This window comes from Archangium lipolyticum, assembly GCF_024623785.1.
GTDB lineage: Bacteria > Myxococcota > Myxococcia > Myxococcales > Myxococcaceae > Archangium > Archangium lipolyticum.
The window spans coordinates 1-213623 of the sequence record NZ_JANKBZ010000017.1 but is presented as its reverse complement, the minus strand read 5'-3'; the positions used below and the strand labels follow the sequence as shown (position 1 = coordinate 213623).

General features: G+C 68.5%; 169 protein-coding genes and 1 pseudogene. 87 read left to right on the top strand and 83 right to left on the bottom strand.

Annotation, left to right across the window (positions count from 1 at the left end; genetic code table 11):
* Nucleotides 1–76 precede the first annotated feature (76 nt).
* Nucleotides 77–1579, bottom strand: a complete 1503-nt coding sequence (locus NR810_RS31460) for a kelch repeat-containing protein (protein ID WP_257458097.1) — start codon at nt 1577–1579, stop codon at nt 77–79.
* A gap of 202 nt (nt 1580–1781) precedes the next feature.
* Here NR810_RS31460 and NR810_RS31455 point away from each other — a divergent pair, with 202 nt between their 5' ends.
* From NR810_RS31455 to NR810_RS31445, 3 genes and pseudogenes are all read left to right on the top strand, one after another.
* Nucleotides 1782–3323 carry a sensor histidine kinase gene (locus NR810_RS31455; protein ID WP_257458096.1) on the top strand — a complete coding sequence of 514 codons (1542 nt, stop codon included), beginning with the start codon at nt 1782–1784 and terminating at the stop codon, nt 3321–3323.
* Nucleotides 3320–4630 carry a M16 family metallopeptidase gene (locus NR810_RS31450; protein WP_257458094.1) on the top strand — a complete coding sequence of 437 codons (1311 nt, stop codon included), beginning with the start codon at nt 3320–3322 and terminating at the stop codon, nt 4628–4630. Before NR810_RS31455 ends, NR810_RS31450 begins: the two co-directional genes overlap by 4 nt.
* A 63-nt stretch (nt 4631–4693) precedes the next feature.
* Nucleotides 4694–5278, top strand: a pseudogene (locus NR810_RS31445) (DUF2378 family protein); the annotation flags it as partial.
* A gap of 74 nt (nt 5279–5352) precedes the next feature.
* On the opposite strand, the gene rd reads toward NR810_RS31445, so the two are convergent.
* A complete protein-coding gene (rd, locus tag NR810_RS31440) occupies nt 5353–5520 on the bottom strand; it encodes a rubredoxin (protein WP_257458092.1) in 168 nt (55 codons plus the stop codon).
* A gap of 115 nt (nt 5521–5635) precedes the next feature.
* Here rd and NR810_RS31435 point away from each other — a divergent pair, with 115 nt between their 5' ends.
* The gene (locus NR810_RS31435) at nt 5636–6598 is read left to right on the top strand and encodes a class I SAM-dependent DNA methyltransferase (RefSeq protein WP_257458091.1); all 963 of its coding nucleotides are present in this window, start codon (nt 5636–5638) and stop codon (nt 6596–6598) included.
* Nucleotides 6599–6607: 9 nt separating this feature from the next.
* Here the strand turns inward: NR810_RS31435 and NR810_RS31430 are convergent, their stop codons facing one another.
* Nucleotides 6608–7930, bottom strand: coding sequence for a tetratricopeptide repeat protein (locus NR810_RS31430; protein ID WP_257458090.1), 1323 nt, complete (start codon nt 7928–7930; stop codon nt 6608–6610).
* Nucleotides 7931–7970: 40 nt separating this feature from the next.
* Here NR810_RS31430 and NR810_RS31425 point away from each other — a divergent pair, with 40 nt between their 5' ends.
* Nucleotides 7971–8306, top strand: coding sequence for a hypothetical protein (locus NR810_RS31425; RefSeq protein ID WP_257458089.1), 336 nt, complete (start codon nt 7971–7973; stop codon nt 8304–8306).
* Between the two features lie 21 nt (nt 8307–8327).
* Here NR810_RS31425 and NR810_RS31420 read toward each other — a convergent pair whose 3' ends face one another.
* The gene (locus tag NR810_RS31420; RefSeq protein ID WP_257458088.1) at nt 8328–9227 is read right to left on the bottom strand and encodes an alpha/beta fold hydrolase; all 900 of its coding nucleotides are present in this window, start codon (nt 9225–9227) and stop codon (nt 8328–8330) included.
* A 200-nt stretch (nt 9228–9427) separates the two neighbouring features.
* Between NR810_RS31420 and NR810_RS31415 the strand changes: the two genes are divergently transcribed.
* Nucleotides 9428–9892, top strand: coding sequence for a hypothetical protein (locus NR810_RS31415; RefSeq protein WP_257458086.1), 465 nt, complete (start codon nt 9428–9430; stop codon nt 9890–9892).
* 31 nt (nt 9893–9923) lie between these two features.
* On the opposite strand, the gene NR810_RS31410 is transcribed toward NR810_RS31415, so the two are convergent.
* On the bottom strand, nt 9924–12170 hold the full coding sequence (locus NR810_RS31410; RefSeq protein ID WP_257458085.1) for an ATP-binding protein: 2247 nt from the start codon (nt 12168–12170) through the stop codon (nt 9924–9926).
* 153 nt (nt 12171–12323) lie between these two features.
* Between NR810_RS31410 and NR810_RS31405 the strand changes: the two genes are divergently transcribed.
* Both NR810_RS31405 and NR810_RS31400 read left to right on the top strand, forming a co-directional pair.
* Entirely contained in the window at nt 12324–12944 is a 621-nt protein-coding gene (locus NR810_RS31405) for a TetR/AcrR family transcriptional regulator (protein WP_257458084.1), read from the top strand.
* Between the two features lie 2 nt (nt 12945–12946).
* The gene (locus NR810_RS31400; RefSeq protein ID WP_257458083.1) at nt 12947–13432 is read left to right on the top strand and encodes a VOC family protein; all 486 of its coding nucleotides are present in this window, start codon (nt 12947–12949) and stop codon (nt 13430–13432) included.
* A gap of 87 nt (nt 13433–13519) precedes the next feature.
* Here the strand turns inward: NR810_RS31400 and NR810_RS31395 are convergent, their stop codons facing one another.
* Both NR810_RS31395 and NR810_RS31390 read right to left on the bottom strand, forming a co-directional pair.
* Entirely contained in the window at nt 13520–18496 is a 4977-nt protein-coding gene (locus NR810_RS31395; RefSeq protein WP_257458081.1) for an RHS repeat-associated core domain-containing protein, read from the bottom strand.
* 60 nt (nt 18497–18556) lie between these two features.
* Entirely contained in the window at nt 18557–19567 is a 1011-nt protein-coding gene (locus tag NR810_RS31390; RefSeq protein ID WP_257458080.1) for a hypothetical protein, read from the bottom strand.
* A 316-nt stretch (nt 19568–19883) separates the two neighbouring features.
* Between NR810_RS31390 and NR810_RS31385 the strand changes: the two genes are divergently transcribed.
* Complete coding sequence (locus NR810_RS31385) at nt 19884–21104, top strand: cytochrome P450 (protein WP_257458079.1); 1221 nt, start codon at nt 19884–19886, stop codon at nt 21102–21104.
* Nucleotides 21105–21116: 12 nt separating this feature from the next.
* Here the strand turns inward: NR810_RS31385 and NR810_RS31380 are convergent, their stop codons facing one another.
* Together NR810_RS31380 and NR810_RS31375 are read right to left on the bottom strand one after the other, a co-directional pair.
* The gene (locus tag NR810_RS31380; protein ID WP_257458078.1) at nt 21117–22760 is read right to left on the bottom strand and encodes an SMP-30/gluconolactonase/LRE family protein; all 1644 of its coding nucleotides are present in this window, start codon (nt 22758–22760) and stop codon (nt 21117–21119) included.
* A gap of 86 nt (nt 22761–22846) precedes the next feature.
* The gene (locus NR810_RS31375; RefSeq protein ID WP_257458077.1) at nt 22847–25642 is read right to left on the bottom strand and encodes a hybrid sensor histidine kinase/response regulator; all 2796 of its coding nucleotides are present in this window, start codon (nt 25640–25642) and stop codon (nt 22847–22849) included.
* Nucleotides 25643–25866: 224 nt separating this feature from the next.
* Here NR810_RS31375 and NR810_RS31370 point away from each other — a divergent pair, with 224 nt between their 5' ends.
* From NR810_RS31370 to NR810_RS31355, 4 genes are all read left to right on the top strand, one after another.
* Nucleotides 25867–27585: an RICIN domain-containing protein gene (locus tag NR810_RS31370; protein WP_257458076.1), complete on the top strand. Its 1719-nt coding sequence runs from the start codon at nt 25867–25869 to the stop codon at nt 27583–27585.
* Nucleotides 27586–27610: 25 nt separating this feature from the next.
* Nucleotides 27611–30874, top strand: coding sequence for a type 2 lanthipeptide synthetase LanM family protein (locus tag NR810_RS31365; RefSeq protein ID WP_257458075.1), 3264 nt, complete (start codon nt 27611–27613; stop codon nt 30872–30874).
* Between the two features lie 98 nt (nt 30875–30972).
* Entirely contained in the window at nt 30973–31182 is a 210-nt protein-coding gene (locus NR810_RS31360; RefSeq protein ID WP_257458106.1) for a mersacidin/lichenicidin family type 2 lantibiotic, read from the top strand.
* Between the two features lie 284 nt (nt 31183–31466).
* Nucleotides 31467–34466, top strand: a complete 3000-nt coding sequence (locus NR810_RS31355; RefSeq protein ID WP_257458074.1) for an ATP-binding protein — start codon at nt 31467–31469, stop codon at nt 34464–34466.
* Nucleotides 34467–34480: 14 nt separating this feature from the next.
* Here the strand turns inward: NR810_RS31355 and NR810_RS31350 are convergent, their stop codons facing one another.
* Entirely contained in the window at nt 34481–35449 is a 969-nt protein-coding gene (locus NR810_RS31350) for a DUF2381 family protein (RefSeq protein WP_257458073.1), read from the bottom strand.
* A gap of 107 nt (nt 35450–35556) precedes the next feature.
* The gene (locus NR810_RS31345) at nt 35557–37287 is read right to left on the bottom strand and encodes a serine/threonine protein kinase (protein WP_257458072.1); all 1731 of its coding nucleotides are present in this window, start codon (nt 37285–37287) and stop codon (nt 35557–35559) included.
* 594 nt (nt 37288–37881) lie between these two features.
* On the opposite strand from NR810_RS31345, the gene NR810_RS31340 reads away from it, so the two are divergent.
* Nucleotides 37882–38454: a hypothetical protein gene (locus tag NR810_RS31340; RefSeq protein ID WP_257458071.1), complete on the top strand. Its 573-nt coding sequence runs from the start codon at nt 37882–37884 to the stop codon at nt 38452–38454.
* A gap of 153 nt (nt 38455–38607) precedes the next feature.
* On the opposite strand, the gene NR810_RS31335 is transcribed toward NR810_RS31340, so the two are convergent.
* From NR810_RS31335 to NR810_RS52250, 5 genes are all read right to left on the bottom strand, one after another.
* On the bottom strand, nt 38608–39351 hold the full coding sequence (locus NR810_RS31335) for a phospholipase D-like domain-containing protein (RefSeq protein ID WP_257458070.1): 744 nt from the start codon (nt 39349–39351) through the stop codon (nt 38608–38610).
* A gap of 174 nt (nt 39352–39525) precedes the next feature.
* A complete protein-coding gene (locus tag NR810_RS31330) occupies nt 39526–41016 on the bottom strand; it encodes a DUF4388 domain-containing protein (protein WP_257458069.1) in 1491 nt (496 codons plus the stop codon).
* 17 nt (nt 41017–41033) lie between these two features.
* On the bottom strand, nt 41034–42884 hold the full coding sequence (locus tag NR810_RS31325) for a response regulator (protein WP_257458068.1): 1851 nt from the start codon (nt 42882–42884) through the stop codon (nt 41034–41036).
* A 38-nt stretch (nt 42885–42922) separates the two neighbouring features.
* Nucleotides 42923–43777, bottom strand: a complete 855-nt coding sequence (gene dapF, locus NR810_RS31320; protein WP_257458067.1) for a diaminopimelate epimerase — start codon at nt 43775–43777, stop codon at nt 42923–42925.
* A 9-nt stretch (nt 43778–43786) separates the two neighbouring features.
* A complete protein-coding gene (locus NR810_RS52250; protein ID WP_306818654.1) occupies nt 43787–48358 on the bottom strand; it encodes a methyltransferase domain-containing protein in 4572 nt (1523 codons plus the stop codon).
* Nucleotides 48359–48459: 101 nt separating this feature from the next.
* Here NR810_RS52250 and NR810_RS31310 point away from each other — a divergent pair, with 101 nt between their 5' ends.
* From NR810_RS31310 to NR810_RS31285, 5 genes are all read left to right on the top strand, one after another.
* Entirely contained in the window at nt 48460–49302 is an 843-nt protein-coding gene (locus NR810_RS31310; RefSeq protein WP_407653853.1) for an IF-2 protein, read from the top strand.
* A gap of 49 nt (nt 49303–49351) precedes the next feature.
* Complete coding sequence (locus tag NR810_RS31305) at nt 49352–49900, top strand: MmcQ/YjbR family DNA-binding protein (RefSeq protein WP_257458066.1); 549 nt, start codon at nt 49352–49354, stop codon at nt 49898–49900.
* 158 nt (nt 49901–50058) lie between these two features.
* Nucleotides 50059–51831: a vitamin K epoxide reductase family protein gene (locus tag NR810_RS52245; protein ID WP_306818653.1), complete on the top strand. Its 1773-nt coding sequence runs from the start codon at nt 50059–50061 to the stop codon at nt 51829–51831.
* Nucleotides 51828–52784, top strand: coding sequence for an ATP-grasp domain-containing protein (locus NR810_RS31290; RefSeq protein ID WP_257458103.1), 957 nt, complete (start codon nt 51828–51830; stop codon nt 52782–52784). The genes NR810_RS52245 and NR810_RS31290 overlap by 4 nt, the downstream gene beginning before the upstream one ends.
* A 176-nt stretch (nt 52785–52960) precedes the next feature.
* Nucleotides 52961–53131, top strand: coding sequence for a hypothetical protein (locus NR810_RS31285; RefSeq protein ID WP_257458065.1), 171 nt, complete (start codon nt 52961–52963; stop codon nt 53129–53131).
* Nucleotides 53132–53189: 58 nt separating this feature from the next.
* Here NR810_RS31285 and NR810_RS31280 read toward each other — a convergent pair whose 3' ends face one another.
* The 5 genes from NR810_RS31280 to NR810_RS31260 all read right to left on the bottom strand — a co-directional run bounded on the left by NR810_RS31280 (nt 53190) and on the right by NR810_RS31260 (nt 57695).
* Complete coding sequence (locus NR810_RS31280; protein WP_257458064.1) at nt 53190–53360, bottom strand: hypothetical protein; 171 nt, start codon at nt 53358–53360, stop codon at nt 53190–53192.
* Entirely contained in the window at nt 53361–55601 is a 2241-nt protein-coding gene (locus NR810_RS31275) for a peptidase domain-containing ABC transporter (protein ID WP_257458063.1), read from the bottom strand.
* A gap of 116 nt (nt 55602–55717) precedes the next feature.
* The gene (gene hpt / locus NR810_RS31270; protein WP_257458062.1) at nt 55718–56251 is read right to left on the bottom strand and encodes a hypoxanthine phosphoribosyltransferase; all 534 of its coding nucleotides are present in this window, start codon (nt 56249–56251) and stop codon (nt 55718–55720) included.
* Nucleotides 56252–56261: 10 nt separating this feature from the next.
* Nucleotides 56262–57077: a uracil phosphoribosyltransferase gene (locus NR810_RS31265; RefSeq protein ID WP_257458061.1), complete on the bottom strand. Its 816-nt coding sequence runs from the start codon at nt 57075–57077 to the stop codon at nt 56262–56264.
* Between the two features lie 18 nt (nt 57078–57095).
* Nucleotides 57096–57695, bottom strand: coding sequence for a thymidine kinase (locus NR810_RS31260; protein WP_257458060.1), 600 nt, complete (start codon nt 57693–57695; stop codon nt 57096–57098).
* Between the two features lie 184 nt (nt 57696–57879).
* Between NR810_RS31260 and NR810_RS31255 the strand changes: the two genes are divergently transcribed.
* The 9 genes from NR810_RS31255 to dnaB all read left to right on the top strand — a co-directional run bounded on the left by NR810_RS31255 (nt 57880) and on the right by dnaB (nt 64315).
* Nucleotides 57880–58239 carry a DUF5658 family protein gene (locus NR810_RS31255; protein ID WP_257458059.1) on the top strand — a complete coding sequence of 120 codons (360 nt, stop codon included), beginning with the start codon at nt 57880–57882 and terminating at the stop codon, nt 58237–58239.
* Nucleotides 58240–58329: 90 nt separating this feature from the next.
* Entirely contained in the window at nt 58330–58629 is a 300-nt protein-coding gene (gene spoVG / locus NR810_RS31250; protein ID WP_257458058.1) for a septation regulator SpoVG, read from the top strand.
* A gap of 66 nt (nt 58630–58695) precedes the next feature.
* Nucleotides 58696–59649 (top strand): ribose-phosphate pyrophosphokinase, encoded by a 954-nt coding sequence (locus tag NR810_RS31245; RefSeq protein ID WP_257458057.1) that lies wholly within the window; start codon nt 58696–58698, stop codon nt 59647–59649.
* Between the two features lie 187 nt (nt 59650–59836).
* Complete coding sequence (locus tag NR810_RS31240) at nt 59837–60532, top strand: 50S ribosomal protein L25/general stress protein Ctc (protein WP_257458056.1); 696 nt, start codon at nt 59837–59839, stop codon at nt 60530–60532.
* Between the two features lie 77 nt (nt 60533–60609).
* Nucleotides 60610–61188: an aminoacyl-tRNA hydrolase gene (gene pth / locus NR810_RS31235; protein ID WP_204227077.1), complete on the top strand. Its 579-nt coding sequence runs from the start codon at nt 60610–60612 to the stop codon at nt 61186–61188.
* 229 nt (nt 61189–61417) lie between these two features.
* On the top strand, nt 61418–61879 hold the full coding sequence (gene rpsF / locus NR810_RS31230) for a 30S ribosomal protein S6 (RefSeq protein WP_257458055.1): 462 nt from the start codon (nt 61418–61420) through the stop codon (nt 61877–61879).
* A gap of 50 nt (nt 61880–61929) precedes the next feature.
* Nucleotides 61930–62271, top strand: a complete 342-nt coding sequence (gene rpsR, locus NR810_RS31225; RefSeq protein WP_204227075.1) for a 30S ribosomal protein S18 — start codon at nt 61930–61932, stop codon at nt 62269–62271.
* A 33-nt stretch (nt 62272–62304) separates the two neighbouring features.
* On the top strand, nt 62305–62751 hold the full coding sequence (gene rplI, locus NR810_RS31220) for a 50S ribosomal protein L9 (protein WP_257458054.1): 447 nt from the start codon (nt 62305–62307) through the stop codon (nt 62749–62751).
* 190 nt (nt 62752–62941) lie between these two features.
* Entirely contained in the window at nt 62942–64315 is a 1374-nt protein-coding gene (gene dnaB, locus NR810_RS31215) for a replicative DNA helicase (RefSeq protein WP_257458053.1), read from the top strand.
* A gap of 72 nt (nt 64316–64387) precedes the next feature.
* Here the strand turns inward: dnaB and thiD are convergent, their stop codons facing one another.
* A complete protein-coding gene (thiD, locus tag NR810_RS31210) occupies nt 64388–65128 on the bottom strand; it encodes a bifunctional hydroxymethylpyrimidine kinase/phosphomethylpyrimidine kinase (RefSeq protein ID WP_257458052.1) in 741 nt (246 codons plus the stop codon).
* Nucleotides 65125–65886, bottom strand: coding sequence for a gamma-glutamyl-gamma-aminobutyrate hydrolase family protein (locus NR810_RS31205; protein ID WP_257458051.1), 762 nt, complete (start codon nt 65884–65886; stop codon nt 65125–65127). Before NR810_RS31205 ends, thiD begins: the two co-directional genes overlap by 4 nt.
* A 298-nt stretch (nt 65887–66184) precedes the next feature.
* Between NR810_RS31205 and NR810_RS31200 the strand changes: the two genes are divergently transcribed.
* From NR810_RS31200 to NR810_RS31190, 3 genes are read left to right on the top strand one after another with little or no spacing between them, the layout of a single operon-like run.
* A complete protein-coding gene (locus NR810_RS31200) occupies nt 66185–66430 on the top strand; it encodes a hypothetical protein (RefSeq protein ID WP_257458049.1) in 246 nt (81 codons plus the stop codon).
* Nucleotides 66431–66442: 12 nt separating this feature from the next.
* Nucleotides 66443–66754: a DUF1844 domain-containing protein gene (locus tag NR810_RS31195; protein WP_257458047.1), complete on the top strand. Its 312-nt coding sequence runs from the start codon at nt 66443–66445 to the stop codon at nt 66752–66754.
* Entirely contained in the window at nt 66751–67401 is a 651-nt protein-coding gene (locus NR810_RS31190) for a hypothetical protein (protein ID WP_257458046.1), read from the top strand. The genes NR810_RS31195 and NR810_RS31190 overlap by 4 nt, the downstream gene beginning before the upstream one ends.
* Before the next feature lie 18 nt (nt 67402–67419).
* Here NR810_RS31190 and NR810_RS31185 read toward each other — a convergent pair whose 3' ends face one another.
* Nucleotides 67420–67923, bottom strand: a complete 504-nt coding sequence (locus NR810_RS31185) for a hypothetical protein (RefSeq protein ID WP_257458044.1) — start codon at nt 67921–67923, stop codon at nt 67420–67422.
* A gap of 227 nt (nt 67924–68150) precedes the next feature.
* On the opposite strand from NR810_RS31185, the gene clpB reads away from it, so the two are divergent.
* The 3 genes from clpB to NR810_RS31170 all read left to right on the top strand — a co-directional run bounded on the left by clpB (nt 68151) and on the right by NR810_RS31170 (nt 73515).
* Nucleotides 68151–70754, top strand: a complete 2604-nt coding sequence (gene clpB / locus NR810_RS31180) for an ATP-dependent chaperone ClpB (protein WP_257458043.1) — start codon at nt 68151–68153, stop codon at nt 70752–70754.
* Nucleotides 70755–70885: 131 nt separating this feature from the next.
* Complete coding sequence (locus NR810_RS31175) at nt 70886–72910, top strand: TonB-dependent receptor plug domain-containing protein (RefSeq protein WP_257458042.1); 2025 nt, start codon at nt 70886–70888, stop codon at nt 72908–72910.
* Between the two features lie 2 nt (nt 72911–72912).
* Nucleotides 72913–73515: an HmuY family protein gene (locus NR810_RS31170; protein ID WP_257458041.1), complete on the top strand. Its 603-nt coding sequence runs from the start codon at nt 72913–72915 to the stop codon at nt 73513–73515.
* 64 nt (nt 73516–73579) lie between these two features.
* Here the strand turns inward: NR810_RS31170 and NR810_RS31165 are convergent, their stop codons facing one another.
* Together NR810_RS31165 and NR810_RS31160 are read right to left on the bottom strand one after the other, a co-directional pair.
* The gene (locus tag NR810_RS31165; protein ID WP_257458040.1) at nt 73580–74611 is read right to left on the bottom strand and encodes a tetratricopeptide repeat protein; all 1032 of its coding nucleotides are present in this window, start codon (nt 74609–74611) and stop codon (nt 73580–73582) included.
* A gap of 91 nt (nt 74612–74702) precedes the next feature.
* Complete coding sequence (locus tag NR810_RS31160) at nt 74703–75392, bottom strand: GNAT family N-acetyltransferase (protein ID WP_257458038.1); 690 nt, start codon at nt 75390–75392, stop codon at nt 74703–74705.
* 211 nt (nt 75393–75603) lie between these two features.
* On the opposite strand from NR810_RS31160, the gene NR810_RS31155 reads away from it, so the two are divergent.
* Nucleotides 75604–79215, top strand: a complete 3612-nt coding sequence (locus NR810_RS31155) for a MopE-related protein (RefSeq protein ID WP_257458037.1) — start codon at nt 75604–75606, stop codon at nt 79213–79215.
* Between the two features lie 63 nt (nt 79216–79278).
* Here NR810_RS31155 and NR810_RS31150 read toward each other — a convergent pair whose 3' ends face one another.
* On the bottom strand, nt 79279–83454 hold the full coding sequence (locus NR810_RS31150; RefSeq protein WP_257458036.1) for a DUF3857 domain-containing protein: 4176 nt from the start codon (nt 83452–83454) through the stop codon (nt 79279–79281).
* Nucleotides 83455–83667: 213 nt separating this feature from the next.
* On the opposite strand from NR810_RS31150, the gene NR810_RS31145 reads away from it, so the two are divergent.
* Nucleotides 83668–84738, top strand: coding sequence for a discoidin domain-containing protein (locus NR810_RS31145; RefSeq protein WP_257458035.1), 1071 nt, complete (start codon nt 83668–83670; stop codon nt 84736–84738).
* Between the two features lie 180 nt (nt 84739–84918).
* Here the strand turns inward: NR810_RS31145 and NR810_RS31140 are convergent, their stop codons facing one another.
* The 3 genes from NR810_RS31140 to NR810_RS31130 all read right to left on the bottom strand — a co-directional run bounded on the left by NR810_RS31140 (nt 84919) and on the right by NR810_RS31130 (nt 89634).
* Nucleotides 84919–85578: a hypothetical protein gene (locus NR810_RS31140; RefSeq protein ID WP_257458034.1), complete on the bottom strand. Its 660-nt coding sequence runs from the start codon at nt 85576–85578 to the stop codon at nt 84919–84921.
* Nucleotides 85575–88340, bottom strand: coding sequence for an AHH domain-containing protein (locus NR810_RS31135; protein WP_257458033.1), 2766 nt, complete (start codon nt 88338–88340; stop codon nt 85575–85577). Before NR810_RS31135 ends, NR810_RS31140 begins: the two co-directional genes overlap by 4 nt.
* Before the next feature lie 1078 nt (nt 88341–89418).
* Entirely contained in the window at nt 89419–89634 is a 216-nt protein-coding gene (locus tag NR810_RS31130) for a helix-turn-helix domain-containing protein (protein ID WP_257458032.1), read from the bottom strand.
* Between the two features lie 50 nt (nt 89635–89684).
* Here NR810_RS31130 and NR810_RS31125 point away from each other — a divergent pair, with 50 nt between their 5' ends.
* Nucleotides 89685–90290, top strand: a complete 606-nt coding sequence (locus NR810_RS31125; protein ID WP_257458031.1) for a cysteine hydrolase family protein — start codon at nt 89685–89687, stop codon at nt 90288–90290.
* Nucleotides 90291–90339: 49 nt separating this feature from the next.
* Here the strand turns inward: NR810_RS31125 and NR810_RS31120 are convergent, their stop codons facing one another.
* A complete protein-coding gene (locus NR810_RS31120) occupies nt 90340–91227 on the bottom strand; it encodes a hypothetical protein (protein ID WP_257458030.1) in 888 nt (295 codons plus the stop codon).
* 177 nt (nt 91228–91404) lie between these two features.
* Here NR810_RS31120 and NR810_RS31115 point away from each other — a divergent pair, with 177 nt between their 5' ends.
* The 4 genes from NR810_RS31115 to NR810_RS31100 all read left to right on the top strand — a co-directional run bounded on the left by NR810_RS31115 (nt 91405) and on the right by NR810_RS31100 (nt 94709).
* A complete protein-coding gene (locus NR810_RS31115; RefSeq protein WP_257458029.1) occupies nt 91405–92058 on the top strand; it encodes an MFS transporter in 654 nt (217 codons plus the stop codon).
* A 31-nt stretch (nt 92059–92089) separates the two neighbouring features.
* Nucleotides 92090–92974: a LysR family transcriptional regulator gene (locus NR810_RS31110; protein ID WP_257458028.1), complete on the top strand. Its 885-nt coding sequence runs from the start codon at nt 92090–92092 to the stop codon at nt 92972–92974.
* Between the two features lie 135 nt (nt 92975–93109).
* Nucleotides 93110–93490, top strand: coding sequence for a BlaI/MecI/CopY family transcriptional regulator (locus NR810_RS31105; RefSeq protein WP_257458027.1), 381 nt, complete (start codon nt 93110–93112; stop codon nt 93488–93490).
* Complete coding sequence (locus NR810_RS31100) at nt 93480–94709, top strand: M56 family metallopeptidase (protein WP_257458026.1); 1230 nt, start codon at nt 93480–93482, stop codon at nt 94707–94709. The genes NR810_RS31105 and NR810_RS31100 overlap by 11 nt, the downstream gene beginning before the upstream one ends.
* Nucleotides 94710–94849: 140 nt before the next feature.
* Here NR810_RS31100 and NR810_RS31095 read toward each other — a convergent pair whose 3' ends face one another.
* From NR810_RS31095 to NR810_RS31090, 3 genes are read right to left on the bottom strand one after another with little or no spacing between them, the layout of a single operon-like run.
* A complete protein-coding gene (locus NR810_RS31095; protein ID WP_257458025.1) occupies nt 94850–95287 on the bottom strand; it encodes an SMI1/KNR4 family protein in 438 nt (145 codons plus the stop codon).
* A 22-nt stretch (nt 95288–95309) separates the two neighbouring features.
* Nucleotides 95310–95465 carry an HNH endonuclease signature motif containing protein gene (locus tag NR810_RS52875; RefSeq protein WP_407653855.1) on the bottom strand — a complete coding sequence of 52 codons (156 nt, stop codon included), beginning with the start codon at nt 95463–95465 and terminating at the stop codon, nt 95310–95312.
* A 17-nt stretch (nt 95466–95482) separates the two neighbouring features.
* A complete protein-coding gene (locus NR810_RS31090) occupies nt 95483–95968 on the bottom strand; it encodes a hypothetical protein (protein ID WP_257458024.1) in 486 nt (161 codons plus the stop codon).
* 629 nt (nt 95969–96597) lie between these two features.
* Between NR810_RS31090 and NR810_RS31085 the strand changes: the two genes are divergently transcribed.
* Nucleotides 96598–98163 (top strand): sensor histidine kinase, encoded by a 1566-nt coding sequence (locus tag NR810_RS31085; RefSeq protein WP_257458023.1) that lies wholly within the window; start codon nt 96598–96600, stop codon nt 98161–98163.
* A 440-nt stretch (nt 98164–98603) separates the two neighbouring features.
* Here NR810_RS31085 and NR810_RS31080 read toward each other — a convergent pair whose 3' ends face one another.
* The 4 genes from NR810_RS31080 to NR810_RS31065 form a co-directional block, all read right to left on the bottom strand.
* Nucleotides 98604–99818 (bottom strand): glycosyl hydrolase family 8, encoded by a 1215-nt coding sequence (locus NR810_RS31080; protein WP_257458021.1) that lies wholly within the window; start codon nt 99816–99818, stop codon nt 98604–98606.
* Between the two features lie 252 nt (nt 99819–100070).
* On the bottom strand, nt 100071–100460 hold the full coding sequence (locus NR810_RS31075; RefSeq protein ID WP_257458020.1) for a VOC family protein: 390 nt from the start codon (nt 100458–100460) through the stop codon (nt 100071–100073).
* An 88-nt stretch (nt 100461–100548) separates the two neighbouring features.
* A complete protein-coding gene (locus tag NR810_RS31070) occupies nt 100549–101346 on the bottom strand; it encodes an AraC family transcriptional regulator (protein WP_257458019.1) in 798 nt (265 codons plus the stop codon).
* A gap of 72 nt (nt 101347–101418) precedes the next feature.
* Nucleotides 101419–102312: a LysR family transcriptional regulator gene (locus NR810_RS31065; RefSeq protein ID WP_257458018.1), complete on the bottom strand. Its 894-nt coding sequence runs from the start codon at nt 102310–102312 to the stop codon at nt 101419–101421.
* 94 nt (nt 102313–102406) lie between these two features.
* Between NR810_RS31065 and NR810_RS31060 the strand changes: the two genes are divergently transcribed.
* Nucleotides 102407–103414, top strand: a complete 1008-nt coding sequence (locus NR810_RS31060) for an SDR family oxidoreductase (RefSeq protein WP_257458017.1) — start codon at nt 102407–102409, stop codon at nt 103412–103414.
* Nucleotides 103415–103450: 36 nt separating this feature from the next.
* On the opposite strand, the gene NR810_RS31055 is transcribed toward NR810_RS31060, so the two are convergent.
* Nucleotides 103451–103885: a YciI family protein gene (locus NR810_RS31055; protein WP_257458016.1), complete on the bottom strand. Its 435-nt coding sequence runs from the start codon at nt 103883–103885 to the stop codon at nt 103451–103453.
* Nucleotides 103886–104400: 515 nt separating this feature from the next.
* On the opposite strand from NR810_RS31055, the gene NR810_RS31050 reads away from it, so the two are divergent.
* On the top strand, nt 104401–104946 hold the full coding sequence (locus NR810_RS31050) for a GNAT family N-acetyltransferase (RefSeq protein WP_257458015.1): 546 nt from the start codon (nt 104401–104403) through the stop codon (nt 104944–104946).
* Between the two features lie 362 nt (nt 104947–105308).
* Here the strand turns inward: NR810_RS31050 and NR810_RS52240 are convergent, their stop codons facing one another.
* The 8 genes from NR810_RS52240 to NR810_RS31005 form a co-directional block, all read right to left on the bottom strand.
* Nucleotides 105309–108074, bottom strand: coding sequence for a PKD domain-containing protein (locus NR810_RS52240; protein ID WP_306818652.1), 2766 nt, complete (start codon nt 108072–108074; stop codon nt 105309–105311).
* Nucleotides 108075–108261: 187 nt separating this feature from the next.
* Complete coding sequence (locus tag NR810_RS31035; RefSeq protein WP_257458014.1) at nt 108262–108960, bottom strand: L-ribulose-5-phosphate 4-epimerase; 699 nt, start codon at nt 108958–108960, stop codon at nt 108262–108264.
* Nucleotides 108961–109005: 45 nt separating this feature from the next.
* Nucleotides 109006–110118, bottom strand: a complete 1113-nt coding sequence (gene yjfF / locus NR810_RS31030) for a galactofuranose ABC transporter, permease protein YjfF (protein WP_257458013.1) — start codon at nt 110116–110118, stop codon at nt 109006–109008.
* Nucleotides 110118–111167 carry an ABC transporter permease gene (locus tag NR810_RS31025; RefSeq protein ID WP_257458011.1) on the bottom strand — a complete coding sequence of 350 codons (1050 nt, stop codon included), beginning with the start codon at nt 111165–111167 and terminating at the stop codon, nt 110118–110120. The genes yjfF and NR810_RS31025 overlap by 1 nt, the downstream gene beginning before the upstream one ends.
* Nucleotides 111164–112711 carry a sugar ABC transporter ATP-binding protein gene (locus NR810_RS31020; protein WP_257458010.1) on the bottom strand — a complete coding sequence of 516 codons (1548 nt, stop codon included), beginning with the start codon at nt 112709–112711 and terminating at the stop codon, nt 111164–111166. The genes NR810_RS31025 and NR810_RS31020 overlap by 4 nt, the downstream gene beginning before the upstream one ends.
* Nucleotides 112712–112739: 28 nt before the next feature.
* A complete protein-coding gene (locus NR810_RS31015; RefSeq protein ID WP_257458009.1) occupies nt 112740–113714 on the bottom strand; it encodes an ABC transporter substrate-binding protein in 975 nt (324 codons plus the stop codon).
* 51 nt (nt 113715–113765) lie between these two features.
* Nucleotides 113766–115268: an L-arabinose isomerase gene (gene araA, locus NR810_RS31010; protein WP_257458007.1), complete on the bottom strand. Its 1503-nt coding sequence runs from the start codon at nt 115266–115268 to the stop codon at nt 113766–113768.
* A gap of 47 nt (nt 115269–115315) precedes the next feature.
* The gene (locus NR810_RS31005) at nt 115316–116995 is read right to left on the bottom strand and encodes a ribulokinase (RefSeq protein ID WP_257458006.1); all 1680 of its coding nucleotides are present in this window, start codon (nt 116993–116995) and stop codon (nt 115316–115318) included.
* 241 nt (nt 116996–117236) lie between these two features.
* Here NR810_RS31005 and NR810_RS31000 point away from each other — a divergent pair, with 241 nt between their 5' ends.
* Entirely contained in the window at nt 117237–118283 is a 1047-nt protein-coding gene (locus NR810_RS31000) for a LacI family DNA-binding transcriptional regulator (RefSeq protein WP_257458004.1), read from the top strand.
* Between the two features lie 7 nt (nt 118284–118290).
* Here NR810_RS31000 and NR810_RS30995 read toward each other — a convergent pair whose 3' ends face one another.
* On the bottom strand, nt 118291–119664 hold the full coding sequence (locus NR810_RS30995; RefSeq protein ID WP_257458003.1) for an iron-containing alcohol dehydrogenase: 1374 nt from the start codon (nt 119662–119664) through the stop codon (nt 118291–118293).
* 409 nt (nt 119665–120073) lie between these two features.
* Here NR810_RS30995 and NR810_RS30990 point away from each other — a divergent pair, with 409 nt between their 5' ends.
* From NR810_RS30990 to NR810_RS30975, 4 genes are all read left to right on the top strand, one after another.
* Entirely contained in the window at nt 120074–121264 is a 1191-nt protein-coding gene (locus NR810_RS30990; RefSeq protein ID WP_257458002.1) for a glycoside hydrolase family 43 protein, read from the top strand.
* Between the two features lie 23 nt (nt 121265–121287).
* Nucleotides 121288–122712 carry a family 43 glycosylhydrolase gene (locus tag NR810_RS30985; protein WP_257458001.1) on the top strand — a complete coding sequence of 475 codons (1425 nt, stop codon included), beginning with the start codon at nt 121288–121290 and terminating at the stop codon, nt 122710–122712.
* A 98-nt stretch (nt 122713–122810) separates the two neighbouring features.
* Entirely contained in the window at nt 122811–123689 is an 879-nt protein-coding gene (locus tag NR810_RS30980) for a sulfurtransferase (RefSeq protein ID WP_257458000.1), read from the top strand.
* Nucleotides 123690–123754: 65 nt separating this feature from the next.
* Nucleotides 123755–124579: an AraC family transcriptional regulator gene (locus tag NR810_RS30975; RefSeq protein ID WP_257457999.1), complete on the top strand. Its 825-nt coding sequence runs from the start codon at nt 123755–123757 to the stop codon at nt 124577–124579.
* Here the strand turns inward: NR810_RS30975 and NR810_RS30970 are convergent.
* Nucleotides 124558–125130 carry a LysE family translocator gene (locus tag NR810_RS30970; RefSeq protein WP_257458102.1) on the bottom strand — a complete coding sequence of 191 codons (573 nt, stop codon included), beginning with the start codon at nt 125128–125130 and terminating at the stop codon, nt 124558–124560. The two genes, NR810_RS30975 and NR810_RS30970, sit on opposite strands and share 22 nt — an antisense overlap.
* 101 nt (nt 125131–125231) lie before the next feature.
* Nucleotides 125232–126221 carry a nitrilase family protein gene (locus NR810_RS30965; protein ID WP_257457998.1) on the bottom strand — a complete coding sequence of 330 codons (990 nt, stop codon included), beginning with the start codon at nt 126219–126221 and terminating at the stop codon, nt 125232–125234.
* A 123-nt stretch (nt 126222–126344) separates the two neighbouring features.
* On the opposite strand from NR810_RS30965, the gene NR810_RS30960 reads away from it, so the two are divergent.
* The 3 genes from NR810_RS30960 (at nt 126345) to NR810_RS30950 (ending at nt 129979) form a co-directional block, all read left to right on the top strand.
* Nucleotides 126345–127238 (top strand): LysR family transcriptional regulator, encoded by an 894-nt coding sequence (locus tag NR810_RS30960; protein ID WP_257457996.1) that lies wholly within the window; start codon nt 126345–126347, stop codon nt 127236–127238.
* Nucleotides 127239–127321: 83 nt separating this feature from the next.
* Nucleotides 127322–129040 carry a B12-binding domain-containing radical SAM protein gene (locus NR810_RS30955; protein WP_257457995.1) on the top strand — a complete coding sequence of 573 codons (1719 nt, stop codon included), beginning with the start codon at nt 127322–127324 and terminating at the stop codon, nt 129038–129040.
* 129 nt (nt 129041–129169) lie between these two features.
* Nucleotides 129170–129979 carry an SDR family NAD(P)-dependent oxidoreductase gene (locus NR810_RS30950; protein WP_257457994.1) on the top strand — a complete coding sequence of 270 codons (810 nt, stop codon included), beginning with the start codon at nt 129170–129172 and terminating at the stop codon, nt 129977–129979.
* A 42-nt stretch (nt 129980–130021) separates the two neighbouring features.
* Here the strand turns inward: NR810_RS30950 and NR810_RS30945 are convergent, their stop codons facing one another.
* Nucleotides 130022–131881, bottom strand: a complete 1860-nt coding sequence (locus NR810_RS30945) for an ATP-binding protein (protein WP_257457992.1) — start codon at nt 131879–131881, stop codon at nt 130022–130024.
* Nucleotides 131882–132291: 410 nt separating this feature from the next.
* Here NR810_RS30945 and NR810_RS30940 point away from each other — a divergent pair, with 410 nt between their 5' ends.
* The 4 genes from NR810_RS30940 (at nt 132292) to NR810_RS30925 (ending at nt 136582) form a co-directional block, all read left to right on the top strand.
* Nucleotides 132292–134163 (top strand): sensor histidine kinase, encoded by a 1872-nt coding sequence (locus tag NR810_RS30940; RefSeq protein ID WP_257457991.1) that lies wholly within the window; start codon nt 132292–132294, stop codon nt 134161–134163.
* Nucleotides 134164–134195: 32 nt separating this feature from the next.
* Nucleotides 134196–134849: a 2OG-Fe(II) oxygenase gene (locus NR810_RS30935; RefSeq protein ID WP_257457989.1), complete on the top strand. Its 654-nt coding sequence runs from the start codon at nt 134196–134198 to the stop codon at nt 134847–134849.
* The gene (locus NR810_RS30930; RefSeq protein ID WP_257457988.1) at nt 134846–135526 is read left to right on the top strand and encodes an SRPBCC family protein; all 681 of its coding nucleotides are present in this window, start codon (nt 134846–134848) and stop codon (nt 135524–135526) included. The genes NR810_RS30935 and NR810_RS30930 overlap by 4 nt, the downstream gene beginning before the upstream one ends.
* A gap of 171 nt (nt 135527–135697) precedes the next feature.
* Nucleotides 135698–136582: an ATP-grasp domain-containing protein gene (locus NR810_RS30925; protein ID WP_257457987.1), complete on the top strand. Its 885-nt coding sequence runs from the start codon at nt 135698–135700 to the stop codon at nt 136580–136582.
* Between the two features lie 15 nt (nt 136583–136597).
* Here the strand turns inward: NR810_RS30925 and NR810_RS30920 are convergent, their stop codons facing one another.
* The gene (locus tag NR810_RS30920) at nt 136598–137518 is read right to left on the bottom strand and encodes a LysR family transcriptional regulator (RefSeq protein WP_257457986.1); all 921 of its coding nucleotides are present in this window, start codon (nt 137516–137518) and stop codon (nt 136598–136600) included.
* A gap of 109 nt (nt 137519–137627) precedes the next feature.
* On the opposite strand from NR810_RS30920, the gene NR810_RS30915 reads away from it, so the two are divergent.
* Nucleotides 137628–138227, top strand: a complete 600-nt coding sequence (locus NR810_RS30915; protein WP_257457984.1) for a short chain dehydrogenase — start codon at nt 137628–137630, stop codon at nt 138225–138227.
* A 15-nt stretch (nt 138228–138242) separates the two neighbouring features.
* On the opposite strand, the gene NR810_RS30910 is transcribed toward NR810_RS30915, so the two are convergent.
* The 4 genes from NR810_RS30910 to NR810_RS30895 all read right to left on the bottom strand — a co-directional run bounded on the left by NR810_RS30910 (nt 138243) and on the right by NR810_RS30895 (nt 145157).
* Nucleotides 138243–140006 carry a DUF4832 domain-containing protein gene (locus NR810_RS30910; RefSeq protein ID WP_257457983.1) on the bottom strand — a complete coding sequence of 588 codons (1764 nt, stop codon included), beginning with the start codon at nt 140004–140006 and terminating at the stop codon, nt 138243–138245.
* Nucleotides 140007–140115: 109 nt separating this feature from the next.
* Nucleotides 140116–140589 carry a DUF4112 domain-containing protein gene (locus tag NR810_RS30905; RefSeq protein ID WP_257457982.1) on the bottom strand — a complete coding sequence of 158 codons (474 nt, stop codon included), beginning with the start codon at nt 140587–140589 and terminating at the stop codon, nt 140116–140118.
* Between the two features lie 37 nt (nt 140590–140626).
* Entirely contained in the window at nt 140627–141571 is a 945-nt protein-coding gene (locus tag NR810_RS30900; RefSeq protein ID WP_257457981.1) for a DUF808 domain-containing protein, read from the bottom strand.
* 70 nt (nt 141572–141641) lie between these two features.
* On the bottom strand, nt 141642–145157 hold the full coding sequence (locus NR810_RS30895; RefSeq protein ID WP_257457980.1) for a VIT domain-containing protein: 3516 nt from the start codon (nt 145155–145157) through the stop codon (nt 141642–141644).
* 119 nt (nt 145158–145276) lie between these two features.
* On the opposite strand from NR810_RS30895, the gene NR810_RS30890 reads away from it, so the two are divergent.
* Both NR810_RS30890 and NR810_RS30885 read left to right on the top strand, forming a co-directional pair.
* Complete coding sequence (locus NR810_RS30890) at nt 145277–145633, top strand: DMT family transporter (protein ID WP_306818651.1); 357 nt, start codon at nt 145277–145279, stop codon at nt 145631–145633.
* Nucleotides 145634–145807: 174 nt separating this feature from the next.
* The gene (locus NR810_RS30885; RefSeq protein WP_257457979.1) at nt 145808–147418 is read left to right on the top strand and encodes a golvesin C-terminal-like domain-containing protein; all 1611 of its coding nucleotides are present in this window, start codon (nt 145808–145810) and stop codon (nt 147416–147418) included.
* Between the two features lie 101 nt (nt 147419–147519).
* Here the strand turns inward: NR810_RS30885 and NR810_RS30880 are convergent, their stop codons facing one another.
* The 7 genes from NR810_RS30880 to NR810_RS30850 all read right to left on the bottom strand — a co-directional run bounded on the left by NR810_RS30880 (nt 147520) and on the right by NR810_RS30850 (nt 153636).
* Nucleotides 147520–148071: a thiol-disulfide oxidoreductase DCC family protein gene (locus NR810_RS30880; RefSeq protein WP_257457978.1), complete on the bottom strand. Its 552-nt coding sequence runs from the start codon at nt 148069–148071 to the stop codon at nt 147520–147522.
* Nucleotides 148072–148079: 8 nt separating this feature from the next.
* The gene (locus NR810_RS30875) at nt 148080–148532 is read right to left on the bottom strand and encodes a hypothetical protein (RefSeq protein WP_257457977.1); all 453 of its coding nucleotides are present in this window, start codon (nt 148530–148532) and stop codon (nt 148080–148082) included.
* Nucleotides 148533–148673: 141 nt separating this feature from the next.
* Nucleotides 148674–149111 (bottom strand): SMI1/KNR4 family protein, encoded by a 438-nt coding sequence (locus NR810_RS30870; RefSeq protein ID WP_257457976.1) that lies wholly within the window; start codon nt 149109–149111, stop codon nt 148674–148676.
* Nucleotides 149112–149113: 2 nt separating this feature from the next.
* Nucleotides 149114–150538, bottom strand: coding sequence for an HNH endonuclease (locus NR810_RS30865; protein WP_257457975.1), 1425 nt, complete (start codon nt 150536–150538; stop codon nt 149114–149116).
* A gap of 421 nt (nt 150539–150959) precedes the next feature.
* The gene (locus NR810_RS30860) at nt 150960–152405 is read right to left on the bottom strand and encodes a serine/threonine-protein kinase (protein WP_257457974.1); all 1446 of its coding nucleotides are present in this window, start codon (nt 152403–152405) and stop codon (nt 150960–150962) included.
* On the bottom strand, nt 152402–153124 hold the full coding sequence (locus NR810_RS30855) for an RNA polymerase sigma factor (RefSeq protein WP_257457973.1): 723 nt from the start codon (nt 153122–153124) through the stop codon (nt 152402–152404). The genes NR810_RS30860 and NR810_RS30855 overlap by 4 nt, the downstream gene beginning before the upstream one ends.
* A 245-nt stretch (nt 153125–153369) precedes the next feature.
* Nucleotides 153370–153636 carry a hypothetical protein gene (locus NR810_RS30850; protein WP_257457972.1) on the bottom strand — a complete coding sequence of 89 codons (267 nt, stop codon included), beginning with the start codon at nt 153634–153636 and terminating at the stop codon, nt 153370–153372.
* On the opposite strand from NR810_RS30850, the gene NR810_RS30845 reads away from it, so the two are divergent.
* The gene (locus tag NR810_RS30845) at nt 153623–153826 is read left to right on the top strand and encodes a hypothetical protein (protein WP_257457971.1); all 204 of its coding nucleotides are present in this window, start codon (nt 153623–153625) and stop codon (nt 153824–153826) included. The genes NR810_RS30850 and NR810_RS30845 overlap by 14 nt on opposite strands.
* A gap of 92 nt (nt 153827–153918) precedes the next feature.
* Here NR810_RS30845 and NR810_RS30840 read toward each other — a convergent pair whose 3' ends face one another.
* Both NR810_RS30840 and NR810_RS30835 read right to left on the bottom strand, forming a co-directional pair.
* Entirely contained in the window at nt 153919–154602 is a 684-nt protein-coding gene (locus NR810_RS30840) for a helix-turn-helix domain-containing protein (RefSeq protein WP_326522523.1), read from the bottom strand.
* A gap of 300 nt (nt 154603–154902) precedes the next feature.
* Nucleotides 154903–158055 carry a serine/threonine-protein kinase gene (locus NR810_RS30835; protein WP_257457970.1) on the bottom strand — a complete coding sequence of 1051 codons (3153 nt, stop codon included), beginning with the start codon at nt 158053–158055 and terminating at the stop codon, nt 154903–154905.
* Nucleotides 158056–158208: 153 nt separating this feature from the next.
* Here NR810_RS30835 and NR810_RS30830 point away from each other — a divergent pair, with 153 nt between their 5' ends.
* Both NR810_RS30830 and NR810_RS30825 read left to right on the top strand, forming a co-directional pair.
* Nucleotides 158209–158427 carry a hypothetical protein gene (locus tag NR810_RS30830; protein ID WP_257457969.1) on the top strand — a complete coding sequence of 73 codons (219 nt, stop codon included), beginning with the start codon at nt 158209–158211 and terminating at the stop codon, nt 158425–158427.
* Between the two features lie 14 nt (nt 158428–158441).
* Nucleotides 158442–158837, top strand: coding sequence for a translation initiation factor (locus tag NR810_RS30825; protein ID WP_257457968.1), 396 nt, complete (start codon nt 158442–158444; stop codon nt 158835–158837).
* Nucleotides 158838–158840: 3 nt separating this feature from the next.
* Here the strand turns inward: NR810_RS30825 and NR810_RS30820 are convergent, their stop codons facing one another.
* From NR810_RS30820 to NR810_RS30810, 3 genes are read right to left on the bottom strand one after another with little or no spacing between them, the layout of a single operon-like run.
* A complete protein-coding gene (locus NR810_RS30820) occupies nt 158841–159524 on the bottom strand; it encodes a hypothetical protein (protein WP_257457967.1) in 684 nt (227 codons plus the stop codon).
* Between the two features lie 49 nt (nt 159525–159573).
* Nucleotides 159574–160368, bottom strand: a complete 795-nt coding sequence (truA, locus tag NR810_RS30815; protein ID WP_257457966.1) for a tRNA pseudouridine(38-40) synthase TruA — start codon at nt 160366–160368, stop codon at nt 159574–159576.
* Nucleotide 160369: 1 nt separating this feature from the next.
* On the bottom strand, nt 160370–161521 hold the full coding sequence (locus NR810_RS30810) for a serine/threonine protein kinase (RefSeq protein ID WP_257457964.1): 1152 nt from the start codon (nt 161519–161521) through the stop codon (nt 160370–160372).
* A 227-nt stretch (nt 161522–161748) separates the two neighbouring features.
* On the opposite strand from NR810_RS30810, the gene NR810_RS30805 reads away from it, so the two are divergent.
* Genes NR810_RS30805 through NR810_RS30790 form a run of 4 tightly spaced genes read left to right on the top strand, consistent with a single transcriptional unit; the run spans nt 161749 to nt 165531 of the window.
* Nucleotides 161749–162885 (top strand): PilZ domain-containing protein, encoded by a 1137-nt coding sequence (locus NR810_RS30805; RefSeq protein WP_257457963.1) that lies wholly within the window; start codon nt 161749–161751, stop codon nt 162883–162885.
* A gap of 31 nt (nt 162886–162916) precedes the next feature.
* Nucleotides 162917–163288, top strand: a complete 372-nt coding sequence (locus tag NR810_RS30800; RefSeq protein ID WP_257457961.1) for a response regulator — start codon at nt 162917–162919, stop codon at nt 163286–163288.
* Between the two features lie 21 nt (nt 163289–163309).
* Nucleotides 163310–163876 carry a GAF domain-containing protein gene (locus NR810_RS30795; RefSeq protein WP_257457960.1) on the top strand — a complete coding sequence of 189 codons (567 nt, stop codon included), beginning with the start codon at nt 163310–163312 and terminating at the stop codon, nt 163874–163876.
* Between the two features lie 11 nt (nt 163877–163887).
* A complete protein-coding gene (locus NR810_RS30790) occupies nt 163888–165531 on the top strand; it encodes a chemotaxis protein CheA (protein ID WP_257457959.1) in 1644 nt (547 codons plus the stop codon).
* Between the two features lie 15 nt (nt 165532–165546).
* Here the strand turns inward: NR810_RS30790 and NR810_RS30785 are convergent, their stop codons facing one another.
* From NR810_RS30785 to NR810_RS30770, 4 genes are all read right to left on the bottom strand, one after another.
* Nucleotides 165547–166533: a class I SAM-dependent rRNA methyltransferase gene (locus tag NR810_RS30785; protein WP_257457958.1), complete on the bottom strand. Its 987-nt coding sequence runs from the start codon at nt 166531–166533 to the stop codon at nt 165547–165549.
* Complete coding sequence (locus NR810_RS30780; RefSeq protein ID WP_257457957.1) at nt 166530–167891, bottom strand: amidohydrolase family protein; 1362 nt, start codon at nt 167889–167891, stop codon at nt 166530–166532. The genes NR810_RS30785 and NR810_RS30780 overlap by 4 nt, the downstream gene beginning before the upstream one ends.
* 32 nt (nt 167892–167923) lie before the next feature.
* The gene (locus NR810_RS30775; RefSeq protein ID WP_257457956.1) at nt 167924–168346 is read right to left on the bottom strand and encodes an MGMT family protein; all 423 of its coding nucleotides are present in this window, start codon (nt 168344–168346) and stop codon (nt 167924–167926) included.
* A 258-nt stretch (nt 168347–168604) separates the two neighbouring features.
* On the bottom strand, nt 168605–170029 hold the full coding sequence (locus NR810_RS30770; protein ID WP_257457955.1) for a reverse transcriptase family protein: 1425 nt from the start codon (nt 170027–170029) through the stop codon (nt 168605–168607).
* A gap of 323 nt (nt 170030–170352) precedes the next feature.
* On the opposite strand from NR810_RS30770, the gene NR810_RS30765 reads away from it, so the two are divergent.
* The 3 genes from NR810_RS30765 (at nt 170353) to NR810_RS30755 (ending at nt 172143) form a co-directional block, all read left to right on the top strand.
* Entirely contained in the window at nt 170353–170925 is a 573-nt protein-coding gene (locus NR810_RS30765) for a Wall-associated protein precursor (protein WP_257457954.1), read from the top strand.
* A 139-nt stretch (nt 170926–171064) separates the two neighbouring features.
* Nucleotides 171065–171604, top strand: a complete 540-nt coding sequence (locus tag NR810_RS30760; RefSeq protein WP_257457953.1) for a hypothetical protein — start codon at nt 171065–171067, stop codon at nt 171602–171604.
* Nucleotides 171605–171720: 116 nt separating this feature from the next.
* The gene (locus NR810_RS30755) at nt 171721–172143 is read left to right on the top strand and encodes a hypothetical protein (RefSeq protein ID WP_257457952.1); all 423 of its coding nucleotides are present in this window, start codon (nt 171721–171723) and stop codon (nt 172141–172143) included.
* Nucleotides 172144–172207: 64 nt separating this feature from the next.
* Here the strand turns inward: NR810_RS30755 and NR810_RS30750 are convergent, their stop codons facing one another.
* Complete coding sequence (locus NR810_RS30750) at nt 172208–173242, bottom strand: aldo/keto reductase (RefSeq protein WP_257457951.1); 1035 nt, start codon at nt 173240–173242, stop codon at nt 172208–172210.
* A gap of 326 nt (nt 173243–173568) precedes the next feature.
* Between NR810_RS30750 and NR810_RS30745 the strand changes: the two genes are divergently transcribed.
* From NR810_RS30745 to mdoH, 3 genes are read left to right on the top strand one after another with little or no spacing between them, the layout of a single operon-like run.
* Nucleotides 173569–175080: a glucan biosynthesis protein gene (locus NR810_RS30745; RefSeq protein WP_407653850.1), complete on the top strand. Its 1512-nt coding sequence runs from the start codon at nt 173569–173571 to the stop codon at nt 175078–175080.
* Nucleotides 175068–175550 carry a hypothetical protein gene (locus NR810_RS30740; protein WP_257457949.1) on the top strand — a complete coding sequence of 161 codons (483 nt, stop codon included), beginning with the start codon at nt 175068–175070 and terminating at the stop codon, nt 175548–175550. The genes NR810_RS30745 and NR810_RS30740 overlap by 13 nt, the downstream gene beginning before the upstream one ends.
* Nucleotides 175551–175565: 15 nt before the next feature.
* Nucleotides 175566–177581 (top strand): glucans biosynthesis glucosyltransferase MdoH, encoded by a 2016-nt coding sequence (mdoH, locus tag NR810_RS30735; RefSeq protein ID WP_257457948.1) that lies wholly within the window; start codon nt 175566–175568, stop codon nt 177579–177581.
* 3 nt (nt 177582–177584) lie between these two features.
* Here mdoH and NR810_RS30730 read toward each other — a convergent pair whose 3' ends face one another.
* Nucleotides 177585–181364, bottom strand: coding sequence for an ATP-binding protein (locus NR810_RS30730; RefSeq protein ID WP_257457947.1), 3780 nt, complete (start codon nt 181362–181364; stop codon nt 177585–177587).
* A gap of 264 nt (nt 181365–181628) precedes the next feature.
* Here NR810_RS30730 and NR810_RS30725 point away from each other — a divergent pair, with 264 nt between their 5' ends.
* Nucleotides 181629–182450, top strand: coding sequence for a DAPG hydrolase family protein (locus NR810_RS30725; protein ID WP_257457946.1), 822 nt, complete (start codon nt 181629–181631; stop codon nt 182448–182450).
* Here NR810_RS30725 and NR810_RS30720 read toward each other — a convergent pair.
* A complete protein-coding gene (locus tag NR810_RS30720) occupies nt 182422–182814 on the bottom strand; it encodes a YbaN family protein (RefSeq protein ID WP_257457945.1) in 393 nt (130 codons plus the stop codon). The two genes, NR810_RS30725 and NR810_RS30720, sit on opposite strands and share 29 nt — an antisense overlap.
* Before the next feature lie 74 nt (nt 182815–182888).
* A complete protein-coding gene (locus NR810_RS30715; RefSeq protein ID WP_257457944.1) occupies nt 182889–185780 on the bottom strand; it encodes an aldo/keto reductase in 2892 nt (963 codons plus the stop codon).
* Nucleotides 185781–185817: 37 nt separating this feature from the next.
* On the opposite strand from NR810_RS30715, the gene NR810_RS30710 reads away from it, so the two are divergent.
* From NR810_RS30710 to NR810_RS30700, 3 genes are all read left to right on the top strand, one after another.
* Nucleotides 185818–186468: a hypothetical protein gene (locus NR810_RS30710; RefSeq protein ID WP_257457943.1), complete on the top strand. Its 651-nt coding sequence runs from the start codon at nt 185818–185820 to the stop codon at nt 186466–186468.
* Between the two features lie 112 nt (nt 186469–186580).
* Complete coding sequence (locus NR810_RS30705) at nt 186581–186997, top strand: hypothetical protein (RefSeq protein ID WP_257457942.1); 417 nt, start codon at nt 186581–186583, stop codon at nt 186995–186997.
* Nucleotides 186998–187126: 129 nt separating this feature from the next.
* Nucleotides 187127–189049 (top strand): HAMP domain-containing sensor histidine kinase, encoded by a 1923-nt coding sequence (locus tag NR810_RS30700; RefSeq protein WP_257457941.1) that lies wholly within the window; start codon nt 187127–187129, stop codon nt 189047–189049.
* Nucleotides 189050–189056: 7 nt separating this feature from the next.
* Here NR810_RS30700 and NR810_RS30695 read toward each other — a convergent pair whose 3' ends face one another.
* Complete coding sequence (locus tag NR810_RS30695) at nt 189057–190163, bottom strand: hypothetical protein (protein ID WP_257457940.1); 1107 nt, start codon at nt 190161–190163, stop codon at nt 189057–189059.
* 144 nt (nt 190164–190307) lie between these two features.
* Here NR810_RS30695 and NR810_RS30690 point away from each other — a divergent pair, with 144 nt between their 5' ends.
* The gene (locus NR810_RS30690; protein WP_257457939.1) at nt 190308–192578 is read left to right on the top strand and encodes a YfhO family protein; all 2271 of its coding nucleotides are present in this window, start codon (nt 190308–190310) and stop codon (nt 192576–192578) included.
* Between the two features lie 45 nt (nt 192579–192623).
* On the opposite strand, the gene NR810_RS30685 is transcribed toward NR810_RS30690, so the two are convergent.
* Nucleotides 192624–192881: a hypothetical protein gene (locus NR810_RS30685; RefSeq protein WP_204226942.1), complete on the bottom strand. Its 258-nt coding sequence runs from the start codon at nt 192879–192881 to the stop codon at nt 192624–192626.
* Nucleotides 192882–193182: 301 nt separating this feature from the next.
* Between NR810_RS30685 and NR810_RS30680 the strand changes: the two genes are divergently transcribed.
* The 4 genes from NR810_RS30680 to NR810_RS30665 all read left to right on the top strand — a co-directional run bounded on the left by NR810_RS30680 (nt 193183) and on the right by NR810_RS30665 (nt 198746).
* Nucleotides 193183–194154 carry a sensor histidine kinase gene (locus tag NR810_RS30680; protein ID WP_257457938.1) on the top strand — a complete coding sequence of 324 codons (972 nt, stop codon included), beginning with the start codon at nt 193183–193185 and terminating at the stop codon, nt 194152–194154.
* A 5-nt stretch (nt 194155–194159) separates the two neighbouring features.
* Nucleotides 194160–195611 carry a sigma-54-dependent transcriptional regulator gene (locus tag NR810_RS30675; RefSeq protein WP_257457937.1) on the top strand — a complete coding sequence of 484 codons (1452 nt, stop codon included), beginning with the start codon at nt 194160–194162 and terminating at the stop codon, nt 195609–195611.
* A 274-nt stretch (nt 195612–195885) separates the two neighbouring features.
* Nucleotides 195886–196632 (top strand): Crp/Fnr family transcriptional regulator MrpC, encoded by a 747-nt coding sequence (mrpC, locus tag NR810_RS30670; protein ID WP_204226939.1) that lies wholly within the window; start codon nt 195886–195888, stop codon nt 196630–196632.
* Between the two features lie 239 nt (nt 196633–196871).
* A complete protein-coding gene (locus tag NR810_RS30665; protein ID WP_257457936.1) occupies nt 196872–198746 on the top strand; it encodes a MutS-related protein in 1875 nt (624 codons plus the stop codon).
* Between the two features lie 88 nt (nt 198747–198834).
* Here the strand turns inward: NR810_RS30665 and NR810_RS30660 are convergent, their stop codons facing one another.
* Together NR810_RS30660 and NR810_RS30655 are read right to left on the bottom strand one after the other, a co-directional pair.
* A complete protein-coding gene (locus NR810_RS30660) occupies nt 198835–199032 on the bottom strand; it encodes a hypothetical protein (protein WP_257457934.1) in 198 nt (65 codons plus the stop codon).
* A gap of 50 nt (nt 199033–199082) precedes the next feature.
* Nucleotides 199083–199385 carry a hypothetical protein gene (locus NR810_RS30655; RefSeq protein ID WP_257457933.1) on the bottom strand — a complete coding sequence of 101 codons (303 nt, stop codon included), beginning with the start codon at nt 199383–199385 and terminating at the stop codon, nt 199083–199085.
* Between the two features lie 242 nt (nt 199386–199627).
* Between NR810_RS30655 and NR810_RS30650 the strand changes: the two genes are divergently transcribed.
* The 3 genes from NR810_RS30650 to NR810_RS30640 are packed head-to-tail and all read left to right on the top strand — an operon-like array spanning nt 199628 to nt 205621.
* A complete protein-coding gene (locus NR810_RS30650; protein ID WP_257457932.1) occupies nt 199628–200998 on the top strand; it encodes a TolC family protein in 1371 nt (456 codons plus the stop codon).
* A 26-nt stretch (nt 200999–201024) separates the two neighbouring features.
* Nucleotides 201025–202362 carry an efflux RND transporter periplasmic adaptor subunit gene (locus NR810_RS30645; protein WP_257457930.1) on the top strand — a complete coding sequence of 446 codons (1338 nt, stop codon included), beginning with the start codon at nt 201025–201027 and terminating at the stop codon, nt 202360–202362.
* Nucleotides 202355–205621 carry an efflux RND transporter permease subunit gene (locus tag NR810_RS30640; RefSeq protein WP_257457929.1) on the top strand — a complete coding sequence of 1089 codons (3267 nt, stop codon included), beginning with the start codon at nt 202355–202357 and terminating at the stop codon, nt 205619–205621. The genes NR810_RS30645 and NR810_RS30640 overlap by 8 nt, the downstream gene beginning before the upstream one ends.
* Before the next feature lie 2 nt (nt 205622–205623).
* On the opposite strand, the gene NR810_RS30635 is transcribed toward NR810_RS30640, so the two are convergent.
* Both NR810_RS30635 and NR810_RS30630 read right to left on the bottom strand, forming a co-directional pair.
* The gene (locus tag NR810_RS30635; RefSeq protein WP_257457928.1) at nt 205624–206796 is read right to left on the bottom strand and encodes a thiolase family protein; all 1173 of its coding nucleotides are present in this window, start codon (nt 206794–206796) and stop codon (nt 205624–205626) included.
* A gap of 88 nt (nt 206797–206884) precedes the next feature.
* Complete coding sequence (locus tag NR810_RS30630) at nt 206885–209275, bottom strand: 3-hydroxyacyl-CoA dehydrogenase/enoyl-CoA hydratase family protein (protein ID WP_257457927.1); 2391 nt, start codon at nt 209273–209275, stop codon at nt 206885–206887.
* A gap of 117 nt (nt 209276–209392) precedes the next feature.
* On the opposite strand from NR810_RS30630, the gene NR810_RS30625 reads away from it, so the two are divergent.
* From NR810_RS30625 to NR810_RS30615, 3 genes are all read left to right on the top strand, one after another.
* The gene (locus NR810_RS30625) at nt 209393–211147 is read left to right on the top strand and encodes a M1 family metallopeptidase (protein WP_257457926.1); all 1755 of its coding nucleotides are present in this window, start codon (nt 209393–209395) and stop codon (nt 211145–211147) included.
* 208 nt (nt 211148–211355) lie between these two features.
* Nucleotides 211356–211835: a hypothetical protein gene (locus NR810_RS30620; RefSeq protein ID WP_257457925.1), complete on the top strand. Its 480-nt coding sequence runs from the start codon at nt 211356–211358 to the stop codon at nt 211833–211835.
* A 25-nt stretch (nt 211836–211860) separates the two neighbouring features.
* On the top strand, nt 211861–212415 hold the full coding sequence (locus NR810_RS30615; protein ID WP_257457923.1) for a hypothetical protein: 555 nt from the start codon (nt 211861–211863) through the stop codon (nt 212413–212415).
* On the opposite strand, the gene NR810_RS52870 is transcribed toward NR810_RS30615, so the two are convergent.
* A complete protein-coding gene (locus NR810_RS52870) occupies nt 212412–212747 on the bottom strand; it encodes a kelch repeat-containing protein (protein ID WP_407653854.1) in 336 nt (111 codons plus the stop codon). The two genes, NR810_RS30615 and NR810_RS52870, sit on opposite strands and share 4 nt — an antisense overlap.
* Nucleotides 212748–213623 lie beyond the last annotated feature (876 nt).

Sequence of the window (213623 nt, the reverse complement as noted above, 5' to 3'; positions counted from 1 at the left end):
GGTGGGGGTGGGGGGGCCCCCCTCTACCTTGCATGACGACCCTCACCCCAGCCCTCTCCCAGAGGGAGAGGGAGCATCAGTCCAGCGGAACCGGCGTGTAGATGACCAGGTCACCCAGGGTCGTCCACCCGTTCCCGCTGTCGTCCACACCTCCCGCGATGAGCACGGAGCCGTCCTCCAGCACCGTGCACGTGTGCTGGTGACGTTGCCGCTCCAGCGGCTTCAGCCCGAGCAGCCCTGGGGCGGCCCCATTCTTCCCGGGGACGAGCATCTCCACGTGCGAGTCGCTCAAGAGGCCGCTCGAAGTGGACCGCCGCCCGCCGATGGTCATCACCCGCCCGTCCGGCAGCGCCACCGCGCAGATGCCGCTCCGAGCGAACACCTGCGGCCCCGCCGTCACGTCACTCCCGGAGACGACCTCGGAGGAGGCCAGGATCCGCCCGTTCTCCAAACCATCCGCCGAGGCATGCCCCCCCACGTAGAGCAACCGCTCCGCCCCGCCGAACGGCACGAGCGCGGCGTCACGACGGGGCTCCCGTAGCCGGCCGGTCTCACCCGAGGGAACGAAGGTGCCGCCCTCGTACGAGAAGAACAGCACCTCCGGGCTCAGCGTCCGCCCATCCGAGCCTCCCACCACGGCGATGCTCCGCCCATCCCGCACCGGCATCACCCCCATGCCCATCCGAGACACCGGAGTGCTCACGGAGAACACCTGACCGGTCGCGGGGTCGAACCCCTCGGCCTCGGACACCGCCCTGCCCGCCACGTCCATGCCACCGACGAGCAGCACGCGCCCGCCCGAGTCCGCCGCGGCCGCGTGGTGACTGCGCGCCGCCGTCAGCTCCACTCCCGTGTACGTCCGCCGCGCCACATCCAGCACCAGGGCGCTCCGCACGGTCATCAGGCCCTCCACCGACACCACCTGTCCACCCGCCAGCAGCACCTTGCCGCCCGGGAGCCGTGTCGCGGTGTGGAAGGCACGCGGCGAGGTCTGGAAGTCACGCCCCTCCCCCGTGCCCAGCTCCGGCGCCATCTCGAGCGTGCCCGTCACCGGGTCGAAGAGCTCCGCCGAGGACAGCGTGGAGGTCGGGCGCCCCATTTCGGACTGCATTCCCCCGGCCAGCAGCACCCGGCCGTCCTCCAGGACCGTCGCCGTGTGCCCCGCGCGAGCCTCCGTGAGCGACACGCACCCGCCACTCGCGCTGCCCGGCCGTGCATAGGTATCCACCCGGCGCAGGGCGACATTCACCGACGGACGCACGGTCTCGGCCGACTCCGGCACGTCGAAGGGACGCGAGCGCCCCAGGGCCACCACGCGGCCGCCCTCGCCGGGCAGGTTCGTGTAGCCCCGCACCTCCAGCACCCGGCCCTTGCCCGCGGGCACGGCCGGCACGCCCGCCGCGCCCCGCTCCACCGGGACGTAGCGCTCCACGGGCTCCATCCCGGCGCCGGTGACGCGGAAGCGCAGGTAGTGGACCCCCTCCAACGCGGGCATGCCGGTACAGGCCTGGGTGTGGAGCGTCGCCTCGTAGAGCGCCTCCCGCGGCCCGCAAGCGGACACGAGCCCCAAGGCCGCCACCCATGCCTTCCAACCTGGCGACCGGGCCCTGCCCCGTCCCATGCCCCGCCTCCCAGGCGAGGTCCACCCGTTGATACTCCGCCCCATGGCGTTCCCCTTTTGCGGTATCCGGCCCCGAGGCAGGCAAAGATGGCTTGCGCTCGGACCGTCCCGAGCGTAGCGATGCCCTCGAGCCGTGGTCAACGCGGCCCCTGCCCCCCTGATGAAGCTCTCCCTCGCCACCCGCATCTTCCTCGGTTACGCGGTGGTGCTGGTCACCTTCGGAGCGGTGTCCCTGTTCAGCGTGGCCGAGCTGCACCGCAACCGGCTGGAGATCCGTCTGGTGAGCCAGGGGTACCTGCAGCTGTCGCAGGACGCGGCGGCGCTCGAGTCCTTCCACACCAACCAGGAGAAGGACACGGAGCGGATGCTCGAGGAGGGCAGCGTGGAGACGCGGCGGGCCCTCATCCGGCTCTCGCGGCTGTACTTCCCGTCCCTCATGGCCCAACGGCTGGAGACGGCCAAGGCCCGGGCCCGCGAGGTGCGCACCCTGGCGCCCCCGGGGGAGGTGCGCTTCATCCAGGATCTCGAGTCGCACTTCGGCCAGCTGGCCAACCGCTACCAGTCCTACGGGAAGGCGGCGGAGGCCGTCTTCACGGCGCTCGCCCGGGAGGCGCCCGCCCCGGAAGAGGTGGCCCGCGTCACCACCGAGCTGCGCCAGCAACAGGCCTCCATCGGCAGCGACATCCGCTTCCTGCGCGCGGCCCTCAGCAACCGCATCCGCGAGCGCGTGGACGGGGCCGAGGAGCGCGAGCGGCGCACGGGCCTGGCCATCATCACCCTGTCCGTGCTGGCCATCGGCGTGGGCCTGGGCGCCACCGCCTGGTCCGCCCGCACGCTGCGCCCGGTGCGCAACCTCATCGAGGGCGTGTCGCGCATCGGCAAGGGCGACTACAGCGCGCAGCTGGGCGTGCGCGGCGAGGACGAGGTGGCGGTGCTGGCTCGCGAGTTCGATGCCATGGCCCGCTCGCTCCAGGCACGCGAGGCCCAGCTGAAGGCCCAGGCCGAGGCCCTCATGCGCGCCGAGCAGCTGGCCGCCGTGGGCCGCATCTCCGCGCAGGTGGCGCACGAGGTGCGCAACCCCCTGTCCTCCATCGGCCTCAACGTGGAGCTGATGCAGGACGCCTTCGAGCGCGCCAGCTTCGAGTCCCCGGAGGACGCCCGCGAGACGCGCGAGCTGCTCGCCGCCGTCACCCGCGAGGTGGACCGGCTCACCGAGGTGACGGAGCAGTACCTGCGCATGGCGCGCTCGCCGCGGACCAGCCTCGAGCCCACCACCGTCACCGAGGTACTCGCCAGCGTGCTGGACTTCTCCCGCGAGGAGCTGGAGCGCGCCGGGGTGGAGGTGGTGCGGGACTTCACCCCGGACACGCCCCGGGCCCTGGCCGACGAGGGCCAGCTGCGCCAGGTGTTCCTCAACCTGCTGCGCAACGCCCGCGAGGCCATGCCGGATGGCGGCCGGCTCACCATCGCCACCCGCGCCCACGAGCACGAGGTGGAGGTGGCGCTCCAGGACACCGGGCGCGGCATGACCGAGGCCATCCGCTCCCGCATCTTCGAACCCTTCTTCTCCACCAAGGAGGACGGTACGGGGCTGGGCCTCGCCGTCTGCCAGCAGATCCTCAAGACCCATGGCGGCACCCTGGAATGCCAGAGCGAGGCCGGCCGGGGCACCACCTTCTCCGTCAAGCTTCCACGCGCATGAGCTTCGCCTACCACCGAGACGTGCTGCCCAACGGCCTGCGCGTCGTCACCATCGAGACCCCGCACCTGCACACCGCCCTGCTCGCGGTGTACGTGCGCACCGGCAGCCGTCACGAGACGGCCGCCAACAACGGCGTCAGCCACTTCCTGGAGCACCTCTTCTTCCGCGGCAGCGAGGGCTGGCCGGACACCCTCCGGATGAACTCGGCCGTGGAGGAGGTGGGCGGCAACCTCAACGGCGTCACCACGAGGGACCACGGCTACTACTACACGCCCCTGCACCCGGCGCACCTGGACGTGGGGCTGGCCATCCTCGGGGACATGCTCACCCGCCCCAAGCTCACCGACATGGAGGTGGAGCGCAGCATCATCCTCGAGGAGATGCTCGACGAGGTGGACGACAAGGGCCGGGACATCGACATCGACAACCTGTCCAAGCGGGTGCTCTTCCCCCACCACCCGCTGGCCTTCAAGATCGCCGGGACACGCGAGTCGGTGTCGAAGCTCACGCACGCGCAGATACGCGAGCACTTCGCGCGCCACTACGTCACCGGCAACATGGTGGTGACGGCGGCGGGCCGGGTGAAGCGCGAGGAGGTGCTCGCCCTGGTGGAGCGCCACTTCGAGCGGCTGCCCGAGGGCCCCGCCAGCGTCGATCTCCCGCCACCGTCCACGCCCGCGGGTCCCAACCTGCACGTGGTCACCCACGACGAGGCCCAGACGGAGTTCCGCCTCAGCTTCCGCACCGTCCCCGAGCACCACGAGGACTGGCCCGCCCTGCAACTGCTGCGGCGCTTCCTCGACGATGGGCTGTCATCGCGGCTGCCCTTCGAGATCGTGGAGAAGCGGGGGCTCGCGTACTCGGTGCATGCCTCGCTGGAGGCCTTCCACGACACGGGCATCTTCGAGATCGAAGCCGCGAGCGCGCCAGACCGGGCCTCGCTGGTGGTGGCGGAGATGTTCCGGGTGCTGGGCGAGCTGAGCACCACGTTGGTGGGCGAGGAGGAGCTGGCACGGGCCAAGCGGCGGCACCGGATGCTGTTGGAGTTCGCGCAGGACTCGCCGGGCGAGCTGGCCGGGTGGTTCGGCGGGACGGAGCTGTTCCGCAGGCCCGAATCCTTCGGCCGGCGCGCGGATCTGGTGGACGAGGCCACTCCGGCCCACGTGCGCGAGGTGGCGCGGCGCTACTTCGCCCGGGAGAACCTCACCCTGGTGGCCGTGGGCCAGCGCCGGGGCATCAAGGCCCTGGAGAAGGTGGTGGACACCGCCGAGGGGCTGCCCTCCTCGGAGGGCGCCCGCCGCCGCTGAACGCAGGATCCTCCTCGCCGGGCGGGGTCCCCGGTGGTAGATGCCCCGGCGCATCAACCTTCGATGGACCCCCGGATGACGACTCGGACCCAAGCAGGAGACACTTTCCGTTCCTGGGACACCCCGATGAGGCCCGTGCTCGCGACCCGGAAGGAACCCGTCATCTTCAGCCAGGTGGTGGAGGCCCTCTTCAAGCACACCATCAAGGAGCGGCTCGACGCGGACGCCCGGAGGCGGCTCAAGGCCATTGGCATCGACCTGGATCAGCCGTTGCTGGTCGCCTACTCCGTCCCCACCTGGTTCGCGGCCCTCCGGGTCTGCGCCGAGGTCCTCTACCCGGACGTCCCCAGCGAACAGGCCCGCTATCAGCTCGGCCGCCGGCTGGTGGACGGCTACGGGCGTACCGCCATGGGCCGGGCCGTGTACTCGATGCTCCGGATGCTCGGCTGGCAGCGCTCGCTGGCGCGCATCCCTCGCGGGCTCCAGTCGGGCACCAACTTCCTCACGGCCCGGACCCGCTTCCTGGCCAACGGTGACCTCGAAGTCACCTTCGAGGTCCTCCCCGAATTCCACGCCGCGCTCGGTTCCCAGCACGGCATCGACCCGTACTTCATGAACGGCAACATGGACGCGATGATGGAGCTGGTCGGCGCACCGCTCTCGGGCGGCGAGCTCCAGCCCATCGAGCCCGGCTCACAACACGTCGTCTACCTGCTCCGCCCCTACTCCTCGAAGGGCTCGAAGTCGGCCTTGGACGCGCCACACTCGGGGCAGTACCAGGAGTCCGGGATGTCCTCGAAGGCGGTGCCCGGCGCGATGCCGGAGTCGGGATCGCCCAGGGCGGGGTCATAGATGTAGGAGCAGGTGATGCAGCGGTAGCGCTTCTTCATGCCGGGGGTTCATACCTGATCTCCCGCTGGAAGTTCAGGCTCCGCTCGCTTCCAGGAGAGCGAGCGCGACGTCAATGGCCTCGTGGCTCGCGCGGGGTGTACGCTGCGGGGACGCATGAAGCCCTCCCCCATCGATTGGCGTGCGCGGCTGGAAGCCCGTGGATTCGAGGGAGCCGAGCTCGTGCCTCCCTCCTACGGGGCCCAGGTGCTGTGGTCCTGGCGGGAGCCGCTGGCGGCGGAGGCGGCGCTGCGCGAGCAGCTGGATCAACAGCCGGAGGACAAGGACTCGCTGCGGACGCTGCTCTCCATCCTGGGCGAGACCGGGCGCGCCGGGGAGATTCCCCTGCTCCGCCGCCACCTTCACGAGCTGCGCTGCCGCGACCTGCGTGTCCCCGAGGCGGCGCGGGAGGACGTCATCGCCTACCTGGAGGCGGCCGAGACCGGGGCACCACCGCCGGAGCGCATGGCGGACGCCCATGTCGCCGCGCTCTTCGACGTCTATGCCCCCAGCTTCGATGACAGCCTGCGGGGCTTCCTCGCCTACCGTGCGCCCGAACGGCTCATGGACGCCGTCCAGGTGGTGCTCGAGGGACGGAGGGAGCTCGACGTGCTCGACCTGGGCTGTGGCACCGGGCTCGCCGGTCCCCTCCTGAGGCCCCTGGCCCGGCGGCTGGAGGGCATCGACCTGTCGAGGGGCATGCTGGACAAGGCGCGCGAGCGCGGGGTGTACGATGCGCTGCGGGCCGGGGAGATCACCGCCGAGCTGGCCTCCACCACGGCGCGGCATGATCTCATCGTCGCCGTGGACGTGCTGGTCTACTTCGGGGCGCTGGAGCGGCTCTTCGAGCGGGTCGTCCCGAGGCTCGCGCCCGGAGGCCTGTTCGCGTTCACCGTGGAGAAGGGCACCGACCCGGGATACCGGCTCCAGCCGAGCGCGCGCTACGTCCACCACCTCGACTATCTGCGAGGCTGTGCCCGTGGCGCGGGCCTGCGCCCGGTGCTGGAGCAGGAGGCCACCCTGCGAAGACAGGGGGGCCAACCCGTCATCGGCCACGTGGTGGTGCTGACCGCGGCCTGAGCCCGCCGCCTACCGGCGCGAGCCCCGGATGATGATGGGGCCGGACGCCTTCTTCCTGGGCAGGGCCTTCTTCAGCGCCTTCTGGATGTCCAGGTACTCGGGATTGGCCGCGTCCTGCTTCAGCGCCTCGCCGATGAGCTTCAGACCCCGGTCGAGCTTCGTCCGCGTCTTCGCGTACAGGCCGGCGAGCGCCACCTTCTCCTCCAGCGAGGCCTCGCCCCCATCGATGAGCCGCTCCAGGGAGAGCAGGGCCTTGTCCTGGTCTCCGTCCTGCTGGTGCAGGCGCCACATGCGAGACAGCGCCGGCGCGAAGCGGGGGTTCGCGTCGAGGGCGTAGCCGTAGTGCTCCTTCGCATGCCGCAGGTCTCCCCGGGCCTCCTGCACCCGGGCCCGGACGTAGAAGGCGCGGGCGGAGTCCGGCTGCACCTTCAGCGCCCGCTCCACCAGCGACAGGGCCTCGGCCTGGTTCCCCTGGAGCAGCTTCGTCTCGGCCAGCCGCGCGAGCAGCTCCGCGTTCTGCGGATACTGGGACACCGCGCCCGCGAGCACCGCCTCCGCGTCCGCATGGCGGTCCAGCGAGGACAGCACCCGCGCCTTCAACACGATGAACTCGGGCTTCGAGGCGTCCTCTCCTTGCACCTGGGACAGATCCTGCTCGGCATACTGCGCATAGCCGCTCTGGAGGAAGTAACGCGCGCGCAACATCCGCGCCGCCGTGAGCCCCGGTTGCTCCTCCAGGAGCCGGTCCATCAACTTCGTGGCGAGCACCTCGTCGCCCTTGGCCAGGAGGATCTCCGCCTCCACCACCTTGGCGTCCACGTCATCCGGGCGCTCGCGCTGGATGCGCTCCAGCGTCAGGAAGGCCTCCTGGTGCTGGCCCTCCAGCGTCTGCAGGTGGGCCAGCTTGAGGATGTCCACGTCCTCGAGCTCGTCCGCGTCCCGCAGCTCCAGCAGGAGGGCGATGGCCTCGGAGAGACGTCCATCCCGCTCGTGGCTCTCGGCGATCCGCCGCTTGATGACGGGCGCCTCGGCGGGGTTGAGCGACATGGCCTGCTTCAGGGCCAGGATGGACGCCTGGGTGTTGCCCTCCCGGCGCCGGGCCTCGGCGAGCAGGAGCAGCGCCTCGGAGCTGTCGGGCTGAAGACCCGAGGCCTCGCTGAAGGCCTTCGCGGCCTGCTCGGGCTGCCCATTGGCCAACTGATGGCGCCCCTCCTCCAACCGGGCCTGGAAACGTTGTGCCCGGGTCTGGACGGACAGGGTGTCCGGATCCTTGCAGGCAAGCGGGAGCATCAGTGCCAGGGCCCAGAGCGGGCGAGGAAGTTCGAATTGCATCGCTGAGATGGAGGGTACCGGATGTTATCCTGCGGCGTCGATGGACCCATTCGTTCGGCGCCTCGTGGAGAGGCTCCATGATCCGGCGAGACCGCTCTCGCGCAACCGGCACTTCCACACGTTCGACACCCCCGAGGGTCGGATGGCGCTGAAGGTGTATCGTCGGCTCAACAGCATCCATAAGGACATCCTCGCCTGCGTGAAGGAGGGCCGGCGTGCCCGGCTCTTCCGCGAGGTGGACGCGGAGGGACAGCACCGCATCGAGCTTCACTTCGAGCGGATCGCCGGACGGCGGGTGTCCCACCTCAAGGCCGCCGAGCTGGAGCTGCTCGCCCAGCTCCCGGGCGTGCGTGACGCGCTCGAAGGCGACCTCTGAATCTCACGGTCTGGGCGCGCCTCATGTGAGCTGGCGCGACAGGAAGTCGCGCACAATCGGCACGGCTTCCTCGAAGTGCGTTTCCAGAAGCCAGTGACCCGCGCCTTCGAGCAGATGCAGCTCGGCATCGGGAACGTCACGCAAATAAGCTCGTGCCGCGGGCGCTGGCATGTAGCCATCCTCGGGCCCCCAGAGGATCAGCGTGGCGGGATGCTTCTCTCGAAGATAGCGCTGGTAGCGGGGAAACCACTCCAGGTTCTCCTTCAGCTTCTCCATCAGCCCCACGGCGACCGCCCGCCGCACCGGTGTGTCCATGAGCGGCCAGTGCAGCTTCCACAGATCAGGTGGGATCCGTTCCGCGAGCCGCGGCGAAATCTCTCCGACGAACTCCTCCCGGAAGCCCGCCTCGCTCACGGCCGCTTCCAAAGGCTGACGTGTCTGCACGCTCGGGTCGTTCCAGAACGCCTTGATGGTCTCGTATTTCGGACCCAGCGCATCCTCGTAGATGTCACCATTCTGGATGACGACGGCCTTGATCCGCTCCGGGTGGGCGATGGCGTGTCGTAGCCCGATCTGGGAGCCATAATCATGGAGCCAGATGGCATACTCCCGAAGATCCAGTGCCTCGGTGAACCGCCCGAGGAACCTGGCATACGCATCGAAATCGTACCCGAACCCGGATGGATCCGGAGTGCCGCTGTAGCCAAACCCTGGAAGGTCGGGTGCGAGGGTCCGCCATCGATCCGACAGCGCCGGCATCAGACGGCGATACTGATAGGACGAGCATGGATAGCCGTGAGGGAGCAGCAACACTGGTGCGTGCTCCGGACCGGACTCGCGGAAGAAGATGCTCAGGCCGTCGAGCTCGATGCGGCGGTGGAGCACCCGTGAGGAAGCCGAGACATCGTCGATGGAAGTCATGCTCGCTCCCTATCCCCGGCAAGGTGGCAAGGGCAGTGGAAGCCCCATCATCTGCCCCCAAGAATCCAACAAAGGACACTGCTGGTACTGCTCCCGGATCTCGGCGTCGCGCATGAGGCGCGGGAATATTCGAAGGCACGTGCGTCTGGACGGGTGAGGTCAGAGGAAACCACCCCGATCCAGAAAGAAGAACGAACGCCATGAAGACATCTCGTCGTGTTGTCGGACTCCTCCTCGTGCTGACTGTCGGGACCGCCGTCGCGCAAGCAGCGCCTACGCTGGCCGCGAGGCTTCGCGGCCTCGCGAGCTACTACGGTGACTCACAGGGCCGCATCCCGGTCACCCTGGACACGGGCGAGGTCCTGTACGTCTCCACTTCCGAGAGCCGAGCCCCTTTCTCGATCTACACGGCGGGAGCGCCGGTGTCGGACGGCGCGCAGGTAGCGGCCTGCGGCCTCGACGCCGCGGGCAGAGCCGTGGCGTGCGATCCCGCCTACGATGGCGCCGTGCTCAACGGGTTGCAGTATCTGCAGCACCTCAATCCCGATCCCACCGGCGTGCGCGTTCAGTGCGAAGAGGATGATGAGGGGTTCAACCGCTGCAAGTTCGTATGGCACACGTGCGTCGTGTGCAGCCCCACCGAATGCACTCCCATTCCGTGCTGATCAGCGGCAAGGAGCCGCCGCGGAAGAGCGGCTACGCACCATGAGGTCTCCCGGGGGCGAGCAGGGGCAGCTCCAGCGTGAAGGTGGCCCCCTGCCCCGCTCCCTCGCTGTGGACCGTCAGCGAGCCGCCCAGTTCCTGGGCCGCCAACGCGCTGGAGTGCAGGCCAAAACCGTGGCCATCCTGGCGCGTGGTGTAGCCGTACTGGAAGATGCGCGTGAGCAGCTCCGGTGAGATTCCCACGCCGGTGTCTCGCACCTCGATGCGGACGCGGTCCGCGGCGGAGGGCTCCAGCTTCACGGCAAGCCGACGCTCCTCCGGCGGCACCCCATCCATGGCGTGTTTGGCGTTGCTGAACAGGTTGACGAGGATCATCAGCACCTTGTGCTTGTCGGTGAGCACGGGGGCCAACGGGGCCAGTTGCCGATCCACCTTCACCTGGTGGCGGGAGAGGTCGGCCGCATTGATGCGCAGTGCGTCCTCCACCAACTCCGCCAGGCTGACCGGCTCCTGGAGCCGCGGCATCCGGGCGTGGTTCTGTTGCACCTTGACGATGTCGCCGATGTGCTCGGTGTACCTGCCGATGTCGTCGAGCAGCTCGCTCATTTCCCGGCGCTCGTCCAACAGGTTCTGTCCCAAGCTGTCCAGGAAGGGAATCACGTTGCGCCCGCGCTCGTCCTGGGTCAGGAAGGTCGCGAGCTCGCCCTGGCGATCCTGGAGCATGTGGGCCACCCGGCCCACGTGCTCGAGCCGCATCTTGCTCATGCGCTCGCGGGCGAGCTGGGCCGAGGTGTAGACGCTGTTGAGGACATTGCCCACGTTGTGCAGCACGTTGGTGGCGATCTCCGCCATGCCCGCCTGCCGTGCCGTCCGCACGAGCTGCTGGTGGACATCCTTCAGCTCCCGGGTGCGCTCCTCGACGCGCTGCTCCAGGCCCTCGTTGGCCTGCCGCAGAGCCTCCTCGCGCTGCTGGACCTTCCGGGCCATCAGCTCGAAGGACCGGGCCAGCTGCCCCAGCTCGTCCTCGCGTGAGGTCTTCAGGGAGACCCCGAAGTCGCCGGCCGCCACCTGTGCCGTGGCCTGGGTGAAGGCCTGGAGCGGGTCGGAGATCTGCTCCCTGAGCACCCAATACATGATGAGCAGCTCCAGGAGCAGCGATACGAGGCCGAACACCAGCACATAGCGCGCGGCCTCGAAGGCTTTCGAGGACACCTCGCTCTCGGACAACACCGTGACGAAGTTCCAGCCAGGGCCCTGCATCCGCGCCACGGCGATGTACTCGCCATACTCGGGCAGCTCCACCACGGTCTTCCCGGGCTCGCGGCGCTTCACCGCCTCGAAGATGCTCCGCAGATGGGCCCGCTGCTCCGCGGTGGGGAGCCCTGTTGGCGAGCCCTCCGGCGGGCTGGAGGCCAGGATGTCGTAGCCGCTCGTTGCGCCATCCAGTTTTATCTCGGGATGGGCGATGAGCTGGCCATCATCGCGGAAGATGATGTTGTACGCGCCGGGCAGGCGGTCGACGAGGGTGCGCGACAGCAGCTCGTCGACGAGCACGTCGTTGCCGAGCGTCGCGACATGCTGGCCGTCCAGGTCCAGCGGGGTGACGGCCGAGATCAGCCATTTTCCGGAGGTGTCATCCTTGTAGCTGCGGGTCCAGACCATCCGCCGCTGGGGATTCTCCTGGGGCCGGGTGAGGGTGTAGTACTCGAAGGAGAGCAGCGGGTAGTCGGGCGCGACGTCCTGGGTCCAGTTGGGAACCTCCGGCCAGTAGAGCACGTTCACCCCCTCCGTCAGGAAGATGAAGGTGTTGAGGTGACGGGTGCGATAGGCGGGCCCGTATTGGGCGATCACGTCATACGCGGCCAGGAGCCGGCGGCGGAACGCGGTATCGACCTTCACCCCCGGAGCGATCCAGACACCCGGCCTCCGCGTCCCATCGAAACCCTCGGGCCGATCGCGAATCGTCCCGTCCGGCCGAAGCTCGAACATGCTGTCGAAGCGGGAGGTGGGATCCTCCTGGCCTCCGGCACGGATCCGTTCATGGAAGGCCTGCTTGAGGAGCGCGTGGGAGTCCTCGGCGAGGACGAAGATGGCCTGCTCCCGTTGACTGCGCTCCTCGACGTGCCGCGCCAGGTGGTCCAGGCTCTCGATGCGTATGGTGCGGAGGATGTGGAGGTAGCTGACGAGGGTGGTCAGAGCGATGACCACCCCGATGCGCACCGCCATGCGGATGAGCGTCGAGCGCGCGATGGTGGATCCGGGCTTGGACGGATGCGACATGGGGGATGCCTCGCGAATGACCAGAACCTGACACCCACCAGCATCCACCAGTTGACGTGTACGCATTCAAGGTCTGGCCCGACACGAGGCGGGAAGCGGGTTGACAGCATACCGACTGGTTGGTACACCGCTGACCAACCAGCCGGTATGCTCATGGACCCCACGGATCCCCAACACCAGTCCAAGACGAAGTTCCTCGACGCGGCCCTGCAGGTCATCCGGACCCGGGGCTACACGGCGACCCGTATCGAGGACGTCTGCGCGGTCGCGGGCCTCACCAAGGGGAGCTTCTTCCACCACTTCAAGAGCAAGGAGGAGCTGGCGATCGCGGCGGCCGACCACTTCTCGGCGATGGCCGATCGCATGTTCGCCTCCGGGCCATATCAACGCGCGACGGATCCGCGCGAGCGGCTGCTCGGCTACGTCGACTTCCGCATCGCCCTCCTGCGGGGCGCGCCGCCGGACTTCACGTGCCTGCTCGGGACGATGGTCCAGGAAGCCTACGACACGCATCCGGCCATCCGTGCCGCCTGTGACAAGCACCTCAGCTCGCATGCCGCGACGCTGGCGCGGGACATCGCCGAAGCCAGGGCACGCTACGCGCCAGACGCGCCGTGGACCCCGGAGAGCCTCGGGTTGTTCATGCAGACGGTCATCCAGGGCGCGTTCATCCTCGCCAAGGCGAAGCAGGGCCCCGACGTCGCGGCCGAGTCCTTGCGCCACCTGCGCCGATATCTCGAAACGCAGCTCACACCCCGCCGCAAAGGAGCATGACCATGGCAACGCCCCAGAAGATCACGCCGTTCTTGTGGTTCAACCAGGAGGCGGAGGAGGCGGCGAACCTCTACATCTCGCTCTTCGAGGATTCGAAGATCCTGAGCATGTCTCGCTACGGTGACGCGGGACCGGGCCCCAAGGGGTCGGTCATGGTGGTCGAATTCCAGCTCGCGGGTCAGAGATTCAGTGCGTTGAATGGCGGCCCGGCCTTCAGTTTCACCGAGGCCATCTCCCTGGCGGTGAGCTGCGACTCGCAGGCGGAGATCGACAAGTTGTGGTCCACGCTGACCGCGAACGGGGGAAAGGAGAGCCAGTGCGGCTGGCTCAAGGACAGGTTCGGCCTCTCCTGGCAGATCATCCCGTCCAGGTTCACTCAGATGATGCAGGACAAGGACCCGAAGCGGACGCAGCGCGTGATGCAGGCCATGCTCACCATGAAGAAGTTCGACATCGCGCGCCTCGAGGAGGCGTACGCGCGGGAGTAGCACCCGGGTGCGTTCAGGTGGGAACGGCTGCCGAAGCCGAGGGCCCTCATCGACTTCGGCAGCCGGTCGTTCCCCTGAGTCAGCGTCTCACGAGAACGAGAGGAAGATCGATCCGATGTCGATCTCCGCGTCACGGAACATGCCGTTGGAGGTGGTGGGGAGGTTGTTGTAGGCGTTGATGACGCGATCCGAGCTCCCCCGGAACGAGGATCTCTCGATCAGCGGGCGCGCGCTTCGCAGCGCGACCTCGGAATCCGAGGCCCTTCGTGCGGTCGGCGTGGCCAGGCCACTGAGTGGATCCACGCTCGCGACGCTGCCGGCGCCGGCCCATCGCGTCTTGTGCCCCAGGACGCCAGCGTTCACACCGACGCTGCCAAAGCCCAGACCCATGGACACCCAGTTCAAGACTTCCGCGGCACCTTTGTTCCCAGCCGCGGAGGCAGCGGAGCTCGCCAACCCGGTGACGGCAGAGGCCATTCCAAAAGCCTGACCGCTGGCGGCCACTCCCAGGTTGATCGCCTCGCCGCGAGGAATGTTGTTCATCAGCACCGATGCGGACATTCCCACGCTCTCGCCAAGCTCCGTCACCTGGTATTGGGCCATACGGGCCGCCCTCGCGCCCACGGACATGGCTGACTTCGCGACCTCGTACAGGCCAGCGACACCGCTCACGATTCCCAGCCCAGCCGACACCCACCCCAGGATCGCGGAGGTCTGCTCGTTCTCCTCGAGCGCGGCCGCGGCGATGCCCGTGGCGCTCGACGCGACTCCCACCCCGGCGGAGATCACCGCCAGGGTGTTCGTCGCGGCAAGCCCTCCGATGATCCCCGCCCCGGAGATCATCCCCGCACTGATGCCAGCCCCCAACCCGAGCGAGACGACGCCGACGAAGACACCCAACACGCCCAGGCCAATGCCCACCCAGGCTGACGTGCTCAGATGCCCCGTGGGATCGGCGTGATTGACGGGATCGCTCCCGCAGTAGAGGTACGGATTCAATCCACCCTTCCCGAACGGGCTCCAGCCGTCGGGGCTGTGGAAGCGCATGAGGGTGGGGTTGTAGACACGATAGCCGTTGCCCAGGAAGTACCAGCCCGTGACCGGATCCACGCCCTCGCCGTTGAATCCAATCAGGCTCTCTCCCTCGCCTGATGTGCTGCGCTCGCCGTAGGGTGTATAGCTGAAGTCCTCGGACTTCCCGCTGCCGACCTCCAGGGATTTCACCAGGCTGCGTTGACCATCCGTGGCGAAGAGCCGCCCGCGCGAAGTGGAGCCTTGCTTCTCATGCTGCGCGAAATACTGGCCCTCCGCGCCCAGGTAGGTGATCCGCTGATCGTCCAGGGTCTGATTCCTCACGAACTCGCCCTGGTAATGCCGCAGCGCCTCGCCGCCGCCGGGCAGCGAGTGGCGTACCAGCTTTCCCAGCGCATCGTAGTGGTACTCGCTCAACACCTTTCCCGCCCCGTCCAGCACCTTCACCAGCCGGTCCTGGCTGTCGTACCGCAACTCCTGACTCCGCTCGTCCCGCGTGAGGTTCCCGGCCGCGTCGTACGCCAGGGAAATGCTCTTGCCACCACGCTCGATGGCGGTCAGCTGGGTCGGCTCCTGTGTACTGTACCGGTAGACGGTGACTTCCTTGACCTTCTTGCCGTCCTTGCCGCCCGCGTAGGTCGTCTCCAGCCGCGTGATGTTGTTCCACTTGTCGAAGGTGAACCGCTGTGCCCGGAGCTTGCGCCCGCCAGCGGCCCGTGGCGGCTGACTCCCCGCACACTGATACACTTCGAGGCGGCCGAGCGCGTCGTAGGCGTAGGTCTCGTCACGCCAGATCACGCCGCCAACGGTCGTGACCCGGCGGCTGATCTGGCCGTTGTCGAGATAGCTCGTCTTGAGCACCCTCTTCGACCTCCCCGAGGTGACGCGCCGGACCTCGCGACCGAAATCGTCGTACTTCAAGTTCGTGGTCAGGGTGACCGCGGCGCCCGTGTCCTCCACGCGGATGGTCGCCGGGCGACCGGCGCCATCATAGGTGAAGCTCGCCTTGCGGCTCCCCTGCTTGCAGCTCCGCAGACGGCCGTAGTCGTCGTATTCGCTCGTGTGGTGGTTGCCGAAACCGTCGGCGAAATCCTGGATGAGGCCGGACATGCTGTAGGCGTAGCTCGAGGTCTGACTGAGCACGCCAGCGCGCCCGCGGGTCTGCTCGGAAGCGCTCCGAGACAACCCCGAAGCGAAGTAGCTGAGTTCCTGGGTGGAGCCGTCGCACTGTGCCTTGAGCAGGGCCGAGGTCTTCGGGTCGTAGGTATAGCTGAGTTGGACGTCGGGCCCGTTCAGGCCCACGAGCTTGCCGCCGAGATGGGGCGCGTACTTCATCTTCAGCACGTCACCCTTGGGCGTGGTGACCTGGGAGGGCTTGTCACCCCCGGCCTGATAGCCGTAGCGGCGCGTGCGGCCGCCCACGCTCTCCGACGTCACCCGGCCCAGACCATCATAGGCGCGCTCGCCGAACTTCGTGCCATCCACCGTGAAGCCTGTCACGAGCTCGCTGGCGCTGAAGTCCGCGTAGTGGATGAGCACACGGTTGTCGTTCGGCAGCACCTTCTCCGTCACGCGGTCGAACCGGTCATGGGAGTAGCGGGTCGTACGGCCGAGCGGATCCTTCTCGCTGACCTTCCGGCCGAAGCCGTCGTACTGGTAGCTCGTGGTGGCATACTCGGCGTTGTCCGCGCGGAGTAGAGTGACGGTCACCGGGTGGTCGAACAGGTCGAACCGGGTGAGGGTTTTGCCTTCGCCTTCAATGCCCTTCCGCAGCGTCATGGCGACGGGGTCGTGGATGGACAGCTCCGAGTGACCGTCGGCGAACCTCGTGCGCCGGAGCGTGCCCCAGCCATCGTATTCATAGCGTGTCTCGTTGATTGTCGGGGTCGCGACGCGTGCCGACTTGTCGGCGTTCCACCACCAGTCGTAGCGCTTCTCCGAGACGAGCTGCCCGAGCACATCGTAGGACTTCTCCGACACCAGGCGGAAGGTTCCCTGATAGCCTTTAGCGGTGGACTCCAGCTCGCGGTCGTCGTCCTGCGCCTCCTCGGAGCACACCCGGCCCAGTCCGTCGTAGTGAAACTTCTTGCTGATGCCCCGCGGAGTGGTCTCCACCAGGCTGGGCCATTGGCCCTCCTTGTCACCGCGTGGGTCGTTGTACTTGTAGCTGCGCGTGGCTTTTTTTGGACTGTCCGGAGACGTCGTCTGTGCGGCCAGGCGCCCCCTCACGTCGTAGGTGAAGGCGGTCGTCACCCCGTTCACGTCGGTCTCGCGCCAGCGGCGGCTCGTGATGCGGGATGAGGTCGTCACGTGGGTCGCCTTCGCGCCATCGAAGCCCGTGGTGGTGGTGGTGGTCGTCGTCGCCCCCTCCTTCACTTCGTGGGTAAATGCGACGATGGTGGTCTTGCCGTTCAGGCTGGACCGGAACTCCCGCAGCAGACCGTGGGTCGCCGGCTGGGTGAGGCTTTCGTTGTAGGAGAAGGTCTTGGAGAACCCGTTGTCGAGCACCTCCGTGGCCTTGTTCACGTAGTAGGAAGCAGGCACCTGGCCGAGGGTCTGCGTCTTCTGGTAGGTGTACTCCGTGGTCCTGGCGGTGGCGGAGCCCGAGGCTCCCGCCGCTGGGGACACGATGATGCGCTTGACATAGCGGACGAAGCCGAACGGATCCGCGGGGCACTTCCCCGCTACGCCAGCGGCCGGGTAGTACTCGTACGCCGTCTTCACGCCCGTCTTCTCGACCGTGCTCAGCGTGTTGCCATGCGCGTCCGTCTCCGTCTCGACGGTCTCTTCCCGTGAGGTGGAGGCCTTCAGATCCTCATACCGGGTGACCACGGTGCGTGGCTGGTGCAGGTTCGCCGGCTGTTTGTTGAAGGCCAGCGACGGGTCTCCGTTGTAGGTGATCGTGGTGGTGAGCCGCGTGCCCTGCTGGGTCTTCACTTCCTTGGTCAGGAGGTGGAACTTGTTGAAGGTGCGCACCGTGGAAGAGAGCGGGGTCTCACCATCGCTACCGAGGATGTTCTCCGTGCTCTTGTACGTGTAGTTCCCCTGTACCAGGTACAGGTTGTCTTCACCCTCCACGAACTCGGGCTTACCGGACTCGTAGCCGAGGAAGTTCTGATCCTGGCTGAAGCTGTAGGTCTTGATGATGGCGGGTTGATCTCGTCCCGGGTTCACGGTGTGAACCGTTGCATGGGGAATGAACCCCCCGCCGTTGACCTTGTGTCCCTGTTCCTTGTACTGGATGAGCTCGATGGCGCCCGTGGGGTTCCTGAGCTTCTCGATGACCTGGAAGGTCCCCAGGAGACGCAAGTAGGACATGGTGTACCTGGGCAGTGCCGCCCCATCACCCACGTTCTTGCTCGCAGCATAGGGCAGGGACGCGGACGTCAGCAGGTCGTTCTGGTAGCCCAGCAGGATCCTGGCCGTCTTGCCGTGATCGACCGGGAAGTCGATCGTGTAGGCGTTGGCGCCCTGGTAGGAGATCTTCAGGTAGTTCTCCTGGGTCTGAGTGAAGACGACCTTCGTCAGATAGGAGACGCCATTCACTTTGTGATCGTGATGGAACTGGAAGGTCTCTCCGTTGGGGAAGCGCAGGAGGGAGAGCCGGGCGATCGACTCACCAGCATTGACCAGCCGCTCGACCACGCCGTCCTTGTTGATGACGTCGAAGGTTCTGGCATCGACCCTCCTCACGCGGAAGTCCTTGAGCTTCTGATCCTTGAAATGGAGATTCTGACCTTTGGACGGAAGCGCCCCGCATCTGAAGGACCTGCCGTCGGACAGCGTCAGCACGTTCCGGCCATTCGCCAAATCCAGAGAGCACAGGCTGATGGACCAGCCCGTGCCGAAGCAGCGGCTCCCGGTATCGAGCGCCGAGAACGAGAGCTTGATGTCGCGGCCCAGGCCATTCAGGTTGGGCGGCCTGAGCTGGACGAGCTGAATGGAGGCTGTGTATTGCCCGGTCCTCGGGTCCACGCCGCCGGTGAGATACGAACCGAAATTGAAAGCGTTGGAATAGATCGACTCATTCATGGCTGACTCCTCCTGGTTGGGTGTCTCGCGGACCCCGATTCCCGGTGGTCTGGCGGCGCGCTAGAGGGCCGAGATGCTCACGGTGTCACCATGGTCGCCGGCCGGCTGGACACCGTAACGGTGGGTGTTGCCGTAGTTGTCGGTGACGGTGAAGGTGACGGTTCCCGTGACGTACGGAGAGGTCCAGCTGCAGCCGGTGATCTTGAGCACGGCCACAGCCCACTGGTTGGGAGCGACGTTCATCGTGTAGTCGAACGACTGCACGCAGCCACCCGACACGGCGTCACGCACGTTCGCGTTGTGCGTGCCCGGGGGGAAAGCGATTCCACGGGTGAGGACACGGTCGTCGGCGACGCCGTTATCGACTCCGAGACCGTAGAAGAACACCGCGTTCCTGGTGATGCTCTCGGCGCGCAGACCGGCGGGGAGCGACCAGTAGTGCGCGGTGAGGGTTTGATGGATATCCGGATTGTAATCCGTGTACTTCTGGTCCTGCTTGATCTCGGTCGCCGAGGTCAACTGCGACACCGGAATGGAGAGAGGCGTGATGGCGACCAACGTGACGCTGCTCGTGAACTTGTGCTTTCCGGTCGACATGTTCGTCGTGAGGACGGTGCCATCGTCCAGCACCATGCGAGCCATCAACTTCTCCGTGCTGATCCGGTTGGCGCGGATGAAGCGGCGGAAGACGTCGGGGACTTCGTTCTGCTTCAAGGCCCGGAGCTCCGCCGCGTTCGGGGGTTCGCAGCAGCTCATGATGTCCGGCTGAAGGGTGTCCACCTGCGAGGCGCTCTTGAGCATCCTGGCGCCGGAGTAGGTCCCCATATCGAAGTTGTTACGCTGCTTGTCGACGAACCACGACTTCGGCATGGCCTTCTGGTTGATGTTCGAGGAGTAGGCGACGACCGTAATCGAGTTCTTCTCCGCCTTGGACAACGGGACCTTCACCGGAATGCCATTCTTATACGTGCACTTCATGACCTCGATATCGACCCGCGTCTGCTGGTTTCCGTTGGCGTAGAACTGTTCCAGGGTGGGCTTGATCTCGAATCGGGTGACCGTGAACGACATGGCGAACCTCCAGGCTTGTCTCTGCTCAGCCGCGATTGGGCGGCACGCCCACAAGAGCAAGGCAGATGCCAGCCTGTCGGGCTCTCGACAGCGAGGCGTCGAACCGAGCGCCACAACGCCTGGCGACGTGTCGGTGACGTGTCGGTGATGTGTCGTTGGTGCGTTCGACTACCACCCCCGCCGGGCCAGCATGCTCCAGTAGCGGCAAGGGCGGAGCCGAAGGGGCTCCCCGTCAACCCGAAGCCGGGGAGATGCGGCAAGGGCCGCTGCCGCGATAGTTTCCCGGTCCGTCTTGCCACGCAGCACTGGAGAAACGATGAGCGCAGATGCCGGTATCGATTTGACCAGCGAGAGCTTCTTCGCCAACCCCTTTCCCACATTCGAGCGGTTGCGCACCCAGGCTCCCGTGTATTTCTTCGAGCCCCTCCAGTGCTTCATCCTCACGCGCGGCGCCGATATCGAGGCGCTCACCAAGAGCCCGCACTTCTCCTCCCGGCGCGCGAACGAGCTGCTGGGGAGCCTCGGGCTGCTGGGAGAGGATGTGGCGTCGAAGGAGATGCTCGCGACCTGGTCACGGCTCGTCTTCTTCCAGGATCCGCCCCGCCACACGCTGGTGCGACAGCTCGTCATGAAGGGCTTCACGCCCGCGGCGCTCGAGCACTTCCGGCCCCGGCTCACATCGCTCGTGGAGCGGGCCCTGGAGAAGGGACGGCGCCAGGGGGAGATGGACATCGTCTCGGACTTCGCCGAGCCCATCGCCATCAATGCCATCGCCGAGCTGTTCGCGCTCCCCGAGGCGGATCGGCCGCGGTTCATGAGGTGGTCGAAGGACCTGCTCAAGCCCTCGGGCGTGGCGGTCGACACGGACGAGGTGAGGAGCTCCATCCGGCGGACCACCCATGACATGGTGGCCTACCTGAAGGACCTGGTCGACAAGCGCCGCGCGGCGCCCGGGGAGGATCTCGTCAGCCAGTTCATCGCGGGGGAGGACGGCAATCCCCAGCTCGCGGGCGAGGCCGTCATCCAGTCCTTCCAGATGATCGGCGCGGGCTTCGTCACGTCGACGAACCAGCTCACCAACACCGTCCTCGCGCTCCTGAAGCACCCCGAGCAGCTGCGCCAGTTGAGGGTGGACCCGGGGCTCACCCGGGGCGCCATCGAGGAGAGCCTGCGCCATGAGCCGGCCATCCTGTCCATCAACCGGCTGTGCGTGGAGGACACGGAGCTGGGCGGCACGCGCATTTCCAAGGGGCGCTTCATCCACGCGATGACCGCCGCGGCCAATCGCGACCCCGAGGTGTTCCCCAACCCGGATCACTTCGACATCACCCGGGCGCCCAACCGGCACATGACCTTCGGCGTCGGTGCCCACTACTGCCCGGGGGCCTCGCTCGTCCGTCTCGAGGTCGAGGAGTCCCTCCGCGCCCTGCTCACGCTTCCGCGCTGGGAGCTCGCCGACAAGCCCTACAACTACCAGGGCTCCAACCTCCAGGATCGTGGGCCCAGCTCGCTCCACGTGCGCTTCCCGAGGAACTGAGCGCTCCACCCGTCAGCGCGCTGGCACGAACCGGTAGAGGGCGCTCTCGACATCGGACGACAGGTAGATGGTGCCCGAGCCGCCCACGGCGACGCCCGTGGGGAGGTAGCCCGGCGGCAGGCCCGCGCTCTCGGGCAGGCCGATGCGCAAGCCGCTCGCGAGCACGGTGGAGCGCCCCGTGGCCGGATCGATGCGCACCAGCTGCTTGCGGCCCACCTCCGCGACGATCAGCCCGCCGTCCGGGTGCCGGGCGATGCCCTCGGGGGCCTTGAGGCCCTTGGCCACCGTGCGCCGGGTGCCATCCGACAGGCGCACCCGGGTCACCCGCCCCGAGCGCACCTCGGTGACATACACCCCCGGCTCCACCGCCTCCGTGTCGGCCACCAGTCCCACCGGCCCCTCCAGGCCCCCGGTCAGTACCGTGGTCCCGGCGGGCTCGGCGGCATCCACCCGCACCAGCCGGCCCGTGGTGGCCTCGGCGACGAGCAGCGTGCCATCGGAAAGCTCGAGCACGCCCTGGACGCCATTCGTGTTGGGAATCGTCCGCAGGACCTCTCCGGAGGCCCGATCCAGGACCTGCACGCTGCCGAGATAGGCACTGCTGAGCACCACGTGCTTCGCGCTCAGGCTCACCTGCATCGGGAAGGTCATCCGCGTGGAGAGGGCCCGGGTCGTCTGGAGGATCTTCCCATCCCGCCCTCCCACCTGGCGAAGGGCGTACACGTCCGCCACGTACAGGCGCTCGTCCGGATCATCCGGCGCGACGGCGAGGCCGGAGGGCACGCTCAAGCGCGCCTCGACGACGGGCCGGACGGAGCCATCGGCGGGATTGACCACGCGGATGTCGTTGTCCACCATGTTGGACACGTACACCTGGTCATCGGGGCCCATCGCCAGGTTGTCGAGCCCGGTGGGCAGCTTCGCGACGACCTCCTTGCCTCCCGTGGCCACCCGGACGCGCACCAACTCGCCCCGCACCGCGTCGACCACATAGAGGTGCTCGCGGCTCGAGTCGAAGTTGACGGCGGTCGGCATCGCGAAGCCCTCCGCCACGACCTCGATCTTCCCCGTGTCCACGTCCACGCGGGCGATCTGCCCCTTGAGCAGGAGCGGGCCGTACAGCTTGTCGTCCGGGCCGAACTCGAAGCCGTTGAGGAAGCCGGGCCCGGAGAGGATCTTCCGAGGCGGCTTCTTCCCGTTCGGGTCCACTTCCCACAGCGCATCGCCCCGGCCGAGCTGGGTGACGTAGAACCTGCCATCGCGGCGGAAGGCCAGCGAGTTGAGACCCGGCAGATCCCTGGCGATGACGCGCGTCTTCCCATCCGGAGTGCGCCGCATCAACTGGCCGGAGAAATAACCGGTCCAGTAGATGGAACCATCGGGACCCAGGGTCACGTCATCCGCGCCACCCAGCGGAGGCCCCACCAGGGTGGACACCTTGCCATCCTTCAAGTCGATGGAGTGGACCGACTGGCCGAGCAGATTGCTGGCCAGCAGGTGCCCCTTGCCATCGACGGCCATCCCATGGACGCCTTGGAAGGGAGAGCCGGCTACCACCACCTCCTGGCGGTAGAGCGGTGGAGGAGGAGCGGCCAGGGTCTGGCTGCTCCCCATCAACATCCAGGCGGTCAAGAGCTCATAGGGAAATCGGCGCATTCAGTTCCAGGCCTCCACAGCCTTTTTTGACTGACACGTCTATCAATCAAAAACACCAGGAGCAAGGCGCGAGTGCCCGCCGCGGGCTAGCGGGCCAGGAGCGAAGCCGCCACCCGCAACAGCTCCGACGCCTCGAGCGGCTTGGACACGTGCGAGTCGAAACCCGCCAGCAGCGCCGCATCCCGATCCTCCCGCCGGGCGTACGCGGTGATCGCCATGGACGGTAGCCGCCCGCCCTGCCCGGGGGCTCTGCCACGCACCTCCCGGATGAACGCGTAGCCGTCCATCTCCGGCATGCCGATGTCGGAGATGAGCAGCTCCGGCGGCTCCCGGCTCAGGAGCTCGAGCGCCTGGGCCGCGCTGGCCGCGGTGGAGACCCGGGCCTTCACCTCCTGCAACAGGGTGGCGATCAGCTCGCGCGAGTCCGTCTCGTCGTCGACCACCAGGATGTGACGTCCACGGAGCACCTGGGAGACGTCGGTGGGGAGACAGGGAGGAACCTGAAGAGGCGTACGCGCCGGCTCGGCCGTACCCGGACGCGGCGCCACCAGCGGCAACCGGACGGTGAAGGTGGATCCCCTGCCCTTTCCGTCGCTGTGAGCCTCGACCGTGCCGCCGTGCAGCTCCACCAGGTGACGCACGATGGACAGCCCCAGCCCCAACCCGCCGTAGCGCCGCGTGGAGGAGGCATCCGCCTGGCGGAACCGCTCGAAGAGGTGCTTCTGGAAGCCCGGGGAGATTCCATCCCCGGTGTCGCACACCTGGAGCTCCACGTGCGACGGGCCCTGGGAGAGGGTCACCGTCACGCATCCTCCCTCGGGGGTGAACTTCACCGCGTTGGACAGCAGGTTCCACACGATCTGTTGCAGCCGATCCGGATCTCCCAGCAGGGGGCCCGTCCGGGCATCCAACCGTGCCTGGAGGTGGAGACCCTTGGCCTCGGCGGCCGGGCGCACCACGTCCAGCGCGCTCTCGATGAGCTTCACCGGATGCGTGGGACGCAGATCCAACCGCAGCTTGCCGCTCACGATGCGGTTGACGTCCAGCAGATCCTCGATGAGCTGGGTCTGCGCCCGGGCGTTGCGCTCGATGGTCTCCAGCGCACGCACGCGCTTGTCCGGCGGCAGCTCGCGCGTGCGGAGGATCTGCGTCCAACCGAGGATGGCCGTCAACGGCGTGCGCAGCTCGTGGGAGAGCACGCACAGGAAGTCATCCTTCAAGCGGCTGGCCTGCTCCGCGCGCTCGCGCTCCGCCTCGGCCACCTCGTACAGGCGCGCGCGCTCCAGGGCCAGCCCACACTGCTGGGCGAGCATCCTCATGAACCGCAGCTCCTCGGAGCCACAGGTGCGCGGCCCGGGGAAGGACAGCACGAGCGCGCCGATGGACTGCCCATCCACCGCCATGGGCAGCACCGAGAGGCAGCGGTCCAACTCCACGCCCGTGCGGAGCCACAGCTCCCTGCCCTCGCGAACCGCCTCGGCCATGGTCAGGTGGCGAGCCATTTCCTCCAGGCAGCCCACGTCATGGAGGCTCTCGAGCGTCTCGTCCTCCCGCCGGCGGTAGACGGCACCCGCGTCGGCTCCCATGGCGCCCAGGGCCTCCGTGAGGACGATCCGGGCCACGTCGCCCGGGGTGAGGGCCCGCGAGAGCGCGGAGGTGACCGACAGCAAGCGCGCGGCACGCTCCTCGGCCCGGCGGGCCTCGGTGATGTTGTCGAAGATGGCAACCGCGGCGATCGTCCGGCCGTGCTCGTCCCGGATGGGGGCGCTGTTCGCCCTGATGAAGCAGTCATCCCCGCCGTACTGCCCGCTCAGCCACAGCACCTGGTCGCGCACCACCTCGCCGTGCATCAGGCTGCGAGCCAGCGGCAGATCCTCGGGCCTGGGCACGGTGCCATCCGGACGGAAGTGATGATAGGCGGAGTAGCCTTGGATGTCCTCCGCGCGGATGAGGGGGTGGCCCCAGATCTTCTCCGCCTGGGCGTTGGCGTACTTCAGCTCCCCGTGAGGTCCCGCCAGGATGAAGCCCGAGGGCATCTGGTCGAGGATGGCCGAGAGCAGCCGCTCCTTGGCTCCGAGCTCCGACAGCAACTGGTTGCGCTCCTCCTCGGACGCCTTCCGCTCGGAGATGTCCGCGGTGGTGCCCACCCACTCGCGCACGGTGCCATCCGGGTTGAACACGGGCACGGCTCGGGCCTGGACCCAACGCCAACTCCCGTCCACATGCCGGATGCGGCCCTCGACCTCATAGGGCGTCTTCGTGGCGAGGGACCGGCGCCAGACCTCATCGATGCGCGGGCGATCCTCGGGATGGATCGCCTGCATCCAGGAGGAACCGTCCAGCCACTGCTCGAGGGAACAGCCGGTGAAGGCCCGCCACGAGGGCGAATCCTCCACCGGAACGCCCTGGGCGTTGGTGGTCCAGATGGACGCCGTCGAGGTCTGCACCACGGACCGGAATCGCTCCTCGCTCTCGCGCAGCGCCGTCTCGGCCCGCGACTGTCTGGCGCCTGCGCTTCCGGTGACCTCCTCCGCGAGGAAGAGCCACTCCACGAGCCGCTCCGCTTCGTCCTTCACCGGCAGCGCACGGACGAGCACGTCTCTCCAACTCCCATCCGCCCGGCGGACGCGGCAGGCGAGCTCCTCATCGTTGGCGAGAGAGGCGCCGCCCGGCTCCAGGCGCTCCCGCTCCTCGGGATGGACCGAATCCAGCCAGTGTCGGCCCAGCATCCGTTCGGGGGATTGGCCGGTGAAGGCCGCCCACGAAGGAGAAGGCTCCTGCATCCTTCCTGCCTCATCCACCACCCAGACGAGCCTCCGGGCATCGTCCAGGAGTGCGCGCAGGCGAAAGGTGTCACGTGCCTGGGTTGCCGGAGCACGCATGAACGGGTCTCCCAAAAATCCTTTTTTCCTCTCACCTCAACAACCCGGAAGGGAGTGACGCCTCGCCCGAGTCGCTCGCCCAAGGGGAGGGTCTCCTCACGAAGGCGGGAGCCCTCCCTTGTGGACCCTGGGCCTGCTTCTCGAAAAGAGATACCGCCGACGCATTGAATACAGTATATTCAGATTAAACATTTTTCCTGATTGCCAGAACGGTCCCGCGCTCCATGAAGATCAAAAACATTGGCATCGCTGTCGGCGCCGCTCTGCTCGCGTTCACCGCGCTCGGGGCCCCCACCGCCGACGCGCGCAGCACGTACTTCCATACCGAGGTCCATCCTCCTCACTGGCTGCCATGGACCACCGATGGCGCGCCCGCGATCGAGAGCGGCCCCGCATTCCTGACGCACGGCCTGCGCTGCAGCGGCCGCTACTGCGACAACGTGAGCCTGCTCAGCGTGGAGTCCGGACATACGCAGACGAACAGCTGGTGGACGGACTTCTTCTCCGAAGAGGGCACGCACGAGCAGGTGTGCGGCAACAACGGCTTCGTGACGGGCATCCGCTGCGCCGGCGACTACTGCGACAGCATCTCCCTGCGGTGCTCCCAGCTCGACAACGGCGGCGTGCGCTCGAATTGCTACTGGACGGAGTCCGTCTCCGAGGAGAGCGGCGGAACGTTCGTGGCCCCGGAGTCCATGTACCTCGCGGGAGCCCGATGCTGGGGCCGCTACTGCGACAACAAGCAGCTCTATCTCTGCCAGGCGGACAACGGCGGGCCCTCTTTCGATCTGAGCGCGATGGCGAACCGGTACGCGCCCCGCCTCCGCTTCGACCAGGAGACCACCACGGGCTCCGGCGAGCAGAGCAAGTGCTTCCCGAGCGACGCGGCCACGTACTTCGCGCAACGCGCGCAGGGCGCCTCTCCCGTCTCGCTCTGCAACAAGGACTACTCGACGATTCGCGACAACCGGGTCCCGGCCTACTACATCGCGACCCAGGTCGGGACGAACACGGTGCTCATCCGCTACTGGTACTTCTATGCGTGGCAGAGCACGTGCTTCGCCAGCGAGGGCTCGCACGCCGCGGACTGGGAGTCGATGGCGGTCCTGGTCGTCGATGGGCGATTGAGCCGGGTCGCCTTCTACCAGCACGGCGGATGGTACAGCCGGGAAGCCGGTTCGTTCGAGACCGTGGATGGAACGCACCCCATCGGCTACGTCGGGAAGAACGCCCACGGCACCTACCACGACTCCGGGGGCTCGGGCGGCTGCCTCTACTTCGAGGACTTTCGCAATCCCGGCGGCAATGACTACCACATGGATACGTGGAACAACCTGGTGCCGCTCACCCGGGGTGCCAGCTCGCCCGCGTGGATGAACTGCACGGGCTCGGGCTGCTTCGATGGGATTGGCCATCCGATCGAACAAACGGGTGACCTGCGTTCCATGCGCGGCTGCGCGAAGGACGGCTGCGGCCGGACCTCCGTCGGTGAGAACATCCCCTTCCAGAATGATCCGACGGGCGCGGACCATACGGCCATCTACGTCCAGCACAGTGGAAAGGTGCTCGACGTCCCCGGGGCGAGCACCAGCGATGGCGTGAAGCTCACCCAGTTCTCGAACCTGGGCGTGGACAACCAGCGATGGATGCTCGAGTCGACGGGAGACGGGTACTTCACGGTGCGCGCACGCCACAGCGGGAAGTGCATGGACGTGCCCGGAGCTTCCACGGCGGCCAACACGAACGTGGTCCAGTACACCTGCGGCGGCAACGACAACCAACGCTTCCGCCTGCTCCCCTACGACAACGGGCACTTCGCGCTCCAGGCGAAGCACAGCTCCCAATGTCTGGACATCGCGGGCGGCTCCATGGACGACGGCGGGTTCCTGATCCAATGGCCGTGCAGCTGGACGACGAACGAGAGCTTCCGCTTCGCGCCGTGACGCATTCTCATTGGAGAGATCCGCCGTGAACGACTCCAAGATGGGCAGCGAGGTGGAAGAAAGTCAGGCCGACGCCTCGCGCTGGTTCCTCGGTACCGAGCTGGGTGAACGCATCCGGATGCTGCGCCACGACGGTGGGACGGCGGCCATCGATGGTGAGCTGGCCCGGCGGCGCGTCGAACGCTGGCGCAACCAGGAGCCCCTGTGCCGGAACGGACTGTGGGAGCGCCGGCTCGCCGCGGGTGGAATCACCGAGGAGGAGCTTCGTACCGTGCTCGGTACGCCGCCCGAGGCCTTGCGGCGCGCCATGGGGTCCGCCCCCTCCTGGGCCCAGGAAATAGAGCAGGCCTACGCGGCCCCCATCGCCGAGCCCTTCGCCTGGCCCGAGCGGGAACAGCAACCAGAGCGTTCCCCCTTCCTCGTGCTCGTCGAGCCCCTGGTGCGCAGGAGCCATGAACGGCTCCTCGCGGGGATCCGGGAGCTCGTGGCCTCGTTCCCCGAAGCGCCCTTCGAGACCCGGACCACCGCCGAGGCCCTGCTCGGCCATCTCCCGGCGGCCCTGGGCACCCTGCTGAGCCGCGTCCTCGTCGTGGAGCTCCACGCGGCGGGCCTCGAGGGACGGCTCGCGGGCGACACGCCCCAGCAGCGCTTCCAGGACTTCGTCCGCGGCCTGCGCCACCGCGAAGCCGCGCTCTCCATCCTGCGCCACTACCCCGTCCTCGCGCGGCGGCTCGTGGAACAGCTCGCCAATTGGGAGCGGGCCGCACTGGAGATGCTGCGCCACCTGGCTCTCGACGCACGGGACATCCGCGGCCACTTCACGGGCGCGGCGCGGATGGACAGGCTGGTCGAAGCCGAGGGCGGCATCTCGGACTCCCACCGGGGCGGGCGGAGCGTCTTCCTCCTGCACTTCGCGTCGGGCTTCCGGCTCGTCTACAAGCCCCGTTCCCTCGCCGTCGAGGCCGCCTTCCAACGGCTGCTCTCCTGGCTCGACGGCCGGGGCTTCGACCCGCCCCTCCGGACTCTCGAGGTGCTCGATCGCGGCGACCATGGCTGGGTGGAGTTCGTGAACGCCGCGCCCTGCTCCTCGCGCGAGGAGGTGCGCCGCTTCTACCTCCGCCAGGGCGGCTACACCGCCCTGCTCTACCTGCTCGATGCCACCGACTTCCATCACGAGAACCTGATCGCCTCCGGGGAGCATCCCGTCCTGGTGGATCTCGAGACGCTCTTCCACCCCTCCGTCCGCGGGCGCGAGCTGCGCGGCGTCGAGCGTCTCCCGGGTGCGCCGCTCGGCGAATCGGTGCTCAAGAGCGGCCTGCTGCCCCAGCGCACCTGGGGCACCCGGGACAACCCCGGGGTGGACATCAGCGGTCTCGGCTCGCGTCCCGGGCAGCTCACCCCGCAGGCCTTCCTCATGCCCGTGGAGCGTGGGACGGACCGCATGCGCTTCGAACGCCGGCAGGTGGAGATCTCCGGCTCCAACAACCGTCCGCGGCTGGAGGACGCGGAGGTCCACCTGCTCGACTACGCCGGTGAGCTCTCCGAGGGCTTCTCCCGCATGTGCCTCCTGCTCCAGCAGCAGCGCGAGGCGTTGCTGGCCGGGGACGGTCCGCTCGCCGCGTTCTCCGAGGCCACGGTGCGCGTCATCTTCCGCCACACGGCGGGCTACGGCACCCTGCTGCTCGAGGGCCTCCATCCCCATGCGCTCGGCGATGCCCTGGAGCGGCAGCGCTTCCTCGACAACCTCTGGAAGGGCGTCGACGAGCGCCCGTTCCTGGAACGGCTCGTCCCCATCGAACTGGAGGATCTCTACCGGGGAGACATTCCCCTGTTCACCACCCGGGCCGGCTCGCGTCACCTGTGGACCAGCTCGGGCCAGCGCCTCGACGACTTCTTCGAGGACACCGGCCTCCAGCGGGTCCAACGCCGTCTGGCGAACCTGTCCTCCTGGGATGTCGAGCGCCAGCGGTGGATCCTCCACCGCACACTGGACGTCATCCGCCTGGCGGAGCCCGGGGGCGAGCGTCCCTCCTACCGCGTCGAGGAGCCCGACGCGCCCGCGCGGCGCGAGGAGTTGCTGGCGGCGGCCCGGCGCATCGGCGAGCGGCTCGTCGGGCTGTCCCTCTCCGGACCGGAGGAGGCCCACTGGCTGACGCTCGAGTACGCGGATCCCGGCGGGTGGAGGCTCGCACCGGCCGGCCCCGACCTCTACCAGGGGCTCGCGGGGATCTCCTTGTCCCTCGGATATCTGGGCGCCGTCACGGGCGAGGCGTCCTTCACCCGCACGGCCCGCCTGGCCCTGCGCGCCCAGGCCCTGCAGATAGAGCAGGATGCCTCGCAGGTGCGGGGGCTCGGCATCCTCAATGGCTGGGGCGGCGTCCTCTACGGCCTCACCCACCTCGGGGTGCTGTGGGGGGACGCGCGGCTGCTCGACCAGGCCGAGCGTTACCTGGAGAAGCTTCCCCCGTTGATCGCCGGAGACGACATCCTGGATGTCGGCATCGGCTCGGCGGGATGCCTCATCGCGCTGCTGGCGCTCGCCGAATACCGGCCCTCGGAGCTCCTGTGGCGAACGGCACGGGCCTGTGGAGAGCGCCTGCTCGACTCCGCCCAGCGGCAGACACGGGGCATGGGGTGGTTGATTCCCCTGGCGGGCCATCGTGCCCTCGCTGGAATGTCCCACGGCGCGGCGGGAATCGCCCTGGCCCTGCTCCGGCTCGCGGCGGCCACGGGCGACGAGCGCTTCCACCGGATGGCGCTCGAGGGTCTCGAGTTCGAGCGGGGACTGTTCTCCTCCTCGGAGCGCAACTGGCCGGACCTGCGCGCGGGTGCCGCGGAGGAGGCGGGCCCTCACGGGGGTGGAACCCACTTCATGACGGCGTGGTGCCATGGCGCACCCGGTATCGGGCTGGCCCGGCTCGCGGGACTGCCCCAGCTCGACGACGCCCAGGTGCGTGAGGAGCTCGCCGTGGCCACCGCCACCACACTCGAGCGGAGCTTCGGACAGAATCACAGCCTGTGCCACGGAGACCTGGGCAACCTCGACTTCCTCCTGGAGGCGGCGAGAAGCCTCCGGGACGAGTCGCTGGAGCGACGGGTCTACCGGCTGGCCCGGGGCATCCTGCGCGGCATGGACGAGCAGGGATACCTGTTCGGGCTGCAACGCAACCAGGAGACCCCCGGCCTGCTGGTGGGGCTCGCGGGCATCGGTTTCGGACTGGCACGGCTGGCCGCGCCGGAGCGCGTGCCCTCGGTGCTCGCGCTCGCCCCCGCCAGAAGGAATCCTTGAGCTGTCCCCGCCTCCCTGCGGGGCATTCCCGAAGCCGAGGGTTGGCGTCTTCGGGAACTACCACCCCCAACCCTCAACAGAGGAGCACCCCCATGAGCATGTCCAACAAGGAGCACATCCTCCGCGCCTGGCGCGATGCCGAGTACTTCAACAGCCTGTCCGCCGAGGAGCGCGCCGCGCTGCCCTCCAACCCGGCCGCGCTGCTCGAGCTGGACGAGAGTGCCCTGAGCAACGTGAGCGGTGGCGGCATCACGGGCGAGCCCACCTCGGCGTACTGCACGCCGTGTCCGCCGAAGTACTGCTACTGATTCCCGGTCCCTGACGGGACCCCTGGGGAATCGCCTCTCGACGGCGGTTCCCCTTTTTTATCGCTCCACGCCTACCTCGCTGGGGATGGAGACGAGCAGGCCCCCCCGTGCCCGTCCGCGAGGCTCGCGGGTGCCGGGCTCGAAACATCCAGTCACCAAGGCTGCCAGGAGACCTCCCCGGTGGCGGACGCCGGTGCGAGACCCAACCTTGAGCACAGGGTGCGACTCGTCATCCGCCGTGAGGCCAGCCGCGCAACCCACCAGTCCGATGGAGCAGCCCTCGCATGAGCAGCGATCCTTCCGCCAATCTCTTCGCCCGGGGTGGCGAGATGAGCTCGCTCCTCCAGAACCTGGAATGGGCGCGGACGACGCTCGGTCCCGAGCACCAATGGCCGCCGCTCCTCCGCACCGCCGTCAGCATCTGCCTCAGCCAACGCTTCCCCACCCTCGTCTTGTGGGGGCCGGAGTTCGTACTGGTCTACAACCATGGGTACACCTCCATTCTGGGAATGAAGCACCCCTCGGCGATGGGCAAACCCTTTCGCGAGGTCTGGCCGGAGGTCTGGAGTAATCTGGAACCCCTGCTCAAGGGGGTGGTCTCCACGGGAGTCGCATCGTGGTCGGAGGACCTGCCGCTCCAGCTCCATCGCAGAGGGTTCCAGGAGGAGACCTATTTCACCTTCTCGTTCGCCCCCCTGAGTGACGACGAGGGGAAGATCCGCGGAATCTTCTGCTCGGGAAACGAGACCACGGAACACGTCATCACCGAGCGCCGGCTGCGGACCTTGCGTGAGCTGGGAGAAGCCGCTCTGGGCGCGAAGACCGTGGAGGAAGCATGTGCCGCGAGCGCCCGCTCGATGAGCAACAACACCGCGGACATCACGTTCTCGGCGCTCTATCTGACGGCGGAGGAGTCGACACACGCGCGGCTCGTGAGTACCTCGGGACTCCAGGAGGGCCAGTCCCTGAGCCCCGCCGAGATTTCGTTGAGCGACGAGAACGCACTCTGGCCCCTGGCGAAGGTCGCGCGAAGTTGCTCCACGGAGCTCGTCACGGAGTTGCCGCGGCAGCTCGGCGCCCTGCCAGGAGGTGTCTGGCCCGAGCCCACACGGACCGTGCTGGTGTTGCCCATTTCCCGCGGGGAGCAGAAGTGCCCCCATGGCTTTCTCGTCGCGGGCACGAGTCCACGCCGGCCCCTCGACGCGCGCTACCGGACCTTCTTCGAGCTGGCCGCGGGGCAGATCGCCGTCGCGGTGGCGAGTGCCCGCTCCTACGAGGAGGAACGCCGGCGCGCCGAGACCTTGATGGAGCTGGATCGGGCCAAGACGACCTTCTTCAGCAATGTGTCACATGAGCTCCGAACCCCCCTGACCCTGATGCTCGGGCCGCTCAAGGACGCGCGAGCATCCCCGGAGAAGGCGCTCCGAGGTGAGGCCCTCGAGGTCGTCATTCGCAACGGTGAGCGCCTGCTGCGGCTCGTGAACAACTTCCTCGACTTCTCGCGCATCGAGGCGGGACGCGCCGATGCTCACTACGCGCCCACCGCGCTCGACACCCTGACAGCGGAGTTGGCCAGCAGCTTCCGGTCCGCCACGGACCGCGCCGGGCTGGGTCTCGTCGTGGACTGCCCGCCCCTGTCCGAGCCGCTCTACGTCGACCGGGACATGTGGGAAATGATCGTCCTCAACCTGGTGTCGAATGCCTTCAAGTACACCTTCGAGGGCGGCGTCACCGTGCGGCTGCGTGAGACGGCGCGGCACGCCGTCCTCGAGGTGGAGGACACGGGGACGGGCATTCCAGCCAACGAGCTGCCCCACCTCTTCGAGCGGTTCCACCGCGTGCGAGGAGCACGCTCCCGCTCCTTCGAGGGGAGCGGCATCGGGCTGGCCCTCGTGAAGGAGCTGGTCAAGCTCCACGGAGGGACCATCGCGGTCGAGAGTCAGGTGGGCCGGGGCTCCCGGTTCACGGTGTCCATCCCGCGTGGTTCGGCGCATCTCCCGAAGGAGAAGCTCCAGGAGAAGCCGCTGGCTTCCACCGCGACAGGCGCCGGGAGCCACGTTCAGGAGGCGCTCCGGTGGTTGCCCGAAGGCGAGAAGGAAGAGCCTCTCCGCGCGTCCCAGACCCCAGGCCCCTCCCCCCCCAGGGTGGAAAACCCCTCCGGCCTGGTGCTCATCGTCGACGACAACGCGGACATGCGCGACTACCTGCGGCGTGTCCTCGCTCCCCATTTCCAGACCCAGAGGGCGGCGGACGGACTCGCCGCGCTCGAGGCCGCGCGCGAGCAACGCCCGGACGTCATCGTCACCGACGTGATGATGCCGGGCCTGGACGGGCTGGGGCTGGTCCAACGGCTCCGCACGGAACCGGACCTGCGCGCCATCCCCATCATCCTGCTGTCCGCCCAGGCGGGTCCCGAAGCCGCCGTGGGCGGGCTCGATGCGGGAGCGGATGACTACCTCTCGAAGCCGTTCTCCGCCCGGGAGCTGGTCGCGCGAGTACGCTCCAACCTCGAGCTCTCGAAGATGCGCCGGGAGCTCTTCCGCCGCGAGGCGCTCGAGGCCAACCTCCGGGAAGCCATTCAGGCCCGGGACGAATTCCTCTCCGTGGCCAGCCACGAGCTGAAGACACCCCTGACCCGCTTCCGCCTCCAATTGGAGCTCGTGGGGCGAGGCTTGAGCGAGGAGAGCCGGGCGCGCGTCGGAGCGCGGCTCGAGACGGCCGGCCGGACCGTGCAGAGCCTGGCCTCGCTGGTCGAGACGCTCCTGGATGTGTCGAGGATCAACACCGGCCAGCTCCACCTGTACCTGCGCGAAGTGGATTTGAGGGAGCTCGTGACCGAGGCGGTCGAGGCCATGAGGGACGAGGCTGCACGAGCTGGCAGCCCCCTCACCTTCCAGGGGAATACCGCCATCGTGGCGAGGTGCGACCCTTCGTATATCAGCCAGGTCATCAGGAACCTGCTGTCCAATGCGGTGAAGTTCGGACCAGGCAGGCCCGTGGAGGTGAGCCTCGGAGTGCAGGGAGGCACCGCCAGGGTAACAGTGGCGGACCATGGCATCGGCATCGCTCCGCAAGACCGCGCCCGCATCTTCGAGCGGTTCGAGCGCGCTGTCTCCTCACGCCATTACGGCGGGTTCGGCCTGGGGTTGTGGATCGCCCGGCAGGTGGTGGAGGCACACTCCGGGCACATCCGGGTCCTCCCCACCCCCGGTGGAGGCGCCACCTTCACCCTGGAGTTGCCACTCGCCGCCGCCACGGCGCGACCGGAGAGCCGGGCTCCGTAGTCGGGGCGACATTACTACCGGAGTGCATCAGCGCTCCCGTGGGAGGGGAACGTGACGCCGTCGAAGCGCTCGATCCGGGCTGGATCTTCCTGGCCCCTCAGTTCGAGCGTGAAGGTGCCCCGTGCCTCGCTCTCCGCCGCCTCCACCTCCACCACGACCTGGCGCTTCTGCCCCGGAGGAATGGACTCCCATGGCCAGACACCGAGCGCCTTCAATTCCTTGCGCTTGGGGCCCACCAGCGCCGCACCGGCGGGCGTCCAGGGCGTCTTGCCGGTGTTTGCCAATTCCTGTTTCACGGCCAGCCGCACCATGCCGGTTTTCTCGCCCTCGTGGTAGGTGTCGGAGCGGTAACTGCTCGCGTACGCGCTGGTGACGGTGTTGCCTGGACGCGAGGTGACGCCGACGCCTAGATCTCTATAGGCAACGCCCCCTTCGCCCATGCGTCCCTGGGCGATGAGGCCCGTGAGTCCCACCTGCCCGCCGCACTCAGCCTGGAGGCGAGCCATGCCCTCCCGGCACTGTCGAGCTTCCGCCCGTGCCTGCTGCTCGCCCTTCCGGTAGGAGGCCAGTGTGCGCGGGTGGCGTGTCACCTCCACCTGCCGTTCGGCCTCGGAGGGGTGCACCACCAGTTGGAAGGTGACGCTCGCCGGGGCCGCACCGTCCTGGAAGTGGACTGTTACCGGAACACGCTCCCCATCGCGAAGCGCCTCCGTGGGGACGAGAGTGACGCCGAGTTCCCCCTCTATCACCCGGAACCGCTCCCGAGAGGCCAGTTCCACACGCGCCAGCTTCGAGTCGAAGAACAGGCTGGTGGACAGTTCCGGGTGGATGCACACCTCCAGGCGACTGTCTGGAGCATCCGCTTGCATCTCGATGTTGCGCGTGCCCGTCTCACAGTCGGGGAGCGGGGTTCTTGTGGCGGCCTCAGCGGGGACGGTGAGCAGGACGAACCCCAGGACGGCGGCGGAGGACAGGGCGAACACGGTGCGGGGAACCTCCAGGGATGTGGATGAGACCGGAAAAGTGGGCCTCTACCACACCTCCCGCCCGGTAGTGCACGGCGGCCGCTATCGACAGATACTCCGTCGGTCTATTCGAAGTGGTCCACGACCTCCACCTCCGCGATGGGACTGACCAGTATGTTCTCCGGCGTGCTGCCGGGGTAGATGCGCGTGCCGGGCTCGCCGCGGTAGCCCAGTCGTAGGCAGACCTCGTAGGTCTCCCCGGTGGGCGTGCGGGCCTCGGTGAAGAGGCCGTACACGCGATTCTCTCCGAAGTAGAGGCGCCCGTAGAGGACGGTCATGTGCGGCAGCTTTTCCCCCCAGAGACCGATCACTCGAAACGGGGTGTCCTCGCGCACGGGAATGGCTCTGCCCCGCACATCGGAAAAGTCACCGCTGGTGGCATCTCCGATGTCGAGGCCGAGCGTACGGGTCATGGTCTCCACGGCACCGGCAGGGCACTCCTGGGGTGGAGGCATCGGGCGCACCGGCGGCACCTGCTGCTGCGCACCGAGACAGGCCTGCAGGGCGGCTCCCGTCAGACCCAGACACACGTTGCGCGCCACGGCCCCCGCGCTGGACTGCGTTTCACGCTGAGGGCCGTTCGTCCTCTGCTTCTGCTGCTTCTTCACGGGAGCTGTGTCCTTTCCGGACGCCGCGGGCGAAGCGGCGGCCGCGAGGGGAGGCTCCACCGGCGGCGGAGTCGCGGCCCGTGCAGATTCCGGCGGTGACTCCGAGGGCGCCACTTCCTGGCCAACACCGGCCTTCCGCGTTGGAGACCCGGCGGGCGACGCGATGGGTGAGAAGCCGGCGAGCCATGCGCCGCCCAGCATCATCAACCCCAAGCCCACACCCGCCCAGGGAGCCACACGCCGCACGCGTGCCCACCGTTTGTCCTTGCCGGCCGCACGCGCCCCACCGCGCAGTGGCACCTTCCAGGACTCGTCCGGCCAGGCCCTCAGTGTCTCCAATGCAGTGCACAACGCCACCGCGCCCGGGTAGCGATCCTCGGGCTTCTTCTCCAGAAGCCGCAGGCACACCGCTTCCACGGCCAGGGGGACGCGCGGGTTGACGAGGTGCGGCGGCAGCGGCGCCTGGTGCAACACGGCCTCCACGTCCACGCCTCCGCGCTCGCCCAGCAGGAAGGGGTCTCTCCCCGTCAGCAGCCGGTAGAAGACGACTCCCAGCGCGTACAGGTCATCTCCCACCCCGGCCCGGTAGTGCGCCCCCTGCACGTCCTGGTTCTCCCGGCCGAAGCGCCACGCCTCGGGGCTGCGGTAGCGGGGCGTGCCCGGGGGAAACAGTCCCTCGGTGAGGGTGGGCGCCCCCTCGTAGTAGCCCACCCCGAAGTCCACCAGCACCGCCTGCCCGTCACTCTTGCGCACCAGGATGTTGGCCTCCTTCACGTCCCGGTGCACCACCCTGGCCTCGTGCACCACCGCCAGGGCCCGTGACACCTCCAGCACCCTGTCCACCACCTGGTGCGTGTCCACGGCGTGCTCGCGCGCCCAGACGTCCAGCCTCACTCCGTCCACCAGCTCCTGCTTCACGAAGACGAAGCGGGGGTCCTTGTCGGGCCAGCTGCCCGCGCCCAGCACCCGCGCCAGGTTGGGGTGGTGCAGGCGCGAGCCGATGAGGGCCTCGCGCCAGGCTCTATCCTCGCCCTTCTCCAGCGGAATCATCTTGAGGGCGGAGCGGTGTCCTTGGGGGCCACGCACCTGGTACACGGTGCCGAAGCCGCCCGCGCCCAGCACGGCCTCCACCACGTCACCCGCGATGAGCGTGCCGGGCGGCAGTGGCGGCATGTCGAGCGCACTCATGGCCGGAGGTCTCTGGAACAGGGGAATGCAGATGTGAGGTCATGGGACTACCTCCCAGAACCTCAACTTAGCAGGTTATGCTCGGGGAGTGCCGCTCCAGAAACACCGCCTTCGCGATACCCCTACACGTCAGAACAGCTCCGACTCCTCAGCGACTCCTGGTCATGAGCCTCGGCCTTCTGCTCTTTTCTTGGAGTACGACCCGGTCTTCGCTCCCCTCCCCTACGATCGTCCAGGAACTTTCCCACCTGAAATTCGTCATCAAGGAGACGCCGTAGTGTTCCCTGGTGTTCCTTCCCAACCCCCAATCGCGGTGGTGGAGCCATGACATCCTCCACCCTTCTTTCAGATTCATACGAGTTGGTTGGAAAGCTCTGGAGCGAGACACAGTCACCTGAACGGGCGCGCATTCTGGGGCTCGCGCGAGATGCGGTCCGCTTCGTTTTCTCTACCGGCCAACGGTATCACTTCGCGGACTTCCGCAGAGCCATCCCCTCTGGCGTTCATACGCCCTCGACAGCGTCTATCTCCCAACACCGCACAGCCGACACCGTTGAGCCACCTCGAGATGGCATCTTGAGTCTCGAAGAACGCATGAACAAAACGGTGGGCTTCTTCACGAAGCTTCGTGATGAGACCGATTCCGCCGAAGAGAAGGAGCGGCTCCAGGTCCATCTCGATGCACTCCATTTCATTGATTCGACCGGACAGCACAAAGCCTTCAGTGAGTATCTCGAGCACGTCGAGGCCGGTGCACCGCCTTATGTCATTGCCTCTTTCGATACGAGAGAGGAGGCGGAAGCCTGGCTCAGGACTCACCCCAGTCCTCCCGACTTCGCCCAGGTGCTGATTGCGAACGGCTATTACGAGGTGATCCATGACCGTGAAACGAACGCCCGTCGCCTGCCGCACAGCCGCAGTCTCGAGTACTACCTCGCGGAGTTCCAACAGGAGGAGCCGCCCATCGCCACCGCGTCTTTCGCCAGCCTCGAGGAAGCAGAAGATTGGCTGACGGCACAAGCCGAGCCAGCCAGATGGACGTGGGTGTCAGTCGCAGGTGAGATCTACCTCGCGGTGTATCATCCCAATATCGGCCACCGGGCCCTCTACCCTCTGTCCATGGTCAGGGGTTACGAGCTGCCACCCGATGCACCTCAGGGGGAGTGAGTGTTCGGTAGCTACGGTAGAGCCACATAACCAGGGCAACCCCACCTTTGGCTGACTCAATCGCGCAAGGAGTCCTCCGAAGCATTCATCCATCTGGGCATGATGCGGCTCATGCTCCGCCGCCCTGCCTGATTGTTCCTATTCAACACCCTCTCAGCTTGTCATTTTCCGGTAACAACTCCGGCACAGCGGTTTGTTCATGGTGGCTGTGAACTCCTTGCCGCAGCCATGACAGAAGCTGTCTTCGTAATCCGCGTTCTCGTACTCGGCCCACTTCTGGAAGTCGTCCCAGCAGTATGGCTTGTCTGGGTTGAGTTCGATGGCCATGGCGCACCGGATGCAGAACCCATCCATTCCAGGCGGAGAGCGAGAGCGATCCACCTGCTTGGCACTTCTGGCGGAGCGAGTGTCTCCACTGGTCTTGCCGCCAAAGCGTTTCTGGATGTCCTCGCGAGATAATATGTGCGGCTCGATCTCCTGGCTGATGAATTTCCGCACCTGGGCCACGTCCGCAGGGTCCTGCGACCAAAGCCCCACCTCGATGCTGGAGAGAAACGAGGAAGACAGCAGGTTCAACGAGGAGATGATGACCTCGGACTCCGACCAGTACAGCTTGGCATGAAGCTTCGGGAGCAAAAAGAACTTCAAGCCCCGCGCGACGAGTTCCTGAAGGTATTCACCAAAGGTCCGGGTGAAAGACTGTAGGTCGTCATCGAGCCGGAAGAACAGAGTCACAGAAACCTTGTTGTTCAACGCGGCTCGTATGGCCTGCCCGATCCGGTCCTCTCCTCCCAGCGTGACATAGGGAGAAACGAGCAACACCTGCTTACGCGCGTTCTTGATGAGCGAGACAAGCCGGCTAATGGTTTCGTCGGTGTTCAGTAGGGTCAGGTTCACGTTGTCACCATGTTCGAACATCCCTGTTTGCAATCTCAAGCACTTGAGTTTACCCCTGCACCAAGTGTCGGACGGCTCTTCGAACATGCATTGCTGCGTAGAGATTGATCGAATCTTGGCGCTCAGTCGCTCCACACAGCGCTGCGGTCGAGCCTGCCCCCTGCGGAAGGGAACCTACGCGGAGACGGTGCGCGACACCTGCTGCGGCACGCCGGGCAGCATCGGCGCCGGGTTGAGCGCGAGGATGAGCAGGCTGCGCACGGCCTCGGTGAGGTCCTCCCCCACGCTCGCCGCTCCCGCTGGAGCCCCCTGGAGCTCCGCGGGTACCGGATGGCCCACCACCACCACCGGCATCCGGATGTCCCAGGCCAGGAAGTACGCCAGCTTCACCGCCGCTTCCGACGTGTCGAACAGCAGCGCCCCTACCCCTCCCGCGCTGAAGGGCCTCCACAACGGCCTCGCCGCCTCCGCCGGTGGCAGCACGCAGAAGTCCAGGTGCAACAGCTCGTTCAGGTCCAACCGCCCCAGCGTGCCGAAGCCGCTCTTCACCGCCGTGGGCTCGGCCGCCACCGCCGCGATGTCCGGCAACTGCGACAACAACCGCCGTGCCACCGACGGGCCACTGCCGCAGACGAAGACCTTCGCCGTCGCCTCTCTCGTGGGGCCCTTGCCCCGAAGAATGCGTCCGCGCAGCGCGTGCAGCTCGGCGGGGCCCATCAGCGGTCCGCCCTCGTCCCGCTCGCCCTCCGCCATGCGGGCCACGCCCTTCTGCAGCAGCGTGTGCAGCACGCCCACCACTTCCAGGTCCGTGGCCGGCGCCAGGTCCAATACCTCGCCCAGCGCCCTCGGCTGGCGCAGCAGCTCCACCACCTGCGCCGTCACCGGGTGCTGATCCTTCGTCAGGTCCGCCTCCGGCGCGAGCACCAGCCTCGTGTTGCGCGGCGGCAGCCCCGGCAACAGCCGGTTCACCTCGTCCGCCTGCCGCATCGCCTCCAGCAGCGCGTCGTCCATCGCCCGCTGGATTCGCGCCTTCCCACTGTTTCCTCCCGGCGCGAAGGTGAACGTCCCCTCCGACCACACCAACAGCCGGAAGAGCGCCTTCTCTCCCTCGGCCCGCCCCACCCTCGCGTTCGCCGGGCGGCCCTCCACCACCACGATCTCCCCTCGCTCGTTGCCCCGCTCCAGCGTCAGCTTCCCGCTGCGCTTGTTCATCCCGAGGATCTGCATCAGATCCGGAATGCTCAGCTGGCTCAGCGAGCCTTCGATCTCCTGCGCCTCGCTCTTGAGGTCCTTCGCCGCCTCGTTGCGGCGGAAGACGTGCTCGATGCGCGAGAGCACCTCGTCGATGTTGAAGGGCTTGCGCAGGAAGCCGTCGCGCAGGCCCCGCATCCGGTCCGCCTCGAACTGGCCGGTGGACACCACCACGGGGATGTCATCCGTCCGCGGGTTCGTGCGCAGGATGTTGATGAAGGTGCGCGCGTCCAGCAGCCGGCACGCCTCGTCGAACAGGATGAGGTCCGGGTGCCGCAGCACCGACACCTCCAGCGCCCTCGAGCCGTCCGGCGCGTAGTGCACCTGGTACCCCTTGGTGCGCAGCGCCCTCGACAGCGGGCGGACCGACTCGAGGTCGGGATCGGCGATGAGGATCTTTCGAACCTGGGCCATGGGCGCTCCCTACCGGGTCAGTACGGCTGCAGGTCGTACTCGGACTGCAAGCGGGTGATGAGTCCGTCCACCACCGAGGTGTCCGACGAGTGGAATCCCCACGTCGCTCCGAGCCCCCGGCGCTGGATGAGCGCGTACGCCGCGTTCTCCGACAGCCAGAGGATGAACTCGTGCCGGCTCATGCGCTCATCTCCCTCCAGGAAGACCGGCGTGAGCGCCGGGTGCGACTCCAGGTCTCCCCGCCGCCCCAGCAGGTACACCCGCGAGGACATGTCCGCTGGCGCCGACTCCAACCCCAGCGCGATGGGCAGATCCGCGCGGATCTCCGGGCCTCCCACGTACAGCAGCCCGCGCGAGCTCGGGTCTCGCACCAGCTCGCGGGCGATCTCCGCCTGGAGCTCGTCGAAGAGCACGTCCGACACCTTCCCCCGCCGCGAGGGCTCCGCGCTCTCCTCCACCGGCAGCTTCGGGCTGGAGGCGTTGCCGAGCAGCAGGTCCACCTCGTCCCAGAAGGGCAGCGTGTCCAGCATCAGCTTGCGCTGCAGCGAGCAGCGGCGCTCCTCCATCCGGCGGCGGCAGCGGTGCACCAGCTCGTCGAAGTCCTCGCCGTCCTTGGGGAAGGTGCTCGCCCCGCCCACCAGCGCCAGCGGCAGGCGCGCCTCCACCTCCTGCGCCTCCGGCTCCGCGCGCACCGCGTCCAACGCCCGCCGCACGAACATCATCGCGCCGAAGAAGTCCGTCTCCGGCAGCAGCAGGTAGAACTCCTGGTCGCTCGCCTTGGCGATGACGTCCGAGTCCCGCACGATTCGCGAGAACGCCTTGATGATGCCGCGCACCGCCAGCTTCGCGTCCGCCATCCCCAGGCGCATCCGCACCAGCGGCAGGTTGTCCACGGAGAACGTCAGCAGCGAGAACGTCCGCCCGTAGCGCCGCGCCTTGTAGATCTCCTTGGAGGCGTAGTCCGTGAAGTAGCTGAGGTTGTAGGCGGCGGTGTCCCGGTCCCTCAGGCCCAACCGCTGCAGCGCCTGCACCCGGCGGCCGTTCTTGATGCCCACCGCCGCCGAGTCACCGAGAATCTTCGCGTAGCGCACGTGCTCGGTGCGGAAGTCCCCGGCGAGCGGGTCCGACAGCTGCGCCAGGCCCATGATCTCCCCGCTGATGACGAACGGGACGTAGAGCACCGGCGAGCGCTCGTCGCGGGCGATCCACGGCATGGCCTCGCGCAGGCGGTTGCCGAGCGGCCCATCCGGGCTCATGCGATCCGCGAGGAACTGTCTGTCCAGCAGGCCCCGGTAGGCGCGCAGGACCAGGTGCCCCCGGTCATCGGCGATCCACAACGCGGCGCTCTGGGCATCGCAAACGGAGGCGAGCTCGGCGGCCACGCGCTCCTGGAGCCACTCGAGGTCCGGCTGCGACAGGAACTCCAGGCAGCGCTGGTGGAGGTTCTGGTAGCGCGCGAACTCCAGGTTCTCGGTCTGGAGCTGGGTGCGCTCGTGGCGCAGCTGGGCGCGCTCCATGGCTCGCTCGACGGCCAGTTGCAGATCCGCCTCCTCGATGGGCTTGGTGAGACAGTCGGCCACCCCCGCGCGCAGGGCCATGGTCGAGCCCTTCACGTCCGTGCGCTGGCTGACGAGGATGACCTCCTGCTCGGGGTCGCGCTCGCGCAACTTCGTGGTGAGGGCGAAGCCGTCCATCCCGGGCATCACCACGTCGGTGATGACGAGCTCAAAGGAGGTACGCCCCACCTCCTCCAGGGCCCGGGCGGCGCTGTCCACGGTGACGACGCGGTAGCCCCTCCGGGAGAGCATGTCGGAAGCGAGCTGCCGGAAGAAGTTGTCGTCGTCGACGACGAGGATGGGGCCAGCCACGGCGGGGGACTCGACGGGTGGGAAAGGGAAAGAGGAGGTTACCGGCCCGGGAGATCCGGGACAACGCCCGTGAAGACGAAGGCGACGGGCCCCCGGAGGCGGATGTCCGACAGATCCGAGGGCACCCGGATGTGCAGGTCCCCGCCCGGCAGGCTGACCCTCGACCAGGTATCCGCCGGGAGCCGCTGGGCGAGCACCGCCGCTGTGGCCGCCGCGCAGGCCCCGGTGCCGCAGGCCTGGGTGAGGCCACAGCCCCGCTCCCACACCACGACCGTCAGGCCATCCGGGTCCACGCGGACGAACTCGACGTTGGTCCGGTCCGGAAAGCCAGGGTGCCGCTCGAGCGCGGGGCCCAGACGGCTGGCATCCTCCAAGGGCTGGTCGAGCAGGACGAGGTGAGGATTGCCCATGCTGACGGCGTAGCCGCGCAGCCCGGAGTGGCCGGGCACGGGCGCGTCGAGGAACGGCTGGCCGGTGGCTCCCGAGGGCAGGTTGGGCGCGACGAGCCGCGCGGGCCCCATGGAGATGTCCACCAGCGCCACGCCATCCGAGCCGTAGCCCGGCGAGCACACGAGCACCCCCGCCCCGGTCTCCACGTCGATGCGCTCGGGCTTCTCGCCGGAGTGGTCCACGAGGTACTTCACCGCGCACCGCAGGCCGTTGCCGCACATCTCCGCGATGCTGCCGTCGGCGTTGTGCACCACCATCCGCGCGAATCCCGTCTCCGAGGGCAGCAGGGACAGGACGCCGTCCGCGCCAATGCCCAGGCGCCGGTCGCACAGCAGCCGCGAGGCCTCCGCGTCGATGTCCACCCCGGTCTTGCGGCGGTCCAACACGATGAAGTCGTTGCCGAGGCCTTGGTACTTGAAGAAGAACTCTGCCGAAGTGCTCATGGGACCGCTTCAGCCCTGCTCGTCGGGTTTCCGGGCGGCGGGAGCCGCTTCGGGCGACGGGGGCGCTGAGGTGGGTGTGCCCGCCTTGGGGCGGCGAAGCAACTCATTCTTCACCGCGTTCAGCTCAGCGTTGGCTCGCGCATAGATGTCCTGGACCGAGTTGGAGCCCATCTTCGCGGACATGCGCCGCAGGCCCGCCAGCTCGGATTCCTTGCCTTCCAGGAGTCGCTTCTGCTCCGCGATTTGCGCGTCGCGCTCGCCCAGGGTGGCCTGCAAGGTCTCGATATCGCTCTGCAACCGCTCCACCTCCGCGGACAGCTCCAGCACGGCCTCCGAGTCCGAGGGCGGCTGGCGCGCCTGGAGTTGCTGGATCTTCTCCTTCAGCGCGGTCTTGTCGGCCTCCAGCACCTGGATGCGCGCGTTGAGCGCCTCGGCCGCCTGCGCCTGCTTCGCCTTCTCGGAGCGCTCGGTGTCGAGGAACTTCACCGCCTCGGCGGAGGCCGCCTCCAGCGCCGTTATCCGGCCCTCCAGCCGGATGCGGGCCGCGCGCGCCACCGTCAGCTCCGAGCTGAGCCGCTCGCGCTCGGATACGAGCCCCGCCTTCTCCGTCTCCAGCTTCGCGATCTGCTCCTGCACCGACTGCGTGGACGACTCGCGCTCCCGAGCCTGCCGCTCGGCCTCGCTCGCGCGGGCCTCCAGCTCCACCAGCTTCTCCCTCGTGGCCTCCAGCTCGGCCACCTGCTCCTTCGCGGCCTCCAGCTCCGCGGTGGCCTCCGCCAGACGGTTCTCGAGCTCGCTCGCCGAGCGCTCCACCGCCGAGGCCCGATCCCGCTCCACCGCCGAGGCCGCGTGGGCCCGGAGCAGCTCCGAGCGGACGTCGTCGAGCTCGGTGCGCGCGGCCTCGACCTTCTCGCGCTCCTTCTCCAGCTCGCCACGGGCGTCGTCCAGCGCGCTCCGGGCGGTCTCCAGCTCTCCCTGGGCCGTTCCCAGCGCGCTCCGGGCGGCTTCCAGCGCCGCGCGCTCCTCCGCCAGGGCCGACTCCAGCGAGGGCGCCTTGCCCGCGATGCGCCGCGCCGACTCGAGCTGCATGGTGAGCAGCTCCGTCTGCTCGTGCTCCGCGCCGAGCCGGGCCCGGACCTCGGCCACCTCCTTCTGAAGGTGCGCGATGTGCTGGTCCCTGTCCCTCAGCCCCATGTGCGCCTGTTGGAGCGCCATCGAGGCCTGCTGCGCCTGGTAACGGGCGGCATCGAGCTGCGCCACCTGGGCCCGCAGCGCCGCCAGCTCCTGTTCCTTCCTCGCGAGGTCGTCCCGGAGTCCCTCCAACTCCACCCGGACCTCCACGGCATCGCGCTTGCGGGCATCGCGCTCCGCGGTGATGGACTCCTCGCGCGCCCGGGCCTCCGTGAGCCGGGCCTCGGCCTCCGCCAGCTTCTCCTCCAGCTCGTGGGTCCGCGAGTCCAGGCCGGAGGCACGGTGGGACGAGGCCTCGTGCTCGGACCGCAGGCGCTCGAGCTCCTCCTGGAGGGACCTGGACGTGCCGCGCTCCCGCTCCAAGCCCGCCCGAAGCTCCTCGACGAGCCGCAGCTGCTCCGTCAGGTCGGTGCTCAGCTCCTCCGCCTCGCGCCGGACCGTCTCCAGCTCCGAGATCCGGGCCCGCTCGCGCTCGTCCGCGCCGGACCGGGCGGACTCCAGATCCGCGCGTGCATCGGACAGGGCTCGCTCCAGCGTCTCGCGGCCGGAGCGCTCGGACTCCAGCTCGCGCCGGGTCTCCGAGAGCGCGCTCTCCGCCTCCTCGCGCCCCTGCTTCCAGGACTCCGCCTCGGCACGTACCTGGGCCAGCAGCGGGCGCAGCTCCGCGAGCGCGATCTCCGCCTCGGTATGAGCCTCACGCTCCGATTCCAGCTCGGCGCGCACGCGGGACAACAGAGCCTCGACCTCGGCCCGCTGTTGCCGCTCGGTGTCGCGCTCCGTCCGGGCGAGCCCCAGCGACTCCTCGGTCCGCTCCCTGCCCTCGCGCTCCGACTCCAGCTCCGCACGGATGGCCGCGAGCGACTCCTCGGCCTCGGCCCGCTGTTGCCGCTCGGCCTCGAGCTCCGCGCGCACCTGTCCGGAGACTTCCTCCGACTGTCCGTGCTCCTCTCGCGCGGCGTCGAGCTCGGCGCGGACCTCGGCCAGCGAGGCTTCGAGCCCGGCCCGCTGCTCGCGCTCCGTCTCGAGCGAGGCCCGAGCGCGCGTCAGGGCCTCTTCCATCCGGGCCCGCTGCTGGCGCTCCTCCCCGAGCTCTTCCTGGAACCGCGCGCTCTCCTCGTTCGACTGGATGCGCAGCTGCCGCTCCGCGTCGAGTCCGGCCTGGAGCCTCGCGCTCGCCTCCCGGAACTCCTCCAGCCGCCGCTGCTCCGCTTCGAGCCCGGCCTGGGCCCGCGTCAGGGCCTCTTCCACCAGGGCCCGCTGCTGGCGCTCCTCCTCGAGCTCCGCCCGCGCCTGCTCGCGCGCCTCGTCGGCCTCGACCCGCGCCTGCTGCTCCACCGTGATGGAGCCCTGCGTCGCCTTCAGCGCCGCGTCCAGCCGGGAGATCGCCTCCACGTCCGAGGTCCGCACCCGCTCCAGCTCCGCGAGCGTCGCCTCGACCTCCACCACGCGCCGCCGCAGGACGCCTCGCTCATCGGCCCACGCCTGCTTCTGGGCCTGTAGGCCGGCGAGCTCGCGCGCCGCCTCCTCGCGGGCGGCCACCTCCACCCGCACCTGGTTCTCGAGTCCCTCGGCGCGGAGCTCCTGGGCCTCGCGCGCGGCCAGCTCCCGCGCGGCCTCGGCCTCGGCCCGCTCCGTCCTCGCCCGCTCCTCGGCGACCGCCTGGGACAGCCGCTCCTCCGCGAGCCGGCGCTCCTCCTCGTTCGCCGCCGACAGCTCCGCCACGGCGCGATCACTGTCCTCCAGGCGCGCCTGGAGCTCGTGCAGGGCCTGCTCGAGCTGCGCCGCCACCCCACGGGCATTGGCCTCGGCGCGCGTGCGAGACTCCACCTCGGCGGTGAGCTGCTCCATCGTGGCCCGCGCCGCCGTCAGCTCCGTGTCCAGCCCGCGCCACTCGGCCTCGCGCGCGGTGAGGGCCAGCTCCGCCTCCCTCCGGCCCGCCTCCGCGGACGACACGCGCCGGGCGCTGTCCTCCACCTCGCGCGACATGCGCGCCAGGTCCATGTCCTGCGAGCGCAGCAGCGCCTCGGCCGTCTTGCGTGCCTCCTCGACGCGGGCCACCTCCTCCTTGAGGTGCTCCACCGCCGCGAGCGCTGTCGAGTACTGCTCGGCGATGCGCAGCTCTCGCTCACGGGCCGCCTCGGCCTGCCGCCGCAGCTCCTCGGTCTGCTCCCGGGCGCGCTCGGCCGCGAGCCGATCCTTCTCGCGCTCCACCCGCAGGCCCGCCAGCTCGTCCTGCAGCTCGCGCTGGTGGGTGTACGCCTGGGTGAGGCGCTCGCGCGACTCCTCCAAGGTGGTGTTCAGCTCCTCGCGGCGGGCGCGCTCCAGCCGCAGCGCCTCCTGCGCGCCCAGGACCTGGACATCGGCCTCCTTCCGGGAGCGCTCGGCGGACTCCAGCTCCAGCCGCTGCTGGGTGAGGCGCCGGTCCGCGTCCGCCAGGCGCTCCTGCGCCACCTGCAGCTCCAGCTCGGTGCGGCGCAGGCGCGAGGACAGCTCGTCGCGCTCGCGGGCGGACTCGGGGGTGCCGCGCGCCTGCTCCAGCTGCGCGGTGAGCCGGGCCACGTCGTCGCGGGCGATCTCCAGCGCCGGCTTGAGCTGGGTCAGCTCGTTCTCGCGGTCGGTGAGCTCCGCGCGCATCCGGCCGAGGGACTCCTTGAGGCGGTTGGCGCGCTCCTCCCACCCCTTGCCGCGCAGGGCCACCTCGTCCAGCTTCCCGCGGGTGAAGGCGAGCGGCTCGGGCGGCAGTTGCACCCAGGTGGGGTCCACGACGCGGGCGGGCTCCTGGCCGGCCATCACCACGAAGTAGGCGGCCTCGCCACCGCGGATGAGGGTGCCGTCCACCTGGAGGCCATCCCCCTTCTCGAAGGCGAGCTGGTAGCCCAGCACCGGGGCCTGGGTGGCCACCTCCACGTGGGGGAAGTGCGGCGAGAGCGCGTCGAGCAGCTGCCCGTACGTGGGGGGTACGCCCTCCTCCACCTCCATGAGCTGCCAGAGGGCGAGGCCCGCGGTGTTGCGCAGGCCGCCGATGAGGAAGCCCTGACGGCTCACCAGCCGCGCCAGCTCCGCGAACAGCGCGGGGGCGCGCACGTAGGGGGCGAGGTCCGCCACGAACACCAGGTCGAAGCTGCCGGGCTCGAGGTCGTCGTAGACGTTGGCGCGGTAGCGCAGCGAGGGGCCACCATGGGCCTTCTGGGCCGCCGACACCGCCGCGAGGTCCGCGTCGCAGGCCACCACGGTGCGGGCGCCGCGCTCCAGGAGGAAGCGCGCGCTCTCACCCCCGGTGGTCGCGACGGCGTCGACCTCCAACACGCGGCGGCGCGCGAAGAGGCTCTCCGCGAAGATGTACCGGGGCAACAGCTCGCTGGTCCCCAGGCGGCGGAATGTGGGATGCATGAGGTCGGTCGTCCGAGTATAGCCCTGGGGACGGTTGTCCCAAGGAAAGCGTTGGGGCCAGGAAATCGCCCCGCCGCCCGGACGTCTGGGGAGCGAGCGACATGAATCCCATGATGAACCCGCAGCAGCAACGACCGAGCTTCGGCCGCAGGGCCACGAGCGCCTTCACCCGCCTGCTCGTCACCCTCCTCATCCTGGCCCTGGGCGGGGCCGTGGTCTTCCTCCTCTCACAGCTCAACGCCCGCACCTTCACCCTGGCCCTGGAGAACGGGCAGGTGGTGGTGATGAAAGGCCGGATGCTGCCCACCGGAGCGGTGCCCTACCGGCCGGGGGATCCGCGCCTGGCGGACGCCTACGCGCCCATCGCCGTCGAGGGACGGGACGTCTCGTCCCTGGTGGAGCAGAAGTTCACCGAGCGCGACGAGCTGGACCGGGCCCTCTTCCCGGTGCTGGAGGGGCTGGCGCGGCCGAAGGTGCAGTCGGACGATCCGGCCCTGCTGGAGAAGGGCCTGTACTACCTGCGGCGCGCGGACCTGCTCTCCGGGCTGACGCAGGAGCAGCGTCACTCGCTGGAGACGATGAAGGCGGATGTGGCCTTCTTCCAGGCGAGGCAGAAGTTGGAGGAGGCGCGCCGGGACGTGGCGGAGGCGCTGGCGCAGCTGAAGCTGGCGGCGGAGAGCCGGAACCGGAACACGCAGCGGGCCAACCAGCTGCTCACCACGGTGGGACCGGCGGCCCAGGCGCTGGACAAGGCCCTGCGGGCCGTGGATGGCAGCCTGGGCGAGACGCCCATCCCCCCACCGGCTCCCGAGGGACAGCAGGCGGCGCAACCCCAGGCACCCGGGACACAGCCGGCGCCGGCGGCACCGCGGCAGGAGCAGGGGGTACAGACCACCGACAGCCAGACGCAGCAGCGCCCCGAGGGGACGGGCACGGCACGCTGAATCCGCTCCCCGGTGCGGTATACCTGCGGCCCCCACGAGGAGACGCCGCATGACGATGACCCCGGTCCCCCCCGAGATGAAGAGACTCGAGCCCTTCGAGATGGCCCTGCGGGAGACGGGCATGGGCTACCCGGAGGTCACCGAGGACTTCCCCTGGGGGCACCGGACGCTCAAGGTGAAGGGCAAGGCCTTCGTCTTCCTGACGCTCACGGCCGAGGGACTGTCGCTCTCCGTCAAGCTGCCGCAGTCGAACAGCGCGGCGCTGATGATGCCCTTCGCGACGCCGACCGGGTACGGGCTCGGCAAGAGCGGCTGGGTGTCCGCCCTGTTCGGCGCGCGCGACACGCCCCCGCTCGAGCTGCTGCGCCAGTGGCTCGCCGAGAGCTACCGCGCCGTGGCCCCGAAGAAGCTCGCGGCGCTGCTCGAGGGTGGGCAGGAGGCTGCTCCCGGCAAGACCAAGAGCGCGCCGGCCCGGAAGTCCACGCCGGCCGCCACGAAGAAGCCCGCCACGAAGAAGACGGCGGCGAAGAAGGCTCCCGCCCGCTCGCGCTCCACTTCCACCGCCGCGAAGAAGACCTCCTCGCGCTCGCGAAGCTGAGACCTACCGGGCCGCGGGGGAGCCATTGATGTAGTCGACTACATCGAAGGTAGTCAAAGGTAAGACACCAAATATAGTCGACTCCATCAAAAGCGCATTTCCTGGCCCCTCACCCCCTGCCGCATGGGAGCACGCGCCCTACCTTCGCGCGCGTTCCGATGCTCCGTGCTCCCGGTGTCCCCAGTGATGGTCCGGCGGAGGTCCTCGCCGAAGCGGCCCGGCGCCTGGGCCTGCGCTACTCCCGCACGCACGTGCGTCAGGTTCTCGGCCACCACGAGCGGCCGGGCTCCCTGCTGGCACTGGTGCAAGGGGCCTCCTCGCTCGGGCTGAAGGCCACGGCGGGCCAGGGCGACCTGGAGACGCTCGACGAGCTGGACGCGGACGAGTTGCCCGCCCTCCTCCATTTCCAGTCCGGAGCACGGACCGGCTTCGGGCTGCTCGAGGCGGTGAGCCCGCCCACCGCCGGGGCTCCCGGCTCCTTCCGCATCTGGGACAGCATCCAGGGTAGCCGCGAGGTGGAGCGTGACACGCTCGCCACGCTCTGGTCGGGAGTGGTGGTCTTCCTGGAGCGGAGCGGCGCTGGCGACCCCGAGCCGGGCTACCTCCGGCACCGTGCGCGGGAATGGCTCCTCGAGGAGTGGAAGCCGGGCACGTCCCTCGCCGGGCCCTCCGCCTCGCCCTGGATGCGCGTGGGACTGGCCACGTTGCTGGGGGTGCTGCTCGTGCTGGCCGTCCTCGCCCAGCCCGCCGGGTTGCGCCTCCCCACCGCGGGGCTGGCCGTGCTCTCGGGAGTGGGACTCGTGGCGGCGCTGGCGGCGCTCTCGTGGACACGGGGCGGCAAGGCCTCCCTGCTCTGCGGAAGTGGAGGCCCCATCGACTGCGAGAGCGTCCTGCTCTCCGAATGGGCCCGCCCCGCGGGAGTGCCGCTGGCCGGACTGGGCACGGCCTGGTTCGGCGCCCTGCTGCTGCTGCTCTGCACCACCGCGCTCGGAGGCGGACCGGCGCCCGCGTGGCTCGTTGGCGCGGCCTTCCTCCCCACCCTGCCCCTCTCCGCGCTGCTGGTGGTGGCACAGGTGCGGATGCGGCGCTTCTGCACCCTCTGCATGGTGGTGCACACGGTGGACTTCACCGGCGCGGCCCTCTTCCTCTTCGGCATGTGGCCCGCGCGGCCCGTCCCGCCTCCCGGGTGGCTCCCCGCCACCCTCCTGCTGCTGCTCTTCCTCGGGTTGCTGCTGTCCTCCACGGTTCCCCACCTCTCCACCGGAGAGGAGGACGCCCACCGCCTCCGGGAGCACGCGCGATTGCTGGACTCGCCACTGGCCACGCTCGCGCGGCTCTCGATGGAACCGAGGCTGCCGCTGGAGGGTGCGTCCCTCGGCCCGAGGCTGGGAGAGGCGGATGCACCACACGTGCTCGTCGTGCTCGCGCACCCCGCCTGTGGCCACTGCGGCCCCGTCTTGGAGGAAGTAGAGGCACTGGTGGCTCGGCACGGAGAGCAGGTGCGCGTCCACCTCGCCCTCGCGCCGATGGATCCGGACGACCCGAGAGACGAGGCGGCATGCGAGGCGCTCGCGGCGGCCGGAGTGGCCTGGGGTGGCCCGGTCTTCCTCCAGCTCTTCCGCGCGGCGAAACAGGACTACGCGCGCCTGCGACGGGCCGGGGAGCCGCTGGCACTCGTGGCCGCCTATGCGGAGCGGGACAGCGCGGAGCTCGAGGACGTACGGGACACCGCCCGAGCCCGGGTGCGCGCGGCCGCGGAGCTCAAGCGGCGCCACGCCCGGGGCCTTCCCTCCTTGTTCCTCGATGGCCACCCCTGCGAGGCGCCCCTGGCCCACGTCGCGACCTGGCTGGACCAGTCGGCCGTACTCGAACTCCTCACGCCCCCGGCGGTCCGCGCCGGTTCCACCCAGGAAGGAGCGCCTGCCCCATGACGACCCGCTCGAAGACCCGCCCCGTGCTGCTCGTGGGCTCCCGCGATGACGCGCACGTCTCGGAGGTGGCACGGCGGCTCGAAGCGGAGGGAGTACAGGCCATCGTGGTGGACACCCTGGCCTTCCCGCAGGAGACGCGCCTGTCGCTGACGGATGACCTCGAGAGCATCTCCCTGGACGGCCAGCGCCTCGAACGGCCCGGCGCCGTCTACCTGCGCGGCTACCACTCCCATCCGATCACCTTCGGCGTGGACGCACGGGAGGCCATGGAAGAGGACTGGCGCACCACGCTCGTGGCCTTCCGGGAGAAGACGACACTGCTCCGGGGGCTCGTGGGCCGCTGGGAGGCGATGGGCGTGCCCATCTACAACCCGCTCGCCGCGGACTGGCGCACGCCCAAGCCGGTGCAGCTCGCGCTCCTGGCGCACGCGGGGCTACCGGTGCCGAGGACACTCTGGACGAACGAGCCGGAGGCGGTGCGCCGCTTCGCCGCGGGCCAGCGCGTGGCGTACAAGCCCGTCGAGGGCGGCGCGGCCACCCGGGAGCTGGGGCCCGAGGATCTCACCGACGCACGGCTCGGCGCGCTGGAGTCCGCGCCCGTCACCTTCCAGGAGCTGATGCCCGGGGAGGACGTGCGCGTCTACGTGCTCGACGGGAAGATCATCGCGAGCCTGCGCATCCTCTCGAGCGCGCTCGACTTCCGGCAGAACGAGGAGCGCATCGACGCCTTCGAGCTGCCGCCCGAGGTGGCGCGTCAGTGCCTGAGGGCCACGGAGGTGGTGGGCCTGCGCTGGACGGGGATGGACCTCAAGCGTGATGCCCGGGGCACGCTGCGCTTCCTGGAGCTCAACGCGTCGCCGATGTTCCTCGGCTTCGACGCGCGGGCGGGCACGGACATCCTCGGCCACCTCGTCCGGACATTGGCCAGGAGCGCCCGCTCGGCTGCCTCCTGAAGCCACGAGCCGCCTGACGCCCGTCATCACGAGGACCGAGCGGCTGGACGAGGAAACCCTCCAGACATCTCTCGGAGTGGAGACCAGCCGACGACCGTTCTCTCTGAGGCAGGCCCCCCTGGGCCTGTTGACCCCGGGAGGCAGGCTTCCGGGGCCTTGACCTCATGGAGGACGTCATGGAGCAGAAGAAGGAGAAGAAGGTCAAGAAGATCAAGGAGCTGTTCGTGCAGGACCTGGCCCGCATCGAAGGAGGCACCGGAGCGGCGCCACCATCGGCGAAACCGCAGTGCCCGGACATCACCACCTTCGCCTGCGGCGAAGAGCCCCCAGGGTGCCAGGCCTGTTAGGCACGCTCCGAAGCACCCGGACCGGTGGGGCCATCCAGGCCCCGCCGGTCCACCCCTCTCAGTTCCACAGCCCCGCGAGCACCGTGCGTGAGGCCACGAGCGCCATCACCCCCAGCGCCACGGCCAACAGCACGAGCACGGGGAGACCCTTCCCGGAGCGGGGGCGCATGACGGCGCGCAGCTCCTCGGTGAGCGTCGGGTCCTCCTCTTCTTCCAGCCTCGGCGTCATTCAACCCTCCATCTGGTTCTCCACGAGCGCGCGGTAGTGCCCGCCCTCGCGAGCCAGCAACTCCTCGTGAGTGCCCTGCTCCACCACCCGCCCGCGCTCGAGCACGACGATGAGGTCCGCCCGGCGCACGGTGGAGAGCCGGTGCGCCACCACCACCACGGTGCGCCCGGCCGACTCGCGCTGGAGCGAGAGGGTGATGGCGCGCTCGGTGGAGGCATCCAGGTGGCTCGTGGCCTCGTCGAGGAAGAGCACGCGGGGGTTGCGGTAGATGGCGCGCGCGAGCTGAAGGCGCTGTTCCTCGCCGCCGGAGAGGCGGATGCCGGACTCGCCAATGCGGGTGGACAGGCCGTTGGGCAGCGCGAGCAGATCATCCAGGCACGCGGTGCGGGCGGCGTGCAGCAGCCGCTCGGGGTCGGGCCGCTCGTCGCCCAGGGCGATGTTCTCCGCGAGCGTGCCGTCGAAGATGTCCGTCTTCTGGAAGACGTAGGCCACCGAGCGGCGCAGGTGCGCGGAGTCGAGCGCCTCGAGCGGGACACCGTCGTAGAGGATGCGTCCCTGTTGAGGACGGTAGAGGCCGTGCAGCAGGTGGGCGAGCGTCGTCTTCCCGGCGCCGGAGCGGCCCACGATGGCGGTCATCTTCCCGGCGGGGAGGGTGAAGCTCACGTCGTCCAGGATGGGAGGCGCGTCGGGCGGGCCGTAGCGGAAGGAGACGTGCTCGAGGCGGATCTCCGGAGCGTGCGCGGACATCGCGGCGGCGCCGGGTGTCGCGGGACCGGAGGGCTCGGGCTCGGCCTCGTAGATGACGTCCACGCGGCGCAGGGAGAGGGCCACGTCCTGGAGGTCGTGCAGGAAGGAGACGAGGTTCTGCAACGGGGTGAGCACGAGGGCGAGGATGGCGAGGGTGGCCACGAGCTGGCCGAGTGACAGGCGCCCCTGGAGGACGAGCCAGGCCTCGTAGAGGAGGATGCCCAGGTACATGGCCTGGTTGATGAAGAGGGTGCCGCCCTGGTGGAGGGTGTCGAGGAGCCAGAGGCGGCGGCTCGCGGCGAAGTCACGGGCCTGGAGACGCTCCCAGGCGGCGCGCATCTGGGGCTCGGCGGCGGAGGCCTTGAGGGTCTGGATGCCGCCGATCATCTGGAGCTCCAGGCGGCTGGCCTCGGAGCCCACGCGGAAGCGCTCGGCGTCGAGGCGGCCGCGGCGCGGCATCAGCACCAGCGTCCAGCCCGCGTAGAGGAGCGCGCTGCCGAGGAAGAAGAGGAAGACGGTGGTGTCGTAGAGGAGCAGCACCACGCCGTAGCCCCCGAGCAGGAAGAGGTCGAGCAGCACGGAGGCGGCGGCGCCCTGGAGGACGCGGCGGATGCGCTGGTGGTCCTCGAGGCGCTTGAGCAGATCTCCCCGGTGGCGCCGGGCGAAGAAGGACAGGGGCAGGGACAACAGCTGCTTCCAGAAGCGGGTGAGCAGCAGCATCGAGTAGCTGCCGGAGAGCAGGAAGAGGGCCGCACCCCGGGCGGCGGTGACGGCCACCTGCCCGAGCAACAGCACGGCCAGACCCACGCCGATGGCGGTGAGCAGGGACACGTTCCGCTGGCCCACGGCCTTGTCCACCAGCCCCTGGACGAGGAAGGGCTGCGCGAGCGCCAGACCCTGAAGGAGGAGCGTGGCGAGGACGATCTGCGCCAGCAGTGAGCGGTAGCGCAGCAGTCCCTGGCCGAAGCGGCGCAGGGCGGAGGAGCGGCGCACGGGCACGTCCGGCCCCACGCGAGGCGCATGGAGGACCGCGGTGGGCTCGAGCAGCAGGAGGACACCGTTCCAGTGCCGGGGCAGCTCGGCGCGAGGGATTCGCCGCAGACCCTGGGCGGGGTCCCCCACGACGGCGTGGCGGGCATCCACCTCATAGAGGACGACGAAGTGGTTGCCCTCCCAGTGGGCGATGGCGGGCAGCAGGGCCCGGCCCTCCTCGTCGGTCAGGTCCTCCGGGTCCTCCACGTGGACACCGCGAGCGCGGAACCCCATCCGCTCCGCCACCCGGGCGATGTCCAACAGGGTGGTGCCCGGAGCCCGCACGTGCAGGAACTCGCGAAGCACGGCCTGGGCGTGCTCCGCCCCATGAAAGGCGGAGATCATCTCCAGACAGGCCGGGCCGCAGTCGGACTCCTCGACCTGACGCCGGACCGGGTAGCGGCGGCGTCTGGACAGGAAGGAGAACCGGAACGGCGGGCGCAGAGAGGGAGCGGCTAACAAGGCCCCTCCCCTGGATGGACCCTCGCGCGTCGCATGGGTCAGACCATGGGGAGGAGCAGGCGTCGGCGCAAGGCGACGCACGGAGCTCCGGCCGTCGGGCCGGAGACCAGCCGGGCCTACTTGCCCTTCATCACGCCGATGAAGGGAAGGTTGCGGTAGCGCTCGGCGTAGTCGAGGCCGTAGCCCACCACGAAGACGTCATCGATGACGAAGCCCTTGTAGTCGATGGGCACCTGGGCGCGGGCGCGCGCCGGCTTCTCCAGCAGCGTGGCCACCTTGAGCGACGCCGGGTGGCGGGCGCGCAGGTTCTCCAGCAGGAAGCTCATGGTGAGCCCGGTATCGATGATGTCCTCGATGACGAGCAGGTGCTTGCCCGCCATGGGCTTGCTCACGTCGGTGGTGATGCGCACCTCGCCCGTCGTCTCGGTGCCGCCCTGGTACGAGGACACCCCGAGGAACTCGATCGTCAGCGGCAGATCGATGGCGCGCGACAGGTCCATGGCGAAGTACGCCGAACCCTTCAGCACGCAGATGAGCGTCAGGTCCTTGCCCTGGTAGTCGCGGGTGATCTGCGCGCCCAGCTCACGCACGCGGGCCTGAAGCTTCTGCTCATCGATGTGGATGCCGACGTCCTGCTCGTAGAAAGCCACGGTGCTACCTCTACACGTACGCGTTGTTCATGATCTCCCCGAAGCCGCCGCCGCCGGGGACGATGTACTGCCGGTCATCCAGCCCGCGCTCCTTCTCCCACAGCTCGCCGGGGATGGTGCCGAACACCTCCGGTGGAGAGAGCCCGCGGTCCAGACGCAGCGCGTACACCACCACATCCGGGTGCTCGCGGGAAATCCTCCGCAGGAACTCGGGGGTGACGATCAGGTTGAGGCTGAGGATGCGCCGGGGCGTGCCGGGCACCTTCTCCTTGTACATGGACACGGCGGTGCAGAGGCTGCCGCCGGTGGCGCCCATGGGGTCGGGGAACAGGACGATGGCGTCGTCGATGTCCCCGCCAATCTTGGCCCCGCCGATGTTCGACCCCACCACCGTCTCCTTGGCGTCGATCATCCGGCTCATGATGATGTGGTCCTGCCGCACCAGCACCGGGTCCACCGTGGTGTTGAGCAGGTCGTACGTCACCTGGGAGGGCAGCGTGCCGGCGCGGGCGATGTTCACCGTCACCGCGCGCACGGCCGGATCGATGACCTCGCCCTGGTAGATGCCCTGGGGCGTGTGGTCGATCATCCGGGTGGGCAGGGCCACCATCTTGCGCGGGAACTCCGCGTTGATGACCGTCTTCACCAGGTCCGTGTAGAGCAGCGCCACCAGCCGGTTGATCTCCGGCTGCAGGGTGGCCTTGGAGCACAGCTTCGCCAGCTGCGAGAGCAGGAACGGGTTGCCCACCAGGTGGACGTTGGGTCCGTACCGGTGGGGCATCTCGCTCAACTGGAAGGGGACGTTGGCGTAGAGGGTGTCACGCATGGTCCGGACTCCTCGGTCTCAGAACAGCTTCATCGTCTGGGGGGGCGGAGTGGCCTCGGCGGGCTCCGGCTGGTGGCACTTGCGGCAGCGCGCCTCGTAGGCTCCGGCGGCGCCCACCACCACGCGCTCGCCCCGGTCCACCAGGCGCTGCGAGCGGTTGGCCGGATTGCCACACACCACGCAGATGGCCAGTTGCTTCGTCACGTACTCGGCGATCGCCAGCAGCTGGGGCATCGGCTCGAAGGGACGGCCCTGGTAGTCCTGGTCCAGCCCCGCGGCGATGACGCGCAGGCCCTTGTTGGCCAGTGCATCACAGACCGCCACCACCTCGGCGCCGAAGAACTGCACCTCGTCGATGCCCACCACCTGGGTCTGGGGCTCCAGGTGAAGGAAAATTTCTTCAGCCCGTTCAATCGGTATGGACGTCAATTTCAACTGTGAGTGGCTCACCACCTGCGTCTCGTCGTAGCGGTTGTCCAATTTCGGCTTGAAGACCTGGACGTCCTGCTTGCCGTAAACCGCACGCTTGATGCGCCGGATGAGCTCCTCGGTCTTGCCGGAGAACATCGAGCCGCAGATGACCTCTATCCACCCGATGTCTTTGGGGAATTGTTGCACGCGAAGGCTCGTCGGGGGCTGTGCGGGAGCGCGGGTTTCCTCTGACATGCCCCCCCTGGCACGTCAACTTTCCAAAATCCCCACCCCATCCCCCGCCCGGCCCGCGCGGGGAACGGCCGTTCCATTCCAGCGCTGGCAAGCATCTTGAAGAGCCCCTGCCCCGGATACCAACGGGGAGGTCCGGGTGGCGGCGACGCAGGCGACTCACGGGGCGGGGATCGAGGGAGCTTCCTTCCACATCACTCCGGCGGCGGTGCTGCTGCTGGTGCTCAACCTGCTGGATGGGCTCTTCACCCTCACCTTTTTACAGCTGGATGTGGCCGAGGAGCTCAATCCGCTGATGCGGGTGGCCTACGAGCACTCGCCCCTGGCCTTCATGACCGTCAAGGTGACGATCGTCAGCCTGGGGCTGACGCTGCTGTGCCTGCACCGTTCGCTGAGAATCAGCCAGCGGGCCATCCAGGCGGGCGCGGCGCTCTACTGCGTCATCGACGTGTACCACCTCGCCTTCCTGGCCCATGTCTGTCAGCGAGGCATCGGTTGAGACACGAGAAGCCCCGACAGGCTTGATTTTCCGGGTCGGTCTGTCCCAGTCTCGCCCCCCAGCTCGTACCTCAAGGGTCTTGGGGGGACCATGAACATCACCGACGTCAAGGTGTACCCGGTTGAAGAGGATAAGCTGAAGGCGTACGTGACCATCACCCTGGACCACTGCTTCGTGATCCGGGATTTGAAGGTCATTCACGGAGCTTCCGGCCTCTTCATCGCCATGCCGGCCAAACGGCGGAAGGACGGGACGTACAAGGACATCGCCCATCCGCTCAACGCGGACACGCGCAACCAGATGGAGCGGACCATCCTCATGGAGTACGAGCGGCACCTGCAGACAGCCGCCGGGGGAGCGACCGTCTTCCAGGTGGCTGAGCACGACTGAGCACGGCCCGAGCGGCGGCGCTCAAGCCTCTTCCCTTCCGGCACGGGGCGCGCTAGTAGCGCGCCCATGCAGCAGCCGCGCGACTTCAAGGTGTTCACCGGGAGCTCCAACCCGGGTCTGGCCCACCGCATCTGCGACTACCTCAAGCGCCCCTTGGGGAAGGCGACGGTAGGCCGCTTCTCCGACGGGGAAATCCACGTGGAGGTCGGTGAGAACGTCCGCGGCCTGGACATCTTCATCGTCCAGTCCACGTGCCCGCCGGCCAATGACCACCTGATGGAGCTGCTCATCATGTGCGACGCGCTCAAGCGCGCGAGCGCCGGCTCCATCAACGCCGTCATCCCCTACTACGGGTATGCCCGGCAGGACCGGAAGGTGGCCCCGCGCACGCCCATCACCGCCAAGCTGATCGCGGATCTGCTGGAGGTGGCCGGCGCCACGCGCGTGGTGTCCATGGACATGCACGCCGGGCAGATCCAGGGCTTCTTCAACATCCCCTCGGATCACCTCTACGCCTCGCCGGTCTTCCTGGACGACCTGCGCAAGAAGTTCCCCGACTCGCAGGACCTGGTCATCGTCTCGCCGGACGCGGGCGGCGTGGAGCGCGCGCGCGCCTACTCCAAGCGGCTCAACTGCGGCCTGGCCATCATCGACAAGCGCCGGCCGCGTCCCAACGCCTCCGAGGTGATGAACCTCATCGGCGATGTGAACGGCAAGGACGCGGTGCTGGTGGACGACATGGTGGACACCGCGGGCACGCTCACCCAGGCGGCCGCCGCCCTGAAGGACCGGGGCGCGCGCCGGGTGATGGCCTACGCCGTCCACCCCATCCTCTCCGGGCCCGCCATCCAGCGCATCCAGGACTCCACCCTGGAAGAGGTCGTCTTCACGGACACGGTGCCCCTGTCGCCCGCCGCCCAGGCCAGCGGCAAGATGCGCGTGCTCACCACCGAGCGCCTCTTCGGTGAGGCCATCGCCCGCATCCACCGCGCCGACTCGCTCAGCTCCCTCTTCGTCTAGGCGCAGAAGCGCTCCCCTGTCCGCCGGGCGGCTTGACTCTGTCCGCTCGCGCTGGCATGTCGCACCCACCACCACGCCGGCCCTCTTCTTCCAGAAGGCGCCGTCTCGGGGCCCGCCACGGGGGCGGGATGCCAGAGGCGCCGGGGCTCCGGCGGGGTCACATCGCAGTCCCCACCGAGGAAGATCCATGTCCATCGACAAGAGCACGCTCGAGGTGAAGGCCCGTGAGGGCGCTGGCAAGGGCGCCGCGCGCCGTCTGCGCGCCCAGGGCCTGGTGCCCGCCGTCGTCTACGGCAAGCACCTGGAGAAGCCGATCAGCGTCGCCGTCGACCCGAAGTCCGTGCGCCAGGCCATCAACACCCCGCACAAGTTCAACACCCTCATCACCCTCAAGGGCGTGGGTGCCGAGCAGCAGGTCCTCTTCAAGGACTACCAGCAGGATCCGGTCACGCGTGAGATCCTCCACGTGGACTTCATCGCCGTCCGCGAGGACGAGCAGGTGAAGGTGAACGTGCCCGTGGTGCTCACCGGCAAGGCCGAGGGCGTGGCCGAGGGTGGTCTGCTCACGCAGATCCGCCGTGAGATCGAGGTCTGGGCCAAGCCGCGCTCCATCCCCGAGAAGATCGAGGTGGACGTGACGCCGCTGAAGATCGCCCAGGCGCTCCACATCAACGATGTGAAGCTGCCCGAGGGCATCACGGTGAAGACGAACGTGAACTACACGCTGGCCGTCATCAGCGCGCCCGAGGGCGCGGTCGAGGCGGCTCCGGCGGCGGCGGCTGCTGCTGCTCCGGCGGCCGCTGCGGCCAAGCCGGCGGCGGGTGCGGCGGCCAAGCCGGCGGCGGGCGCCGCGGCCAAGCCGGCGGCGGGCGCGAAGAAGTAATCGCGTCCTCCTGCCGTACGCGCGGGGCTGGTCCGGAAAAAGGGCCAGCCCCGTCCCTTTTCTAGAGGAGCGTCGCCATGAAGCTCATTTGTGGACTGGGCAATCCCGGGCGCGAGTACGAGCGGCACCGGCACAACATCGGATTCATGGTGGTGGAGGCGCTGCTGTCGCGCGCCCGCGCCGAGCTCAACCAGGAGAAGTTCCAGGCCCGGGTGGGCCAGGGCACCCTGGGGGGCGAGAAGGTCCTCTTCCTCGAGCCGCAGACCTACATGAACCTGTCCGGCCGCTCGCTGGCCGAGGCGGCGCGCTTCTACAAGGTGGCGGTGGAGGACATCCTCGTCATCCACGACGAGTTGGATCTGCCCTTCGGGCGGCTGCAGTTGAAGGCGGGCGGGGGCAGCGGAGGCCACAACGGGCTGAAGAGCAGCGTGTCCAGCCTGGGAGCGGACGGCTTCATCCGGCTGCGCTTCGGCATCGGCAAGCCGCAGGGCCCCAACGCCAAGGACCGGGTGGCCGGGTACGTGCTGTCCAACTTCGATGACGGCGAGCGCCGGCAGCTGGACGATTTGATCGCCCAGGCGGCGGACGCGGCCGACACCTGGGTGCGTGACGGCCTGGCGACGGCGATGAACCGGTACAACAAGCGGGCGCCTTGACTCGGGGTCTGGCCCCCCGTAGAAGGCCCCTTCCCCGCCCTCCGGGAAGTCACGAGGGGGGCGGAGATGTTCTTTTCCATCATCCCGGGTGCGTGCATCCGGGACGAAGCGCGAGGGCGACGGGCGCGCGGTTTTCCCGTTCCCGGCGGACGATCCCCCTTGGACCGTCCGAACCGTTTCCCCGCTCTCCGGGCAACCGGGGGGCACTCAACCCCAAGGGGAGAGAAACATGGCTGAGACGCAGGCCGCCAAGCGGCTTCGTGAGTACGAGACCATCTTCCTGGTCAAGCCGGACCTCACCGACGACAACGTGGACAAGCTCAAGGAGCGCGTTCGCGGCATCGTGGGCCGTGAGGGTGGCAAGGTCCTCCGCTTCACGGTGTGGGGCAAGAAGAAGACGCTGTACCCCATCGCCAAGCAGCCGCGCGCCATCTACGTGCACGCCAGCTACCTGGGCCACACCCGGCTGGTGGCCGAGGTGGAGCGCAACCTCCGCAACTTCGACGAGGTGACGCGCTTCCTGTCCGTGAAGCTGGCGGACGAGGTGGATCCCGAGACCCGTCCGGTGCTCGAGGACCTGAAGCTGGCGGGTGACGTCGAGGAGACGCGTCCTGGTGCCGCGCCCGTCGAGCGCGTGGTGGCCGAGGACCTGCCCGAGTCGGCTGATGAGGAGGCCACCGAGGAGGCCTGAGCCTTCCCGGGTGTCTTCTACGGACCCATTCCAGAGAAGAGAGAACACTCATGATCGGTAATGACAGGAACGCTCCCCGCGGCGGCGACAGGGACAGGGACAGGGACAGGGGCGACAGGGACGGCGGCGGCCGTGGTGGCGCCGGTGGTGATGACGAGAAGCGTGGTGGACGTGGCTTCGGCCGCAAGAAGGTCTGCCGCTTCTGCGCGGAGAAGAACGCGAAGGTGGACTTCAAGGATCAGTCGACCCTGAAGTACTTCGTGACCGAGCGCGGCAAGATCATCCCCCGCCGCATCTCGGGCAACTGCGCCAAGCACCAGCGCGAGATCGCCACGGCCATCAAGCGCGCCCGCGGTCTGGCGATGCTTCCCTACAACGCGATGGTCGGCTGACCGGCCGCCCCACGTACCAACGGAGACATCAACATGAAGGTCATTCTTCGTGAGGACGTCGCGAACCTGGGCAAGTCCGGTGAGCTCGTGACGGTGAAGGACGGCTTCGGCCGCAACTACCTGCTGCCGCGCAAGCTGGCGGTGCTGGCCACCGAGCAGAACGTGCGTCAGCTCGAGCACGAGCGCGCGGTCATCTCGGCGCGCAACGCCAAGCTGAAGGGCGCGGCCGAGGAGCAGGCCAAGAAGATCGGCGCGGTGAAGGCCACCATCCGCCGCAAGGTGGGTGAGCAGGACAAGCTGTACGGCTCCGTCACGGCGCTGGACATCGCCGAGGCGCTGGCGGCGCAGGGCCAGACGGTGGATCGCCGTCACATCCACCTGCCCGAGCCGATCAAGGCCACGGGACAGTACGAGGTGGAGCTGCGGCTGCACCGCGACGTGGTGGCGAAGATCAAGGTCGAGGTCGCGCCGGAGGCCTGAGCCCCCCACTCCCTCTCCCCCTGGGAGAGGGTCGGGGTGAGGGTATCCGTCACCTGACCGTGAAGCACGAGGGCCGTCCGGGAAACCCCGGGCGGCCCTTGCATTTGCGGGAGGGAGCCAGCCGCGGGCCTGTGTGTGTCAGACGCAGCTGCCAGCCTGTGCTACAGGCCTGTAGACTGGCGGGACATCCATGGACAACATCCTCGACATTCGGACAGGAGGGCGGCGGTCCCACGAGGATCTCGCCGCCGAGCGCGCGGTGCTGGGCGCCGTGCTCGCGGACAACACGATCATCGCCAGCGTGGCGGAGGTGGTGAGCACGGACGACTTCGCCAGTCCGGCACACGCGCAGATCTTCGCGGCGATGATCAAGCTGGACGGCTCGTCGCGGCAGGTGGATCACCTGACGCTGGCCGAGGAGCTGAAGGTACTGGGGCAGCTGGCGGCGGTGGGAGGCCCGGCGTACCTGATGAGCCTGGATCAGGTGGTACCGGTCCCGGGCAACGTCATCCAGTACGCGAAGATCGTGAAGGACCAGGCGATCCGGCGGCGCCTGGCGGGAGTGGGGCGGGAGATCCAGGATCTCGCCAGCCAGGAGACGGGCGAGCTGGAGGTGCTGCTGGACGAGGCGGAGCGCAAGGTCTTCCTCCTGGCGGAGAAGAAGCGAGAGGGAGACCTGCGGCCCGTCAGCGACCTGATGGAGCACACGCTGGACCTCCTGGACAAGATGAAGGCCGCGTCCACGGGAATCACGGGCCTGTCCACGGGCTACGTGGACCTGGACAACCAGCTCACGGGGCTGCACGCGGGCGAGCTCATCATCCTCGCGGCGCGTCCCGGGTGCGGGAAGACGTCCTTCGCGATGAACATGGCGACGCACGCGGCGCTGGCGGAGGACGCCAAGGCGGTGGCCATCTTCAGCCTGGAAATGCCCTCGGACCAGCTGCTGATGCGTCTGCTGGCCTCGTGCGCGCGCGTGGACATGAAGAAGCTGCGCGGCGGGCGGCTCACCCCGCATGACGAGGAGAAGTTCCAGGAGATGGCGGGCAAGCTCTACAACGCGCCCATCTACATCGACGATTCGGGTGGCCTGTCCCCGTTCGATCTGCGCGCCAAGGCACGGCGGCTCAAGCAGAGGGATCCACGGCTGTCGCTGATCATCATCGACTACCTCCAGCTGATGCATCAGAAGGGCCGGGTGGAGAGCCGCCAGCTGGAGGTGGCGGAGATCTCGCGCGCGCTCAAGCAGCTGGCGAAAGAGCTGGAGGTGCCGATCATCGCGCTCTCGCAGCTGAGCCGTAAGGTGGAGGAGCGCAAGGGAGGCAAGCCGATGCTCTCGGACCTGCGCGAGTCGGGCTCGATCGAGCAGGACGCGGACGTGGTGATGTTCATCCACCGAGAGGACCAAACGGACGCGGAGGGAGGCGGAGGAGAGCAGCGAACGAGCTCGGCGATCCCGGTGCAGCTCATCGTGGCCAAACAACGTAACGGCCCCATCGGAGAGATCGATCTGATCTTCCTCGCGGAGTACACGCGGTTCGAGAGCCGTGCCCGGATGGAATGACCCCTCTGTTCCCCCACCCCTCTCCCTCTGGGAGAGGGACGGGGTGAGGGTATACGCCCCCGGGCTGCAAACTCAGTCCCTGCCGGTCCGCAGATACCGCGTCACATAGCTCTTGGCGCGACGAGCCGCCGCCAGAGGCGCCCTCCCCCGCCCCAGCTCCACCGCGAGAGCCGAAGCCAGGCGGCACCCCGAGCCCCGCCGCTCAGGAGAACGCTCCAACCGTTCCCCTTCCAGCACGGCCTCTCGCCCCGGCAGACACAGCACATCCACGGCGCCCGTGGCCCGGTGCCCGCCCTTCACGAGCACCGCGCCAAACCCGTGCGCCACCAGAGCCCTGCCCGCCTCGCGAGCCTCCTCCACGGAGCGCACCTCGCCCGAGCCGAGCAACCACGCGGCCTCGTCGAGGTTCGGAGTCAAAACCACCTTGGGCCCCGCGAGCGCCAGGTAATGCCGCCGCGTCAGCTTCGAGAGCGCCTCCCCCCGGGACGTCCGCACGACCGGGTCGACGACCCACCACGCGTCCACGCCCTCGAGCGACTCGCGAAGCACGCCCAACAACGCGGGTCCAGGCACCTGCCCCAACTTCACCGCGTGCAGCGGCCCCAGCTCGAGGGCCGCGGTCACCTGGGCCCGCAGCACATGGGCTGGCGTGGGCCTGTACAGGAACGTCCCCCGGCCCTGCGCGGTCTGGGCCGAGGGCACGGCCACCGGAGCACCTCCCAGCGCGCGCACCGCCACCAGATCCGCCAGCAGTCCCGCGCGGCCCGTGGGCTCGTGGCCGGCGCAGAGCAGGATGCGCGGAGCGCCGCTCACCGCCGGTGCTCACGCGCCTTCTGGATGAGCGCGCGGTACACGCCCACGTGCGCGGGCACGGTGTTGAGCATCAGCTCCGGGTGCCACTGCACGCCCAGGGCGAAGGCGTATTGGGCGCACTCGATGGCCTCCACCACCCCATCGGGTGACACCGCGCTCACCACCACCCGCTCCCCGGTGCGCCGGGCGGCCTGGTGGTGCGTCGAGTTCACCATCAACTGACCCCGGCCCACGGCCTCGGCCAGCAGCGTCCCATCGCGCACGTCCACGGGGTGCTGCGGCTGGGTCCGGTCGTGCTTCTGCTCGTGCTCGTGAGCGCCTTGGATCTCCCGGCCGATGTCCTGGTGCAGCGTGCCGCCCAGCACCACGTTGAGCAGCTGCATGCCCCCGCAGATGCCCAGCACGGGCATGTTGCGCTTGAGGGCCCCGCGCATCAGCGCGGTCTCGAAAGCCGTCCGCGAGACCTTCAGCGGCCCCATGCCCTCACGGGCCGTCTCGCCATAGGCCTCGGGCGGAATGTCGAAGGCGCCGCCGGTGACGACGAGCCCGGAGATGCGATCCAGGTAGGCGTCCACGCACGCCAGGTCGTCCGAGTACGGCAGCACGAAGGGCAGGCCCCCCGCGCGCAGCACCGCGTCCGCATAGGGCACCTTCAGCTCGTAGTACGGGAAGGGCGAGTCGGGCCGGTTGGCGCTGTAGTCCGGGGTGATGCCGATATTCGGCCTGCGCGGCGCCTGGCCATGAGGTTTGTGCGTCATACGTCTCCGCCCGCGAGGCTAGCCCCCCGGGCGCCCCTGTCAAAAGCAGCGGACCGGCGGCGCACGCGCGGTGGAATGCCCCTCGCCCCTCCGGCGGGCAGGCGCGCGACCCCTTCCCCCCGGAGGAGCCCGGGGCGGACGGCGTCATCGCGGAGGACACACACTCCTCGGGGAAGGGACTGCCGGGCGGGGACGTTCATCGGCTCCGGGGGACGGGTGGGGGTTTAGCGGCGTTGACAGAGGGTAGCCCTGCTATAAGGTGGCGCGCCCTTTTCCAAGAGATTCCGAGGAGTTGACCATGGCCAATCCGACCGACCCCAAGTACCTCGACAAACGCACGGTCGAACGCTACCTGCGCTCGGGGGTGCTGGACGAGAAGACGTACCAGCGCCACATCGAGTCCCTGCCGGACGCGGCCGAGAAGTCCGTGCCGGTGGAGACGGTGATGCACGACGAGCTCGAGGAGGACGAGGACTTCGAGGACGAGGAGGATGAGGGCGACGAGGACGAGGACGAGGACGAGGACAACGAGGCGGCCGAGTAACGGAGTCACGTCATGAGCGAGGAGAAGCGCGGAGAGACGTTCGTGATGAAGGGCGAGGCGCAGTCCAGCGCGTCCGAGGCCCCCATCACCTTCAGCACCTTCCTCATCGGCCTGGCCTCCAGCGCCCTCATCCACCTGGGTGAGGCGCCCAATCCGGAGACGGGCAAGGCGGAGCGGGACCTGGTGCTCGCCCGTCAGAGCCTGGATCTGCTGGGGATGCTGCACGACAAGACGCGCGGCAACCTCACGCCCGAGGAGAAGCAGCTCTTCGACAACCTCCTGGCCGACTTGCGCATCCGCTTCGTGGAGGCGAACAAGCGTTGAATCCCCCGGCCACCCCCTCCCAGCGCCTGCCGCGAGGCATCCGCTTCGCGGCGGTGGTGTGTCTGGTGCTCTCCAGCCTCACGGGGCTGTTCGCCCTCAGTGAGGCCCTGGGCCTGGGCCACCTCTCGGAACTGAAGGAGTCCAGCCAGCCGCGCATCACCCTCATGGCCGACAAGGCCGTCACCGAGCGTGCCTTCGAGGCCCAGTTCGCCGCGCTTGAGCCCATGCGCGAGCCCCGTTCGCTCGTGCTGGGGGCCCTCTCGGTGGCGTGCGCCCTGGTCTTCGTGTCCGCCGGCCGTCTGCTCCGGCCCGACGGGCTCCCCCTGGGGCGGATGCGCCGGCTGCTCGGAGGCGCCTCCATCGCCGCCGCCTTCCTGCGCACCATCGACGGCGCCCAGTGGATGGTGGTGGCCAAACGCATGGGCGTCGCCATGGCCGAGGCCATGAGCACCCTGCCCGAGTTCCAGGAGCCGCAGATGGCCGCCCAGGTGAAGGCCACCGTGCCCCTGCTCATGTCGGGCAGCACCGTGCTGCAGACGGCCTTCATCGCCGGCTCCTTCGCCCTGCTCGGCCAGTACTTCCGCAGTGAGCGCGTCCGTCAGGCCGTCAGCGCCCAGGACGGAGACCTCACCGAGGAAGAGGACTGAAGGACGCCCGGCGCCCTACTACGCCGCGATGCCCCTCAGCAGGTGCTCCAGCGGCGGCTCCGACTCCGTGCCGTTGAGCTTCAGCCGGGTCGCCGGCATGCGGTGGAGCTCCAGCAGCAGCTCCCGCTCCACCCCGTACACCCACGCCAGGTGGCCCAGCGGCCAGCGGGCCTGCATCCGCGCGAAGGCCTCGTCGTCGAACTCCCCGTCCAGGCACTCGGGCAGCTCCACCTCGTCATAGGGCAGCCGCTCGCCTCCCACGTGCTGGCCCTTACCGAAGGCCATGACCTCCTCGTACTCCTGGGGGTCGTACACATAGGAGTGCACGGTGATACCCACCGCCTGGGACAGCAGGCGGGCCAGCGCCTGGTGCTCGCTGTACCAGTGCGAGCCCCGGCGCCCGGCCGAGTGGGTCCCATCCAACGACAGGCGGATGATCTTCCGCCGGCGGTAGACGCACACCGTCAGCAGGGAGTCCGCCGCGGCGCCGTCCTCGACGAGCGCCTGCCGGGCCAGCTCCATGAGCCTCAGGCCCCCCAGGGATTCAACTCGAATGAGATAACCGCCGTGCGCTTCCAGAGGACTCCCCCCGTTATTGAGCCGGCATATACCCGGGCTCCGTGGAGAAACTCAACTCCCGGACAGCCCGGAAGTCAGTAAAGACCCAAACTTTCACCCACGCAAGATAAATGCAATGTGGGTGTTCCCACCGTTCTTGCCAAGGGTCCTCCGGCCCTTACGTTGAGGTCATGCGACTCGACAAGTACACGGTGAAGGCCCAGGAAGCCATCCAAGAAGGGCAGTCGTTGGCCCGGCGTGCCGATCATCCGAACTATGAGCCGGAGCATCTCGCGACGGCGCTGCTCGGACAGAAGGACGGCATCGTCGAGCCGCTGCTCCGCAAGGTGGGCGTGGATGTCAAGCTGTTCGCCAGCCGGTTGGGCGAAGCGCTCCAGAAGCTGCCGCGGATGCAGGGCGGCGAGGGCGCGATGCTCAGCCAACGGCTGCTGAAGATCTTCGACAAGGCCGAGGACGAGGCCAAGTCGCTCAAGGACGACTTCATCTCCAGCGAGCACCTGCTGCTGGCCCTCACGCAGGACAAGGGGTCGGTGGGCGAGGTGATGAAGTCCTCGGGAGTGACGCGCGACCGCGTCCTGAACAGCCTCAAGGAGGTGCGCGGCTCGGGCCGGGTGACGAGCCAGGACGCGGAGTCCACCTACCAGGCGCTGGAGAAGTACGGGCGAGATCTGACGGAGGCGGCGCGGGCCGGGAAGTTGGATCCGGTCATCGGCCGGGACGAGGAGATCCGCCGCTGCATCCAGGTGCTCAGCCGGCGTACGAAGAACAACCCGGTGCTCATCGGTGAGCCGGGCGTGGGCAAGACGGCGATCGTCGAGGGCCTGGCGCGGCGCATCATCGACGGGGACGTGCCCGAGGGGCTGAAGAACAAGCGCCTGGTGACGTTGGACCTGGGCGCGATGGTGGCGGGCGCCAAGTACCGCGGCGAGTTCGAGGAGCGCCTCAAGGCGGTCCTCAAGGAGGTGGCGGACGCGGCGGGGGAGATCATCCTCTTCATCGACGAGTTGCACACCCTGGTGGGCGCGGGCAAGGCCGAGGGCGCGATGGACGCGGGCAACATGCTCAAGCCGGCGCTGGCGCGCGGAGAGCTGCACTGCATCGGCGCGACGACGCTGGACGAGTACCGCAAGCACATCGAGAAGGACGCGGCGCTGGAGCGGCGCTTCCAGCCGGTGATGGTGGGCGAGCCCACGGTGCACGACACCATCAGCATCCTGCGTGGCCTCAAGGAGCGCTACGAGGTGCACCACCACGTGCGCATCCAGGACTCGGCGCTGGTGGCGGCGGCCAACCTGTCCAACCGCTACATCTCCGACCGCTTCCTGCCGGACAAGGCGATCGATCTGGTCGACGAGGCGTGCAGCCGCCTGCGCATCGAGATCGACTCGATGCCCACGGAGATCGACGACGTGCGGCGGAAGATCACCCAGCTGGAGATCGAACGCGAGGGCCTGCGCAAGGAGACGGATCCGCACTCGAAGGAGCGCCTGGCGCATATCGAGAAGGAGCTGGCCAACCTCAACGAGCGCTTCAACACGCTCAAGGCGCACTGGGACCAGGAGAAGAAGGCCATCGGTGAGATTGGCGCGCTGAAGGAGAAGCTCGAGCGGGCGAAGAACGATCAGGCGGCGGCGGAGCGGCAGGGCGACTTCAACAAGGCGGCGGAGGTCAAGTACGGCGTCATCCCCGGCCTGGAGAAGGAGATCACCCAGCAGAACGCGAAGCTGGCCGAGCTGCAGAAGAGCCACAAGTTCCTCAAGGAGGAGGTGGACGCGGAGGACATCGCGGCGGTGGTGGGCAAGTGGACGGGCATCCCCGTCTCCAAGCTGATGGAGGGCGAGGTCCAGAAGCTGGTGAACATGGAGGACCGGCTGGCCAAGCGGGTCATCGGACAGCGCAGCGCCATCGAGGCGGTGAGCAACGCGGTGCGCCGGGCGCGCTCCGGGTTGCAGGATCCGAACCGGCCCATCGGCTCGTTCATCTTCCTGGGCCCCACGGGCGTGGGAAAGACGGAGACGGCCAAGGCGTTGGCGGAGTTCCTCTTCGACGACGACAGCGCGATGGTGCGCATCGACATGTCCGAGTACATGGAGAAGCACTCCGTGGCCCGGCTGGTGGGCGCGCCTCCGGGATACGTCGGCTACGAGGAGGGAGGCCAGCTGACGGAGGCGGTGCGGCGCCGGCCGTATACGGTGGTGCTGTTCGATGAGATCGAGAAGGCCCACCCGGACGTCTTCAACATGCTGCTGCAGATCCTGGACGAGGGCCGGCTGACGGACAGCCAGGGGAGGACCGTGGACTTCAAGAACACGGTGCTCATCATGACGAGCAACGTGGGCTCGCAGGCCCTGCAGGAAGGGATGGCGGGCAAGGAGGAGCTGGACGAGGCGACGCGCAACGACGTGCTGGGAATCCTGCGGCAGCAGTTCCGGCCGGAGTTCCTCAACCGGGTGGACGAGATCATCATCTTCGAGCCGCTGCGGAAGAAGGACATCCAGAGCATCGTGGACATCCAGGTGGCGAGGATGCAGAAGCTGCTGGCGGACAAGAGGCTGACGCTGGAGCTGACGGAGCCGGCGGAGGCGTTCCTGGCGGAGCGCGGCTACGATCCGACGTACGGGGCGCGGCCGCTGAAGCGAGCGATCCAGAAGTACCTGATGGATCCGCTGGCGCTGAAGGTGCTGGGAGGCGAGTACGCGCCCGGGGACCACATCGTGGTGGACGCGGGCAAGGACGCGCTGAAGTTCGGCAAGGGGCAGGCGAAGGCGGCGTAATCAACTGTCCCCGGGTTGCGAGCACCCTCTCCCTCTGGGAGAGGGCCGGGGTGAGGGTATAGGGGCCTCGGGATGAACCCCGAGAGCCCCCGGCCATTGACGACCCTGGGTATCCGGCGGAGAGTCACCCCGTGATTCTCCCCCTGGTGACGGCGGCCTTCCTGGCGGGTCAGCCGCTCGACCCACAGCAGCCCGGCAACGCGGCGCCCGAGGTGACACCGGGCCTCACCGAGCCAGCCCCCCCTCCCCTTCCAGCTCCGCCCGAGCCCGAGGAGACGGATCGGAGCAAGCAGACGGTGGTCACGGCCTCGCGAACCGAGCGCAAGCTCGAGGACGTCGTGGTGGCCACCGAGGTCATCACCCGCGGGCAGATCGAAGCCATCGGAGCGAGGGACCTGGGCCAGCTCCTGCAACAGCACCCGGGGGTCGAGCTCGTGCACACCTTCCGGGGGACGGGCCTGCGCCTGCAGGGGATGGATCCCGAGTACGTGCTCATCCTCGTGGATGGCGAGCGCGTGAGCGGGCGGGTGGGAACGACGCTGGACCTGGGGCGCTTCAGCCTGCGCGACGTGGAGCGCGTGGAGATCGTCAAGGGACCGGCGGCGGCGCTCTACGGGGCGGATGCCATTGGCGGCGTGGTGAACCTCATCACGCGGCGCGTGCAACGTCCCCTGGAGGCGAGCGCCCGGGGCTCGTTCGGCATGCTGCTGGAAGGCGACGTCCGCGCGCACGCGGGCACGAAGCAGGGCCCCTTCGAGGTGCGCGTGGGAGGCGGATACCGCACCCGAGACCCCTACGACTGGCAACCCACCGACGCGGCGACGAGCGGCGCGGGCCTGCGCCGGTTCGACGGAGACCTGGCCCTGGCCTGGTCTCCGGATGACGCCTCGCGCCTGTGGCTGCGCAGCCAGTACAACCGCCGCGACGAGAACGCCGTCGATCTCAACCCCTCGGGCGCCGTGCTCGACCGCCGGCAGCGGCAGGAGCAGTTCGACGTCTCGCTCGGTGGCCGCACGCAACTTCCCACGGACACCTCGCTGCTCGTCCGGGGCCACTTCGGCCTGTTCCGCGAGCAGCTCCTGCAGGACCAGCGCGGCTCGCGGGGGCTCGATGACTACTCGCAGAACATCACCCGGCTCTACGAGGGCGTCGTCCAGGCGGACCACCGCCTCGGCGACCACGCGCTGACCGGGGGCATCGAGCTCCTCGGTGAGCGCCTCACCTCGGCGCGGCTCGAGGAGAGCCCGGTGGCCCGCCTCCGGGGCGGCGCCTTCCTCCAGGACGAGTGGGACGTGGCGCTGTCCTCGGACGCCTCGGGACCCCGGCTGAAGGTGGCGCCGGGCTTCCGCTTCGACCTGGACTCGCAGTTCGGCGGAGCGCCCTCGCCCCGGCTCGCGCTCAAGCTGGACCCGAGCCCGGCCCTGACGGTGCGCGCCTCGGTGGGACTCGGGTTCCGCCCGCCGTCCTTCCAGGAGCTGTACCTGCGCTTCTCCAACCAGGGCGTGGGCTACATCGTCGCGGGCAACCGCGAGCTCTCGCCCGAGCGCTCGGCGGCGGTGAACGTCGGGGTGGACTGGCGCCCGCCCCTCGACGGCTGGCTCTTCTCCGCGAGCGGCTTCCACACCCGGCTCAACAACCTCATCAACATCACCGCCGGAGGCACCCCCAACCCGGACAACCCGGTGACCTTCAGCTACGAGAACGTGGCCCGGGCGTACACGCAGGGGCTCGAGCTCAACGGCCGCATCCGCCTGCCCGTGCGCTCCACGTACCTCGACCTGGGGTACATGCTGCTCGACGCGAAGGATCTCACCCGGGACCGTCCGCTGGAGGGCCGGGCCCGGCACCGCGTCAACGCGCAGCTCTCCACCCGCTACCGCCCGCTGAACCTGGAGGCCACCGTGCGTGGCTCGTGGGTGAGCGGCCGGCCGTACTACCTCGGCACGGAGGGTGGCATGGCCAACGTCATCGGCTATGGCGACGACACCAGCGTGTGGGCGCCCTCGTACTTCGACCTCGAGGCCCAGGTCTCCTACGCGCTGAAGGGCGGGTTCGAGGTCTTCGTCAACGGCTACAACCTGCTCAACGCGGGCGACCAGCAGTTCAACCCGAGGCCTCCACGCGGCGTGCTGGGCGGAGTCCAGTGGGAGTACTGACGATGCGGACGATGCGAAGTGCGCTGCTGTTGCTGGGGCTCGGGGTGGCGGGCTGTGCGCCGGATCTGCGCGAGGACTACCCGTTCGACGGCCAGGCCTCCTCCGGGCAGCTCGTCACGGTGACGCCGCGGGAGGACGGGAGCAGCCATGCTCTCATCGACGCGACGAACAAATCGGCCCAGGTCTACTTCGACATCGACGAGGGCCGGGAGATGAAGACCGACGAGGCGCTCGACACCAACGGCTGGGACCTGGCCTTCCAGCGCTACACCGTCACGATGAACGGCGGGGGCGGAAACCCGACGGGACAGGTGCGGGTGGCGGTGCTCGAGGGCCAGGATTGGGACGCGCTCGCCACGGCCCCCACCGAGGGCTACCAGCAGGACGCCTCGGAGCCGGTGTTCAACGGCGTCCACGGCGGCTGGTACACCTACGACCTCGTCAAGCACCGGCTCGCCACCCGCGAGGAGCTGCTGTACGTGGTGCGGAGCAGCGCCGGGCGGTTCTTCAAGGTCCAGATGCTCTCGTACTACGACGACACGGGCACTCCGGCGCGTCTGTCTTTGCGCTACCAACAACTCCAGGCGCCCACCGCAGCGCCCTGAGGGAGTTGCACTCCAATCAAAAAAGCAGACACACACCCGCCGCCTGGTCCGCGGTCAGCGTGAACTAGTCCGCGCGAAGCACCTCGGGCCGGTCCGGGACTTCCCGGGCCGGCCCTTCGCTTTTTCCGCGCCGCGAGGCCACCTCCCGTGCCGCGGCGCTCTGGGGATCCCTCTCGAGCACGAGCCGCCAGGCCTCCCGGGCCCGGCCGCCCTGGCCGAGCCGCTCCAGACAATCCCCCCACGCCAGCAGCGCGCCTCCACCCTGCCCCCGGTACGGGTGGGCGGCACCGGCCTCGAAGTGGCGCGACGCCTCCTCCAGTCGCCCCGCCTCCAGGGAGATCCGCCCGAGCAGGAACAACCCGTTCCGGGTACTCGAGGCCCGGCGCGCGAGCGCCAGCCCTTCCCGGGTCCGAGCCTCGGCCTCATCGAACCGCCGCAACGCCAGCAGCACCGAGGCACGGGTGAAGGCCACCTCGCTCCAGTACACGCGGGGCAGGCATTCGAGGTTCAACGACTCCAGGGAGGAGAGCGCGTCCTCGCCCCGCCCGGTATGCGCGTCAATCCACACCCGTTGCACGAGGAGCGCATGACGCAGGAGCGACTCCCCGCTCACCACCGTCTCGACGGCGCGGAGCCGCTCGCTGGCCGCCGTCCAGTCTCCGAGGTTGTAGTGCGCCTCGGCCAGGTTGAGCTGCACCAGGCCCCACTCCTCGTCGGGCTCCTCCAGGGGCTCCCAACCGCGCTCGACCTCGAGGGCCTCCTGGTAGAGGCCCGCGTTGATGAAGGTGTTGATGGCGGTGTTGGCGAGCCCCCAATCCTCTACCGCCCTGGCCTCCTTCGCGAGGAGCCGCGCGCCCTCGACGGCCCGCGCGGTGTCTCCGAGCGCCTCGTGGGCATGCACCGAGAGCTGGTGCAGCAACCGTCTCATCGGCACATCGGCCCCCAGGAGCCGGATGGTCCGGATGAGCCGGAGCGTGCCGCGATAGGTCCCCCAATCGAAGCTGCATGCCTCCGCCAGCGAGAACAGCCCGGAGATGAGCGGCTGCCGGAGCAGCACGAGCACCATGAGGGAGATGACGAGGGCGAGCCAGGGCATGCGGAGACCTTCGCCTCAGCCTACCGCGCATGCCAGGGACGAGGAGCCTGCTCGTCCGGAGGGCGGCGAAGTCCGGCAAGCGTTCACACGCTCAGGGAGCGTGGGCCGACTCCTCGTAACCCGCCGGAGGCGGCGCGTGGGGCCGCATCCTCCACCGGCACGTGGGCCCGATGAGCGTGAGCGCCCCCTGGGCCGCGAGCGCCAACAGCGTGCGCAGCAGCTCGTTCCCCACGCGCGCCGGCGTGGCCAGCGGCACGCGGAAGCAGAGCGCATCGTCATCCAGCACGGGCTCACACGGCGCGAGCCTCTGGACGAGCCGGCACATGGGCAGGTTGCCCGCCAGCACGCGGAACTCGAAGCACTCCACGCCCCGCTCGCGCGCGGCCTCCACCAGCCGCTCCAGCAGGACTCGGCCGAGCCCCTTGCCCTGGGCGTCGTCCACCACGGTGATGGCCACCTCGGCGGTCTCCGGGGCCTCCGCCAGCCGGAAGAACCGGGCCACGCCCAACCCCACCTCGCGGCCGCTGGGGCTCCACGTCACCGCCCCGAGGGCCACGTGCCGCTCCCCGTCCACGCTCGTGAGGTAGCGCAGCTCGTCCTGTGACAGCCGGGGCTTGGCCGACATGAAGCGCTGGAAACGCGAGCGGGGGGAGAGCCGCTCGAAGCCGTCGCGCAGCAGCGCCGCGTCCTCGGGCCGCACCATCCGCAGCTCCGCCCACGACCCATCCGCGAGCGCCAGCCGCTCACGGTATTGAGGATGGAAACGACGGTAGGGCTGCATTCGAGGTCCTCCCGGAAGACCTCGCAAACTGGGTTCGATGCCGCACTGCGGCAAGCCGCCCTACCCCTCGGGCCGAGCCGCTGAGGGATAGCGGACAGCAGCTGCGGAAAACTTCCGTAACCAGAAATTTTGTAGGTCCCGGCAACAACCGATTCTAAGACTGTGAGTGTCCTCTATTTCACGGAGGGTAATATCCACCAAGGAGCACACGTTGAAGACCCGATTGATGGTCCTCGTGTCTGGTCTGGCGCTCGCGGCATGCGAGGGGCAGCAGGACACGCGACGGGAAGAGAGTTCCTCCACGTTCGCGGAGCAGGAGCAGGCGCTGCCGGGCGATCCGTCCTGCAAGTTGGCCGCGGGCTCGGCCACGGCACTGCCCACGCAGGCGGAGCGCCGTTTCACGGGCCTCGCCAGCACGCGCGCGGGCGCGGCACTGGGCGCGGGAGATGTGAACGGGGATGGCATCACCGACCTCCTCATCGGTGCTCCCGGCACGGGCACGACGCTCAAGGGCTACACCTATGTGGTCCAGCTGCCGGCCTCGCTGGACATCAGCGGGTACTCCGCTCGCTTCGAGGGGGAGCTCGCGGGGAACCGCCAGGGCTCCGCCGTGGCGGCGGGTGACTTCATCGGCACCTCGGGCGTCGATCTGGCGCTGGGCGCTCCGAACTACGCCAGCTCGGCCTCCACCACCAATCAAGGGGTGGCCTATCCAGTGGATGGCGCATTGCTCTCCTCCGGCGCCAGGGACCGGGTGCTCGGCACCACCAGCCCGCGCGTGCGCGGCGTGGCCGCTGGAGATCTCGCGGGCTCGGCCGTGGTGGTGGGCGACATCACGGGTGACAGCGGCGCGGATCTCATCGTGAGCGCCTACCTCAACGAGACCACCAGCCCGACCGACACGGGTGCCGTCTACGCCTTCCCCGGTCCCGTGGCGACGTCCCCGGCGGGCACGCTCGGCAGCGCCCCCGTGAGGATCGCGGGCAACACCGGAACCTCGCAGACCAACGTCCAGGCGGGCTTCTCCATCGCCGTGGCGGACGTGAACGGTGATGGCAAGGGAGATCTGCTGGTGGGGGCCCCCCGCTATGACGTGAGCGCCACGGCCGTGGACGCGGGCGCCGTCTTCGTCTTCTTCGGGCCGCTGTCGGGCACCAGGAGCCTCACCGACGCGGACATCATCCTCACGGGCACCACCGGCAACGAGCTCGCGGGCAGTGCGGTGGCCAACGCGGGAGACCTGGACAACGACGGCAAGGAGGACATCCTCATCGGCGCGCCGGGCACCAGCACCGCCGCGGGCAAGGTCTATCTGGTCTATGGCGGAGCCACGGGGACCGTGGCGCTCGGCACCCAGCCCCGCTGGACGGGCGTGGCGGGGGACCTTGCGGGCACGGCGCTCCTGGGGCCCGGGGACCTCGATGGGGACGGGCTGCGCGACTTCGTGATCGGCGCTCCCGGGTACTCGTCCAGCGCCGGTGCCGTGTACGTGGTGTACGGAGGCGCGACCCGCTTCCAGGCCACCAGCGCCGCCTCGCTCGCGCTCGTTCCGCGCTACGCCGGAGCGGCCGCCGCGAGCCAGACGGGCAGCGCGCTGGCGAGCCTGGGAGACGTGAACGGCGACGGCTCGGCGGACTTCGCCGTCGGTGCCCCCGGCTATTCGTCGAGCGCTGGAGCGGTGTTCCTGGTGCTCGGCAACGGAGCCCGGACCTGGTACCCGGACACGGACAGGGATGGCTATGGACTGACCACCGGCGCCGAGCGGCGTTGCGGCGAACCCGCCGCGAACAGTGGTTGGGCGTTGAGGCCCGGTGACTGCAAGGACACGGACAGCGCCATCAACCCGAGCGCGGCGGAGATCTGCGACGGACAGGACAACAACTGCGACGGCCTGGCCGACGATGACGTGGGTGCCAACCCGGTGGATCCCAGGACCTGGTACCTGGACGCGGATGGCGACAGCCACATCTATTTCAGCTCCGGCCAGCAGAGCTGCGCGCCGCCCGTCGGTCCGGGATGGATCCAGGAAACGAGCGTCACGGGCCTCGAGTGCGATCCCCCGGCGGAGGGCCCGGCGAACTACTCCACGGACAACGACCCGTCCGTCCACCAGTTCGCGAGCGAGGTATGCGACGGCAAGGACAACGACTGCAACAGCCTGGTGGATGAGGACGAGTCGCGCTGGTTCGACTGGTACCCGGACGGAGACGGCGATGGCTACGGCCGCAACGCGAGTGTCCAGCGCGCTTGCGTCGCCCCGGCCGGCCACGTGGGCAACAACACGGACTGCGATGACGCCGACGCCATCACCAACCCGGCCAGGGCCGAGGTCTGCGACCTGAAGGACAACAACTGCAATGGCACGGTGGACGAGGGCGTGCAGACCACCTTCTACCGGGATGCCGACGGGGATGCGCACGGCGTGCCCACCCAGACGATCCTGGCCTGCACCCTGCCCACGGGTTACTCCGCCGTCAGCGATGACTGCAACGACACTCCGGCACCGGGCAAGGGAGCGCAGATCTACCCCGGCAAGGCGGAGGTGTGTGACGGGCTGGACAACAACTGCAACTTCGACACCGACGAGGGCGTGAAGGGCACGTTCTACCGGGACGCGGATGGAGACGGTTACGGCAACCCCGCCCTCTTCAGCCAGAGCTGTGCCGCGCCCTCCGGCTACGTCGCCAGCAACACGGACTGCAACGACAGCAGCAACGCCATCCGTCCGGGCGCCACCGAGGTCTGCGACAACAAGGACAACGACTGCGACGCGCAGATCGACGAGGGCGTGCTGCTCACCTTCTACGTGGACGCCGACAGGGATGGGGTGGGAACGACGGATCCCAACCTGAAGATCCAGGCCTGCACCGCGCCCACGGGTTACGTCACCAGCAAGACGGACTGCGATGATGGTACGTCCGCCACGAAGCCCGGCGCCGCCGAGGTGTGCGATGGCAAGGACAACGACTGCGACGCGCAGATCGACGAGGGACTGCCCGCCACGAGCTGGTACCCGGACGCCGACAATGACGGCTACGGCGCCCAGGTCAGCTCCTCCGTGCTGTCGTGCCGCAAGCCCGAGGGCGAGTACGTCTCCAACAACACGGACTGCGACGACAGCCGTTCCATCGTCAGCCCGGGCCGGGCCGAGGTCTGCGAGCCCACGACCCAGACGCAGGTGGACAACAACTGCTCGGGTGGAGTGGACGACGCCGTGGATGCACTCACCTGGTACCGCGATGCGGACAACGACGGGTACGGCCAGACGGCCGTCACCGTGCGCAGCTGCACTCCGATTGCCGGCTACTCCAACAAGGACCGGGACTGCGATGACGCCAAGCCGGGCGTGCACCCCGAAGCCCTGGAGCTGTGCGAGCTGACGGGCGTCCAGGTGGACGACGACTGCGACGGTGACGAGAACGACGTGGAGGTGCCCCTCGAGGACAACCCTCGTGGCGCGCGCCTCTGGTACGGAGACGCGGATCGGGATGGCCACGCCGGTACCGGGTTCCAGCTCCGCTGGTGCACGGACCCCAGCGACCTCAAGGACGCGTCCGGCAAGGTCATCGTCAAGGGCAAGTACCTGGCGGCCAATCCCGACGACTGCAACGACTCGCACTCCGGCGCCTGGACGGTGACGCGCTGGTACGAGGACAGGGATGGCGACGGTTGCGGCAACCCGAACAGCTACGCCGACTCTTGTGGCCGGCCGGGGTGCGGGGGGAACGCCTACGTCAGCAACGGCAACGACAGCAATGACAACGTGGCGGGCGGCTGTGTCAGCACCACCGGTCACAGCCCGACCTTGTCCTCCATGCAGTAGAGCCTCGGGTGGGAGATGAAGGAGCCGGTCCGGGGTTCCCGGGCCGGCCCCTGATTCATCCATCTACCGGGACCGGCGGCCGAGCTTCCGTGACTCGGCCTTCTTCTCCTTACGGGCCGGCGCCCCACCCTCCTTGACGCGGGTGAGCCGCGCCTGGGCGAGCTTCTGGAACGAGCGGGCATCGGGCTCCTCGGGTGCGGAGACGGAGCGGTAGAGGGCGCGCGCGGCCTCGGTCATCCCATACACCTCGGCGAGCCGGCCGCGCACGTAGAGGACGCCCCCCTCCACCGTGTCCGAGCTCCCCTGGGCGAGCGCCTCGTCCACCAGCTTCCGCGCCTCCTCCAGCCGTCCCGTCTCCACCAGGAGCGCGGCGAGCACGGCGAGCGCCTCGGGATCCTCGCGCTCGGTCAGCGACACCGCGCGCTGGGCCTCATCCACCGCCTCGGACGAGGCGCGGCCCCGCAGCAGCTCCGCCCAGGCGAGCGTGCGGTACGTCTCCGCGCTGGCCGTGCCCAGCCGCATGAGCTGCTGCCCGGTCTGGTCCACGGCCTTCCAGTCCCCGAGCTGCACGACCGCCTCGAGGAGCGCCCTCATTCCCTGCGGATCCTGGTGCAGGAAGTTGAGACGGCTCTCGGCCACCTCGCGCATCCCCTGCCACTTCCCCTCGGCCGCCAGCAGGGAGCGCTTGAGCAGGAAGGCTTCCAGCGAGGCGGGCACCTCGCGGCGCACCTCATCCAACCAGATGTTGGCGGTGGGGATGTTGCCCGAGGCCTCGTAGGCCACGGCCAACGCCAGCTGCAGCCGCTGCCGCAGCTCTCCCGTGGCGTACCGGGCGTCGGCCTCCAGGGTCTTGATGACGCGCGGCTCTCCCGTGCTGGCCCCGAGGTAGGCGGCGGCGCGCCGCAGATCCGACACGGCCTCCATGCCGGAGAAGCCCCGCAGCGTCGCGAAGAAGCTCCCCAGGGGCCCCAGGCCCTCGGTGGGCAGGTCCTGCGCGGACTCCATGCCCCACTGCAACCACAGGACGCCCTCGGTGGCGTGGTTGGCGTCGAACCAGCGCAGGGCCTCGGCGCCGAGCGGGCGCGGATCCGAGGAGGTGGCGAGCAGCCGGTATTCCTTCTCCTCGCGCACCACGAACCAGGTGTCCGCGGGGATGCCCCCGAGCGGCAGTCTCAACCCCACCCGGTAGCCCACCTTCTCCTTGCCATCGACCTGGAGGTCCAACGCGGCCACGGCGAGATCGGCCATGGCGGCCACGCCCGCGGCGTCCAGGTTGGCCAGCCGCACGTAGCGGGAGGCGCGCGCATGCAGGGCCCGCAGCGTCTGGCGCAGATCGCTGTCGGCCCGGTCCCGCTTGGAGAGGAGCGGACGGACGGCCTTCTCGAAGTCCTGGGCGCTGCGCTCCGTCCAGGCGGCGAGCACGACGCGGCGCACCAGGCCCTCGGGCCCGGCGTCCGCCTTGGAGTCCTCGGCGCGACGCACCTTGCGCGTCAGCTCCAGCCGGGTCTCGAGATCCGGATCATACGCGCCCCGGAGCGCCGCCTCGAAGAGCTGCGCGGCCTCGGGGTAGCGGCGCTTGGTGAGCAGGTGTCCGCCGGCCATGGACAGCGCGTTGCGGCGTGCCTCCAGACCATCCAGCGAGCGCTCCGCCTCGGTAATGGCCTCGCGAGTGCCCTTCAGCTCGGCCAGCGTCATGATCAGCACCTGATCGCGCAGCGTGGAGGAGCGGGCGGCCTGCGCCGTCTCCAGCGCCTCCTGGGCGGCCCCCGAGTGGAAGAGGGCCAGCAGGTAACGGTCCTCCACGTCCCGGTCCGCGACCGAGTCCCGCAGGTGCCGCCAGGACGAGAGGGCATCCGCGAGCGGAGCCCCCTGCCCGAAGCGCTCGCCCCGAGGGTTGTACTCGAGCAGCTCCGCGAGCAGCGCCCGCGCCGCCACGTTCTCCGGCTCCAGGGCGAGCGCCTTGCGGCAGGCGGCCACGGCGCCCTCCAGGTCCGCGCCCTCGTGGCGCAGCCGGCCCTGGAGATCATGCTGCAGCACCCAGGCGAGCACATGGTGGACCAGGGGGGACTCGGGACGCTGCTCCACGGCGCGGCGGGCCTCGGCGCGCGCCTGCTCCCCGAAACCCAGACCCAGCAACGACCCGGCGTAGCGGGCCCGCACCAGCCCCGAGCCCGGAGCGCGCGACAGCAGCTTCTCGTACAGGGCGAGGCCGTCGCGCACCCGACCGTTCTCCACGAGGCGCTGGCCCCGATCCTCCAGCTCCACCACCAGCGGCTCGCGCCGGGCGAGCTTCGCCAGGGCGTCGCGGAAGGCGTTGACCTCGTCGGCGGAGTAGCGGCGCTTGACGGTCTCGAAGGAGAAGTCGGCGGCGAGCCCGCCCTCCTCATCGCGCGAGTAGCGCAGCGACAGCACCGCCGGCCCCAGGCGGATCGTCTCGTCGCGAGGCAGGGTGCGCACGGAGAAGCCGGGCGGGGGCCGCACGCGGTAGCGCACCTCTGCCTTGTAGGCCACGGGCAGCACCAGGTCCGACTTGCGGCGCGCCGCGGAGACGGGCTTGCGGCCCAGCTCGTCGGGCAGCAGGTCGCTCACGTCATCGAGCACCTCCGGCAGCCAGGTCAGGGGCGAGTCGATGCGCAACGGGACGCGGGCCTCGCGCCAGCCGGTGGTGGCGAAGCGCGCGGAGGAGACATCCAGATCCAACCGGAAGGGCCCGGTGCGCTCCTCCAGCGGCGAGTACTTCAGCCCCGCCAGCGAGCCCTGGTACTGGGCGGCGGCCAGCGCCTCCATGTTGCGGCGGAAGTCGGCCGGGCGCATGGCGCGCAGCAGGCGCCGGTAGTCTCCGGCGAGGGCGCCGCGCAGCTCGCGCGTCTCCAGCACCCGCGCGGGTCCCTCCTCGGCGAGCAGGATGCTGCGGGTGAAGACAGCGGCGTTGTCCGCCGGGGGTGCCTCGTCGATGAGCGTGAGGCCCTGCGTGTCCGGCGCGGCCACCAGCGCATGACGGCCCTCGAGCCCGGCCACGGGTCCGCCCACCTCGGCGGCGGGGTCGGTGGGATCGATCCACAGCGCGGGCGTGCCGGGCACGTAGACGATGGCGTGGTTGAAGAAGCCCATGCCCGGCAACTCGGGCACGTCCTCACGTCCCGAACGGACGAGCGCCACGTGGGCGGGGAGCCCCGAGGCGCGCAGCAGCCCCACCATGAGGGTGGAGAGATCCTTGCAGTCGCCGAACTGCCGCGCGAGCGTGTCCTGGGGGCTGGTGGGGACGACGGCGGAGGCACCGAACTCGAGCCCCGTGTAGCGCACGGAGCCCTGCACCCACTCCAGCAGGCGCTGCGCCACGGCCCGGCGGTCCTTTGGATTCAAGCCCTTGGTGAGAGAGCGGGCCTGGGTCTGCAGGGACTGGCCCGCGAGCTTGGACTCGACGATGCGGTGGTAGGTGGAGGCCACCTCGCTCCAGGAGCGGCCGGTGGAGAAGGCCACATGAGGATGGAAGGCCTCCGAGGGAGGGACGTTCGCCTCGAGCGGCGTCACCGGGGCATAGGGTCCGCCCTCGAAGAAGAGCCGCTTGCGGGACCCCTGGTGCTGAGGCACCGGCTCGAGCGGCAGCCCGCGGACGCGGAGCGACAACTGGGTGGAGGGCTCCGCGTCGATGAGCAGGCGCACCTTGCGCACCGGGACGGTGTTGGCGAAGTAGAAGTGCTCGATGATGCCGGCCTCGAAGAAGGCCTGGGTGTCCTCGACCACCGACTCCTCCTCGACGAGGGAGCCCACGCGCAACGCGGGGAGCGGCGCGCGCAGCAACCGCTGGTCGGTGTAGAGGTTGGGCGTCGAGTCCTCCACCGTGGCCTCATGGAGCGTCTGGGGATCCAGCCAGTGCTCCTGGCCCTGGGGAGAGATGACGCGGGCGCGGATCTTCGGCCGGGACTGGCGCCAGGGGGACCAGTCGGCGCGCGTCTCCGCCCAGGTCTGGATGCCCGCCTCGTTGAGGATGCGGAAGACCCGGTGCGTGGTGGTGCGCCAGCGGTTGGGGCCGATCTCCTCGTAGCGCCCCTCCTCCACGAGCACCTCCACGTCGGCCTCGCGCGGCTCCGGCGCGGGCAACGCGGCGGCGGCCCGGGACATCACGGCCGCGGACGCCTCGAAGGCGGGGCCCTCCCAGGGCGGTGGACCCCCCCGCTCGGCCCCCAGAGCGGAAAGAGAGAGCGAGAGCAGCCCCAGACACAGCGCGAACGATCTCATCGCGGCAACGGCACCCGTCGTTTGAGAAAAGGAGACGGAATAGATCAGCCAAGTGTTGAAAAATCAAATGAGGGTGAAAAAAGTACCGGAATTGACGGGAATACGCACCGGATGGCGAAGCGGAAATCACTCCTGGTGGGATCCCATGCGTCCGCCTGCTGACAAAGGATGGAGAGCTTGCTCCGGCCCTCTGACCGGAGCTGGGGGATCGACATGACGAAGAACCGGTGGATGAAGGTGGCGTGCGCCGCGGTGGTGACCAGTGTTGGCTGCACCGAGAGCACGCTGGACCCCTCGGTGGACATCCAGGTCACGGGCAAGGTGCTCAGGCAGGACAAGAAGCCGGTGGCGAACACGCTGCTGAAGATCGATCGCAGCGGGAACTCGAGCTGTGTCTTCGACATCTTCGGAGCGAACTGGAAGTCGGTGAAGACGGACGCGGAGGGAAACTTCAGCCTGCAGTTGCTGGGCGCGGACACCCAGAATGGCAGCCTGGCGCGTTGCTTCTCCCTGCGTTCCCCCGCGGGTGAAAACGGGCGCACGGTGGAGGCCGAGTTCATCGTGCAGACGGAGACCGTGCAGGTGCCCACCCTTCAGGAGTGGAGTGGCGCGCCCACGGCGCTCGCCAGCGCGACCGGGGTGGCGGTGAGCTTCCAGCCGCTCTCCGCCACCCAGGAGGGAGTCAGTGCCGGCCATTCCCTCTCGGTGAGGAGCAAGTCCGCTGGAGGGATCTGGTCGTTCGGCCAGGTGCAGTCACCGGTGCAGGTGAGCGACCACTACCTGGAGGACGTCGCGGACCTCGAGGCCGATCTCTACGCCGTGCGCACGGTGGAGGCTGGTGGGACGAAGTTCACCCTGCGCTACGCGGGAGATGCGGTGGACCTGCCCCGGCGCGGGCTCATCCCCATCAGCCGGGGCGCCAGCTGCACCTATCCCGGCTCGTCGACGAGCTGCCCGTTGACGGACGGCAATCTCTCCAGCCAGGTCTACTTCCAGGAAAGCACCCGCGACGTGGTCATCCAGCTGGCGCAGCCCAAGGTGCTGCGCAAGGCGCTGCTCCGCGGCTTCCGCACGGCCTTCTCGGTGACTGAGCTGACGTTCGAGGGAAGCACCGATGGCAACACGTGGATGCCATTGGCCAACCTCAAGGATCGGCAGGACAGCAACTTCATCGAGCTCGAGCTGAACAACCCCGTCCCCCTGAGCCATGTGCGCATCCACGCCATCGCGACGGACACCAGCTTCCGTATCTCCGAGCTCAGCGAGGTATCCCTCTTCGAGTAGTCACCGGACAGCACGGAGCGGCGGGTTCGATTCCCGCCGCTCTCAAGCAGAGCAACCCGCCGCTTCCAGGCTCCCGCCTCTGGGAAAGGGAATGGGACCTGCATATGGGGACCAAATTCGGTTTTTGGGACCAAAAAGGACCAAATCACGATCGAGTCAGGAGGCTCGCTCTTAGCCAGTTCAGCGCTGGGGGTGCCACAAGAGGCCCTTCAAGCCGGCGTTGTCACACGCCCGCTTCGCCTCCTCCGAGAAACAGTAGTAGAGCAGCTCGGGGACGAAGAACACTGGAGGGAAGCCGCCTCCGGGCTCGCGCAGCTCGAGGTGCTCGGCGGTTTCTCGGCCCAGGCGCTTCTTGCCGCTCTGACTGAAGGGCACGCCATTGACAAGGGTGGCTTCGCGGTCAAGGCAATCCACCGGGTTTAGCACCTGCAGGATGACGAAGTCGTCATTGCGCAAGGAGGGGTCTTGAACCTGATACCAGGTGCGCTGTCCCGTGTTCGGGTCCTGGACGAGGTGCTTGATCCCCTCCGAGTAGATCACGGTGGGGATCAACCGGCACGCAAAGGGTTTCACGGATTCGAGCACCCGCACCATCCGCTTGGAGATGAGCAGGAACCCCATCGGGGCGGTGTCGATGTGATCGAGCCAGGCTACGTTCTCTAGCTTCCCGACGAACTCGATGACCTTGGGGACTCCTTCCCGCTGGTGGTAGTCGATGTCAGGCCGGAAGAAGCGCGCGTCCTCGAAGCCCTCGAACTCGATGAGGACCGCGTCGTAGAGGATCTCCGGCGACTCCTCCTCCTGGATATGCGAGGTGTCGGCCGATAGCGCGTAGATCATGCGAAGGAGAGCTCCCCGAGGGGCCGGACCTCGAGCATAGCCAGCTTCTTGCCCACCAGGATGCCATCCTCGATGAGCTCCTTGAGCACCTCGGGCGGCAGGCTATTGGTCTCGATGGCGCTGCGCAGCCGCTTCTCGACTTCAAGAATCGCCCGGTCAATGAGCTCAGCGGGGACCTCGCGAAGCGCGCGCTTCCCGCTCTCGGCCAGGGCATCTTCCATTGCATCATCGAGCAGCTTGACCACGTGCCGGCTGTATTTGTTATGGCTGCCCAGGTGCATGAGCAGCCCTTCCTGGTTCGGGGCGGAGGGCATGTCGAGCATGTTCGTCCCGCGATCGATCGTGTACTTCTGGAGGCGCTCGAGCGCCTCTCTCACCAGGGGGTGGCTCTGGGCGATCTCGTCTGGAATGAGGTGATGGAGCTGGTTGCCTTTGGCGATGCGCGCCGCCGCGGCGTCTCGCGCCGCCTTGCCCTGGGTCTGCTCGATGAGGTCCAGGTAGTTCTCCCGGTAGCGGCTGTACACGCTGATGCGGGTTGTCTCGCCCGACTGGAGCATGATCTTGCCGTCCTTTGAGACGGTGACCGCGGCCAGCTCGTCCTTGCTGCCGATGCGGCGCAGGCGGAACGGCTTGCCGCCCTCCTTCATCACATCTAGCTGGTAGCCTGCCGCCTCCAGCTCCTTCTTGAAAGCGGCGAACTCGGGCGAGTCCGGCTTGGGGATTTTGCGCCCGATGAAGTCCTTGAGCTTCTCCCAGTGAGGCAGCTGCTCCGCCAGCTTCTCCAGCGCCTCGCCCTCGGGGGGGAGCTCCGGGGCCGGCTTGCGCTTCACCCTGGGGGCGTTGTTCGCCAGGCTCGAGGCGGGGGCGGACAGCGGATTAAGAGGGAGCTTCACGGCGGCAGCGGCGGTGATGCCGGAGTCGAACACGGGCACCGTTGGGCCCCCGGCGATCTGCATCATGGCCAGACGGGGCGGGCCGAACTTCAAGCCCTCGGCGATCTTCAGCCCCCGTCCCATGTTCGTCTTGGCGCCGAGCAGGGAGAGCGCGGCCATGGCGATGTTCACCACCATGTGGAGGAAGGACTCGCTCGCTGCCTGGAGCTTCAGCACGTTGCCGTTGGCCTGCCATGCCTGGGTGATCCAGGCCTTGGCGTGCGTGAGGGCTACCGCACCGGCCTCAACCATGCCCTGGACGCCGAAGGCGGCCAGCCCCAGCTGGATGACGGCGGCCGCCAGCTGACCAACGCCCGTGGGCGAGGCCGCCAGGAGGGTGGATGCCGCCTCCGCCAGGATGAACATCGCCACGATTCCGACGATCTTCTGCCAGTTCTCCTTGATCGCATCCGCGTACACGCCGGCGATCTTGTCGAAGAACTGGGGTGACATCTCCACGGAGGTGATGATGTCCTCGATGTGCCGTCCCACCTCCCTGGCCTTGGCCACGAGCCCTCCGGTGATGGAGCCCGATGGGACGATGCCCTGGAGCGTGTTGGCGAAGCCCACGCTCACCAGCCAGATGCGGCTTCCAGCGACCAACTGCACGTCCCCCTGGACACGCCGCACGCCGGTTCGGCCCGCCTGCTGGTTCACAAAGTGAACGACGTTCTCGTAGAAGCGCAGGTCCCGGCCTGGCTCGATGGCCTGGTGATAGATGCGAGCGGCGAGGGGCTCGAGCTTGTCGCCAGGTTGGACGTAGTAGAGCGTGGCGGCGGGCTCGGGGAGCGCGGTGGTGATGCGGAAGCCCTGCACGTACCCATGGAGCATGGTGCCCTGAGTAAAGGCCGTCACGTGAAGCCACTCAGGACTCTGGGGATGGATGCCGGTGACGAAGACGCGGGTGCCAGGCGGCAGGGGTCGAGTTGTCAGACACTGCGAGCCGGGCTGCTCGGCTGGGAGAGTCCGGATGTTGGCGCCGTCCTTGTGGTCGATGAAACCCGGGCCGAAGATCTTCTTGGCTGCGGCGCTGGCCTCCTGCTTGCGCAGGGTTTCGTCCTGGAAGAGCCCTCGTAGCAGCTGATCCTCTTTCGTCGCCTTGGTTCCCGCGTACTCGCGGCCGGTGCGCCGCTTGAATTCAGCGTCCACCTTCTTGCGGACGGCCTCCTTGTCCGTCTTGAAGCGCTTCTCGAGCCGCGCTGCCCGTTCGGAGACCTCCTTTTTGAAGGTCGCCACGTCCTTGCCAGCCCTGGTCGCCAGCATTCCCTCGTACAGTTCCGCGGCGATGTCCACCTTCTTGACCCGCGCGCGGATCTCGGCGGCGGTGAGCCTGAAGGCACCGATGACGGCCGTATGCCGCTGGGCGATGTACGCCTTGGCCTCCTCCCGCGTCATGGAGAAGACCTGCATTAAGGCCAGGATCACGAACTCGTCTTCGCTGACCGTGCCCGGGATCTTCACCTGAAACGGGCCGTAGAAGAGCTTGGGCTCCTTGGTGGGCGTGGCGCTGGTGACGGGGAAAGGCCCGCGGTTCATGGGCTTCGCTTCATCGTCCTTGGCCGTGACAGGCACTCGGTTCAGGCCGATGAGCCGCCCCTGATTGAAGGCGGACTGGACCTGCTCTCGGACCTTGAGCTTGTCGCCCAGCATGGACCGGGAGGCACCCACCGAGACGGCCATCTCCTGCAGTTGATGGTCCCTGAGGACGCCGACAATGGAGAGGAAGGAGCGGCGCTCGAGTTTGTGCTGGGCGCGCTGGCGCTCTTCGGCTGTGAGCGCCGCCACGTGGATGATGATGGCGTCCGACGTGGTCCAACGTCTCTGGTCCATCCATGGCCCCGGGTGAGAACAGGCTTCCGTGTTCTGCCTGGGGTTATAGGCCGAATGCCTCTGCTTTTTCGAGGGTCCCCGCGTCCGTGAAGCCTCACCCAGATTCTATGGGCTCACCGGACCTGCTCAGCTGGCTCCAGCACAGGGGCCACCCCAGCAGGCGGGGTGTTGAGCCTCAAGCAGTCACGCTGCCCCAGAAGCCCACGCCCTGCTGCCTCCCGCCTGGGTGGCCCTGGGCGGGTGTGTGCCCAAAGGGCTGCATCGCCTCTCTTCCGGCCCGGTGCCAAGCCCTGGGCGCACCCGTTAGCGGCCTCCCCGGCCCGGCGCTCCAGCCCGCCACCTCTCAACACGCCTTCCATTTTGAGGACAGCTAGGCTCACCGAAGCTCTCCAGGAAGGCGCACCGGGGCTGCTTGCTGGGGGGAACTGAACGTCCACCTCCAGCCAGCGTAGCCGCTCCAAGCGGCGGGTTCGATTCCCGCCGCTTCCAATAGGGGGGCGGGAGGCGCGGTGCTGCTCGGGTTCGTCGGCGCCAACTGCGAGGGTCCGCTTCCGCTCGCCCTCTCGCCGAGGCTCACCCGCGGCCCGTTTCCTCCTCGCCTCTCATCGAACCGGACGTGCGGATTTCCCGCATCCGGCTCTCGGACAGATTTCACGTGGGGCATTCAGCGTAAGAGGCTTTGCAGTTCCGCGGCTTCTGGCCGAGCGTGAGGGACCGGGCGGACTCATGGAAGCCGCGTGGCTGGAGGGGGCGGGGGTAGTGGCGCCCAAGAACGTTCGCTGGCAGGTGAGGAAGCAGCCGGCCAACGTGCTCGCCCCGCTTTCGGCCGCGCGAGACGGACGGCCACGTCAGCCTCGCGCCTGGCGAGGCTGAGCGAACGCGGGTCGGTCAACACCTCGAGGTCGATGCCGGGATGGCGACAATGGAACTCCGCGACCCCTCCACGGCCGTCAGCCGCACCGTGCCCGTCATGCCAGCCTCCTGGCCCGTCGGCGCAGGATGGCCAGCGCGCGCTCGTCCATGCCGGCGGCCAATCCAGCACTGCCGCCCCGTCGGCGGTGAGCGTGTAGCCGTCGGCTCACCGGTCGAACAGCGTGCGGCCGAGCGTGTCCTCGAGCGCGGCGATGCGACGGCCGACGGTGGCGTGGCTCACCTTCAGCGCCCGCGCGGCTGCCGACAAACTGCCCGCCCGCGCCAAGGCGACGAAGACCCTCAGGTCCTCCCAGTCGAGCGGCCCTGACCGTTTCTGCACAGCCATTGCGCGAAGATAGCGGATGGCTGAGCGGATACGCACGCGCTACTTCAGGAGCACCAACTGGGGCCACCCGCCCCGAGGAGACCCCCATGACTGCCCCCCGTACGCTTCTCTCCATGTTCGGCGCCGCATCGGCCCACCCCTCCCCGTTCGACCGCGCGGCGCTCGTCATCGTCGACGCCCAGGCGGAGTACCTGCCCTCCGGCAACCTGCCGCTCTTCGGCATCGACGCCGCGGTGGCGGAGACGGCGCGCCTGCTCGAGCTGGCCCGCCGCCATGGTACGCCGATCTTCCATATCGTGCACCACGGCCCCGCTGGCAGCCCCATCTTCGACCCGCAGGGGCCTGGCAGCGCCATCATCCCGGCCGTGGCCCCGAAGGCCGGCGAGGCGGTGGTGACCAAGGGCCTGCCGAACTCCTTCGCCGGCACCGACCTGCACGCGCGCATCCAGGCGACCGGCCGCAAGGAGCTCATCATCGCGGGCTTCATGACGCACATGTGCATTTCGGCCACGACGCGCGCGGCCCTGGACCTGGGCTACCGCAACACGGTAGTGGCCGCGGCCACCGCGACGCGCGACCTGCCCGGCCCCACCGGAGGCGTGGTGCCGGCGGCGGAGCTGCAGCGCAACGAGCTCGCGGCGCTCGCCGACATGTTCGCCCTGGTGGTGAAGGACGCGGGCGCCTGGACGTGAGGTCTCCGAGAGTGGAGGGCGTCGCGTGATTTCCTTGGCGTAGTTGACGCTAGTGATGCGACCCGTGAGCGCCATGGGCGGGCGCTACCACCGGCCTGGAAGCGTCCGCCGCCTGGACGCGCAGGACGAAGGGTACCGTCACCACCCGGCCCTGGCGCTGCACCTGGACCCACAGCTTGTAGAGGCCGGCGCGAGGGAACACCGTGTGGGCTGCCACGCCCTGCCCGGGCCTGGTGTCGAGCGGGTGCACGTGGAGGAAGTCCTTCCCATCCGCGCTGAGCACCACGAAGTGGGCCATGGCCCCAAGGTAGGGCTCGAGATCCTCCACGGGCCGGCCCGTCGCGGCGTCGGCGACGGCGACGTGCAGATGCGCGCCGGCGCCCGCGTGCACCGCGTCGCCGCCATGTAGCGTGAAGGCGAGGCCGCCACTGTGCTGCGCCCCGGGCGTTTCGGTGAGCGCGGCCTCAGGACGGGCCGGCCCCTCCACCCGAAGCGCATGCCGCTCCACCGGGGCGTCACCGCCGCCCGGGCGCGCGTAGTCCACGAACAGGGTGTAGTCCCCACCCGTTTCGAAGGTGTGCTCCAGCGCGAACTCACCGCCCCGGGGCTCCGGGTGCAGGTGCGCGAAGCTCTGCACGTCGTTGGAGATGACGAACAGGTGCATGGGCTTGCCATGCGAGAGGGAGAGCGTGGGCACCGGCTGTCCCTGCGCATCTCGGACGCGCAGCACCAGCGTTGTGGGCTTGCCCGCCTGCGCGGGCGAGGGGGTGGAACGCAATTGCGTGCTGGACATGGATGATTTCGTCGTGGGCTGAGGGTGGGAGTGGCCGCGGGCGTGCGACTCCTTTCCGAGCGCGGGTCCCGCGAGGGCGAGTGGCGCGGCCAGCAGCGTGAGGTGGGCAAGTGTGATGGTGAGGCCGGGTTTCAGGCGAGCCACGGTGTACCTCCTGGGGAAGATGTGAATGGAATGGCCTTTCCGTGAGAGACGCAGTGGGCGCGTGAGCCTTACAGCGCCCCCATTCGGCCGAGGACCCAGGCGAGCTGCAGTTGCCCCTGCGAGCCTCGGCTGGGGGGCAGGCGGATGGGCTTGTTGCCCAAGCGCGTCTGCTCAGTATTGACGGAATCCCACATCGTGGTGTGGGCGCGCCACACAACGCTCTTCCGCGACAGGAATCGGTCGGGCGCCTACGCCACCATGCTGTTCGTCGGCGCCGGGCTCGTGGGGACGTTCTACCTGCTGACGCTCTACCTGCAGGAGGTGCTGCGCTTCAGCCCCGTGCGGACCGGCCTGTCTTCGCTGCCCTTCAGTGCCGGCATCATCCTGGGCGCGGGCATCAGCTCGAAGCGGGTCGAGCGCCTCGCACCGCGGGCCGTGGCCGGCCCGGGACTCGTCGTGGGGGCCGCCGGCATGTTCTGGCTCTCGATGCTCTCGGTGGACTCGTCCTACGCCACGCACGTGCTGCCCGCCGTCTTCCTCACGTCGCTGGGGCTGGGTTTGAGCGCCGTGGCGATGACGCTCACCGCCGTCCACGGCGTCAGCGAGGAGCGGGCGGGCGTCACGTCGGCTGTGGTCAACATGGCGCAGCAGCTCGGTGCGGCGCTGGGCCTGGCGTATTCACCACCATCCACCGCGGCGTCGACGCCGGCCAACGGCAGGTTGCCGGACGTGTATTCGACCTGGGCGTCGACAATCACCAGCGCCGCGCGGTCGAACGGTGCGGGGTGGGTCGCTCCCTGGTTGATGTCCGCCTCTTCAGTAGCCCGTTAATTTCCGCGCAGCCATTCGCTATTGTCGTTCAATGGCTGTGCAAAATCGTTCAACAGGCCCGCTGGATTGGGAGGACCTGCGAGTCTTCGTGGCGTTGGCGCGGGCGGGCAGCCTGTCAGCGGCGGCGCGGGCGCTGAAGGTCAGCCACGCCACGGTCGGCCGCCGCATCGCCGCGCTGGAGAAGACGCTGGGCCTCGCCTTGTTCGACCGCCGTGCCGACGGCTACGCGCTCACCGCCGAAGGGGCGGCGGTGCTGGAACTGGCCGCGGGCATGGACGAGCGCGCGTTGGCCATCCTGCGCCGCGCGGGCCGGGAGGCAGGGCTGACTGGCACCGTGCGGCTGACCACCACGGAGGGGCTGGCCGAGCGCTTCCTCATTCCGCGCCTCGCGGGGTTCCATCACCGCCATCCCGGCATCGACCTGGAGGTGCTGATCGACCCGCGCTCGCTCAGCCTCGCCAGGCGGGAGGCCGATGTGGCCGTCCGCCTCGCCCGGCCGCGGGCAGGAGAACTGGTCACCCGCCGCCTCGCCGTCCTCACCTACGGCGTCTACGTGGCGCCAGGCGGCGACACGTCCGCCTGGGTCGGCGTCGACGATTCCTTGGCCCACCTGCCAGAGGCGCAGTGGCTGGCCCGGCACGCGGCGGGCGCACGCGTGGTGCTGCGCGTCAACGGGCTGCTGGCACAGCTCGCCGCGGTGCGGTCGGGTTTTGGCAAGGCGCTGCTGCCGCGATGGTTCGCCGAGGAGGAGGGGGGCCTCGTCGCCGTGCCGCCGCCCGCCCCGCCGCCGGTGCGCGAGGCGTGGCTGGTGGTGCACCGCGACCTGAAGGACGTGCCGCGCGTGCGCGCCCTCATCGACGCCGTGGTCGCCGCATTCGAGGCGGAGCAGGAGCTGCTCGGGTCCAGCGGCCCATGACGGGCTTTGGCGATGGAGCGTAGGAGCCGCGAACCACCGCTTGGACGCCCGGCCCCTTCCGGAATGCTTGACTTCTGCGTTTACAGGCGTAATCGTCAGACCGATTACAGGCGTAAACGGTGAGGAGCGAGACCGATGAGCCGGGTGTCGATCAGCGAAGCCGAGTCGCAGGTGATGGAAGTGTTGTGGCGCGCGGGCGAGGCAATCCCCGCCGAACAGGTCATCAGCGCCCTGGTCCGCCAGCAACACTGGCAAGAGGCCACCATCAAGACCTTGCTGAATCGCTTGCTGAAGAAGGGGGCGATTCGCGCCGAAAAAGACGGCCGGCGCTACCTGTACACGGCGGTTCTGAAACGCGACGAATGGGTGACCAGCGAGAGCAAGAATCTGCTCGATCGTCTGTTCGGCGGCCGGATCGCACCGTTGGTCGCCCATTTCGGGAGCCGGAGCAAGCTGAGCAAGTCGGACCTCGCTGAATTGACGCGGCTGATCGAGGAAATGCGCGATGACGAGTGAGCTCGTCGCCGCGCTGGTCCGCCTGACCTATGCCCTCAGCGCCGCCGTCCTGCTGATGCTGGCATTGCGCGGACCGCTGCGCCGCGTGTTCGGTGCGACCCTCGCGTACCAGACCTGGCTGGTGGTTCCGGCGATCGTCGCGGTCGCGCTCCTGCCCGCCGTGCGCGTCCAGCCCCAGGCCGTCCCGGTCTCCCTGCGAACCTTTTCGGGTGCGGCCGTGCCGGCTCTTCGCGAGGCCAGCATCCCGTGGCTATCCGTGGCCTTGCTCGTGTGGGGAGCGGGAGCCCTGATACTCGCGGCGGGGTTCTGGCGCGCGCACGTCCGCTTCGTGCGTGGTCTGGGTTCGCTCACCCCGCGCGAAGGCCTTTATTTCAGTGAGTCGCCCACCGCCGGACCGGCCTCGCTCGGACTGTGGCGCCCCAAGGTCATCGTTCCCTCGGATTTTCCGCGGCGCTATACGCCAGCCGAGCAGTTACTCATCATCCAGCACGAACAGGTGCACGCCGAGCGCGGTGACGCCGTGGTCAACCTGCTCCAGGTGTGCTTGCAGTGCGTGTTCTGGTTCAACCCGCTGATCCACTGGGCGGCAGTGCGCTTTCGCGTCGACCAGGAGCTCGCGTGCGACGCCGCCGTGCTGCGCGGCAACCCGGGTCAGCGCCGCGCGTACTCCCAAGCCCTGTTGAAGTCGCACACGCTTTCCACGGAAACACCCCCCACCGTTGCCTGTCTTTGGCGGTTCAATCACCCCATCAAGGAGCGCATCATGAGTTTGCAGCAGGTCCCACCTGGCAGGCTTCGTCGCCTTGCCGGCCGTCTCGCGGTTGCATCCCTCGTCCTTGCCGGCGGTTCCGCCAGCTTGCTCGCCCGCGCCGAAAATGCCCCTGCTGCTAGCGCTGTCCTCTACGAGGTCGCGATGGACCTGTCGACGGCAGGGGCCAAGACGGCCCCGCGCGTCCGCGTTCGTGAGGGCACACCGTTCGCGGTCAGCAGCGAGCGGAATGGCGTCAAATGGACGTTGGAATTCACCGTATCCAAAGCAGGCACGGCCGATGGGGTTGCAATGACAGGCAAGATCGATATCGATTCGACGACGATCGCCCGGCCCATGCTGGAGGGCCGTCTCGGCGAGCCCATGCGGTTGAAGGTCGAGGACGAGGGCAGGAACCTCGACCTGGCGATCGTCGTGCGCGAAGTGACCGCGAGGCCCGCCCAACCGTAAGCACCAGTTCGTACGCGGCGCGAGGGCCCCGGGCCGCATTCACCTGGAACTCCGCCATGGCCAGCGGGCTCAGGTAGGGTTCGCGTTCATGCGAATGACCTCCCTCGCTCTGCTCCTTTCCCGCCGCTTCCAGTAGAGTTTCAGTCGTCGTACAACCCGTCCATGAACTCCTGGAAGCTGTTGGCGACGGGGTGGACGGAGCCCTCGACGGAGACGAGGACGATACGAGGCTGTTCGGGCGAGCCTCGGTAGTCAAAACACAGGTCCTCTCCACCAGGGGTTCTGGCGAAGGGGAAGATGCCCGATGGGACATGGGAGCGAATGACTTCGTATGAATTGATGATGCAGTAGCTCTCCCTCCCCTCGTGTTCGGAGACTGTCAGTAGCACACCCAATGCATTGTCGCCTCTTCCAACCCTGAACCCATTGGGCTCGGGGGCCATGCCCTGATACATGGATACAACCCGCTTGTAGTCATCGGGAAGTTTGACTCCCCATGCAGACTCGATCCGCTCCAATTCATGTGGACTGACGGAACCTGGCGCTTTCAGGACGTGCGGTCTCCAGCGAACACTCATTTGAACTCCTCCATCCGAAAATCTATTGGTATCCGCCTCCCCAGATGGACATCCCTCCGGTGTGCGGTCTCGCAAGCTGGTGTGCGCCATCCGTAATGAGCTGCATTCTGCCTACGTCCTGGTGGTGATGCCATGTATAACCACTTGGAGCAGTAGTGCTCGTCGGCAACGCTTCAATCTCTCCTGGAGAGAGCTTCAGCTCTTTTGCCAGACGAGGATCGGCCGTGACCGCAGCTCCGGGTCTACCGAGGCCTCTACTACTGACTGAACACCGGGCCAGAGGCTCTCGAACGCGAACATGAGCGCCATGTCCGCCCGCTCCTCCTCGTCCAGGTGCAGTTCAGGCTCTCGGACAGTCCCGCAGCGCGAAGGGGCCTCGTACTGGGAGCACGAACTCGACCAGGCGAGCTGCGAGGAGCGCGAGGCTCGCCAGGCCGCAGAGAGCCTCGGAGTCTTGCCCGGCCGGTGGAAGAGGGGCTGGGGCGGGCCGGGGAGTTGCGCCACCAGCAACCGCATGGAGTGCTCGAACTCAGCCTGGGAGAAATGCACGGGCGCGCGCCGGGGCAGGGCGGGGAGCACCACCTGTCGGCCTTCCGCCTCGAGCACCACCCGCGCGGGCCCGGCCACCGACTCGCAGGACTCCTCCGCCACCGCTCTGGCGGGCTCCTGCTCCCACCGCATTCCATCGTCCGTTGCGCATGCGGCCAAGGCCAGTACCAGCGTCACCGTCCACGGGCGCAGCCCTTGAAGGGCTCGGCTCGTGCGCTCATGGCTCGGTGGCGGCTTGCGCCCTCTCCTGATCGTGGCCGGCATGGGAGCGGAGCATGGTCCACATCATTTCCTAGTCGCACCCAAAAAAGGACCAACCGGAATGGACGCGCCTGGACTCGCCCGGACAGATGGGCGCCCCATTTTCAGAGGGAAAACCGAGGGTGGGCCTCTGGTCCCGAGGAAGGGCGGATCTCCCCTTAGCGGCTTCGATTCCCGCCGCCTCCACCCTTCAAGGGCCAACATCTGGGGCAGCTATATCGAGTTCGCGCCTGTGAAAGCCCCGCCCAGGGAACTGTGGACCGACGCGGAGCACGCACCGGACGTGCGCGCCCACCGCTCACGTCCGGCGAGGGCTCCATCAACGACCGTGATGCTCGCCCGTGCGTCCTCGCAGATGTCCATCCTGGTACCCCGGCAGGCGGCCTGGCTGCTCGCTTGCCCTGTATGGGCCCGTCCAACGGGTAGAGACGACGGTCCGTCGTGGCGGTGTCGGAGCTGAAATTCTCGGGAGCGCTCAAGCGTCAATTCGCGTGATCTCCATGATTCGTTCGTGCTCGAAGGATGATGCGCTCCTCCCTGTCTTCGAAGGTGGCGGAAAGGACCCGATCGAAGTCAGACACGCTCGCTCGCAGGATGCCCTGGCGGACTTCGTCGACTCGGCCGCCATCGGCCTTCACTGGGTCGCATCCGATGGAACCATCCTGTGGGCGAACAAGTCGGACTACGAGCCGCTCGGCTACACGGCCGAGGAGTACATCGGCCACAACATCACCGAGTTCCACGCGGACAGCGAGGTGATCGCGGACATCCTCCAGCGGCTCACGCGGGGGGAGAAGCTCCTGGAGTACTCGGCGCGGCTGCGGTGCAAGGACGGCTCCGTGCGCGAGGTCTCCATCACCTCCAGCGTCCGCTTCGACGAGAGCGGGAAGTTCCTCCACACCCGGTGCTTCACGCGGGATGTGACCGAGCACCTCGTGGTCGCGCGGGCGCTCCGCGAGAGCGAGGAGCGCTTTCGAATGCTGCTCGCGGGGGTGAAGGACTTCGCCATCTTCATGCTGGATGCGGGCGGCCGTGTGGAGACCTGGAACCTGGGCGCCGAGCGTCTCTACGGCCATTCGGCCGAGGAGATCATCGGCCAGCACATCTCGGGGCTCTACACGGAGGAGGACCAGCGGGCGAGAAGGGAGGAGGAGGACCTCGCGACGGCGAGCCTCCACGGCCGGCACGAATCCGAGTGCGAGCGCGTCCGCAAGGATGGGAGCCGCTACTGGGCGCACGTCGTCACCACGGCGGTGCGGGACTCGGATGGGCGGCTGCGCGGCTTCGCCAAGGTGACACGGGACGTGACGGACAAGCGGAAGGCGGAGGAGGAGAAGGAGCGGCTCCTCCGAGAGCTCAAGGAGGCCGTCGCGGCCCGGGACGAGTTCCTGTCCATCGCCTCTCACGAGCTCAAGACTCCCCTGACCTCGGTGAAGCTGAACCTGCGTGCCCTGGAACACCGCACGGAACAGACAGGCGAGAAGACGGACGGTACCGCGGGCCGCAAGATCGTGCGGATCCACGGGCAGATCGATCGTCTGGCGAAGCTCGTGAACAGCCTCCTGGACGTGTCCCGCATCACGGCGAACCGGCTCGACTTCCATCTTGAGGAAGTGGATCTCGGAGAGGTCCTCCAGGATGTCCTGGGGCAGTTCAAGGAGGATCTGGACCGGGCGGGGTGCTCGCTGCACCTGAGGAGCGACACGGGTGTCCTCGGCAGGTGGGACCGGCTCCGCTTGGATCAGGTCGTCAGCAACCTGCTCTCCAATGCCATCAAGTACGGACCGGGCAGGCCCGTCGAGGTGGACTTGCAGCGCCTGGGGAAGAGCACGCGCCTGGTCGTGCGAGACCATGGCATCGGCATCTCGGCGCGGGACCAGGAGCGCATCTTCGAGCGGTTCGAGCGGGCGGTGTCGCTCCAGCACTACGGGGGCTTCGGCCTCGGGCTCTGGATCAGCCGACAGATCGTCGAGGGACTGGGCGGCTCCATCGCCGTTCACAGCGAACCGGGGCTGGGCTCGACCTTCGTCGTCGAGCTTCCCCTGGGTGGGCCCTCGGACGGATGAGACGCCTCCCACCCAAGGTGTCAGACACCCTACCCTTCGTTGCGCTTGCCGCTCGGTTGATCTATCCAGGGCGCGACATGGCTTTCTCGAGTTGCTTCAAAGGATTGAAACGGTCGAGAACCTGGTGAGATGAAATGCAAGTAGACGAAAAGACAGCGTTCAAAGCAATGGCTCGTTTCCTGGAAGACTACTGGAACCGAGTCGGTAGGCCAGTGGCCCTGGGTGACTTGCTATCGGGGCTTCAATTGGGTTCAGACGGTCAGCCTATGGATCCGGCCCATTGGTCCGACTGGATGCGAGCTCTGGAAAGCACAAGTCTGGAACACGTTGATTGATATAGACAAGCCACCGCTGGGCTGTGAGCTTGGCCCGAGCGGTGGTTGCTTCAGGTGAATCCGAGTTTGAACAGGGCCCATGCCAGCGGGCGTCAAGGAGCCCGATTACGGCGTCATCCAGTTACGCGAGACGCACAGCATGACCAGCAGCTTGAGCGTGTCGCCGTAGTAGTCCTCGGTGGGGCCGGTGGAGACGATCTGATTCCACAGGCTGTCCAGCCATGCCTGACCACCGGCGTCCGTGGTGGCCGCGACGGCGAACGGCGCCATGAAGACCATGTCGTTGTAGGACTCGATCTGGCGGCCGTCGAGGTAGTAGCCGGCACGGATGTTGTTCGGCTTGCCTCCGGTCTTGCCGCGAATCCAACGACTGATCATGCTGGCCGCGTTGCGCGAGCGTGTGTCGCCACTGATGGCCGCGTCGATGCCGATGCGCCACGGCACGCGGCTCGCATTCCAGGAATACCTGCCGTCGTGCGGAGCCTCGAGGAAGTTGGCGGGCGCGGGGCGAGGCGTGGTGTTCGTGTTGACGATGAAGTCGGGCACCAGGCCAGTCGAGCTGGCGTATCGGGTCTGCATCGTTTCAATCAACGTCTGATGCGCGCTCAACACCCGCGACCAGTCGGTGCTGGTGTGGCCGATGAAGCCGCGGAAGTGGCCGAGCATCCAGTCCGAACTACGCGTGGCGTAGTAATAGGCGGGATCCTCCTGCAACATGGCCCAATCGCCGAGATTGACCAGTCGGGTGGTCGGATTGACATTGCTCTTCGCGATTGCATTGAGCACTCGGGTGGCTTCGGACGCGTAATTGATCGAGCCGCTGGAGCCCCACTGTTTATGCGCGAGCAGCAACGCGTAGGCGATGTCGAGATCGCCATCGGTGGCCGAGTCGTGGTCGAGGATGTCGCGACAGTTGGAATCCTGCGCCCAGGCCATCAGGTCGGGATTGTTCTGGCTGGGATGACGGCGGTTGTAGCGGTGCAGGCCGTCGAAGATCTCACGAGCCTGCGGGTCCTGTCCGGCCATCATCACGGCGATCAACATGCCGTAGCCCTGGCCTTCGGACACGACATGGGCGCCGTCTCCCGTGCTGGCCCGGATGCGGTACTCGTCCGGCTGACAACCGGCTTCTACGTAGCGGCTCTTCCACTTCCAATAGAAATCCGACGTCGCGTTATCGGCCGCGGCCGCACCGGCCGAAACACTCAAGGTCGACGAGTGGTAGGGCTGATGGTGGCTGCCAAACGGATGGTTCTGGGCATGTGCGGCGCCAGCGATGCCAAGGAAGGCCAGCGCAAAGCCTTGCATGAGATGCTTCAATGACCCAGTTCGTCTTGATGATGAAGACAGCACGCAAGGAATGGACATGGATGCGGCCTCCAGGCAGCAACGAGAGCGGAGAGAGGGTAACAGGAGTCGAAGCGAACGCCAGAGGGAAATGATTCACACCAGATTCTCATATGGCCAATTGGCTTTTTGAGAAAATTTGACGAGCTGGAATCAAGATCAAGGAGCTCGAGAAAGCCAGGGGTGTTGATTTCGTGTCTCCCTCCACCCCGCCCTCCCCTCGCTTCAGGGGGAGATCGGCGTGCAGAGCTCCACGAGCACTCCGTCGAGGTCCCTGACGTAGGCCACCGTCTGCCCCCAGGGCTTCTGCTTGGGCGGCTGCGCGGCCCGGGCGCCCGCCTTCACCGCGCGCTCGTAGGCGGCCTCGACGTCTGGCGCGACGAGCGCCACCTCCACCGCCGCCGCGTCCTCCTTCGGCCGGTTGAAGCGCACGGTGAGGCCATTGTCCTTCGCCATCTCCTCCGCGGCGAAGGCCAGCGCCGTCGCGCCGGTCTCCATCTCCGCGTACTGGCCACTCTCGTGGAGGAAGCGACGTTGCAGGCCAAAGGCCTTCTCGTAGAAGTCGACGGTGGCGGGTACGTTCGAGACGTAGAGGATGACGTAGCCGAGCTTCATGGCGGTGGACTCCGGTGCGCAGGTGGAACAGCGTGCGGCTGTATTCGCACGACCCACCCCAGCCTGTCTTGAAGGAATCGGACAGGGCTCAGCCCTCGAGCTGGAGCGCCGTGGGCGTGAGGCCCGCCAGGTCCCGTACCTCGCGCGAGAGATGCGCCTGGTCGGCGTAACCGCACGCGAGCGCCACGGCGCTCAGGTCCTCTCCTCCACCGGAGCGCAGCAGCACCACGGCTCGCTGGAAGCGGAGCACCCGGGCCAGCAGCTTCGGTGGCACTCCCGCCTCATCCAGCACGTCCCGGTGCAGGGTGCGCTCGCTCACCCCCAGCGTCCGTGCCAGCGAGGACATGCGCACCAGTCCTCCCGAGGACTGGAGCCAGCGCAGGGCCTGGGTGGCTCGGGGCCGAGGCGCCTCCCGGAAGGACGCCAGCCGCCGGGCGACGCTCTTCTGGAGGAGGGCCTGGGCCTGCGCAGGTGAGCGACAGTCCTCGAGTTGCCGCTGGAGCAGGGTGAGGGCTGGCGAACAGTCCGCGACGGGAACACTGAGTCCACGGAGCTCGCGGGGACTCACGCCGAGCAGCGGGAGCGCCCACCCGGGCTTGAACCGGATGCCCAGGCTCACCGAGCCGGGCTCGATGGTGACGAGGGCGAAGCGCTCCATGGGGCCGACCACCTTCAGGGACGGGGCGGCCATCCACACCGGGCCTCCCGTGTCACGGAAATGGAAGATGAGGTCGGTGCAGCCGTCCGGCAGTATCCGGTGGAGCTCGGGCCCGGCTCCGGCGTCACGAGGTGGCGCGGAGTAGCGCCAGAACGCGTCCACCGCATCCGCCATGCTGGCGGGGGGCGCGAGCTCCTCGTAGCCCCTCATCTGCGCACCGGCTGTCATCTCGCACCTGTTCCCCGGACCCGGGACACAGCGTGCCCGAAGCGGCACCGGAATTGCCAGCGAGCGGATCTTCTAGCGCTCCACGTATCCCTTGAGGCCGACGGCGAGCGCGTCGAAGACGATGCGGCAACGTGGGGTCGACTTGAGGTTCTCGTGCATCGCCAGCCAGGTCCCGAGCTTCAGCTCGAAGGCATCCGAAAGCACGCGGACGAGGTTGGGGTCCCGCCTCGCCAGCGCGACCTGGCAGACGCCGATCCCAAAACCGGCCCGGATCGCCGCCAACTGGGCGAGGTCGCTGTTGGTCCGCAGCGCGAAGCGGGCCACGTCGAACTTCGGGACGCTCTTGAGCAGGCTCCGGATGGCCGGTGTCTCCCGGTCGAAGCCGATCACGCTGTGCGTGGCGAGGTCCTCGAAACGCTTCGGCGTGCCCCGCCGGTCGAGGTAGCTCCGATGGGCGTGCAGCCCGAGTGGGATCGTGCCGAGGCGGCTCACCACCAGGGACTCCTGGCTCGGCTCCACCATCCGGACGGCGATGTCGGCATCGCGTCGGAGCAGATCCTCGACGGTGTTGGAGACCGCGAGCTCGATGACGAGCTCCGGATACTGCTCTCGCAGGGCCGTCAGGAGGGGCGGTAGGACCTCGATACTCATGACCTCGCTGGCGCTCACCCGGACGGTGCCCTTCACGGTGCCACCCTGGCCCGAGGCGGCCCGAAGCAGGGATGCCGCCGTGGAGGACAGCGCCTCGGCGTAGGGCAGCAGCTCCAGGGCCGCCTCCGTGGCGGCGAGGCCGCGCTGCGAGCGGGTGAAGAGCTGGAAACCGATCGCCTGCTCGAGTGCCTCGATGTGCCGCCCGATGGTCGGCTGCGTGAGTCCCAGCGAGCGCGCGGCGCCGGACAGCGAGCCCTCCCGTAGAACGGCCAGGAAGGTCCGGTAGAGGTCCCAGCTCGGGTCGACGCGGTTCATGCATTTCCGTATAGCGACCCCACGCATTCATGCAATGGCGTTCAGAGGCCCTGGAGGCGATGTTCCTGTCGTGGACAACGAACGGAGAACACACATGACTCGGAATCGGAATGCACTCGTCCTCGGAGCTACCGGCGGTATCGGCGGAGAGGTCGCACGGAGGCTGAAGGCGCGCGGCTGGACGGTCCGGACCCTCCACCGCGACCCCGCCAGGGTGGCGGCTGGCAATCGCGACCAGACCGGCTTCACCTGGTTCCAGGGGGATGCCATGCACCCCGAGGAGGTCGTCGCCGCGGCCCGGGGCGTCTCCCTCATCGTCCACGCGGTGAACCCGCCCGGCTACCGCAATTGGGGCGAGCTGGTGTTGCCCATGCTGGACAGTACCCTCGCGGCGGCACGGGAGAGCGGCGCCCGTATCCTCCTGCCGGGGACTGTCTACAACTACGGACCCGACGCGTTCCCGGACGTGGATGAGACGTCCCCACAGCATCCCGTCACCCGCAAGGGCGCCATCCGCGTCGAGATGGAGCGCCGCCTGCGTGCGGCCGCCGCCAGAGGCGAGGCGAAGGTGTTGATCGTCCGCGCCGGGGACTTCTTCGGGCCCGGGGCGGCCAACAACTGGTTCTCGCAGGGCCTGGTCAAGCCTGGCCAGCCCGTCACCGCCATCACCGCTCCGGGCCCGCGGGGCATCGGCCACCAGTGGGCCTACCTCCCGGACGTCGCCGAGACCATGGTCCAACTGGTGGAGCGCGAGGAGGCGCTCGAGACCTTCTCGACGTTCCACATGAACGGACACTGGGACGACGATGGAACCCGGATGATCGCCGCCATCCGCCGGGTCGTCGGCCGTCCGGACCTGAAGGTCCGCGCCTTCCCCTGGTGGTTGCTGGGACTGGCCTCGCCCTTCATGCCGCTGTTCCGGGAGCTGAGGGAGATGCGCTACCTGTGGGAAACGCCGGTCCACATGAACAACGCGCGCCTCCTGGCCGTGCTCGGCAGGGAGCCCCACACGCCGCTCGACGAAGCCGTCCGGACCACCCTGGTCGGCCTCGGCTGCCTGGAGGGCGGTGTCGCGCTCCCCTCACCCGCTACTTCCTGCTGACCCACCGGTCTCGAGCTGGGGTCCCGTCCCTGCGCGTCACGACCCGCGCTGCCGCTCGACCTCGGCGCGCAGACGGTCCTCCTGCGCGCGCAGCTCCGGCGTGAGCTCGCTGCCGAAGTCCTCGGCCTCGAAGACCGGACGAATCTCGAGCTCCGACTCCTCGCCGGGCATGGGGTCTGGGCAGCGGCGCGCCCACTCCACGGCCTCGTCCATCGACTTCACCTGCCAGATCCAGTAGCCGGCGATGAGCTCCTTCGTCTCGGCGAACGGACCGTCGATGACGCTCTTCTTTCCGCCCGAGAACCGCACGCGCTTGCCCCTGCGGCTCGGGTGGAGGCCGTCGCCGGCCAGCAGGACGCCGGCCTTCACCAGCTCCTCGTTGTACTTGCCCATCTCGGTGAGCAGCTTCTCGTCGGGCATCACGCCCGCCTCGGAGTCCTTCGTTGCCTTGACCACCACCATGACGCGCATCGTCGTTTTCCTTTCGGGTTGGGAGGACGCTCCGGGCGAGGATGACCGCCAGCGTCTCCTTTCTGAATGGCGACGAACGAGCCTGGCAAGGATCGACACGCCCCCCCGGAATTCGTCACCGTAACCGGGCAGCCTACGAAACCGTCGTGATTTCCAGTGCTTATGCTTGGAGCCCAACACCACGCGTACCGGGGTGGCCTCGTTCCGGCGTCAGCCGAGCAGGCCGGCTGGGGGCAACAGGATGTGCTGCCTCGGTGGCCTGGGCCAGCGGCCACGCCTTGATGGGAGGGGGTTGGAACCTGCCTTCCTCGAAGCCCGCACGCAGGTCATCTTCCATGGTCTTCATCTTCGTTCTCCATTTCTGCCATCCAGAACGAGATGATCGAAGAACTCGTCGTCCACATGAACAGTGACTCCCAGATTGGCACCGGCGGCGGACCGCAGGAAGCCAGACTCGTCAGGGGTCTTCCTCAGCGGAGTCGAGGGGAGTTGGACGGTGCTGGTATTCTGGCTGGATGGAACCCGCCATCACCTTTCGTGCCCTCACGGAATCGGATCTTCCTCTGCTGCACACCTGGCTGGCGCGTCCGCACGTGACGGAATGGTGGGAACCCGCGCCCACGGCCGAGCAGGTGCGCGAGGACTATCTGCCGCGCCTCGCGCCGCCGGACATGCTGCCGCTCGATGCGCCTGCCGGAGTCGTGCAGTACCTCGCGTACGAGGCCGGCGAGCCCGTCGCCTTCGTGCAGGCCTACCGCGTCATGGCCCACCAATCCGAGGGCTGGTGGCTGAACGAGACGGATCCGCATGCCCTGGGCGTGGACCAATTCATCGGCTTGCCCGAGCGCCTGGGCCAGGGGCTGGGTACGCGCATGCTGAAAGCCTTCATCGAGTTTCTGTTCAAGGACCCGCGGGTGACCCGCATCCAGACCGATCCGGAGCCGACGAACGCACGGGCGATCGCCTGCTACCGCAAGGTGGGCTTCCGGGACGTGGGCGTGGTCGAGACGCCTGACGGCCTGGCGCTCCTGATGCGTATCACGCGCGGTGCTCGAGCGTGACTGAACGCGGTATGGGCCCCCGCGGAGGGAGCGACTGTTGCTCTACTCTACGTGCAACGGATTTGAAGAGGAGCACTGGAATCCAGCTGCCGTGAGTGCAACGGATTGACGGGGTTTTGCGGGGTTTGTACGGTGACCGCAACCCCTTGGACATAGGAGTCAAAAGCGACTCGTGCGCGGCTCTCCATTGGCAGACGTGCACGACCCCTGGCCTGTCGCGAAGCTGCTGTGTCGACAGCTCTGTCACGAGGTCCTGCATGTGCACCACCGCCATGAAGTGGGCGTGCCTCTAACCGTACGGATATTCCACGTGTAGAGGGGATGAGGGCCCGGTTGCGGAACAACCAGGCCCCCATCACGCACTATCGTGGCGAGGCAGCGACCGCCCCGGCGACCACGAAGTCGAGGGAGCCCCTGCTGGAGGGCCCGAGGGTGACGGGATTGGTGAAGTTCGCCGGCTCGACCACCGCACCCGGGATGGAGGCGGTCAGCGTCCACTGCCCTGCCGGAACGGGACCCAGGAAGTACTCCCAGAGTCCCTGTTCCGAGTTGTAGTAGGAAGTGGTGGTCCTCAGCCCATCGGAGATGGTGGCGGGCCCGTTGGCTCCATGGATGTTGCCGTAGGCATACCAGCCGGTGGAGGTGAAGTTCGTCCCCGTGACGGGTCCGGCCAGGACCTCGACGGGCTGGGTGAAGCCCTGCGGGATGAACTGCCAGCCCGCCAGCGTGGCCGTGAGCGTGTGCAAGCCCTCCGGCACGCCCTCCAGGGAGTAAGCCCCCGTGCTGTTCGTCACGGTGGAGCGGGTGCCATCGCTCACGCGCACTCCGGCCACTCCGATTCCTTCGTGCGTCACCCGGCCTTGGATCGCGTAGCTATGAATGGCAGTCGCGGTGAAGTCCAACCCATCCTGGGTGCCAGACACCGCCACCGGCACGGTGAATTCGCGCGTGAGGGCGTAACCGTGGCGGATGGCGCTCAGCGTGTGGTGACCCGAGGGCACGTGGGCGAGCGTGTACCTGCCGTCCGAGTCCGTGTACGTGACGCGAGTGCCGGTGCCATCCGAGATGATGGCGTCCGAGAGGGGAAGACCTCCGTGCGTCACCCGCCCGGAGAGGACGAAGGAGCTCGGCGTGCCCACCTTCACCAGGACGGAGGCGCTGGCGGTCCGGCCCTTCATGTCCGTCACCGTGCACCGGACGCGGTAGTCCCGCGCGGTGTCGAAGGTGCGGGAGACGGTGGGGCCGTTGGTCCCGAAGGTGTCATCCCCGAAGTCCCAGGAGTAGGCGAGTGCGTCTCCATCCGGATCCTCCGCGATGGCGGTGAAGGCGACCGAGCCATTGAGCGGCACCGCGGTGGCGCTCGCGGTCACGGAGACCTGGGGCGCGCGGTTGTCCGGGAAGCTCCCCAGGTTCACCACGACATCCAGGGACTGGGGCTGCGTGCCTCCGAGACGAACCGGCGTGACGTGGATGCCGGCGTTCTCGTCGGAGAAGGTCCTGCCAATGACGAGCGCGGAGTCGTTCCGGCCGTTGGGGCTGCCGGGTGTCATGTCGAGCAGCTGGCTCGCTTTATTGCTGGTCGGATGGCCCCAGTTGATGGAGACCCCGTTCATGAACCAGGGGTTCGCGCTGACGGACTGGCGGAAGTCCACCCAGTAGCTCTTCGTGCCAATGGGGCGCGGAATCCGCAGCGCATACGTGCTGGAACCGGAGGGCTCGAGTGCGTGGAGGCGGTAGGTGCCGCTGGCCGTCACCGTCTGCACCTGTGTGGGCTCGATCCACCCGAGCAACGTCTTGTACCAGGCATTGAAGTCATACAGCGACGTGCTTTTGGCGCCCATGGTGTCGAACGGGTGGCCGTAGTCCAGGAGCGTGCCGGCGCCGATGCTCAGCCCATTCGTCGGAATCCAGGCGTTGGCGTGACTCAGGCCGAAGTTGTGCCCCAACTCATGCGCGAACACCCGGGCGGAGAACTCCCCGTTGACCCACATCCCCTTGCCCTTTATCGAGCCGAGCCCGGCCCATTGGGTGAAGATCTTCTTGAACCCGACGGCGTCCAGCTCGTACCCCGCCGTGTCCCAGCCCGCGGCCAGCGCGGCCTCCCGCGCATGCTCCAGCAGGGTCATGATGTTGTCCTGCTCTTGCAGGTAGAAGGCGGTCGTCTCGGGCATCCGCAACACCGGCGTCACGGTGACCTCGACCGTGGTGCGCCCGTAGGAGTTGGCCTTGTAGTAGTTGCTCACGGTCGTGTTGATGATCGACTGCACGGCGCTGGCGGAGGCGGGCTCGCCGGGCAGGTCGCTGAAGTCCACCAGGATGAGGAGCAAGCGCTTGTGGCCCTCCGTCCAGGCGGAGAGCTGCGACACGCCGAGCGCCGAGCGGTCCTGCTCACGACCCTTGTCCTTCAAGGACTCGCTGAGCACGGACAGGCGTTGCTGCTCGCACAACACCATCACCCCATCCCCGGCATGCACGCGCAGGCCGCCCCCGGCGCTCACGTTCCTTCCAGCGCACGAGCTGTCCAGCCGTACCGGCAGTCCTTGCACGCTCTCTCCCGGAGCCAGCACCCGCACCGGGCTGTCGCTCACCGCCATGCGGTCGTCGAGCACCACGCCATGCAGGGGGATCTCCTTCTGGCTCGGCTGGTCCAGCCGCCAGCCATGAACGAAGGCCCGGTACGTCCGGCCCGCGAGCGTCACGAACCGCACGACGTGCTCTTCGTGCTCCGGGGCACTCTCTGGAGGCAGGGCGCTGAGGACGCTGAGCTCGCCCATGCCGCTGACGGGTTGCTCCAGATGCCGCAGCACCTGCTCTGGCATCTCCCTGCGCACATGGAAGGCCAGCTCGTGCCGCAACGCCTCACGGGGATCCCCGGAGATGAGCGCCGAGAGGGCTACCCGGCGTGTCATTGCAAGGGATTCGCCTTCGGGCACGAGGGACGGCCGGGCCGAGGCTCCCGTTCTGAGGTAGCGCTCCGCCCAGGCATCGAACGCCGTGAAGGCGTTGGCGCCCACCACCGCGGGACGGGGCGCGGCGGCCGGGGGGGTTGTCTGGTTACAGCCCAGGAGGAAGAGAGTGGCGAGCCAGAAACTCGCCCATCTTCGACGGAACGGCGGGGTTGGGGTCATGAGTACCTCGCTGCGGGTTGGGACCCGCGACCCCAGCAATCGCCATACCGGGAACGTCCACTCCCGAACGCCCTCCAACCTCCTGGATTCCCAGGGGTGTTATGTCTCTCAAAATCTGGAAAGGCCTCTCAAAAAAGTGAAAAGTCGCAAAGTTTGCGAGGTCCGCAAGCTTTTCACCCCCTCCTGGCTACTTCTGGCCGTAGTACGCGTTCTGGCCGTGCTTCCTCTCGAAGTGCTTGCGGATGAGACGATCGGAGAGGCGGGGCGCGTCGGGAGAGAGACCGCGGGTGATGAACGCCATCTTCGCGAGCTCCTCCAGGACAGCCGCGTTGTAGACCGCCTTCTCGGCGGTCTCTCCCCAGGCGAAGGGCGCGTGCCCGGCCACCAGGACCATGGGGGTATGCAACGGATTCCGGCTCCGGAAACACTCCAGGATCTGATTCCCGGTCTCCGTCTCGTAGTCGCGTCCCACCGCGTCGTCGGTCATGAGCGCCGTGCAGGGGACGTCTTCGGCCAGGTGGTCGGCGTGGGTCGTCCCGTAGATGGGGATCGGCAGGCAGGCCTGGGCCCAGCCCGTGGCGTAGGTCGAGTGGGTGTGGACGATGCCCCCGAGGCCTCGCAGGTTCCGGTACAGGACGATGTGGGTCCTCGTGTCCGAAGAAGGTCGGAGGGTGCCTTCGACGATCCTCCCCTCGAGATCGACCACCACCATGTCATCCACCTGGAGCTTCTCGTAGGCGACCCCGCTCGGCTTGATGGCGAAGACGCCCGCCCCGGGATCCAGGGCGGAGACATTTCCGAAGGTGTAGATGGCGAGCCCGCGCCGCGGAATCTCCATGTTCGCGGCCCAAGCCCGTTCCTTCAATTCGCGATATTTCGATTCCATGAGGCCTCGATGCGGTTCGGTTCGGTGCTCGAGAGTTCTCGCGGCCTACCCGCCAGCATGGGCAGCCCGCTCGGTGGCCGTGGGCGCGGGGAGCTGCTGCCCGTTGACCTCTCGGGTCGCGCGGGCGGGCTCCTTGCTCCGGGGACCACGCGCCAGCGCCCTCTGCAACAGACAGAAGACGAGCAACAACAGACCAATGACGATCTTCGTCCACCAGGAGCTGAGGCTGCCCTCGAACATGATGAGGGTCTGGATGGTGCCGTAGATGAGGACGCCGACCAGGGTGCCCGCGACATAACCCGAGCCACCGGTGAGCAAGGTGCCCCCGACCACCGCCGCCGCGATGGCATCCATCTCCATTCCCTGCGCGTGCAGCCCGTACCCGGAGAGCATGTAGAAGGTGAAGGCGATGCCCGCCAGGGCGGAGCAGAAGCCGCTGAACGTGTAGGTGAGGATCTTCGTCCTCGCCACCGGAAGGCCCATCAGCAGGGCGGACTGCTCGCTCCCGCCAATCGCGTACAGGGTCCTCCCGAAGCGCGTGTAGTGGGCGAGGTACATCGCCACCACCAACACCACCAGTGCCATGACGACGTTGACGGAGATGGAGGTGTCGAACGGCAGCGGAAAGCGGATCGCGGAGACCTCCGTGAAGAACGGGTCCGTGATGGCGATCGAGTCGATGCTGATGAGGTAGCAGAGCCCCCGTGCGAAGAACATCCCCGCCAACGTGACGATGAAGGGCTGGACCTCGAAGTACTGGATGACGACCCCGTGGACCAGGCCGATGGCCGCCCCCATCAGCAGAACCAGGGGAATGACCAGCGCGGGGCTCCAGCCCCGGTTCTCGACCAGGGTCGCCAGGACCATGGTGGTCAGAGCAATCACCGAGCCCACCGAGAGGTCGATGCCACCGGAGATGATGACGAAGGTCATCCCGATCGCGGCGATCAACAGGAAGGCGTTGTCGACGAAGAGGTTGAGGAAGACCTGGAGCGAGAAGAATCCCTCGAACGCGACCGAGCCCGCCCCGAACATCGCCACGAAGAGTCCCAGGGTGACCACGAGCGGCAGGTAACGCGGGTCCAGGCGGGGCCTCGGATGCGCCGGCGTCAGAGCGGGGAATGCCGCGGCGGAAGCAGCGGAGTTTCCATCGTTCATCACAGTGCCTCCCGGAGCTTGCCCAGCGTGGCGATGCGGTTTCGCACCTTGTCGGACTGCAGGATGCTGACGAGAAAGACGACGGCCGCCTTCACGACGAGCGTCACCTCGGGCGGCACGCCGACGGAGTAGATGGTCGTGGTGAGCGTCTGGATGATGAGAGCCCCCAGCACACTGCCCACCAGCGTGAACCGGCCGCCATTGAGCGCGGTACCACCCAGGACCACCGCGAGGATGGCATCCAGCTCGAAGAGCAGTCCCGCGTTGTTGCCGTCCGCGCTCTTGACGTTCGAGCTGACGATCAGGCCCGCGATCCCCGCGCACAGGCCGCAGAAGGCGTAGGCCCAGAAGGTGATGGCACGCGCGCGGACTCCCGCGAAGCGGGCGGCGACGGGGTTGAGGCCGACCGCCTCGATGAAGAGGCCCAGCGCGGTCTTCCGGGTGAGGAGCAGGAGCAGCGCCAACACGGCGGCCACGATGAAGAGCGAGAACGGGAGCCCCGCGAGGAAGCCATTCCCGATGAAGAAGTAGGGGGTGTAGTAGATGGTGATGATCTGACCGCCCGTGATGAGCTGGGCCACGCCGCGCCCCATCACCAGGAGGATCAGCGTGGCGATGATGGGCTGCATGCCGAAGAAGGAGATCAGCATGCCGTTCCACATCCCGAAGAGCATCGCCACGGCCAAGGTGACGACGATGACGAGCGGCAAGGGATACCCGGCCGCGTCCTGTGCCCCGCCACTCAGGTCCAGCTGGCCGCCGATCATCGTCGCCGCCACCGCCCCCGAGATGGCCACCACTGCGCCCACGGAGATGTCGATGCCGTGTGTGGCGATCACCAGCGTCAGCCCCATGGCGATGATCATCAGGGGCGAGGCGCGATTGAGGATGTCGATCAGGCTTCCGTAGAGGTGCCCATCCCGGATGGTGATGGAGAAGAAGTGGGGATTGAAGGCCAGGTTGAACAGCAGGAGCAGGGCCAGTGTGACCAGCGGCCAGAAGACCCGTCCCCTGGCCAGACCTCGCAGGAGCTCGGACGTGCGGTTCATGCCTGGCCTCCCGCGATGATCCGGAACACCGTGCTCTCGTCCGCCTCGCCCGCCTCGATTTCGCCCACCTTGCGGCGGTCGCGCATGACGGCGATGCGATCCGAGTAGCAGAGGACCTCTTCGATCTCCGAGGAGATGAAGAGGATGGCCATGCCCTTGTCACACAGCTCCATGACCTTCTCCATGATCTCCAGCTTCGCCGCCACGTCGATGCCACGGGTCGGCTCGTCGAGGATGAGCATTCGCGGGTCGGTGGCCAGCCAGCGCGCCAGGAGCACCTTCTGCTGGTTTCCGCCCGAGAGCTGGGAAATGGGCTTCTCCGCATCGGGAGTCTTGATGCCGAGGGCCTGGATGTAGGTTGCCGCCAGTTCGTCCTGCTGTTTCCGGGAGAGCGTGCGGAAGATGCCTCGCTTCGCCTGCAGGGCGAGCACCATGTTCTCGCGGATCGACAGCTCGCCCACGATGCCCTCGTGCTTACGGTCCTCCGGGCAGAAGCCAATGCCATGCTGGATGGCCTTCAAGGGTGAGGAGAGCTGCGCCGACTTCCCCTCGATCTTGATGGAACCCTGCTCGGCCCGATCGATGCCGAAGAGCAGCCGGGCGATCTCGGTCCGCCCCGAGCCAAGGAGACCGCCCATGCCCAGCGCCCTACCCCGCTTCACCTCCAGGCCCACGTCCTGGACCGAGCCCCTTCGTCCGAGCCCCTCCGCGCTGAGGAAGGGCGCCTCGGATTCATCGTTCCCTTCGTCCCGGGTCCCATCCTCCGTCGACGAGGGGCGGGCGCTCTTGGCCCTGCCCGGGCCCGCCTCGGCGACCTCGCGGCCGACCATCCGGGTCACCAGCTCGATGCGCGACAGCTCGGCGATGGGGTACTCGCCGACGAGCTCGCCGTTCCTGAGGATCGTGACACGGTCGGAGATCTCGAAGATCTGATCGAGGAAGTGGGTGACGAAGAGGATGGCCATCCCCTGGGCCTTGAGCTTCCTCATGACCGACAGGAGCATCTTCACCTCATCCTCGGCGAGGCTCGAGGTGGGCTCGTCGAGGATGAGGATCTTCGCCTGTGTGCTCAGCGCGCGGGCGATGGCGCACACCTGCTGCACCGCGATCGAATAGGCGGAGAGCGGTGCGGTGACGTCGATGTGGATGTTGAGGTCCGCCAGGAGGGCCTCCGCCTTCCGGTTCATCTGCTTCCACCGGATGGCGAAGGCCTCGGAGGGCTCATGACCGAGGCAGATGTTCTCCGCGACCGAGAGGTTCGGGCAGAGGTTCACCTCCTGGTAGACCGTGCTGATCCCGAGCCTCCGGGCCTCGCTCGGGCTCCTGGGCTTGATTTCGCCGCCCTGGAGGAGGATGCGTCCCGCGTCCGGGCGATGGACGCCCGTCAGGAGTTTGATCAACGTCGACTTGCCCGCGCCATTCTGGCCCACCACCGCGTGGACCTCGCCCGGCAAGAGGCGGAAGTCGACACCACGCAGAGCCTGGACACCGGAGAAGCGCTTCGAAATCCCCTTCACTTCGAGCACCGGAACGGCTTCGGTCATGGACGCCTCCTCGCTCAAGGCATGGGTGTCAGTACTTGCGGCTCGGGAACTCCTTGGCGGCGGTCTCCTGCGGGAACACACCCTCTTGCGTGACGATGCGCCGGGGCACCGGCTTGCCGGCCACCACGTCCTTCGCGAGGCTCATCAGCTGCGGCCCCAGCAGCGGGCTGCACTCCACCGTGCAGTTCAGCTTGCCGGCGATCATCGCCTCGAAGGCGCCCTTCACCGCGTCGATGGACACGATGATCACGTCCTTGCCGGGCCGCAGGCCGGCCTCCTCGATGGCCTGGATGGCGCCAATGGCCATGTCGTCATTGTGCGCGTAGAGGACATTGATCTTCTTGCCCTCGGCCTTGAGGAACGCCTCCATGACCTCCTTGCCCTTCGCACGGGTGAAGTCGCCGGTCTGCGAGCGGATGATCTTGAGCTTCGGATGATCCTTCAGGACCTCCTCGAAGCCCTTCTTGCGGTCGATGGCGGGAGCGGAGCCGACGGTGCCCTGGAGCTCGACGATGTTCACCTCACCCTTGGCGGCCAGCTCCTTGACCGGCGGATAGTCGACCAGCCACTTCGCGGCGCGGCGGCCCTCCTCCACGAAGTCCGAGCCCAGGAAGGTGACCCAGAGCGACTCGTCCTTCGAGGAGACGGCACGGTCGGTCAGGATGACGGGAATCTTGGCGGCCCTGGCCTCCCGGAGGACGGGCTCCCAGCCGGTCTCGACCACGGGCGAGAAGGCAATCACGTCCACGCGTTGCGCGATGAAGGAGCGGATCGCCTTGATTTGGTTCTCCTGCTTCTGTTGTGCGTCGGAAAACTTCAGGGTGATGCCCTCCTTGGCGGCGGCATCCTTGATCGACTGGGTGTTGGCCGTGCGCCACTCGCTCTCCGCACCGACCTGGGAGAAACCGAGCACTATCTTCTTGCCATTGGCCAGGGCGAGGCCCGGGCCGAACGCAAGGATGAGAAGGACTGCGGACGCTACGTTGAACAGGGCTCTCTTCATAGGTCGCCTCTCTCTTCGTGCTGTCTGGGGGGGTGAAAAAACCGTGCTCGCCTACCGGGCCAGCCGGTACGCGAGGTCGTTCCAACGGAGCTCGTTCTTGAGGGTGGAGAGCTCGGTTCCACTGCCGATGTGGATGAACTCGATGCCCACCATCGCCGCGAAGTCCTGGAGCTGGGAGACGGTGACGGCGCGGCTGAAGCCGGCATGGTGGGCGCCACCCGCGAGGATCCAGGCCTCGCAGCTCCGCTTGAAGTCGGGCAGGGGCCGCCAGACGGCGTGCGCCACGGGCAGATTCGGCATCGGCTTCTCGGGCTTCACGACGTCGAGCTCATTCACGATCATCCGCATGCGGCCGCCCATGTCGACGAGGGTCGCGTTGAGCGCGGGGCCGGCCCCGGCCGCGAAGACGAGGCGGCAGGGATCGGCCTTGCCACCGATGTCGAGGGGATGGACCTCGAGCGAGGGCTTGCCCTCCGCGATGGACGGGCAGACCTCGAGCATGTGCGCGCCGAGGACGAGCTCGTTCCCCTTGGCCAGGTGGTACGTGTAGTCCTCCATGAAGGAGACGCCGCCGGGCCGCCCCGCGCTCATCACCTTCATGATGCGAATGAGGGCGGCCGTCTTCCAGTCGCCCTCCGCACCGAAGCCATAGCCTTTCGCCATGAGCCGCTGACAGGCGAGGCCGGGCAGTTGCTTGAGCCCATGGAGATCCTCGAACGTGGTGGTGAAGGCGCTGAAGCCGCCCTCCTCGAGGAAGCCGCGCATTCCAATCTCCTGCCGCGCGGCATCGCGCAGCCCCATGCGCCGCTCGCCTCCCTTCCTGAGGGCCGGAACGAGGGAGTACGTGTCCTCGTACTCCGAGACCAGGGCATCGATCTCGGAATCGCTCACGTCGGCGATGCGGCCGACCAGGTCACCCACGGCATAGCCGTTCACGGACCAGCCGAACTGGATCTGCGCCTCGACGCGGTCGCCTCCGGTGACGGCCACCTCCCGCATGTTCATGCCACCGAAGCGGACGATCTTCATGCGCCGCGACTCGGCGAGGCCACAGGCCGCCCTCGCCCAACCGTCGAGCTTCGCCAGGACGTCCTCGTCCTTCCAGTAACCGACGACGATCTTCCGCTCCAGCCGCAGCCGGGCGCCGATGAACCCGAACTCGCGGTCGCCGTGGGCGGACTGGTTCAGGTTCATGAACTCCATGTCGATCTTGTCCCAGGGGAGCTCGCGCTCCGTCTGGGTATGGAGGTGGGCCAGGGGCTTCTGGAGGCGCGAGAGCCCGGCGATCCACATCTTCGACGGCGAGAAGGTGTGCATCCAGGTGATGACGCCGACACAGTTCGGCGCGTTGTTCGCCTCCAGGCAGACGTTCAGGATCGCCTCGGGATCGGTGAGCGTGGGCTTCCAGACCACGCGGACGGGAAGCTTCCCGGAGGCGTCGAGGGACTCGGCGATCTTCCGTGAATCAGCGGCGACCGTCGCCAGCGCCGCATCACCATAGAGATGCTGGCTTCCGGTGAGGAACCAGACTTCCTGCTTCTTCGAATCGATCATGACCCTGCTCCTGTTTCTCGTTCCGGTCCTGGCCTGGACATGGGGGCCTACTGCGTCAGCTGCTTCTCCACGAAGCCACCGAGCTCGAGGTAGCGCTGGTAGAGCGACGCGTAGTGCCTGGCGCGCTCGGGGTCGGGCCGGTAGGTCCGCTCGACGCCAGGCGACATCGCCTCCTGTGCGGCCTCGACCCTGGGATGGAGGCCAGCGGCGGTCGCCGCGAACATCGCCGCACCCACCGCCACGGCCTGATCGCCCGCCGAGACCGCGATGTCCATGTTCATCACGTCGGCCAGGGTCTGCATGATGAAGGGGCTCTTCCTGGCCACGCCGCCCATGGCGATGACACTGTCGAGCCGGATGTCCGCCGACTTGAAGCGCTCGGCGATGGCGCGCGAGCCGAAGGCCGTCGCCTCGACCAGGGCCCGGTAGAGCCGCGGAGCGTCCGTCCCCAGGTTGATGCCGGTGATGGCTCCCTTGAGGCGCTGATTCGCGTCAGGCGTCCTCCGCCCGTTCATCCAGTCCAGGGCCAGGAGGGAATTGTCTTCCAGCGGGAGGTCCTTCGCGGCCCGCTCGAGCTCCGGAATGACACGCTCCAGGAGCGCGTCGGCGAGGGGCTGTTTCGTTGCGGCGTCCCCTCCTGCCAGGGCGGGGAGGATCGCCTCGAGAGGCCAGCCGAGGAGCTTCTTGAACCAGGCGTAGACGTCACCGAAGGCGGACTGCCCCGCCTCGTAGCCGAGCATTCCCGGGATGATGGAGCCATCGACCTGACCACAGATGCCCGGGACCAGCTTCTCCGGCTCCTGCGTCCTGGGCACCACGACCATGTCCAGACAGCTCGTCCCCAGGATCTTCAGCAGCTGGCGCGGTTTGATGTTTCCGCCCACGGCGCCCATGTGCGCATCGAAGGCTCCCACGGCGACGACGGTGTCCCGCGGCAGGCCGAGCTTCGTCGCCCACTCCGCGCAGAGGGTGCCGAAGGGAATGTCCGAGGTGAAGGTCTCCCTTCCGAGTGAGGCCTTGAGCTCGACCAGACGCGGGTGGAGCCGGGCGAGGAACGCGTCCTCGGGGTATCCGCCGAACTCGGCGTGCCACATCGCCTTGTGCCCCGCGGCGCAGCGGCTGCGCTTGATCTTCCCGAGCTCGTCACACCCCGTCAGGACGGCGGGTATCCAATCACAGAGCTCCAGGACACTGACCGCGGCCTGGGCCACGGCGGGATTCGTCTCGACGATCCGGAGCGCCTTCGCCCAGAACCACTCGCTGGAGTAGATGCCGCCCTCGTACCTCGTGAAGTCGGCTCCGCCCCAGGTCCGCGCGGTCTGGTTGATGCGCTCCGCCTCGGCCACCGAGGTGTGGTCCTTCCACAGGATGAACATGGCGTCCGGGCTCTCCCGGAACCCAGACGTGAGGGAGAGAGGCACACCGCGCCGGTCGGTGAGGACAGGCGTCGAGCCGGTGGTGTCCGCCGCGATGCCACGAACCCTGGACGCAACGTCCTTCCCCGCCCGTGCAAGCGCCTCCGTGATCGAGGCGTGCAGGGTCTCCAGATAGTCGAGGGGGTGATGGCGAAACCGGTTCTCGCTCGGATCGCAGTAGAGCCCCTTCGCCCAGCGGGGATAGTGCTGGACCGAAACGCTCACCACCTCCCCGTCCGACGCGTCGGCGACCACCGCCCGGACGGAGTCCGTTCCAAAATCAATCCCGATGACGAACGCCTCGCGCTTCATGGGGACCTCCAAGAGAACAGCAATGAGTGGGAGCGGCCGGGCTCGAGCGAACCCGGTAATGGCGGCGGATTGTGAGCGCTAACATGCGGGGCGTCAAGCGAAGCGCTTACAATCCTGACGCGTGTAAAGCATGATGCGACGCGCCAACGCATGACGCGTTGCACAACCCTCCGGCCGACCTGGACAGGCATCGAGCCTGTCTCCAAGAGCGGAGCCGGCCATGAGGATATAGGCTGTCACAATGAGTGGATCCCAGACGGGACGCAGGACCCAAGATCGCAAGAGCCGCCCGCCCGTGATGGCGGATGTCGCGAAGCTGGCTCGTGTTTCCCATCAAACAGTTTCCCGCGTGCTGCATGACAGCCCGCATGTGAAAGGCGACACCCGCCAGCGCGTTCTCGACGCCATCCGGCAGCTCAACTACCGGCCGAACTCGGTGGCGCAGGCGCTGGTCACGGGGCGGACGATGGTGATCGGGGTCGTCAGCTTCGACACCGCGCTCTACGGACCCGCGTCGACCCTGATCGGCATCGAGGAAGCAGCGCACGACGCGGGCTACTCGGTCAGCATCACGAGCCTGCGGTCGCTGAACCGGGCCTCGGTCCTGGATGCGGTGCTACGCCTGCGCAACCAGGGAGTGGATGGTGTCGTGGTCATCGCCCCGCAAAAGACGGCGGTGGAGGCGCTGCGGCACCTGCCACCCGGCGTCCCCGTGGTCACGGTCGAGGCCGGCTCCAACAGTCCGGTGCCCATGGTCGCCGTTGACCAGCTCGGAGGCGCCACGGCCGCCACGCGGCACCTGCTCGACCTGGGTCATCGAACTGTCTGGCATATCGCCGGGCCAGCGGACTGGATCGAGGCCGAGCAACGGGTCGCCGGTTGGCGGGCGGCGCTGAAGAAGGCCGGCGCCCCGGTTCCTCCCCTGCTCCGTGGCGACTGGAGCGCCCACTCCGGCTACGAGCTCGGGCGGCAGTTGATCCAGACGCCCGACGTGACGGCGGTCTTCGTGGCCAACGATCAGATGGCCCTGGGGCTCTTGTGCCTGCTCCACGAGGTGGGCCGTGAGACGCCACGGCAGATCAGCATCGTCGGCTTCGATGACATCCCCGAAGCCGCGTACTTCACGCCGCCGCTGACCACGGTGCGCCAGGACTTCGCCGAGGTCGGGCGGCGCTGCATCCACCTCCTCCTCGGCCAGCTCGAGGAATCCACGCGGACCAAGGAGCACGTCGTGGTCCCGACGCAGCTCATCCTGCGCAAGAGCACCTCCCCGGCGAAGGCGCGCTGAGGCCGGCTCACCCGGGCACGCCGCGAGAGATCGCGGCGACGAGCGCGTCCTCCTGGCCCAGCTCGTGCGCGAGATCGAACGTCGTATAGCGGTTTCGGAGCAGACGGACGTTGCGCACGGGCAGCAGCCGGTAGTCCTCGTCGATCCCCAGTGCGTCGAGCGAGAAGGGAAAGCCGGTACCGGCCAGCAGGTCGATCGCGTCGGACAATTCCCTCAGCAGGGGCTCGGCCATGGCCTGAATGGAATCCCTCGCTCGGGCAAATGCATCCAGGCGCTGGGCCAGCGTCGCGCGATCGAGCACCCGGCCTCGCATCTCCTCCGCGATCTTCCGCCGGAAGGGGCTCATCTTCGCCTCCAAACGCTCGTCCCACGCAGGCTCGCGCTCCAGCGCCACGAGCCTCCCCTCCAGGTCCAGCTCCGCCTCCGCCAGCCGGCGGTACCAGTCGACATAGCCGGGCAGGACGAGCCGGCACGCGGCGCCAACCAACAGCCCGTGCAGGTCGTGCTCCTCCTCGGCCACGGCGCCCGCCATTTCCCAGAAATGCGCGATGGTGTGCTCGGCCGAGGCCGCCGGCCGCGAGCTGCCCAGGGCCTGCATCGCGAACCCCGACACGAGCGCCGCTTCGGTGAGTGAGCGAACCGCCGCGAGAGGCCTGGCCTGCCAGGTGCGCGCGGCCGCGAGCGCCTCCCGGGCGGACCCGAGGGCCAGTCCGGCGATGGTGTCGCAGAGGGACTCGCGCGTCACCATCCGGGCGAGGTTCCAGTCGAGATGGGCCAGATACTTGGCCAGCAGATCTCCAAGGCCCGCCAGGAATAGCGGACGGGGGGCCCGGCCGATCACCTCCAGGTCGCCCACGATGACCTCGGAAGGCCGGGCCGGGACGGCCTGATGGTACCCCTCGATGCGGATCGCCGCGGTCGCCGAGCTGTAGGCATCCACCGAGGGCGCGGTCACGACGCACCAGTTGGGTACACCGGTGTCCAGGGACACCTTCTTCACCAGATCGCTGATGACACCACTGCCCACGCTGACCAGGAGATCCGGAGAGAGTGCCCTCACCTCGGCGGAGAGCTCGTTCACCAGCGCCAGCGTCGGGACCGGCCTCGGCTCCCCGGGAAGGATCCGCGCGGCGATCCGGCTGGCGCTGACGGCCGTCTTCCATCGCTCCGCCGCGGCGGCTTCCGTGTGCTCGTCACTCAGCACCCACAGCACCGGACCGCTCCCCCGCTGCCGCCGGAGGAGTTCGGCCGACTCCCGCAGTGCATCCTCGCCGACGAGGACCTGCTTCACCAAGATGCGGTGGTGCTTCCCACAGGTACAGGCGAGCACCCCGTCCGGACCGAGGCGCTCGAGGAGTTCTCGCAAAGAAGAAGTGGACATCCTCGCAACCTAACCAAGACAGGAAGCGACACGCCATGAACTTGGGTGAAGCGCTGAGCGGTCATCGCGCGCAACCGGCCACGCCCTGAATGTTGGCTTCAGAGCGTTGCATGAAATGATGCGGCGCGTTGCCAGAATTATCTGGATTCAGCGTCTTGACCGTCAGTGTGGATTCCATTCACCCTGACACGATTCGAGGCGCGGATGTTCGCCCCGATGTCCCGCTGCACCCCCCCAACCCCGAGGAACTCCCATGCGTCGAAAGAAAGTGGTGAGCAACTCCACCTCCGGCATGTTAGCGCTCACATGCCGGCGTTCCCGGCTCTCCCTCCTGCCGGTTTTGTGGGCCGTCCTTCTGCTGTTCACGCTCCGGCCCGCCCCGGCAACCGCGACCTCGAGCGTGTACACCATGAGCGCATTCACGAGCTCCAGTGAATCGAACATGTATGTGTACCAGTCCTATAACGGAACCCATTACGGGCTGATGAAGGGACCCGCCTACACACCACCGTCGGGGTTGATCCGGGATCCCAGCATCCTGAAGCACACCGACGGGATGTACTACGTCACCTACACCACGAACTGGGAAGGCAACACGATTGGCTTCGCCCGAAGCACCGACCGTGTGAACTGGACCTTCCTCCGGAATGTCACCCTCCCCGTCACGAACCTGCAGAACACCTGGGCTCCGGAGTGGTTCAAGGACAGCGACGGCAGCGTCAACATCATCGTGTCCCTGCGTACGACCGGCGCCACCAACTTCACCCCCCATGTCATCAAGGCGCAGAACAGCTCACTGTCCGCCTGGTCCGCTCCCGTGCCGCTGGCGGGACTGAGTCCCAATTACATCGATACCTTCATCGTCAAGCTCGGGAGCACCTACCACGCGTTCACCAAGAACGAGACCACCAAATACATCGAGTACGCGACGTCCTCCAGCCTGACCGGCCCCTACACCTTTCGAGGCACCGGAGATTGGGCGGGCTGGGGAAACTGGGTGGAAGGCCCGGCCCTGTACCAGCTGGACGATGGCACCTGGAGGATCCTCTTCGACGGGTACACCGTCGCGAAATACTACTACAGCGATTCCACCAACACCTTCGCTTCCTGGTCGGCCAGGAAGGAGCTCCCCACGCTCACGGGCTTCGTCCGGCACCTGACCGTCCTGAAGGAGACGGGGCAGCCCGGCGATATCAGGCGTCTCCAATCCTTCAACTTCCAGACCCGCTTCGCCCGCCATTACAACTATCAGGCTCGCATCGACACGAACGTGACACCAGGTGAGGACTCGCAGTTCCGGATCGTCCCCGGTCTGGCCGACAGCAACGCCATTTCGTTCGAATCGGTCAATTTCCCCGGCCACTTCCTGCGGCATGACAGCTTCCTGCTCGTCCTGGCGAAGAATGACGGCACGAGCCAGTTCAAGCAGGACGCCACCTTCAGGGACGTCCCCGGTCTGGCCAATTCGAGCTGGTACTCCTACCAGTCATACAACCTGCCCGACCGCTACATCCGGCACTACGACTATGTGCTCCGGGTGGATCCCATCACCACCTCGGTCGAAAAAGCGGACGCGACGTTCCAGGAAGTCACCCCCTGAGCCAACGAAAGGAAGGAATCCCCATGACTTCGTCATCCATCGCGAAGCAGTTCGTCCCCGCGCTGTTCGTCGCATCCCTGGTCCTGCAGCTGACGGCAGCTACCGCCATGGCCGCGGCCCCGCAGTACACGAACCCGCTGATCCAGCAACGGGCCGATCCCCATATCTACAAGCACACCGACGGCTACTATTACTTCACGGCTTCCGTTCCGGAGTACGACCGGATCATCCTGCGGCGTGCGAAGACCCTCCAGGGACTGGCGACCGCGTCGGAAACGGTCATCTGGAGGAAGCATGCGTCCGGCGAGATGGGCGCGCACATCTGGGCGCCGGAGATCCACTTCATCAATGGCAAGTGGTACATCTACTTCGCCGCGGGTGCCTCCAACGACATCTGGCGAATCCGCATCTATGCCCTCGAGAACGCCAGTGCCAATCCCCTGAGCGGCACCTGGACCGAGAAGGGCCGCGTCTTCACGCACCTGGATTCGTTCTCGCTCGATGCGACCACCTTCGAGCACAACGGCCAGCGGTATCTGCTCTGGGCGCAGAAGGACCCGGAAAGCAACCTGTACATCGCGAAGATGAGCAGCCCCACCACCATCACCCTGCCCGCGGTCCTCCTGGCGAAACCCGAGTACGCCTGGGAGACCCAGGGCTTCTGGGTCAACGAAGGCCCGGCGGTCATCAAGAGGAACGGAAGGATCTTCGTCGCCTACTCCGCCAGCAAGACCGATGACCGCTATTGCCTGGGACTGCTGACGGCCTCCGCGAACAGCGATCCGCTGAATCCGGCATCCTGGACGAAGTCGCCGAATCCCGTCTTCATCAGCAACGAGAAGACGAGCCAATACGGCCCTGGCCACAACACATTCGTCATAGGCGAGGACGGGCAGACCGACATCCTTGTCTACCATGCGCGGAACTACAAGACGATCGTCGGCGATCCACTCTACGACCCGAACCGCCATACCCGCGTGCAGAAGCTCTATTGGAACGCGGACGGAACCCCCAACTTCGGGATTCCGGTCGCGGAAGGGGCCACTCCCTTCCGGTTCAAGTCCCACAACCTGCCGGGCTACGTCATCCGCCACTGGGAGTTCAGGGCGAAGCTCGAAACCAACGTCAGCAACCTGGGGGATTCACAGTTCAGGCTCGTGGCAGGTCTTGCCGGCTCCGGTACGGTATCGTTCGAGTCAGCGAACTTTCCGGGCTATTACCTGAGGCACAAGAACTTCGAGCTGTGGCTGGAGAAGAACGACGGCTCCACCTCGTACAAGAACGACGCGTCCTTCCACCAGCGGGCAGGTCTGGCGGACAGCAGTGGCTTGTCGTTCGAGTCCTACAACTATCCCGGCAGGTACATCCGTCACTACAACTACCTGCTCTACGTCCAGACGCTCTCCACCGCCACCGACCGGTCCGACGCGACGTTCCAACTGGATTGAGGCTCTCGAGGTAGAGGAGGACCGTACCGCGCGGAGAAAACCCCTGGGAGCCTCCTCCTCGCCTATCATGCGTCTCCCCTACCCCATTGGAGGAGACCATGAGCCAGAAGCTGCTGCTGTCACCTCGCGAGCTCGCCCAAGCACGAGCTCGCGAAGAGAACCTCGTCATCATCGACACCCGCTCCCCCGAGGAATACGCCGCCGGGCACATCCCCGGAGCGGTCAACGTCCGGGACGTGTTCACCTACCTGTCGGACTCCACGCCGGAGGGGCTCGCGGCGATGCAGCAGACGTTCGCGGACCTCTTCGGCAAGGCGGGGCTCTCGGGCAAGGAGACTGCGGTCATCTACGAAGATGCGATGAACAACGGTTATGGGCAGTCCTGTCGTGGCTACTTCCTGCTGAAGTACCTCGGATATCCGAGGGTGGCCATCCTCCACGGTGGGCTCCGGGCCTGGATGAAGGAGGAGCTGCCACTCTCGACGGAGCCCGTGGAGCCCGAGCCGAAGCGGTTCCCACTCGATCCGAAACCCGGGCTGATGATCGACCGGAACGAGATGCTACGGGCCTTGAAGGACCCGTCCGTGGTACTGCTCGACGTGCGAGACCAGGACGAATGGGTGGGGGCCAGCTCCTCGCCCTATGGGGCCGACTTCTGTCCTCGCAAGGGACGCATCCCTGGCTCGGTGTGGATCGAGTGGTACCAGATGATGCGCAAGCAGGACGACATCCCCCTGTTCATCTCGAAGGATGAGGTGCGCTCGCTCTGCGCGTCCGTCGGCATCCAGCCCGAGGCCAGGGTCTACCTCTACTGCTTCAAGGGGGCGCGGGCCTCGAACACGCTGGTGGCGATGAAGGAGGCCGGCTTCGACGACGTGCACCTCTACTTCGGTTCGTGGAACGAGTGGTCGCGCGACCCGGCGCTACCCATCGAGCAGGGCGAGCCGGATCCACGGCGCATGGCGCCTCGCGCGTAGCGCGCCGAACACGTCAGCCCCCTGCTATTCGGCGAATCGTGAGCCCCTCGGAGAAGGAGTTCGTCATGGCGATCACCAGTCCATCTCGATTCTGGCGCGACCCACGACTTCCCTGGGTCGAAGCCCGGGTCGTGGCCGATGGTCGCACCTTGTGCCACGCCGCCCATGCGCACGAGAGTTTCTCGGTTGGCGCCGTGGTGGGCGGGCGCAGCACCTACCGTAACGGGCACTGGCAGGAGGTGGTCGGAGCGGGTAGCACGGTCATCATGAACCCGGGTGACGTGCATGCCTGCAATCCCATCGGCAATGAGCCCTGGGCGTATCTGATGCTCTACATTGATGCGGCATGGTTTGGCGCCCGCCAGGTGGAGCTGGGGCTGGGAGCCAACGCCGACTTTCATCCCTTCGCGGTGAAACAAAGCCAGGCGCCCGCTCTACACCAGCAGATCCTGGGCCTCTATCGGATACTGGCCGACGAAGCACAGGACTCACTGGCCCGGGAGCAGGCGTTGGTCACCTTCGCCGACCAATTGCACACGGCCCTTTCATCAAGGGGTACTGAAATGCCGGCCTGCGACCCCCGGCTGCGGCGGGCCGAGCAGTACATCCGCGAGCATTGTCTGGAACCGATCTCCCTCGACGACATCTGCGCCGCGGCCGGGTTGTCGGCGTCACACCTGATCCGCACCTTCAAGCGGCGCTATGGATTGACGCCGCACGAATTCGTGGTCAATGGCCGCATCCAGTACGCCCGTCGCCAGCTGCGCCAGGGCCGGCCGATCGCCGAAGTGGCCCAGGCCGCCGGGTTCGCGGATCAGGCCCACCTGCAACGCACCTTCAAGCGCTACCTGGCCGCGACTCCCGGGCATTACCAGGCCAGCAGCAGATAGAAGGCGCAGCTAGCGAGCAGCAGGGCCATGGCCCGGTTGAAACGGCGCAACCTGGTGGGGTTGTCGACCCAGTGCCGGATGGAGTTGCCCACCGCGGCCCAGCAGGCGATGGACAGGTAGCACACCACGAAATAGATGGCCGCGAAGCGCCCGATCACCGCGACCCGACCGCCCGCGGCGAAGGCGCCCATACCGGCCACGCAGGCCAGCCAGGCTTTCGGGTTGAGCCACTGCATCAAGGCTCCGCTCCAGTAGCCAGGCCGGGTGTCGTCGTTGGCGCCCCCCAGCTGGCCGTCGTCCGACCAGAGCTTCCAGGTCAAGTACAGCAGGTAGACGACTCCCGCCAGGCGCAGGCTACTGGCGAGCCACGGCCAGGTCATGAAGGCTTCGTGCAGACCCAGGCCGATGGCCAGCAGCAAGAGGGTGAAGCCCAGGGTCGCACCAAACACATGGCGCAGACTGGCGCGCAAACCATGGCGGGCACCCGCGCTCAGAGCGACCACGTTGACAGGGCCAGGGGTAATGGACAAGGCCAGCGCGAACGCGGCCATGGACAGGGAAAGATTCATATCGACCTTCAAAGCCATTGGGTTCGAAGGCAAGCGTAGGGAGGTGGGCGGGCCGGGGTATTGAACAAAATGCGCCTGTGGCGTCACGCCGGATCGCGGCGGTGCGCCACCGTGGGCTCGGGAGAGAAGCGAGCCTGCCGGGGCTCCAGCTCGTCCCCCCTGTGCTCGGCCAACATGCCGTACAACTCGGGACGCCGGCCTCGAATCCAGCGGCGCCCGGTGCACAGCGGGAGCAGGCCAATGTCGAGGTCCGCCACCACCATGTCGTCACCCGCCCGCCAGGTCTCCACCAGGATGCGGCCATAGGGATCGAGGATCATCGCGTTGCCGGTCCGGACCTCATCGTCGTCCTGGCCGACGCCATTGCTGAACACGAGGAACATGCCGTTATCGTGGGCACGTGCCGGGAGCCAGCGCATCAGCCACTCCCGCCCCTTCGGACCGCGGAATTCAGCCTCGATGGCGCCGGGGTCTTCCGCTCTCCGGCGCCAGAGCTCGGGGTCGATCCGTCCCATGGCGTGCGGGCTGCGCGAATTCGTCCCGCCAGTCTGATGCGGTGCCAGGAGCACGTCAGCACCCAGGAGCGCTGTCGCGCGGGCGTTCTCGACGAGGTTGTTGTCCCAGCAGATCAGGACTCCAACCCGGATTCCCAGCGGCGTTTCGAAGACGGTATGGCGATCGCCACTCGCGATATGCTCACTCTCGAATGCGTGGAGCTTGCGATGGGTATGAACCGTCCCATCCGGGAGACAGACGGCATAGGCGTTGTAGAAGCGGCCGTCGGCGCCCTCCTCGATCAAGCCAGCGCCCAGCACGAGGTCGTGTTCGCGAGCCAGAGCACGGAGAACGTCGACCGAGGGACCAGACGGAATGGGCTCGGCCAGGGCCGAGATGCCATCCCGATCGAGGTTGCGAACATGCCAGTAGCCCGTCACGCACATCTCCGGAAAGGCGATCAGGTTGACCCCGCTGGCGGAGGCCAGGCCGGTGAAGTACCGGATGCGCTCGAGGTTGTAGGCTTTATCGCCCGGTCTATGCTGGAACTGCACCGAAGCGACCCGTACGCTCGTCATGGCTCGAACTCCCCTCTGTCAGGATGCGCCCGTGGACCGTGCCGCCGGCTCGGAGGCCGGTCTCGGCGCGAAAGGGAGCATCCAAAACGAGGCCCGTCCCGGTAAACTGTCGACCTTTGCCCCATGCCTGCCGAAAAACGCACACCCCCGTTGGATTGGGACGACCTCCGCCACTTCGCGGCCCTGGCCCGGCACGGCAGTCTTGCCGCCGCGAGCCGGGCACTGGGTGCCGCCCGCTCGACGGTCGCGCGGCGTGTCGAGGGGCTGGAGCGCCAGCTCGGCAGGCCGCTGCTCGTTCGGAAACCAGACGGCTTCGAGCTCACCGCCGATGGCGCGACCGTGTTGGCGCAAGCGACCACGATGGAGGAGGCCGCGCAGGTGGTGCAGCGCCGCCTCGATGCCCATGACGGTCCAAGGGGACCGGTGCGGCTCACGACGTCCCGCTCCCTGGCCCATGGCTTCCTGGTGGAGCGGTTGGGAACGCTGCATGACCGCCATCCAGGGCTCGACGTCGAGCTCATCGCCGAGACGCGGGTGCTCAGCTTGTCCCGCTCGGAGGCCGACATCGCGATCCGGCTCGGCCGGCCCGCGGACAGCGACCTGCTCTCCCGACGGGCCGCCACGGTGGGTTATGGCTTCTTCGCTCCCGCTCGAAAGCGCGATGCCCTTCTCTCCCGCGAACAGCCCCCCCTCGTCGGGTATGGAGCAGACGATCAGGCAACCGAGGCGGCCTGGATGGCGGCACGCTTTCCCAACCATCGGTTCGTCTTCCGCAGCAACAGCCTCCAGGCTCAAGCGGCGGCCGCGCAGGCCGGATACGGCATCGTGCTGCTGCCCTGCTTCCTGGCCTCGTGCTACCCGGGCCTCGTGCGGATCCCGTTCGGCCCGCTTCCGCCCGACCGCGAGGTCTGGATACTGATGCGCCGCGATGCGGCCCGGACCCTCCGGGTGAGGGCGGTGGCGGACCATCTGTTCGAGCTCTTCCGCGATGAGCGCACGCTGCTGTCCGGGGCGTAGGCACAGGGGCAAGCAAGCCCACTCGTACGCCTCGTCCCGGGACCCTCTATACTCGCGGTGTTCGGAAGGTCGGGGTTCGTCTCATGCAAGGCCGTCGCGTTCTCTCTCCAGTCCTCCTTGTCGGCGCCGGAACCGGCGAGGCAACCTGTGGAATCCTCTACCTCGCGGGCTACCTGCGACGCGGTGGAATCGAGGCCTTCGTCCGGCTCTACGACGGAGACGAATCCGAGCAGGAGGTGACTCGCTCGCTCGAGGCCCTGGTGGCGCGCGTGCGCCCCCGGCTCGTCGGGATCAGCCTCAAATGGTTCCATCACGTCCACCGCGCGCTGCTCCTGGCTCGGACGCTGCGCGCGATCGACCCCGAGATCCGGATCGTGGTGGGCGGCAACACCGCGTCGTACTGGTGGCGGGAGCTGAGCGCGTTCGACTGCATCGATCACATCGTCCTGGGCGACGGCGAGAGGCCGCTGCTGGCGCTCTGCCAGGGAGAGCCCTCCCCTCCCAACTGCGTCACCCGGGCTCCGGATGGCACCCCGCGCCGGTTGCCCCTGGAGTACGTGCAAGGCGCCACGAACAGCGAGGACATCTACTACTCGCACTTCGACGACATCTTCCTGAGCCACCAGGATCGCCATGCCTTCTCGGGGTGGGTCGCGCCCGGCAAGGGTTGCGGCGAGAACTGCCTCTATTGCGGTGGAGCCCGCGGCAACCAGAAGGCGGCCTTCGGACGCGCGAAGCCGTTTCTGCGCTCCGAGGAGAGTGTGCGCCGCGACCACCAGGAGATCGCTCCCCGGACGTGGCAGTTCCGTTATGACTTCTCGGGAAGCTCGGCCGGGTTCCTGCAAGGCACCTGGGCGGGAGTCGATCTCTCACGCCACTCCTGCATGTATTTCCTGTGGGGCGTGGCCCGGATGGAGCTCATCGACGCCCTGGCGGGAGCCTTCGAGCACGTCCACATGGTGCTCGACATCGGCTGCTTCTCGGAACAGCAGCGGCACGAGCAGATGCGGCGTGGCCTGCTCAAGCCGTGTGCATCGGACCAGCAGCTGCTCGAGATCATCGACGGCTGCCGCCGCCACGAGAACCTGGACATCGAGGTCTCTGGAATCGCGGGACTCCCCTTCGCCAGCGCCGCCACGCTCAAGGAGGAAGTCCGCCTGGTGGAGCGAATGATCAGCCTCGACTGCCTGGTGGGCTACCAGCGGCTCGAAGCCCAGCCGGGTGCGCTCGTCACCGAGCACCCGGCACGGTTCGACATGGAGACCGAAGCGCGAACGTTCTCGGAGTTCCTCGAGTACTTCGAGCAGCGCGAGCCCGGCGACGTGTCGGTACCGATGATTCGCTTCCGCGACACGGCGCTCGAGAAGGCGGTGCAGCGCACGTCGGAGCACGTGGATGCCCTCGCGCGGAAGCACGAGGAGACGAAGCGCAGGGTTCCCATCAACGGACGCACGCGCCTGTTGAACACCGCCCCATCGACCCTTCAGTTCAAGCTCGGTGATTGGCTGGGACCTCACCGGGTTCCCGCGAAGGTCGCGCAGGAACAGGTGACCGTCGTACGGTCGGTGGAGGGAACATCCCTGGTCTGCGCGCCTTCGCTCAGCCCGCGAAGATTCACCGACCCGACGCTGGATCAGGGCGAGGACGGGAGGATCCTCCTGACCACCCTGGCCACCTTCGAGCGCCCGACGACGGTCGCCAACGCGGTGACACACCTGGGGGCGAAGTTGAAGCTCGACCCGGGCTCGGCGCGCGAGGTCATCGAGCACCTCGTCGACGGACGCTTCCTCCAGCCGGCTTGAAGCGCGAGGTGCCGGAGTGCGCACCCCAGCCTTGCTCCCGAGCTTTTTGGTTGATAGACATGTCAGTCAAAAGCGCGGAAGGGAGGCCCATGCCCCCTCCGGCGGAACAGCTCGAGGGAGCGCAAGGCCATGAAGGTCCAGAACAAGGTTGTCGTTGTAACCGGCGGCGGAAACGGAATGGGCCGGGAGCTTGTCCTGGCGCTTCTGTCAAAAGGCGCGAGCGTCGCCGCTGTCGACATCAACGCGTCTGCCCTTGAAGAGACACGCCAGCTGGCGGGGAAGAACCAGGACAGGCTGGCCACCTACATCACGAACATCACGGACCGCGCAGCGGTGGATGCGCTCCCAGGCCAGGTCATCTCCCGCTTCGGGGCTGTCGACGGCATCATCAACAATGCTGGCGTCATCCAACCCTTTGTCAGGTTGAAGGACCTCGATTACGCGGCGATCGATCGGGTGATGAACGTCAACCTGTACGGAACGCTCTACATGACCAAGGCGTTCCTGCCGCACCTGCTCGCACGCCCGGAGGCGCACATCACGAACATCTCCAGCATGGGTGGATTCCTGCCCGTGCCAGGACAGACCATCTACGGGGCAACCAAGGCGGCCGTGAAGCTCCTGACGGAAGGCTTGAGCTCGGAGCTCCTGGGCACGAACGTGAAGGTCACAGTGGTCTTCCCGGGAGCGATCGGCACGAACATCGCGGTGAACTCTGGTGTGATGGATAGCCTGCAGATGAAGGGCGGAGAGGGGCCTCTGCCCAAGATGCTGGCGCCTGACAAGGCCGCGCGGATCATCCTCGAGGGCATCGAGAACAACCGCTACCGCGTCCTGGTGGGAGCCGATGCCAGGCTCATGGATGCCGTCTACAGACTGAATCCCCAGCGTGCAGCGCGTTTCATCTACAACCAGATGAGCGCCTTGTTGCCGAAGTAGGCGCAAGGGCGACGACTTCACGGGCCTGGAAGTGAGACATCTCTAGACACCTTCGCCCTTCACGGGCAGTTCGAGCGTGAAGGTGGCGCCCTGAGCGGGGCCGGGGCTGGTGCAGGTGAGCCGGCCCTTCATCTCCTCGGCGGCCAGGGCGCTGATGTGCAAGCCAAAGCCGTGCCCCGTCTTCTTGGTGGTGAAGCCCTGGGAGAACAGGCGCGCCATGTTCTCCGGGGCGATCCCCACTCCGTTATCCGTCACGTCGATGCGCAGCCGCTCCCCCCCGGGAACGGGCTGGACGTGGATGCGCAGGCACTTGTCCTGTTGCGCGCTGTCCACCAGCGCGTGGCGCGCGTTGCTCAGCAGGTTGATGAGGATCTGCAGCAGCTTGTGCCGGTCGACGAAGATGAGGGGCACGTCGGCGTAATCCCGCACGATGCGGATGGCCAGCCGCTCGAAGGAGACGGCGTGCAGGCGCAGGGCCTCGTCGATGAGCTGGGGCACCGCCACCTGCTCCACCGCGCCCGCGGGGCGCGCGTGCCTCTGCTGCATGCTGACGATGGACTTGATGTGCTCCACGCTCTGGGTGAGCGACTGCATCTCCTTGAGCATGGTGTCGCGCTCCTCCGCCAGTTGGTTGGACACGGCGATGAGATAGGGCGGCAGTTGCTGTCCCTGGGGATCCCGGGTGATGAAGGAGGCGAGATCCGCCAGGTGCTCGCGCAGGAGGGCCGTGGCCTTGGTCAGACCGGTGACGCGGGAGCGGCGGAGCTGGTCGGTGACGAGGGTGGTGGAGATGTTGACGCTGTTGAGGGTGTTGCCCACGTTGTGGAGCACGCCGGTGGCGATCTCCGCCATGCCCGTCTGGCGGGAGACATCCACCAGGGTGCGGTGCAGCTCTCCCAGCCGGGTCTCGGCCTCCTTGCGGCTGGTGATGTCGCGGCCGAAGACCGTCACGCCCGTGACCCGACCTCCCGCCACCATGATGGGATGGAGGTTGACGTCCAACACGAAGCGGGTATCCCTGAACGCGTACGTCTCCTCGATGCGCAGGCGCTGGCCTTGAAGCACCTGGGCGAAGCGCTCCTTCCAGAGATGGATCCTCTCGGGATTCAGGTAGAGGAAGAGCGACTGCTGTGGCTCGGGTTGCGTGCCGAGGAACTTCTGGAAGAAGTTCCTCATGGCCGAATTGGCGACGAGCATGCGCCCCCCGGTGTCCGTCGAGACCACGATGTCGTCGGTGCTCTCGATGATGCTGCTCAACTTGCTCTCGCTGTCCTGGAGCTTCTTCAAGGCCTCCTCGAGCGAACGGTGGGCCGCATCCCGTGCGGTGCTATGCAACGCACCGACTCCCCAGATGCCCAGGAACGAGACGCCCGAGAAGAGGTGCCGGACCCAGAACCGTGACAGGGAGAAGGAATCGGAGGGGACGCCGACATGGTGTGTGACGTAGAGGGGGTGAACCACATCCATGAGCACCGCGATGAAGAGGGTGTAGAGCAGTGCCCAGCGCGGCCCCAGCAGGTACACGGCGAAGGCGGGGAGCAGCAGGTTCGCGGCGTGCACGCCACCCTCGAAGTTGGCCCTGTTCATGAAGACCCCCCCCACGAAGCCGGCCGTGATGGTTGCGATCAGGATCACCGCCGGAACCTCGAACCGGGAGGACTTCCGCGCCGCCACCAGGGTCGCCACGTACAACACGCCCGCGATGCCCGGGGCGGAGTCATATGGAGAGAACAGCGTGCTCACCAGGTACAGCGTGGAGAGCATGAGCATGAAACACGTGGTACCGATGAGCACCCGGTGACGAATGAGGTCCGAGGGAGGCGCGTTGCGCAGGGGTTCCGAAAGGAAGAAGTCCAGCCAGCGCAGGAGCCCCGAGGCCTTCTTGGAGTCAGAGGAGGCCATTCCTCCGGGTCCGGGGGGTTCGTGACGGTCCTGGCTTGTCTCGGCAGATGAAGGCAGCGCCATGTCGGAGAAGAGCAACCGAGAGGAGAGGGGAAGGCTCCCGGCGGCTCAAGATGCCATGGTGCTCCGGATTTCGGGGCTTCTTCTAAAAGGAGAAACCGGGCAGGCGAGGGGCTCATTGCCCCGTCGTGGCCCTGGGCGCGCGTCCAATTGTCCCCTCCCCTCTCCCTCCCTGTCACCGGGAAGGTCCACGATGTTGATAGCTGGGCGCGGCCCTCTGTCCGCTGTACGCTGTCTTCGGGGGGAATACCTGTGACACACTCGAGCGAACAACCCGGCGGAAAGCGTTCTCGCCCGATGGGCCCTGGGGCCGGTGAACGTTGACGGACTGGAGAGGTCAACCCTCGGCCATGCCATCCATCGCCGACCTCATCGAGCGGAATCGGGAGTCTCTGATCCAGCTCTTCCTCGAGGAGGCCCGCCGGCTCCCGTCCGCCCGGAACGTGCGCCCCCAGGACGTCATCGACAACCTCCCCGAGTACCTCGACATCCTGCGTGCCCTCTCCCTCGGACAGCGCGGGGACGCCGACTACTCCCGGCGGCGTCTGGAGGAAGCCCACCTCGAACTGCGCCGCCGGCAGGGCTACACCGTGGAGGACGTGAGGACCGAGCTGGTGATCCTCGAGCGGCTCCTCGCCAGCCTCTGGGAGTCCCTCCCTCCCGGCCAGCAGCCCCCCCGGGAGGACCTCCAGCGCCTTCGCAACGGGCTCCAGGCCGCCATGGAGCACACCGCCTCCACCTTCAGCGGGCACTCCCCCGAGGAGCACCTGCGCCAGGCCGTCAGGGAGGCCGCCGAGCACGAGAGGCAGCAGGTCACCACCATCCTGGAGAGCATCTCCGAAGCCTTCCTCTCCTTCGACCAGGACTGGCGCTTCACCTACGTCAACCACGAGGCCGAGCGCTTCATGGGACTGACACGCGAGCAGGTGCTGGGCCGCAACCACTGGGAGGTCTTCCCCGCCACCCTGGGCACGAACGTGGAGCACTACTACCGGCGCGTGGCCACCGAGCGGATCCCGCTCGCCTTCGAGAACTACTACCAGCCGTGGAAGCGCTGGTTCGAGTTCCACGTCTACCCCACCGATCAGGGGATCGCCGTCTACTGCCAGGACATCACCGAGCGGAAGAACCGCACCGAGGAGCGCGAGCAACTCCTGAGGGAGCAGACCCGGCTGCGCGAGCAGGCCGAGCAGGCGCTGCGCCAGAGCCGGCGCGCGGGGGAGGTGCTGGAGCATGGGGATCCGTTCATCCTGCTCGACAAGGACTTCCGCATCCTCCAGGTGAACAAGAACCAGGAGCGCGTCAGCCAGAAACGGCGCGAGGAGACGCTCGGCCGCGTCATCTGGGACGTCTTCCCCGCCATCAACAATCCCGAGTCCGCGTACTGGCGCGAATACCAGCGCGCGATGAAGGAACGAACCCCCGTGCACTTCGAGGAGTACTACCCCCCGCAGGACCTCTGGGCGAGCGTGAACGCCTACCCCACCGCCGAGGGAGGACTGGCCGTCTTCCTCCGGGATGTCACCGAGCGCAAGCGCTCCGAGCAGTTCCGCGAGCGGCTGGTGGGCATCGTCAGCCATGATCTGCGCACCCCGCTCAACAGCATCACCCTGGCCGCCACGACCCTGCTGCGCCAGGAGGACGTCTCCGAGCCCATACGCGTCCGGGTGCGGCGCATCGTCCAGAGCGCGGAGCGCATGTCGCGGATGATCACCGACCTGCTCGACTTCACCCGCGCCCGTCTGGGCGGCGGCATCCCCCTGCAGCGCCAGACTGGCGAGCTGCTGGAGCTGGTGCTTACCACGCTCGAGGAGTTCGAGACGACGCACCCGGGCCGCCTCCTGCTCTCCCATGACCCGGGTCCCTACACAGGAGAGTGGGATCTGGATCGGCTCGCCCAGGTCATCTCCAACCTGGTGGGCAACGCGCTGAAACACGGGGCCGGAAACACCCCGGTGGAGGTGGAGCTCCACGAAGAGGGCCAGGAGATCGTCCTCTCGGTGATGAACCAGGGGACACCCATCCCCGAGCCCCTGCGGCCCCATGTCTTCGATCCCTTCCGCCGCGCCGCGGAAAGCTCGCGCCAGGGGGGACTGGGGTTGGGACTCTACATCGCGCAGCAGATCGTCCTGGCCCACGGCGGTTCCATCACCGCGAGCTCCTGCTCCGCCACGGGCACCACCTTCACCGTGCGGCTGCCCCGAGACCTCGCACACCCCTGATGACTCCCCGCTCGGCACGGTAGAGTCCCCCCATGAGCTTCCAGCCACCCTGGAGCGGGGCCTTCCGCCTCCAGACCTTCGTCCACCGTGTGCCCGACGCGTTTCCCGCGAGCACCCTCGAGGCCATCCGGTCGGCCATCCTGGGCTCCTCCCTGCTCGGGGAGAGCAACCTGTCCTCCCAATTCACGGGCACCTATGGCTTCTCGATCACCTTCCGGCGCGAGGCCGTCCCCGTGGTGACGGATCAGTTTCCCGCCTTCGCCCCCTTCCTCGAAGCCGCGCTCCTGCCGGGCTGCAATGCGTTCCTGCTCAACCCCCTCCTGATTCAAAATGGGCGCGGGGTGGATACCCACCTGGATCGCAGCATGAACTTCTACGAGACCCACATCGGCTGCCCGGTCGCCGTGAGCGTGCTCTACGTCCAGGTGCCGGAACACCTCTCGGGAGGAGAGCTGCGGCTGTATCACCGCGGCAAGCGGGTGGCGGCGCTGGCTCCCCAGGCGCGCTCACTGGTGACGTTCCGGGGGGACCTCGCGCACGAGGTCGCGGCGGTCGAAGCCGGGGCTCCGGAGCTCTCGGCGGCGCGCATCAGCCTGGTGGTCGAGCAATACCGCCTGCCAGAGGCCGTGGTCGCGAAGGTGCCTCGTTTCGAGATGCGGACCCGGACGGAAGGAATCGCGGCATGAGCGAGCTGGTCATGGAGTGGTGGGTGGCCCAGACGCCGGGGCAGGTCTTCGAGGCCATCGAGGATCCGTTCCAGTTCCGGCGCTGGTATGGGGCCCCGCCGGGCGGTTTCCGCCTCGGGGAGGACGGGGACTCGGACGTGGGCGAGCCCTTCCGGCTGGACCTGCTCGATGAGAAGGGCACCCCCCTGGCGCTGACCGGCCGCGTCCTCGCCGTGAAGCCCGACGAAGTCCTCTGGATGCAGCTGGCCTGGGATGGAGGGAACTTCGGCCCGGAGACGACCCGCGCCTCCATCATCCTCCACCCCACCAATGGGGGCACGCGCATCGAGGTCCGCCAGGGTCCCTTCTTGAGCCCCGAGTCACACGAAGCACACCGGGCGTTCTGGGAGGCCGCCGTGGGGCGGCTGGTCCGCGTCATCTCCGGAGAAGCCGTCCCCTGCTTCGAGGAGTTCTGGGAGGAGTCGGGCGGTTACGTCGAGCCGCTCGGCATGGCGGCCTATACCGTACTGGCCGGGATGAGGGAGGCTGGGGCGACGCCCGAGACCCTCGCGCAGCTCGAGGAGACGCTCTACACCCACCTCGCCCGCCTGCCCGATGAGACCGCGAAGGTGCTCGGGGCGGTGCTTCGCGCGCGCCTCCAGGGCGCTCTCCCCACACGGGGAGGCGGAGACCGTTGAGGTTTTGAATTTCTTGTCGGGTTTTCGGAGGGGACCGCGTCGTTGAAAGCAAAGGCCGGAGCTCGCGATGCGACACCGGCCGCCGCCGCCAAAAAGAGCCACCGAGCCTTCGTCAGTCCTCGCGTCGAGCCCTCGTCTGGGTGCACCCACCCCCTGACGAGAGGTTCGCGCATGGCGATGAATCCCCGCATCAAACGGGCGATCGTGTTTGGCCGGAATCCGCACCAGTCCGACGCCTTCGACACGGAAGCGGAAGCGGCCGAGGCGCTGGGAATCGAGACCTTCCAGATCGATCTGCACGCCCTGCTCGAAGGCAACACGGATCGCGCGCTCGCCGCCATCCCCGAGCGGGGTCACCTGCGGCTGCTGTACCGGGGATGGATGCTCACGGGGGAGGAGTACGAAGCGCTGGACGAAGCGCTCGGAGAGCTGGGCCACGAGCTGATGACGACCCCGGCGGAGTACGCGGCGGCGCACTACCTCCCGAACTGGTATCCACGGCTGAAGGGATACACCGCACGCTCCGTCTGGACCGAGGGCACGGACCCATCCGAAGCCTGGCATGCCGCGCAAACGCTGGGAGCACCGCCGTGGCTCGTGAAGGATCACGTGAAGTCGGCGAAGGAGCGGTGGGCGGAGGCGTGCTTCGTCCCCGCCGGTGCCACGCGAGCGGACTTCGAGCGGATCTGCGCCGCGCTGCTCGAGGAGCGCGGAGACCGCTTCGAGCGCGGGTTCGTCGTCAGGCGCTTCCTGCCATTCAAGGTGCGTGGGCGCACGCCGAGCGGGCCCGCGCACCTCGAGTTCCGGCTGTTCTTCGGGCGCGGGCGGCTCCTGGCAGCGGAGTCCTACGATGACTTCGACGTCGAGGTACCCGACTTCTCGGCCTTCGAGCGGCTCGCACGCAAGATCGACGCACGCTTCTTCACCCTGGACGTCGCGATGCTCGAGGACGGCCGCTGGGTCGTGGTCGAGGTGAACGATGGAGGGGTCTCCGGGCTTCCGGCGAGCATCGATCCACGCGAGCTGTTCGCGGCGTTGCTCGACGTGGATCGTTGAGAGTTGCCCGCGCGCTCAAGTGAGCAGCGCGCGGCGCTCCGGCGCCTCGAACCAGCGCAGCAGGAAGTCGATGAACACCCGGGTCCGCAGCGGCAGGTGCCGACGTGACGGATAGAGCAGGTACAGCGGCATGGCCACCAGCTCGTACCCGGGGCAGAGGCGCACCAACGCACCGGACTCGAGGTCCTCCCGCACCTGGAACAGGGGCAGCCGCACCACTCCGGCACCGGCCAGCGCCGCGCGCCGGATGGCGCTGTAGAGATTGATGCGCAGCCGGCCTCCCACGGTGGCCGTCTCGGTGCGGCCATCGCGCTCGAACAGCCAGAGGGCGTCATCACGGAAGTGGGGGTTGAGGATGCACGGGACCCGCGCCAGCGCACTGGGGGTATCGAGCGGTCCGTGCGCCGCCAGGAAGGCGGGGCTCGCCACCACCACCTCCCGCACCACACCCAGCGGACGTGCCACCAGGTGCTCCTCCAGCGCGCGGGTCGTGCGCAGTGCCACGTCGTATCCGTCCGCCACGAGATCCCTCCGCAGCACGCTCAAATCGATCTCCACCTCGACGTTCGGATAGGCGCCCTGGAACGCCAGCACCAGCTCGGGCAGGAAGATCTCCCCGAAGGAGGTCGGTGCGGTGATTCGTAGCCGTCCTCCCACCTCGGACGTGGTCGCCGAGACCGCGCGCTCCGCTTCCAGCAGCACCTCGCGCAACTGACGGCAGTACTCGAGATAGAGCCGCCCGGCCTCGGTCAGCGTCAGCCGCCGCGTCGTCCGGTGCAGCAACTGCACGCCCAGTGCCCTCTCCAGCTCCGCCACCTGCTCGCTGGCGTGGGCCTTCGAGCAGCCGAGCTTCTCCGCCGCTCGCGTGAAGCTGCCCAGCTCCGCCACCGTGACGAAGGCCAGCGACTGATCGAATCGTCCGAGCATTGTCTTCATATGCGAACAGTGTTTCCAGCCGGGACCCGTTTATCCCCTCGCCTCCCAGGGGCATCTTCTCCGCGTACCCGAGCATTGGTTCGCATCATCGAACAAAAAGGAGGCAGTCATGAAGGTTCTTCTCGTCGGAGCCCATGGAGTCATCGGCAGCGCGGTCGCCCGGGAGCTGGGCACCCGGCACACGATCGTCAGCGCTGGCCGGGGCCGGGGTGACGTGAAGGTGGACATCACCGACAGCGCCAGCATCCGCCGCATGTTCGAGCAGGTGGGCCGCGTGGACGCGGTGGTCTCGGCCGCTGGCAACCTGCACTTCGCCCCGCTCGAGGACATGACCGAGGAGCACTTCGGCATCGGCCTGCGCGACAAGCTGATGGGCCAGGTGAACCTGGCCATGATCGCCCGTGCCTGGCTGAACGACGGAGGATCCATCACCGTGACGGGAGGCATCCTCGCCGAGCAGCCCATCCGCTGCGGCAGCTCGGCCTCCATGGTGAACTCCGCGTTGGAGGGCTTCGTGCGCGGGGCCGCCATCGAGCTGCCTCGGGGGCTGCGCATCAATCTCGTCAGCCCGAACGTGGTGCAGGAGTCGCTGCCACAGCTCGCGCCCTTCTTCCGGGGCTTCGAGGCCGTCCCCGCGGCCCGCGTGGCCCTCGGCTACAGCCGGAGCGTGGAGGGCCACCAGACCGGGCAGATCTACCGCGTCTTCTGATGGCCCTCCCGGGCCTCACTGCACCGTCACGGTCCATTGAAGGTCGTTGAAGCCGGTGGAGGCCTCCCAGACGTTCTGGTTCGCCAGTTGGATGGCGTATTCCGGACGGGTGCTCAGGGAAGGCTCCGGATCCGGAAGGTTCAGCAGGAGGGCATAGCTGCCTGCTGGCAGGGTCGCCGGAAGCGTGACGCCCTGGCTGATCGTCACCGTCGCTCCTGCCGTCCAATGGCGCGGATCCGCGGAGAGGGGCAGGCGGTAGGTGGCGCCGCTCGAGGTGTTCCGCAGAACCAGCTGGACCGACCGGGGATTGAAGGGAGCAGCCCAGCCCTCGTTCCTGAGTTGGATGTCCACGGGCATCGCCGCGCCACGGCTGGCGGTCGCGGGGAAGGTGGCCGACACGAGGGTGAACCTGTACCCGAGCCGGCGGTCTATCTCGGGCCTGCACCCGCCATTGCTCCAGCCGCCGAGGACCGTGGCCTCGTAGTCGGCATTCAGATAGGAGTAGTGGAACAAGGCCAGCTCGTTCAACGCGGTGGCGCAATCCGAGCGCGGCGGGTTGAAGTTGCAGGTCTCACCGCCCATGGCGAGGTAGTTCGTCTCGGCCGCCAGGTACGGGTATTCGACCGTCGTGTTCTCGAACGTCCCCCAGTCGTCGGGGCTGGCCAGGAAGCAGTCGTTGTGGTGCCCGACCCGGGCGACCGCGGAGCCGTTGTAGGCCTGCGAAGCGGTGAGCGCCGATGTGCCATACATCGTGCGCTTGAACTTGGGCGTCCGGAGCTGGACCATGCGCGTGGCCGGAAGAACGCTGAGCAGCTTGTCGACCAAGGCCTTCCGGTTGTTCCAATCGGTCTGCGAGACATTGCCCGCGTTCCCGAAGTTCCGCGTGTAATACCACTCGCCCCATGCGCCGATGAAACCCGTCTGCACGACCGCGATGACGTCGCTGTTGGCGCGCAGGTACGGCGCCAGCTGATCCAGATGCGCGGTGACCCGGCTCAGGGGAGCGTCATCTCCATCGGTCGACAGGGTATAGGCGAACCGGACGATCATCTTGAGCCCCGCGGCCCGGACGGCATTCGCCTGTCGTTGGAAGCGATCCAGCTGGGCCTGACTGATGGGGCTGTTCTTGAACTCCGAGAGATAGAAGATACAGAACACCTGGGTGATCTTCTCGTTGGTGCGGTATCCGCTCAACGTGGATGCGACGAAGTCAGTTTTGTCGCAGTCGGAGGTGTAGTGATAGAAGCCCCGCTCCGGGTTGGCGATGGTGGCGCTGCTCGCCGCGTAGTAGGTCGTCGTGCCCGTCCCCGTCCCCGTGCCTCCACTGTAGACATGGGTGTATTTGGGAGACGTCTCGAGCGGCGTCTCGACCTGGAAGACGATGTCCGCGTCGTTCGGGGTCGCGCCCTCGCCGATGTCCGCCCGCGCGAACGTCCATCTGGCGGTGCCCGCCGAGGCCGTGTGCGTCACCGTCTTGACGAACTGCCAGCTCCAACCCCCTCCGAGGTGCTTGTACAAGGAGTCGTTCTCGAGGAGGTAGTCCGCCCCGATTCCCTGCTGGGCGAACCCCGTCGCGGGATTCCGGTCGACGTCGATGTACGCGCGCCGGAAGGCCGGCGTCCCGGTGTACTGGAATTGATAGCTGACGGAGGTGGCGTCGTTGCCAACCACCATCCCTGAGATGGCCGCATGCGCGGACGGCGACACGAGCAACAGGCTCGAGAACAGCATCGCGAGAGCCGCGCGAGAAAGGTGGAGCCGGGGTTTCGAACTGAGCATGCACACTCCTCTGGGGTGTCGTCGGACGTGGACTTCGCCAGACGGGCATCGCTATGCGCTAAGCCACACGCAGGCAAGGATTTCCTGCACAACCGGCGAGACCGGTGGTTCAGGTCTGACCGCCCAGCGAGGCGAGGGCGCGCAAGAGCAGCACGGTGATTGTCACCGCCAGCGCCAGCACCCCCACCAGCAGCACCCCGATGCCGAACACCCACGCCCGGCTGGCGCGGCGGGTGGCGGCGGGAGCCATCAGATGCTCCTCGAGCAGGCGCACGTTGCGTGTATTGGCCTTCCAGGCCGCATCGAAGACATCGCCCAGGAAGGGCACCGCGCCCACGAGGGCCTCCAGCCCCACGTTCCCCACCATGCGCAGCAGCACCTCGCGCGAGGCGCCCAGGCGCACCGCCTGCAAGATGATGTAGCTGGAGAGCAAGGCGCCCGCCCAGTCACCCACGCCCGGTATCAGCCCCAGCAGGGCGTCCCATCCGATGCGAATGCCCCCAGGCAGCCGGATGGAGGTGTCCAGTTGCCGGGCCAGGCCGCGCACCTGCTCGAGCGCGGCGGGATTGGAGGAGGTGCTCATTGTGAGCTGTCACCTGGGAGGCGCGGCGCTTCGGCGCTCAGGCCTTGCGGCCCAGCACGCGCTTGCCCGCGAGCACCACGCCGAGCACCACCGCGCCGGACAGGATGCCCACAATGGCGTCGGCCAGCGACGGCGCGAGCGTCCCCAGCAGGCCCCCGATTCCGGGCACCGCGCCCGCGTGATGGGCCAGCCCCTCGATGGCGTGGTGCAACACGGGAATGCCATGCGTGAGGATGCCGCCACCGACCAGGAACATGGCCGCGGTGCCAGCGACCGACAGGCTCTTCATGAGCCACGGCGCCGTCTTCAGGATGCCCTCCCCCAGGCCGCGCTGGAACCGCGCCCATCCGCTGTCACCGGGCTTCTGGGTGAGGAAGAGCCCGCCATCGTCGAGCTTCACGATGGCGGCCACCAGGCCGTACACCCCCACCGTCATCAGCAGGCTCACGCCGACCAGCGCCAGGACCCGTGTCATGAAGGGCGCGTCGACCATGACCCCCAGGGAGATCACGATGATCTCCGCGGAGAGGATGAAGTCGGTGCGCACCGCGCCCTTGATCTTGTCCTTCTCGACCGCCACGAGGTCGACACTGGGGTCGACCAGGGCCTGGGTGAGCTCGGCGTGGTGGGCCTCGTCCTCCTCGTGGCTGTGCAGGAACTTGTGCGCCAGCTTCTCGACCCCCTCGAAACACAGGAACAGGCCGCCCGCCATCAGCAGCGGCGTCACCATCCAGGGCACGAAGGTGCTGATGGCCAGCGCCAGGGGCACCAGGATGGCCTTGTTCACCGCCGAGCCCTTGGCCACGGCCCACACCACCGGCAGCTCGCGGTCCGCGTTCACGCCGGTGACCTGCTGGGCATTGAGCGCCAGATCGTCACCCAGCACGCCAGCGGTCTTCTTCGCGGCCACCTTGGTCATCACCGACACGTCGTCGAGGATGGTGGTGATGTCGTCGAGCAGTGCGAGCAGGCTGGATGCCAAGAGAGGGCTCCTTCTAACAGGGGTGGGCTGAAGCGGCGCGCATCCTAGCCTGCCCCGGCGGGAGCGCGCACTACCGTCCTCCACCCTTCCCCTTCCCCACCGGCTTGCCCGGAACCACGTCCTCGCTGCGCAGGAGCAGCGCGGCCTCCGCCCGCGGCAGGATGCGCAGCTGGAACCGCCGCTGGTACCCGTCGTCACGGGAGAAGACCTCCCGGTCCGTCACCAGCAGGAGCGCCGTGGGGACCACGTAGCGGGCCGAGTTGTTGCCGTAGTAGTGCACCGCCACCTGGTACGTGCCTCGTGCCGCCTTGCGCGCATGGTACAGCTCGGGCCCCAGTCCGTCCGTGATGTCCCAGTGGAGCTGTCCCCCCAGCCGCGTCCGCATCCGCCGGTAGGAGCACCGCTCCCCGCTCGGTTCCACCACCCACAGGTCGATGTCCGTCGCGTCCGAGCTCCAGTGCAGGGTGAGCTGGTAGTCGATGGGTCCCATCTCCGCGAGCTTCGCCAGCTCGCGCCGCCGCGCCTCCAGCGACTCCACCTCCGCGCCCGAGAGCCGGGGGTGCTTCGCCAGCGCCATCAGCATCCGGCCGTAGTGATGGGCCGCCACCCTCTTCGTCTGCTCGCCGTGCCGCGCCCAGTCGCCGGCCAGGAGGATCTCCCAGTCGCGCGCCGCCTCCGCGGGCCGCCCCGCCGCGTCCAGCGCCAGGGCCTCCTCCAGGTAGGACTGCGGCTCGAAGGGGCGGTTGAGCCGCACGTGCTCGAAGAGCTCCGCCGCGGCCGCGTACTGGCCGAGCGCCAGCAACCCGTAGCCCACCAGCCGCAGCGCCTCCGCGTCCTTGGGACGCAGCTCCACCGGTGACGAGAGGGCCCGCACCGCCCCCCACGTGTCCCCCACGAAGGCCCGCTTGCGCGCCACCGCCTCGTACACCATCACGTCGTCCTTGTTGGCCCGCCGCGCCGCCCGGTACGCCAGCTCCGCCTGGAGCCGATCCTCCCCTCCCGCATAGGGCTCGTCCCGCAGGGGTTGTGCCGTCAGCCGCGAGCCCAGCTCCACCTGCCTGGCTCCCAGCACCCGAAGCACCTCACGGCCCGAGTCGGGCACTCCGTCCAGCGCCAGCCCACGCAGCCGCTCGCGCTCCTGGTCCTGCTCGCGCCGCCGCAGCGCCTCCAGGTCGGTGAGGTCCACCTGCTCGTCGCGCACCGCATAGCGCACGTAGTCTTCTTGCGACTCCAGCACCAGCATGGAGGCCCGCGCATTGGCGAGCCGGTAGTGCTGGCTGAGCGCCACCACCATCCGGTCCACCCGAGGGTCCTCCAACGCCACCAGCCGGGCCACCAGCCCCTCCGCCCAGGCGCGCGGCGCGAAGGCACTGTCCTGGTCTCGCGGCAGCGGCACCCGCAGCGTGCGCTCCTGGCCCTCCAAGCGCACCACCACCTCCAGCTCCGCGGCGCCCTCGTCCACCAGCCGCCCGGCCACCAGCAGTTCCTGCCCCGGGAAGACGAGATGTGGCCGTCCCCCCACCACCAGGTCCTTCACCTTCGAACCCCGGACCTCCACCCGCACCAACACCGCCGAGGCCGCCCGGTGCGCACGCGCCGCCGCCGGCACCTCCGAGCCGGAGAGCACGCTCACCACCCGGCCGCCACCCGCCCGCGCCAGCGCATCGAAGAGCTCCGTGTTCACCGCCGACTCGCCGAAGCGGTAGCTCACCCACCGCAGCGTCTCCGAGGACGCATGCCGGGAGATGAGCGCGTCCACGTGTCCCTGCCCCCAGGTGACGTTCCCATCCGAGAGCAGGAAGGCCGTCACCCGGCCGCCTCCCGCCGCCGGCTTCAGCCAGTCGCGGCCCGCCCGGTCCAGCTCGGCCAGCATCCCATCCACATGCGAGGCGCCCTCGAGGAAGACACGCTCCAGCTCGCCAAAGGTCTCCCGGCGCGCCTCGGGGGTATTGCGCCGGAAGCCCGGGCCATGCAGCCAGCGCGGCCGCACGTCGAAGAGGAGCACCGCGTACTCGCCGAGGCTCTCGTCCCTCTCCAGCAGCGCGCGAAGCATGGCGGCCTGCAGGGCCCAGGCGTTGCCGTCCTCCGCCGACAGCGAGGTGTCCACCACCAGCACCGCGCGCCCGGTGGGAGAACCCCCCTCTCCCCCGATGAGGCTCGAGGGCATCCGCACCCGCGCGTGGAAGGCCTGGCCGGGCAGCCCCGCGGGGTCCGAGCCCACCAGCACGTCCGCGTCCTGGCGCGGCGGCGTGAGGGCCACCTGCAACGCGCCGTCCCCCGTCAAGCGCGGCCAGTCCCACACCCGCCAGGGCCCCAGGTCTCTCGGCTTGCCCGCCGCTGGCAACACCGTCATCGCGCGTGCATGCCTCGGGTCCACGTGGATACGCGCCGACACCTGGAGCGCGCGGCCCGCCTCGGGTGGCAGGGGCCACGTGTAGCGCAGCTGCTGGCCATCGAAGAGGAGCGTCTGCTCGTAGGCGAGCACCACCCGCTTGAGGGACTTTGGCGGCAGGGGGAAGACTCGCGCGCTGAAGGTGGAAGCCCCCGCCCACTCCAGCAGGGCCGGATCCACGTTCTGGCGCACCACGTCCTCGTAGACCTGGCGGGCCCGCTTTTGCTCGACGACCCGGGCCTCCTGGCGATCGCCCCAGAAATACTCCGCGTCCCGAGAGCTCGGCGGGGCCGCGGCCGCCAGCTCCTCCACCCTGCTCGAGTCCCCCAATGGAGGAAGCAGCTTCGAGGACTGGAAGAGCGAGGGCGAGTCCACCGCCACCGCTCCCGAGTACAGCGCGAAGCCCGCCACCGTCGCGCCACCTGGCAGCGGGTAATAGAAGGTGCCCTCCAGCGAACGTGGGGTGTCGTTCTCGAAGAGGTAGTCCACCACCGTGCGAGCACGGGCGCCCTGGATGTACGTCACCACGCGCACCGCGCGCACCGTGAGCGGCTGGTAGCGGCCCTGCCCGTCCAGCACCAGCACCTTGGCCATGCGCGGCGCGGACTCCACCTTCGGCAGCACGGGCCGGGGAGCCATGGGCTCGCCGGGCTTCCGTTGGGCGGGAGCCCCCTCCTCCATCTCCTCCTCGCGTTCGGCCGCCTCCCAGTCGGAAGAAGGGGCTAGCATCAACGGCGCTGGTGGGGGCGGAGCGGCGCCTCCCAGCTGGCCCCCGAGCACGCCGCCGATCACCCCGTAGACGGCGTCTCCCACCACCTCTCCCCCCTCGATCACCTTTGTCTCCTCGTCTCGTGCCTCCCACTGGCGGACCAGCGCCTCGGGAATGGGCTTCGGATCGGCGACGGCGTCACGCAGCGCAGCGATGTCCACCTTCCTCGTGTCCGGAAGACCCGGGGCGGTGGTGGGCGCGATGAGGCCCGCATCGACGAAGGCGGCGGGAACGTTCGCGGGCACCGGGAGCGGCGGCACGTCCGCGAGCGGCTCGGGCACCGGAGCGGGCTCGGGAGACACAGCCGACGGAACGGACGCGGACGTGCCCGCACTGGCGGGCGGAGTCGAGGAGCCACGCAGACAGCCCACGCCAACCAGGACCACCCACAACAGCGAGGCGAGGAGGACACGCGGAAGAGCCATGCCGGAAGCCAATCACAGCCATGCTCCCGTGGTGTCATGGTTGCGTCATACCTGCCCAATGATTGAGCCACACTGGCGGCCACGATGCCCGACCCGCTGGCACCGCCGAAGTCCCCCGCATGTCCGGCGCACCTGGACGTAGACTGGACCGCATGGTGACGGGAACAGTCTGGATCCAGATGGTCCTCGCGTCCGCGTGCTTCGCGGCCGGAGGAATCTTCATGAAGCTCTCCGATGGGGTGACACGCCCGCTGCCCAGCGCGGCGTTCCTCCCCCTGTTCCTGCTCGGGGCCCTCCTCCAGGCCGTCGCGCTGCGCCGGGCGGACCTGGGCGTCGTGTACATCGCGGTGCTCGGACTGGAGGCGGCCATGGCTCTCGCCTTCAGCGTCCTGCTCTTCCGCGAGAGCCTGTCGTTCGCGCGCGTCCTGGCGGTGCTGCTCATCGTCTCCGGAGTCCTGCTGCTGCGCCGGGAATGACCCGGCCCGGGAGTGCTCGAGGAGACGCACACCGAGTGAAGTCGTTTTATTGAGAAGTCCCTATTTTCAAGAATTTCAGCTTTCCTTCGACCTCCAAGCAAGTGCATCCTGGGGTTCGCGGTCCCCCCTGGAAGGGGGTGGCGCCGTGAAACACTCTTCCCCCCGAGGAGCACCATGAGTCTGATTCGTAAGCCGCTGGCGGTCGCAGCCACGGCCCTCACGCTGGCAGCATGCGGCGCACAGGAGTCCGAGACCCCCACCCCTCCCGTCTCCGTCGAGGACTCGCGCACGCCCGCGCAGCGCGAGGCCGAGCGCACCCCGTACCAGCTGGACGGCTTCTTCGCCCAGGCGGCCGCTGACTTCCGCGTTCCCGCCGACCTGCTCAAGGCCATCTCCTACGCCGAGACCCGGTGGGAGATGGTCAAGGGTGAGGAGGAGTTCGCCGGCATGCCCGCGGCCCACGGTCTCATGGCCCTGCGCGGCGCGAACATCACCGAGGGCGCTCGCCTGGCCGGTGTGTCCGAGGAGGCCGTGCGCACCCAGCCCGAGGCCAACATCCGCGCCTACGCGGCGCTGCTGTCGGCCACCGCGGACGAGCTGAAGCTGGACCGCTCGGAGGTGGGCGCCTGGGCCCCGGCCGTGGCGAAGCTCAGCGGCATCACCAGCGCCGACGCGCAGGCCGAGTACATCCACAATGAGGTGTACAACGTGATGCGCCTGGGCGCGGTGGCCCAGACGCCCGCGGGCGACCTGGCCGTCTCGCTCATGCCCACGCAGGTGCGCGCGCAGTTCGACTCGCCCCGCGTGCACGCGCTGGCCGCCGGTCCGGACTACGCCGCCTCCATCTGGCGCCCCTCGCCCAACTACAACGCGCGTCCCACGGGCTCCACGGGCGACGTGCAGATCGTGGTCATCCACACCTGTGAGGGCAGCTACTCGAGCTGCTGGAGCTGGCTGACCAACTCCGCCTCCGGCGTGAGCGCGCACTACGTGGTGAACGAGAGCGGCTCGGAGATCTCCCAGCTGGTGCGCGAGTCGAGCCGCGGCTGGCACGTGGGCGCCAGCTACGACTGCAACCTCAACGGCGGCGTGATGTGCGGCCTGCAGGGTGTGTCGGTGAACCACTTCTCGGTGGGCATCGAGCACGGCGGCTACGCCAGCCAGACGTCCTTCCCGGCCGGGCAGATCGAAGCGTCGGCGAAGCTGACGTGCGACATCACCAAGGACCAGGCCATCGTGCGTGACAGCTACCACATCGTGGCGCACGGACGGCTGCAGCCGGCCAGCCGCACGGACCCGGGTCCCAACTGGCCGTGGTCCTCGTACATCAGCAAGGTGCAGGGCTACTGCGGCACCACCACCACGGGCCTCGTCGTCGACAGCAACAACGCCAACAACGACTCCTCCAAGGGCTACATCGAGGTGTCGGCCAACTGGACGTCCTCGTCCGCGACGCCGGGCTACTACGGCTCGGGCTACTTCCACGCCCCCACCGAGGCGGTGTCCGACCCGGCCACGTTCTGGTTCTACATGCCGACGGCGGGCACGAAGACGATCGAGGCCTGGTGGACCGCGGGGACCAACCGCTCGCCCGCCGCGCCCTTCGTCATCTGGAACGCGAACGGCACCAAGCTGGCCACGGTGAACAAGAACCAGCAGACCGGCGGCGGCACCTGGAACGCGCTGGGGACGTGGAGCTTCCCGGCCGGCTGGAACAAGGTGCAGCTGAGCCGCTGGGCCGCGACGGGCTACGTGGTCATCGCCGACGCCATCCGCGTCCGCTGAGGTTCCTGGCTGGCGCCGCCGTGAGCCCCATGGCGGCGCCAGACCCGAGCCGGACGCGGTGCTCCGCTACAGCCCGCGTCCGGCCCGGATTGGCAGTCGCATCAAACGGGCTGTTCCCTCCCCCCGGCCACTTCCGCCAGGCAGTGCGGGCAGGCGACCCGGCCTCGAGCCATGGGCCGGCCACACCCCTCGCATCGCCCCCCGTGAGGCAGGCGGCAGGCCCCGTCCTCCGGGGCGCACTTCGGGGCATCGGGAGCACCCAGCGCCTCCAGGTCCTTCCGCACGCGCTCGTCCTCCAGGTGCAGCCAGTCGGACAGCCTCCGGCGGTTGCTGGAGAGCAGCTCGAAGGCGTTGCGCGCGAAGGGCATCAGCGAGGGACGGGACAGGCGCACCGCCCACGTCCGGTAGTCCTCCAGCGCCCACAGCACCATCAACCATGCGTGGGTGTCGCGGTAGACGCCGCCCTCGTCATCCACCACCAACAACTCCTGCGCGGTGCCGGCCCGGCGCAGCTCGGGGAACCGCCGCGCTGCCTCCTCGCTCCCGGCCGGGAGGCACTCGAGCCCCACCAGCATGCGCTGTTCCCGCAGCCATTGGGCACAGCGCACGCAGAAGCCGCACGTCTCGTCATACAGCACGCTGAGGGCACGCATGACTCACCTCACGCCCCCTCGGGCACCGGGGCCGGGGCCGACACGCGGGTGAACTCGCGCGGCAGCACGGGCGGCGGCTGCTGGCGCAGGTGCCCGGAGCGGCGGATGCGGTTGAAGATGTACAGGTTGAAGAAGTGCATGGCCCCCAGCACCACCATCACCTTGCCCACCTTGCCGCAGACCAGCTCGATGACCTCCTGCACCGTCCAGATGGTCTGGTACTCCTTCAGCGACAGGGCCACGTAGCCGATGTTCATCAGGTAGAAGCCCACCACCAGCAGGTGGTTCACCGAGTCCGCCAGCCGCTCCTTCCCCAGGAACGCATCGTGGAGGAAGTGGGCGCCATTGCGCTGCAGCGTCTTCGCCACCCACATCGTCAGCGTGATGCTCACGAGCAGGTAGAGCAGGTAGGCCGCCACCATGAAGTGGCTCGACACGGGCACCGGGGTCGTCGGATCCATGACACGTCTCCCTCGGGGGAGCGCGGTCGCCCGGGGCTCCAGTGCCCCTCGGCGGGTTGGCGCCGCCCTCCCCTTCCATCAGGGAGTACCGGAAGGAATTTTCGCGGTTGCGGGGCGGATGCGGGCTGGAACATCACCCGCTCAGGCGTCGTACAGGCTGGCCATGAAATCGCTGAAGCTGCCAGCAACGGAATGAACGAGCATCTCCACGGAGACGAGAACGACTGCCGGGTGCTCAGGAGAGGCCCGGTAGTCGAAGCAAAGGAACTCTCCTCCCGGGGTGAGCGCAAAGGGGAAGATGCCCGCTGGGACGTGGGGTTCGAGGATGCCGTACACGTAACGGAGGGAGTACTCGTCCCGCTCCTCGTCGATGCTGACCGTCAACAGGACACAGAAGACATCTCTGCCCGAGCCGACGTCGAAAGCAGAGGGCTCGGGACTCATGCCCTGGTGTGCCACAACGAGACGCCTGTAGTCGGAGGGAAATCTCACGCTCCACTGCTGTTCGAGGAGCTCGACCTCATGCGGGTCCGCGGGATGAGGTGCATCCCAGACATAGGGCTCCCAGCGCACGGCCATGGCTACGGGCCTCCTCCCCAGATGGCCATTCCTCCCGTGTGAGGAGCAGCGAGCAGGTGGGATTTTGTCATGATGAGCTGCATCCGACCGACATCCTGGTGGTGATGCCACGAATAGCCAGTGGGCGGCTTCGTAGATGTCGGCAGTTTGTCGACGGCTTCCGGGCTCAGCCCGAGAGCACGCCCCAACGATGGGTCTTCACGAATGGATTGGAACAACTTCTGGTTGGCCGCCTTGTAGTGCGCGAGGCGATCCCTGCTTCCGATGTGCACGTCATCCAAGAGAGTTTCGAAGCTCGTGTCGAACTCAGGAAAGCCATCCTTGTCGAACACGATGGCGGTCTTTCCATCCGAGACCGTCTGCCCGGCACGATTACGTCCCAGATTCACGATGGGTTCGGGTGGAGTCCTCGTTCCCTTGTACGGAATGATCCTGCCGTCAGCGGTGAGCTGAGGCTTGCGCCATGGCTCGATGAAGTGCAGCCGGTATCTACCTGGCGGGGTACGTGTGCTCACCCCGGAATGGGTGCGGTCATTGGCACTCCCGTTACCGGCCGTTCCCCGAGCTCTGGCGTTGGCCATGTGCAGCACATAGGTGGCACCGAGGGCGGGAGCCGCAGCGCTGACGACGCCACCCACGGGCAAGGCCACCAAGCGCACAGCCATCAGGCCATCGCCCGAGAGGGAGAGGAGGGGAATGGAGACATTGCCCAGCCGACCACCCCAGGAGGCCGCCTTCGCGGCGCCCGCCCCCGAGGTCCCCACCAGCAGCACCGCTCCCGTGGCGAGGCGCGACATGGTGCGCACCTTCTCCGCATAGGGCTTGTGGCGAAACGCATCCCAGCGCTGAGGCGCGTTCTCGTACAGCTCGCGCACCACTCCCGGCAACTGGGTCAGGCCCTCCAGCGTCTCTCTTGGGTGGAAGGCGAGCCGGTAGAGGCCCTCCACCGTGTCCACCACCGCCAGCACGGCCCCCTCCACCACTGGCAGCAACACCCCGTCGTCAGGCTCGTAACGTCCTACGGGGAACGACCCGTGCGGCACCTCCAGGGCGTCATCCACCGAAAAGAGATGTCCGCCTTCCATGGCGTAGAAGGGGCCCACCTCGAAGCGGTCGGCGCGCAGAGTGCCATCCTTCGCCAGCACCACCTCGCCCGCCTTTTGCACCGCCACCCCCGTGGCGGGCTTCACCAGGTAGCCATCCGGACGCACCACCAGCAACCGCGCAAAGCGGCGCATGCGCGCGTGCAGCTCGTCACGTGACACCGGGACGCCGCCCGTCGCCACCTCCAGCAGCAGGTGCGCCGCCATGCGCCGCGGGCCGAAGTTGCCCAGCGTCACCGGCGTGGAGAGCAGGTGCGGCAGCAGTTCCATCGCCTGCGCGGGGAAGAGTGTGCGTCCGTCCTCGGGAAGTGCACTCGTGGGCACTCCTGCCTCCACGAGAAAGCCCTGGAACCAGTCCAGGCTCATGGGTACGGAGTAGGGGCGACCGTCACCCACCCCATCCGGCCAGCCGGGTCTCTCCGCCTCCCAGTCATCCAGAGGGTCTACTGCGGCAGGTTTGGACGTTGGGCGGCGCCAGCCCACCCGGGCGGCACGCGCGTCCTCGGCAAGCGTGTCCGAGGGCCCCAGTGGGGTAAAGGGCCGGTAATGGGTGTTCGCCGACGTGTCCTCCAGTGGAGGCCGCAGTGGCCCCTTCAGCGCGCATCCGGACAGTAGCACCAGGGCCACCCTTGCAAGTGCGCGGACCAGGGATGGCCATTGCGATGACCCGGATATGTACTCGTACACGTAGCGGTCGCCCTCGGTGTCCATGCGCACACGATGATACCCGAGCGTGAACGGATGCTCAGGGCACCCAGTGCCACAGGTAGAGGCCGAACTCGAGCACCGGCGGCGTGAGCATCAGCACCAGCCCCGCCCACATCGCGGGCTCGCGGGAGAGCGGCCTCTGGCGGCGCCACGCCTCCAGGGTGGAGACGCACAGGAGGTAGAGCGCCGACAACTCCAGCAAGCCCCCCACCAGCGGCATGAAGGGAGGCAGGGTGATGTCCGCCCCCCACTCCAGCACGCCACGCAGGGCGAACAGCCCCGAGCACGCGCACGCCACGCCCAGGAAGCTCCGGGACTCGCGCAACGGCACCTCCGGGGCGGGCGCGTCCAGTCCCTCGTGTCTCCAGTGTCTCCTCAGCAGCCCGTACGCCGCGAGCGCCACCGCCAGCCCCGCCACCGCCCCCAGGATGGGGCCTGTCTCGAAGCGCGCCCGCGTCACCCACCGGCCATCCGCGAGCCTCGCCGCCGGTTGCATGGTGAGTGGATCCAACTCGTGCGACGCCAGCACCCGCGGCGTCACCGACACCACCAGCGCCCACAACACCAGCGCGCTCGCCACCGCCTGCAACACCGCCACCGCCCGCAGCCAGATGGCTTCGTCCGGCGGCAGGGCCGCCTCCGCCCCTCCGTCCTCCAGCCGCCGCAATTCCAGGCCCAGGGCTCGCGCGCTCGCGTAGCGCCGCGAGGGCTCCAGCGCCACCGCCCTCCGCACCACCACCCCGAGCGCTCCCGTCAACGACGGCATGCCCGCCACCGGGGGCCGGCCCGTCACCATCTCGTGCAGCAGCACGCCCACCGCGTACACGTCCATGCGCGGCTCGGGCGGCGCTCCCGCGAGCGCCTCGGGGGCCATGTACTCGGGCGTCCCCACCACCGTGTGCGCGGCGGTCAGGGTGTCCCGAGGCCCCTCCTGGCGCACGATGCGCGCGATGCCGAAGTCCGTCACCTTCACCCGTCCCTCCCCGTCCACCAGGATGTTGGCCGGCTTGATGTCCCGGTGCACCACGCCTCGTGCATGGGCATAGGCCAGCGCGTCGCACACCTGGAGCGCCATGCGCACGGCCTCCGCCGGTGGCAGCGGCAGCAGCTCCGCCAGGGACCGGCCCTCCACCAGCTCCATCACCAGGAAGCGCTCGCCCTCCTCCTCTCCGAAGTCGTGCACCCGGACGATGTTCGGATGGTCCAACAGCGCCAGCGCCCGTGCCTCCCGGGCGAAGCGGGCCTGCGCCTCGGGGCTCGAGGCGGCCTCCCCCGAGAGGAACTTCACCGCCACCGGACGGTCCAGCCGCACGTGGCGCGCGCGGAAGACGCGGCCCATGCCTCCACGGCCGATCTCCTCCTCCAACTCCAACGAGCCGATGCGCCCGGGGTCCTCCACGTCCTCGCCCAGGAGGCAGCCGGGACACACCGCCAGGCGCCCACCATCCACCGGCGTACCGCAGCGAGGGCACCGGGCACTCATCGCTTCAGCACCCGCAGCAGCTCCGCCAGCTCGGCCTCCGCCTCCTCGGGTGCACCCACCGTGTCCGTCACCTCCTCGCGCACCAGCTCGCGGTAGCGCACCCGCGCCCGGTGCAGGAACGTCTTGAGCTGCGGCAGCGACATGCCGTACGCCGCCGCCGCCTCCCGGTAGCTCGGCGGCTCGCCCGGACGGAAGAACTGGAGCACCAGGGCGAACGGGCCGCTGCGCGCACCGCTGTCGTACTCGGACTTCAGCCGCTCCAGCGCGCGCTCCATCACACTCGCCGCCCACTCCCGCTCGAAGGCCTCGTCCGGTCCCTGCCCTTCCTCGGAGGCGATCCGCTCCGCCAGCTCGAAGTCCAGCGGCAACGATGCCACCCCGCCCCCACGCCGGGCCGCGCTCTCGCGCTCGTGCCGGTGGATGAGGTGGTTGCGGGCCGCCGTCAGCAGATAGCCGCGCAGCCGGCCCTTCTCGGGATTCAGCCGCTCGAGGAACTCGTGCTCCAGCAGCCGCACGAGCAGATCCTGCACGGCGTCGCGCGCGGCCTCCGAGTCCAACCCCTGGCGGCGCATGAAGACGTAGAGCGGGCGCCAATAGGTGCGCAGCAGCGACTCCAGCGCCGCGCGACGGGCCTCCGGGGAAGCCTTCGCCGAGCGGATGAGAGTCCAACGCGTGGGTGGGAAGGAGCCCGGCCCTTCCTCTCGCGGATCTGCGCTCATGTGCGAGGTTCTAGCGCAAATCCACGGCGCCCTCCTCGGGGGCAGCCCCCTGCCCGGGAGTGCACATCCGCCCCAGGCCCTGCTCGCTGCCGGACACACCTCTCCGCCGCCTGGAGCGACACCTCCGTTTCACCGGAGGAAAAGACACCCCCGCGTTGTCGGGGGAGGCGCCCCTCTCTACCGTCCCTGGCCCGAGCAACACTCCCAGTCACACCCACACGAGGCCGAACCATGACCCCTGCCACTCAGATGCCCATGCCGATGCAGTCCGGAATGAACCCGATGATGGGCGGCATGATGCCCATGCCCATGATGGGCGGCATGAACCCCATGATGGGCATGAACCCGATGATGGGCGGCATGATGCCCATGCCCATGCCCATGATGGGCGGCATGAACCCGATGATGGGCGGCATGATGCCCATGCCCATGATGGGCGGTATGAACCCCATGATGGGCATGAACCCCATGATGGGTGGCATGCCCATGATGATGCCCATGATGATGCGCATGCCGATGATGGCCCGGATGACCTGTGAAATGGGCAAGGACGGCATGATGTGCCGGATGATGCCCATGGACGCGGGTCAGATGGAGATGATGAAGGACTGCTGCGACGCGATGAACTCCATGATGGCCATGGGGATGCCGATGATGATGATGTGCAACGGCATGCCCATGATGATGTGCACCGCGAAGTAGCACCGGGCCCGTAGGGCCGGAAACGCGAGAGCCGGCGAGAGTGCCCCAGGGGCCCGCCGGCTCTTCGTATCTCCAGCGGACGCGCGCAGGGCCTAGCCGACCGTCTCCGCGTACGTCATCACCAGGTACATCACCGCGTCCACGTTGCCCGGGTTGCGGTAGACGTGCGGCACGTCCGCCTCGAACACGATGGCGTCTCCCGCGGCCAGCACATGGTGCTCGTCGCCCCGGTCGATCTCCACCGTCCCCATCGTCACCACCAGGTTCTCCAGCGTCCCCGGCGGGTGCGCGTCCGCCTGCTCCACCGCGTGCGCCGCCAGGCGCAGCTCGTAGAACTCCACACGCCGGGGCTCGTCGAACGGGAAGAGCGCCCGCGAGCTGAAGCTCCCGTCATGCGAGGCCAGCCGCTTGGCCTGCGAGGCCCTCATCAACCGGGTGCCGCTCTGGGCCGTGGTGCTGATCAACGCCGAGAAGGGGATGCCCAGCGCCCGGGCGATCTTCCAGATGACGTTGATGGTGGGCGCGCTCTGCCCCAGCTCGATCTGCCCGAGCATGGCGCGGCTCACCCCGGATGCCTTGGCGAGCCGCTCCAGGGACAGACCCCGGTGGGTGCGCAGGCGGCGCAGGTTGCGGCCAACGATGGGCGCCAGATCCGTCGAGGACTCGGCGTGCGCCACCTCATAGGCCCACTCCTCCTCGGAGGAAGGGACCTCGGGCGGCGGCGCCTCCGTCTTCCCGGCCTGCTCCCGCTTCTTTCCCCGGCCCTTCGCGGACACGGGTGCCTCTTCTTCTTCCTGCTTTCCAGCAGGCGTATTTTCCCGGACCGATTTCACGTAGGCCAGACCATGACCCACACCCACACCGGCGTCCAGAGGCTCATGGGGGCGGGCGACCGAGTGGACGAAGGCCTGGGCTCACGCCGCTTCCGGAACTCTTCGAGATTGATCACTTCGGCTGCCTGGCTCATACAGATGACGTCTCCAATAGCGGAACCATGTCCGCCGTAGCGGACATACGCAATATCCGTTTTAACGGATGCTCTGTCAATCCCGCCCCCCGGCCGTGGGCCAGCCGGGCTAGCGGCCCCCGTGAGATTCCAGCCAGGCCGTCACCCGCGAGGCCTCCGTCTCCTGCTTCGCCTGCCGGAGCGCCTCGAGCGCCCGCGAGGCCAGCTCCCGCGCGCTCTCCTTGCCTCCCCCGGAGTCCCAGAGGGCCTGGGCCAGGAGGAACCGCAGCTCCGCCGCCGCCTCCGGGCCGATGCGCGGAGAGTCCGTGAGCTCCAGCGCCCGCTCCAGGGGGGCCACCGCCTGGGCCGGCGCGTTGAGCGCCATCTGGCTCCTCCCGATGCCGGCCAGCAGCCCGAACAGGTCCGGGTGCTTCGGCGGGCTCGTCTTCTCCCGAATGGCCAGGGCCCGCTGGTAGTGCTCCAGCGCCTGCCGGTGCTGCCCGCCTTCCAGGTACCAGTCGGCCAACGCATTCAGCGCGAAAGCAGTGTCGGAGGATTCCCGTCCCAGCTCCTTCTCCGCCAGGGCGAGGGCGCGCTGGAGATGGGACAGCGCCTCCGCGCGCTTGCCCCGCGCCCGCAGGGCCTCGGCCAGATTGACCAACGCGGTGATGATGTCGGGGGGATAGGGCGTCTTGATGCCCTCCGCCACCCGCAGCGCCTGCTGGAAGCGCTCCAGCGCCTCGGCATTCCTGCCCAGTCCCACCAGGGCCTCCCCCATCCTCGACAGGCTGGTCGGAAGCTCCAGGTGCATGGACCCGAAGGCCTTCGTCCGGATGGCCAGACTCCGCTCGGCGACGGCGAGGCACTCCGTGTACTGGCGCAGGGCGCAGTAGCTGATGCCCATGGAGCCCAACGACGCGCCCACCTCCGGGTGCTCCGGACCCAGCCCGGCCTCGCGCGCCACCAGGGCGCCCTGGAAGTAGCGCAGGGCCGCCGCGTCATCCCCGAGGTTCTGCGACATGCGTCCCAGGTTGTGCAGCGCGTTGCCCGTCTCCGGATGCGTGGGTCCCAGGGCCTTCTCGTAGATGGACTGCGCCTGGGCGAGCTGTTGGCGCGCCTCCTCGAACCGGCCCAGCTTGGTGAGCGCCGCCCCCAGGTTGTTGTAGGCCGCCGCCACCTCCGGGTGCTCGGGCGGATACACCTTCTGGCGCAGCTCCACCACCCGGCGGAAGTGCGCCAGGGACTCGTCCATCTGGTCCTGGCGCAGGTAGATGGCCCCCAGCGCGTTGAGGACGAAGGCCTCGATGCGGTCATCCCCTCCCATCCGCTCCAGCACCGCGCGGGTGTGCTCGGCCCATTCGTGACCGGACTCGAACCGGGCCTGGAGCATCCCCGAGCGCACCAGTCGGGCGGAGGCCGAGGCGATGACCTCGTCGTGCCCACCCGCCTCCGCCGCCAACACCGCCCGCCGGAGCGAGGCCTCGGACGCCGGGAAGTCCCCCGCCTTCTCCTCCAGGGCGCCACGCAGCTCGAGCACCTCGGCCTCCAACGGACGGTAGTGCAGGGCCTCCGTCTCCTGGGCGAGGGCCCGGATGCGCTCCAGGGCGGGCTTGAACTGGCCGCTGTCGAAGAGGGCCCGGGCCTGGGCGAAGCGGATCCGCAGGCCCTCCACCTTCTCCAGGGTGGCCGGATCCTCCGGTGGCCGGACGGTGGCACGCAGCGCCTCCACGTTGGCGCACCCGTCCAGGGGAGGCAGCGAGTGGGCCGCCCGGGCCGCCTGGTCCACCAGCGCCGGCTCGGCGTGGGCGTAGACGTCCACGAGGGCCTGGAGCGACTGCCGCCGCCGCTCCAGACAGGCCATGCGCAGCGAGAGCACCTCGTCGGACTGCTCGCCGCGGATCCGCGTGGCCTCGCAGGCCTCGGTGTGCATGGACACCCAGCCCTGCGCGTAGGTGTCCAGCACCCGCGCCGTGCGCGTCCAGGACTCGTCCGCGTTGGGCTTGCCGGTGGCGTGGAAGACCTGGGCGAGCGCCGCCTGACGGGGCCCATCCCACAGCCCCTCGAGGCGACGGGCGGCACCCCTGCAGGGCGGCTCGGCCTGGGCCCGCTGCTGGAGGGGCAGCCCCACGGCGAGGGAGAGCAACAGGAGGCTGGCGGCGGCCACCAGCCAGTGCCGCTGGCGCGACGGCAGGGTGCGGCCGAGCGCCTCGAGCAGCTCCGTCATGGAGGGGAAGCGCCGCGAGGGATCCTGCTCGAGCCCGCGCAGCACGATGCGCCGCACACTGGCGGGCACCCGTCCGTCCCGGGGAGGCTCCGGAGTGCGCCAGGTGGAGGGCGGGCCCGGGATACGCCCGAAGGGCCGCTCACCGTAGAGCGCCTCGTAGAGGGCCACGCAGTAGCTGAACTGGTCCGCCCGCGCGTCGAGGATGCCTCCGCCGTACAGCTCCGGCGCCATGTAGGCCGGCGTGCCGATGACCAGGCCCACCCGCGTCAGGGGCGTGTCCAGCGGTGAATTGACCCGCTCGGGCCAGGGCTGCTCGCCTTGTGGAGGCAGGGGCTCGTCGGAGGCCGAGGCCTGGCGGGCCAGACCGAAGTCCAGCACCCTCACCCGCCCATCCTTGCCCAGCAGGACGTTGTCCGGCTTGAAGTCGCGGTGCACCAGGCCCGCCGCGTGCGCCGCCTCGAGCCCCCGTCCGGCCGAGACGAAGACCTCCACCACCTCGCGCCAGGGACGCGGCCCCTGCTTCAGCCAGTCGCGCAGCGAGGGCCCCTCCACCAGCTCCATCGCGATGAAGACACGCTCCTCCCACGTCCCCACGTCGTAGATGGAGATGACGTGCGGGTGGGCCAGGCGCGCCAGGGCCTGCGCCTCGCGCAACAGCCGGGCCTGTCCGCCACCCTTCTCCACCTGGTCCGACTCCACATGGAGCAGCTTGAGGGCGAGCTTGCGGTCCAGCTCGGGGTCATACGCGGCGTACACCACGCCCATGCCGCCGGACCCCAGCTTCTCCAGCACCATGTAGCGTCCCACCAGCGCGCCGCGCGGGAGCACCTCCCGCGGAGGGCTCTCGGGCAGCGGCGCCGGCGCTGGCACCACGTTGGTGGGGACCTCCGCCGAGAAGGCGGTCGAGGTCCCACTGCGCACCAGCAACGGGCCGCACGCGGGGCACTTCTCCGCATGCGCGATGAGCCGCGCGACCTCCGCCTCCGGAAACCGTCCCGAGGCGGCTTCCCGCACGAAGTTCTCCTCGGGGCAGATGCTGTCGATCGTGCTTTCCGCCATTCACGTCTCCCCTGTCCTCCCTCCATTGTGGCGCGATGCGCCATGGGTTGGCTACCCGGAAAAAGGGGAAGACGCGCCAGCCCCGGGCCCTTCGGGACGAGTGCGGCGCTCGCGCCGGGGTGACATAGGCTCCCGGGCCACGAGGTAGCGAGAGTGCCCATCGATCCACGCGACCGAATCCCCGATGTGCGTGACGGACTCACGCGCGTGGAGCGCGTCATCCTCCACACGCTGCACCAGCTCCAGGAGGAGCGCGGAGGCCGCAACGTCCCGACGGCCATGCTCTACGGGTACGTCGTCGAGCGCCTCGACATCGGTCCCGACGAGTTCCAGGACATCCTCACGCGCCTTGTCGGGCGCCGGGTTCCGTGAAGGAGGCGCAGGCCATGGCGAAACAGAAGGACAAGGACTCCAGCGGCAAGCAGGACCCGAAGGCGAAGGGCTTCAACAACCCGTTCGCCCGGCTCGAGGGCCTGCGCGACACCCTGCCCTCCACGAAGCCCCAGGTGCGGCGGGAGGACTTCCCCGAGGAGCCTCCACCCCAGGGCCCCGAGCGCGCGGTGGTGCGGCTCGAGACGGGCCGCGGCGACAAGGAGGTGACGGTGGTGGAGGGGCTGGGCCTGCCGGGAGCCGAGCTGGAGGCGTGGCTCCAGGCCCTGCAGCGGGCTCTGGCCTGCCGGGGCTCGGTGGAGGGCGAGCGGCTGGTCCTCCAGGGAGACCACCGCTTCACGCTGCCGGATCTGCTGCTGCGCCGGGGCGTCAAGCGCGTGGTGCACGGCTGAGCTTCAGGCCGCGGGCTTCCTGGGCGCGTCCTCGGGCTTCGGCTCCGAGGACTCCAGCGTGGGCGTGGCCGGAGCCTGCTCCGGAGCGGGCTGGGACTGTTCCGGAGTGCCCTGCCCCTCGGCCTTCGCTGCCTCGCGCTGGGCGATCTTCTCGCCCGCGCGCTCGGCCTCCCGGAGGAACTCGGCGTACTCGTCCGTCTTCGCGGCGGCCTGCTGCTGGGCCCGCTCCCCCTGCTTGTGCGCATGGGCCCGGCCCCGGACGACGGCCTGGCGGCTGAGCACCACGCCGCCGGCGAACACCGCCCACTCGAGCACCGTGCGCAGCCAGCCGCGCTCCAACCACCCGTCCACCCCGTCGCGCGCGAAGTCGAGCGCGAGGATGAAGAACTGGCCGGTGAGCGCGGTCCCCAGCGCGGTGGGCCACGGGCGCAGCTCGATGATGCGGGCCGAGCCGTAGCAGAGCAGGGGCAGCACGGCGAGCACCCACAGGTTCTCCACCAGCAGGGCGATGGCGTACTGGAGGGGCGCGAAGTCCAGCGCCTGGACGCGCTCCGAGAGCCGCAGGGTGAGGGCCACGCTCAGCATGGAGCCGAGCACCAACGCGAGGAAGCCCATCCCCACGGTGAACTGGAGACGGCGGAGGCGGACGCGCAGCGGTTCGAGGACGGCCTTCTTCGGAGTGCTCACGGGAGCCACAGCCTAGCGCAAGCGCGGGCCGGGGACGCACGGGGAGTCCTCACTCCTCGTCATCTCCGTCCGCCGTGCCGCCCGGGGTGCGAGGAGGCGGGCCCTCTCCATAGAAGACCTCCTCCATGACGAGCCCGTGGGCCGGCGCGGTGGGGCCGGCGCGCTTGCGGTCTCGCGCGGCGAGGACCTCGGCCACCCAGTCCTCGGGACGGCGCCCCTTGCCCACCTCCACCAGGGTGCCCACGAGGTTGCGCACCATGTGCTTGAGGAAGGCGGTGCCCTCGACGGTGAAGGAAACCGCATCGCCGGAGGTGCCCTGGACGTCCACCCGGCGCACCTCGCGCATGGCGTGGGCGGCCTGGCAGTCCGAGGCCCGGAAGGAGGAGAAGTCGTGCCGGCCCACCAGGTGCGCGGCGGCGCGTTGCATGGCCTCCACCGCCAGGGGGGAGAACACCTCCCAGTGGGTGAAACGGCGCAGGGGCGAGCGCGTGGGCTTGTTGCTCACCCGGTAGCGGTAGCGCTTGCCGAGGGACCAGCGGCGCGGGTCGAAGTCCGGGGGCACCTCCTCCGCGCGGACGACGGCGATGTCCTCGGGCAGGAAGCCGTTGAGCCCCTTCCAGTACGCCTTGAGCGGCAGCGTGCGCCGCGTGTCGAAGCACACCACCTGCCCGGTGGCATGCACGCCCGCGTCCGTGCGGCCGGCCGCCTCCACGGCCACCCGCTCACCGAGCAGTTGCTCCAGCGCCCCCGCCAGCCGGGCCTGGATGGAGACACCGTTGGGCTGCACCTGCCAGCCCACGTAGCGGGTGCCGTCGTATTCGAGGGTCAGCTTCAGCCGGGGCATGTCAGCGGTACTTGAGCCAGCTCGCGAGGATGTCGCCCACCATCCGCCCCACGGGGACGTTGTGCTTGCGGGCGAGCGCCTCCAGGGCCTCCAGCTGCGAGGCGGTGACGGGGACCTGGAGCGTGCGCTCGGAAGGGGCCTCCTCCATCTCCGGCTCCGTGGTGGGCGCGGCGGGCACGGGCCCGGGGCGCAGACGCCGCTGCTCCTCCTCCAGCTCGTCGAGGAAGAGCTGCTTGAGGAAGTTGGAGAGGTGGAGGTGGGTGGGGGTGAACTCGTAGGTGTTGAGGAAGCGGTCCAGGTCCTGCTGGAAGTGCCAGGCCGTGGGGTAGCGCTTGTCCCGGTCCCGCTCCAGCGCCTTCATGAGGATGGCTTCCACGGGCTCGGGGATGTCCGCGCGGAAGTACGAGGGCGCGTACACCTTGCCATCGACGATGCTGCGCATGACGGCCACGTCGGACTCGCCGGTGAAGAGCTTGAAGCCGGTGAGCCACTCGTAGAGGACGGCGCCCAGGGAGAAGATGTCGCTGCGGTGGTCCAGGGGCTTGCCCAGACACTGCTCGGGGCTGAGGTAGCTGAGCTTGCCCCGCAGCTCGCCCGCGCGCGTCTGCTCCACCCGGTTGGCCGCCTTGGCGATGCCGAAGTCCAGCACCTTCACCGAGCCGTCGAAGCACACGAAGATGTTCTCCGGCGTCACGTCCCGGTGGACGATGTTCAGCGGGGCGCCGTACAGGTCCACCTTCTGGTGCGCGTAGTAGAGGCCCTCGCACACGGAGGAGGCGATCTTCAGCGCGTACACCATGGGGAAGGGAATCCCCAGGGACTCCGCCTTGGGGACGACCCGCCGCATGTCCCGGCCGAAGAGGTACTCCATGCCGATGTAGTAGCTGTCGCCCACCTTCCCCAGGTCGTGGATCTGCACGATATTGGGGTGGTTGAGCTGGGCGGCCAGCCGGGCCTCGTTGAGGAACATGCGCACGAAGGCCGGCTGCCGGGACAGGTGCGGACGGATCCGCTTGATGACGACGGGCTTGTCGAAGCCATCCTGCCCGGAGTGGTGGGCGAGGAACACCTCCGCCATACCTCCCACGGCGAGGCGGTCGATGAGCGTGTACTGGCCGAACGTGACGGAAGAGCGCGGGGCTACGGGCGACATCGGAAGCGTGACGATAGCTCCCCGGAGGCCCGAGCGGCCAAGAGAGTTCGTACACCCACACCTTCATGGCCTACTCCGCCCGACATCGCCTGGGGAGAGCCAGCTCGGCGGCTCGCGGCAAGTCCCTTCCGGCGGTCCCCCGCTCCAGGAGGAGGCTCCATGGCCTGTTTGACAATATTTGACGCCCCTGCGATCTGGCTGGGAATGGGCTGGGCCGGAGTCAGGAGATGAGCAGGAGTGGCGGGGTGCTCCTCGTCGAGGGCGAGAGCCCATTCCGGATGCTGACACACCAGGCGATCCAGGCCGCGCACTGCGAGTGTTTCGCGGTGGGAAGTCTGCCGGCGGCCCTGGAGGAAGCCAGGCGGGTACGCCCCCTCCTCATCGTGCTGGACTGCGCCTCCCTCATGCCTGGCGATGAACGGCTCCTCGCGCAGATAGAGGAGCTGCGCCGGCTGGCGGGAGCACCCCTGGTCTTCCTGGCCGGTCTGGAGACTCCCACCGAGTTCATCGAGAGCCTCAGCCGGGTGGGTGGGGATGACTGCCTGCTCAAGCCATTGCAGACCCGCCAGTTTCAGCTGCGTCTGGAGGCCGCCTCGGCATCCAGGCCCACCAGCCCCCATCCCCTCTCACGCTGGGTGGCGAAGACCGTCTCCCTCGTTCATGGAAAGCGGACCTTCGCCCAGCGGGCCGGCGAGCTGCTCGAGCAGAGCGGCTACCACGTGCGCTACGAGCCGCTCGAGGACGAGCGCCCGGCGCGGGAGGAGTCCGGCATCGACCTGCACATCCTCTGCACCGACTCCCGCGAGGAGCTCGCCCACGCGCTCCGGGTGCGCCAGCCCGCGGGGCTTCCCCCGGGGTCGCGCTGGTTCCTCATCTGCACCGAGGGGCCAGGGCACCTCGTCACCCATGCGGGTGGGGCGTTGATCGCCGGTTTCGACATGGCCCGGGACCTCCCGGAGCAGCTCATCCACAAGGCCAATGCCTGGTTCTCCAGGGCCATCGATGCCCTCCAGCCCGAGGCGCGGGTACCCTTCTTCTGTCCCGTCGAGTACCGCGAGGCGGGCAACATCTTCGGCAGCTGGAGCTCCTGTTACTCCTATGATCTCAGCCCGGGGGGCATCTTCCTGCGCACGCTCGTGCCGCCGCGCCCGGGGGCCGCGGTGGAGCTGAAGATCCACCTGACGACCTTGCGCATGGAGCTGCTCGGCTCGGGCGTCGTGGCGTGGTCCAACGCGTATACCCCCCAGAAGACCGCTTCCTATCCGACAGGCATGGGAGTGCATTTCCTCGGCATGAGCCCCAGGGGCCTGGCCCAGTTGCGCGAGCTGTGTGGGGTGGACCCCACCCCTCGCAAGCCTGCTTGAACCTCTCTGCGCGGTCAGGAGAACCGTGACGATGACGCGAAAGAAGATCCTCCTCGTGGATGACTCGAACACCGTCCTGCTCATGCACCGGATGATGCTGAGTGGCGGCAGCTATGATCTGCTGATCGCCCGCGATGGCTCGGAGGCGGTGGATCTGGCGCTCCGCGAACGGCCGGACCTCATCTTCATGGATGTGATCATGCCCCGGATGGATGGATTCCAGGCCTGCAAGCGGATCCGCGAGGACCCGGAGATGAAATCCACCCCCATCATCATGGTCACCACCCGTGGCGAGCCACACAACGTGAAGGCTGGCTACGAGAGCGGCTGCACCGAATACATCACCAAACCCTTCGACAAGAGCGAGCTGATGGACAAGCTTCGCCACCACCTCGGCGAGTAGACATTGACGGATGCACCCCACATGACCTCGGACCGTGCCAGGCTGCGGGAGGAGAACGAGGCCCTGCGACATCAGGTGGCCACCCTGCGCCAGGAGCTGACCTGCCTCGAAGAGCAGATGTCCTTCCTGGTCAACCTCTGCGTGGCCAGCCACCGGCTGCACGAGACGGCCGACCGGCGGGAGCTGCTCGGCATCCTCCGGGAGATCCTCAACAACATCGTCGGCTCGGAGGAGCTGGGCATCTTCGAGCTCGATGCGAAGCGCTCGGTGCTGAGCCTGGTGGACTCGATGGGCATCGACCCGGCGGGCTTCCAGTCCATTGCCCTGGGCGCCGGTGTCATCGGGCACACGGCACTCACCGGAAAGACCTTCATCGCGGGCGATGGCGCGGCTCCCACGGGCACCGGGCTCGAGCCGGGGCTGACCGCCTGCATCCCGCTTCGCTGCTTCGGCGGCGATGTCTGGGGGGTCATCGCCATCTTCGGAATGCTGCCGCAGAAGCCCGCGCTCAAACCCCAGGACCGGGAGCTGTTCGCGCTGCTGGAGAGGCAAGCCGGCCTGGTCCTCGCCATGACCCGGCCCGACTGAGATTCTTCCCGATGGAAATCGATTACGACGCGCTCCTGAATGCCTTCCTCGTCGAGTGCGATGAGCTCCTCTCCCTCATGGAGGAGCAGCTCATCGGCCTGGAGCAGGAGCCGGAGCAGCCCGAGCGGCTGCAGACCATCTTCCGCGCGGCCCATACCCTCAAGGGCAACGCCACGTGTGTGGAGCTGCCCGCTTTCGCGGAATTCGCACATGGGGTCGAGGATCTGCTCGAGCGCCTGCGCACGGGCGCGCTGGCCGTGTCGCACGAGGTCGTCTCCCTCCTGCTCGCGGCCGTGGATGCGATGCGGGAGCTCCGGGGACAGGTACCGGGTTCGCAGCTGGTGCTGACCCCCCATCACCGCGGCCTGATGGAAGTCATGGCCGGGGCCGTCGACGCGAAGGCGGTCTCCCCCACGAGCCCACCTCCCGAGCCGCCCGGGCGCAAGCCCCTCGCCGAGGAGGAGCGGGCCAGGAGCCTCCGGGTGGGCATCAACAAGCTCGATCGGATGATGGATCTCCTCGGAGAGCTGTCCATCGCCCAGGAGGGAGTGGCGGCGCTGGTCGAGGGGAACCGGCCGAAGGAGGAGCTGCGGGAGGCGGCCCGCGCGGGCGAGCGCCTCCTGCGCGAGCTTCAGGAGCTGGTGATGAAGGTGCGGATGGTGCCGCTCGGCCCCATGTTCCGCCAGTACGTGCGCACCGTGCGCGACCTGGCCGTGTCACGGGACAAGCAGGTCGAGCTCGTCTTCGAGGGCGAGGACGTGGAGATGGACACCGCGGTGGTCGACAACGTGCGAGATCCGCTGCTGCACATGATCCGCAATGCCATCGACCATGGCATCGAGACCCCGGCCATGCGGCGGGCGCGGGGCAAGCCAGAGGTCGCACACATCAAGCTCCGTGCCGCCCATGACTCCGGCGGCATCCTCATCGAGGTCATCGACGACGGGGCGGGCCTCGACAAGACACGGATCATCGAGCGGGCCCGGGCCCTCGGCCTCGCACGGGAGCCCGAGAACCTGCCGGAGGAGGAGCTGTTCTCGCTCATCTTCACGCCGGGCTTCTCCACCGCGCGGGAAGTCACCTCCATGTCCGGCCGGGGCGTGGGGATGGACGTGGTGCGCCGCAACGTGGAGGCCCTGCGGGGCAAGGTCTCCGTCCAGAGCCGGGAGGGACACGGGGTGACGTTCACCCTCCGGCTCCCGCTCACGTTCGCCATCATCGAGGGGTTCCTGGTGGGTGTCGGCCCGGATACGTACGTCGTCCCGCTCGACGCCGTCCAGGAGTGCATCGAGCTGCCCGCGAGCGCACGAGGACGGCCCCAGGACCGCGAGGGGGTGCTGAACCTGCGGGGAGAGCCACTCCCCTTCCTCAGGCTGCGTCACCTCTTCTCGCACGAGGTGGAGGCACCAACCCGGGAGAGCATGGTCATCGTCCAACACCCGCAGGGCAGGGTCGGGCTGGTCGTGGACACCCTCCACGGGGAAGGCCAGACGGTCATCAAGCCCCTGGGGTCGATGTTCAAGGATCTGCCCTGCATCTCCGGGGCGAGCATCCTGGGCAACGGACGCATCGCGCTGATCCTCGACGTCACCGCCCTCCTGCGCGAGGCCACCCGGAGGCCCTCCGCGGGCGGCGCGCTCGCCACCTCCGCCTGACCCCCCGGGGTGGGCTCAGGACAGCTCGAGCACCCGCACCTTCAGCGCGGCCGGGTGCTCGGCGGAGGCGGGAAAGTCCACCGGCGAGGGACCTGGCTGGTGCACCCCCCTGCCCTTCCGGCCGGCCCGGGACACCCCCTCCGTCACCATGGCATCGAAGCGGCGGGGCTCCAGGGTGGCGAGGTTGCAACACGCCACCAACCGGCCCCCGGGCGCCACCACGCGGGCGGCGGCCTCGGCCAGGCTGGCGTAGTCCCGCGCGGCGGAGAAGCGGCTGGTGCGCGTGGTCGCGAACGAGGGCGGATCCGCCACCACCACGTCGAACGTCTCCCCCTTGCGCGCGAGGCGTCCGAGCCACTCGAAGACGTCCCCCGCCACGTAGTCGTACCGGTCCACCGGCTGGCCATTGAGGCGGGCGTTCTCCTCGCCCCAATCCAGCACACGGCGGCTGGCGTCGATGTTGAGGACGCGCTTCGCCCCGCCCGCGGTGGCCGCCACGCCGAAGCCACACGTATAGGAGAAGAGGTTGAGCACCGTGCGGCCCCGCACCTGCCCGGACAGCCACTCCCGCGTGTCACGCATGTCCAGGTAGAGGCCCACCGAAAGGCCCTGCCCGGGACGGATGAGGAAGCGCAACCCGTTCTCCAGCGCCACCAGCGACTCCACCGACTCGCCACGCGCGGCCACCTCGGGGGCGAGCTGCTCCTTCGCCACGTTGGCCAGGTGGCGCGCTTCCCGGGGCCTTCGCTTGAGGTACACGCTGCGGGGCGCCCAGGCGGACTCCATCGCATCCAGGAGCGCCACCTCCTCGGCCGGCGTGAAGTCCCGGTAGAGGCTCACCACGTGCACGTGCTCGAAGACGTCCACCGTCACGTCCGGGACGCCGTCGGGCCCGCCATTGACGAGCCGGAAGGCGGTGGTGCGCGGATCCTCCCGCAGCGGCGCGCGCCGCTCCCGGGCCTCGCGGAGCACGTCCGCGAGAGAGGCGGTGCGAGCGCTCATCCCCCGCCCACCGGGCCCCCGGGAGTCTCGGCATCCCAGGCACGGGCACGCGCCCGCACGGAGGTGAGGACGCGGGCGGCCTCGTGCGCCAGCTCCACCTCGTCCACGCCGAGCAGCTGCCCCTCGCGGATGGTGACACGGCCGTGCACGATGTTCCACGCCACCCGGGAACGCCCGATCTGCCCCAGCAGATGCGGGGCCTGCCCGCTGTCCTGCTCGACGGAGGGCACGCAGTCGAACACCACCAGGTCCGCGAGCCGTCCCTCCTCCACCGCGCCGGAGGGGACGCCGAAGAGGCGCGAGCACACCTCCGCCGGGCCATCCGCGAAGAGCTGCACCAGCACGCCATCCGGGTCCACCAGCCGCGAGCCCCGCGCCGCCCCCACCGCCGTCACGAGCGCGGCGGCCAGCGCGTCCCAGAGGTTGCCGTGCCCACCACTGCCCAGTCCCATCAGGTTCTGGCGCCCGAGCAGCGTCTCCAGGGCCCGGCCACTGGGCTCGACGAGGAGCGCCGCCCCGGGGCCGAGCGCCACGCAGGTGCCGGACTGGGCCAGGCGGATGGACTCGGCGTCGTCCACGGAGCGCGCGTACGCGGCCACCGAGAGTGGCCCGAGCAGCCCGAAGGACTCCAGCCGGGGCACCACCCGCTGCCCATGGTGCTCCCAGGTGGTGGCCAGGTCATGGTCACCCTCGGAGAGGTGGAAGACGACGGGTGCGCCGGAGACCTCGCGCAGCACGCCGAGCCTGCGCAGCAGCGAGTCCCCGCTCGTCCACGAGGCGTGGAAGCCGAGCGCGCCGCGCACGAGCGGATGGGAACTCCGGCGGCGCACGAAGTCGGCATTGGCCTCGGCCTGAGCGTCGGCCAGGGGAGCACCGTCGAGGCTGTGGGTGGCATGGCTCGACACCAGGCGCAGGCCGAGCCGCTCCGCCGCGCGCGCCTGGGCCTCGAGCCCCCCGGCCACGTCCCCCGGGCAGGACAGGTGCTCCACCGCCAGGGTGACGCCCGAATGAAGGGCCCGGGCCATGGCATGCAGGGAGAGCACCTCCACGTCCTGGGCGGTGAGGCGCGAGGACAGGCGCCGCTCATAGTCGAGCCGCGCCTGGGGTGGGTGCAGGAGGACCTCTCCCGAGGCCGGCGAGAGCAGATCGCCCACCAGGTGGGAGTGGCAGTCCACGAGGCCGGGAAGCACCAGCCGCCCGCGGCAGGAGACCTCCCAATCCCCGGGCAGCACGGGCACGTCGGCATCGGGAGCGACCCGGCGGATGAGACCATCCTCGACGACGATGGCCATCCCGGTGCGCCCCCGGCCGTCCGCGCGGAAGATGGAGCAATTCTTGAGGACCAGGCGGCCTTCCATGGGGGCGCGAGTATATGACGCCCCCGGAGACCTCAAAACAGACGCAACTGCGACTTGTCCTCTTCTTCCTTGCTCGGGGCCCGCGCGGGCAGCGGGGTGAAGCCGTGCTTCACCGCCCACTCCTTGTCGGGTCCGGCCCAGCGGAAGCGCTCCAGGAGCGCCTTCCCCTTCTCGTCGAACTCGACCCCCTCGGCCACCAGCAGCTCGCGCTGGTTGTACCCCTGGGTGCTGATGCCTCCCGAGCGGTTGATGACGCGCTGCCAGGGCACCTTGGCGGCGCGCGGCCCCAGGTCCCCCATCGCGAGCCCCACGATGCGCGCGTCGCAATCCCCTCCGACGATGAGCGCTACATCGCCGTAGGTCGTCACCTTGCCCCGGGGCACCTGCTCGACGACCTGGTAGATGCGCTCGAAGAACCTTCGCTCCTGCATTGTGATGGTGATGGTCGTGGACATGTCTTCTCCAGTAATGTCCACGGTACTACCTCATGGAACGGGTGGCTGGGAAGTCGGTACTACGTCCGCCATCCTGTAACCGACCCGACGCGGGGAGTCATGGCTCCCCTGCCCGCCCGGTCGGAATTCAGGAGGTCCGCGTCTGTCCGGAACGTGACGAAGCGGAGCCCTCAGAGCTTCAGCCCGTCTCCGAGCCGCTTGCGAAGTCCACATCGTCCGGATGGGCGGCCACCCAGGCCAGCAGCTCTCGAAGGGAGCTCATCGGCCGAGCAACTCCTTCACCTCTCGCTGCCAGCGCGCGCCCAGCTCCGGGTGCACCATGCGCACGTAGGCCGCGTAACCTTCCAGCCAACGCTCGAAGTCCGGCCGTCCCCTCGCCTGCGAGGCCACTCCGTGCCGCCGGCAATTGGCCAGGATGGCCTTGAAGCGGCGCCGCTCCTCGCGAGGAATGGAGACCTTCTGGTTCACCGTGAGGCCCGTCACCCGCTGGCGCGAGCCCTGACGCATCACCCGCCGCTTCGGTCCGTTCTCGGTGAAGCCCTCCTGCTGGAGGATGGCGTTGATCCACCAGAAGAAGCGGCCCAGACGCTCGGGAGGCGCGCGGAAGGAGAAGGACAGGTCATCCGCGTAGCGCGTGTAGGTGGCGCCGAACTTCGTGGCCAGCGCGGTGAGGCGCGCGTCCATGCGGCGGCACACCAGGTTGGCGAGGGTGGGAGACGTGGGCGCTCCCTGCGGCAGCGCGCCCGGCCACACCACCGTCCCGTCCGGCAACTTCGGACGGTGGGTGGTGAGCCCGGCGAGCACTCCGGCCACCTCCTCTCCATAGCCGTGCGCCAGGAACAGGCCCTTCACGCGGCGGTAGTGCACCGTGGGGAAGAAGTCCTCCAGATCCACCCGAAGCACCACCGTGGAGCCCACGTGCGGCCCGGCATTGCTCACCGTGGAGCGGCCCTCGATGAAGCCATGCGCGGCCGGGTGCGGTGTCATGCGCGCGAGCACCTGGTCGAGGAGCGCCCGCTGCACCTCCTTGAGCTTCTGGCGCGGCGCCGAGATGCGGCGCACCCCACCCGAGCGCTTGGGCACCTCGAACTCCACGTAGCCCGAGCCCGCCTCCGTGCCCGGACGCATCAGCGCATCCAGCTCGGACACGTCCACCCCCACCAGCTTCGCCACGTCGGCACGGGTGCTCAACCTGGGCAGCTCGCCCGAGGTGGGCGGTGGACGCCGCATGCGCCCGGACCAGCCCTGGAGCTCGGACCGGAAGAGGCCGAAGTTCCAGCCGGTCGGGTTCCACCCGCCCACGCTCTTGCTGCCGTAGCGGGGGGGCTCCGCCCGGGAATCCGGAGGCGCCACGTCCGCGAGCCCCAGCTTGCGCACCGCGGCCCGGGCCTTCGAGGCCACCCGGGAGTCCGCGTCCTTCACCCGCGAGCGGAGATGGCGGGCCGCCACGGCGCTGGAGAACATGAGCGGGAGCTGCCGCACGCCCTTCGAGCGCTCGCGAGGATCCACGCTGCGCAACCTGCGCTCGACGGGCTCCTTCCACGAGCGGCTCACGAAGAAGCGCGCCACCTCGTACTCGGCCAGACCCTGGTGACGCTCCAGCAGGTCGGTGATGCGATCGAAGTTCGCATCGGGGTCGGCCAGCAGGGGCTTCAGTTCGAGGAGGAGGCTGGCGAGGTTCATGCTGTGCACCCGGAGCGGCCGCGCGAGAAAACCGGTGCTCCTGGAGCCACCGCCACCTGCACGGCAGAGGCAGACGAGGTCAGGGTAGCCCGCCAGGCGGACCTCGTACTGCGTCGTTCTTCAATGGGTAACGTCAGCAGCCGCGACGTGACATCGCGGACGGAAGGCTGGCTGCACGCGACCCCAGGAGCACCGGCGGCAAGCTCACCACAACCCGGACGGGGTGGGAAGGGCCGCCGCATGGCTCGGTAGGGAGGAAGAGGACGACCATCTCTCCTCCCTTTCGGCACAGTCCTGATAGAGGAGCGGAAGGAGACCCCCCCATGCTCTCGAGTTTGTTGCTGGTGTTGCTGACTCAAAGCATCGCATGCACGCTTGGCGAGACGTCACTGGTGTGCAGCTGCAAGCAGGGAATGGTGAGTGCCTGCGTGGCACTCGCGGGGGAAGACACGCGGAAGGCCGCACAGGTGTTGGACGAGGTGTTGGAGGCGTTGGATGCGCTGGAGCAAGCCTCGCGGATGGCGGGGCAGGAAGACGAGAACAAGAGGCAGCAGCTCCAGGCGGCGGCGGACTCCTTGTCCCAGGCGCTTGGGTCCTCCGAGCCTCCCCAGTGCAAAGGCCAGGAGCACCACCTCATCTCCCGGTCCATTGCCAAGAGGCTTTCGAAACACTCCACGCTCAAGGGACTCTACAAACCCCGGGACCCGCGCTTCGTAGTTCGGGCCAAGGACGAGGAGTCACACTGCGGCTACCAGGAGTGGCACCGCAAGGTGGACGATGAGGTCATCGACTGGCTCGAAAAGAACCCCGAGGTAACGCCCAAGGAGTTCATGGACAAGCTGCGGGAGATCTACAGTCGCCCCGACATGCGAGCGAGGTTCCCCCATGGATTCTGAACCGACTACCTCCCCGCGATTCTTCGTCCTGACAAAGGGTGACATCGGGTCGCGTTACGATACCGAAGCCGACACAGTCGAGCCCGACAACACCTCGGATGATGCGCCTCGCTGCCCTCGGTGTGGTGGCATCATCGGGATGTTGAAGTGGCTCCCCCCCTACCGGGTCGAGTTGGAGCTGTACGGGGAAGAACTGGGGGACTACATCCGGGGCCCTGGGTACGGGTGGCTCATTTCCGAGCGGTTCGCGGAGGCCTTCCGCGCGGAGGGACTCACCGGGCTGGAGGGTTTCCATCCCGTCGAGGTCCTCCGGGTGCGCTGCATGAGGAAGAGACCTCGCCAACCCCTCACCGTGCCCCGCTACTACGTCGTCTGGCCCTGCTTCGGCCGGGGGGCGGTGGATCCGGTGCTCAACCGCGTGCGCATTCGCAAGACACCCACCTGCACGGAGTGCCGCTCGGCGGGTATCGATGCCATCCACGGCTTCGTCCTGGAGCCGGGCACCTGGGGCGGTGAGGACATCTTCCGCCCACGGGGTATGCAGGGGGACATCGTCGTCTCCGAGCGCTTCAAGAACTTCGTCGAGCAGCACGGGCTGACGAACATGGTGCTCACGCCCACCGAGCAGTTCGTGTGGGACCCCTCCAACCTCGGACCCGCCCCCCTGCCGACCGCGTGAGCCGGGCCTCCCGATTCGAACATTCCCAGGAAACTCCGGCGGGGGTTCTTCCGATAACTCCTGGACGACACGGACGTGTCCGTACTCTTTTCGTGCCGCCCACCTCTGGAGGTGCCATGCGGATTGGAAATTTCGGTTCCGTTCCTTCCATCAACCTCGGGAAGATCGCCACCTCGGCCCTGCGCTCCGCGGGGGAGATCCTGGGGAAGGTGGTTCACTCGGGCAGCCAGAGCGGCTTCGAGCTGGCCGGGAGCAGCCCCCACTCCGCGACGGGTGGAGCCTCGAACCTGAGCCACCCGCCAGCCACTCTCGGGACGAAAGCCGCCCTGGCACCGCCTCCGGGCTTCGACATGCGGAAGCTGGTCGAGAAGAACATGGGGAAGGACGCGGCGAAGCTCTTCGACGAGCTCCCTCCGGAGCAGCAGAAGGAGCTGGCCATGCAGGCCTCCATGCAGAACATCGGCACCAACCTGCTGTCCAACATGCTCCAGACCCTGCACGACATGGGCAAGGCCATCGCCCAGAACACGCGGTACTGAATGAACACAGCGAGGACGGGGAACGGGGATGCACCCAGGTTCCCCGCCCCCATCCGTCACCCGTTCAGGACGTCGGGAACGGATTGCGCTCCACGAACTGCCGCTGGTGCCAGTAGGGGTAGACCGAGGGCGTGGCGCTGGCCGCGTCGAGCTTCGCCACCTGCTCCTTCGTGAGGTTCCAGCCGATCGCCCCCAGGTTCTGGCGCAGCTGCTCCTCGTTGCGCGCGCCGATGATGACGTTGGCCACCGTCGGCCGCTGCAGCAGCCAGTTCAGGGCGATCTGCGGCACCGTCTTGCCCGTCTCCTTCGCCACCTCGTCCAAGGCATCCACGACCCGGTAGAGGTACTCCTCGGGGACCTGAGGGCCGCCTCCAGCGGTCAAGGCGTTCTGCAGCCGCGTGCCCTCCGGCAGCGGCTGGCCGCGCCGGATCTTCCCCGTCAGCCGTCCCCACCCCAGCGGGCTCCACACCACCGCGCTCACCTTCTGGTCGAGCCCCAGCGGCATCAGCTCCCACTCGTACTCGCGCCCGACCAGCGAGTAGTACGCCTGATGGGCCACGTAGCGCGCCAGGTTGTACCGCTCCGACACCCCCAGTGACTTCATCAGGTGCCAGCCCGAGAAGTTCGAGCAGCCGATGTAGCGGATCTTCCCGGCCCGCACGAGATCGTCGAGCGCATTGAGCGTCTCCTCCACGGGCGTGACGGCGTCGAAGCCGTGGAGCTGGAAGAGGTCGATGTAATCGGTGCCCAGCCGGCGCAGGGCTCCCTCGCAGGCCCGGATGAGGTGGTGGCGCGAGGAGCCCACGTCATTGGGGCCCGGGCCCGCGCGGAACGTGGCCTTGGTGGAGATGATCACCCGCTCCCGTCTGCCCTTGATCGCCTGGCCCAGGATCTCCTCGGCCACTCCGCCGGAGTACACGTCGGCCGAGTCGAACATGTTCAGCCCGGCGTCGAGCGAGATGTCGACGAGCCGGGTGGCCTCCTTCACGTCGCTGCTCCCGAAGCCCTTGAAGAACTCGTTGGTACCACCAAAGGTCCCGGTGCCGAGGCTGAGCACGGGAACCTTGAACCCCGAACCACCTAGTTGTCTGAATTCCATGGGGTGCCCTTTCTATTCGAGCCCTCGCACCACCGCACGAGGAGTTCGTTCTCGGGGTGTAGGAACCCTGGAAACCCGCGTTGTGGACCAGGCGAACAGTTCCAGCCCCACCGCTGTTGCCATGCTCCACACCCCTCCTCCCCACCCCACTCCCGGGGTCATGGGAAGGCGGCCCGCCAACCCAGCGAAATCGTTTGCTTCGCAATGGCACCCGGGTCCGGGGCAGGTGCGCTCCCGTGAACATCCCGTGACTCCGGAGTGCCCCGCCTGAATGGCACACGGGTTGCTGACCGGCTTTCGCCACGGCGGAACCCGCCAGGAAGGACATGGGAGTGAAGTCAATGCAGTGGGCTGTACGAAGGGCTCGAGTGGTGGGTGCGCTCGGGGCGTTGTGGGCGATGGTGGCCGGGGCGAAGCCGTCCTTCACCGCCGAGACCGTCCGGGAGCGGGCCCGCGAGCTGGCCAGCCGCCCCTACCAGGCCCCGGAGTCGAAGCTCCCTCCCGCCTACGCGCAACTCTCGTACGACCAGTACCGGGACATCCGCTACCGCCCGGAGCGGGCCTGGTGGCGCGATGCCGGCCTGCCCTTCCAGGCCCAGTTCTTCCACCCGGGCTTCCTCTACACCTCGCCCATCCGCCTGCACGAGGTGGAGGGCGGTGAGGCGAAGCCGGTGCGCTTCTCGCAGGAGCTCTTCACCTATGGCTCGCTCGTGAAGGAGCTGAAGCCCGAGCCCGTGGACGGCTTCGCGGGCTTCCGGCTCACCCACCCGCTCAACCGGCCGGACCACTTCGACGAGGTGGTGTCCTTCCTGGGCGCCAGCTACTTCCGCGCCCTGGGCCGGGGCAACGTGTACGGGCTGTCCGCTCGCGGGCTGGCCATCGACACGGCGCTCCCCGAGGGCGAGGAGTTCCCCTCGTTCCGCGAGTTCTGGCTGGAGAAGCCGGCCCCCGGCTCGGACCGCGTCGTGGTGCATGCGCTGCTGGACAGCCCGAGCGTCACCGGCGCCTACCGCTTCGTCATCATCCCCGGCGAGCGGACGGTGGTGGAGGTCGAGGCGACGCTCCACGCGCGCAAGGCGGTGAAGCGGCTCGGGGTGGCCCCGCTCACCAGCATGTACCTCTTCGGGGAGAACGACCGGGGCGCCTACGACGACTTCCGGCCCGAGGTGCATGACTCGGACGGGCTCGTCCTGTGGATGAAGAATGGCGAGCACCTGTGGCGCCCGCTGCAGAACCCGGCCCGGCTGAACGTCTCCAGCTTCCAGGTGGAGGGCCTGCGCACCTTCGGCCTGTTGCAGCGCGATCAATCCTTCCCCAACTACGAGGACCTGGAGGCGCGCTACGACAAGCGTCCCGGCGTCTGGGTGGAGCCGGTGGGCGACTGGGGCCGCGGCTCGGTGCAGCTGGTGGAGATTCCCACGCCGCAGGAGGTGCACGACAACATCGTGGCCTTCTGGGTGCCCGAGGCGCCCTTCGCCCCCGGGGCCGAGCTGCGCCTCGCCTGGAAGCTGCACTGGGGCAACGCGCCGCCCGTGCGCCCCACCGTGGCCGTCACCACCGCCACGCGCGTGGCCGCGGGCAGCACGGCGAACGCCCGGCGCTTCGTCCTCGAGTTCTCTCGCGGTGGCCCGGAAGGCGCGGGGCCCGTCGAGCCGGTCATCACGGCCTCGAAGGGACAGATCCTCCAGCCCATCGCGCAGCGCAACGACGTCACCGGCGGCTGGCGGGTCACCTTCGAGCTGGTGCCACAAGCGGGTACCCCCACCGAGCTGCGCTGCTTCCTCCGACGCGGATCCGCAACCCTCACCGAGACATGGAGTTACCTATGGACACCGTGAAGAAGCCGACCTCCCCCCTCTGCTCCCCGGAGACCCGCGCGGCGCTCGACGCCTTCTTCCGGTCCTTCGGGTTCACCCAGGAGGGCGACCTCGCCCTCCTGACGGAGTGGACGCTCGGCGCTCACGGTGCGGAGCCCCGGGATGCCCTGGCCCTCGCCCAGGCGCGGATGGAGGACTGGCTGGCCCGGGCACTCGGTCCGTCCCTCGCGGGCGGCGGCGCGCTGCTGGCGCGGGGCCGCGCGGCCTTCGTGCTGTGCGAGGGCGCCCGGTGGGGCGCCGCGGTCCTCACGGAGGAATCGGCCCCTGTGCCCGTGGAGCTCGAGCGGGCCCTGCGCGCCTCCGTTCCCGTCCCCGCCCCCCTGCCGCTCCCGGCGTCGATGCCCGAGCAGCAGCTGGTGCTGTGGCCGCTGGGTGAGCTCTTCCGCCGCTGGTGGCGCGCGGGCGAGCCGGACGTCTCCATCTCCCGCTGAGGCACGGACGCTCTCATGTACGCGCACTCCTTCTCTCCCGGCTCCGCCGGGCTCCGCCGGGCGTGTGTCCTCGGCCTGACCGCGCTCTCCACCCTCGCCGCGGCGTGGGAGATGCTCCGCCTGCTGAGCGTCAAGGGCCACACCCCGCCCGAGCTGCTCATGGCGGGCCTCTTCATCCTCTGCTTCGCGTGGATCTCCCTGTCCTTCTGGGCGGCGGTGGCGGGCTTCATCCAGCTCGCGCTCGGCCGGCGGCTGCCCGGCCTGCGGTGGCCGGACGCCCGGGAAGAGGCGGCCCCGCTGAAGCGCCGCACCGCGGTGGTGATGCCCATCCACAACGAGGACCCCGCGTCGGTCTTCGCCAACGTGCAGGCCACCTACGAGTCGGTGGCGGCCACGGGGCAGTTGGAGTCCTTCGACTTCTACGTGCTGAGTGACTCCACGCGCGCCGAGGCCTGGGTGGCCGAGGAGCTGGCGTGGGCGGACCTGTGCCGCCGGGTGGGCGGACAGGGGCGCATCTTCTACCGGCGGCGCTCGGACAACACGGGGAAGAAGGCGGGCAACCTCGCCGACTTCTGCGAGCGCTGGGGCCGCCGGTACGACTTCATGGTGGTGCTGGACGCCGACAGCCTCATGTCCGGCGACACGCTGGTGAAGATGGCCCGGTTGATGGAGCTCAACCCGCGCGTGGGCATCCTCCAGGCCCCGCCGCAGCTGGTGGGACGGGCCACGCTCTTCGCCCGCCTGCAGCAGTTCGCCGGCCGGGTGTACGGGCCCGTGGTGGCCGCGGGCGCGGCGGCCTGGCAGCTCGGGGAGTCCAACTACTGGGGCCACAACGCCATCCTGCGCGTGGCGGCCTTCACCGAGCACTGCGGGCTGCCCGTGCTGCCGGGGCAGCAGCCCTTCGGCGGCCACATCCTCAGCCATGACTTCGTGGAGGCGGCGCTGATGCGGCGCGCCGGCTACACGGTGTGGCTGGTGCCGGAGCTGGGCGGCAGCTACGAGCAGCCCCCTCCCCACCTGCTGGCCTACGCGCAGCGGGACCGGCGCTGGTGCCAGGGCAACCTCCAGCACCTGCGGCTCGTCCTCGCCGGCGGGCTGCACCCCTTCAGCCGGGCGCACTTCCTCATGGGCGTGATGTCCTATGTGGCCTCGCCGCTGTGGCTGCTCTTCCTGGCAACGGGGCTGGTGGCGGCGCTGCACGATGGGTTCGTGGAGCCGGCGTACTTCCCGGAGCACCGCACGCTCTTCCCCGTGTGGCCCACGTTCGACTCGGAGGGCGCGCTGCGGCTGATGACGGTGTCCCTGGCCATGCTGCTGCTGCCCAAGGCCTTCGGGCTCGCGCTGGCCCTGGCGAATCGGGAGCATGCCGCGCGCATGGGTGGCCGGGTCCGCCTGGTGCTGAGCGCGCTGATGGAGAGCGTGCTCTCCACGCTGCTCGCGCCGGTGATGATGCTCTTCCAGTCGCACTTCGTCTTCGGCACGCTGCTCGGCTACCGGGTGTCCTGGACGAGCCAGCAGCGCGACGACCAGGACCTGCCCTGGGCGGAGGCGGCGCGGCGCCATGCGGTCCACACCGCGGTGGGCGTGGTGCTGGCGGCCGTGGCCTTCCTCGTGTCCCCGGGACTGCTCCCGTGGCTGTCCCCCGTGGTGGCCGGGCTGTTGCTGTCCATCCCCCTGTCGGTGTGGACGGCGCGCGCGTCGCTGGGCACGTGGGCGGCGCGGCATGGCCTGTTCCTCATCCCCGAGGAGTCGGCCCCGCCGCCGGTGGTGGCCCGGGCGCTCGAGCTCTCCGAGCGGGAGCTGGAGCCGGTGGGAGACGGGCTGGAGCGGGTGCTGAAGGATCCGCGCGCGCACGCGCTGCACCTGGCCCTGCTGGCGTCCTCGCCGGGCATCGACGTGACGTCGCTCGCGCTCGCCTCGGCGCGCCGCAAGCTGCTGGAGGGACAGCCGGAGCAGCTCTCCGCCAACGAGAAGGTGGCCGTGCTGCTGGACGCGGCGACGCTCGAACAGGCGCGGCCGCGGTACGCGTGAGGCTCAAGTGGGCGCGTCGCGGCGAGAGCCCTCCAGGACACGGGGCAGATCGTCCACGTCGATGGGCTTGACGAGGTGCACGTCGAAGCCGGCCTCCAGGGCCTTGGACCTGGCCTCCGAGCCGCCATAGCCCGTGAGCGCGACCAGGTAGAAGGAGCCTCCGTCCTTCGACGCGCGCACCCGCCGGGCCACCTCGTAGCCATCGATGCCGGGAAGGCCCACGTCCACGAGGGCCACGTCCGGGCGCACATCCAACACCTTCGCCGCCCCTTCCAGGCCATTGGTGGCCACCTCCACCTCGTGCCCCAGCTCCTCCAGGAGCTCCTGCATCATCTCGCGCACGTCCGGGCTGTCCTCCACCAGCAACACCCGGCGCTTCCGGGGTGAAGCGGGCGCCGCGAGTGGAAGGAAGGAAGGCGTCTGGACGGCCAGGGGCGCCTGGCGGGACAGGGGGAGCCGGACGATGAATTCGCTGCCTCGTCCGAGCCCCTCGCTCCGCGCGGTGATGGTGCCACCGTGCATGCCCACCAGCCTCTCCACCAGCGTCAGTCCGATGCCCAGCCCGCCACCGGCCCGGTCGATCGACTTGTCGACCTGGACGAACATCTCGAACACCTTGTCCAGCATGTCCGGGGGAATGCCGCGCCCGGTGTCGCGCACGTGGAGGACGGCCCACGGGACGCCCTGACGCTCCTCACGTCCCACGCGCACGGAGATGTGGCCACCGGGCTCGGTGTACTTGGCCGCGTTGGTGAGGAGGTTGGAGACCACCTGCTCCAGGCGCGTGGCGTCCGCCTCCATGCGGAAGTCTCCAGGGCCGAACGTCACGGTGAGCTCGTGCCCGCGCCCGTCGATCTGGGAGCGGCTCGTTCCAATGGCGTTCTGGACGATGGAGGTGAAGTCCACCTCCTTCCTGCGCAGCTCCACCTTGCCCCGGGTAATCCTCGACACGTCCAGGAGATCATCGACCAGGCGCACCAGGTTGATCACCTGGCGCCTGCACGTCTCCCGGAGACGGGCCTCCCGGGCCTCGTCACCCTGGACGCGGCCCATCATCTCCAGGGCCGTACTCAAGGCGGCCAGGGGATTGCGCAGCTCGTGGGCCAGCATGGCGAGGAACTCGTCCTTGCGCCTGTCGGCATCCTCCGCGCGGCCACGGGCCTCGTGCTCCGCCGCCGCGAGCTTCTCGACCTGGTTGCGGGCCAGGACCTGGGGCGTCACGTCCACGGCCACCGCCATGACGCCCACGATGGTGCCCGTCGCATCGCGCATGGGCTGACAGGTGAGCTGGAAGTACACGTCCTCCGGCACGCCGTTGCCGCGCCTGTCCAGCGGGACGCGGAAGTCGTCCGACGTGAAGGTCTGGCCGCTCGTGTACACGCCCTCCAACATCTGGAAGACGGCGGCGTCGTCGGGGAGCTCGGGGTAGGCCTTCCGCATGGGTTTGCCTATCAGGTCCTCCTGGCGGCCCACCATCTCGAGGTAGCGCGGGTTGGCGAACTCGTACGCGAGCTCCGGACCCGTGAAGAAGCACACGCCCACGGGCGCCTGCATGAGCTGCTCGTGGAGCCGGGCGCGGGCATTCCGGGTCTCGGCGTGGGCCCGGGCGATCTCCAGTCTCGCGCCGACGCGGGACACGAGCTCTCGCGCCGAGAAAGGCTTCACCAGGTAGTCGTCGGCGCCCGCCCGCATTCCCTCGATGGAGGCCTCCTCTCCCGCCCGCGCCGACAGGAGGATGACAGGGATGGACGCGGTCCGCGGGTCCGCGCGCAGCTCGCGCAGGAGCCCGAAGCCGTCCAGGCCTGGCATCATCACGTCACTCACCACCAGGTGGGGTGTGCGCTCGCGGGCCGCGGCGAGGGCCGCCACGCCATTGGACACCGCCTCCACCGTCCAGTGCTCGCCGAGGAGCCGCTGGACGTAGGCGCGCATGTCCGCGTTGTCGTCCACGAGGAGGATGCGCTCCGGGCCCTGGCCCCCCTGGCGAACCACCCGCGCCTCGGGCACGGCCGCGTCCCCCCATTGCGCCGCTTCCTCCAGGAAGGGAGCCCGCCCCAGCCTTGTGGAGGAGAGGGGAGACGCCGCCTGGATGTGCTCCGGCGGCAGGTGAGCCGAGCCCAGGGGAAGCGACACGGTGAAGGTGCTGCCCTGGTCCAGGGTGCTCTGGACCTCCACCGTCCCGCCATGCAGCTTGACGAGCTCCTTCACCAGGGCGAGCCCGATGCCACTGCCCTCGTTGGTGCGGCCCTTCGCGCCCCGCACCCGGTGGAAGCGCTCGAACAGGTGCGGCAGCTCGTGGGAGGGAATGCCCGTGCCCGTATCCGCCACCGTGAGACGGACGGACTCCCCCTGGAGCGAGAGGGCGACGCGAATCTCCCCTTCCAGGGTGAACTTGAAGGCATTGGACAGCAGGTTCAGGACAACCTTCTCCCACATCTCCTCGTCCACGTAGACGGGCCCGGGCAGCGGCGGGCAGTCCACCACCAGCCGCAACCCCGCGCGCTCGAGGGTGGAGCGGAAGGTGCTGGCCAGGTCCTCCGTCAGGGCGGACAGGTCGGTGGGACGGAAGCTGGCCTGCACGCGCCCGGCCTCGAGGCGGGAGAAGTCCAGCAGGGTGTTGACGAGCTTCAACAACCGCAAGCCGTTGCGGTGGACGGCTTCCTGCCGCTCGCGCTGACGCGGAGGAAGGGGTTGCTCGGCGTCCATGAGGCCCTCTTCCACCGGGCCCAGCAGCAGCGTGAGGGGCGTCCTGAACTCGTGGCTGACATTGGAGAAGAAGTCCGTCTTGGCCCGGTCCAGCTCCGCGAGCGCCTCGGCGCGCCGCTTCTCCTCCTCGTAGGCGCGAGCGTTGGTGATGAGGTTGGCGATGTGCGTCGCGGTGAGCTCCAGGAAGCCGCGGTACTTCACATCCAACGCCTTGCGCGGGCTGATGCCCACCACCAGCATGCCCGCGGGCTTGTCGTGGCCCGGCTTGGACAGGGGCAGCACCAGGGCCGAGGACGCCGCCTCCGGCCAGGGGCCTCCCGGGAGCGTGCCCAGGGAAGGAGGCAGGGTCGCCAGCAGGACGGCCTGGCCCGTGCTCTCGACGGAGGCCCAGGACCACGGCGCGCTGGCGTCGCCAGCGTCGAGCCTGGACGGGGCGGCGGTGCTGCCCGGCTCCACGCCCACCGTGGCCACCAGTTGGGCCGCCCCGCCCCGCGCCTCGGTCAGGTACAGCAGGGCGAAGGGGACATCGTGGGGGTTGGAGGCGAGAACGCGCGCGGCCTTGCGGCATCCCTCCTCCGCGCTCTTCTGCTCGCCCGAAACCTCGCTCAGCTCCCGCAGCATCTGGAGGCGCCGCTCACCCAGGATGCGCTCGGTGGTCTCCGTGCACGCGCAGAAGATGCCACCAATGCCCCCGGACTCGTCCCGGATGGGCGAGTAGGCATAGGTGAAGTACGCCTCCTCCACGTAGCCGTTCCGGTCCAGGCACAGCAGCCCATCCTCGATGAAGGTGGACTCGCCCCGCTCCATGACGGCCTCGATCATGGGACCGATGACATCCCAGACCTCCGTCCAGCCCTCCCGCCCCCGCTGCCCCAGGCCCCTGGGGTGCTTGGTGGCGCCCAGAATGGGCCGGTAGCCGTCGTTGTAGAACTGGACGAGCTCCTTCCCCCACCAGACGAAGATGGGGTGCCGGCTGGTGAGGAGGATGGAGAGGACGGTCCGGAGGCTCTGCGGCCACGTCTCCACCGGCCCCACGGGCGTTCTGGACCAGTCCAGCGCCCGCATGAGCTCGCCCATCTCCCCTCCCCCTCGAAGCACATCATTCAGAACGGGAGACAGGGGATGGTCAGGAGAAGAAGCTCGCATGAAGAGAACCTGGTGGAGGGCTCGTGACGGCAGTACACACATACACAGCAACACGCGCCCGCTCCTCCCCATCCATCCGAGATGTTCACCTCCAGGTAGTCCAGGAGCGCCACCCGTCAGGCCTTCAGGGCAGGCTCGAGGCGGAAACAGGCGGGAGAGCGAGCGCCTTTTCCCTCGATGATCCAGGATGCACGCATGCCCGAACTGGACCTGCGTGCGTTCCAACTCGAGATGAAGCCCATCCCCGAGCGGGTGAAGGAGGCCCTCGCCCGAGGCGTGCGGCGGGACTCCGACCCCCTCGGCCTGGTCCAGGCCCCGCGCCTGCTCGATCCCGGCTACCTGCCAGTGGAGGATGGCGTCGAGCGACACCCGGAGGGAATGCTGGTCGTCTCCGTGCGCACGGAGATGCCGGGCGTCACCGGGGAGATGATCGACTGGTGGTTCGGCTGGCACCTGACGTCCTCGGAGCGCTACCGGCTGTGGCATCCCAAGGCGCACCTGAAGGCGACGGTGAAGGAGGACCGCTCCCACCTGCCGGGATACCGTGAGCGCTACGTGGGCAACGTGTCCTACGTGGACGAGTACATCGGCGCCGAGTTGATGAAGCTGTCCATCGAGTTCGCCGACCCGGGCGTGTACGGCCTCACGGCCGACGGGCTCGCGCGAGCCAACGTGGGCACGGCCGTGTGCGCCCGCACGGCGTTCCGGGGCACGCCCCTGGCCGTGGGCCACCTCATCCACCTCATCCGCCATGTCGAGGGCGGGTGCGAGATGCGCAGCCGCTTCTGGCTCGGGGACGTGCGGGTGCGGCTGCCCGTGCTCGGAGGCGCGCTCTCGCGTCTGGCCAATCTCCCGCCGGTGCGCCGGCGCGTCATGCCGGACCGGCTGGGGCTGGAGCTGCTGGTGCATTGCGCCGAGGAGATGAATCACCTCGCCCGCTTCCTGCCCGCGCTGTACCGCCAGGCGAACGGCAGCGGAGCCGCCAGGGCTATCGGGGCGGGCGGCTCGGGCGGCTGAGGATGTACGTCGCCCCCACGAGCATCAGCGCCGCGGCCGCGGCGAGCACCGGCCACTTCACCCGCGCGACGAACGCCATGAGCGAGAGGCTCACCGCCATCGCGGTGAGCGCGCTCGCCTTCACCTTCACCGGCACGACGCCGTGCTCGTTCCAGGCCTGGAGCCGGGGCCCGAAGCGCGGATGCGTATACAGCCAGTGGTGGAAGCGGCGGGAGCTGCGCGAGAACGCCCACAACGACACGAGCAGGAAGGGCGTCGTCGGCAGCAGCGGCAGGAACGCGCCGAGCACCCCCAGGCCGAAGCAGAAGAACCCGATCGCCAGGAAGAGGAACCGGAAGCGTGGATTCGGGGACGGTTCGGTCATGATCTCCAGCCCATCTTGCTTCATTTCCGAACCCGGCTCGAAATGAAGAAACCACCCCCGCTGAACCGGGTGGCTCACGGAGTTGGAAGCCCACCCGCTTCGGGCCCAGGCTCGTCCTCGTCGAGCAGCGCCAGGAAGGTGTCTCGCGTGCCTCCTGGTGCCTGCCTCACGAGGACGTTGAAGCGCTGGTTGCTCGCGCGCACCCGCGCTCCGTGCGCACGCATCGCCGCCAGCACGTCCGGCATCATCCAGGGTCTCCCGAGCACCTCCAGGTTCTGCCTCAGCTCCCGGTGGTTGCGCGGTGCGCTCAGGCTCGCCGCCACCCCGGGCTGTGACAGCGAATAGCGGTAGCAATCCACGGCGCTCGGGAGCGCGGTGTCCGGCGGCTCCCCCGGCGCTGGCCGCAAGAGGCGCCCGTAGCAGGTGGCGGTGAAGGTCAGCACTCCCGTGCCTCGCGCGAGCGCCTCGGGAAGGAGGGCCGCCTCCGCACCCGGGTGTGCCGCACTGTGACGCGTCATCACCACCGGCCACGGATTCTGGCGCAGGGCCTCCAGCGCGATGTCCCGGTGATGCGTGGAGAAACCAAAGGCTCTCACCTTCCCCTCTGCTCGCAGGGACTCCAGCGCTTCGAAGTTCTCCGCATCCAGCCGCTCGCGCGAGCGCACCCAGAACAAAAGGAAGACATCCAGCCGGTCCGTGCGCAGCAGGCGCAGCGCGGCCTGGACATCCCGGCGGATCGCCTCGGCCCCCGAGTGGTACGTGCCAGCCACCACCACGAGCCCATCCCGCTGAGAGCGCCCCGAGCGCAGGAAGCGCGTGAGCTCCGTGTAGCGCGGCTCCCAGAAGAAGGCATTCACGCCCGCCTCGTGGGCCTCGGCCAGCGAGCCGGCCGACAGCCCGTGCGCCCCCGAGAGCACCAGCGGTGAGACGCTCAACCCCGTCTGGCCCAGGGGCCTTCGGGACGTAGGGGATGGGGACTCCGGCTGCGTGCGCGGGCCCGGCTTCGCCCGCTGGGGACGCGTGGGCCTCCGCTGCTCGATGTCAGGGGCGCCCGTGAAGAGCTCGTCGGGGAAGACGAGCGTCATCGCCTCCAGGTGAGAGACCACCCGCGCCGGCTCGGAGGCGTCGCGCAGCGCCGCGCACAGACGCTCGAAGGCGGGGCCATCCGCCCGTTGCAGCAGCCACGTGTAGGCGGAGGCGCGAACATCCTCGTCCCGCTCGCGCTCGGGGCCGTTCAGCAGCCCGGACAGGCGCTCCTCGAGCGTCTCGCACTCCTCCAACGCCGAGGCCGCCGCGGCTCGCACCATGGGAGAGGTGTCCAGCGACAGGCGCAGCAGCGCGCTCAACTCCTCCCGCCCGCCCTCCGGCTCGAGCAGCCCGGCCGCGCGCGCGCGAATCCACGGGTCCGGAGACCTCGCCCCCATGAGCCCGGCGGAGCGTGATTCCTCGGGGGACAGCTCGTGAAGGCGGGACACGAGGAGCCGCATCGCCACGCGGCGCACCGAGGGATCCGAATCGCTCGTGCACGCGGTCCGCGCCGAGTCCGTGTCCAGCACGGCGGCGCGAATCCACGGGTCCTCGTGCCCGGCCGCCGAGCGAAGCGCCGTTTCCGAGAGCACTCCCCTCTCCACGAGCGCGGCCAGTGCCACCGCGCGGACCGACGGGTCCACGTCCTCCGAGGCCCGCGCGAGCAGTGCCTCGTCCTCCAGGAAGGCCGCCGCCTCCGCGACGGCACGGCGCTCGCGAGGCGTACGGGCCCGGGGGGCGAAGGCCACCAGCGCACGGGCGTACGCCTCCAGCGCCTCCGGTGACACCGGCCTCGACTCCCACGCGGAGAGGGCAACCGCCCGCACCGCCTCCTCCGGGTCGTCGAGCGCGGACAGGACCCGCGCCCGGCTCTCCGGGTCATGCACGAGCCCCGAGAGCGCCGCGCGCCGCACGGCGGGCTCCGGGTGCGGGGCCAGGACGCGGACGCGCTCCAGCAACTCCGGGTGGGCCCTTCGTGCCGCCACACGAGCCGCCCACTCCACCGACCCCGGCCGGGGTGGCTCGTCCAGGATCCGCGAGGCGAGCGCCATGTCGTCCAGGTCGAGCCGTTCGAGCAGCGTACGGACCTCGTCCGCGGCATGGGGGACACGAGGCTCGTCCAGCCAGCGCATCGCGAGCCGGAGGGCCTCTGGCCCACCCCGTTCACGCAGGCGCCGCCGCGCCAGCACCCGCAGCGGCTCATGCGGATCTCCCAACCACCGCACCAGCTCGGACACGGGAACGTCCGAAGCGGGCATCCGTTCGAGCCTCGCCGTCACCACCGCCGGATCCTCGTTGTCGAGGGTCCCCACCCCCACCAGGAGCGGCTCTGGGGGTGGCAGGGGTTCCCCATCCGGAGACGAGGTCGCCGAGCCCCACACGCCCCCGAGGTACACGGCGGCGGCCTTCACCGCTCCGTGCCGGGAGCCCTCCGCGAAGGCGCGCACCCGCTCCCGCACGAAAGCATCCGCCTCACCGAGCCACGCCAGGGCCTGCACCGCCGCGTTCCGCACGCGCCAGAAGGGGTCCTCCAGCGCCTCCAACAGGAGCTCCAGCGCTCCACTCCCCGCCACCGAGCCCGCGGCACGGATGGCGGCGCGGCGCACCCACCAGACTGGCTCCTCGCGAAGGGCGCGCGACGCATGCGGCAGCAACTCCCGCGAGCCCAGCCGGGCCAGCGCGCGCCAGGCCCGGTCGCGGACACTGGACATCGGGTCGCACAAGGCCTCGAGCAGGGCCGGAGCGAAGCGCTCATCCCTCGCCTCTCCGAGCCGGCGCGCGGCGGAGGCACGGACCTCGGCGTCCTCGTCGGTGAGCAGGGCCTGACGCAGCACGTAGCGGCCCGCCAGCACCGAGGTGTCGACGGCCTCCACCGCGTCGCGCCGCGTCTCGGTGTTCTCGTCGATCAGCCGCACCGCGGCCGGGTCCAGATGGGACATGCACGCGGACTCTACGCGCCCTGATAGAATCGTGGGCATGCCCGACATGCTGGCCATCATCAGCAAGGCCGTATTCGAGAAGGAAGCGTCTGGCCGCTCACCTGGCGAGGTGCTCCCCATCGACCGCTACCGCAGTGCCAGCAAGAACCTGGAGCCGCTGCGCTCGGGAGGGCGGCTCTTCCTGGTCACCGTGCGGCCTCCGGCGGAGGCGCTCTGGCTGGTGGCGGTGCTCGAGGCCCCGCGGTTCGAGGACGCCGGGTGGCTCGCCCAGCCCAACCGCGTCCCCATCACGGACGTCACCGCCCTCATCCCCCGCCTGCGCTTCGAGTCGGGCAAGGGCATCCAGGCCGCGAAGGGGGCCCTGGGCATGTCGCTCCAGACGCCGCGGGCGTTGACGTCCGAGGACGTGGCGCTGCTGCTGGGAGCGGTGGGCGGCGCGGTGGAGGCGCGGCTCATCCACCTCACGGCCCATGATGAGCGGGGGCCACTGCCCTGCCTGTGCCGGCGCTGCTTCCCCCAGAGCGGCGAGCACGCCGAGGCCGGAGGCATGAGATTCACCCGCACGCAGGTGGAGGCCGAGGGACGGGTGCTCCACTACTGGCTGCCCGACGAGCTGCTGCCCGACTCGCAAGAGGTGGCGAAATCGGTCCGTGGCTCACTCGCCGCGCACCTGCGCTCCCTCCTCTGAGTCGTGGCCCTCCTCTCGGGCGCCCGTCCGTCGGCAGGTTCATCCTTGTTCCCCCCTGGGCCGATGCGCACGCTGAGTGGTGATTTCCACTCAGCATACGAGGAGGGGTGCCATGGTGAAGACCTGGGTCAAGATGGGCATGGGGTGCGTTCTGCTATGGGCGGGAGTGGCCAGCGCGCAGGAGACCTCGGAACCGGAGGCGCGAGCCGGCTACCAGTCGTGTGATCGCGCGGAGATCGACCAGCTGGAGAGCGAGGCCCTGGCGCTCGCGGCGCCGGGGGGCTGCGAGGACGTCGGCCAGTGCCGCTCCGCGCCCGTGGGGGCCAAGGCCTGCGGCGGACCGCGGAGCCATGTCGTCTATTGCGCAACCTCCACGGACGAGGACAGGTTGCTCAAAGCACTGGAACGGCTCGAGAAGCGTGAGGGGCAATTCAACCAGCAGTGCGACGTCTTCTCCACCTGCGAGTTCATCTCTCCTCCGGAGCTCGAGCTGGTGGAGGGGCAGTGCCGGGCGGTGACGCCCTCCTAGACCCCCTTCCTTGGGAATTGGAAGAGGGCCTGGTAGCGGAAATCCGGATTGACGGATCTTCCCGGGAGGGGGTTGGTGCTTGCTATCCTGCCTCCGCCCCATGAACGCGTCGAGTCCGGAGACCTCCCGATGAAGGCGAAGCAGGAAGTCCGGCGCGCCGGGTGGCACCGACTCCTGTCGTTGCGCGTTCTCGTCCCGCTGCTCCTGCTCGCGTATGCGTGCTTCTTCGGACTGTACACCCTGCACCGGGACGTGACGCTGCGCGAGCAGCAGGTGGAGGAGCACGCGCGAGAGGACATCCACCTGCGGATGACGTACCTGCAGGGGACGCTGGAGTACCTGCTGCGCACCCATCAGCTCGAAGCGGCGCGCGAGCAGATCTCCGACCTGGGGACCAATCCCGAGCTGCGGGTGGGGCTGCTGCTCGATGACGAGCGGAGGGTGCTGGCCGCCACCCGGTACGAGCTGATCGGCCAGCCCATGGAGCAGGCGTGGCCGGCACTCACGCACCCGGAGGCCCTCGCCAATCTGAACGCCGCCCGGAAGCGCCTGCACGGGTACGTGCGGGTGAGCGAGGACGGAATGACGGTGGAGGGCATCTTCCCGATCGCCCTCGGCGCGGAGGCCCGGAAGCATTGGGTGGGCTACCTCTACCTCCAGCACGACCTGTCGCAGCTCAAGGCCGCCCAGCTCGCCAGGGCCGAGCGCTCCGCTCTGGACGCGGGCCTCCTGCTGGGGCTGATGGCCGGGGTGATGGGGCTCGTCTTCCACTTCGTCCTGGGGCAGCGCGTGCAGCGCCTGGAGTCCGCCGCGCGCCGGATCGCCCGGGGCGAGCTGCACGTGCGCGCCGGGGTGCGCGGGGTGGACGAGCTGGGGACGCTGGGCCGCGCCTTCGACAAGATGGCCGAGCGGCTCGGACGGGAGCAGGAGGCCCTGCGGCGCTCGGAGGCCAGCTCCCGCACCCTCATCGAGCGCAGCCCGGACGCCATCTTCGTGCACCGGGATGGCACCGTGCTCTTCACCAACCCGGCGGCCATCGCCCTGCTGGGCCATGAGTGCCAGGAGCACCTGCGGGGCCAGAAGGTGGACGACCTGCTCATGCCCGAGGAACAGGGGGCGCTCACCGGGGACACGGCCGAGGGCGGTGCCGCGCGGGAGGTCCACTTCCGGCACCGGGGAGGCCAACCGGTGCTGGGCGAGGTGGTGACGTTCTCCATTCCGTTCGACGGTCTGCAGACGCGGGTGTCCATCGCGCGCGACATCACCGAGCGCAAACAGGTGCAGGAGAAGCTGCGCTCCACGGATCGCATGGTGTCGCTCGGGACGCTCGCCGCGGGCGTGGCGCACGAGCTCAACAACCCCATCTCCTATGTGCTGAGCAACCTGCGCTTCGCCGTGGACGAGCTGGCCGAGCAGGTCCAGGCGGGCAAGCCCCTCACGGACGAGCAGGCGCGGGAGGTCCACCAGGCGCTCGAGGAGGCGCTCGAGGGTGGCGAGCGCATGCGCAACATCGTGCGCGACCTGAGGAGCTTCTCGCGCCGGGAGGACGAGCGCTTCGGCCCGGTGGACATCCACGCGGTGCTCGACTCGTGCGCGAGCCTGGCCCGGAGTGAGATCCGCCACCGCGCGCAGTTGGTGAAGGAGTACGCGGAGCTGCCGCCCGTGCTGGGCAACGAGTCACGGCTCGGACAGCTCTTCCTCAACCTGCTCGTCAACGCGGCGCAGGCCATCCCCGAGGGCGACGCGAAGGGCAACCGGGTGCGCCTGGCCACCGGGCTCTCGGACAAGGACTGGGTGGTGGTCACCGTGGAGGACTCGGGCACGGGCATCTCCCCGGAGAACCTGCAACGGCTCTTCAAGCCCTTCTTCACCACCAAGCCGGTGGGCGTGGGCACCGGCCTGGGCCTGTCCATCTGTCACGGCATCGTCACGGCGATGGGCGGACGCATCGAGGTGTCGAGCGAGCTGGGCAAGGGCACCGCCTTCCGCGTCTACATGCCCGTGGCCGAGCAGGGCGTGCGCCCCGCCGCCGTCGAGTCGAAGTCCGCCTGAGCCGGGCTCACCCCAGGGAGACGCTCACGGACTCGGGCTGAAGCTCGTCCTCCACGACCACGCCGGCCACGGTACCGCCGAGGGCGGCGCACTCGAGCCCGAAGGGCAGGTACCCCGCGAAACCCAGCAGCGGCATCTCGAAGAGGAGGAACCGGTGCACGTAGGGCACCGAGTAGATCCACTTGTTGAGGCTGTGGAAGTTCCACATCTCCCAGAAGAAGCCGCAGAGGAGCGAGGCGAGCGCGGCGGAGACGACGAGCCGCCAATCGCCCGTGGCGACGTCCGACAGGATGTGACGCTCTCCGCGCAGGGCCTGCAGCGACACGAGGATGAGGACGGGAGACACCCAGAGCAGGGGGAACAGGAAGTCCGGCCACACGCCGATGCCCGCCAGCCCGAGCCCCGAGATGGACAGGACGACGACGGCGGCCAGACGCGGGTGGCGGAAGCGGATGGGATGGAAGCTCGCGAAGGAGCCCTCCAGGAGGGGGAAGCTCCTCAACCACTCCTGGGTCCCGAGCACGGCGGGCAGCACGGTGGCGAATGGCAGCGTCGCGGCCCAGAAGTACTCGGTGGCGGTGAGGTTCGTGCCCACGTAGTACCAGTTCTGCACGAACCGGTTGAGGTACTCGAAGAACCACCAGAAGGTCGCGCTCACCGGGAACAGCATCAGGAAGAAGCGGGGGCGCTCCAGCATCATGCAGCGGCCGGTGCGCTGGTACGTGAGCGCGTTGATGACGAGGATGTAGGCGAGCCACAGGGGAGAGAACGTGTGCACCTGGATGGGCTCGCACCAGGGAAGGCGTGTCCAGGCGACGAGCCAGTTCATCCCGCCGAACGCCAGACCGGCCCAGCCCCACCAGGGGAACGGATGGAGCGCGGGCTCGCGGCGCTCCCCACGCCGCCAGGTCCGGAAGGCCTGGAGCAGCAGGGGAACGACCCAGCACAGCGTGAAGGCGGCGATCAGGAAGAACGCGACCCAGGAGAACCCCGCGTGTTGCACGTAATGGGTCCTGGGAGGGAATTCGAAGTACCGCGCGAGAGGATGACCCACGAGCGAGGACCCCACCAGGGGCAATCCCAACAGCATCACCGCCAGGACGGCAGCCTTCACCAATGCGCTCTTCAGCATGAGGAGGAATCCGGAGAGAAGATCGAGGAGGCAAGCAGAGCCCCAAATGAACGTCGAGGCCAACTCCGTGCGGCAGGTGGTACCGGAAGCCAGACCCGGGACGGCGTCTGGTAGACTCCCACCGCGATGACGCCGCCGCGCCCGGAGCCGAGGAGCAGGGCCGTCCGCCGGCAGCTCCTCCTCGGGTCGGGGCTCCTCGCGGGCCTGGCCCTCGTGTACCGCTCCGTGCTCGCGGGCAGGGTACTGGCCGGGCGGGATGCCTTCCGCATCTTCATCCCGGACTCGGCCTTCCTGCTCGAGGCGCTGCGGGCTGGCGAGCTGCCCCTGTGGAATCCCTATCTCCGTTTAGGGCAGCCTTTTGCCGCCACGCTGTACTCGCAAGTCTTCTACCCGCCGCGGCTGCTCACCGTGCTGCTCGCGGGGCCGGTGGCGGGACTCACCCTCCAGCACCTGCTCCACGGGGTGATCGCCGCGGCGGGCACCTTCCTCCTGCTGCGGCACCTGCGCGCCTCCCGCCCCGCGGCCGTCCTGGGCTCGGCCGCCTTCGCGCTCTCGGCGCCCTTCTCCGACCTGGCCGCCCAGCAGAACGTGGCCAGCGCCGCCGCGTGGACGGGGTTCCTCCTGCTGGCCTCGCGCCGGGCCGCGCTCCAGCCCTCGCCCCGCCGCGCCGCGCAGGTGGCGCTCGTCGCGGGCCTCACCTTCCTCGCGGGCTCGCCGGAGACGTGGCTGTGGCAGGCCCTGCTCGCCTTGGGGGTGGCCCTCGCCGCGCGGCGCGAGGTGCGCGCCGGGGTGGCCACGGGCGCGGGGCTCGCCTGGGGCTTCGCGCTCGGGGCGCTGGTGGCCCTGCCCGCGCTCGAGTTCGCCCGCAACTCCACCCGGAGCACGGGGGGGATGAATCCACTCGAGTGGTCCCTGTCCTGGCCGCAGCTGCTCTCGGTGGCGTGGCCCTTCGCCGAGCACCCACGCTCGCGCTACTGGGAGGGGGACGATCAGTTCTTCATCCTCGTCCTCTTCCTGGGCACCCTCACCTGCGCCCTGGCGCTCGCCGGACTCGGGCGCTCGCGGCGGGCACTGCCCTTTGGCCTGGGGGCACTGGGACTCACCGCGCTCGCCCTCGGCGCGCACTTCCCACCGGCGGCGCTCCTGCTGCGGCTGCCGCCCTTCCACCTCTTCCGCTACCCGGTGAAGTACTTCGTCGGAGCGGCCTTCTGCCTGGCGGTGCTCGCCGCCCTCGGGCTGGACGTGCTCGCCCGCCGGAGCCGCCGGGGAGAGCGCTCGCTCTGGCGCGTGGCCGGAGTGGTGGCCGCCCTCTTCGCCGCGCTGCTGCTGGGCCCTCCCCTCACCCGGTTGCCCTTCTTCCGCGCTGGCGTGGAGGCCGGACTGCCCTGGGTGGTGCTGGCACTCGGCGCGGGCGCCCTGGCCTTCATCCTCCCCGCCGCCGGTCCCGGGCGAGCCCACCGCGTCCGCCGCGCGCTCGCCGTGGTGGCCCTGGTGGAGCTGGGCGCGTTCCACCTGCTCCAGGGAGTCACCGACAGCGCACCGCCCGAATCCCTCGGCCGGCCTTCCCGGCTCGCCGCCGCCATCCCCGCCGGTTACGAGGGCCGCGTCAGCGTGGACCTCTCGGGAGACGAGCTCTCCGAGGTCCCCACCACCGTGAGCGCCACCGTGGCGCCGCTGCCCGGCGAGGGCGGCTCGTACATCGCGCTGAGCCGGGACGCCCTGGTGCCCAACCGTTTCGTGGAGGAGCGGCTGCGCGTCTTCGAGGGTTATGGCGCACCGGAGCCCCTGCGCATCGAGCCCCTGTACGAGTCGGGGGCGCGAGCGGCCTTCGACCTGGCCGGGGTGGGCTACTACGTGCGGAGGGGCCCGCCGCCCTTCGCGGACCTGGTGCCCGTGCTCACCCTGCCGGGACTGCCCACCCTCTACCGCTCCGACACCGCCCTGCCGCGCGCCTTCGTGGTGCACACGGCGCGTGTGGCCGGAGACGAGGAGGCACGGACGGCCTTCCTGGATCCGGCCCAACCCCTGCGCCGCACCGCCCTGCTCTCCGAGGGCGAGCCCCTGGAGGGCCCCGGCTGCGAGGGCTCGACGGCGCGGGTAACGGGGGCGGGCCTGTCCCGGGTGGAGGTGGCGCTACAGGCCTGTGGCCCTGGCTACCTGGTGCTGAGCGACTCGCACTACCCGGGCTGGGAGGCCACGCTGGACGGGGCGCCCGTGCCGGTGCGGCGGGCCAACGGGGTGATGCGCGCGGTGCGGGTGCCGCCGGGGGCGCACACCGTCCGCTTCGATTACCATCCTCTCAGTTTCCGAGTGGGGGTGCTCCTCTCGGTGCTGGCGCTCGGCGCCCTGGCGCTGGCGCTCCGGCCCCGCAAGCACGAAGGGCGGCCTCCTTTATAAGGAGGACCGCCCCTCGGGATGCATCCTGCGGCGACTGCGAAGGACTTACTCGTCCTTGTTCGCGCCGAAGTTCTTCAGCGACTTGCGCTGCAGCTGGGCGTTGGCCGTGGTGCCGGTGTTCTTCACGTCCTCGTTGCCGGCCAGGGCCTCGGCGGAGGCGCCGAAGAGCTTGCGGATGTTGTTGCCGAACAGGGTGATGACGCCGATCGCCGCGATGGCGATCAGGGCCACGATGATGATGTACTCGGTCATACCCTGACCACGGCGCTTGGCGAGCTTCTTCAGGTTCTTGTTGGCGGTCATGTGCGATCTCCTGGATGGGGGGTGACCGGGGGTGGCCACCTGCGACGATGAGTAAAGTACCCGCCTACTCGCCTGACCTCTATCCGTCATCGGGAGGATGATCGCACTTCCCTGGGCTTTCGCGGCGCTGGCCCCTCACCGGTTTCCGGGGAGTCCTCAACTGTTACCTGACAAACAGCCGGGCGGCCGTCCGGGCCTTTCCCCGGGTGGGGAGAGCGCCAACTGTCGGATTCTCAAGGGGAATCCCCTCTCATGTAGGGGGACATGGGGGCGGTCGACTCGTTATGTTTCGCACCTGCCCATGAACCACCACCTGCTGCAGGCCGTTCAAATCTCATGGTCTCAAAACCTGCGTGTGACCCGCGTCGAGGGTGACTGCGAGACCGTGCTGCATCGTCCGGCTCCGGAATTGAAGGACCGGCCGCTCCATGTGGTGCTGGGAACCAGCGCCGAGAAGGTCCGGGAGCTGGATGCCCTGGCCCGGCGCGCAACTGGCGCGGTGGAGTTCCTCTACGCGCAGCTCGGCGCGGGAGAGCCCCTCCCCCTGCGGCTGGCGCTCGGCCTGGACGAGGACGAGGCCACCGCCGTGGTGCTGGACATGCGCGCGCTGCTGAAGGGGGCGCCGCCGGTGCAGCTCTCCGGCCTGGCCTCGCAGCTGAGCCATGAGATCCGCAACCCGCTCAGCTCGGTGAAGATGGCGGTGCAGACGCTGGCGCGCAACACGGGCCTGTCGGAGAGGGACCAGCGCCGGCTGACGATCGCCAACCGGGAGATCCGCACCATGGAGCGGATGCTGTGGATGCTGTCCGAGTACGGCCGGGACAGCACGCCCGCGATGGATCAGCACGTGCCGCGCACGCTGGTGCAGGAGGCCCTGGCGATGGTGGCGCCGGAGCTGGCCGAGCGGCGCGTGGAGGTGCGGGTGGACGAAGCCGCGGAGCTGCCGCGGGTGCGGGTGGACGCGGGGAGGCTGAGGCCGGTGCTCGCGCAGGTGCTGCTCAACGTGGCCATGGGGATGGGCGAGGGAGGAAACGTGCAGGTCTCCCTGCGCCAGGGTGCCCAGGGACGGGTGCAGCTGGTGGTGAAGGATCCGGCGGGAGAGATGCCCGAGGAGCTCGACATGCTCTTCGAGCCCTTCGAGTGCGGGCTGGCGCGAGGGGCGGGGCTGTCGCTGGCGGCCCTGCGCCGCGTCCTGGTGCACCAGGGGGGGGACGTATCCGCCGAGGCGGCCCCTGACACCGGGACGGTGTTGACGCTCACCTTTGCGGCCTGAGGACCATGGAGACGCTTCTCATCGTCGACGACGACCTCTCGCTGCTCGAGTCCTTGAAGATGCACTTCGAGGACATCGAGCACGAGGGGACTCCGCGCTACCAGGTGGTAACGGCGACCAGCGCGGCCGAGGGCCTGCGGCTGGCGCAGGAGACCCTGCCGGGCGTCGTCATCCTCGACATGAAGCTGCCGGACCGCACGGGTCTGGACATCATCGAGGAGATGAAGAGCCTGTGCGGGGACGCGCGCATCATCCTCGTGACGGCCTTCCACGACATGGAGACCACCATCCGGGCCATGAAGGCCGGGGCTTTCGACTACATCCACAAGCCCTTCCCGGATCTGGCGGCCCTGGACATCGTGGTGTCGCGCGCGCTCGAGTACCGGCAGCTGTCACGCCGCGCGGCCACGGTGAACGTGGAGAGCGCGGCGGCGCGCCTGGGAGACATCGTCGGCACCAGTCCCCTCATCCAGCAGCTGGTGAAGGAGATCGGCAAGGTGGCTGGCAGCCGGGCCACCGTGCTCATCCAGGGAGAGAGCGGCACGGGCAAGGAGCTCATCGCCCGGGTCATCCACAACTACTCCTACGACGAGCCCAAGCCGTTCATCGGCATCAACTGCTCGGCCATCGTGGACACGCTGCTGGAGAGCGAGCTGTTCGGCCACGAGAAGGGCGCCTTCACGGGGGCCAACGCCGTCAAGCCGGGCAAGTTCGAGCTGGCCGAGGACGGCACCATCTTCCTGGACGAGATCGGCGACATGTCGCTGATGCTCCAGGCCAAGCTGCTGCGCGTGCTGCAGGAGCGCGAGTTCGAGCGCGTGGGTGGGGTGAAGCGCATCAAGCTGCGCGCCCGCGTCATCGCCGCCACGCACCGCAACCTGGTGGAGGAGGTAGCCTCGGGGCGCTTCCGGGAGGACCTCTACCAGCGCCTGAAGGTCATCACCCTGGGGATTCCCCCGCTGCGCGAGCGGCGCGAGGACATCCCCCTGCTGGTGCAGCACCTGCTGGAGCGCATCAACGAGAAGGTGCACAAGCGCGTCACCCGGGTACCGCCCGAGGTGTTGGACCACCTCACGCGCCTGCCCTGGCGGGGCAACGTGCGCGAGCTGGAGAACGTGCTGACGCGGGCGGTGGTGCTGGCGCCGGGCGAGGTGCTGCTCTCGGAGAACCTCCCCGCCCTGGAGTCCGCCCAGCCCGAGCCCGGCCTCCATCCCAACGGCCACGCCCACCCGGCGAACGGCCATGCGGGCGCTCCCCTGCCCAACTTCCTGGTCGCCACCATCGACGACCCGAGCCGCATCCCCACCCTGGAGGAAGCGGAGCGGATGCTCATCGAGCTGACCATGAACGTGACCAAGGGTCACAAGGGCAAGACGTGCCAGATCCTCGGCATCAGTCGTCCGACGCTGGAGCGCAAGCTCCAGAAGTACGGCGTCCGACAGGATCAGCAGCCGTAGGCGTCGAAGGACGTGTTTCGAACATTGTTCCGCGTCCGACAAACCCCCGCGCGATTTGAACGAAACGTTCAACTTGATCAGACTGTTTGAACGTTCTGTTTCAGGTTTCGGACACTCTTCTGGGGTGGAAGAGGATCTGTAGCGCCAAGTAGCCGTCATTCCAGGGTTTTTCGCGTCTTGGGAAAAGCGTTCGGGTTGGCACAAAGCTTGGAAAGGGACTGTTCCGTCCGCAGCACAGCAAGCCCACTTTCAACCGCCCGCAGGAGTGCCCGCCATGCACGGTTTCAATCGCCCTCTCGGTCCGATCGGCTCCAACGTCGTTGCCCCCATCCAGACCACCAGCTCCGGCATGCTCGTGACGGCCAACAAGCTGATCCCCGGGCAGGAGGCGATCGACTTCAAGGGGTACTTCAAGGTCGAGTCCTTCCCGCACAACTCGGTCATCTACCGGCCGGGCGACACGACGGACCGCGTGTACCTGCTGAAGACGGGCCGGGTGCGGCTGATGAGGCTGGGCAAGAACAGCTCGCGCTCGGTGGTGAGCATCCTGCGCCCGGGCGACCTGTTCGGCGAGCTGTTCCGCCCGGAGGGGACGCCGGTGGAGGAGATGGCGATCGCCTCGGGTGAGGCCGAGGTGTGGAGCATCGAGGGCCGCGACTTCCGCGCGCAGCTCGAGGCCCGCCCGGCGCTGGCGGTGGACGTGGTCCGCGCGTACGCGGAGCGCGTGCGTGCGCTGCGCAAGCGGGTGCTGGGCCTGACGTTCAAGGAGGTTCCGGCGCGGCTGGCGGACACCCTTCTGACGCTGGCGGAGGCGCACGGTGAGCGCTGCCCGCACGGCGGCGAGACGGACCTGCGGGGCATCACGCAGCAGGATCTGGCGGATCTGGTGGGAGCGTCGCGCTCGTTCGTGTCGACGCTGATCAACGAGATGAAGCGGGACGGGGTGCTGGGGAACGTGGGCCGCATCCTGTGCATCCGTGACCAGAAGGCGCTGCGCAAGCTCGCGTCGAAGGAGAAGTGAGAAGAGGACGTTGCTGCGCGGACACCCTCCCTCTCCCACCGGGAGAGGGGTCGGGGGTGAGGGTCTCCGTCACCGTCCTGCCAACCAGAACCCAGTCCAAGCCGTACCTCCGTGTCCCACATGACGGGAGCGGACCGAGGACCCTGGCAGCCGCCCGAGAGAGGGCATGGCGCCGGGGTTCATCATTTCGAGCAACGAGCGCGTCTCCGGGCTTGCCCTGATCGGCCGGCGGACCCAGCATGCGCGCGCCCGTGAACACACCGCTCACCGAGACCTCCTCTCCGAACCAGACGTACACCGAGCGCCGCGCCGCCGCCGAAGCGGAGCTGAAGCGGCTGGACGGCATCAGCGCGCGCTACGCGAACCTGAGGGCGCTGGTGTTCACCGCGGGAGCGGTGGTGGCGGGGCTCATTTTGTTCAAACGGCTGCCGAGCCAGTGGTGGTGGGCGGTGGGGGCGGCGCTCGCGGTGTACGCGCTGCTGGCGGTGCTGCACCACCAGGTCTTCCTGCGAGAGGAGCGGCAGCGGCTCTACGTGAAGCTCAACGAGCGAGGGCTGGCGAGGCTGACGAGGGGCTGGCACGACTTCGCGGAGCGGGGGGAGCGCTTCCTGACGGGCTCACACCTGTACGCGGCGGACCTGGACGTCTTCGGACAGGGCAGCGTCTTCCAGCTGATGAACGAAACGGCGACGCGAGCGGGGGAGGAGCGGCTGGCGGCGTGGCTGTCGTGGCCGGCACAGGCGGAGGAGGTGCGGGCGAGGCAGGGAGCGGCGCGCGAGCTGAGGCCACGGGTGGAGTTCCGGCAGGACGTGTGCGTGGAGGCGCGCACGGTGGCGAAGGAGAAGGCGGACCCGGGCCTGTTCATCCAGTGGGCGGAGAGCGGGCCATCGCTGGCGAGCATCCGGTGGGCGAGGCCGGTGGCGGTGGTGCTGCCGCTGGTGACGCTGTCGCTCTACGTGCTGGGGCGGCTGGAGGTGCTGCCGGGAGCGCTGTGGTGGCTGGGACTGCTGGCGCAGCTCGGGGTGGTGTGGCTGACGAGGAGCACGCTGCGGGCGATGGAGGAGAAGATGAGCGCGGGGGAGCACGGCTTCGTGCGCTACGCGCCGGTCTTCGAGCGGGTGGAGCGTGAACGTTTCGAGCACCCGGAGCTGAAGCGGGTGCAGGCGGGGCTGCAGCACGAGGGAGAGCCGCCGGTATCCACGCACCTGAAGCGCTTCAGCTGGCTGTACTCGTTCGTGGAGTTCAAGCGGCACCAGTTCCACCCGATCGTGCACCTGTTCACGCTGTGGGACGTGCACGCGCTGTTCGCGCTGGAGAGGTGGAGGGAGAAGCACGGGGCGCGGGTGAGGGGGTGGTTCGAGGCGCTGGCGGAGCTGGAGGCGCTCTCGTGCCTGGCGGGGCTGGCGTTCGACCGGCCGGGCTTCCTCTGGCCGACGGTGGAGGGGGACGGGCCCCGGGTGAAGGCGGAGGGGGTAGGCCACCCGCTGCTGGACAACCCGGTGCTGAACGACGTGGAGCTGCCGGGGCCAGGGAGCGCGCTGCTGCTGACGGGCTCGAACATGTCGGGGAAGACGACGCTGCTGCGAGCGCTGGGGCTGAACGCGGTGCTGGCTCTGGCGGGGGCGCCGGTGTGCGCGAGGGCCTTCTCACTGTCACCGCTGCAGGTGCTGACGAGCATGCGGGTGAAGGACTCGCTGGAGCGGGGCGTGTCGTACTTCTACGCGGAGGTGCAGCGAATCAAGGCGGTGCTGGACGCGGCGGCGGCGGCGAAGGGGCAGGCGATGTTCCTGCTGGACGAGATCCTCCTGGGGACGAACACGCGGGAGAGACAGATCGCCTCGCGCGAGGTGCTGAGGCTGCTGCTGGCGACGGGGGCGTGCGGAGGAGTAACGACACACGATCTATCGCTGGCGAATCTGGCGGAGGAGTACGGCGGGAAGGTGGTGAACATGCACTTCCGGGATCATCTGGAGAACGGAAAGATGGTGTTCGACTACCAGCTGAGACCAGGGGTGGTGGACACGACGAACGCGCTGAGGGTGCTGAGGATGGCGGGAGTTCCGGTGGAGGATTCAGAACAACCCCCCGCCCCCACCGAGTCCCGACTGGGCTGAACCCCCAAACCCGCCCCCTCCCCCATCCCTCCCTCTCCCTCTGGGAGAGGGTCGGGGTGAGGGTATACGCCCCGGTGTTCAAACCCGTTCACCGCTTCTTACGGAGCACCTCGGCGGGCAGATTCCGGCGGACCGGCTCCAGGATGATGACCAGACAAGCGGTCAGAGGAGCGGGGAGCATCACGAGGCCGAGGATGAAGAGGAACCGCAGGACACGAAAAACAAGACGAAGACAGGCGGAGAAGGAGCGCCGGAAGGCGCCCCCCGCCGAGGAAAAGGAAGACATGGCGAACTCCTCGAGCTGAAGGACCAACCAGGAACGGACCCTGGAATGGCTCAGTGGAGGAGTGCGCGATGAGCGATGAAGAGGCGGCGTGGAGGCCCGGGGAGGAGCACCTCGGGGACGCGGCACGCGAGCGGAGCCCGCTCGAGGGCCCACGCCAGCCCCACGGAATGCACGAGAGGCGCGGCCGAAACGACCACCTGGCGAGGCCTGACGGACTCACGCCGGAGCACCGAGACGGCGACCACGGGGTTCGCATCGGGCATCGCATGCGCCGGGGAGAAGCTCCCAGCGAGCGAGAGGCACGCCAGCAACAACCTCAGCCAGCGAGCGATGTGATGCAGACGTCCGTGCATACCGGATCAGATTAACCACGGGGACGAGGGCGTCAAACCGGCCCCGGGGCTCGGGACAGGGACACGCACCTGGCGATGCGCGCGGCCAATGGCGCTCCGGGAGCTCGCCCTCGGGTACGAGGAATCTGTGAGCGGACGAGCAGGAAAAACGTCGGGTGCGAGACCCCGGGGCGTCACAACGTCCGCTCGCGTGAGCCGGGGGGCTCCGAAATCACCCTCTGGAGCCCATCTCCACCTCGCACATGCTGCTGGCCCTCTTCCTGCTCACCGCCGTCCCCGCCCCCGCGCAAGCCGGGGTGCATCCGTCGACGGCCACGCAACCCGAGCTCGCCGAGGAACTGGTCACCCCACCCGCCCCGAAGGTGGTGCTCACCCATTGGGACGAGGCGGTGGGCCGGCTCCGGGCGAGGTCGGTGGAGTTGCGGACCGCGCTCGCCCAGCTCGAGCTGGCCGGAGCGCAGGCGCGCCTGACGCTCTCTCCCCTGCTGCCCGAGGTGCGCGCCTCCCTGTCCGTGCAGGAAAGGCTGGCGGGGAGGAGCTCGCTCCTCGTCGAGGGAGGTGACGGGAACGTCGACGTGGGAGGGGGCACGGACGAGTCGAGACCCACCTCCCCGCTGGTCGCGCTGCGCGCCAGCGTGGTGCAGTCGGTGATCAACGTGCCGGCCTGGCAGGCGCTGTCCGCGGCCCGGGCCCGGGAGCGAGCGGCGGGAGCCTCCGCGCGGGACGCCTGGCGGCTCCTGGTGCGAGAGCTCGCACGAAGCCTCGTGGCGGTGGTGGCGGCCGAGCGGGTGGTGGAGCTCAACGGCACGGGACTGGCCCAGGCCCGCGAGAGGCACCGGCTCACCCAGGAGGCCGAGCGGTTGGGCACCGGGCGCAAGCTGGACACGCTGCGCACGGGGAGGGATCTCGAGATCGCACGAGCCGAGCTGCTCTCCAGCGTGGAGTCGCTGCGCCGCGCGCGAGATGGGCTGGGGCTGGCGCTTGGAGCCGATACCGAGGTGGGCGTTGCGCCTGGCTTCCGGCTGGACGGGCTGCGCGACGAGCTGTCCACGCTGTGCCGCCCGCTGCGAGGCGAGCCCCGGGCGGACCTGCTCGCCGCGAGTCAGCAGGTCCAGGCGGCCGAGCGCGAGGTGGCCGAGGCGCGAGCGGCCTATGTGCCCACGCTGGGGGTGCAGAGCTCGCTGACAGCCATCTCGGTGGATCCGGGGGTGGCGCGCGTGAGCACGTGGAACATCGCGGCGGTGCTGGAGGTGCCCATCTGGGACGGGGGCACGCGGGGAGCAACGGAGCGAGCGGAGCGGGCGAACCTGGCGGTGGCCGGGGAGCAGCTCGAATCGGTGAGGCGCACGCTAGGGGTGGAGGTGGCGAGGGCACGCCGGGGAGTGGCGTTGGCGGAGGCGCTGAGGCTGACGGCGCGGCGCGCGCGGGATGCCGCGTCCCAGACGGACACCCTCACCCAGGAGGCCTTCCGCGAGGGAGTGGCGACCAGCCTCGAGCTGGTGCAGAGCGCCGAGGAGTTGCGTGAGGCGGAGCGCACGCTCGCCCTGCGCGAGCTGGACCTGGTGCAGGCGCGTGTGGAGGCGCTCATGGTGGAGGCCGAATGCCCTCTGTGACGGGTGGGAGGAGAGCACTCCGGGTGATGTCCGCGGGGCTCGCGCTCCTGCTGGTGCAAGCGGCGTGTACCCGCGAGCCGGAGGGAGGCGGAGGTGGACGCGACGGGGGCAATGGAGCGGTGGCGGTGGACGTGAAGGAGGCGCGGCTCGGACGGCTGAGGGCGCCTCTCACGCTGGTGGGCACCACGCAACCCGTGGAGCAGGTGGCGGTGCGGGCGCGGGTGGAGGGGCACCTGGAGACGCTCGCGGTGGACGTGGGAGATGCCGTGAAGGAGGGCCAGGAGCTGGGACGGCTGAGCACCGCGCTCCTGGACGCGGAGGTGCACGAGACGGAGGCGGGGCTGGCCGAGGCACGCTCGCAGGTGGCGAGCGCGGAGGCGGGCGTCGCCCAGGCCAGGAGCGCGCTCGAACAGTCGCGGCTCGCGCAGGCCCAGGCGCAGGTGGAGGCGCGGCGTTACGAGCGGCTGGCCAGGCGAGGCATCGCCAGCCGCCAGGAGGCGGAGCAGCGCACCACCGAGGCGCGCACCGCGCGGCAGGCGGTCCGCGCGGCGGCGCAGCAGGTGCGCACGCAACAGAGCCTCGTGTCGGCGGCGAGGGCCCGGGTGAAGGCGCAGGAAGCCCTGCTCGCGGCGGCGCGGGAGCGACGCTCGTTCGCCAGCCTGCGCTCGCCGGTGAACGGGCGCGTGGTGGAGCGGTTCCACACGGTGGGAGACCTGGTGCTGGCCGGGAACGAGGTGCTGAGCGTGGGGAACTTCTCCCAGGTGGAGGTGACGCTCTCCGTGTCCGAGCTGGAGCTCTCCCGAGTGAAGCCGGGACAACGGGTGCCCGTGCGCCTCGACGCCCTGGGTGACACCACCTTCACGGGCACGGTGACGCGAGTGTCGCCCCAGGCGGACCCGCTGAGCCGGCTGGTGCCCGTGGAGGTGGTGCTGGACAACCCCGAGGGCCGCATCGGCAGCGGACTGCTCGCCCGGGTCCAGCTCGACAATGGAGGAGAGAAAAGACTGCTGGTGCTCGAGTCGGCCCTCAGGGTGGACCAACCCGATGCGGGGAGTGGCCTCTCCAGCGCGCAGGGTGGCTCCGGGAGCGGCACTGACGATGGCCCCCAGGAGGCACCACCGGAAGAGGGACGCGTCTTCGTGGTGACGGGTGCGGCCGATGGAGGTGGGGCCCGGGTGGAGGAGCGGCGGGTGCGGCTGGGCGCGCGAGCCGACGGGCAGGTGGAGATCCTCTCGGGGCTGAGGGAGGGCGAACGGGTGGTGGTCCGCGGCGAGCGGCCCTTGCGAACGGGGCTCGAGGTGCGACCCAGCGCCCTGTCGGACGGCCTCGCACCGGAAGGTGGCAACGGGGGTGGCCGTGAGTGAGCCCGGACGACGTGGGGGACTGAGCGCGCTCGCGGTGCGGCGTCCGGTGGGGACGCTGATGCTCGCGGCGGCCGTGGTGGTGCTCGGGCTCTTCTTCCTCTTCCGCCTGCCGGTGGACCTGCTGCCCTCCATCACCTACCCACGCATCGGCGTGCGGGTGGACGCGCCCGGCATAGCGCCCGAGGTGGCGGTGGAGGAGATCACCCGCCCGCTGGAGGAGGCCCTCTCGGCGACGGAGGGGGTGGTGCAGGTCTACTCGCAGACGCGCGAGGGGCAGGTCAGCATCAACCTGTACTTCCAGCCGGGCGGCGACGTGGATCAGGCGCTCAACGACGCCACGGCGGCCGTCAACCGCGCTCGGAGCAACCTGCCGGACACCCTGGAGCAGCCGCGGCTCTTCAAGGTGGACCCCTCACAGCTCCCCGTCGTGGAGTTCGCCCTCACCTCCCCCGGCCTGTCGGGCCGGGCGCTGCGCATCTTCGCGGACGAGGAGCTGGCGCGAGAGCTGGCGGTGGTCCCCGGAGTGGCGGCGGTGGACGTGTCCGGTGGAGCGGTCGAGGAAGTGCAGGTGCGGTTGGACCTGCAGCGGATGCAGGCCTCCAGGCTGGGGATCGTGGAAGTGCTTCAAGCGCTCGAGACGGAGAACCAGGACATCTCCGCGGGGCGGCTGGAGGGTGTACGGACCGAGTCGCTCGTGCGCACGGTGGGGCGTTTCCGCGACGCGGCCGAGCTCGAGCGCCTCACCTTCCTCGTCGACAGCCCGCCGCCGGAGACCAGCACCGGGACGCCAGAGCCCACCGTGGCGCCGCAGCGGCGCAAGGTGCTGCTGGGAGACTTCGCCACCGTGGTGGACGGGACCGAGGACGAGCGCGTCTTCGTCACGCTCAACGGCCAGCCGGCGGTGAAGGTGAGCGTGCAGAAACAGCCGGACGCCAACACCATCGAAGTGGTCGATGGCGTGAAGGCGCAGGTGGAGGAGCTGCGGCGCACGGGGCGGCTGCCGGAAGGCACGGTGCTCACGGCCACGCTGGACGAGTCCCAGTTCATCAAGCGCTCCATCCAGGACGTGGCGGTCTCGGGGTTGGCGGGCGCGGTGCTGGCGAGCATCGTGGTGCTGCTCTTCCTCGGCTCGCTGCGGCAGACCTTCATCGTGGTGCTGTCCATCCCGCTCGGCACGCTGATGGCGGTGAGCCTGCTGTCGCTCGCGGACGCCTCGCTCAACATCTTCAGCCTGGGCGGGCTGGCGGTGGGCATCGGAGCGGTGGACAGCTGCATCGTAGTGCTGGAGAACATCGTACGGGGTGTGGAGGAGCGGCGCCGGCGCGGAGAGGGAAACGGAGACGCGGACACCCTCCCCCTCCCCGAGCTCATCCCCCTCACCCAGACCCGGGCCACCGAGCTCGAATCGGCCCTGGTGGCCTCCACCACGACCAACCTGGTCGCCGTGGTGCCCTTCCTGCTCATCGGCGGCTTCGTGTCGCTGCTCTTCAACGAGCTCATCCTCACCGTGCTCTTCACGGTGGGCGCCTCGCTCGTCACCGCGCTCACGATCATCCCCTCGCTCGCGGCGAGGTTGCTCGCCATCCGGAAGACGAGCGGCCTGTCCCGCCTGAAGCCGGTGCGCTGGTTCGCCGGCCGGGTGGAGCGCCTCACCCACGGGTATGGAGCGCTGCTCTCCCGAGCACTGGCCCACCGGCTGGTGGTGCTCGCCTCGGTGTTCGTGGGGCTCGGGGTGCTGGCGGCGCTGCTGCTGCCATTCCTGTCCACGGAGATCCTCCCGCGCGTGGGCACGGGCCAGGCGCGCCTCGTCGTGCAGCTCCCGCCAGGGCTGCCACTGGCGGACAACCAGCGGTTGATGAAGCAGGTGGACGCGCTGCTGATGCGCCAGCCGGAGACGCGCTACGTCTTCACCACGGTGGGAGGCTTCCTCTTCGGCAACGCCACCTCCGAGAACGCGCTGCGCTCCTCGAGCACCATCACCCTGGAACCGGGCACGGACGTGCAGGCCTACGTCGCTCGCGTCAACCGGGAGATGGCGAAGCTCAACCTGGTGGGCATCCGGTTGAGGCTCGCGCCGGAGCAGATCCGCGGCCTCATCACCAGCAACTCGCCGGTACGGGCCGAGGTGGACGTGATGCTCGAGGGAGAGGATCCCCAGGCGCTGGAGCGCGCGGGACAGCAGGTGGTGGCGGCGCTGGACGCGAAGGCGAAGCTGGCCCGCTACCGCCCGGACGCGGACCCCGTGCAGCCCGAGGTGCAGGTGCGCCGGGATCCGGAGCGCGCGGGGCTGCTGGGGCTATCGTCCGGGGACATCGGCGAGGCGGTGCAGACGGCGCTCGAGGGCACCATCGCCACGCAGCTCCAACGGGGCGAGCGACTGGTGGACGTGCGGGTGAAGCTGGAGCGCGGGGCCCTGCGCACCCGCGCCCAGCTCGAGCAACTGCCCCTGGTCTTCTCGAATCAGGCGCCGGTGCGGCTCTCGGAGGTGGCGAGCGTGTCCGAGGGCACCACTCCGGCGGAGATCCAACGCATCAACCAGCGGCAGGTGTTCATCATCGCGGGAGACCTCGCGGAGGGGGCGAGCCTGGGCGATGCGCTGGAGGAGGTGGAGCGGATCCTCTCGGAGGTGGAGCTGCCGCGAGGCGTGTCGATCATGGAGAGCAACGCGGCCCGGAGCAACCGGGAGCTGCAGCGCTCGCTGTTCGTGCTCGGCGGGCTCGCCATCTTCCTGGTGCTCACGGTGATGGCGGTGCAGTACGACTCGCTCGTGGATCCCCTGGTCATCCTCTTCACCATTCCGCTCGCGCTGGTGGGCGGGACGATGGGGCTGGTGGTGACGGGGGTGGCGATGGGAGCCACGGCACTCATCGGCATGGTGCTGCTGGTGGGCGTCATCGTCGGCAACGGCATCATCCTGGTGGAGCTCGCCAACCAGCTCCGCGAGGAATCACCCGGGCTGTCGCGCCTGGAGGCGATGCAACACGCCGCGCCCATGCGCCTGCGCCCCATCCTCATCACCACGCTGCTGGCCACACTGGGGCTGGTGCCCATCGCGCTCGGCTTCGGCGAGGGCACCGAGCTGTTGCGTCCGCTCGCGCTCGTCACCCTGTCCGGGCTGAGCGTGGGCACGCTGCTCACGCTCTTCGTCGTGCCGTGCCTCTACGTCAGCCTGCACGCGCTCGTCGCGTGGCGTCCGGGACGACGCCAGAAACACGACGGCCCCTCCCATGTGCAACGGAAGGGGCCGCGTGAGGTGTGAAACTACTTCGCCAGCTCGATGAGCGCCGCGGCGCCCATGCCGCCGCCGATGCACATCGTCACCACGCCGTAGCGGCCGTTGCGGCGCTTCAGCTCGCGCAGGATGGTGCCCACCAGACGCGCACCGGACACGCCCAGCGGGTGACCCAGGGCGATGGCACCGCCGTTCGGGTTCACCTTGTCCATCGGGATGCCCAGCTCGCGGATGCAGTGCAGGGCCTGGGCGGCGAAGGCCTCGTTCAGCTCGAAGACGTCGATGTCCTCGACCTTGAGGTTGTTCTTCGCCAGCAGCTTCTTCACGGCGGGCACGGGGCCCACGCCCATGATCTCCGGGGGCACGCCGGCCACCTGGTAGTCCAGGAAGTAGCCGAGCGGCTTGACGCCGAGCTGCTGGGCCTTCTCCTCGCTCATCACCACGGCGGCGGCCGCACCGTCGGTCAGCGGCGAGGCGTTGCCGGCGGTGACCACGCCCTTCTGGTTGAAGGCGGGCTTGAGCTTGGCCAGACCCTCGAGCGTGGTGTCCGGACGCAGGATGGTGTCCACGGACACGGTGACCTGCTGGGCCTTGCCCTCCTCGTCATAGACGGTGGTGGTGACGGGGAAGATCTCCTCCTTGAACTTGCCCTGCTCGCGGGCGGTGGCGGCGCGGCGCTGGCTCTCGTAGGCGAACTTGTCCGCGTCCTCGCGGGACACGCTGTAGCGCGAGGCGATGTTCTCCGCGGTGGCGCCCATGGAGGTGTAGACCTCGGGGAACTTCTCCATGATCTCCGGGTTGGCGCTGACCTTGTTGCCGCCCATGGGGACCATGGTCATGGACTCGGTGCCACCGGCGATGGCGACCTGGATCATCCCCGCCTTGATGGCCTGCGCCGCCTGGGCGATGGACTGCGTGCCCGACGAGCAGAAGCGGTTGATGGTCATACCGGGAACGGTGTCCGGCAGACCGGCCAGGAGCGCGGCGTTGCGGGCGACGTTCATGCCCTGCTCCGCCTCGGGCATGGCACAGCCGAGGATGACGTCCTCGACTTCCTCGGGCTTCAGGCCAGGGACCTGCTTGACGGCCTCCTTGATGGCGAGGGCCGCGAGCGTGTCGGGCCGGGTGTCCTTGAACTCTCCCTTGTGCGCGCGGGTGAACGGGGTGCGCACCGCGCTGGCAATCACGACTCGACCGGGCATCTGTCTGTCTCCTCGCCCGGGGAGCAACCCCGGGCGTCAAAGTCTCGAATCACTGGATGACGTGTGAACAACCCGTAACGCTGGCGCCTCAGTTGCGCAGCGGCTTGCCCTTCTCGAGCATGTGCATCATGCGGTCCTGGGTCTTCGCCTCGCCGATCAGGCTCAGGAAGGACTCCTGCTCCAGCTCCAGCAGGCGCTCCTCGGTGAGGAGCACGGAGGGGCTGGTGTCGCCGCCGGTGAGGACGCGCGCCAGCTTCTGGGCGATCTTCCGGTCGTGGGCGGAGACCTGCCCGTTGAGCTCCATGTCGTAGAGCATCATGTCGATGGTGGCGAAGCCGCTGGGCCCGGGCAGGCGGAAGCGGGAGGGCCGGGGCGGGCGGAAGCCGGCGTTGGCCAGGCCGAGCACCCGCTGCTTGGCGTCCGACAGCAGGAAGTCGCGGTTGGCGCTGATGCCATCCGCCTGCGACAGGAAGCCCATCTCGCGGGCCTCCTCGGCGCTGGTGGCCACCTTCGCGGTGCCGATCGACAGGAACACCTTCTTGATGAAGGGGAACGCGTCGAAGTCCTTGTCGGCCGAGTACGGGCCGTACACGTTGCGCAGCAGCTGCATGGTGCCGCCGCCGCCGGGGATGAGGCCCACGCCCACCTCGACGAGGCCCATGTACAGCTCGGCCGAGGCCTGGACGGCGTTGCCGCCCATGGTGACCTCGGCGCCGCCGCCGAGGGTGAGGTTGAAGGGCGCGGTCACCACGGGCACGGGGCTGTAGCGCATGCGCTGGTTGGCGGCCTGGAAGGCGCCGGCCATCTTGCGGATGGCCTCGAACTCCTCGCTCTTGGCGGCCATGAGCATGGCCATGATGTTGGCGCCCGCGGAGAAGTTGCCCCCATCGTTGCCGATGACCAAGCCGCGGAAGTTCTTCTCCGTCTCGTCCAGGGCCGTGTTCATCATCGAGATGATGTCATCGTCGATGGAGTTCATCTTCGAGTGGAACTCCAGCAGCGTCACGCCATCACCCATGTCCCACAGGGAGGCGGAGTCATTGCCGGCGATCCTCTTGTTGCCGCGCTTGAGGTACTCCACGCGCGAGGTGCGGGCGTTCTCCGGGACCACCTTCACGGACTTGGAGGGGATGTCCCAGTAGGTGTCCTTGCCGTTCTCCACGCCGTAGAAGGAGGTGCGGCCGGAGGCGAGCATCTGCTCCACCCAGGCGGCGGGCTTGAGGCCCAGCTCCTTCATGCGCTCCAGACCCTTCTTCACGCCGTAGGCATCCCACGTCTCGAAGGGCCCGATGTCCCAGCCGAAGCCCCAGCGCATGGCGCGGTCGACGTTCACCACGTCATCGCCGATCTCCGGGATGCGCCGGCTGGAGTAGGCCAGCACGTCCAGGGTGATCCGCTCGGCGAACTTCGCGGCCTTGTCCTGGCCGTTCAGGACGGTGGCGACGCGCTCGCGCACGTTCTCCACGTCCTTGGCGGCGCCGAGGGACTCGTAGCGCACCTTGGCCTGGGGCCGGTACTCGAGCGTCTTGAGATCCAGCGCGAGGATGTCCTTGCCGCCGCTGCTCTTGTCCTTCTTGTAGAAGCCGCCGCCGCTCTTGTCGCCGAGCATGCCCTTGGCGACCATCTTCTGGAGGAACTCGGGGGCGGCGAAGACCTCACGCTCCTCGTCCTGGGTGAGCGTGTCGTAGCAGTTCTTGGCCACGTGGGAGAAGGTGTCCAGACCGACGATGTCGGCGGTGCGGAACACGGCGGACTTGGGGCGGCCCATGGCGGGGCCGAAGATCTTGTCCACCTCCTCGATGGACAGCTCCGCCTTCTGCATCTCCGAGATGGTGCGCATCATCCCGTAGGTGCCGATGCGGTTGGCGATGAAGTTGGTGGTGTCCTTGCCGTAGACGATGCCCTTGCCGAGCACCTCCTCGCCAAAGCGGTGGACGGCCTTCACCACGTCGGGGCTCGTCTCCGGGCCCGCCACCAGCTCCAGCAGCTTCATGTAACGGACGGGGTTGAAGAAGTGGGTGACGAGGAAGTTCTTGCGGAACTCGGCGCCCCGGCCCTGGAGCATGCCCTGGATGGAGAGGCCGGAGGTGTTGGAGCTGACGATGGCGTCCTTGCGGGCGTGCTGCTCCACCTTGGCGAAGGTGGCCTGCTTGACGGCCAGGTCCTCCTTGACCACCTCGATGACCCAGTCGCACTCGGCGATGCGGGCCATGTCGTCGTCGAAGTTGCCCACCTCGATGAAGGAGAGCACCTGCTCGGACACGATGGGGCTGGGCTTCTGCTTGCGCAGGTTGGCCACGGCCCCGGCGGCGAACTTGTTACGGAAGGCCTTGGAGGCCGTGTCCTCGCCGGGCCCGGCCTTGGGGGGCACGATGTCCAGCAGAAGCGCGCGCACGCCCGAGTTGGCCAGGTGCGCGGCGATGCCGCTGCCCATCACGCCCGCGCCCAGAACTGCCACTTTGCGGATCCGCGTCGTCATCGAAAGAGGCTCCCGATTTGAAAAAGGATGGCAGGAGACATTGCGCCGGTTGACTCAAAAGTCAACCGACTCTTGGGCCCCCGGTGTCGGCCGGTGGGGGGTAAGGTATTTGCCCTCATGGCCCGACTCGATCCCCACTCGTACAACGATGACACGCAGCCCGAGACCGAGACCCTCACCTGGAAGGCGCGCGTGGACTTTCGAACGCGCCGCCTGCACGCGGAGGCGACGCTCACCCTGAAGGAGGCCTCCGCGGGCCCCCTGGACCTGGACACGCGGGAGCTGGAGGTTCGCTCGGTGGTGGACGCCGAGGGCAAGCCCCTGCCCTTCCTGGTGTCGCCGCCCGAGCCCATCCTGGGCAGCCGCCTGAGGGTGGAGCTGCGCCCGGGGACGAAGCAGCTGACGATCCGCTACCGGACGTCGCCCCAGGCGAGCGCGCTGCAGTGGCTGACGCCGGCGCAGACGGCGGGAGGGCAGTACCCGTACCTGTTCAGCCAGTGCCAGGCGATCCACGCACGCTCGGTGGTGCCGCTTCAGGACACGCCGCGAATCCGCATCGGGTACCGGGCGGAGCTCACGGTGCCCAAGGAGCTGAAGGCGGTGATGGCGGCGGGCTTCACGGGCCGGGAGGAGCACGGGGTGGAGGCGGTGGAGCGCTACGAGATGCCACAGCCGATTCCCCCGTACCTGCTGGCCTTCGCGGTGGGCAGGCTGGCGGCCAAGGAGCTGGGGCCGCGCTCGAGGGTCTGGGCCGAGCCCGAGATGTTGGAGGAGGCGGCGGAGGAGTTCGAGGACGTGGACGCGATGCTGCGGGCGGCGGAGGAGCTCTTCGGGCCGTATGACTGGGAGCGGTTCGACCTGCTGACGATGCCGCCGTCGTTCCCGTACGGGGGAATGGAGAACCCGCGCCTGACCTTCCTGACGCCGACGCTGCTGGCGGGGGACAAGAGCCTGGTGAGCGTGGTGGCGCACGAGCTGGCGCACTCGTGGACGGGCAACCTGGTGACGAACGCGTCGGCGGAGCACTTCTGGCTGAACGAGGGCTTCACGGTGTTCGCCGAGCGTCGCATCATCGAGGCGCTGTACGGGGCGGACGTGGCGCAGCTGCACTCGGCGCTGGGCCGGAGGGCGCTGGAGGAGGCCGTGCACCACTTCCGGGCGCATCCGCAGCTCACGGCGCTGCGCACGCACCTCAACGGGGTGGATCCGGACGAGGCGTTCTCCCAGGTGCCATACGAGAAGGGCTACCTCTTCCTGAGGGCGCTGGAGGACGCGGTGGGCCGGTCGGCCTTCGACGGCTTCCTGAGGCGCTACCTGGAGGCGCACCGCTTCCAGGCGCTCACGACGGAGCAGTTCACGGCGTTCGTGGAGAAACACCTGCCGGGAGCGCTGGCGAAGGTGGACGCGGAGGCGTACCTGAGCAAGCCGGGAATCCCGGCGGGGGCGCCGGTGCCGCGCTCGGAGCGGCTGGAGCGCATGGGGCAGACGAAGGGCAAGGTGCCGTCGACCGAGGAGGTGAAGGACTGGACCCCGGCCGAGTGGCAGCTCTTCATCGAGTGGCTGCCGGCGGGAACGTCGAAGGACGTATTCCGGCAGTTGGACGAGCGCTTCCAGCTGACGAAGAGCCAGAACTCGGAGGTGCTGGTGTCGTGGCTGGCGGCGGCGCTCAAGGCGGGCTGGGAGCCGGCGTTGGGCCGCACAGAGGCCTTCCTCGGCGAGGTGGGACGGATGAAGTACCTCAAGCCGCTCTACGGAGCGCTGGTGACAACCCCCGAGGGCAAGGGCATCGCGCGCGGCCTCTTCAAGCGCTACGGCGAGCGCTACCACCCCATCGCGCAGGCGGCCGTCGAGTCCATTCTCAATCGCGCGTAGCCGGGTCTGGGTTTCATAGGGGCGGCGGGTTCGCTTTTCCCGCCGCCTCCAAGGCCTGACGTCTCTCGGCACAGGCATCAACCACCTGACACAGGGGGCGGTGAGAATCAACGTAGTGTCGCGCCATGCCAAACCGAGCGAAAGCCAGGGGTTCATGAACGTTGCTACTCTCGCTGGCCCTCATCCCCCTCTGGACCGAGGTGATGCCGTGAGCAGTTCAGGGCAACTCGAGCGAAGACGTGCACTCCCGCCGTGGCACCTGCTCGCCGTCATGCTGCCACTCCTCGCGGGATGCAGCATCAACCACTATCAACCACTCCATTTCCAGTTCGTCACGGTGGTGCAGAAAACTGACCCAGACTCGGGCGGCTGGCGTGCTGCATGCCTGCTCGTCCCCATCGTCAACACGTCCTCCTGGGAGACTTTCTTCTGCAAGTTTGGTGTCGGAATGCCCCTGGAGACCCAAACGGATGGTCCCATTTCCACGGCCCTTGCGCAGCGTATCGCCGCCAATTGCGCCAACGAGGCCGGAAGAATCGTGCTCGAATTCCCCAACTCCCCGAGTCCTGGCCTCGTCTGCCAGGAGTTCAAGAGCACTTTTCACACGATTCTGAATCGCGCCGTACTCGGCTCCCGAGTCACCACCTTGTGCGACAAGGAAACAACGCCCCATGTCATTGAATTCTAGTCCCATTCCACTCTCGGCGGAGTCTTTGCTTGCCCTCGTTCGCAACTACTACCGTGCGGACAAGGACTTCGATTTCAGACCCGAGAACAGCCCCGAGGCAGAGCTCTTCCTCACACGATGGGTCCAAGAGCGCAAGAAGATGGACCAGTGGGACGCATTCGTGGACGCGCTCCGAGCAGAGCTGCCGGGGCTCAAGGTCGGGAACTTCACGTCCACATGTGATGCGTCTTTTCGTTGTGCCGTGTACCCGAAAGTGCAGAAGCCACCGCAGCCGGTTATCTGGTGCGTCGTCGGTTGCGTCAGCATCCTGGCACCTGTCTACGCCATCTATGGCTTGCAACTCGGCTATAGAGGCAAGCAGCGAATCGAGGAGCGTGTCTTCCTGGATTCACTTCCGCCCGAGATGCAGGCCCCCGCCGAGGTCGTCGCCAGGAAGCTCGAGAGGACGTTCGCGGTAACCGCCCTTCCTCGCGAGCTCGCCCGAACTCCCGTCCCGCTCATCGTCGAGCCAAAGGAGCCACCCCACACCACCCTCTTCGATGCGCTCTTCATCAGTCGACCCGAAAGCGTGCCCATCTAGGAAGCGCCCAGGTTCGAGTTTCGCAGTTTTTGGCGGAGAGGTGGATCGAGTGGCGGATGAGCTGGTGGCGTGTCAGGGTCGTAGCGTTCCGCGGAGGACAGGACGGTGCCGTCCTGACCGGTTCCGCCCGTGACCAGGACCTTGCCGTTCTTCAGCAGGGTCATGGTGTGGCCCAAGCGGGCCGTCCAGAGAGCGCCGGTCGAGGACCACTGGTTCGGGGAAGGCTCACACCAGTCGGTGATGCCCTGTGCGGCGCCACTGTCGACCCAGGGGGCTGGCTCAGGTGTGGTGACAAGGGCGCAGGAGCGGAACTCGGGCCGGTGGGCTCGCACCAGGGAGGGGGCAGGCAGGGGCACTTCTCAACGCCTGTGGAGCAGGCTGGCACGTCGTGTCGCCTTGGAAACCGAGGGTCGAGACACCACGGTGCGGCGGAGGCATCTGGGGATTGGCGGTGCACTCAGGGGGCCGGCTCGGGCCCTTTGGACTGCACCCGATGGGTCCAGCGGGACCATTTAGGATTGATTCAAGATGCGACGGCAGTGGATGTTGCCGCTGCGCGTCTTGCTGAGCCATGCTTGACGACAAATGACGCCGAACCGCAAGTGGCGCCAGGAAGTGCGTGCACAAAAGAAATCCATGATCGATGGGCGGCATTTGACAGCGCATTGGTGACGCTAGCCTGGAAGATCGGGGCAATGCCGATGAAAGAGACAACCTACAATCACTGGCACGAATTCAGATTGTATTATTTTGGAGGTCAGTTGCCAGATGGTGGGACACTCATCAGCAACAACGCTCTCCAACTTCGGGATGCTCTCTTTGGGCGAGATGCTGCGGGAAAAGAAGTGACTCAGGGGCTGCAATCCTGCGTTGGGAAGGCGTACTTCGATGCGAACTGCGTTGCGGCTGCTACGTTTGCCCAGTCAGCATCTGTCCGCCTTCGAGAGGCATTCAAACCATTCCTCTGCATGCTTCTTGGAGAAGCCAAGTTGCATCGGATCCGGGTAGCGAAACTGCAGTCGGACAAATTGAGCCAGGACGCTCTTGCCAGTTACACGCGACAGGCATCCGCTTGTTCGAAGGTAACCGTTCACCGACTCAGGCAGCGAGCGCGAGCTGAGGTACGGGCACGGTGGGGAGGAGCGAAGGCCCGCGCAAGCCGCGGCGGTGCGCGGCGAGGGTATCGGTAAGGAATGAGAGTACGTCAC

Coding starts and splice junctions, on each gene's coding strand:
- NR810_RS31455 (WP_257458096.1), top strand. CDS start 1,782: ATGAAGCTCTCCCTCGCCACCCGCATCTTCCTCGGTTACGCGGTGGTG.
- NR810_RS31450 (WP_257458094.1), top strand. CDS start 3,320: ATGAGCTTCGCCTACCACCGAGACGTGCTGCCCAACGGCCTGCGCGTC.
- rd (WP_257458092.1), bottom strand. CDS start 5,520: ATGAAGAAGCGCTACCGCTGCATCACCTGCTCCTACATCTATGACCCC.
- NR810_RS31435 (WP_257458091.1), top strand. CDS start 5,636: ATGAAGCCCTCCCCCATCGATTGGCGTGCGCGGCTGGAAGCCCGTGGA.
- NR810_RS31430 (WP_257458090.1), bottom strand. CDS start 7,930: ATGCAATTCGAACTTCCTCGCCCGCTCTGGGCCCTGGCACTGATGCTC.
- NR810_RS31425 (WP_257458089.1), top strand. CDS start 7,971: ATGGACCCATTCGTTCGGCGCCTCGTGGAGAGGCTCCATGATCCGGCG.
- NR810_RS31420 (WP_257458088.1), bottom strand. CDS start 9,227: ATGACTTCCATCGACGATGTCTCGGCTTCCTCACGGGTGCTCCACCGC.
- NR810_RS31415 (WP_257458086.1), top strand. CDS start 9,428: ATGAAGACATCTCGTCGTGTTGTCGGACTCCTCCTCGTGCTGACTGTC.
- NR810_RS31410 (WP_257458085.1), bottom strand. CDS start 12,170: ATGTCGCATCCGTCCAAGCCCGGATCCACCATCGCGCGCTCGACGCTC.
- NR810_RS31405 (WP_257458084.1), top strand. CDS start 12,324: ATGGACCCCACGGATCCCCAACACCAGTCCAAGACGAAGTTCCTCGAC.
- NR810_RS31400 (WP_257458083.1), top strand. CDS start 12,947: ATGGCAACGCCCCAGAAGATCACGCCGTTCTTGTGGTTCAACCAGGAG.
- NR810_RS31395 (WP_257458081.1), bottom strand. CDS start 18,496: ATGAATGAGTCGATCTATTCCAACGCTTTCAATTTCGGTTCGTATCTC.
- NR810_RS31390 (WP_257458080.1), bottom strand. CDS start 19,567: ATGTCGTTCACGGTCACCCGATTCGAGATCAAGCCCACCCTGGAACAG.
- NR810_RS31385 (WP_257458079.1), top strand. CDS start 19,884: ATGAGCGCAGATGCCGGTATCGATTTGACCAGCGAGAGCTTCTTCGCC.
- NR810_RS31380 (WP_257458078.1), bottom strand. CDS start 22,760: ATGCGCCGATTTCCCTATGAGCTCTTGACCGCCTGGATGTTGATGGGG.
- NR810_RS31375 (WP_257458077.1), bottom strand. CDS start 25,642: ATGCGTGCTCCGGCAACCCAGGCACGTGACACCTTTCGCCTGCGCGCA.
- NR810_RS31370 (WP_257458076.1), top strand. CDS start 25,867: ATGAAGATCAAAAACATTGGCATCGCTGTCGGCGCCGCTCTGCTCGCG.
- NR810_RS31360 (WP_257458106.1), top strand. CDS start 30,973: ATGTCCAACAAGGAGCACATCCTCCGCGCCTGGCGCGATGCCGAGTAC.
- NR810_RS31355 (WP_257458074.1), top strand. CDS start 31,467: ATGAGCAGCGATCCTTCCGCCAATCTCTTCGCCCGGGGTGGCGAGATG.
- NR810_RS31345 (WP_257458072.1), bottom strand. CDS start 37,287: ATGAGTGCGCTCGACATGCCGCCACTGCCGCCCGGCACGCTCATCGCG.
- NR810_RS31340 (WP_257458071.1), top strand. CDS start 37,882: ATGAACAAAACGGTGGGCTTCTTCACGAAGCTTCGTGATGAGACCGAT.
- NR810_RS31330 (WP_257458069.1), bottom strand. CDS start 41,016: ATGGCCCAGGTTCGAAAGATCCTCATCGCCGATCCCGACCTCGAGTCG.
- dapF (WP_257458067.1), bottom strand. CDS start 43,777: ATGAGCACTTCGGCAGAGTTCTTCTTCAAGTACCAAGGCCTCGGCAAC.
- NR810_RS52250 (WP_306818654.1), bottom strand. CDS start 48,358: ATGCATCCCACATTCCGCCGCCTGGGGACCAGCGAGCTGTTGCCCCGG.
- NR810_RS31310 (WP_407653853.1), top strand. CDS start 48,460: ATGAATCCCATGATGAACCCGCAGCAGCAACGACCGAGCTTCGGCCGC.
- NR810_RS31305 (WP_257458066.1), top strand. CDS start 49,352: ATGACGATGACCCCGGTCCCCCCCGAGATGAAGAGACTCGAGCCCTTC.
- NR810_RS52245 (WP_306818653.1), top strand. CDS start 50,059: ATGCTCCGTGCTCCCGGTGTCCCCAGTGATGGTCCGGCGGAGGTCCTC.
- NR810_RS31290 (WP_257458103.1), top strand. CDS start 51,828: ATGACGACCCGCTCGAAGACCCGCCCCGTGCTGCTCGTGGGCTCCCGC.
- NR810_RS31285 (WP_257458065.1), top strand. CDS start 52,961: ATGGAGCAGAAGAAGGAGAAGAAGGTCAAGAAGATCAAGGAGCTGTTC.
- NR810_RS31280 (WP_257458064.1), bottom strand. CDS start 53,360: ATGACGCCGAGGCTGGAAGAAGAGGAGGACCCGACGCTCACCGAGGAG.
- NR810_RS31265 (WP_257458061.1), bottom strand. CDS start 57,077: ATGCGTGACACCCTCTACGCCAACGTCCCCTTCCAGTTGAGCGAGATG.
- spoVG (WP_257458058.1), top strand. CDS start 58,330: ATGAACATCACCGACGTCAAGGTGTACCCGGTTGAAGAGGATAAGCTG.
- NR810_RS31245 (WP_257458057.1), top strand. CDS start 58,696: ATGCAGCAGCCGCGCGACTTCAAGGTGTTCACCGGGAGCTCCAACCCG.
- NR810_RS31240 (WP_257458056.1), top strand. CDS start 59,837: ATGTCCATCGACAAGAGCACGCTCGAGGTGAAGGCCCGTGAGGGCGCT.
- pth (WP_204227077.1), top strand. CDS start 60,610: ATGAAGCTCATTTGTGGACTGGGCAATCCCGGGCGCGAGTACGAGCGG.
- rpsF (WP_257458055.1), top strand. CDS start 61,418: ATGGCTGAGACGCAGGCCGCCAAGCGGCTTCGTGAGTACGAGACCATC.
- rpsR (WP_204227075.1), top strand. CDS start 61,930: ATGATCGGTAATGACAGGAACGCTCCCCGCGGCGGCGACAGGGACAGG.
- rplI (WP_257458054.1), top strand. CDS start 62,305: ATGAAGGTCATTCTTCGTGAGGACGTCGCGAACCTGGGCAAGTCCGGT.
- dnaB (WP_257458053.1), top strand. CDS start 62,942: ATGGACAACATCCTCGACATTCGGACAGGAGGGCGGCGGTCCCACGAG.
- NR810_RS31205 (WP_257458051.1), bottom strand. CDS start 65,886: ATGACGCACAAACCTCATGGCCAGGCGCCGCGCAGGCCGAATATCGGC.
- NR810_RS31200 (WP_257458049.1), top strand. CDS start 66,185: ATGGCCAATCCGACCGACCCCAAGTACCTCGACAAACGCACGGTCGAA.
- NR810_RS31195 (WP_257458047.1), top strand. CDS start 66,443: ATGAGCGAGGAGAAGCGCGGAGAGACGTTCGTGATGAAGGGCGAGGCG.
- NR810_RS31185 (WP_257458044.1), bottom strand. CDS start 67,923: ATGGAGCTGGCCCGGCAGGCGCTCGTCGAGGACGGCGCCGCGGCGGAC.
- clpB (WP_257458043.1), top strand. CDS start 68,151: ATGCGACTCGACAAGTACACGGTGAAGGCCCAGGAAGCCATCCAAGAA.
- NR810_RS31170 (WP_257458041.1), top strand. CDS start 72,913: ATGCGGACGATGCGAAGTGCGCTGCTGTTGCTGGGGCTCGGGGTGGCG.
- NR810_RS31165 (WP_257458040.1), bottom strand. CDS start 74,611: ATGCCCTGGCTCGCCCTCGTCATCTCCCTCATGGTGCTCGTGCTGCTC.
- NR810_RS31160 (WP_257458038.1), bottom strand. CDS start 75,392: ATGCAGCCCTACCGTCGTTTCCATCCTCAATACCGTGAGCGGCTGGCG.
- NR810_RS31150 (WP_257458036.1), bottom strand. CDS start 83,454: ATGAGATCGTTCGCGCTGTGTCTGGGGCTGCTCTCGCTCTCTCTTTCC.
- NR810_RS31145 (WP_257458035.1), top strand. CDS start 83,668: ATGACGAAGAACCGGTGGATGAAGGTGGCGTGCGCCGCGGTGGTGACC.
- NR810_RS31140 (WP_257458034.1), bottom strand. CDS start 85,578: ATGATCTACGCGCTATCGGCCGACACCTCGCATATCCAGGAGGAGGAG.
- NR810_RS31135 (WP_257458033.1), bottom strand. CDS start 88,340: ATGGACCAGAGACGTTGGACCACGTCGGACGCCATCATCATCCACGTG.
- NR810_RS31125 (WP_257458031.1), top strand. CDS start 89,685: ATGACTGCCCCCCGTACGCTTCTCTCCATGTTCGGCGCCGCATCGGCC.
- NR810_RS31110 (WP_257458028.1), top strand. CDS start 92,090: ATGGCTGTGCAAAATCGTTCAACAGGCCCGCTGGATTGGGAGGACCTG.
- NR810_RS31105 (WP_257458027.1), top strand. CDS start 93,110: ATGAGCCGGGTGTCGATCAGCGAAGCCGAGTCGCAGGTGATGGAAGTG.
- NR810_RS31100 (WP_257458026.1), top strand. CDS start 93,480: ATGACGAGTGAGCTCGTCGCCGCGCTGGTCCGCCTGACCTATGCCCTC.
- NR810_RS31095 (WP_257458025.1), bottom strand. CDS start 95,287: ATGAGTGTTCGCTGGAGACCGCACGTCCTGAAAGCGCCAGGTTCCGTC.
- NR810_RS31090 (WP_257458024.1), bottom strand. CDS start 95,968: ATGCGGTGGGAGCAGGAGCCCGCCAGAGCGGTGGCGGAGGAGTCCTGC.
- NR810_RS31085 (WP_257458023.1), top strand. CDS start 96,598: ATGATTCGTTCGTGCTCGAAGGATGATGCGCTCCTCCCTGTCTTCGAA.
- NR810_RS31075 (WP_257458020.1), bottom strand. CDS start 100,460: ATGAAGCTCGGCTACGTCATCCTCTACGTCTCGAACGTACCCGCCACC.
- NR810_RS31070 (WP_257458019.1), bottom strand. CDS start 101,346: ATGACAGCCGGTGCGCAGATGAGGGGCTACGAGGAGCTCGCGCCCCCC.
- NR810_RS31065 (WP_257458018.1), bottom strand. CDS start 102,312: ATGAACCGCGTCGACCCGAGCTGGGACCTCTACCGGACCTTCCTGGCC.
- NR810_RS31060 (WP_257458017.1), top strand. CDS start 102,407: ATGACTCGGAATCGGAATGCACTCGTCCTCGGAGCTACCGGCGGTATC.
- NR810_RS31055 (WP_257458016.1), bottom strand. CDS start 103,885: ATGCGCGTCATGGTGGTGGTCAAGGCAACGAAGGACTCCGAGGCGGGC.
- NR810_RS31050 (WP_257458015.1), top strand. CDS start 104,401: ATGGAACCCGCCATCACCTTTCGTGCCCTCACGGAATCGGATCTTCCT.
- NR810_RS52240 (WP_306818652.1), bottom strand. CDS start 108,074: ATGACCCCAACCCCGCCGTTCCGTCGAAGATGGGCGAGTTTCTGGCTC.
- NR810_RS31035 (WP_257458014.1), bottom strand. CDS start 108,960: ATGGAATCGAAATATCGCGAATTGAAGGAACGGGCTTGGGCCGCGAAC.
- yjfF (WP_257458013.1), bottom strand. CDS start 110,118: ATGAACGATGGAAACTCCGCTGCTTCCGCCGCGGCATTCCCCGCTCTG.
- NR810_RS31025 (WP_257458011.1), bottom strand. CDS start 111,167: ATGAACCGCACGTCCGAGCTCCTGCGAGGTCTGGCCAGGGGACGGGTC.
- NR810_RS31020 (WP_257458010.1), bottom strand. CDS start 112,711: ATGACCGAAGCCGTTCCGGTGCTCGAAGTGAAGGGGATTTCGAAGCGC.
- NR810_RS31015 (WP_257458009.1), bottom strand. CDS start 113,714: ATGAAGAGAGCCCTGTTCAACGTAGCGTCCGCAGTCCTTCTCATCCTT.
- araA (WP_257458007.1), bottom strand. CDS start 115,268: ATGATCGATTCGAAGAAGCAGGAAGTCTGGTTCCTCACCGGAAGCCAG.
- NR810_RS31005 (WP_257458006.1), bottom strand. CDS start 116,995: ATGAAGCGCGAGGCGTTCGTCATCGGGATTGATTTTGGAACGGACTCC.
- NR810_RS31000 (WP_257458004.1), top strand. CDS start 117,237: ATGAGTGGATCCCAGACGGGACGCAGGACCCAAGATCGCAAGAGCCGC.
- NR810_RS30995 (WP_257458003.1), bottom strand. CDS start 119,664: ATGTCCACTTCTTCTTTGCGAGAACTCCTCGAGCGCCTCGGTCCGGAC.
- NR810_RS30990 (WP_257458002.1), top strand. CDS start 120,074: ATGAGCGCATTCACGAGCTCCAGTGAATCGAACATGTATGTGTACCAG.
- NR810_RS30985 (WP_257458001.1), top strand. CDS start 121,288: ATGACTTCGTCATCCATCGCGAAGCAGTTCGTCCCCGCGCTGTTCGTC.
- NR810_RS30980 (WP_257458000.1), top strand. CDS start 122,811: ATGAGCCAGAAGCTGCTGCTGTCACCTCGCGAGCTCGCCCAAGCACGA.
- NR810_RS30975 (WP_257457999.1), top strand. CDS start 123,755: ATGGCGATCACCAGTCCATCTCGATTCTGGCGCGACCCACGACTTCCC.
- NR810_RS30970 (WP_257458102.1), bottom strand. CDS start 125,130: ATGGCCGCGTTCGCGCTGGCCTTGTCCATTACCCCTGGCCCTGTCAAC.
- NR810_RS30965 (WP_257457998.1), bottom strand. CDS start 126,221: ATGACGAGCGTACGGGTCGCTTCGGTGCAGTTCCAGCATAGACCGGGC.
- NR810_RS30960 (WP_257457996.1), top strand. CDS start 126,345: ATGCCTGCCGAAAAACGCACACCCCCGTTGGATTGGGACGACCTCCGC.
- NR810_RS30955 (WP_257457995.1), top strand. CDS start 127,322: ATGCAAGGCCGTCGCGTTCTCTCTCCAGTCCTCCTTGTCGGCGCCGGA.
- NR810_RS30950 (WP_257457994.1), top strand. CDS start 129,170: ATGAAGGTCCAGAACAAGGTTGTCGTTGTAACCGGCGGCGGAAACGGA.
- NR810_RS30945 (WP_257457992.1), bottom strand. CDS start 131,881: ATGGCCTCCTCTGACTCCAAGAAGGCCTCGGGGCTCCTGCGCTGGCTG.
- NR810_RS30940 (WP_257457991.1), top strand. CDS start 132,292: ATGCCATCCATCGCCGACCTCATCGAGCGGAATCGGGAGTCTCTGATC.
- NR810_RS30935 (WP_257457989.1), top strand. CDS start 134,196: ATGAGCTTCCAGCCACCCTGGAGCGGGGCCTTCCGCCTCCAGACCTTC.
- NR810_RS30930 (WP_257457988.1), top strand. CDS start 134,846: ATGAGCGAGCTGGTCATGGAGTGGTGGGTGGCCCAGACGCCGGGGCAG.
- NR810_RS30925 (WP_257457987.1), top strand. CDS start 135,698: ATGGCGATGAATCCCCGCATCAAACGGGCGATCGTGTTTGGCCGGAAT.
- NR810_RS30920 (WP_257457986.1), bottom strand. CDS start 137,518: ATGAAGACAATGCTCGGACGATTCGATCAGTCGCTGGCCTTCGTCACG.
- NR810_RS30915 (WP_257457984.1), top strand. CDS start 137,628: ATGAAGGTTCTTCTCGTCGGAGCCCATGGAGTCATCGGCAGCGCGGTC.
- NR810_RS30910 (WP_257457983.1), bottom strand. CDS start 140,006: ATGCTCAGTTCGAAACCCCGGCTCCACCTTTCTCGCGCGGCTCTCGCG.
- NR810_RS30905 (WP_257457982.1), bottom strand. CDS start 140,589: ATGAGCACCTCCTCCAATCCCGCCGCGCTCGAGCAGGTGCGCGGCCTG.
- NR810_RS30895 (WP_257457980.1), bottom strand. CDS start 145,157: ATGGCTCTTCCGCGTGTCCTCCTCGCCTCGCTGTTGTGGGTGGTCCTG.
- NR810_RS30890 (WP_306818651.1), top strand. CDS start 145,277: ATGTCCGGCGCACCTGGACGTAGACTGGACCGCATGGTGACGGGAACA.
- NR810_RS30885 (WP_257457979.1), top strand. CDS start 145,808: ATGAGTCTGATTCGTAAGCCGCTGGCGGTCGCAGCCACGGCCCTCACG.
- NR810_RS30880 (WP_257457978.1), bottom strand. CDS start 148,071: ATGCGTGCCCTCAGCGTGCTGTATGACGAGACGTGCGGCTTCTGCGTG.
- NR810_RS30875 (WP_257457977.1), bottom strand. CDS start 148,532: ATGGATCCGACGACCCCGGTGCCCGTGTCGAGCCACTTCATGGTGGCG.
- NR810_RS30870 (WP_257457976.1), bottom strand. CDS start 149,111: ATGGCCGTGCGCTGGGAGCCCTATGTCTGGGATGCACCTCATCCCGCG.
- NR810_RS30860 (WP_257457974.1), bottom strand. CDS start 152,405: ATGAGTGCCCGGTGCCCTCGCTGCGGTACGCCGGTGGATGGTGGGCGC.
- NR810_RS30855 (WP_257457973.1), bottom strand. CDS start 153,124: ATGAGCGCAGATCCGCGAGAGGAAGGGCCGGGCTCCTTCCCACCCACG.
- NR810_RS30845 (WP_257457971.1), top strand. CDS start 153,623: ATGATGATGCGCATGCCGATGATGGCCCGGATGACCTGTGAAATGGGC.
- NR810_RS30850 (WP_257457972.1), bottom strand. CDS start 153,636: ATGCGCATCATCATGGGCATCATCATGGGCATGCCACCCATCATGGGG.
- NR810_RS30835 (WP_257457970.1), bottom strand. CDS start 158,055: ATGGCGGAAAGCACGATCGACAGCATCTGCCCCGAGGAGAACTTCGTG.
- NR810_RS30825 (WP_257457968.1), top strand. CDS start 158,442: ATGGCGAAACAGAAGGACAAGGACTCCAGCGGCAAGCAGGACCCGAAG.
- truA (WP_257457966.1), bottom strand. CDS start 160,368: ATGCCCCGGCTGAAGCTGACCCTCGAATACGACGGCACCCGCTACGTG.
- NR810_RS30810 (WP_257457964.1), bottom strand. CDS start 161,521: ATGTCGCCCGTAGCCCCGCGCTCTTCCGTCACGTTCGGCCAGTACACG.
- NR810_RS30805 (WP_257457963.1), top strand. CDS start 161,749: ATGAGCAGGAGTGGCGGGGTGCTCCTCGTCGAGGGCGAGAGCCCATTC.
- NR810_RS30800 (WP_257457961.1), top strand. CDS start 162,917: ATGACGCGAAAGAAGATCCTCCTCGTGGATGACTCGAACACCGTCCTG.
- NR810_RS30795 (WP_257457960.1), top strand. CDS start 163,310: ATGACCTCGGACCGTGCCAGGCTGCGGGAGGAGAACGAGGCCCTGCGA.
- NR810_RS30790 (WP_257457959.1), top strand. CDS start 163,888: ATGGAAATCGATTACGACGCGCTCCTGAATGCCTTCCTCGTCGAGTGC.
- NR810_RS30785 (WP_257457958.1), bottom strand. CDS start 166,533: ATGAGCGCTCGCACCGCCTCTCTCGCGGACGTGCTCCGCGAGGCCCGG.
- NR810_RS30780 (WP_257457957.1), bottom strand. CDS start 167,891: ATGGAAGGCCGCCTGGTCCTCAAGAATTGCTCCATCTTCCGCGCGGAC.
- NR810_RS30775 (WP_257457956.1), bottom strand. CDS start 168,346: ATGTCCACGACCATCACCATCACAATGCAGGAGCGAAGGTTCTTCGAG.
- NR810_RS30770 (WP_257457955.1), bottom strand. CDS start 170,029: ATGAACCTCGCCAGCCTCCTCCTCGAACTGAAGCCCCTGCTGGCCGAC.
- NR810_RS30765 (WP_257457954.1), top strand. CDS start 170,353: ATGCTCTCGAGTTTGTTGCTGGTGTTGCTGACTCAAAGCATCGCATGC.
- NR810_RS30760 (WP_257457953.1), top strand. CDS start 171,065: ATGTTGAAGTGGCTCCCCCCCTACCGGGTCGAGTTGGAGCTGTACGGG.
- NR810_RS30755 (WP_257457952.1), top strand. CDS start 171,721: ATGCGGATTGGAAATTTCGGTTCCGTTCCTTCCATCAACCTCGGGAAG.
- NR810_RS30750 (WP_257457951.1), bottom strand. CDS start 173,242: ATGGAATTCAGACAACTAGGTGGTTCGGGGTTCAAGGTTCCCGTGCTC.
- NR810_RS30745 (WP_407653850.1), top strand. CDS start 173,569: ATGGGAGTGAAGTCAATGCAGTGGGCTGTACGAAGGGCTCGAGTGGTG.
- NR810_RS30740 (WP_257457949.1), top strand. CDS start 175,068: ATGGACACCGTGAAGAAGCCGACCTCCCCCCTCTGCTCCCCGGAGACC.
- mdoH (WP_257457948.1), top strand. CDS start 175,566: ATGTACGCGCACTCCTTCTCTCCCGGCTCCGCCGGGCTCCGCCGGGCG.
- NR810_RS30730 (WP_257457947.1), bottom strand. CDS start 181,364: ATGGGCGAGCTCATGCGGGCGCTGGACTGGTCCAGAACGCCCGTGGGG.
- NR810_RS30725 (WP_257457946.1), top strand. CDS start 181,629: ATGCCCGAACTGGACCTGCGTGCGTTCCAACTCGAGATGAAGCCCATC.
- NR810_RS30720 (WP_257457945.1), bottom strand. CDS start 182,814: ATGACCGAACCGTCCCCGAATCCACGCTTCCGGTTCCTCTTCCTGGCG.
- NR810_RS30715 (WP_257457944.1), bottom strand. CDS start 185,780: ATGTCCCATCTGGACCCGGCCGCGGTGCGGCTGATCGACGAGAACACC.
- NR810_RS30710 (WP_257457943.1), top strand. CDS start 185,818: ATGCCCGACATGCTGGCCATCATCAGCAAGGCCGTATTCGAGAAGGAA.
- NR810_RS30705 (WP_257457942.1), top strand. CDS start 186,581: ATGGTGAAGACCTGGGTCAAGATGGGCATGGGGTGCGTTCTGCTATGG.
- NR810_RS30700 (WP_257457941.1), top strand. CDS start 187,127: ATGAAGGCGAAGCAGGAAGTCCGGCGCGCCGGGTGGCACCGACTCCTG.
- NR810_RS30690 (WP_257457939.1), top strand. CDS start 190,308: ATGACGCCGCCGCGCCCGGAGCCGAGGAGCAGGGCCGTCCGCCGGCAG.
- NR810_RS30685 (WP_204226942.1), bottom strand. CDS start 192,881: ATGACCGCCAACAAGAACCTGAAGAAGCTCGCCAAGCGCCGTGGTCAG.
- NR810_RS30680 (WP_257457938.1), top strand. CDS start 193,183: ATGAACCACCACCTGCTGCAGGCCGTTCAAATCTCATGGTCTCAAAAC.
- NR810_RS30675 (WP_257457937.1), top strand. CDS start 194,160: ATGGAGACGCTTCTCATCGTCGACGACGACCTCTCGCTGCTCGAGTCC.
- mrpC (WP_204226939.1), top strand. CDS start 195,886: ATGCACGGTTTCAATCGCCCTCTCGGTCCGATCGGCTCCAACGTCGTT.
- NR810_RS30665 (WP_257457936.1), top strand. CDS start 196,872: ATGCGCGCGCCCGTGAACACACCGCTCACCGAGACCTCCTCTCCGAAC.
- NR810_RS30660 (WP_257457934.1), bottom strand. CDS start 199,032: ATGTCTTCCTTTTCCTCGGCGGGGGGCGCCTTCCGGCGCTCCTTCTCC.
- NR810_RS30655 (WP_257457933.1), bottom strand. CDS start 199,385: ATGCACGGACGTCTGCATCACATCGCTCGCTGGCTGAGGTTGTTGCTG.
- NR810_RS30650 (WP_257457932.1), top strand. CDS start 199,628: ATGCTGCTGGCCCTCTTCCTGCTCACCGCCGTCCCCGCCCCCGCGCAA.
- NR810_RS30645 (WP_257457930.1), top strand. CDS start 201,025: ATGTCCGCGGGGCTCGCGCTCCTGCTGGTGCAAGCGGCGTGTACCCGC.
- NR810_RS30635 (WP_257457928.1), bottom strand. CDS start 206,796: ATGCCCGGTCGAGTCGTGATTGCCAGCGCGGTGCGCACCCCGTTCACC.
- NR810_RS30630 (WP_257457927.1), bottom strand. CDS start 209,275: ATGACGACGCGGATCCGCAAAGTGGCAGTTCTGGGCGCGGGCGTGATG.
- NR810_RS30625 (WP_257457926.1), top strand. CDS start 209,393: ATGGCCCGACTCGATCCCCACTCGTACAACGATGACACGCAGCCCGAG.